Here is a 227,185-nt window from a genome sequence, read left to right on the forward strand (position 1 = left end):
AGTCGACGCCGAGAAAGGCGAGGTCGTCTTCGATCTGGCGTTCATATTCGCGCGTGCAGCGGGCCTGGTCGATATCCTCGATGCGCAGCAGGAACTCACCGCCCGCTTCCCGCGCCATCCGGTGATTGACCAGCACCGAATAGGCATGGCCGAGATGCAGCTCGCCATTCGGGCTCGGGGCAAAACGGAACACGGCTGGCGCTGGCTGCATCGAATCGGCTTCCTCTCGTCTGGCGCGACTTCTACGGTCGCTTTTGGCAAGCACCATGACGGACGGGCGAGACCATGCGGCCGCAGGATGTGTCAGGCAAGGCAGGGATCATTTCCAGCGACGCCGATGTCGCGGCGGGGCTGGCCGCGCTGCTGCGCGCCGATCCGCGGCTCGGCGCCATTGCCGCGGCCGCCGGCCCCTTACCGCTGCGCCGCAATCCCGGCGGCCTGCCGGGCCTTGCCCGCATCATCGTCGCCCAGCAGGTCTCCCGCGCCAGCGCCGAGGCGATCTTCGCCCGGCTGGAGGGCGAATTCGACATCGGCGATCCGCAGGCTTTCCTGACGGCCGACGACGCGGCCTACCGCCGCGCCGGCCTGTCGCGGCCCAAGCAGCGGACGATGCGGGCCGTCGCGGAAGCGGTGCATGGCGGCGCCCTCGACTTCGCCCGGCTGGACACGGCGCCGGCCGCCGCCGCGATCGCCGAGCTGGTGGCGGTGAGCGGCATCGGCCCCTGGACGGCCGAATGCTACCTCCTCTTCTGCGCCGGCCACCCCGACATCTTCCCGTCGGGCGACCTCGCGCTGCAGGTCGCCCTCGCCGACGCCTTCGGACACGACATCCGCCCAAGCGCCCGGCAATCGGCCGAACTCGCCCGGCCCTGGGCGCCGTGGCGCTCGGTCGCAGCGCGGCTGTTCTGGGCCTATTACGCGGCGATCACCCGGCGCGAGGCGGCGCCCGCCAGCTGACGTAACGCGCTGCGGCATTTATCCACAGATCTTCCGTCGCGTCCGCCGGCAAGGGGCTGCAATGCCGGCCGATCGACGCCGCCGTCCCCTGCGTGACGAGGCTTCACAAACCCGACACGATGGCGCACGATACTCTCACCAGCTTGGTTTTTCTCGATGGGAGGTAGGAAGACTACCTGTGACGATCGCGGTTACTCAGGACTTATCCCCGACCCTCGTTCTGAACGCCGACTTCCGGCCGCTCAGCTATTATCCTCTGTCCCTCTGGTCCTGGCAGGACGCGGTGAAGGCGGTGTTTCTCGACCGGGTGACCATCCTCGCCGAATACGATCGTGCGGTGCACAGCCCGACCTATTCGATGCGCCTGCCCTCGGTCGTCTGTCTCAAGACCTACATCAAGCCGGCACGCTATCCGGCCTTCACCCGCTTCAACGTGTTCCTGCGCGACCGCTTCCAGTGCCAGTATTGCGGCTCGCCCCACGAGCTCACCTTCGACCACGTCATTCCGCGTTCGCGCGGCGGCCTGACCACCTGGGAAAACGTCGTTGCGGCCTGTTCGCCCTGTAATCTGAAAAAGGGCGGCCTGATGCCGAAAGCCGCCCGGATGTTCCCCCACCAGACACCCTTCCAGCCGAGCGTCCACGACCTGCACAACAATGGCCGGCTGTTCCCCCCGAACTTCCTGCACGAGAGCTGGCTCGACTATCTCTACTGGGATTCCGAACTCGATCCCGAATAGGCCGCTCGCCGGCGACTGCGCGCTGCCAAAGCACGGCCACCGCCCCGATCATTTGCGGCCATCCCGTCACGCGGTTTTGCGCGCGCGGTCGTGGACGGCTCTGGTCACCGCGCCCTAGATGATTGCCTGACGGGCAGCAGCCCATGGGGGACCGGCAAGGAATCGGAATGGACGCGACGGGACCAGATGACGGCGGCACAGCGTCGACCGACCTTGACTTCTACGAAGCCCTTCCCGTTTCCAGCAGCATTCTCGGCCTCGGCGATGCCAGTGCCTATCGCCCTCTCCCCGCAGACTGGGTCGTCGGCGTTGCCGATATCGTCCGCTCGACCGACGCCGTCAGTTCGGGCGGCTACAAGCGCGTGAATACGGTCGCCGCGGCGGTGATCGCGGCGGTGGCGAACGGTCTTCACGGCCGCGAATTTCCCTTCGTCTTCGGCGGCGACGGTGCCGGCTTCGCCCTGCCCGCCACACACGCCGAGATCGGCAGGGCCGCGCTCGCATCCGTCGCGGGCTGGGCGCAGAGCGCCTTCGGCCTGTCCTTGCGGGTGGCGATGGTGCCGGTCGCGACGATCCGCGGCAACGGCCACGACGTGCAGATCGCCCGCTTCGCCCCTTCGCCCGACGTGTCCTATGCGATGTTCGCCGGCGGTGGGCTCGCCTGGGCCGAGCGGCAGATGAAGGCCGGGGCATTCCGGATCGAACCGGAAGACGGGGCGACGGCCCGTCCGGACCTCGCCGGCCTGTCCTGCCGCTTTTCCGAGATTCCGGCGCGCCGGGACCTCATCCTCTCGGTGATCCTGTTGCCGAGACCGGAGGCGTCCTCCGACGCCTTCGCGGCTCTTGCCCGCGACGTCCTGCAGCTCGGCGTCGAAGAGGGGCACGACGGCAATCCCGTCCCGCCGGAAGGGCCGGAACTGCACTGGCCGCCGGCGGGGTTGCCCATCGAGGCGGAGGTGCGCAAGGCAATGACCGGGCTGCCGCTCTGGGCGTCCCGGCTCTCCGTCGGCATCCGCACGTTGCTGTCGCATCTCAGCTTCGTGACCGGCACGCGGGTCGGGGCCTTCGATCCGGTGCGCTATCGGTCGGAACTGGCGCGCAACAGCGACTTCCGCAAATTCGACGACGGTTTGCGCATGACCCTCGACTGCACCGCCGCGGTGGCGGACCGGATCGAGGCACGGCTGCGTGATGCCCGCGCGGCGGGGCTTGCGCGGACAGGAACGCATCGTCAGTCCGCAGCGCTGATGACCTGCTTCGTCCCCTCCGCAAGCCGCAGCGACCACGTCCATTTCGTCGACGGTGCGGCAGGCGGCTATGCAGCGGCGGCGGCAATGGCCGCGGCCGACATGGCAGGTTGCACCGCCGGCCCCATCAGATGAGCAGCGCCAGGACCAGCGGCAGGCTGGCGGCGGCCAGCAGGGTCTGCAACGTGACCAGCCCCGCCATCAGCGTCGCGTCGCCCTTCAGCTGGGTCGTCAGCACGTAGGACGTCGGCGCGGTCGGCAGAGCAAAGAAGATCACCAGCAGCGCGCCGTCGAGGGGCGGCAGCGCCATCAGCCGGGCGACGGCGAAGGCGAGCAGCGGCATGGCGATCAGTCGCGCCAGACTGTTGACGGTCAGGATCGTCGTCTCGGCCCGCGCGGCCTTCAACTTGAGGGCAGCCCCCACGCAGAGCAGACCGAGCGGGAGGCTGGCCGCGGCCAGAAGGCCGAGCAGTCGATCGAGACCGAAGGGCATGCCCAGCCCGAGCGCCGCCACGACCGCGCCGGCAAGGCAGGCGAGGATCAGCGGATTGCGGAGAACCGGCATGACCAGTTCGCGCGCGCTGGTATGGCGTTCGGAGGTCAGCGCAATCACCGAGAGGACGTTCACCGTCGGCACCATGACCGCGAGGAAGACGGCAGCACGGGCCAGACCGTCGGGACCATAGAGGCTCGCGACCATGGCGAGCCCGAGATAGGTATTGAACCGGGTAATGCCCTGGACGATCGGCCCGTAGCGCGCGGCGGGCCAGGCGAAGACCCGGCGCAAGGCGAGCATGACCAGCGACGCGGCGGCGAGCACCGCGAAGATCGCACCGGCCAGCTTGAGGATCGACGGATCGGCCAGCGGTGCGTTGGCGAGACTGGAAAACAGCAGCGCCGGAAACAGCACGAAGTAGTTGAGCTTCTCGGCAGCCGGCCAGAAGCCCTCGCCCGGAAAGCCGGAGCGGCGGAAGCCCAGTCCCGCCAGGATCAGGGCAAAGAGCGGCCACAGGGTGAGGAACAGCGTCGACATGCTTCGCTTTCAGGGGAGCGCCGGTCCGCCAGGCCCGGCGGATGCTTCAGGCGAAGCGATCGGCCTTGGCAACCGCGCTGCGCAGCGCAATGGCGGCAAACAGGGCTGAAGCGATGGCGTTCCAGCCGGCGAAGGACAGGCCGAGGAAGCGTCCCGCCGCTTCGTCGCAGGAGGGGGGCCGGATGGCGTCGATCGCCGACAGGAGGTCGCCGCCGCCGAGATCACCGCCGCCGACCTGCGCGCAGTCCGTCGGGCCGGGCCAGTAGCCCCATTCGACACCGGCATGGAAGACGCCGAGATACAGCGACACCAGCATGATCACGCCGATCGCCAGGAGAAGCAGCCGGGTCAGGAGCGCCGGTGCGCGGCCCGCAGCGGCCACGAAGGCGACCAGCGCCAGCGGGATCGCCACATAGTAGGGAATGCGCTGCTGCAGGCAGAGGGCACAGGGAATGTAGCCGCCGACATACTGGAACAGCAGCGCCGTACCGACCGTGATCGCGGTCCCGGCGAGGAGGAAGCCGGAAGCCAGCGTCTGTCGAAAGCCGGTCGGGCGCTGGAAGCGGTCAGTCAGTGCCATGCCATCATCCGTTACATCATATAGCGAACGGCGACGAAGCCGCCGAACAGGAGGATCATGAAGAGGGTGAAGAGCAGCCCGAGATTCTTCTCGATGAAGCCCTGGATCGGAGCGCCGAAGCGCTGCAACAGCCAGGCCACGAAGAAGAAACGGAGGCCGCGACCGACAATCGAGACGATTGTGAAGGTGACGAGGTTCAGCCCGGTGACGCCGGAGAAGATGGTCAGCACCTTGTAGGGAAACGGCGTCAGCGCGGCGAAGAGCACGGCCCAGCCGCCCCAGGCGTTGTAGCGGGCGCTGAGTTCGGCAAAGGCGTCGGCCTTGCCATAGATCTCCAGAATGGGCTGGCCGATCAGGTCGAAGAACAGGGCGCCGATGGCATAGCCGAGAAACGCGCCCAGCACCGACGCGACGGTACAGATGAGCCCGATCCGCACCCAGCTGCGTGGCCGGGCGATGACCATCGGAATCAGCAGCGCATCCGGCGGGATCGGGAAAACGGAGCTTTCGATGAAGGAGACCGCGGCCAGGCCGCGCTCGGCATGGCGGGTCGCGGCAAGCGACATGACCCAGTCATAGAGGCGGCGGAGCATGGCGGATGTCCGTGGAAGCAAAACGGGGGCTGGCCCTTTCGCCCGCATAGGACGATCGGCAGGCGAACGCAACGGACAGCGAAAGCCGATGCACGGGCCATTGACCCGAAGGGCGCCGCGGCTATAGTCCGCCAACGAACGGATCTGAACCGTTCGCCCCTGTGGCGGAATTGGTAGACGCGCGCGACTCAAAATCGCGTTCCGCAAGGAGTGCTGGTTCGATCCCGGCCAGGGGCACCAATGTTCCGGCACAGTCTCGGAACGCCATGACGACCACCGACACCCCCTACGATCTTTTGTATTCCGGGTTCCACTGGGACCTGCCGGCCAGGTTCAACATCGCCGAGGCCTGTGCCGATGCCTGGGCCCGCGATGCGCCGGATCGGATCTGCCTGATCGAGGATCGCCGTGCAGAGCCGGCGGCGACGATGAGTTATGGCGAGTTGGCGCAGCGCTCGGCGCGGCTGGCCGCAGCCTTCGCAGCGCGCGGCGTGACACGCGGTGACCGGGTGGCGATCGTCCTGCCGCAGAGCTTCGAGACGGTGATCGTCCATCTGGCCGTCTACCGCCTCGGCGCCATCGCCGTGCCGCTGGCGCTGCGTTTCGGACCCGAGGCGCTGGAGTTCCGGCTGCATGCCAGCAGCGCGAAGCTGGTGGTGATCGACACGAACGGCCTGCCGGTCCTGGAAGAGATCACCGGGGCCCTACCCGATCTCACCGACATCGTCACCGTCGGGGCGACCCGAGGCGACCTGCCCGAACTCGGCGATCTCGAACGCGCGACGGCGGGTGCGGTGCCGATCGCCGAGACCACGCCGGACGATCCGGCCATGATCATCTTCACCTCCGGCACCACCGGCTCCCCGAAGGGAGCCCTCCACGGTCACCGGGTGCTTCTCGGTCATCTGCCGGGAATGCGCTTTCACCATGAGAACATGCCGCAGGCCGGCGACCGGATGTGGACGCCCGCCGACTGGGCCTGGGCCGGCGGTCTCCTCAACGCGCTGCTCCCGTCCCTGCTGCTCGGCGTACCGGTCGTCTATTCGCGCGAACGTTTCGACCCGGCCGCGGCCTTCGCGCTGATGGCCCGGCGGAAGGTGCGCAACGCGTTCCTGCCGGCGACGGCGCTGCGGATGATGAAGGGCGCTGCAAATGCTGAGGCGCTCGCCGGGCTCGATTTGCGCACGGTCGGCTCGGCTGGCGAGACGCTGCCCGCCGACACATTCGTCTGGGCGCGTGACGTTCTCGGTGTCACCGTCAATGAGTTCTACGGCCAGACCGAGTGCAACATGGTGCTGGGATCGGCCGCCGCCTTCGGCGTCTCGCGCGCTGGGGCCATCGGCAAGCCGGTGCCCGGCCACAAGGTGGCAATCGTCGATGCCGACGGCCGGGAAGTGCCCTGTGGCGTCACCGGCACGATCGCGATTGCCGCGCCTGACCCGGTCATGTTTCTCGGCTACTGGCAAAACCCGAAGGCGACGAGCGAGAAATTTCGCGGAGACTGGCTCCTGACCGGCGATCAGGGACAGATGGACGCGGACGGCTATGTCGAATTCGTCGGGCGCGACGATGACATCATCACCTCTGCCGGCTACCGGATCGGACCGGGAGAGGTGGAGAATTGCCTGCTCGCCCATCCGGCCGTCCACATGGCGGCCGTCGTGGGCAAGCCAGATCCGCTGCGCACCGAGATCGTGAAGGCCTACATTGTCCCCGCTGCCGGCCACGCGCCCGGCGAGGATCTTGCCCGCGCAATCCAGCTCCATGTGCGCGAGCGTCTGTCGGCGCACGAATATCCGCGCGAAATCACCTTCGTCGAGGCCATGCCGCTGACGACAAGTGGCAAGATCGTGCGGCGCGAATTCCGCGATCGTGCCGCGCGCGAGGCGCAGGACGCGGCGAAGGCGAGCGCAGCCTGAAGCCCGGTCAGCGGAAGGACAGCATCCCCTGCACGCGCTGGCGCATAATGCGCGCGAGATTGCGCGAGCGGCGCATGGAGGCCAGCCCCCGGGCAACCTTGTCGACGCGCGCCCCGGTCTCCGGGGTCAAGCCAACGACGATCGTGCCCACCGCAATGCGATCGGGCCAGAAGCGGTTCATCACGAAATGGTCGGGGACAGTGCAGGAATCGGCACGCTCGACGGCGGGATCGGCGAGCAATGCCCGCGTCGCGGCGGCGACGATCTGCTGGCCCGGAGACGTAGCGGCAAAAGCCTCGTCATAAGCGGTCTTCCAGGTGTAGGCCTGTCCGCGATCGACGAGCACGACGAGGCTCGCCACGGGGCGACTGCCTGTTTTCAACGTATAGATCCTGACCCGGTCGTCCTGTGCGAGCGCGTTGATCGCCTCGCGGGCGAAGGCGGACCGGTAGCGGTCGATGATCAGCGCGGTCCGCGCGCGGCCCTTCCATCCGCTTGCCTCGAGCGAGAAGAAATCCTCCAGCGCCAGCCGCACGTCGTCGGGTTGCCGGGCGGTCTCCAGCGACACCGGGCCGGTTGCCGACAGATGACGGGTCTGGCGGGCGAGTTCCCGGCGGCGGCGGCCGGACAGCGGACTTGGCCGAACGGTATCGGCGCTCTTGATCAGCGCTGCGCGGGACACACGGTTGGCGACGGCCGTCGGCAGACCGGCTTTCGCGGCGGCGGCGAGCAGCGTCGTGGCCATCGGTCCGTCGATACGCACGTCCGGAATGACGAGCACGTCGGGCAGGCCGAGTTCGGGGGCGGTCAGGGTGGACAGGAAATTCGACAGCGTGCCGGCAGGATCGTCGCCGTCCACCGGCAGCGTTCCCAGGGGACCGAAGGGATGCGTCCAGGCACGGATCGTCGCGACGCCACCAATAAAGGCCGACCGCTCGACCGAGAAAGGCATCAGCAGGCGAAGCCGGCTGCGGCTGCCCTTCTCGTCGCGCACGACCATGAGACGCACTTTGCGGTCGTCGAGCCGCGGCATGGCCGGTGCGAGAAACTGCGGGTCGAAGAATACGTTGGGTTCGATCGCGCGCCGCGACAGATGGGCCAGTTCGTCGATCAGGCCGAAAACCGCATTCGGAGCATAGATCGACAGATGGCGCGAGACGCGGCCGAACGGAACCGTCAGATCGAGCTCGGGGGTCGCATTCACCGGGCCCTCGTGCAGCGGCACGACCGAGGCCATCGGCGGGAGTCCGCCGATGAGATCACTCATCGAGGGTTTGGCTACCATGGGTCACCTTCAGCAGCCCCTGCCTGATCCGCTGGCCACGCATCATGCGTAGTCGGCTACAAAGTAGCGGGAGGGGCTTAACAAGGCATATGCCGAGGACTTTAAAAAAGTACGGACTTCACCCAGAATCAGCCGGAAAATCCTCCGGAGGCAAGAAACTCGAGCTCTTCGGGGGTGGATTGGCGCCCCAGGACGGCATTTCGGTGCGGAAATCGGCCGAAACGCGCGATGATGTCCCGATGCTCGGCAGCGGCCTTGCGGTTGCCCGCCCCCCCGATGGTCTCCATCCACTCCACGCAGGCTTCCTGATCCGCAAGATTCTCCGAATGCATCAGCGGCATTGCGAGGAACGCGTTCAGATCCTCTCCCACGATCCTGTCGTCGCCGCGTGCAAGCGCCGTTCGGGCAATCGCCAGCGCCTTGGCATCAGTGGCGAAGGCCTGCGGTGAATTGCGGAAGATGTTGCGCGGAAACTGGTCCAGCAGAATGACCAGCGCCAAAGCCCCAGTCGGCTCTTCGATCCAGGCATCGCGGTCGCCCGCTGCCGCCTGCTCGTAGATATCGCCAAAACGCTGCCGGATCGTCGCATCGAAGGCATCGCTCTTGGCGAACCACCGCTCAGGCCCGGCGTCTCGCCAGAAATCGACGATGATCTGGGGATCGATCGCATACTCGCTCATGTCGGACCTTTATCGCGGGGACGGAGTTTCAGGCACGGCCACCAGATAGGATCGCGGCCACCGCGAAAGAAGATCGAACCGGTTTGGCTTCGCTGCACAGCCGCCCCCGCTGCAAGGTGACCGGTGACCGAGCCGCTCAGGGAAAGCTGTAGCCCGGCACCGCGAGCGGGTTGTCTTCCAATGCCGTGCGGTCGGGCGCGTCGATGCGCGCGCCGCCGGTGAAGGCGGCGAAGAGATCGCGGACATAAGTCTCGGGCAACGCATCACCGATGAGCACGATGCGCGTCTCACGGCGGGTCCCCTGCGGCCAGGCGGCAAGCTGCGCCGGGGGATGCTGGTACTCGCGAACACCATGCAGGACGACGGGGCGATCCGGGGCTTCGCGCAGATGGACGATTGCCTTCATCCGAAGGATATGCTCGCCCTGCGTGGCGCGCAGCAGGTCGAGAAACGCCTCGACCGCTTCCCAGGCGACGGGGTTTGCTTCGACCAGCGAAAACGACCGGACGCTGCCATGGTGATGGCTGTCGCCCGCATGGTGGCCTGGGCCATGGTGATCATGACTTGGGTGGTGCGCATGGTCCGCGTGCCCGCCGTCGCAATTCGCGGCCTCCAACCGGGCTCCGGCATCGTCTGCGAGCCCCAGCCAGCGCCGGGCATCCACCACGCCGGTGGCCGGATCGTAGAGGCCGCAATGCAGAAGCCGGTCGGCCAACGGCAGGCCATCGCCGGCCTCGACCAGTCCGGCTCCGGAATTCAGCCCCCGCACGGCCGCATCGAGTGCGGACCGTGCGCCCTGGTCGGCAAGGTCGGCCTTGGTGACGACGACGCGGTCGGCGATGGCGACCTGCCGGCGCGCTTCACTGCGCTCGGCAAGATTGCGGCTTCCGGCAAGGCAATCCACCACTGCGATCACGCCATCGAGAACGTAAGCCTCAAGGAGCGCCGGCTGCGCCATCAGCGACGCCAGGATCGGTGCCGGGTCCGCAAGCCCCGTCGTCTCGACGATCACCCGCTCGAGAGGCGGCTCGCCGCCGGACCGGGGGCGCTCCGCCAGTTCGATGAGGGTCTCGACGAGTTCGCCGCGCACGCTGCAGCACAGGCAACCGTCCGACAGTTCGATCACACCATCGCTCGCCGCGGTCTCGATCAGAAGCTGGTCGATGCCCGCCTCGCCGAATTCGTTGACCACGACGGCCGTGTTCGTGACCGCCGGCTCGGAAAGCAGGCGGTTGAGCAGCGTCGTCTTGCCGGAACCGAGGAAGCCGGTGAGGACGGTGAGGCGGATGGGGGTGCGGGTCAGTTTGCCGGCCGTTCTGCAGTGCTCGGCACCGGCGCCGTCGTCGCCTTGCGCAGATCGCCAGCGTCGTCGCGCCGGATGGCGAGCCGTGAGGTCTTGCCGTCTCGATCGATCCCCAGATCAGTGCTCGGCCCGTCGACATCACCCGAGCCGGTGGCTTCGACGACCACTTCCTTTTCGTCCGTCTCGACCGCCTCCCCGGAGGGTGCCGCCGGCACGGGCGCATCGGTCGGTGCCGGCACTTGCGGCGTCGCATCGACTTCGGCGGCCGGCGCCGGCGTATAGTCGGGGCGTGGGGTCGGCAGGGGAATGCCATAGGCGGAGATGATCGAGATGCCGGGTTCTGCGATCGCGTTACCGGCGGCGCCGCCGAGACTGACCCGGAAGACCACCGGCGAGCGGTCGAGATCACGCAGGTAGGGCGAGCCGAAGGTCTCCTCGCGGTCGCGTTCCTCCACGCGCTCGTTGGCCCGCGCCGTGCGGCCTTCCGCCGAGCAGATGTAATCGGAGACATCCAGCGGCTCGGTGCTGGATGCGACCGGCAACTCGTCCACCCGAATGTCGACGGAGGCGGGATCGGTTGCAAAGCCCGCCTCGAGGATTTCGGCCGACAACCGCTCGCGCGGAATGGTGCCGTTCGCGCCGATCACCACGGCCACGAGCGTGCGGCCGTTGCGGGTCGCAGACGACACGAGATTAAAGCCCGAGGCACAGATGTAGCCAGTCTTCATGCCATCGGCGCCGTCGAAGCGGCCAAGCAACTTGTTGCCGTTCTTCAGGATCGCCGTGCCGTTGGAGATCGCCTCCGTGCCGAAATAATCGGCGAAGGCCGGAAATTCGCGGCGGATCGCAACACCCAGAATGGCGAGATCCTTGGCGGAGGTGTGTTGTCCTTCCCCCGGCAGGCCGTTGGCGTTGATGAAACGGGTGTCCTGCATGCCGAGTTGGGCGGCGGCATCGTTCATCATCGTGACGAACTCTTCCATCGATCCACCGACCGTCTCGCCGATGGCATAGGCAATGTCGTTGGCCGACTTCACGAGCATCATCCGCAGAGCGAAGTCCAGACGGATCACCGAGCCCGGCTTGAACCCCATCTTGCTGGGAGCTTCAGCAGCGGAGCGGCGCGTGACGATCACCGGCGAGTCGAGCGACAGCCGGGATTCGCGAAGCGCCTTCAGGGCCAGATAGGCCGTCATCAGCTTCGTTGTCGAAGCCGGATAGCGCCGTTCGGACGCATGCTGCTGCGACAGGACCTTGCCCGTCGCCACGTCCACGACGATCGAGGCCATCGGCGGCGCCGTATCCGTCGCGGCTGCGTCGACCTTCGCTGCCTGGGCCCGTGCGGCGTCGCCGGCCAGGGGCACGACAGCGAGAACAAGCGCCAGAAGGCAAACGAGGGGAAAAACGGGAAATGGTCGGGACGCGCGCGTCTTCACGCTGGATTCCTTCATTGATTGCGGTCAGGCTGCCGTTTTTCGTCGATCCGATAAAGCAGACGGGCGCCTAACCTTGGGCTGTGTCCCAAGCATGGCAACGCCGGGTTGACGCATCGACCTCACATTCCCTTGTAGGTCCGAACCAGAGAGTCGGAAAGTCGCCCATGCCTGTCAACAACCGAATCGCGGATGCCCAACCGGAGATCGCCGGCTGGCGCCAGCACCTGCACCAGCGTCCCGAACTGCTCTATGAGGTTCACGAGACCGCGGCGTTCGTTGCCGGCAAGCTGCGCGACTTCGGCTGCGACGAGGTGATCACCGGAATGGGCCGGACGGGTGTCGTGGGTCTGGTGCATGGCCGAAGCGGTGCGGGCGGGCCGATGATCGGCCTTCGCGCCGACATGGACGCGCTGCCGATCACCGAGGAGACGGGCGTCGCCTACGCGTCCAAGGTGCCCGGCATGATGCATGCCTGCGGCCATGACGGCCATACGACGATGCTGCTCGCCGCCGGCCGCAGCCTTTGCGAGACACGCGCCTTCGACGGAACCGTGGCGCTGATCTTCCAGCCTGCAGAGGAAGGCGGCGCCGGGGCCAAGGCAATGATCGATGACGGGCTGTTCGAGCGACTGCCGCTCAGCCGCGTCTACGGCATGCACAATCTGCCGGGCATGCCGGTCGGCCGGTTCGGCATGCGGGGCGGCCCGATCATGGCCTCGACGGACGAATTCGTGATCACGGTCGACGGGCGCGGCGGCCATGCCGCCCTGCCCCATCGCACGGTCGATCCGATCATGGTCGGCGCGGCCATCGTCCAGGGGCTGCAGGCGATCGTCGCGCGCAATGCCGATCCGCTGCAGTCCTTGGTCGTCTCCGTCACCCAGTTCCATGCCGGCTTCGCCCACAATGTGATCCCGGACGAGGCCGTCGTGTCGGGAACGGTACGGGCCCTGTCGCTCGAACTGCGGGAACTCGCCGAAGCCCGTATCCGCGAGATCGCGCAGGGAATCGCCACCGCCCACGGCGCGCATGTGCGGGTCGACTACGATCGCAATTACCCGATCACCATCAACGACCCGGCGGAGGCCGAGTTCTGCGCCGGGATCGCCGCCGACATCGCCGGGGCCGATGCGGTGGATGCGGCGGCGGCGCCGTTGATGGCCGGCGAGGATTTTTCCTACATGCTGGAGAAATGTCCCGGAGCCTATGTTTTCATCGGCAATGGCGACAGCGCCAGCCTGCACAGCGCCAGCTATGACTTCGCCGACGACGCTCTCGTCTTCGGCGCCAGCTATTGGCAGCGCTTGGCGGAGGCCGCCCTCGCCCGAAGCTGAGGGGTCCGCGCGCGTTTCCGGCCGTGGTTAGTAGGAGAATGCGTCAGCTGGCGAGCGCCAGCACCTCAGTTTCGTCGAGAGACACGATCTCGCGCAGTTGTGGCCGCCCATACACAACCACCTGGTCGCGGCCTGCGCTCTTGGCTTCGTAGAGAGCCGCATCGGCGCAGCGATACAGCGTGTTCGGGTCGTCGCCATGCTGCGGCGCTCCGGCAACGCCGATGCTGACCGTCAACGACAGGTTCTGGTCGCCGGCGATCAGCGGAGCCGCCTCGATGGCGTGCCGGATTCGCTCGGCCGTGCGCCGGCCTTGCGGCAGTCCGGTCTGCGGCAGGATCACTGTGAATTCCTCGCCGCCATGGCGGCAGACATAGTCGCCTTCGCGCACGCAGGACCGCAGGATGCGGCTGACGGCCTTCAACGCCTTGTCGCCGGTCTCGTGTCCGTAAGTATCGTTGACCTGCTTGAAATGATCGAAATCCACGACGAGCAGGGTCACGCCGATATCGGCGCCGCGTCTTTGTGCCAGTTCCTCCGCGATCAGCGCGTCGTAGGCCCGACGGTTCGCCAGGCCGGTCAGGGCATCGGTGAAGGCATCCACCTCGAGGCTCTGTTCGCGCCGCATCATGCGGGTCTCCCGCTGCATCATCGACCCCATCACGAAGACGCCTGCGACATAGGTCGGCACCACAAAGGGGATCAGGTTCAGGGTGAAACCCAGCGGATCCGGCAACGGCAGCAGGACGAACAGTCCGATATGAGCCGATACGAGCAGGCCGAGCACGACGAGATGGCGACGCCGCGCGGTCTGGCCATGCCGGTACAGTTGGCCCCAGATAAGCCCAACGCTGGCGGCCAGCACGATCGTGGCGACGCCGACGGGTGCACCGGCACCGCCCAGCCCCAACCGGTAGATCGCACCGGCGAGACCAGCCACCAGCGCCGCGGGCCAGCCGACGAACGCTCCCGCCAGTGCGACGATGACGCAGCGTGTATCGACGATGATGCCGTCGGCGAGATGGGCCGGAGAGAGCATCGCGGCGACGGTGCCCATCGCGAACACTGGCGCATGCAGCCACCGCTTCACCGCAGGGTCCGACATCAGGCGCTCGATGGTACCGAACGCCAGGGCGATCAGCGCCATCAGGCCGAGCCCGTTCAGCAGCACTAGGATGAGGTCAAGATGGGCCACAGCGCTCGGTCAATCGGATCATTGAACTCGTTCGATTATGCCGGCAATTTTGTTCGAAACGGTTAATGTCCGGTATCCGTGCAACGATTTGCCTACTCTAGACGGGTAGATCGCACGTCATCACCATTGCATGATGCAACCATCCCAGGCAGCGGGCGGCGTGTCTTGCAGGCAAACCATTTGCCTGTCATGCCGAAGGTGTCGGTCAAGCGGAATGGGGCTGTGGCACGGAATGCCATCGTCTCCACTCTCGACGGAATGGAAGGATGTGCATTGGCGACTGACGCCCATCGAAAGCTGATCACCCGCCTCGACATGATCGCGAAGTTGAACGACGAGGATAGAGCCGCGCTGTCGGCCCTGCCCATTGCCGTTCGTGACGTCGCGGCCGACACGGATATCGTCAGCGAAGGCGAGACGGTCTCCCATTGCTGTATCCTCATCGAAGGCTTTACCTATCGCTATCGCAACATTCGCGATGGCCGCCGGCAGATCATCGCCTTCAACGTCCCGGGCGATATTCCGGATCTGCACAGTCTGCATATCCGCCGAATGGACCACAGTTTTGCCGCCACCACACCGTCGCGCGTAGGGTTCGTGTCTCACAAGGCCGTCTGGAACCTCTGCCGGGAGCGCCCCAATGTCGCCGCTGCCCTGTGGCTTGAAACGCTGATCGACGGCGCGATCTTCCGTGAATGGATCGTCGGGCTCGGTCGCCTGTCCGGCAAAAGCCGCACCGCGCACCTTCTCTGCGAACTCGCGGTCAGGCTGCGGGCGGTGCAGCTAGCACCCGACCTCGTCTACCATCTGCCGCTGACCCAGCACGAACTGGCCGACGCACTCGGCCTCACCGTCGTGACGGTGAACCGGGTGCTGCAGGAATTCAAGGCGGAGAACCTGATCGAGCGGGAGCGTTCCCGCATGACGATCAAGGACTGGTCCGCCTTTGCCCATGTCGGCGACTTCGATCCGCAATACCTGCACTTTCGCCAGGAGGTGCACATGGTACCGGGTTCGCCGAAGGGGAACTGAAGGCCGCGCCCACCCGCTGATTGCCTGCGTCGCAGACAGGTGGATGGAACCCGTACGACGTAGCACGGCGCGAATCGCGCCGTGCGGATGCTGCGCCGCGACGAACGACCGCCTAAGTGGCAGAAACCTTGAATTTTTCGTCAGATTGGTGTAGGGTCGTCACACAGTCGGCCTCATGGCCAGCTCTTGACGCCGTCCAGCGCTCTCGGGCCTGTCCGAAAAGGATGCTTCCCCTACCGAGAAGAATGTCCGTCCGCTTGCGACCGCTCGGTCCATGCGGCGCTCATGCGGGAACACGGGAGGCGATTACACCGATCGACTGCGGTCCGGCAAGTACCACCGGGCCCCAAGCAAACGGCGGCGCCTGCGCCGCCACCCGTGTCTAGCGGCTGCCGCGGCCAGGCACAACAGGGAGTTTAAAAAAGCGTATGAGCAGTCAGAAGAAGGCTTCCAACCGCCAGGGTTTCAAGACCGGAGAGAGCATCGTCTATCCGGCTCATGGCGTCGGCCAGATCGTAGCGATCGAGGAGCAGGAAGTAGCGGGCATGAAGCTCGAGCTCTTCGTCATCGACTTCGAGAAAGACAAGATGCGCTTGAAGGTCCCGGTCGCCAAGGCCGAATCCGTCGGCATGCGCAAACTCTCTGAAACGGACTTCGTCGAGCGCTCGCTGAAGGTCGTGCAGGGCCGCGCCCGCGTGAAGAAGACCATGTGGAGCCGCCGCGCCCAGGAATATGATGCCAAGATCAATTCGGGCGACCTGATCCAGATCGCCGAAGTGGTCCGCGACCTCTATCGCGCCGACAGCCAGCCCGAGCAGTCCTATTCCGAACGCCAGCTCTACGAAGCCGCGCTCGGCCGCATGGCCCGCGAACTCGCGGCCGTCAACGAGGTCTCCGAGACCGAGGCCGTGCAGCTGATCGAGCTCAACCTCAACAAGGGTCCGAAGCGCGTCGCCAAGGGTGAGGAAGAGGCGGAAGCCGAAGGCGAGGCCGATGCACCGGCGGCTGCCACCGGCGAGACCGACGAGCAGGAAAAGGCGGCCTGAGGCCGCCTTCGAACATGACTATCGTCCACGGACGAAGCCGGGCCGGCCACCGCAAGGTGCGCCGGCCTTTCTTGTGGCGCCGGGCCCCGAGCGCCATCGTTGCCTCTGCGTGCAAACTGGCATAGGCTTCACACACGGCGATCCTGATCGCCTTTGCGCGATCTTGCGCGCCGGCCGCCATCGGCCCGGTTCCCTTGCCGAATACGGCACCCCCGCTACCTAAGCCAAAAAAGTTTTCCCCTCCGGGAACGTTTGCGGCCAGTCCGTGTTTCATGAACACCGACGCGTGAACCCGCAAGCAGCCTCGCTCGGTAGGCCACAGCGCCTCATAAGCTTGACCGGAGGGTAACCGATGAAGTCACAGTCCGCTCGCCGTACGCTGATCCGCGCGGCCATGTCCGCCCCGTACCTGCAGCGCGAAGAAGAGTACGAACTGGCGGTGCGCTGGAAGGAAAAGCGCGACCAGGAAGCCCTTCACAAGATCACCTCCGCTCATATGCGTCTCGTCATCTCGATGGCTGCCAAGTTCCGCCATTTCGGCCTCGCCATGAACGACCTCATCCAGGAAGGCCATGTCGGTCTTCTCGAGGCGGCGGCACGGTTCGAGCCGGAGCGGGAAGTGCGCTTCTCCACCTATGCGACGTGGTGGATCCGGGCGTCGATCCAGGACTACATCCTGCGCAACTGGTCGATCGTTCGTGGCGGCACCTCCTCCGCCCAGAAGGCTCTTTTCTTTAATCTGCGCCGCCTGCGGGCACGGCTCAGCCAGGGCGCCGACGGCGGTGTCACCGGCAGCGCCATGTACAAGGAAATCGCAACGGCACTGAAGGTGTCGGAGGGCGACGTGGCGCTGATGGATTCCCGTCTGTCCGGCCCCGATTCCTCCCTCAACGCCCCCCTGATGGAAGACGAATCCGGCAGCGCCGACCGACAGGATTTTCTCGTGTCGAACTCGCCCCTGCCGGACGAGATGGTCTCCGTGTCGATCGACGACGAGCGTCGCGTCACCTGGCTGCACAGCGCCCTCGACGTTCTGTCCGAGCGCGAGCTGAAGATCATCCGCGAGCGCCGCCTGCAGGACGACGGCGCCACCCTGGAAGCGCTGGGCACCAAGCTCGGCATCTCCAAGGAGCGGGTGCGCCAGATCGAGACCCGTGCGCTGGAGAAGCTGCGCGCCGCGTTGCTCGAGACCAACGCCGACCGCAGTGCCTACGTGAGCTGATCGTCGGCATCACCTCGAACGAAAAAGGGGCTCCCGATCGGGCGCCCCTTTTTCGTTGTATCGCAGTCTGACGCCACAGCCAGGCCGGTTACTCGGCGACGATCTTGTACCGCGTACCGGGCTTTACGTTCTCATTCGCATCGAGATCGTTGAGCAGCCGGAACATCGCCGTCTTGCCTTCGACCCCAACCATGCGGGAGGCCAGCGATGCCGTGCTGTCGCCGGCCGACGCAGTGACGATCCGGATACGCAGCGGCTTCAGGCTCTCCTTCTCGGCCGTCGAGAGAAGCCGGAACGAGTTCGCGACCTTGCCCGCGATCCCGGCCGCCGTGCCGGCGGAACTTGCCTGCACGGCCGTCAGGAAGCGATAGACCTGTCCGCCGACCCGCACCACGGTGACGTCGAAGACATATTCGCCGCCCTCGGCCCGGGCCGACACCGCATCGAGATTGCCGATCTTGAAGGCGCGGATGCTCGACGGGTCCAGCCCGCCGATCCAGCCGCTGTTGACGTAGTCGACGAGGCCGGTGGTCTTGGGCAATGCGACGCCGTCGAACCGGATCGCGGTGTCGTTGGGCCCGCTCGCCAGCACTGCCTCGGCGGTGTTGTCGATGACGAAGCCCTTCGGCACTTCGAAGGTGATGCTGAGACCGGGATGATAGAAGCGCTGCTCGCGGACATAGCCCTCGACGGCGGAATCGCCGAACAGCATGCCGTCGATGCCCGCCAGATAGCGATCGCGATCCGTGGTCCCCGTGCCCGGCTGGCCATATTCGCGCGCATGCCGGTTGGCGAGATCGATGCGCTGCGGCGCCGACGGATGCGAAGCGAGGAAGTCCAGCTCGGGATCGCCGGCCTGAAAGGCCGTGCGGATCTTGGCATAGGAATCCATCGCCTGCAGGAAGCGCGCTGCGGCGAAGGGATCGAAACCGGCCTTGGCGATGTGACGAATGCCGAGGATGTCGGCCTGCAACTCCTGCTGGCGCGAGAACTGGGCAAGGCTCAGCTTGCCGCGCGCCAGGGCGACCTGCCCGGCCGGCTCGCCTGCCAACACTTCGCTGACGACCCGGCTGGCGATCTCGGCGGCCTGCTCGCGCTGCTGGCGCTCGATGCCGTGATTGGCGGTGATATGCGCCATCTCGTGGCCGATCACCGCAGCCACCTCGGCCGAATCGTTGGCCAGGGCGACGAGACCACGGGTGATGTAGACGTAGCCGCCCGGCAGCGCGAAGGCATTGACGTTGGGCGAGTTCAGAATGGTGATGCGATAAGCGCGGTTCGGATCGTCGGTCTGGGCAGCCAGCTTGCCGACGATGGTGGCCAGCGTGCGCTCCAGCTTGGGATCCGAATAGGCGCCGCCATAGGCCGCCAGGATCTTGGGGTGCTGGGAGCGTCCGATGACCGATTGCGGATCGCTGCGCTGGACGTTCTCGAAGGTGATCGGACGACGCGTCGCGGCATAACCCGCCTGCACGCTGCTGCTGGCAGGCGAGAGGCCATCCAGCCCCGCTTCGATCGTGGTGCAGGCGCCGGTCGCCAGCAACGCGCCCAGCGCGACACCGCCGATCATGCGGCGCACAAGGCGTCCCGCACGACCAGGACCGGAGTTCATTGCCATCGCTGCGATCGTCGCCCCCACAGAACCGCTTCGCTTCCCGAGACTCAAGGCTTATCCGAACCGCTGTCACACGGGTTAGGATCGATCAGCAACAGATTTCGAAAAAGCGCCGCCGCTTTGCCTCGTGCCTTCCCCTGTCCGCTACCGGGAAAATCCGCCGGAAATACGTCAGTCGCGAAGTTAGCCGGCCGGTCCCTTGTCGGCCCGGGTTAAGGTCGTTCCGCAGGCGCAACCGTGCCGAGATAGCGCGCCACCCGCGGATCGCCGTCTCCGGCCAACAATGTACGCGTCGGCCCGATCGCCGCGATCTCGCCGGCGTCGAGAAATGCCGTCCGGTCGGCGTGGCCGACAGCATCCTCGGGATGGTGCGTGACCATGACGATCGCCGGCGGATCCGCGTGCCCTACCCGCAATTCGGTCAGGATCGCCAGCATCTCGCGGCGAAGAGCAGGACCAAGCGCCGCGAAGGGCTCGTCGAGAAGGAGAAGCGGCCGATCCCGCAGGAAGACCCGCGCTAGGGCCACGCGTTGCCTTTCGCCGCCCGACATCTCGGCCGGATGCCGCTTGGCGAAGCCCGCCAGCCCGACCGCGTCGAGAGCCGCCTCGACGCGGCGTCTGTCCGCAGCAGCCACCCGCAGATCGGGGGCGATGCCGAGGGCGACATTGCGGTAGACGTCGAGATAAGGAAACAGATTGTTGTCTTGGAAGACGATGCTGAGCGGGCGTTCCGCCGGCGCGACACCAGCCATTGCGCGTCCGTCAATGGCGATCGTGCCGGCGGAGGGCGCAGCGAACCCCGCGACGAGGTCGAGCAGAGTCGACTTGCCGGCACCGCTCGGACCGATGACCGCCAGCCATTCGCCGGCCTCCACCGCAAGATCGAAGCGCATCTCGCTGCCGCCATGGGCAAAGCGGACATCGTCGAGGACGAGGGCCTTCTTCATGCCGGATGGTCCCTTTGTGCAAGTCCGCGCTCGGCCAGCGCCATCAGCGACAGGCACAGGATGCCGAGGAGCAGCGCCAGTCCGGCCGCGTCGGCCGTGCGATAGCTGCCCATGCGCTGCAGCAGGAGATAGGGCAAGGTCACCAGGTCCTGGCTGCCGAACAGGGCGATGGCGCCGAGATCGCCGAGCGAGATCGCCAGGGCGAAGGCAAAGCCGAGGGCAACCGGCGCGCGCAAGACCGGCCAGTCCACCACCCGCAGTCGCGACAGACCTGCAAGGCCGAGGCTGTCGGCCAACCGGCCAGTCGCCTGGTTGGCCGACGCCAGCGCCGGCCCGACGATGCGCACGATGAAAGGCACGGCCATGGCGGCGTTGGTGGCGACCACGACATAGGGCGCAGCGGCAAAGACGTCGGTGACCTGCCGCAGCGCGAGAAACCAGCCGGCCCCGACCACGATGGGGGGAACGACGAGCACGAGACTGGCCGTCGTCTCCAGCCCGTTGCCGAGCGCCTGCCTGCGTGAAGTCAACCGGTCCCCGGGCGCTTGGCGCAGCGCCTCGACGGCGAGGACGATGGCCAGCGAGACGGCCATCGCAAGAAGCGCGGCAGCCGTCGCAATGACGATGCTGGTGATCGCGGCACGATGGACCGCCGGATCAGCCAGCAATCGCGCCAGGTCCGCTTCCAGTCCGCGCACCGCCACCGCGACGAAGGGCGCCAGCACGAAGCCGATGCCGAAGAGCAGCACGAGCGCGTCCAGCACCGCACGTACGGGACTGCGGCGATCGTAGCGCAATGCGCGGCCGCCCAGGCCGAAACCGGCGGCGACATCACCGCCAAGCCGGGTCGCCAGCCACAGGACGATCACCGTCAGGCCGATCTGGACGAGCGACAGCGTGATCGCACGGCCGGGATCGAAGTCGTAGCGCAGCGACTGGTAGATCGCGACTTCCAGCGTCGTGGCGCCCGGCCCGCCGCCCAGCACCAGCACGAGAGTGAAGCTGGTGACGCAGAGCATGAAGATCAGGCTCGCGGCCGCCGGCAGTGCACCGCGCAGGGCCGGCCATTCGACAAGCCGGAACGTGGCCAGTGGGCTCAGCGACAATTGCCCGGCGAGCTTCCAGCTTTCGGCCGGCACGCGGTCGAGCCCGGCCAGCATCAGCCGGGCGGCCAGCGGCAGGTTGAAGAAGACATGGGCGATCAGGATGCCGGAGAGACCATAGATGTCGAGCCGCGCCAGTCCGATCGCCGCGAAAGCATCGGAGACGAGACCGTTGCGGCCCCAGATGGTGAGGATCGCCAGCGCGCCGACCAGCACGGGCAGCACCTGCGGCAGGAGAAACAGGCGCAGCACCGCACGGCGACCGGGAAAGCGGGCACGATGCAGGGCCAGTGCCAGCGGGATGGCGCCCACCACCGACAGGAGGGTCGACAGCACCGCCTGCTCGAGGGTGAACAGAACGACGCCGAGGAGATAGCGATCGCCGGCCACCGCCCGAAAATCGGGTACGGCGCCGGTCGCAAAGAGAAGCACGACGAAGGCACCGGCCAGAAAGCCGACGAGGATACCGGCAGCGCCGAGGCCGAGGCCGATCCGCCAGGCACGATCCGCAGCACCGGTCATGAACGCCTCACCGGGACGCGCGCTCGATCGTCAGCGGCCGATCGCTTCGAGCCATTCCTGCGTCCATGCCTTGCGGTTCGCCGCCACGGTTTCCGGATCGATCATCAGGGGCGTGTCCACCAGCACCAGGCGGCCAAACGCTTCAGGCAGATCGATGCCGTCCGCGACCGGCAACGTCCAGTTGGTGGTGGGGATCAGCGACTGCACCTCGGCGGTCAGCATGTAGTCGAGGAAGCGCGTCGCCAGTTCGGCTGTCTCGGTCGTCTTCAGCATCGCCGCCACCTCGATCTGCAGGTAGTGGCCCTCCGCGAAGGCCGCGGCCTGATAGCGGTCGGTGTCTTCCTCGATCATGTGGTAGGCGGGCGATGTCGTGTAGCTGAGAACCATCGGCACCTCGCCGCTCGTGAACAGGCCATAGGCCTCGCTCCAGCCTGGCGTCACGGTGAGAATGCGCTTCGACAGCTGCGCCCATTTGGCGGCGGCCTCGTCGCCATAGACCTTCTTCATCCACAGCATCATGCCGAGGCCCGGTGTCGAGGTCCGCGCGTCCTCGATGGCGATCTTCACCTCGGGATCGCCATTGACCAGATCGTCGAGGCTCGCCGGTGGTTCGGCGATCGCTTCGCTGTCGTAGACGAAGGCGAGATAGGAATAGTCGTAGGGGACGAAGATATCGTCCGAGAAGCCGGTCGGCACGTCGAGCCCCGAGAGATCCGCCCCGCTCGGCGCGAACATGCCGGTCGCCTTGGCCTCGGGGATGAGATCGGTGGTCAGGCCGAGGACGATATCGGCTTCGGTCGAAGGGCCTTCAAGCTTGAGACGATTGAGGATCGCGACGCCGTCCTCGAGACCGACGAACTGCAGGTCGCAGGCGCACACGTCTTCGAAACCCGCCTCGATCTTCGGGCCCGGCCCCCATTCGGGCGTGAAGCTCTCATAGGTATAGACGGTGAGCACCGGCTTGTCGGCCTGGGCGACCGCTCCGGTAATGCCGGCCAGAAGCGCGGTGGCGCAAACGCCGAGATGGCGAACGGAGAGCGGCGGGAGGAAGACGGGTCGGGCCATTGTGGTGCCTTTCAAGACGGCGGCCTTCGAAACGAAAGCATCCGCGAAACACCCGCCGACGCCCGCATCCCTCCGCCGGTATGAGCCGGATCAGGTTCGACGGGTCGGCATGCGCCTCTCAGCCCGAAGGCACCCCGTGTGAGCATGGGAAGACTTAGAGGTCACGCCGCTTGCCGGCAAGGGCAGCCGCACCTCTGGACCAAGGGACAGCTCCGCCCTGCCCCAATGCCGAGCCCTCGCGTCGGACCGCAAGGCTGCGTCCGGCGCGGCAGGCAGGCCATGCCTCCCCGACGATCCGAATGCAATGTCGCGGCAGCCGATTGGCGTTTGCGGCCCGATGCTGTAGGCGAGCCGCGATGTCGCGCTTTTCCATTCTCCTTGCCGGCCATATCGCCCCCACCCCTGCGCTGATCGATGCGGTGGAGGGCACACGGGTCATCGCCGCGGATGACGGCCTGCGCCATGCTGGGGAACTGCAGGTGACGCCGGAACTCTGGGTCGGCGATTTCGATTCCAGCCCGCCGCGGCCGGCGATCGAACTGACCAGCCTCCCCCGCGAACCCTATCCTCGCGACAAAGCGATGACCGACGGCGAGATCGCCATCGAGGCGGCGCTGACGCGGGGCGCGACCGGCCTGTTGCTGGTCGGCGCGCTCGGTGGCCCGCGCAGCGACCACGCCTTCGCACATCTGATCCTGGCCCTGCGCTATGCCGCCCGCGGCATCGACGTGGAGTTGTTCGACGGCATCGAACGCGCCTGGCCGCTGGGACCGGACCGCCGAGCCTTCGATCTTGCGCCCGGCACGCAGTTCTCGATCCTGAAATTCTCGGATCTTTCTGGCTTGACGATCTCCGGCGCGAAATGGCCGCTCGACGCTGTCGACCTGCCATTCCACTCGATCCTCACACAATCGAACGAAGCGCTGGGGCCGATCGCCGTGACGATCCGCGAGGGCACGGCGCTGCTCGTCGCCCAGGCCGATCCCAAGGTCCGCTGATCCGCAATATCGCCGCACAAGAGCTTCGCGAGCAGACTTGGCGAACCCTGCGCCTTCGACTAGGTTGCGCGCGGTCGGTCCCGTAGCTCAGCAGGATAGAGCATCAGATTCCTAATCTGAGGGTCACTGGTTCGAATCCAGTCGGGATCACCAATTGCTTTGCGCCCTGCGGCAGGGCCATGCGATCTCCTCGCCGCGTACCCATGCACGGGGATATACAAGCTACAACCGAATACACCGCGTTGAGCAGCCACTGATCCCAGTCTGTTAATGTGCCGATTCTCCCAAAGCGTTGCTTCGATTGCTAGTGCTGACGCTGGCCTCGCACACTTCGGCACGATGCAACGCCCCGCCAGCGCGCCTTCAACGCACCGGTTCACCGTGAACTCCCCGTAACCGTTAAGTATTTTAGTAAGCAGGGGTCATCTAACACTCTATCCAAACAAGGCCACTTGCATCTGCAGTGAGGGGATGGGATGTGTGCGCTCAGAAATACAACGCGAATCTGTTTATGACGTGAGATGCAGGCCAACCGGTGATGTTGCACCTTAATTGTCTCGGGGTATCGGCGGAGTGAGAGCACTAGGTCGCGGCCAACAATGGTGATGCTTACAGCCGGAGTTCGCCGTAAGCATCCGTCCCTGAATTGACGCTCTCTCCTTATGTGGTCCATCCGCCTGCGTCGTAGATCAAAGGACCAGTCCAAACAGTGAGGCCATCCACTCAGGATGGATGAGCCAGAAAGAACCAATCCAAAATACATGCATACATTCATGGACTTCATGAGACGGATCTTTGCGTGGCATCACTGGATCCCCATTAGTATCGACCTGCGCCGCTCGCCTTTTGATCTTCGCCCGCTAACGGCTACGTCTGCTCCGACGCTGATACAGCGAGGGGGCCAGAATCGTTCTCGCATCCTCATGTCGGCCGAAACCAATGTTGAGAATTCGTCAGCAACGCAGAAGGCGCTCCAACGCCCGGCGGAGAGGACTGCCCGGCGTCCGCACGATGTTGTGAGCGTCACCTGGGATTACGACTTCCTGAAAGGCTGCTTGCTCGCAACGACGCTACTGGCAATCACGACCGGGGTTATCCTCTGGGCGGTCTGGAGCGCGTTATCGTCATTGATCGGTTTACTTTTCTAATCTCTTCAGAAGACCTCGGCGAGTTAGTGGCGGACCCGACCGGACGCCCTGGTCAAACCTGTGCCGCATCCTCATGCCACCCCGTCGCCGGTGTCGGAACTGGTACACTCCCTCTGCCCGCCGCCGGCTTTCCCTATATCGCGACTTCCACGCGGTTGCGGCCGCGGTCCTTGGCGAGGAAGAGCGCTTCGTCGGCGGCCTTGAAGAGGCGCTTGAAGGACAGGTCTTCCCCCTCCTGCGTGGCGACGCCGACACTGACGGTCACGTTGCCGTTCTCCTGGTCGCCATGGAAGACCTTGTCGTCCACGGAAAGCCGGATCCGTTCGGCGGTCTGCAGGGCCGCTGCCGGGGTGGCATCCGCCATCGCCACGACGATCTCCTCGCCGCCGAAGCGGGCAACCGCATCGGATTTGCGGACATTGGCCCGCACCACATCCGCCACCTTCAAGAGGATCGTGTCCCCGACATCGTGGCCATATGTGTCATTGACCTGCTTGAACCGGTCGATATCGATGACGAGCACCGAGATCGGCCGGCCATTGCGCCGCGCCACTTCAACCATCTCGCTGGTGCGACGCTCCAGATGGCGGCGATTTGGCAGAAGGGTCAGCGGATCGGTCGACGCCTCCGCCTCCAGCGCCCGGCCAAAGACGAAGGCCTTGCGCTCGCTGCAGAGGAAACGCCCGAGGACAAGAACCCCGATCACGTCGGCAACCGTCATCGGACCGATCGTCCGCAGGAAGATCTCCGACGCGTTGTCGACGGGCACCGTCAGGATGAAGAGAAACGGCACATTGCAGAGAAGGCCGAGCAGCAAGAGATCGCGCGTGCGGGCCGGCTGCATCTTCTCAAAGACGAAATAGGCGAAGAAGGCACCGATACCCGCCGTGGCCACGATGTTTGCGATCCCGCCCATCGTGCCCGAACCGCCGAGATGCAGCCGGAAGAGGCTGGTGACCAGCGCGGCCACCGTCGCGGCTCCCGGTCCGCCGAATGGGGCCGCCAGGACCAGCATGACCGCCCGCGGGTCAATCCGCAGGCCCGGCGCCAGTTCGACCGCATTGGCGATCGACAGCGATGCCCCGACACCGAACAAGAGGCCCAGTGCAAGGCTTCGCCCAAGCCCCGGCTCGGCTTTGCGCAGGGCCCAGCCATACATCATCGTCACCAGCGCGAAGATGCCGAGGCCGTTCACGACGCCGAGAAAGAAACCCATATTTGGCAAAGTTCTGGCTCCGATCCTGCCGCCTCTATCTGCAATAGCCGCGACGGGTTACGAAGCCACAAACACCGGGAACGACACGGCTATCGGTCGCAGAAGAAATTCGGGCCCGCGGCTAGACGGGTTGGCCGAGGCCTTCTTCAGTGCCGTGCGGCCGCCGCCCGTGACCGGACAATGCCGTCGATGCAGGATCGCGCCATGACCAGACAACGATCGTCCCTCGGCCTGTTCGGCGTCTTCGGGCGATCCGAAGACCTGAAACAGCTCGACAGCGCTCTGCGCTCCGTCGACCTGCATCCCCGGATGGTGCCGGAAGCGGTGAAGCTGACGGTGGTCAGGCTGATGCAGGATCATGCGATCGGGGCGTTTCCCGCGCCGCAGGCCTACCGTGCCGCGGCCGAGATCCTTGGCTATTGCATGATCGGTGCGGAAGGCTTTGCCGGCGCCAACGACGTCGATCTGGCATTGCGGGTCGGCGAGCGGATCGAACGCGCCATGGAGGCCGGGGACAGCCTCGACGCCCAGATCGTGCTGGTCACGATGACCGCCGGGGTGATCCAACCGAGCGTCGTCGAACGCTTCGAATTGACGCTCGATACGCAATAGCGTCCCCTCCCCGGGGAGGCTGCAGGCTATTTTGCGATGCGCAGGCTCGAGACCTGTTCGGTGATGGAGTCGAACGCCGCCATCAGGTCGCTCGAGCTCTTGGCGTCGTAATAGAGCTTCTTCGTCGGATCGGTGATGCCGTAGGATGCGCACTGCTCCATCAGCTTCTTCACCGAGGAGCCATCATTGAGATCGAAGGCGATCGTGAAGATGACGATCCCGTCCTCGCCGGTGGCCTTGCGCCCGTCATCCTTGATGTTCTGGCAGATCGCCGCGACCTTCTCGTTCATCGCGGAGACGAAGCTGGATCGGTTCGCTCGCTTGCTGGTCGTGCTGGTGTCGTCGAAAATGCGTCCCCAGCTGTGATTGCCATAGGCGTCGTAGGTACTGGCATAGCCGAAGGTGCCGTAGCCGGATTCGTTGTAGTCGTTCTCGTCGCTGCCGTAATTGTTGTCGCCGTCGGTCATTAGCACCAGGACCTTCAGATTGTCCTTGGCGTCGTTGGCTCGGCCCTGGGTGAAGGGTTCGCGGGCCGACAACAGCCGCCAGCCCCAGGCGATGCCTTCAGGAATGTTGGTTTCGCCATCCGCATCCATGGCGTTGATCGCCGCATTGATCGTGGTCTGGTTGTCGGTCAGCGGCGTGACGGGTGTCGACCGGCAGCCACGGTTCGGGCCAGGGTGTTTGCCACGCTGCAAGTCGCTGCCGTCGAAATATTTTGCGACCTTCGACTGGACCGACATTGCCGCTTCGGCCCGCATCGAGCGGCTGCCGTCATCTTCCAGATAGTCGTTGTCGCCCTTGTTGCCATCGTATTCGTCAGGGCCGAAGCTCGGCACGAACAGCGTGTCAGGATTGGCGTAGTTGGGTTCCGCATCCGTGATCGCCAGCCCGTTCGGTCGCGATTCCACGCAGCCCAACCAGGGCCCCAATTCGTTCTTGTGGTGGGCGTTCTCATAGACGAAGAACCGCGTCAGCGGCGTCTTAGAAGATATCTCCTGCCAGTAGTCGCCTGTCGGGCTTCGCTCCGCCAGATTGACGCCGCGGCTCGTCTTCCAATTGGCCCAGTCGAGATATTCGTTGTGGATCGAGGATCGTCCCTTGGTGTCCATCCATTTCGCGTCGTGATTGTCCGGCCCGATATTGACCGCTGCGGCGAAGGGCACGACGCCGAACTGGACCGGCAGCTTCAGGGTCGAGGATGCGGCGCCTTTCAGGAACTGATCGGTGAGACCGATGGCGGCATCCTTGATGGTGTCGATCTTGCGCTTGCCGCCACCGGATTTCGGCCGGCCGGTCATCGAGCCGGAATTGTCGAGCACCATGACCAGTTCGATGGACTGATTCTGGACGACGATCTGGCTTCGGGCCGCGAGCGGAAACGCGCGCCAGTCGAGTTCGCCGGCCGTCACGAAGGAGAGGAGGTCGCCGAAGATGGTCGGATGCCGGCGGGCGGCCGACACCTGCAGAACCGTCGAGCCGTCCTCGTTGAAGATGCCGTCATAGCTGAAGTCGGTGTTGGCGCGCGCATCGGCTCCGGCGTTCTCGAAGAAATAGCCTTCGGCGACCTTCGACAGGTGGGAGTCCTGCTGGTTGTTGGAATATTCCCGGCCGGCGGCCAACGCTGCGATATCGACCGAATGCTGGAGGTTGCGCTTCGAGGCGTAGATCCCGGAGATGTCCACCGCAGCGCCCATGCAGCAGGCGAGGATCGGCAGGGTCAGTCCGAAGACAACCGCCACATTCCCGGATTCCGCCGTCCAGAACCGCTTGCCTGATGCGCTTTTCACGAGATCGATCTCCCCAACGGCCGATTCCTGGCGCGCAAACCTTACCTATGGTCCGTTTCCATATGGTTTCGCCACAGCCGACAATCCGCCGGATGGTCCACGTCCAGGCCTCCCGCATGCCGAACGCATTGACCGCCCCGGCCGAGGCTGCAAGAACACCCGCAATGACCCCGTCCGATGCCGTCTTCGACTGTCAGGCCTGCGGCGCCTGCTGCGCCTATTCGGCCGACTGGCCCCGCTTTTCCATCGAGAGCGACGCCGCGCTCGACCTGATTCCGGCCGCGCTGGTGGCGAGCGATCTCAGCGGCATGCGCTGCGAGAACGACCGTTGCGCCGCGCTTTCCGGGGTGGTTGGCACCGGCACGGGTTGCACGATCTATGCGCTGCGGCCGCAGGTCTGCCGCGAATGCGTTCCCGGGGGCGAGGATTGCCGGATGGCGCGGCAGCGTTTCGGGCTCGACTGTGATATGCTGCCGGCAACGGGCGAGGCAGTCTAGGACGACAGCCCCCGCTTACCGGCGATCTTGCCGGCGTGAAATCTCGGCCGACTGGCACATATACTCCTGACAGGCAGGTTCGGGTTCTGACCCGACCCCGTGCCACGACCGCATTCAGGAGGCGCCCATGTCGACCCCGCCCGCCGCAAGACCCGGCGACGAAGGCAATGACAACGCGCCGCAGACGGCGGAAAATCTCTGCCGCAGATGTGGTGGATCGGGGACCGTCGATGGCGAGCCCTGCCCGGAATGCAAAGGCACCGGGCGTATCGCCGAAATCGTTGGCGACGCCTGACAACACGGCTCGGCATGCACCGCATCCCGACCATTCTTGAAGAAACGAGGACACAGATGGCAGCCAGGGCAGCCCATGAAGACCGGACCTACAAGGTGACCGAACCGGTCGATCTCGGCGACGGTCTGATCCTCCCGGTGGGGACCTATTCCGGACGCTTGCAATGGACGGAGTTCGCGCAGGTCAACGGACCGCCGCGGATCGTCAGCCAGCGCTTCGTGCTGCCGCTGTCGGCCGAGGAAGTGAAGGGTTTCGGCGGCAAGCTCGGCCGGACCCAGAAGCTGCGCGAGGTGGATATTTCCAAGCTCGTGGCGAACGGCCTCATCGTCGAGGTCTGACGCCGCCGGCATTCGATGCCGAGGGTTTGAAAGGGGCGGCGGTCGGGTTCGACCGGCCGCCCCTTTTTCATGTCCGCCCGCCGGACGCGCGGGTCAGGCCGCAAGCGCCTCGTAGGCGTCGACCATCTCGCGGCCGAGCGACTGGGCGACGGCGCGGTTGGTAATCAGGCCGCGATGGACATTCAGCCCGTGCAATAGATGCGGGTCGTCCGACAGCGCCTTCAGACCGTTGTCGGCCAAGGCCAGCCCGAAGGGGAGCGTGGCGTTGTTGAGGGCGTGCGTCGAGGTGATCGGCACGGCGCCGGGCATGTTGGCGACGCAGTAGTGCACCACGCCGTCGATCTCGAAGGTCGGCTCGGCATGGGTGGTGGCGCGCGATGTCTCGAAGCAGCCGCCCTGGTCGATGGCGACATCCACCAGCACCGCGCCCTTCTTCATGCCGGGCAGCATGGCCCGCGTTACCAGCTTCGGGGCCGAGGCGCCGGGGATCAGCACCGCGCCGATGACCGCGTCGGCGGCGAAGACTTCTTCCTCGATCGCCGTACTGGTGGAATAGCGCGTCTGCACCCGGCCGGCGAAGAGATCGTCGAGCTCGCGCAGCCGGGCGATCGAACGGTCGAGGATGGTGACATCTGCGCCAAGGCCGATCGCCATCTTGGCGGCTTCCTTGCCGACCACGCCGCCGCCGATGATCACCACCTTGCCGCAGGCCACGCCCGGAACGCCGCCGAGCAGAACCCCGCGGCCGCCATGGGCCTTTTCCAGTGCATGCGCCGCGGCCTGGATCGACAGGCGGCCCGCGACCTCGGACATCGGTGCGAGCAGCGGCAGACCGCCGCGGCCGTCGGTCACCGTTTCGTAGGCGACGGCGGTGACGCCGGAGGCGATCAGACCCTCGGTCTGTTTCGGATCGGGCGCGAGATGCAGATAGGTGTAGAGGATCTGGCCCTCGCGCAGTTGCGCCCATTCAGCGGGCTGCGGTTCCTTGACCTTCACCACCATGTCGGCCGTCTTGAAGACCTCCGCGGCGTCCGCCGCGATGGAGGCGCCCGCCGCCTCGTAGTCGGCGTCGCTGGCGTCGATGCCGGCACCGGCGCCGGTCTCGATGATCACCTGGTGGCCGTGACCGACATATTCGCGCGTCGCCGACGGCGTCAGGCCGACGCGATATTCGTTGTTCTTGATCTCCTTCGGGCAGCCGACGCGCATCCGTTTCCTCCATCTGTGGGCATGTGGATTGAAACCGGGATTCGACGCAATGTCCCCGCGTTTTCGCCTGCCAGAACTGCGCAGATCGATGTTTTCTTGCGTTCGGATGGCGCTTTGCGCAAACTTCTGCGCATGGAGACGATCGACCGCTTCGATCTGCAGATCATGCGCACCCTGCAAAGGGAGGGCCGGCTGTCGAACGCGGCGCTGGCCGCGCGGGTCGGCCTGTCGGCGTCGGCCTGCTCACGCCGGCTCGACCGGCTGGAGGCGAGCGGCGCGATCCGCAGCTACCATGCCAAGCTGTCCAACCGGACGCTCGGCCACACCATCACGGTGATCGTCAATATCGGCCTGTCCGGCCAGACCGAGCGGCAGCTCGCCGAGTTCGAGGCCGCGGCAAAGGGATGCCCGAACGTCCTGGTCTGCTTCCTGATGTCGGGGGAGTACGACTATCTCCTGCGGGTCGCGGCCCGCGATCTCGAAGACTACGAGCGCATCCACAAGACCTATCTGTCGTCGTTTCCGCATGTGGTGCGGATCAATTCGTCCTTCGCCCTGCGCGAAGTGCTGGACCGAACCACGGTGGGCATCGATCCGAACCTGTGACAGCGCGCCGTGCCGGCCGACCGGTCTGACGCCGGCTCAGCCGACCGCCGTCCGTCCGGCATCGATCATGAACGGATCGGCGGAGGCGGCACGGGCATGTTCGGTGAAGACCCGGCCAACGCCGATCAGGATCGGACGGTCGACGCCGATCCTGGCGACGATGGCGCCGAGATCGGCGAGCGTTCCGGCGGCGCGGGTCTCGTCGTCGCGCGACAGATTGGCGGCGACGGCGACCGGGGTCGTGGCCGGCAGGCCGTGATGGATCAGACGCTCGGCGATCTTCGCCGCCATCCGGCCGCCCATGTAGAAGACGGTGGTGGCGTGATCGTCGGCCAGCGCATGCCAGTCGAGATCCTCCGGCAGGCCGCCCTTCTTGGAATGGCCGGTGACGAAACGCAGCTGCTGGGCCCGGTCGCGATGGGTCAGGGACACGCCGAAGCTCGCCGCCAGCGCCGAGGCGGCGGTGATGCCCGGCACGATGGCGACCGGAATGTTCTCGCGCGCCAGTTCGTCCAGCTCCTCGCCGGCCCGGCCGAACACCGACACGTCGCCGGATTTCAGCCGCACCACGTGCTTGCCCGCCTTGGCGAAGCTGACCATCATGGCGTTGATGTCTTCCTGGCGGCAGCTGTCGCGGGCGGCGCGCTTGCCGACCAGCATGCGCCGTGCCTCGCGGCGGGCGAGTTCCAGGATCTCGTCGGAGACGAGGTCGTCGAACAGGATCACGTCGGCCGCCTGCAGGGCGCGCACCGCCTTCAGGGTCAGGAGTTCGGCCTCGCCGGGGCCTGCCCCGACCAGGGTGACACGGCCGCCGGCCTGCGGCGAGCGCGCCAGATCGTCGATGAAGCCGCCGGCCGCCGCCTCGGCCGCGGCGTCGGGCAGCTTCGTGGTGAAGGCGCTGTCGGCGAAGCGTTCCCAGAAGGCACGGCGCAGCGGGCCCGGCGCCAGCCGCTCCATCACCGCGCCGCGGACCTTTGCGGCCAGGGCAGCCCACTGGCTGAGCGCGGGCGGCAGCAGGGTCTCGATGCGGCGGCGGATCGCCTGGCCGAGGATCGGGGCGGCGCCGTCGGTGGAAATGCCGATGACCACCGGCGAGCGATTGACGATCGTGCCGAAGCGAAAATCGCAATAGGACGGCTTATCGACGACGTTGACCGGCACGCCGGCCGCCCGCGCGGCGCAGGCGAAAGCCTGGCCCTCGGCGAGGCTCTCTGTATCGCCGACGGCGATCGCCGCCCCGGCGAAGACATCGGTTGCCCAGGGCCGGTCGTGATGAAGGATGACGCCGGATTCCGGTGGGACGGCGAGAAGCTCGGCCATCTCGCCATCGATTCCGTCGGCCGGGACATAGAGATCGACATGGGCGCCCGCCGAGGCCAGGAGCTCGGCCTTCCATGCCGCACCCGGTCCGCCGCCGGCCATGACGACGCGCTTGCCCGCCAGATCGAAGAACACCGGCAGGCTCGCCAGCGGCCCCATGCGCTGGGAGCGCTGCCGCGCGCCATTGGCATCGGCCTCGTCGAGGCTGTCGTCGCTCACCAGAATCGGGCGCTCGGCCATGGATCCGTCCTCGGTCGTCCTACTCGTCACTCTCTTGTGACATAACGTCCGGGGCGGTCACAGGGCGAGGCGTAATTTTGCGTCCCGATACGCCCACCGGGATCGTCCTTCGCGCGGGGCCAGCTTGCGGAGCATGGTCGTTCCGGCGGCCGGCAAACCCAACGAACAGATGCCGCAGGGCCACGCGTGCTGGCGCAACGTCGCTTGATCTCCAGTTCACCGGCAACCCATCCGCCTTGATGGAAAACCATTCCCGGATTGCCGCGGTGGCACGACATGCTTTGCTCTTGTCTGTCTTCAAGAGAGGGGTTACGTCGCCACGACAGGCGAGACACGCTGGCGATCGCCGTTGCTGCTCGCACGAATGACGGGGCCCTTCGTACGGGCCCGAACAGGCCAAGGATCAGACATGACCTATCTGGTGACCGACAATTGCATTCGCTGCAAGTACATGGATTGCGTCGAGGTCTGTCCGGTCGACTGCTTCTACGAAGGCGACAACATGCTCGTCATCCATCCGGATGAGTGCATCGATTGCGGCGTCTGCGAGCCGGAATGCCCCGCCGAGGCGATCAAGCCGGACACCGAGCCCAATCTCGACAAATGGCTTAAGATCAACACCGAATACGCCGAGAAATGGCCGAACATCACGATCAAGCGTGATGCGCCTGCGGACGCGGAAAAGTTCGACGGCGAAGACGGCAAGTTCGAGAAATACTTCTCGGCCGAGCCCGGCCAGGGCGACTGAGCTCTTTCAGCTTGTTCAAGATGGACGTCGCCGGTCAGGCGCCGTCCCAGCGCAGGCGCTCATGGGCGCGGCGCTCCTTCTTGGTCGGCGGCCGCGCCGAGGGCTGATAGCCCGGTGCGGCCTTGCCCTTGGCCGCTTCCTTCTGTTCCGCGATGGCTTCCCGCGTCGGTGACAGATCCTCGTAGAGGGTCGCCGCCTCGCTGGCCGGTCCGCGCCGTTCGCCCGGATCAACGATCTTCAGGACGAGGACATCGTCCCGGCGTGTGATCGTCAGCGTGTCGCCCGGGCGCACGGCCCGCGCAGCATTGTCGGTCTTGTCGCCGTTGATGCGAACGCCGCCGGCCTGGACCAGCTTCTGGGCAAGGCTTCGCGACTTCACGACCCGCGCGAAGAACAGCCATTTGTCGATGCGCTGCCCCGCGGGTGCTGCCGGAGCCATCGGCTCCGCACGGCGCTTACTTGCCAAGCTTGTCCTTCAGCGCAGCGAGTTTGGCGAAGGGCGAATCGGGATCGATGCGCTGCGGGCGTGCCGGCTGCACGGGCGGCTTGCCCCCCTGCGGCTTGTCGAAGCGCCGGCCACGATCGGGGCGATCACCCCGGCCCTTGCCCTCGCCCTTGTCAGCGCGGTCGCCACCATCACGGCCCTTGCCGCGCGGGGCACCCTTGCCGAAGCGCGGCGTGCGCTCCTCGCCCTCTCCGGCACCCTGCGGGCCACGGCCGCGACCACGCTGGCCCTGGCCATGACGGGCACCGCCACGGCCGGCGCCGCGCTGCGGGCGCCAGACCTGCACGAGCTTGGGCGCCTCGGGTTCGGCGGCCTCGCCGGTGCCTGCATCAGCGGCCACGGCTTCGGTCGTTTCCGTTGCCGGTGTATCGGTGGTGACTGTCTCGGCGGTTTCGGCCGGGGTTGCAGCGGCCTCGCCGTCGGTGGCTTCGCCAAGGGCAGCCGCAGCGGCCTTCCCGGCTTCGGCCAGACCACCGGTTTCGGTGGCTTCGGCCGGTGCGACCGGCGTGTCGGATGCCTCGGCGGCCTCGCCAGCATCTGCGGTTTCGGCCGCCGTCTCGCCCGCCGGCGTCTCCGCGGCAGCGGTATCGACGGCGTCCGTGCCGGTGCTGGCCTCGTCCGCAGCGTCCACTGCCGGCTGCGGTGCATCCGAGGTCGCAGCCGCTTCCGCGGCCTTCCTGGCCGCTTCGGCGCGCGATGCCTCTTCGGCGGCGCGGCTCGCTTCGTCCAGTCGTGCGAGTTCGGCCTCGACCTTGGTCTGTTCGACCGGCTCGCCGCGATAGCCGAGGCCCTTGAGAACCTCTTCCATGTCTTCCGAGGTCGCGCCGAGGATCGACATCATCCCCGGCGTGACGAGGAACTGCGAGCCGTCATAGGCGCCTTCCGGCCGCTTGCCGATGCCCGGCTTCCAGCCAAGCGCCGGGCGGATCAGGTCGGCGAGGCGCTCGAGGATGTCGACGCGCACGGCCCGGCGACCGAGCAGCCGGTATCCGGCCAGTCCCCAGAACACCGGATCGAAGGAGGCATCGGCCACTGCCGAGGTGCGGCCGGTCGCCAGAAGATGGGTGACCTCGCCATAGCCCGGCTTGTCGCGGCCATCGTTGTGGATGGCCCAGAGCAGCGTCAGAAGGGCCGCCGGCGCGGGCTTGATCAGCGCCGGGACGAAGATGTGGTAGGCGCCGAAGCGAACACCGCAGCGGCGCAGGGCCGCGCGCGATTCCTGGTCGAGCGACCGCACGTCCTCGGAGATCTCGCGGCGCTGGATCAGGCCGTAATTCTCGTAGAGCCGGTAGGCGAGCCCCTTGGCGACGCCCTCCAGACCTTCGGATGCTTGCAGATCGAGCAGCGGCTTGAGGACCGTGGTGATCTGGTAGGTGACCGAACGCTCGGCCCGCGCCGCGACCTTGTCGCGCGCCACGCCGGTCAACTGCTCGTCGGCAAGCAGCACCGTCTTCGGCTTCAGCGGATCATCGCCGGCCGACAGCACCGCCACCGGTGCACCGAGCCAGCGCACAAGCCCGTCCGAACCCAGCGCGATGTCGCCATTGGGTGAATTGGCGAAGCGTTCCGCCCGCTTCTCGAACTCGCCGGCCAACGCCTTCTGGGCGGCGGCACGCACCGCACGGCCATCCGGCCCCTCGGCCTTGCCGTCGGGCGTGAACCTGAACCCCTGCAGCTCGCCTACCGGGTGGCCCTCGACCACTACCGTGCCGTCGCCGCCGATCTCAGCTTCCATGAACGCGTTCTCTCTCAGCCGCCTCATCAAGACGCTTGTCCTGCGGTCTACGAAGCGTTTCGTCAACCTGTCGTGAAGAGCGTCGGAAAGACGGTCCTCGATCTCGCGAGTCTTTTCCTGCCAGTGTGTCGGATCGGCCAGCCAGTCCGGACGGTGTGAAATATAGGTCCAGGTGCGGATTTCCGCGATCCGCTGGGACAGCGTATCGATGTCGCCCTCGGTGCGATCGGCACGCCGGACCTGGCTGGCCATATAGTCTTCGGCGACGTGGCCGTCCGACGCGAGGTCGGCATAGATGGTGGCGATGATCTCCGCATGCTGGGCCGGCGCGATGCGCCGATAGTCCGGCAGCTTGCAGGCTTCCCACAGGAGTTCGACCGCTGCCGGGCTGGTGGCGCGATCCTTGACGGCCGGGTCGCGCGACAGGAATTCCAGCGCCCGCTGATCGACGGCCGGCAGCGCGCGAGCCAGGGCGTCGCTCGGCGGCGGCGCCTCCAGGCTCTCCTTCAGCGCGTCGATCGAGGCAAAGTCGAAGGCGCGCGAGCGCCATTGCAGCACCTTCACCGGCGCGAAGGAATGCGCTTCCAGTGCTTCGGCGAGTTCCGGGGCCAGCGGATCGACCTTGCCGGTAACACCGAACGTGCCGTCGCGCAGATGCCGCCCGGCGCGGCCGGCAATCTGACCGAATTCGGATGGCGTCAGCTGGCGGTACTGGAAACCGTCGAATTTCCAGTCCTGGGCGAAGGCGACGTGATCGACGTCGAGATTGAGGCCCATGCCGATGGCATCGGTGGCGATCAGGAAATCCACGTCGCCGGACTGGTAGAGTTCCACCTGGGCGTTGCGGGTGCGCGGCGACAGCGCGCCGAGAACGACGGCCGCCCCGCCCCGCTGGCGGCGGATCAGCTCGGCGATCGCATAGACCTCGTCGGCCGAGAAGGCGACGATGGCGGTGCGCCGCGGCAGGCGGGTGATCTTCTTGGAGCCGGCATAGACGAGGTTCGACAGGCGCGGCCGCGTCGTCGCATGAGAGCCAGTCAGCAGCCGCTGCAGGACGCCCTGCATGGTCGACGAGCCGAGCAGCAGCGTTTCCTCGCGACCGCGGGCATGCAGGATGCGGTCGGTGAAGACGTGACCGCGCTCGAGGTCGCTGGCGAGTTGAACCTCGTCGATGGCGACGAAGGCGGTGTTCGGGGTGCGCGGCATTGCCTCGACGGTGCAGACCGAATAGCGCGCATTGGGCGGCTTGATCTTTTCCTCGCCGGTGATCAGCGCGACGGCGCCCACCCCCACCCGGTCGCAGACCTTCTGATAGACCTCGCGCGCCAAGAGGCGCAGCGGCAGGCCGATGGTCCCCGAGGAATGGGCGACCATGCGCTCGATGGCGAGATAGGTCTTGCCGGTATTGGTCGGGCCGAGAACAGCGGTGACATTGGATCCGTCGAAACGGATGCTTTCTCGGGCGGGGCGATGGTCGGTCATGCGTCCCGCTCATGTGGGAAGATATATCGGTTGGAAAAGGTTCTGGCCCGATTCGCAAGGTCCGAGCGTCACTTAGCGGGCCGGTTCCGCCGGTCGGCAAAAAAATCGTCCGACCGCGAAGTTTTTTCGGAACCCTTTCCGAGGTCCCGCATTCTTCAAGCACCCCCAAGCGATCATCCCCCTCGATCGCAAAGAAGCAGACGGAAAAAGGCAGCTCCCCCTCGCTGCCTTTTTTCGCGTCTGGGGTCCGCATTTTCCCCCGCCCTGCCGAACGCGCAGAGATCCGCGAGAATTCGTTTGCATTGCGCCCGTGCCCTGGCCTAGCGACAGGTTCCCGCACCCCAGACGAAGCGTGCTCCATGCAGGCCGGCATTCTCCTCGCCTTCGCGTCCTATTTTGCCTTTGCCTGCGGCGATGCCTCGCTCAAGGCGATCGGCGACAGGCTGCCGATTTTCGAGATCGGTTTCTTCGTCTCGATCTTCGCTTTGCTTCCGGCGCTCTTCACCAAGCGGCCCGAGGACAATTGGGGCAACGTCTTCGTGCCCAATCGCCCCGGTCTCGTGGCCCTGCGCATGGCCAGCGGCACGCTCGGCGGCATTCTGGGCGTCGTCGCCTTCACCAGCCTGCCGCTCGCCGAAGCCTATGCGCTGATCTTCCTTTTGCCGATCTTCGTCACGGTGTTCTCCTTCGTCGTCCTGAAGGAGCCGATCGGCTGGCGCCGCTGGCTGGCCGTGTTTGGCGGCCTCATCGGCGTGCTCCTCGTGGTGCGCCCCGGCTTCCGCGAGATCCTGCCGGGCCATTTCGCGGCCATCGGCGTTGCCATCTGCGGCGCGATCACCGTCATCGTCCTGCGCGTTCTCGGTCCTTCGGAGCGGCGGATCACGCTGATCGGCGCCGTGCTGGTGGCCGCCATCGTGGTCAACGGCGTCTTGATGGTCCCGGATTTCGAAATCCCGGCCAACGATCTATGGCCGATCATGATCCTTGCCGGGCTCTGCGCCGGCATGGGCCATCTGCTGATCGTCTTTGCCACCCGCCTCGCCCCGGCGGCGCGGGTCGCGCCGACGCAATACAGCCAGATCGTCTGGGCGACGATCATTGGCGCCAGCTTCTTCTCCGAGTTTCCCGACCTGATCGCGATCATCGGCATGGTGCTGGTGGCGGCCTCCGGTCTCTTCACCTTCGTGCGCGAGACCGAACGCACCCGGTGGCCGAGCCGCGTGCCGCTGATCCGCAACAGGTAGAATATAGCCGTCAGTTCTTCAGGACGACGCAGGACCCGCCGGCCCCGCGTAACCGCCCGCACAGCGCGTCGGCTTCGCCGCGGGTATCGGCGCCGATGCGCACCGCATAGATGCGCTGGCGGGCGCCGTTGCGGCCCCGGATCACCAGCGGGTCCCGGCCCTTCAGGATGGCGCCGAAGCGCGACTGCACCCTCCGGAACATCTTCATGGCGACGGCTTGCCGGGCGTGGCCCGCGACCTGCACCCCCCAGGGCCGCATCGGCGCGCTCTCGACCCCCTCGAAAGCGGCAAAGACCGCGCGCGTCTTCATGATCGGCAGCCGGGTACAGCTCTCGTCGAAATCACGGTCCGCATCGAGCGGCCGAGGTTCCAGTTCGCGCCCGTCCTCGCGAAACCAGTCCGCCGGCCGGAAGGTGATGGCGTTGACGTAGTCCTCGGTCTCGTAGGGCAGCGATCCGCCGCTGACGAGCCAGCGCTTCACCCGGTTGATGCCGCCATTGTAGGCAGCGGCCGCAAGGCCCCAATTGCCGAGTTCGGCGCGCAGATCGGCCAGGTAGAGCGCCGAATGCCGCAGCGCCTGCCTTGCATCATAGGGGTCGTCGAGGCCGCGCTCCTTCGCCGTGTAGGGCATGAACTGGGCGATGCCGCGCGCTCCGACGGGCGAGACGGCGCCGGCATCGAAGCGGCTTTCCTTCCAAATCAGCCGCGCGAAGAAGTCCGGCGACATGCCGACCGCGTCGGCGTTGCGGGCGATCATGCCGCAGATCGCCGCGGCGGACAGGGGCTCGTCCGCGCTGGTGTCCGCCTCGTCCGCACGCTCGGAAAGATTGGGCGGGCTCGGGGGGAAGGCCAGTGCCGGCAGGACGATCGCGCCCTTGTCGGCGGCCTGCGCCCCCGCGGCCGCCGGGACGAGGACGGCAAGCGCAAGCCCGCAGGCTGCGCCAACACCCAGGGCGCGCCGCAGAACCGGCTTGGAGGTTGTCATCGCGCATGTCGCCATGGTCGGCAGGAATGCACAGGACAGCCGAAAATGCTACTCGGACGCCTGGCCCGAACCGAAGCGGCGCTCGATATATTCCGCCACCATCACCTGGAAGTCGGCGGCGATGTCGGGGCCGCGCAGGGTCACGCTCTTCTTGCCGTCGACGAAGACCGGCGCGGCCGGCGTTTCGCCGGTTCCGGGCAGCGAGATGCCGATGTCGGCATGCTTGGATTCGCCTGGTCCGTTGACGATGCAGCCCATCACCGCGACGTTCAGCGCCTCGACACCCGGATATTTCTCGCGCCAGACCGGCATGTTGATGCGGATGTCGGACTGGATCTTCTGGGCCAGTTCCTGGAACACCGTGGAGGTCGTGCGTCCGCAACCCGGACAGGCGGCCACGACCGGCAGGAACTGGCGGAAGCCCATCGTCTGCAGGAGTTCCTGCGCAACCTGCACCTCACGGGTCCGGTCGCCGTTCGGCTCCGGCGTCAGCGAGACGCGGATCGTGTCGCCGATGCCTTCCTGCAGGAGAATGCCCATCGCCGCCGAGGACGCGACGATGCCCTTCGAGCCCATGCCCGCCTCGGTCAGGCCGAGATGCAGCGCGTGGTTGGTGCGCCGCGACAGGTCGCGATAGACGGCGATCAGATCCTGCACCTGGCTGACCTTGGCCGACAGGATGATGCGGTCGCGACCAAGGCCGATCTCCTCGGCCAGCTCCGCCGACAGCAGCGCCGACTGGATGATCGCCTCGCGCGTCACGGCCCGTGCCGAGCGTGGCTGCGGCAGCTCGTTGTTGGCATCCATCAGCCGGGTCAGCAGTTCCTGGTCCAGCGAGCCCCAGTTGACGCCGATGCGCACCGGCTTGTCGTAGCGGATCGCGGTCTCGACGATGGCGCCGAACTGCCGGTCCTTCTTGTCCTTGAAGCCGACATTGCCGGGATTGATGCGATATTTCGCCAGGGCCTCGGCACAGGCCGGGTGATCGGCGAGCAGCTTGTGGCCGATATAGTGGAAGTCGCCGACCAGCGGCACGTCGACACCCAGCCGGTCGAGACGTTCGCGGACCTTCGGCACGGCCGCGGCGGATTCGTCGCGATCGACCGTGATGCGGACGATCTCCGAGCCGGCCTTGGCGAGCGCCGCCACCTGCGCGACCGTCGCGTCGATGTCGGCCGTATCGGTATTGGTCATCGACTGGACGACGACCGGCGCGCCCCCGCCGACCATGATGTTGCCGACACCCACGCCGACGGTGGATCGGCGCGGCGCCGGATCGGCGTCGATCGTGGCGGCCGGGTCGATCGGCGAATGAACGGTCATGGCAAGGCCTCGGGTGGATGTTCGCTGCCGTCGAGGTGGCGCCTTCGCGCCGGCTTGTCAATTCAGAGCGGGTCGCATGCGATACCGATCACGGGAACGGACTGTGCTTTCCCGGCGCGTGACACCGGCCGTGCCACCCTTGAAGCATGACGGCGTCCTGCCCTATGGCGATACCGGCAATCGCGCGAAGGAGTTTCCCCATGTCCGTCGGATACGGCCCGATCATCGTCATCATCGCGTTCCTGCTCCTGATCGCGGCGATGCCGACATGGCCCTATTCCCGCCAATGGGGATACCGGCCGACCATGGTGCTGGCGATCATCTTCATGATGGTGGCCGTCTTCGTCGCCATCGGCGGGTTCGGTCCCGCCTGAGCGCCGATCGGCAGGGCGCCGATGCTGGGAACTGAAACCCGGTTCAAAGGTTTGTGATGGCAAGTCTCACGAACAATCAGGAACCAGTCCCATGAGTGTCGGCACGATCCTTCTCATCATCCTTATCCTGATCCTGGTCGGGGCGCTTCCGACCTGGGGCTATTCCGGCGGCTGGGGCTATGGCCCGTCGGGCATCGTCGGCGTGCTTCTGGTCATCCTGATCATCCTGCTGCTGCTTGGGAAGATCTGACGCGCCGTCCCCGAAGCTGTTCGGCTTCGGGGACCTCTCGTTTCAGGACGGCGCCGGATCGGAGACCGCGACCGGCGCATCCACCGAGCGATCATCGGCGCCGGCCAGCAGCGCCGACATCGCCAGAATAACGACCAGCAGCCCCGACATGCCGAAGAAGACCACCGGAAAGCCGAGATGCTCGGCGATGAACCCGATGATCGACGGCGCGATCAGAATGCCCGAATAGCCCAGCGTCGTCGCGATCGCGAGACCGACCCCCGGCCGCAGCCCGGCGATGTTGCCCGCCGCCGAGAAGGTGACCGGCACGATGTTCGACAGTCCCACACCGAGCAGCGCAAAGCCGGCAATCGCCCAGCCGAGGCTCGGCGCCAGCCCGACGGCGCACAGGCCCCCGATCCCCGCGACGAGTGACAGCCGCACGGTGCGCACCGCGCCCAGCCGGTCGCGGATGCCGTCACCGGCAAAGCGGAACACCGCCATCGCCGCCGAGAACGCCGCAAAGGCAAAGCCCGAACTGGAAATCGTGGCGCCCAGATCCTGGCGCAGGTAGATCGCGCTCCAGTCGATCGCCGCGCCTTCGGGCACCATGGCAAACAGCGCCAGAATGCCGATGGCCAGCCCCTTGAGCAGCGCCGGTCGGTTGCGCCTCGCCGCGGCCCGGATGGCGCCGAGGCCACCGGTGCCTTCGCTCGTCGTGGCCATGACCTGCCCGTCGTCGAACATGCGGCGGCGAACCGGCAGGATCAGGACGAGCGTGATCCCGCCGATCGCCAGCGCATGAGCCGGCGCGCCGATCGCTTCGATCAGCGGCCCGCCCGATGCGGCACCGACGAAGCCGCCGACCGACCAGAAGCCGTGACAGGACGACATGATCGCCCGGCCGAGCCGGCGCTCGACGGCGACGGCATTGGCGTTGATCGCGACATCCATGCCGCCCATCATCGCGCCGAAGGCGAAGATGGCGATCGCGGCGAAGACCGGTGTCGGCGCCAGCACCAGCAGTGGCAACGCCAGTGCGAGCAGTGCCTGGGTCACCAGAACCGGTCGCCGCGAACCGCGCGTCGCCAGAACGCCCCCGATGAGCGGCATGGCCGTGATCGCGCCGAGACCCAGCACCAGAATGAACAGGCCGAGGGTGGATTCGCCGATCCCCAGACGCGCCGCCAGCACCGGCACCTGCGGCGTCCACGAGCCGAGAACCAGACCATTGACGAAGAAGGCCAGCGCCACGGCAATCCGCGTCGGCGGAAAGATGACCGACTGCGGCTGGGGCGGCCGGGTCTGCTCTACGGACATGGGTGGCTCCAGCAACAGCGCCGCGGGTAGCGCAGCGAAGGGGATTTTCGGCTAGCGGACGGGCACGCGGATGACATCGATTCCCCCTTCGGCAAAGGCGGCAAGAATGGCGGGCCCGGCATCGTCCTCGGTGACCATCCGGGTCATTTGCGACGCGGCAATGACCCGGAACGGCGCCACAGTGCCCAGCTTGTCCGCCGTCGCGATCACCATGATGCTGCGTCCGGACAGGGCCATGCGCCGCTTGAACTCCGCCTCTTCCTGGCTGAAGGCGGTGACACCCTCGACCGGGTCGACGCCGCAGGCGCCCAGCACCACAAGATCCGGACACAGGCGCTCGACGTCGCTGACCGCCTTGGCGCCGAGGCAGGCGCCGGTGTGGGGATCGAACTGCCCGCCGACAAGAACCACCCGCAAGCCGGGCACCTCCGGCACGGCCAGCGCGACGGCCGGAGAATTGGTGACGATGGTGGCGCGCAAGTCCGGCGCGATCTGCCGCGCAAGCGCAATGTTGGTCGAGCCGGCATCGATGAAGATCGTGGCGTCACGCGGCAGGATGCCCGCGGCGACCCTGGCGAGTTCTGCCTTTGCCGGTCCGGCCTCGGCCTGCCGGCTGGCCAGCGGCGCGCCGCTGGGGGCAAGCGGCAAGGCGCCACCATAGACCCGCTCGCAGAGCCCGGCTGCCGCCATTTCGCGGAGGTCGCGACGGATCGTGTCCTCCGAAACCTTGAATTCCCGCGCCATGGTGGCGGCGATCACCCGACCGTCGCTCGCCAGCCGCTCGCGAATGGCGGCCTGGCGCTGTCCGGTCAGAAGGGACGTCGACATTCGCTGCGCCTTCCGCTTCATTCATGATTATGCACGTTTCTGCACGATTCAGCCGAAATCGTCAAGCCGCCCGACGCCGGGGCCCGGACAGCAAAATGCCGCCGGGATCGCCGACGGCATTTCTCTCGGTCTTGCGCTTCAGGCGGGTTCCTAAGCGGCGGCGTACACCACCAGCAGGTCCTTGGCGTCGATCTGCGCGCCGGCCGTGACATGCACGGCCTCGATGGTGCCGTCGCGCTCGGCGTGGATGGCGGTCTCCATCTTCATCGCCTCGATGGACAGGAGCACATCGCCGCTGCGCACCGTCTGGCCCGCGGCCACGGCAAGGGTCGAGACGACCCCCGGCATCGGCGCACCGACATGGTTGGCATTGCCGGCTTCCGCCTTCGGCCGCACGGCGCCGCCGGCCGCGCCATGCGCCCGGTCCGGCACCTTGATACGCCGCGGCTGGCCGTTCAGCTCGAAGAACACCGTCCGCATGCCCTTCTCGTCGGTCTCGCCGAAGCCGAGGCAGCGGACCACCAGCGTCTTGCCGCGCTCCAGATCGATCAGCACTTCCTCGTCCTGGGCAATGCCGTAGAAATAGGACGGCGTCGGCAGCATCGAGACCGGGCCGTAGAGCTCCTGGGCCGCGGCGAAGTCGGTGAAGACCTTCGGATACATCAAATAGGAGGCGAATTCCTGCGCGCTGGCGTCGCGCTCCAGCTTCTCCTCCAGCTTCGCCTGCTCGGCGTCCAGATCGGCGTCGGCGAGCAGCGAGCCCGGCCGCACGGTGATCGGCGTCTCGCCCTTCAGCACCTTCTTCTGGATGTCGGCGGGCCAGCCCTGGGGCGGCTGGCCGAGATCGCCATGCATCATCGACACGACGGAATCGGGGAAGGCCAGATCCTTCTTCGGGTCCATGACGTCGGCGACGGTCAGATCCTGGCTGACCATCATCAGCGCCATGTCGCCCACTACCTTGGAGGACGGCGTCACCTTGACGATGTCGCCGAACATCCGGTTCACGTCGGAATAGGTCTGGGCCACCTGGTGCCAGCGCGTCTCCAGCCCCAGCGAACGGGCCTGTTCCTTCAGATTGGTGAACTGGCCGCCCGGCATCTCGTGCAGATAGACCTCGGAGGCCGGCCCCTTCAGGTCGCTCTCGAAAGCCGCATACTGGTTGCGCACGGCCTCCCAGTAGAAGGAGATCCGCCGGATCGCCTCGGCCGACAGGCCGGAATCGCGCTCGGTGCCCTTCAGCGCCTCGACGATGGAGCCGAGGCAGGGCTGCGCCGTGTTGCCGGAGAAGGCATCCATGGCCGCATCCACCGCGTCGACGCCGGAATCGATCGCCGCCAGCACGGTCGCAGCCGAGATGCCCGACGTGTCGTGGGTGTGGAAGTGGATCGGCAGCCCGACCTCTTCCTTCAGCGCCTTGAACAGGACGCGCGCCGCCGCGGGCTTCAGGAGGCCCGCCATGTCCTTGACGCCCAGAATGTGGGCGCCGGCGGCCTCCATCTCCTTGGCGAGGGAGACATAGTATTTCAGGTCGTATTTGGCGCGGTCCGGGTCGAACAGGTCGCCCGTGTAGCAGATCGCGCCCTCGCACAATTTGTCGGCCTCGCACACCGCGTCCATGGAGACGCGCATGTTCTCGACCCAGTTCAGGCAGTCGAAGACGCGGAACAGGTCGACACCGCCGCGGGCCGCCTCGGCGACGAAGCGCTTGACGACATTGTCGGGATAATTGGTGTAGCCGACGCCGTTGGAGCCGCGCAGCAGCATCTGCAACAGGATGTTGGGGGCGCGCTCGCGAACCAGCGCCAGGCGCTCCCACGGATCCTCGGTCAAGAAGCGCATGGCCACGTCGAAGGTCGCCCCGCCCCAGCATTCGAGGCTCAGCAGCTGCGGCAGGCCGCGGGCATAGGCATCGGCCACCGCGACGATGTCATGGGTGCGCACGCGGGTCGCCAGCAGCGACTGGTGGCCGTCGCGCATGGTCGTGTCGGTGACCAGCACCTGCGGCTGGGCCAGCATCCAGTCGGCAAAGCCGCGGGGCCCGAGTTCGTCCAGCTTCTGGCGCGTGCCGTCGACGATGGGCGCCTTGAACAGCGGCGGGATCGGCAAAGCGTGCTCGGCCGAGGGGCGCGGCCGGTTCTTGGTCTCGGGATGGCCGTTGACGGTGACGTCGGCGAGATAGGTCAGGAGCTTGGTCGCGCGGTCGCGGCGCTTGACCTGGTCGAACAGGGCCGGCGTCTGGTCGATGAACTTGGTGGTGTAGGAATTGTCGCGGAATTTCGGGTGCGAGATGATCGCTTCGAGGAAGGTCAGATTGGTGGCGACACCGCGGATGCGGAATTCGCGCAGCGCCCGGTCCATGCGGGCGATGACTTCCTCCGGGCTCGGCGCCCAGGCGGTGACCTTTTCCAGCAGCGGATCGTAGAAGCGGGTGATGACCGCGCCCGAATAGGCGGTGCCGCCGTCGAGTCGGATGCCGAAGCCCGTCGCGCCGCGATAGGCGGTGATGCGACCGTAATCGGGAATGAAATTCTGCTCGGGGTCTTCCGTCGTGATCCGGCACTGCATGGCGTGGCCGTTGAGGCGGATCTCGCTCTGGGGCGGTACGCCCGATTCCGGCGTGCCGATGGCATGGCCGTCGAGGATGTGGATCTGCGCCTTGACGATGTCGATGCCGGTGACTTCCTCGGTCACCGTATGCTCGACCTGGATGCGCGGATTGACCTCGATGAAGTAGAACTTACCGCTGTCGGCATCCATCAGGAACTCGACGGTGCCAGCGCCGACATAGTCGGTGGCATCGGCGAGCTTGCGGGCATAGCCGGCGATCTCGGCGCGCTGGGCATCGTCGAGATACGGCGCCGGGGCGCGCTCGACGACCTTCTGGTTGCGGCGCTGGATCGAGCAGTCGCGCTCGAACAGGTCGACGACGTTGCCATGGGTGTCGCCGAGGATCTGCACCTCGACATGGCGGGCGCGCTCGATCAGCTTCTCGAGATAGACCTCGTCCTTTCCGAAGGCGGCGCGGGCCTCGCGCTTGCCCTCGATGACCTCGCGCTCGAGATCCTTTTCTTCGCGGATGGCGCGCATGCCGCGGCCGCCGCCGCCCCAGGACGCCTTCAGCATCACCGGATAGCCGACCTCGGCCGCCATGCGGCGCACCTCGTCCATGTCGTCGGGCAGCGGCACGGTGGCCGGCACCACCGGCACCCCGACTTCCAGCGCGAGATTGCGCGCCGCCACCTTGTTGCCGAGCCGGCGCATGGTGTCGGCGGAGGGGCCGATGAAGGTGATCCCCGCCTCGACGCAGGCATCGACGAATTCGGGGCTTTCCGACAGGAGGCCGTAGCCCGGATGAATGGCGTCGGCGCCCGAGAGCTTCGCGACCCGGATCACTTCCTCGATCGCCAGATAGCTCTCGATCGGCCCCATGTCCTTGGACAGATGCGGGCCGCGGCCGACCTGGTAGCTCTCGTCCGCCTTGAAGCGGTGCAGGGCCAGCTTGTCTTCCTCGGCCCAGATCGCCACGGTCCGGATATCGAGCTCGTTCGCGGCGCGGAACACGCGAATGGCGATTTCGGATCGGTTGGCGACGAGAATCTTGCGAATGGCCAAGGAACGCTCCTCCTGTACAGGATGCCGGACTTATCCCGCTTGCAGCCGGCACTCAAGATTGCGGCGGCGCGGGACGTTTCGCAAGCGCGAAGAGAAGGCGGTCGATACGGCAGCGGCAGAACCGGCCGGATCGCTACGCGATCGGGCATTGAACGTGATGACCGGACAGGCCCCGGGCCTTCTAAGCCACCGTCGCCCCCAGCCTCAGCTCGACCGGTTCGCCACGAACCGCGCCGCCTCGATCAGCACCGCCCCCTTGTCGCCGAAGGGCGCAAGTTCCGCCTCTGCCTCGGCCACCAGCCGGTCGAGACGCGTACGGGTCCAGTCGATCCCGTTGAGGGCGGGTAGCGTCTTCTTGCCCCGCTCGCGGTCCTTGCCGGCGGCCTTCCCCAGCACCGCGGCGTCCGCCGTCTCGTCGAGGAGATCGTCGGCGAGCTGGAAGGCGAGGCCGACGATCTCGCCGAAGCGGCGCAGGCGGGCGCGTTCGCCCGTACCGGCATCGGCGACGATGGCGCCGGCCTCGCAGGCAAATGCGATCAGCGCGCCGGTCTTCATCGCCTGCATCCGGGCGATCTCGTCCTCGGACAGGACGGCGTTCTCGGCGGCAAGATCCAGCACCTGCCCGCCGACCATGCCCGCTGCGCCGGCATCGCGGGCCAGCAGCGCGACGAGCGCGACGCGGGCCTCCGGCGACAGGGACGCCTCGCCCGCCACTAGACCGAAGGCGAGGGTCAGGAGACCGTCGCCCGCCAGGATCGCCGTCGCCTCGTCATAGGCCCGGTGGACGGTGGGTTTGCCGCGTCTCAGATCGTCGTCGTCCATCGACGGCAGATCGTCATGGACCAGCGAATAGCAGTGGATGCACTCCAGCGCCGTCGCCGTGCCGATCGAGGCCTGTGGGTCGGCGCCGAACAGGCGCGCGCTCTCGATCACCAGGAAGGGCCGCAGCCGCTTGCCCCCGCCGAGCGCGCCATGGCGCATGGCCGCCAGAAGCCGCGCCGGTGCCCCCGCCACCGAACCGTGCGCACCGGCAAGGCAGTCCGCGAGCCGGGCTTCGGTCAGGTCGGCGGCTTCCGACAGCCGGGCTTGGAACGGGGTCTGGCTCATGGCTGCGTCGCTTTCCTGTCAGTGCGCGTCCGGCTTTGCCGAAGCCGCGGCCCGGGTCAAGGCGGCTGTGCTGCAGGTCCGCCATCGAGACCCCATGGCGATCGACACCTCGCAGCGTTGCGGCCATGCGGCGTCACCGGTAAGACCGGCGGATGAACGCGCGTTCCCGCCCCTGCCCTTCGAACAACAGCCAGCCGGCCTCCGCCGGCCGTGCAGGCATCGCACGATGATCCGGCGTATCGCGGCGATCGCCGCTCTCGTGATCCTCGTGCTGGTGGCGATTCCCCTCATCCTGACGCCACTCTACGCCCTGCGCGCCGTGCATCCGGTCTCGACGCTGATGCTGGCCGATCATTTCGGCTTCCGTTCGATGCAGCGCGAATGGGTCGACATCGACGCCATCGCCCCGGCGATGGTCTATTCGGTGATGATGTCGGAGGACGGCCAGTTCTGCCGGCATGACGGGATCGACTGGGGCGAGATGCGCGCCGTGGTCGAGGAAGCGCTGGCCGGCGAGGAAACCCGCGGCGCCTCGACAATTCCCATGCAGACGGTGAAGAATCTCTTCCTGTGGGGCGGCCGCTCTTATGTGCGCAAGGCGATCGAGGCGCCGCTCGCCCTTTATCTCGACCTCGTCCTGTCGAAGCGGCGGATCATGGAAATCTACCTCAACGTCGTGGAGTGGGATCGCGGCATCTACGGCATCGAGGCGGCTGCGCAGCACTATTTCGGGCGGTCCGCTGCAAGGCTCACCGCCCGCCAGGCCGCGCTTCTGGCGGTCACACTGCCCAATCCGATCGAGCGCAATCCGGCCAATCCCGGGCGCGGGCTCAACCGCCTCGCCGACCGGGTGCAGCGCATGGCAAAAAGCTCGGGCGACTATGTCGGCTGCGTGAAACCCGCATGAGGACGGCAACGGAATCGTCGCCGCCCCCTTCCCAACCAGCCGGGTCTTTGCTATGGGCAGCCTCGAATTCCCGTCATGGCGAAGTTCTGCGGCGATCTGCATGGGATCGCGGGCGACGCCGACGTGAATGCGCGGAGCTCCGAGAGCCGGCGCAGAACGAGATCAGACAGACGTCGATGATGCCGCGTTGCGGCATCCCCCGACAGCCCGAACGGAGCAAGACATGGCCGTACCCAAACGCAAAACGTCCCCGTCGAAGCGCGGCATGCGCCGTTCGGCGGACGCCCTCAAGGCACCGACCTACATCGAAGACAAGGATTCGGGCGAGCTGCGCCGTCCGCATCACGTCGACCTGAAGACCGGCATGTATCGCGGTCGCCAGATCCTGACGGTCAAGGAAAAGGCGTAAGCCTTTCCCGGCTGCTTCGGCGGCCGGATCGATCAGCATGAAAAAGGGCCGGTCCGGCAGGACTGGCCCTTTTCGCGTTGTCAGCGCTGCCGTCGCCACGCCGTAGCGTCCGCGGCCCGGTCCTCCCCCGGGCGGCGGACGGCGCCGGTCGTGATCAGTCGGCCTTCTTGGTGTCGGTCTTGCGGGCATCCAGCGCCTCGATGCGCTTCTGCATCTCCACCAGCTGCTCGCGCATCGCCTTCAGATCGTCGTCGGCCGGCCGCTCGCTGCGGCGCGGCGCGGCCGCTTCGCTGTCACGCGAAGCCGGATCGGCCGCATTGCCCATGGCCCCGGCCGCAAACGGATTGAACACGGTCATGGCCTGCCGGAACATCTCGGTGTTGCGGCGAACCTGCTCTTCCATCAGCTTGATCGGCGTCTGCGCCATCGCGCTCGGCAGCTTGTCGCGAAAGCCTTCCTGCTCGCGCGAGAACGCGCTCATCGACTGTTCCAGATAGGCCGGAATGACCATCTGCATCTGGTCGCCGTAGAATCGGATGAGCTGGCGCAGGAAGGCGATCGGCATCAGGTTCTGGCCGCCCTTGTTCTCCTGCTCGAAGATGATCTGGGTCAGCACCGAATGGGTGATGTCCTCGCCGGTCTTGGCGTCCTGAACCTCGAATTCCTCGTTCTTCTTGACCATCGCCGCCAGGTTTTCCAGCGTCACATACGTGCTGGTACCGGTATTGTAGAGCCGGCGATTGGCGTATTTCTTGATGACCGTCACGTCCGAATTCTTGGCCATTCCTCACCCCCTAGCCCGCTGTTCCGGCGTCAACGTCGTCGGTTTGTGCGACTGCTTCGTTGCGCCGCATAAATGATAGGCACAAAACCCGGCGGTACTCAAACCATTCCCCGTGGCCCGGCCGGGGCGCCTACCGCATTGCAGCGCCCGCCGGCGCGGGGCGCAACGCCGGGGATCGCGTTGACAGTCGCAAAGCGGCTCTGCGACAACCGATGGGAACCCGGTCGCGGCACCCTATCTGCCGCCGCACGGAATTCCTCGATCGCGGGCAGCCCGCAGGGAGACACAGGTCATGAGCAACGGACAATCGGTCGTCATCGTCGGCGCGGCGCGCACCCCGGTCGGCTCCTTCAACGGCGCGTTCGCCAACGTGCCGGCCCATGAGCTGGGCGCCGCGGCCATCCGCGAGGCGCTGGCGCGCGCCAAGGTCGATGCAGGCGATGTCGACGAGGTCATCATGGGCCAGATCCTGACCGCCGCCGAGGGCCAGAACCCGGCCCGCCAGGCGGCCATGGCGGCCGGCTGCCCGAAGGAGACCACCGCCTGGGCGCTGAACCAGCTCTGCGGCTCGGGCCTGCGCACCGTCGCCATCGGCATGCAGCAGATCGCCCTCGGCGACGCCAGCATCATCGTGGCCGGCGGGCAGGAATCCATGTCCATGGCCCCGCATGCCGCGCATCTGCGCCAGGGGCAGAAGATGGGCGACCTGAAGATGGTCGACACCATGCTGAAGGACGGCCTGATCGACGCCTTCAACGGCTACCACATGGGCAATACGGCCGAGAACGTCTCGCGCCAGTGGCAGATCACCCGCGAGATGCAGGATGAGTTCGCCGTTGCCTCGCAGAACAAGGCCGAGGCCGCCCAGAAGGCCGGTCGCTTCAAGGACGAGATCGTCCCCTTCACCGTCAAGGGCCGCAAGGGCGACACGGTGGTCGAGGATGACGAGTACATCAAGCACGGCACGACGCTGGAGAAGGTGCAGAAGCTGCGCCCGGCCTTCGACAAGGAAGGCTCGGTCACGGCGGCGAACGCTTCGGGCATCAACGACGGCGCCGGCGCCACGGTGCTGATGAGCGAGGCCGAGGCCGAGCGGCGCGGCCTGACGCCGCTGGTGCGCATCGCCTCCTGGGCGACCGCCGGCGTCGATCCGTCGATCATGGGCACCGGCCCGATCCCGGCGTCGCGCAAGGCGCTCGAAAAGGCCGGCTGGAGCGTCGAGGATCTCGACCTCGTCGAGGCCAACGAGGCCTTCGCCGCCCAGGCCTGCGCGGTGAACAAGGACCTCGGCTGGAACCCGGACATTGTCAACGTCAATGGCGGCGCCATCGCCATCGGCCACCCGATCGGCGCTTCCGGCACGCGCGTCCTCAACACGCTGATCCACGAGATGATCCGGCGCGACGCCAAGAAGGGCCTCGCCACCCTGTGCATCGGCGGCGGCATGGGCGTCGCCATGTGCTTCGAGCGCCCGTAACGGCGCCGTCGTAAAACGGCGCGGCGGCATGACGGACCTGAACTTCGAACAGCTCGTGTTCTCGGGCGGCGGAACGCGCTGCTTCTGGCACGGCGGTTTCCTGGAGACGGTCCGCCGGCCGCTGGCCCTGACGCCGGCACGCATCGCCGGCGTCTCCGGCGGCGCGCTGTCGGCGAGCTGCTTCATCGCCGGCCGCGACGAAACCCTGCTGGAGGTGATGGGCGCGACCTTCGACCGCCGGTCGCAGAACGTCGCCACAAGCTGGAACGAGGTGCAGGCCGACGGGCTGACGCCGCACCAGCGCATGTACCGGGAGATCGTCGCTGAGACGCTCGACCGGCAGGCCATCGCGGCGATCGCCGACGGCCCGTCCTTTCAGGTGTTGCTGGCCCATCCGCCGACCCGGCGCCTGCCGAAATGGTCGACCTTCCCGCTGATGGCGGCCTATCTCCTCGATCTCGCCGTCCGCTCGACCCCGAAGGTCGTGTTGCCGACAGCGCTGGGCACCGACCAGATCCTCGTCGACGCAAGGCAGGCGGCCCGCGACGGGCGCCTGATCGACCTGGTCTGCAGTGCCGCCGTGATCCCGCCGGTGTTCAACATCGAGGGCTGGAACGGCCGCCCGGTCATCGACGGCGGGATGACGTCCAAGGCGCCGATGCCCGATCCGAACGAGGGCCGGACGCTCATCCTGCTCACCCGCCGGTTCCGTCACCTGCCGCAATCGGAAAGCTGCCTCTATGTCGAGCCGTCCGAAGCGGTGCCGGCCGACAAGATCGACTTCACCAACCGCAGGAAGATCGAGGACACCTGGCGGCAGGGCGCCAGCGACGGCAAGGCTTTCCTGCTTCGGCACGGGCTGGGAACCGACGCGCCGGCCTTCGCACATGACAAGACACACGGAACGCGCGACGCTCACGCGTCCGGATAATTCAAACGGGAGGAAGACATGGGAAGAGTTGCAATCGTCACCGGCGGCACGCGGGGCATCGGCGCGGCCATCTCCAAGGCGCTGAAGGAGGCCGGCTACACGGTGGCGGCGACCTATGCCGGCAATGACGAGAAGGCCAACGCCTTCAAGGACGCCACCGGCATCGCCGTCTACAAATGGGACGTCTCTTCCTACGAGGCCTGCGCGGAGGGCATCGCCAAGGTCGAGGCCGAGCACGGCCCGGTGGAAATCCTGGTCAACAATGCCGGCATCACCCGGGACGCCATGTTCCACAAGATGACGCCCGAGCAATGGCAGGAGGTCATCGGCACCAATCTCAACGGCCTGTTCAACATGACGCGGCCGGTCTGGGAGGGCATGCGGTCGCGCAATTTCGGCCGGATCATCAACATCTCGTCGATCAACGGCCAGAAGGGCCAAGCCGGCCAGGCGAACTATTCCGCCGCCAAGGCCGGCGACATCGGCTTCTCCAAGGCGCTGGCCCAGGAAGGCGCCAAGAAGGGCATCACCGTCAACACGATCTGCCCCGGCTACATCAACACCGAGATGATGGCGACGATCTCCGACGACGTGATGCAGAAGCACATCCTGCCGCAGATTCCGGTCGGCCGTCTCGGCGAGGCCGAAGAGATCGCCCGCTGCGTGGTGTTCCTCGCCTCGGACGATGCCGGCTTCGTCACCGGCTCGACGCTCTCGGCGAATGGCGGCCAGTACCTGCACTGACGCGCCCCGTCGGCTTTCGACAGCACAGACAACGGCGCCCGTTCGGCGCCGTTGCCGTTTTCGCCGCCCCGCGGCTGACCGCTTCCCTGATAGTCACGGAACCAAACAACCTCGTTGCCGGTTTGGGGTCCGCGCACGCGCTGGAGTTGTTTCCGGCCGCGCTATTTTCGGGTGAGGAGTCGAGCCGTGATCAGCAGGAAATCCCTTTACGCAGTGGTGGCCGTCGCGGCGATGACCGCGGCCACGCCGGTGCTGTCCCAGAGCGTCCAGATCGGCCGCGACGGGATCCGCATCGTCCCGCAGGAACAGATGCGCGATCACGACCGGCGCGACCATGACCGCCGTGATCGGCGCGAGGAAGCCCGCCGCGACGTCTCCGAGCGCGACGCGGTCCGCATCGCCAAGCGCCAGGGCATGCGGCAGGTCCACGTCGTCACGAGCAGCCGCGGCGCCTACCGCGTCGAGGGCTCCGACCGGCGCAAGCGCCAGATGCGGGTCGAGATCGACCGTCGCAGCGGCGAGGTCCTGTCGGTCCGCTGACCTGACGGGAGTACTCGCGTCGCGCGGCAGGCGACCGGCCGCGCGACCTGCGCCCATCGATGATGGACCCGAACGACGAAGGCCCCGGTGGAGCGTATCCGCCGGGGCCTTCGTCGTTTCACGTATCGCAGCTGGTTACAGGATGCCGCCGGAACTGCCGAGGATTGCCAGGGCCGGCGACGTCGCCGTGCTTGTCGACTGGGCCTCCTGCAGGGCGAGATAGCGGCTGATGAACCGCTCCAGCCCCTTCGGGTCCTTCAGCGTTTCCAGGTCCAATTTCTTCTCGATGGTCCGCTTCTGCAGATCGAGATTGCTCTGGCTCGACTCGGCCGGCAGTCCCACCGCGGTCTGCACCACGGTCAGCAGCGCCGGATCGGCAAGGATCTCGTAGATCGATGTCAGTTCGGGCGCCAGCCGACGGAAATACAGGGCCAGGCGCACCGACTCGTTGTCGGCGCCGGCCTCTTCTTCCATGGTCTGGCGCAGGTAGAAATCCTGCGTCGACAGGAAGTCGCTGGCGCTCTGGATCTCGTGCACGCCGCGCTCGATGCCGCCATCCGGCGTGAAGGCATAGGCGGCCGCGAACTCGATCAGACGGCGATCGCCGGACTTGTTGACGAAGCTCTCGGGATCGGACGGATCGCTGGTCAGGATCGAGACGAGATCCTTCTGCGACAGGCGATCGGCCTCCAGCCCATAGGCCTTCAACGCGAAGTCCACGACGGTCTTGTTGGTGACGAAGTCGTTGACGGAGACGATCGACAGGAGCGCCTTCTTGTAGGCCGTGGTGGCCTCGGTAATCGCCTTGCTTTCGGCCGTGGTCGGCGCGTCGCCGAAGGATTCCGCGTAGCGCGTCGCGGTGTCGATCTGGTTGGCTTCGGTCTGGGCGATGCGCTGGGCCGCAATCTTGCCGCTGTCGTCGAAGTTGAACGCCGCGGCCAGCTTGACGTAGCGATCGTCATTCAACGAATTGGCATAGGACGACGGGTCGGAGGGGTCGCTGCGCAGCACCCGCATGATGCTGCTGCGGCTCTCGGTCGCCGGATCGAGGCCGAAGGCCTTCAGGGCGTAGTCGTAGACCGCCGAGCTCGAGACGAACTGGCGCACGGTCGACATGCCGCTCACCGCCACGCGGAACAGGCTGGTGGCGATCTTGTCGTTGCCGGCCGTGGCGGTGCGGTAATTGGCGAAATAGCCGTCGACCGTCGCCTCGCGCGCCGCGTCGCTCTGGGCCGGTTCCCCGACCGGCAGATTGCCCTGGGTGTCGAAATTGAACCGCTCGTTGAGGAGCTTGTACTTCTCCTTGCGGGCAAGCGAGGCCGGCGTGTCCTCCGGCATCTGGTTCAAATCGCTGTTCGGGTCGTCAGGATCGCTGGTGATCAGCGTCCACGCATAGGACGGCATCTCCGAATCGCTGAGGCCCACCGAACTGAGCGCCATGCCGAACAGGCGGGGATCGTTGACCAGTTCGTCCGCAGTGCGGATCTTGGCGATCTCGGATTCGTAGTAGCTGACCTGATAGGCGGCCGCCTGCTCGCTGGTGGCGAGACCCTTCTTTGCGAAATATTCGAAGACCGTGTTGTTGGCCTCCTTCTCGCTCTGCAGGCCGCCGGCGGGGATCGAGCCGTCCGGCTCGAAGGCCAGCATGGCGGCGAGATCGGCATAGCGGTTGTCGCCATTGGCGGCCGGGCCGTCAGCGGCGTTGCCGGTCAGGACATCGCGGATGAAGGAGCGCGACGCGATCGACGGGTCGATGCCGACCGAGGCCAGCGAGACGTTGAAGAGATGCGTGCTGTTCAGGAACTCGTCGACATTGGAGATGACGCCGATACCGTCCATGTAGGCCTTGGCGGCCGTCGCATGCACCTGGCCGGCGCGGGTGCGGTAGTCCGAATAGGCCTCGACGACGAGATCGGTCTGCCCGACCGTCTGGGCCACGAGAACCGGCGGCTCGGCGGTGCTGATGAAGCTGAAGGCCTTGGCGAAGGTCCGGTAGCGCTCGTCCGACAGCTTGTTGGCAAGACTCGAGGAATCGCTGAGATCGCTCTCGAGCACCTTCTTGATCAGCGCCTTCGAACCGATCTGCTCTTCCAGCCCATGCGCCTTCATGGCGTAGGAATAGAGCCGGTAATCCGCCATGAACTCGTCGATCGTCGAGACCGAATGGATGTTCGTCCGGTAGTATTCTGCCTCGCGCTTGACCACGGGATCGGCCGCGATGCGGTCGAGCGTGCGCGTCATGTCGCGGGTGTAGAGCTGGTACGAGAGCGTATTGGAGAGCATGCCGGCGTTTCCTGGCCGTGCGGACCGCACGTGACACTACGGCCGCGGAAGGCGGCACATGGACGGCAGCTTACCGGGCAAATCCTTAACCGGGACTGGATACGCCCCCGAAAAAGCGATTCGCCGCCGCCTTTTGCTCAATCGACCGTCAGCATCCGGCCCTGCGCGTCCGACCGGATGGCGAGGTCGAGCAGCGTCTGCACCTGCGCCGCGTGTCGGAAATCCGGCTGGCCGTTCACCCCCGACAGGAGTGCCAGCACGAAGCGATCGGCGTTGCGCGGGGTCGGCGGGCAGTCGAGCACCTTCCAGGTCTGCGTCTCGATATCCGACCCGAGACAGGCGGACAGCGTCGAGTCCGTCGTGTTGGACCAGATCTTCAGGGCGCCCTTTTCGCCGTGGATGGTCAGGTCGAGATCGTTCTCCCTGCCGGTCGCCGAGCGGCTCATATGGACGACGCCCAGCGCGCCATTCCCGAATTCCACCGTCATCGCGCAGGAATCGTTGGCGTCGAGACCGTAGTCGCCGATCGCGCCGCCCTCGGCCTTGTCGAAGGTCTTCAGCCGCGCGCCCAGCGCGGCGATGTCGAGACCGGTGCCGAAGGTGACGAAGTCGAGGATGTGGATGCCGATATCGCCGAGGACGCCGCCCGAGCCATGGGCCGTCGACAGCCGCCACAGCCAGCGCTCGTCGGTCCGCCAGTCGCCCCAGTGGCGCGCCGTCAGCCAGCTCTGCAGATAGCTCGCGGCAACATGCCGGATGTCGCCGATCTCGCCCGCCTCGATCATCCGCCGCGCCATCTGGAGGGCATGGGCGTTGCGGTAGGTCAGGTTGGCCATGTTGATCACGCCGGCCGCTTCTGCCGCCGCGACCATCTCGAAGGCGTCGGCCGCATGGACCGCCAGCGGCTTCTCGCAGAACACCGCCTTGCCGTGTTCGAGGACCTGCAGCGTCGTCGGCTTGTGGACCTGGTCCGGCGTCGCGTTGACCACCGCCTCGAAACCACCCCAGGCCAGCGCGGCGTCGAGATCGTCGAACGCATGCGGGATGCCGTGCAGGGCGGCGAAGGCCCGGGCCCGCTCGGCATTGGTGTCGCAGGCCGCAACGACCGCGCAGCCGGGGATCGAGCCGAAATGCTCGGCATGGCGATGGGCGATGCTGCCGGTGCCGAGGATCAGGATGCGCTTCCCACCCGCCGCGGCCCCGGACGGCGGGGTCGCCCCGCCGGTCATCGAAAGCCCGCCTCGCCGTCCTTGTGGAGCGAGGCGCCGCGCTGCTCGATCGGTTCGGGTGCCTTGTCGACCGGCACGTTCGGCGCATTCGACACGTCGGACCAGGCGGGAACCGGGTTGTACGCCCAGTGCACCGCGTTGCGCAGCACGGTCTGCACGGCCGGCTCGTGATAGATCGGATAGGTCTCGTGGCCGGGGCTGAAATAGAAGATGTTGCCCGCCCCGCGCCGGTAGGTCAGGCCGGAGCGGAACACCTCGCCGCCCTCGAACCAGGAGATGAATACCGTCTCCAGCGGCTCAGGCACCAGGAACGGTTCGCCATACATCTCCGCCTGGGGCAGCTCGATCGACGGTCCGAGCCCCTGCGCGATCGGATGCGAGCGGTTGATCGTCCACAGCCGTTCGCGCTCGCCCGCCTCGCGCCAGCGCAGCGAACAGGGCGTGCCCATCAGCCGCTTGAAGATCTTCGAGAAGTGCCCCGAATGCAGGACGATCAGGCCCATGCCCTGATGCACCCGCTCGGCAACGCGGTCGACCGTCTCGTCGCTGACCTGGCCATGCGCCTTGTGCCCCCACCAGAGGAGCACGTCCGTCGCGTCGAGCCGTTCCTGCGGCAGGCCGTGTTCGGGCGCGTCCATCGTCGCGGTGGAGACGTCGATCTCCGGATCCTGCCGCAAGGCGGCGGCGATCGTCTCGTGGATGCCGTCCGGATAGATCGCGCGGACCTCGGCTTCCTCGCGCTCGTGGACGAACTCGTTCCAGACGACGGTGCGGATTGCCATGACGGTCTCCGATAAGCCGAACTGCTATGTGCCTTGCCTGCATCCGGGACGAAAATTCCCCTCGCCCCGGATGCACGTCGATCAGGTGGCCTCGAGCAGCGCGAAGGGAAGCTGTGCCAGCACCGTCGCCAGGGAGAGGTCGGCGGGCAGTTCATGCTCCTGCCCGGTGACCACGTCGCGATAGGTGCGTCCGGCGAGCCCTTCCGGCAGACGGATCGACGTCTCCTGCCAACGCTCGGCCGGCACGTCGATCGCCTCGCGCCCGTCGAGCAGGGTCAGGCAGAGCCGCGGCGCGATGGTGATCGCGACGTGTCCGGCCTCGTCGGTGCGGGCAAAGGCGACGACATGCGCCGCCATCGCGCCTTCGACCGCCAGCGGCACATAGGCCCCCGTGGTGAACAGCGCCGGCGCACGCTGGCGCATCGCCAGTCCGCGCGCGACGATCATCGCTTTCAGATGGCCGCTGCGCCAGTCGGCCAGCGCGTCCCCCGGATCGCCCGCGTCCGCCAGGGCAGCGGAGATCGACGCGAAGTCGACGGTGCGCCGGTTGTCCGGATCGACCAGGGAGAAATCGTAGAACTCGGTGCCCTGGTAGATGTCCGGCACGCCCGGCGCCGCCATCTTGATCGCCGTCTGGGACAGCGAATTCAGCGCGCCGGCGGCCACGAAGGGCTGCGCCGCCGCCCAGAAGCCGGAAAGGAAATCGCCGGTCTTCTTCGGGTCGAGCAGCGCATGGACGAAGTCCTGCACGCCGGCTTCATAGGCTTCGGCCGGCGAGGTCCAGCTGGTCCAGCGCTTGGCCTCGCGCACCGCCTTTTCGGCATAGGCGGCCAGGCGTTCGGCGATCGCGGCACAGGCTTCGGTGTCGGCCGGGTCGAAATCCGTCGGCAGGACGCCGAGCAGCGACTGGTAGAGGCCCCATTCCGTCGCCGGCTCGGGGGCTTCCATCTGGCCGCCGTCGATCGAATGGCGGAACGGCGCGAGCTGCTCGGCATACCCGCGCACCAGCGACTGCCAGTGCTCCGGCGCTTCCGAAAGGGTGTAGAGCCGCGCCCGGGCGTCCTCGCCGCGCTTGGTGTCGTGGGTCGAGGTCGCCAGCATGCCTTCCGGCTGGTCCTCGACCCGGATCTGCATCGCCTCGTGGAAGAGATCGACATCGGCGCCGTAATGATCCGGCTCGCCGCCGACCTCGTTCAGCGCGATCAGCCGGTTGTAGCGGTAGAACACCGTGTCCTCGACGGCCTTGGCCATCACCGCGCCGGTGGTCTGCTGCAGGCGGCGGGTGAAGTCGAGGGCACCGGCGACATCCGCGCCGTCCTCGAAATCGAGCTTCAAGAGCCGGCCGATGAACTGGATCGGCTCGTCCGCCTCGACCTCGCGGCCGGTCATGGCCAGATCGACGGCGTCGTCGATGATCGCGATATCGCGGCGCGGCACGCCGTCGACCGAGACATAGGTGCGATAGACCGGCAGCGCCGTCGCCACCTCGACGATGGCGCGGGCCATGGTGTCGGCGCCCAGATCGCGGGTCGCAAGGCCGCGGCCGGCCACCGACAAAGCGAGGCCCGTCAGATAGGACAGTTCACCGGCCAGGTTGCGCTGGAAGATCGCCCGCTTCTGCCGGGTGATCATGGCCCGCAGGTCTTCCTCCTCGCCGAGGAAGTCGTGATAGGCGTCGGTCATCGGCGCCTCGCGCGCGGCGTCGACGTAAAGCCCCGACAGGGCGGTGATGAACTCGTAGCCGGTCGTGCCGGCGATCTCCCAGGACGTGCGCAGGCGCTCGTCGCCGGTCAGGATCTTCTCGACATGGATCGAGGGCGAGCGGCGGACCGAATGGAATGCCTGGCGCAGATCCTCCAGATAGCCCTTCGGATCGGCGAGGCCGTCGACATGGTCGATGCGGATGCCGTCGAGCCGGCGTTCGCGCGCCAGCCGCATGATCATCTGGTGGGATTCGCGGAAGACCCGGCGCGATTCCTGGCGCACGCCGATCAAATCGGCGATCTCGAAGAACCGCCGATAGGTCAGTTTCTCGCGGGCCGTGCGCCACCAGGCGAGCCGCCAGGCCTGCGCCTCGTGCAGATCGTGCAGCGCAGCCTCATCGCCCCGGATCGTCGCCAGCGCCTTGTCGAGCGCCGAGCGGAAGGCGGGATCGGCCAGATGCTCGTGAAAGCGCTCGGTCATCTCGTCGGCCTCGGTCGGCGTCGAGACGGCGAAGCGGCGGATCAGCCGGTCCTTGTCCGGATGGTCCATCAGGCCGAAGATATGGCCATAGGTGCGCGGATCGATCGGCAGGCCGTAGCCGGAGGCATCGAAACGCAGGCTCGACGTCGGCTCGTCGAAGACGACGGAGAGATCGCCGTCGGCCAGGGCCTCGCCATAGGGCTTGGCCAGCACCGGCACGAGGATCTTCTCGGCCTCCCAGGAGATGTCGAAGGTGCCGGCATAGCGGCTTTCGCGGCCCCAGCGCAGCACGTCCTCCCACCAGTGGTTGGTCGGCGAGACGCCCATGTGGTTCGGCACGAAGTCGAGGATCAGCCCGAGATCAGCCTTCACCAGCGCGTCGCTCATCCTGGTGAAGCCGGCGACCCCGCCCAGATCCTCCTCGAAGGAATTGTAGTCGGTGACGTCGTAGCCATGGGTGGAGCCGGGCGAGGCGGCGAAGATCGGCGAGGCGTAGAGATGGCTGGCGCCCAGCTTGCCGACATAGGCGGCGAGCTCCGCGGCGACCGCAAAATCGGTGCCCTCGCGAAACTGCAGGCGATAGGTGGCGACGAGTTGGCGGCTCATTGTGCGTTCGGCCTTTCTTCGCGCATGGCACTGGCCATGGCCCGGAAGCGTTCGTGGTCGATCAGCCCCTCAAGGGGCACGTCGGATCGGATGCGCCAATTGGGATACTGGTCGGTGGTGCCGGGCAGGTTCGGCTGGCGCTCCTGCCCCACCATGTCCTCGAGCTGCACGGTCAGAAGCAGCGACGGGGTGCGTGCGACATAGCGATGGACGGCGACGGCGATCTCCGCCGGCAGCGCCTCGGGCAGATCGGCACCGCCCGCAAGGGTCAGCGCTTCCATGTCCTTGGGCAACAGCTTCGCCTTGGCGAGCGCCGCGAGCAATGCCACGCGGTCATGGCGGCGCGCGGCGAGATCGCGCTCGGTCGCGGCCTCGTCCTGGGTGCCGGCCTCGGCGCGCAGCTGGACGTCGGCGCCCGTCCACCAACCGGCAAGCGTCGCCAGATCGTGGGTGGAGACGCAGGCGAGCGCCAGTTCGGGATAGTCCTGGGGCTCGACGAAACGGTCGTCCTGCCGCTCGAAATAGAGAACGCGGTAGGACAGGATGTTGGCGTCCTCCATCGTGCCGCGAAAGCCTTCCGGGACCGTACCGAGATCCTCGCCGATGACCAGGCATTCGTTGGCTTCGGAGGCTTCGGCCACGGCGTCGACCATGGCGCCGAGCGGATAGCGCACATAGCCGCCGCCCGAGGAGCCGGCATCCTGCGGGATCCACCACAGCCGCGCCAGCCCCATGGCGTGGTCGATGCGGACGGCGCCGGCATGGCGGGTCAGCGCCTCGAAGGAGGCGCGCAGCGGCCGGTAGTCGCGCTCGGCCAGCACCTTGGGCGACAGCGGCGCGAGGCCCCAGTCCTGGCCCTGGCTGTTGAACATGTCAGGGGGCGAACCGACCCGGGCCGCATTGACCGTCAGCGACGGATCGCTCCAGGTCTCTGCGCCGTCCGGCGCAACGCCGACGGCGAGATCGAGATAGAGCCCGATCGTCATGCCGGCCGACTGGGCCGTGGCCTGTGCCGCCGCCAGCTGCGCTTCGGCGGTGAACTGCAGCCACGCATGGAACGTCAGCCGGTCGGCATGGGCGGTGGCGAATTCCGCGACCGCAGGGTTCGTGCGGTCCTGCAGTTCCTGCGGCCAGTTGTGCCAGCCCGCATGGCCGCCATCGGCCACCTGCGCTTCCGAGATCGCCTCGAAGAGGGCGAAACCCGCCAGCGCCTCGCCGCCGGCCGCCCGGAACCGGGCGAAGGAATCGGAGGCCTCGATGTCGGCGCGGTTCGCGGCAAAGACCCGCTCCAGCGCCTGCCGCTTCACCCGGCCGACGGCCGGATAATCGACGAGGTCGCCGTCGAGCGCATCGAACAGTTCCGGGCTTTCCCGGCGCAATGCGGCCAACACCCCGTCGCCGCCGTCGAGGCGGTCGATGGCGATGTAGAGCGGATTGAGGAAACTGCGGGTCGACGGCGAATAGGGGCTGAAGCGGCCGGCATCGGCCATGAACAGGGCATGCAGCGGATTGACGCCGACGAAGGAGGCGCCCTCGCGTGCCGCGGTCACTGCCAGATCGGCGAGATCGGTGAAATCGCCAAGGCCGAGATTGCGCGCCGAGCGCAGGCCGTAGAGCTGGCAGGCGACGCCCCAGCGGCGCTGCCCCTTCACCGCTGCCGGCAGCGCGCAGGCGCGTTCGGGCCTGTGATGGGCTTCGGCAAAGCTGCCCTTCGCGCCGGTGTCCGGATCGACACCGAGCGCCGCCAGCAGGCTGTGCACCGCCGCATCGGAAATGCGGACCGGCTCGCCCATCTCGGACGTGTATTCGACCTGGATGCCGTGGCTTTCCGCGAGGTCCTGCAGGGCGCGGCTCAAGAGACCGGCCCCGCGATCAGGTTCTGGCTTTCGAGGCGGAAGACCACGGAGGTGCCCGGCAGAATGCCGCTCTTCAGCTGCTCGTCGGCGCCCTTCGGATAGGCGTGCACCAGCGTCCCGCATGTCAGATCGCTCTTGGCGACCGTGTCGGGGATCGGCCACGGCTCGTCGTCGAGATTGGCGAAGAGGTGCAGCACCGTCCCGCCTGCCAGTTCCCAGGCCACGACGAAGGCCTTGGACGCGTCCGACGCGAACCACGTGCCGCCATTGCCGCCAATGCCCCTCAGCAGCGGGACGATCGCGGACTGGCGCTTGGCCAGCAATTGCCGCGTCAGTTCCAGCCGGCGCCGATAGGTCGGCCGCTCGGGCATGGTCCAGTCGACCCGCGAATTATGGAAGGTGCTTTCCTCGTTCGGATCGGGGATCAGTTGGCGTGCTTCCTCGTCCTGGAACGCCCCGAACTTCGCGAATTCATTGCGCCGCCCCTCGCGCACCGCGGTGCCGAGCTCCCCGTCGAAATCGGTGAAGAAGCTGAAGGGATGGGTGTCGCCGAACTCCTCGCCCATGAACATCAGCGGGATCTGCGGCGACAGAAGCAGGATGGTCTGCAGGCATTCGACGGCGCGGCGCGAGCCGAGATCCGTCAGCCGGTCGCCGAAGGCGCGATTGCCGATCTGGTCGTGGTTCTGGACGAAATTGACGAAGGCCGTCGGGGGCAGATGCGCCGAATTCTCGCCCACCTCGTGACCGCGGTGCTCGGAATACTCGCCCTGGAAGACGAAGCCGGTGGCCAGGCACTTGGCCATCTGCTCGACGCTGTGGCCGACATAGTCGGCGTAGTAATTGTCGTATTCGTGGGTCGCGATGACATGGGCGCAATGATGGAAATCGTCGTTCCATTCGCCCGAGACCAGCGTCGGCTGCCCGGCTTCGTCGCGGGCAACATGCCAGGTGATGTTGCGGTCGTCCTCGGTGGTCAGATGCACGTGGCGATCGGGAAAGGCCGCCCTCACCCGCGCGGCCAGTTCCTTCACCAGCGGGGTGTCGGTCGTGTCCTTGATGGAGTCGATCGCGTCGAGGCGCAGGCCGTCGATCCGGTATTCCTCGAGCCAGTAGAGCGCATTGTCGATCATGAACTCGCGCACCGGCGCTTCGTCATAGGCGATCGCCGCGCCCCAGGGGGTGTGGATCTCCTCGTGGAAGAACTCCGGCGCATAGGAGCCGATGTAGTTCCCGTCGGGTCCGAAATGGTTGTAGACGACGTCGAGGAAGACCATCAGGCCGCGCTCATGCGCCGCGTCGACCAGCCGCTTGAGACCGTCGACGCCGCCATAGACCTCGTGCGGGCAGTACAGCAGCACGCCGTCATAGCCCCAGCCGCGACGGCCGCCGAACTGGGCGACGGGCATCAGTTCGACCGCGGTGATCCCGAGGTCCCGCAGATAGTCGAGCCGCTCGATCATCGCCTCGAAGGTGCCGGCCTCGGTGAAGGTCCCGGCGTGGAGCTCGTAGAAGACCACCTCTTCCCAGGGCCGGCCGGCCCAGTCGGCAGTCTTCCAAGCGTAGGATCGCGGATCGACCAGCTTCGACAAGCCGTGCACGTCGCCCATCTGGGCACGCGCCGCGGGGTCCGGAACGACCATGCCCTCATCGACGCGGAAACCGTAGCCGCCGCCCACCGCAACCTGATCGGTCGTGATCCGCCACCAGCCGGCGGCGTCCTTCTCCATCGCAAGGAAGTCGTTCTGAACGCCTTGGCGTCCGACGACGAGATCGACGTGCCCGGCGCCGGGCGCCCAGAGCCGGAAGACGGTCCCGTCATCCCCGTGCCGTGTGCCCCATGACGTGTCGAAGGAGAAACGATTGCCGCCTGTCATATTCCTGTCCCGTCAATTCCATGGGCCGATGCGGTCCGGCCGCGCCGTACGCGGTGGCGGGTCGTGTCGCTGCGACCGCCTTGCCGGCAGACGCTGCTTCCGTCTCCGGCTCGCATCAGCCTAACTCACGCGAATGGCATTTGTGCCACCGCCGGACCGGTCCGCGCCCGGTAATTTCGATGGCCGCGACCTGCTCGTCAGCCGCGGTGCGCGCCGGCCTTGCCCGTCGCGTTGCCGATCCGGCCATGGACCAGATCGTGGATGAAGCCGAGCTTGCCGATCACCGTTTCGGAGAGCACGAAGGGATACAGATCCTGGTGCCCCATCGAACGGTTGAACGAGTTCAGCGCCGCCGAAAGCGGCAGCCACGCCCCGGCGATCTCCTGCGTCGTGACGCCTTCCGAGAAGACGTCGAAATCGATCCGGGTGCTGAGGAGCCCGGCCTCGTCGACCCGCGGATTGACGATGACGCCCCAGCTGTGGCCGGTCTCCAGCGTATCCACGATGTGGAAGTAGTGCGCCCAGGTCTCGGCAAAATCCTCCCAGGCATGGGCCCCGGCATAGGACGAGACGTATTCGTCCTGCCAGTTCGGCTTCGGGCCGTTGGCGTAGTGGGTCTGCAGGGCGTCGCCGTAATCCACCGTGTCGTCGCCGAAGATCGCCCGGCAGGCGTCCAGCGCACCACCGTCGCGGACCAGCCGGTCCCAGTACCAGTGGCCGACCTCGTGGCGGAAATGGCCGAGCAGCGTGCGATATGGCTCGCCCATCGATGTCCGGCGCTGCTCGCGCTCGGCATCGTTCGCCTCGACCAGCGCGATGGTGATCAGGCCGTCGTCATGGCCGGTCATGACCGATTCATTCGTGCCGGGATCGTTCGACAGGAAGTCGAAGCCCAGGCCCTCGTCGTCCTCGTCCCGGGTCACCAGCGGCAGGCCGAGGCGCATCGCCGTGTAGATCATCCGGTGCTTGGCGATCTCCATGCTGCGCCACAGATCGACCTTCTCGGTGTCGCCGAGGTCGGGCACCGTGACATTGTGCCGGCAGGCGGCGCACAGGCTGTCGGCGCTGTCGCCCGGGATCAGCCAGTTGCACACGCCATATTCGCTGTTCTGGCAGTATTTCCAACGCCCGGCATCGCTATAGGCGCCGACCGACTTCCAGATCCCGTCGTCGGCCTCCAGCGCCAGGATATGGTTGGCCTGGGGCTCGTAGCCGAGCGCGTGATTGCAGCGCTCGCAGACGGTGTTTTCGAAGAACACGGTGTGCGAACAGGACGGACAGGAAAACAGCTTCATCTTCAATACCTTTGCGGCGCCTGACGTGGCGTTAGCAGCCAGCGCGCATCAATGCGCCGATGGGCGGCAGGTTCCGGCTTTGTGGCGCCGGAGGCAAATAAATCGGTCCGCATCCCCTACAGGGGGATGGGAGAGCTTGCCGGGAACCGTCCCGGCCTTATGGTCAAGGAACGTCTGCAGCATCCGCCCCGCCGCGTTCCGAGTGACCTGCACGAAAGTTCCGATGTCGATCCTAGCAGCCCTGCACCATGTCACCCATTACCGCTACGACCGTCCCGTCAGGCTCGGCCCGCAGGTCATCCGGCTGCGGCCGGCGCCGCATTCGCGCACAAGGGTGCCGTCCTACGCGCTGAAGATCCTGCCGGAAAACCACTTCATCAACTGGCAACAGGATCCATTCGGCAACTACCTCGCGCGGCTGGTGTTCCCGGAGGAAGCCACGGAATTCCGCATCGAGGTCGATCTCCTGGCCGACATGACGGTCTATAATCCGTTCGACTTCTTCGTCGAGGAAGCGGCCGAGGCCTGGCCGTTCCAGTACGAGGAGCCGCTGAAGACCGACCTCTCCGCCTATCTCGGCGCCGAGCCGGCCGGTCCGCTGCTGACCCGCTATCTGGAAGAGCTCGACCGCAGTGAAACCCATACGGTGGATTTCCTCGTCGGCCTCAACCGGACGCTGCAGCAGGAGATCACCTATCTGGTGCGCATGGAGCCGGGCGTTCAGACGCCGGACGAAACGCTGCAAAACCGTTCGGGCTCGTGCCGCGACACGTCCTGGCTGCTGGTCCAGGTCCTGCGCCATCTCGGCTTCGCCGCCCGCTTCGTCTCCGGCTATCTGATCCAGCTCAAGCCCGACCAGGTTGCCCTCGACGGTCCCACGGGCACCGACGTCGATTTCACCGATCTGCACGCCTGGGCCGAGGTCTATCTGCCGGGCGCCGGCTGGATCGGCCTCGACCCCACCTCCGGCCTGATGACCGGCGAGAGCCATGTGCCTTTGGCCGCGACGCCGCATTACCGCTCGGCCGCGCCGATCTCGGGCGTCGTCAGCTTTGCCGAGGTCGAATTCGACTTCGAGATGACCGTCGACCGCATCTCCGAACGGCCGCGCGTGTCCTACCCCTTCTCCGAGGAAAGCTGGCAGGCGCTGGACGCCCTCGGCGAAAAGGTGGACCGCGAGCTCGCGGAGAACGACGTCCGCCTGACCATGGGCGGTGAGCCGACCTTCGTCTCGATCGACGAGTTCGAGTCGCCGGAATGGAACGCCGACGCGACCGGCCCGATGAAGCGTGGCCTCGCCGACGACCTGATCCGGCGTCTGCGCGACCGTTTTGCGCCCGGCGGCTTCCTGCATTACGGCCAGGGCAAGTGGTATCCGGGCGAGACCCTGCCGCGCTGGACCTTCTCGCTCTACTGGCGCAAGGACGGCGTGCCGGTCTGGAAGAACGCCGAACTGGTGGCGCGCGAGACCGAGGCGCGCCCGGTCGGGCCGGAAGAAGCCGAGCGCCTGTCGCGCAAGGTGGCCGAGGCGATCGGCGTGTCGCCCGACTACGCCGCGCCGGCCTATGAGGACTCCGCCTACTGGCTCGCCCGCGAAGCACAGCTTCCCGAAAATGTCGAACCCACCGATTCCAAGCTGGAGGACCCGGAGGAGCGTGCCCGTCTGGCGACCGTCTTCTCACGCGGCCTGTCCAAGCCGACCGGCTATGTCTTGCCGGTGCAGGCGTGGCAGGGACGCGGCGAGCGCGCCCTGCGCTGGCAGTCGGAGCGCTGGACGACCCGGCGCGGACATCTATTCCTCGCCCCCGGCGACAGTGCGCTGGGCTACCGCCTGCCGCTCGGCGCGATCCCGCATCTGGAGCCGAAGGACTATCCCTACATCCACCCGGCCGATCCGATGCAGCCCTTCCCGCCGCTGCCGCCGCAGAACCGCACCCAGTACGGCCGCGTCGAGATGCAGAGCCAGCGGGACGACGCGGCCGAGCAGGCGATGGACGGCCCCGCCGGCACGATGCGCCAGTCGGCGGGCAGCGCCGGCATGACATCGGGTTCCGGCACCGCGGCACCGGTGGCTCCGGCTGAGCCGAGCCCCAACGCCATTCTCGGCGCGGTGCGTACCGCCATCGCCATCGAGCCGCGCGACGGCAAATTATGCGTGTTCATGCCGCCGCTGGAAACGGCCGAGGCCTATCTCGATCTTCTCGGCGCAGTCGAGGAAGTGGCGGAGGCGGAAAACCTGCCGATCCAGATCGAGGGCTACGCCCCGCCGGCCGATCCGCGGCTCAACGTCATCCGCGTCGCACCCGACCCGGGCGTCATCGAGGTCAATGTCCATCCCGCCGCGTCATGGCGCGAGAGCGTCGACATCACCACGGCCGTCTACGAGGAGGCGCGGCAGTCGCGGCTGGGCACCGACAAGTTCATGATCGACGGCAAGCATGCCGGTACCGGCGGCGGCAACCATGTGGTCGTCGGCGGCGCGACGCCGCTGGATTCGCCCTTCCTGCGGCGGCCGGACCTCCTGAAGTCGCTGGTCCTCTACTGGCAGCGCCATCCGTCGCTGTCCTATCTGTTCTCCGGCCTGTTCATCGGACCGACGAGCCAGGCGCCCCGCATCGACGAGGCGCGCCACGACCAGCTCTACGAGCTCGAGATCGCCATGGCGCAGATCCCGGAGGATTCCACCTCCGTCGCGCCGTGGATGACCGACCGGCTGTTCCGCAACCTCCTGATCGACGTGACCGGCAACACCCACCGGGCCGAGATCTGCATCGACAAGTTGTTCTCCCCCGACGGCCCGACGGGCCGCCTCGGCCTCGTCGAGTTCCGCGGCTTCGAGATGCCGCCGGACGCGCGGATGAGCCTCGCCCAGCAGCTCCTCATCCGGGCGCTGATCGCCAAGTTCTGGAAGACGCCGGAGACCGGCCGCTTCGTTCGCTGGGGCACCACCCTGCACGACCGCTTCATGCTGCCGGAATTCGTCTGGCAGGATTTCACCGACGTGCTCGCCGATCTCGGCGCGGCCGGCTATCCGATGCGGGCCGAGTGGTTCGAGGCGCAGGCCGAGTTCCGCTTCCCCTTCTGCGGCCGGATCGAGCGCAGCGGTGTCACGCTGGAGCTGCGCCAGGCGCTGGAGCCGTGGCATGTGATGGGCGAGACCGGCGCCATCGGCGGCACGGTGCGCTTCGTCGATTCCTCGGTCGAGCGGCTGCAGGCCAAGATGAGCGGCTTCGACCCGGCACGGCACATGCTGACCTGCAACGGCCGCGAAGTACCGATGACGCCGACCGGCAGCGGCAAGGATGCGGTGGCGGGCGTGCGCTTCAAGGCGTGGCAGCCGGCCTCGGGGCTGCATCCGACCCTGCCCGTCGACGCGCCGCTGACCTTCGACATCTATGATCGCTGGTCGAAGCGCTCGCTCGGCGGCTGCGTCTATCACGTCGCCCATCCGGGCGGTCGCAACTACGATACGTTCCCGGTCAATTCCTACGAGGCCGAGGCCCGGCGTCTCGCCCGCTTCGAGGAAATCGGCCACACGCCCGGCACCTACGAGCCGGTCGGCGAGCGGCCCAACGCGACCTTCCCGACGACCCTCGACCTGCGGCGTCCCGCCGGCCTCGCCTAGGGTCGCTACGACCAGAATACCGGCAGGCCTGCCCAACCACCTCGGGCGGGCCTGCGGGATCGGTCCCTCGCCTCAGGCGAGCCGCGTCTTGATCTCCGCAAGCTCGCTGCGCAGCGCCCGCAACTCGGCAAGCACCTGCATGTTCTCGTCGTGAACCTGCTCCTGTTCGGCCTCGACGACGGCCTGGTGCTCCTCCTGCATGGCCGAGACGATGACACCGATGAACAGGTTCAGGACGGCATAGGTCGTCGACAGGATGAACGGCACGAAGAACAGCCAGGCATGGGGATGCGCCTCCATCACCGGCCGCACGATGCCCATCGACCAGCTCTCCAGCGTCATCACCTGGAACAGCGTGTAGATCGACGCGCCGATGCTGCCGAACCATTCGGGGAAGGTCGCGCCGTAGAGCTTGGTCGCCATCACCGAGAAGACGTAGAAGACCAGAAGCAGGAGGACGACGATCGAGCCCATGCCGGGCAGCGCAGCGATCAGCCCGCCGATGACCCGGCGCAGCGACGGCACCACCGAGATCAGCCGCATCACCCGCAGGATGCGCAGGGCGCGCAGCACCGTCAGCGGCCCGGTCGCCGGCATCAGCGCGATCGCCACGATGGCGAAATCGAACAGGCTCCAGGGATCGCGGAAGAACCGCCACCCGAAGGCGTAGATGCGCAGGCAGATCTCGATCACGAAGACGACGACGATCGTCTGGTCGAGGGCCACCAGGAGCGAGCCGAAGGTCGCCATCATCCAGGGATCGGTCTCGAGGCCGAGCGTGATCGCGTTGATCACGATGACGGTGATGATGAAGTATTCCCAGCGGCGCGAGCGCAGCAGGCTGGCGAGGTGTGCGCGCATGGTGTCCAATCTCTTGCTAGGTCCAGAGAGCGAATGCGGCTATAGCCCATCTGGTCAGGAGTTTTACGAAAAAGCATGCAGTTCCGTGATCCCGCATCCGTTCTCGCCCGCTACGCCGCCCTTGTCGGCACCGGCCATGACGAGATGCTGGCGCGGGACGGCTCGGTGCGCCCGCATTACCGCCCGCTGATCGATGCCCTGGGGAGCATGGCGGACGGCGAGCGCGACGCGCGATTCCGCAGCGCCCGGCAATATCTCAGCGAAGCCGGCGTCTTCCACCGGGTCTATGGCGACGCCAGCGAGGTGGAGCGCGACTGGCCGCTGTCGCAGCCGCCGCTGGTGCTCGATCCGGCGGAGTGGCAGAGCCTGTCGGACGGGCTGGTCGAGCGTGCCGACTTCCTGGAACGGCTGCTGGCCGACCTCTACGGCAAGCGCCGGCTGATCGCCGAGGGCACCCTGCCCGGCCCGATCCTCGGCCAGAACCCGGAATTCCTGCGCCCCGTCGCCGACCAGGGACTGTCCGGCGAACCGCTGATCCGCTTCATCGCCATGGATCTCGGCCGCGGCCCAGACGGGCGCTGGTGGGTGTTGGGCGACCGCACCCAGGCGCCGTCCGGCGCCGGCTTCGCGCTGGAAAACCGGGTCGCCACCGCCAAGGCCTTCCCCGAACTCACCCGCGACATGAATGTCGAGCGGCTGGCCGGCTTCTTCCAGCGTTTCCGCGACAGTCTCTACAGGCTGGCCGGTCCCGACGCCTCGCGCATCGGCCTCCTGACGCCGGGGCCCCACAACGACACCTATTACGAACAGGCCTATCTCGCCCGCTATCTCGGGCTGCTGCTCCTGGAGGGCGGCGACCTCGTCGTGCATGGCGACCGCGTCGATGTGCGCACCGTCGACGGCACCCGCGCCATTCGCGTCCTGTGGCGCCGGCTCGACGCCGATTTCTGCGACCCGCTGGAGCTGTTCGCCGGCTCGCGGATCGGCACGCCCGGCCTGCTGCGCGCGGTCCGCGCCGGGACGCTGGCGATGGTCAACGCACCGGGCTCGGGCATTCTGGAGAGCCGCGCCTTGATGGCCTTCCAGGAACCGCTGGCCGAGGCGCTGATCGGCCACCGGCTGGCGCTGCCGACGGTTGCGACCTGGTGGTGCGGCCAGGAGGCGGAGCGGGCCCATGTGGCGGCCCACCGCGACCGGCTGCAACTGGCCGACGCGTTCCCGCCCTCCGCCGCGACCGGCGATGCCGGGCCGGCCTTCGACACCGGCGACAGCGGATCGCGCCTCGTCGCAGAGGGGTTCCGGCTGGTCGGCCAGGAGATCGCCCGTCTGTCCACCGCGCCGGCCTTCGTCGACGGCGTGCTGGAACCGCGACCGGTCACCCTGCGGGTCTTTCTCGCCCGCGACGAGGATGGCTGGCACGTCATGCCGGGCGGCTTTGCCCGCATTGCCGATTCCCGCGACGCCCGCGTCGTCTCCATGCAGAAGGGTGGCCGTTCCACCGACGTCTGGATCCCCTCCGAGACGCCGGCGAGCCCGGTCACGCTGCTCGGCTCGGGCGACCGTTTCCTGCGGCGGCTGCCGGGGGCGCTGCCGGCAAGGGCCGCCGACAATCTCTACTGGCTCGGCCGCTATGCCGAACGCTGCGAGGTCGCCACCCGGCTTCTGCGGCTCTACGCGGCGCGGGCCGGCGAAGGCCAGCGGCTGGCCGAGGTGGAGGCCAGTGTCGCGACGCTTCTGTCAGGGCTCGGCGTCTCGATCCCGCCGGCAGACCCGGCAACGGGCCTCCTGATGCTGGCCCGCCAAGCCGCCAGCACCGCCTCGCGCATCCGCGACCGGTTTTCGCCCGATGGCTGGCGCAGCCTGAACGAGATCGTCGAGCTGATCGAACAGGCCATCGCCGACGATGACCGGGACATCGTGGCGCTGACCAGCCAGATCCTGACGCGGCTGTCGGGCTTCACGGGCCTCGTGCGCGAGAACATGTACCAGTTCACCGGCTGGCGCTTCATGCAATGCGGCCGGCGGATCGAGCGCGGCCAGATGTCGGCGCTGATCGCGGCGACGCTGATGCGGGACGCGCCACCTGAAGGCGCGCTGGAGGCCCTCCTCGAATTCACCGACAGCCGTGTCACCTATCGCCGCCGCTATTCGGTGGATCTGTCGCAGGAGACGGTGGTCGACCTCACGCTTCTCGATCCGCTCAATCCGCGTTCGCTCGCTTTCCAGGTCAACGATCTGGAGGCGCGGCTGGTGGAACTGCCGGGCGTGAAGTCCGGCGAGACGCCGGACATGCTGTTTCGCCGGGTGGCGCGCCTCAAGGTCCGGCTGGAAACCGCCGAGGCGGCGGAAGTGGACACCGCCTTCCTCGAACGTGTCGCCGGCGATCTCGGCCTTTTGTCGGACCTGATCGGACGCCGCTATCTGATGGCCGGCCCGGCCACCCCGACCGACGGGGGCGGCCCGGAATGATCTACGACATCCGCCTGCAGATCGGCTGCGCCTATCCCTCCGCCGTCGCCGATGCCCGCCATCTCCTCTATGTGCGGCCCCGCAACGACAGCGGCCAGCGCGTCCTCACCTCGACGGTCGTCGTCTCGCCCGATCCCGACGAGCATCATCACGAGCATGATTTCTTCGGCAATCCGGTCGAGGACGTGGCGTTCCGCCGGCCGCATGGCGAACTGGCCGTCGATATGCGGGCCCGCGTGCGGGTCGACCGCGCTCCGGTCGATCTGGCGGCAACGCCGACGGCCGATGCCATCGCCGACGCCGCCATCACCTGGCGCGGCAGCGACGCGCTGTCGCCGATCCATTTTCTCGGCCGCAGTCGCCGCATCGTGCCGGCCACCGACATCACCGCCTATGCCGCTTCGAGCCTCGACGAGGCGCCGCAGGCGGGCCCGGGCGTGCTGGCGCTGGCGCGGCGCATCCAGGACGACTTCGCCTACGAGCCCGGCGCGACGGACGTGCGCACCGGCGTCGCCGAAGCCTTTTCGCGCCGCCGCGGGGTCTGCCAGGACTTCGCTCATGTGATGGTGGCGGGCCTGCGCGGCGCCGGCATTCCCGCGGCCTATGTCAGCGGCTTCCTGCGCACCGAGCCGCCGCCCGGACAGCCGCGCCTCGAAGGCGCCGATTCCATGCATGCCTGGGCCGCCGCGTGGCTCGGCCCGGATGCCGGCTGGGTGGGGTTCGACCCGACCAACGGGGTCGCGGTGGAACGGGGCCACATCATCGTGGCCATGGGCCGTGACTATGACGACGTCGCCCCGGTCGCGGGTGTCGTCGTGACCGCGGGCCACCAGCAGACCTCGCATGCCGTCGACGTGGTCCCGCTGGACGGCGCCACCGCCGCGAGCGACTGAGGCTTATTGCGGACTCATCGTTGCAAGTCGTAACGAAGCGTCGACATCTTTCGCGCTAGTATCCCTACGTCATCTTCGTTTTTCGCGGGCACATGCAGATCCATACCCCCACGATGCTCCTTGTCCTGAGCGCGCTCTGTCTCAGCGCCAGCCTCTGCCATCTGGTCGAGTGGCGGAATCTGCGCGAGACGGCGCTGCTGTACTGGAGCGCCGGCATGGGTCTGATCGCGCTGGCTGCGGCCACGGCGCCGCTGCGGGTGTTCGAATTCTATGCGGTGGCCATCGGCGGGGCCAATGCGCTGCTGCTCGCAGGCTACGCGCTGCTCTATGTCGGCTTCGCCCGGTTCTGCGATGTCAAAACCAGCCTCTGGTGGTATGCTGGGCCAGTCGTCTGGCTGCTGTTCTACGGGCTGTCCCCGGCGGCAGAGAGCGTCGAGGCCCGGGTCGCCGTGATCTCGACCATTTCCGCCTTCTATTCGCTGGCCATCGCGCTGACCCTGCTCAACCCGACGGCCCGCAGCGGCCCGGCGCTGATCCTCAGCGCGGCCTTCGGTGCGCATGGCCTGTTCTGCGCCCTGCGCGTGATGCTGGTCGGCCTGCCGGCCGCCGTCTCCGACCAGCAATTGATGACCGGCTTCCTGTTCACGCTGGTGATGACCCAGGCCATCCTGATGATCGGCGTCAGCACCTATCTCGTCATCGCGATGGTGCGCGGACGGCATGAGCAGTCCCTGCGCCGCCTGTCGGAAACCGACTTCCTGACCGGCATCGACAACCGCCGGGCCTTCACGACCAAGGCGACCGCGCTTCTCAACGACGCCGATGCCGGCGACGTCGCCCTGCTCCTGTTCGATCTCGACCGCTTCAAGAAGATCAACGACGATCATGGGCATGGCTGCGGCGACGAGGTCATCAAGCTGTTCGTCGACAGCACCGCCGACCATCTGCGTCCGACCGACGTCTTCGCCCGGCTCGGGGGCGAAGAGTTCGCCGCCCTCGTCCGGCGACGCGACAAGCACGAGCCGGCCGTCATCGCAAGGGCGATCGTGCGCGGATTTGCCAATCAGGCCCGTACCGTCGGCGGCCGGTCGATCGCGGCCACCGTCAGTGCCGGCGTGGCCACCAACGAGGCGAACCGCGACCTGAACGGCCTGCTCACCGCCGCCGACCAGGCGCTCTACCGCGCGAAATCCATGGGCCGCGACCGCGTCGAGGCCGTCGCGGTGGACGTCCCGAAGGATGGACCGCCCGCGGACGACGCCTTGCTGCAGGTCTCCTGAGCCGAGCGCCCAGCTACCAGTGACCGTGGAAATGGTGCGTCGGACCGTGCCCGGATCCGACGTCCAGCCGGTCCGCCGCGCCGATGGCACCCGCGACATAGGCCTTGGCGATCCTCACCGCCGCGAAGGCGTCGCCGGTCAGCGCCAGCTGCGCCGCCAGCGCCGAGGACAGGGTGCAGCCGGTGCCATGGGTGTTGCGGGTTTGAACACGCGCGCCCTCGAACCATTCGCGCTGCGTTGCCGCCACCAGCAGATCCGGGCTGTCGTCGCCGCTCAGATGGCCGCCCTTCAACAGCGCCGAGCCGCAGCCCAGCGCCTGCAGGCGGGTCGCGGTCGCCTCCATTTCGTCCCGGTCGGTGGCTTCCTCCGCATCCAGCAGCACGGCCGCCTCCGGCAGGTTCGGCGTGATCATGTCGGCAAGGGGCACGAGTTCGCTGCGTAACGCCGCCACGGCCTCCTCGGCCAGCAGGCGATCGCCGCCCTTCGCGACCATGACCGGGTCGAGAACGACGTTTCGCGCCTTGTTCCGCTTCAGCGCATCCGCGACGGCATGGGCGATGTCGGCGGTGGCGATCATGCCGATCTTCACCGCATCGACGCGGATATCGGCGAAGACCGCATCGATCTGGCGGGTGACGAAGTCGGGCGAGACCAGTTCGACGCCGCTGACGCCCCGGGTGTTCTGGGCGGTCAGCGCGGTGATGACGGCCATGCCGTAGACGCCGTTCGCCGCGAAGGTCTTCAGATCGGCCTGGATGCCGGCCCCGCCGGAGGGGTCCGAGCCGGCGATCGAGAGAACGTTGCGGATGGTGGACTGGCTTGGCATCGCGGTCGGCTCCTGGCCGACGACGAGCCCGACGGAGCATGTGAGAGACCCCGCCGCGACTCCCTCCGCCGGCATTATCCGGGTCAGGTTCGAAGGGTGCATCTCAGCCCGCCGTTTCCGGCAGGCGCCCCCGTCACGCATTCGGTTCTACGCGGTCGCCGCCTTCATGTCAGCAGCGCCCGCGACGGGACGGCGGCGACCGGCCGCCGTCCCGCCTTCCGGCCGATCAACCTTCCTGCACCAGGACGATGGTGCCGAGCGGCGGCAGCGACAGGGGGATCGAGTAGGGCCGGCCGTGCACCGACACCTCTTCGGCGTCCTTGCCGCCCATATTGCCGACATTGGAGCCGCCGTAGATCTCCGAATCGGTGTTCAGGCGCTCGACCCAGCGGCCGGGCAGCGGTACTCCGATCCGGTACTCGTGGCGCGGCACCGGCGTGAAGTTCGACACGATCAGCACCGGATTGCCGGCCCGGTCCTTGCGCATGAAGGCGATGACGCTCTGCTCGACATTCGACGTGTCGACCCATTCGAAGCCGGCCGGATCGCAGTCGAGTTCGTAGAGCGCCGGGATCTCGCGATACATGGTGTTGAGATCGCGCACGAGGCGCCGCATGCCCTCGTGACCGGGCTGCTCTAGGAGATGCCAGTCGAGGGAGCGGTCGTGGTTCCACTCGCCGACCTGGCCGAACTCGCCGCCCATGAAGATCAGCTTCTTGCCGGGATGGGTCCACATGAAGCCGAAATAGGCGCGCAGATTGGCGAATTTCTGCCACTCGTCACCCGGCATCTTGCCGAGCAGCGAGCCCTTTCCGTAGACCACCTCGTCATGGCTGAGCGGCAGGACGAAGTTCTCCGAATAGGCGTAGACCATGCCGAAGGTCATATGGTGGTGGTGGTAGCGCCGGTTGATCGGGTCTTCCTGCATGTAATGCAGGGTGTCGTGCATCCAGCCCATGTTCCACTTGAAGTGGAAGCCGAGGCCCCCGGCGAAGGTCGGGCGTGACACGTCCGGGAAGGCGGTCGATTCCTCGGCATGGGTCGTCGCCTTGGGATAGTACTCGCCGACCCGCTCGTTGGTGTCCTTCAGGAACGCCATGGCCTCGAGATTCTCGCGCCCGCCATGGATGTTGGGCTCCCATTCGCCGTGCTCGCGCGAATAGTCGAGATACAGCATCGAGGCGACCGCATCGACGCGCAGGCCGTCGATGTGGAAGCGGTCGAGCCAGTAGAGACCGTTGGCGACCAGGAAGTTCTCCACTTCCGGCCGGCCGTAATCGTAGATCAGCGTGTTCCAGTCCTTGTGGAAGCCGCGACGCGGATCGGGATGCTCGTAGAGCGCGGTGCCGTCGAACTGGCCGAGGCCATGGGTGTCGGTCGGGAAATGCCCCGGCACCCAGTCGAGGAGCACTCCGATGCCGGCTTGATGCAGCGCATCGACGAGGCGTGCGAAGCCTGCGGGCGATCCGAAGCGCGAGGTCGGCGCGTAGAGGCCGATCGGCTGGTAGCCCCAGGACCCGTAGAAGGGATGCTCGGAGACCGGCAGCAACTCGACATGGGTGAAGCCCATGTCGCGTACATAGGGCACCAGCTCGGCGGCCAGTTCGTCATAGTCGAGATAGGCGTTGTCCGGACCGCGCCGCCACGACCCCAGATGCACCTCGTAGATCGAGATCGGCTTCTCGCGATCCTGCCAGTCGGCCGCATGGGCCTGGAATTCGTCGTCCTTCCATTCGTGCTCGACGAGCCCGTCGACGATGGAGCCGGTCGACGGCGCCATCTCCTGCAGGAAACCGACCGGATCGGTCTTCAGCGGCAAAAGGTTTCCGTCGGCGCCGATGATCTCGTATTTGTAGACCTCGCCGCGCCCGACGGCGGGGATGAACAATTCCCACACGCCGCACTCGTGGCGCTTGCGCATGACATGGCGGCGACCATCCCAGGAATTGAAATTGCCGACCACGGACACGCGCCGGGCGGCTGGCGCCAGCACCGCGAAGGCCGTGCCCTCGACGCCGTCCATGATTGTCGGATGGGCGCCGAGCTTCTCATAGAGGCGGTAGTGATTGCCTTCCGCCAGCAGATAGACGTCCTGCTCGCCCAGCACCGTGCCGAAGCGATAGGTGTCCTCCTCCTGCCAGCGTTCGCCGCCATGCGTGAACTGCAGGCGATAGGCGTCGTCCGGTTTCAGGCCGGACACGTAGCCCGAATGGAAGCCGTCGGCACCGCCCGCTTCCAGCTCGCCCAGGAGCTTGCCCGCCGTGTCCACGACCGCGGCCGTCTCGGCACCGGGCCGGAAGACGCGCACGATGGTGCCGCCGTCGGCCTTGCGCGGTCCGAGCACGCCGAAGGGATCGCCGTGAATGCCGCGGCCGATGGCATCGATCTGATGCGCGTCGGCGCGATGGTCGGTCGAAGCGGCCGCTCCGCGCGATGAGGAACTCGTCAGCGTCATTTCAAAACCTGTCGTTTCTCGAGGAGCGCCACGATTCCCCGCAGCGGGATCGACAGCCATGCGGGGCGCATCGTCGCTTCGTAGCGCAGTTCATAGAAAGCCTTCTGGAGCACGAAGAGATCCAGCAACTGCCCGGTCGCCGGGTCGGCAAGCGACATGCCGGAGGCCTCGCTCCAGCGCGCAAGGAAGGTCTCGGTGACCTCGTCGCGCCAGCTCTCGGCCATTTCGCGCAGCCGCTCGACGGTGCCCTCGTCGGCGGGGCCCGCCTTGTCGCGAGCGGAGAAGGCGGCGTAGTCGAAGGAACGGATCATGCCGGCCACGTCCCGCAGCGGCGAGGATTTGCGCCGCCGCTCTTCCAGGTCGCGGCCCGGCTCGCCCTCGAAGTCGAGGATCGCCACGTCGTTCTTGGCGACCAGAACCTGGCCCAGATGGTAGTCGCCGTGGATCCGGGTGCGGTGCGAATTGACCGTCAGCTTCATGAAGCCGTCGAACCAGGTCAGGATGTCCTTCTCGGCCCCGAGCAGGCGATCGACGTCCAGACCGATGCCGTCGCCGGCATTGTCGCGCATGCGGCGCAGCACGGTCAGCGCATCCGTCGCCTCGCGCTTGGCTTCGGCCAGCATCTCCGCCAGCGACGCCGTGTCTATCGGCTCCGGATCGAAGGCCGGATCGCCGGTGACCGTCGCCAGCGCCGCGTGCATCTCGCCGGTCCGCGTGCCCAGCACATCGCCGACATCGATCTGGATGGCGAGCTTGAGATCGCTCATCGGCGCGATCTCGGCACCGTCTTCCGTGGCCGGCTCGTTGGAATAGGCGTGGTCGCGCAGATAGCGCGCCAGCGCATCGGTGACGACGGTCCAGGCGTCGCCCTGGTTGCGGACCTGCTCGAACAGCGCCGCGATCGCCGTGCGGCTGCCATCCTCGCGCACCAGTTCGATCGAGCCGAGCAGCGCGGGCGCGGCCTCGAAATCGGTCTTCTCGGTGAGGAAGCGGGTGATCTCGAGTTCCGGCTGAACACCGTCGCGCAGGCGGCGGTAGAACTTCAGGATCGCCTCGTCACCGACAAGGACGGAGGTGTTCGACTGCTCGCCGGCGATCGCATGGATCTGTTCCGGCTCGACGAGCAGGGCCCGTGCCAGCCCGTCGCGTTCGGTTTCGGACGCGGCAACGTGCAGGGACGCACCGCCGAGATCGATATCGACACCGGCCGCGATCAGCGAGACGACGAGCTTGGCGAGATCCGGGTCCCGCGTGCCGTCGACGACGGCACCGATGCGCGGACCCTGCCGGATCTTGGTCAGGGTGTAGGGCAGCAGCGGGGCTTGCGAGCTCAGATTCTCTTCGCCCCATTTGGCGCTGAGCGGCATGAAGTAGCGGTGCTGGCCGTCCTCGGCCTCGACGACGATCTCGTTGAAGAGATGGCGGCGGGAGTTCGGGGTCGGCGGCCCAAGCACTTCCAGCGAGACGCTGCGCTGGCCCTCGGCCTTGGCGGCGAACCAGCGCTGGCCGCCGACGAATTCCGGCAGCACCGATTCCAGTTCATGCTGATTGCGCGCATTGATCGTGCCCTTCAGGTCGCCGGAGACGACGAGGGTCGAGAAGGCGGGCAGCGGCGTCGGCTCGGGCGCCCTCGTCGCGGTCGCGGCGAGGTCGAACCAGAAAAAGCCGAAGGCCGGCAGGGTCAGCATGTAGGTGCCGGTGCCAATCTGCGGGAAGGTCGACAGGCCGAGCATCTCCACCGGCATGGCGCCGGCGAAGTCGGCGAGTTCCAGCTCAACCGCCTGCGCCGAAGACGAGAGATTGGCGACGCACAGGATGCGCTCGTCGCCATATTCGCGCAGATAGGCGAGAATCTTGCGGTTCGACGGATAGAGGAACTTCACCGTACCGCGGCCGAAAGCTTCCTTGGTGCGACGGACCTGGATCAGGCGCCGCATCCAGTTGAGCTGCGACGCCGGATTGTTCGACTGCGCCTCGACATTGACGGCCTGGTAGCCATAGACCGGGTCCTGGATCACCGGCAGATAGAGCCGCTGCGGATCGGAGCGGGAGAACCCGCCATTGCGGTCGGCGGACCACTGCATGGGCGTGCGCACGCCGTCGCGATCACCGAGATAGTAATTGTCGCCCATGCCGATCTCGTCGCCGTAATAGACGGTCGGCGTGCCGGGCATCGACATCAGCAGCGCGTTGAGAAGCTCGACCTTGCGGCGATCGTTGCCCATCAGCGGGGCGAGCCGGCGGCGGATGCCGAGATTGATCCGGGCGCGGGTGTCGGCCGCATAGGTCGACCAGAGATAGTCGCGCTCCTCCTCGGTGACCATTTCCAGCGTCAGCTCGTCATGGTTGCGCAGGAAGATCGCCCACTGGCAGTTGGCCGGGATCTCCGGCGTCTGCCGCATGATGTCGGTGATCGGGTGCCGGTCCTCCTGCGCCACCGCCATGTACATGCGCGGCATCAGCGGGAAGTGGAACGCCATGTGGCACTCGTCGCCGTCGCCGAAATAGGGACGGGTGTCCTCCGGCCACTGATTGGCCTCGGCCAGGAGCATGCGGTCGGGATAGTGCTTATCCAGATTGGCGCGGATCGCCTTCAGGACGTCGTGGGTCTCCGGCAGGTTCTCGTTGTTGGTCCCTTCCCGCTCGACCAGATAGGGGATCGCGTCGAGCCGCAGCCCGTCGACGCCCTTGTCCAGCCAGAAGTGCATGACCGACAGCACTTCCTCCAGAACCTTCGGATTGTCGAAGTTCAGGTCCGGCTGGTGCGAGAAGAAGCGGTGCCAGAAATACTGCTTGGCGACCGGGTCCCAGGTCCAGTTCGACGTCTCGGTGTCGGTGAAGATGATCCGGGTGAGATCGTAACCCTTGTCGTCGTCGGCCCAGACATAGAAGTCGCGCTCGGGCGAACCCTTGGGCGCGTTGCGGGCGGCCTGGAACCAGGGATGCTGGTCGGAGGTGTGGTTGATCACCAGCTCGGTGATCACCCGCATGCCGCGGTGATGCGCTTCAGCGATCAGCCGCTCCACGTCCTCGATATTGCCGTAGGACGGATTGACCGAGCGATAGTCGGAGATGTCGTAGCCGTCGTCGCGCAGCGGCGAGGGATAGAACGGCAGCAGCCAGATCGCCGTCACGCCCAGCGCCTGGATATAGTCCAGCTTCTCCAGAAGCCCCGCGAAGTCGCCGATCCCGTCCCCGTTGGAATCGAGATAGGTCTTCACGTGGAGTTGGTAGATGATCGCGTCCTTGTACCAGTCCGCGGCATCCGGATCGGGTCCGGTGGCGTGATCGGTCGGCTGGACGGAAACTTGTTCGTTCATGGAGAGGCTGCTTCCCGAAAGATTGGTGTCAGCGTGAGATCTTGAAGACAGCGTAAGGCCGCTCCTGCGGATTCAGCCACCAGTGCTGAATCTTGCCGTGCCAGGCGAACTCGCGTCCGTCGACCATGTCGGTGACCCGGACCGTGCCGTCGTCGGGCAGTCCGAGCTCCCACATCGGCACCTCGAAGTGACCGCCCTGCGCCGAGTGCGGATCGAGATTGACGAGAAACAGCAGGAATGAGGAACGATCCTCCGTCCGCTTGCCGTAATAGAGGATCTGGTCGTTCCAGAAATTGTAGAAGGCGAGGCTGCGGAAATCCTGCAGCGCCGGCTCCTCGCGGCGGATCCGGTTGAAGAAGGCGATGTCCTCGCGGATGTTGCCCTCGGCCTTCCAGTCGAAGGCGCGGATCTCGTATTTCTCGGAGTTCAGATATTCTTCCTTGCCCGGCACGGGCAGGAATTCGCACAGCTCGAAGCCGGAATAGACGCCGTAATTGCCGCCGAGCGAAGCCGCCAGCGCAAGCCGGGTCTGGAAGCCGGGGCGGCCGCTGACCTGCAGATAGACCGGGTTGATGTCCGGCGTGTTGACGAAGAAATTTGGCCGCATGTACTCGGCGCATTCGTCCTGCGTCAGTTCGGTCAGATATTCGGCCAGCTCCGCCTTGGTGTTGCGCCAGGTGAAGTAGGAATAGGACTGGTTGTAGCCGACCTTGGCAAGCCGCTTCATCACCTTCGGCCGGGTGAAGGCCTCGGCGAGGAAGATCGCGCCGGGATCGACGCGGCGTACCTCGGCGATCATCCACTCCCAGAAGGGGAACGGCTTGGTGTGCGGATTGTCGACGCGGAAGATCCGCACGCCCTTGTCCAGCCAGAACAGCACGATGTCGCGCAAGGCGTACCAGATCGACGGCAGCGCGCCGCGATAGAAATGGACGTTGACGATGTCCTCGTACTTCTTCGGCGGGTTCTCGGCGTATTTGATGGTTCCGTCGGGCCGCCAGTCGAACCATTCCGGATGCTCCTTGATCCATGGATGGTCGGGCGAGCACTGGATGGCGAAGTCGATCGCGACTTCGAGCCTGTGGTCGCGCGCCCGCGAGACCAGCCGGGCGAAATCCTCGAAATTGCCGAGCTCCGGGTGGATGGCGTCGTGGCCGCCCTCGGGCGAACCGATGGCATAAGGGCTGCCGGGATCGGTGGGGCTGGGCGTCAGGGTGTTGTTGCGCCCCTTGCGGTTGGCGGTGCCGATGGGATGGATCGGCGGGAAATAGAGGACGTCGAAGCCCATCTCCTGGATGTCGGGCAGGCGGTCGATGACGTCGTCGAAGGTCCCGTGGCGATCGACATCGCCGGACTGGGAGCGTGGGAACAGCTCGTACCAGGCGGAAAAGCCCGCCGCCGTGCGATCCACCCAGACCGGGACATTGCCCGGATAGCGCGAGAGGTTGGTCCGCTGGCCGGCAACGGCCAGCAGGGCGATCGTCTCGGGGTCTTGCAGCAGATGATACTGGCCGTCCGCGTCACCTTTGGCTTGCAACGCTTCCAGCTTCTCGTGCAGCCGCAAAATCCCGTCCTGCTGCGCCGTAGTGCCCCGGCCGGATTCGCGGGCTGCGCGAACCAGTTCGCGCCCCTCGGTCAGTTCCAGATCGGTCAGCTTGCCGGCATCGCGCTTCTTCTTCGCCTCGTCGCGCCACGTCGCGTGCAGATCGCGCCAGGCAATGACCGAGAAACGATACGGACCCGGCTTCTCGAAGACGATCTCGGCCGACCAGCGATCGTTCTCGACGAAGATCAGCGGGGTCTCGTCCCAGTCCTCGGCATCGGCCGGCCCGTAGATGACGGCGGCTGCGATCTTGTCATGGCCATCGGAAAAGACGTCGGCCTCGACGACCAGCGGTTCGCCTTCCAGCCGCTTCACCGCGAAACGCCCGCCATCGATTTCCGGCGTGACCGTCTCGATCGCGATGCGGTTCTGCGCGAGCGCCAGGAGAGCCGCCTCGCCGGTCGAAGCCTCCGGCGCCTTGCGGGACGTACGGGATGCGCGCGCGGGCTGGACTGCCTTGGCCATGAAAATCCTTCCCCAGATCGGAAAGCCGTTCCCCGGAACGTCAGGGCGGCATCGAAGTCGACAAACGCGCCCGGTGCGGTATCGATCCCCTCTCCCGCGGTTCCTTTCGCGGTGACGGCAAAGCGACCGGGCATCGCCGCCGTCGAAGAAGAAAGCCGCCCGCAGGCGCAATGTTCCGTCCCGCCCCGCATCCGTTGCAGGCGGGACGGCCCGGTCAGGCGGTGGCGGCGCGGATGGTCTGGCGCTGCTCGCCCAGATGGGTGCCGCCCAAGGTGACGATATCGCCCGGCTTCAGGAAGACCGGCGGTTTCATTCCCATGCCGACACCGGGCGGCGTGCCGGTGGTGATGACGTCGCCGGGCATCAGCCGCATGAACTGCGAGATGTAGGAGACCAGGGTGCGGACCCCGAAGATCATCGTCGCGGTGGAGCCGGTCTGCATGCGCTCGCCATTGACGTCGAGCCAGAGATCGACGGCCTGCGGGTCGCCCAGCGTGTCGGGCGTCACCAGCCAGGGGCCGAGCGGGCCGAAGGTCGGGGCGCTCTTGCCCTTCATCCACTGGCCGCCGCGCTCGATCTGGAAACTGCGCTCGGAAACGTCGTGGCAGAGGCAGAAGCCGGCGACGTGATCCATCGCATCGGCTTCCGAGACGTAGCTCGCCTCGTCGCCGATCACGATGGCGATCTCGACCTCCCAGTCGAGCTTGTCGGAGCCGCGCGGCACCACGACGTCGTCATGGGGACCGACGATGCAGGAGGGTGCCTTGTTGAAGAGGATCGGTTCCTTCGGAATGTCGGCGCCGGTCTCCCTGGCGTGGTCGCTGTAGTTGAGCCCGACCGCGATGAAATTGCCCACCCGGCCGACGGGCGAGCCGATGCGGTGCGACGGGTCGGCCTTGGCGAGGCTCTTGGGGTCGATCGCCCGGATCCGCTCCATCTGGGCCCGGCCGAGGAACTCGCCGGCGATGTCGCCGACATCCTCCGACAGATCCCGCAGCACGTGATCGTCGTCGATCAGTCCCGGCTTCTCGTTGCCGGCCTCGCCGTATCGTACCAGTCGCATCCGATGTTCCTTCTCCAGCGCCGCCCGGGCGGCATGGTCTGGCAGAAGAGATAGACGGCAATGGCGTCATGTCGCGGCATTGCAGCGACTTTTATGGTGCTGCCAGCGATTTCAGCCGGTTGCGCGGTCCCCGAACCATGCGCTCACTGCGGTGCCTCGCCCTGGCTGCCGGTTGCGGACATCGGCGCCGGATCGGCGCGCGGCGGCAGCGCGCGTGCGGGCGACCCGCGATCATAGGCGCGGCGACCCTCGACATAGGTCGCCACCGTCGCCCGGTCGTCGCCGAGCACGATCAGTGCGAAGAGCTCCTCCTCCAGCGTCTCGACCCGCTCCATGCGCCGCCGCATGGCCGCGGTCGCGTGGCTGTCGAGAACGACGAAATCGGCCTCCATGCCCGGCGCGATCCGGCCGATGCGATTGTCGAGGCCCATGGCGGCCGCATTGCCGGCGGTCAGCATGTGGAAAGCGTCGAAGGCCGGCAGCCGCTGGCCGGCAAGGGCGAGCACCTTGTAGCCTTCGGACGCGGTCCGCAGCATGGAATAGCTGGTGCCGCCGCCGATATCGGTCGCGATGCCGGCGAGGATGCCGGCCTCGCGCATGCCGGCGAGATCGAACAGGCCGGAGCCGAGGAACAGGTTCGAGGTCGGGCAGAACACCGCCGTCGCCCCGCCCGCCGCCAGCGCGCCGCGTTCGCGCTCGGACAGATGAATGCAATGGCCGAACATCGCCTTCGGCCGCACGAGGCCGTAGCGCTCGTAGACCTCGGTATAGTCCTTCGACCAGGCAAACGCCTCGCGCACGAAGGCGATCTCGGCAGCGTTCTCGGACAGATGCGTCTGGATGTGCAGTTCGGGATACTCGGCCGCCAGCGTCTCGCAGGCTTCCAGCTGCGCCTCCGTGGAGGTCGGCGCGAAGCGCGGCGTGATGGCGTAGTCGAGCCGGCCCTTGCCATGCCAGCGCTCGATCAGCGCCTTGGACTGCTGGTAGCCGGTCTCGGCCGTGTCGAGCAGCGCCGCGGGGGCGTTGCGGTCCATCATCACCTTGCCGGCGACCATGCGCATGCCGCGCCGTCCGGCCTCGGCGAAGAAGGCATCGACGCTTTGCGGATGGCTGGTGCAATAGACCCCGGCGGTGGTGGTGCCGTTGGCCAGCAACTCGTCGAGGAGGAAGCGCGAGGCGGCCTCGGCGACGGCCGGATCGCCGTAGCGGCTTTCCTCCGGAAAGGTGTACTTTGCCAGCCATTCCATCAGCTCGGTGCCATAGGAGGCGATGACCTGGGTCTGGGGCATGTGCAGATGCGGGTCGCTGAAGCCCGGCATCAGCAGATGCGGACGGTGGTCGACGAGGGTCGTGTCGGGCGACAGCCGGCGCAGGATCTCCGCCGCCTCGCCCACTTCGCGAATGACGCCGTTCTCGACGACGACGATGCCGTCCGCGACATAGCGCACGGCACGCGCCTCGCCCTCCTCGGCCGGATCGGCGTCGAACCACAGAAGCCGCGCCCGGAGCGCGGTGCCGCCACCGGGGCGCTTCACCGCGGGGCTCCTGCCACGTAGAGGCCGGAACCCGAGGCGATCCAGGCCGCCAGCGTCTCGCGCTCGGCCGGCTCAATGCCGGTGACGTTGCCGGGCGGCATGGCATGGCTGCGCACCGCCTGCCGCTCGATCAGCGGCGCGAAGTGGATGATCTCGTCGGGCGTCTCCAGCCGCACGTTGCCGGGCGCCTGGCCGATGCCGGGCCAGAGCGGTTCGTCGGCATGGCACATGGAGCAGCGCGCCATGACGATGGCCTGCGCGTCCTCGAAATGGGGCGAGGCTGCGAGCGCCAGCTGCGGGTCGCCGTCCCAGCGGCGGCCGGCGCCCTCCTCGGCGGCAGCGGCGGGTTCGTTGCTCCAGCCGGGCGCGCCGGACAGGGTGATGACGGCGGCAAACAGCATGCCGGCGACGGCCCAGCACCACCAGAGCTGCCGGCCGGTCGCATGCATGGTGTTGAAGAAATGCCGGATCACCGCACCGATGAGGAGCACCAGCCCGGCGATCGCCCAGTTCCATTCGGTGGCGAAGGCCAGCGGGTAGTGGTTGGACAGCATCAGGAAGATGACCGGCAGGGTCAGGTAGTTGTTGTGCAGCGAGCGCTGCTTGGCCTCCTTGCCGAGCCGCGCCTCCGGCGTGCGGCCGGCCTTGAGGTCGGCGACGACGATGGTCTGGTTCGGGATGATGGTCAGGAAGACGTTGGCAGTCATGATCGTCGCGATCATCGCGCCGGTGTGGAGCATGGCGCCGCGGCCGGAAAACACCTGCGCGAAAAGATAGCTCGCCAGCACCACATAGACGAAGAGCGCGGCCAGCAGCGCCGTGTCGTTGTTCTTCAACGGCGACTTGCAGAGCCCGTCGTAGACCAGCCAGCCAAGCGCCAGTCCGCCGATACCGATGGCCGTCGCGCCCCAGACCGGCAGGTCGGCGCGGCTCGGGTCGATCAGATAGAGCTCGGCCCCGACGTAATAGACCAGGAACAGGAGCGCCGCCCCGGACAGCCAGGTGGCGTAGCTCTCCCATTTGAACCAGGTGAGGTCCTCGGGCATGTGGCCCGGCGCGACCATGTATTTCTGCACATGGTAGAAGCCGCCGCCATGCACCTGCCAGGCCTCGCCGCCGACGCCTTCCGGCAGCTCACGCGAGCGCCTGAGGCCGAGATCGAGGGCGATGAAATAGAAGGACGAGCCGATCCACGCGATGGCGGTGATCACATGCACCCAACGCACGGCGAAGCCCAGCCATTCGGCAAAATAGGTCCACATCGGCGAAACGTCCCTTACGTGAAAACGGCGGCGAAAGGTCCACAGGGACGCTCCGCCGCCGACAGGCTGGCCGGAACGGTCCGCGACGGGACCGCTCCGCAACTCAAGGCGTGATCAGTTCTGCACGCCCTCGACATACCAATCCATCTTGAGGAGGTCGCCGTCGGGGATGACCTCACCCTCGGCAGCGCGCTCCTCGCCGGCCTGATCCTTGATCGGTCCGGTGAAGATCTCGTAATTGCCGGCCTTGGTCTCGTCGACGATCTTCTGGGCGGCGGCCTTCACGTCATCGGGCATCTTGTCGTTGAACGGGCCCATCTCGACCTCGCCCTCGGCCATGCCGAGCCAGACATTGTCGGCTTCCCAGGTGCCGTCCAGCAGCGCCTCGACCCGCTTGACGTAATAGGGACCCCACTGGTCGACGATCGCCGTCATGTGGGCGTTCGGCGCGAAGCTGGTCATGTCCCAGGCCTGGCCGAAAGCGATGGCGCCGGCCTCTTCGGCCGCCTGCAGCGGAGCCGGCGAGTCGGTGTGCTGGGTGATGACGTCGGCACCCTGGCTCAGCAGCGCCTTGGCGGCGTCGGCTTCCTTGGCCGGGTCGTACCAGGACGAGACCCAGACGACCTGGGTGGTGAACTCCGGATTGACCTTGCGGGCCGCCAGGGTGAAGGCGTTGATGCCCATCACCACCTCGGGGATCGGGAAGGAGGCGATGTAGCCGGCCTTGCCCGTCTCCGACATCATGCCGGCGATCGTGCCGAGCACGGCGCGGCCCTGATAGAAGCGCGAATTGTACAGGCCCATGTTGTCCGAGCCGGTCTGGTAGCCGGTCGCGTGCTCGAACTTCACGTCCGGGAACTGCTTGGCCACCTTGATGGTCGGGTTCATGAAGCCGAACGACGTCGTGAAGATGATGTCGTTGCCTTCCTGGGCGAGCTGGCGGATGACGCGCTCTGCGTCCGGCCCCTCGGCGACGTTCTCGACATAGGAGGTCTCGACCTTGTCGCCGAGCTTCTCCTCGAGATATTTGCGGCCCTGGTCGTGGGCGTAGGTCCAGCCGAAATCGCCGATCGGACCGACATAGACGAAGGCGGCCTTGACGGTGTCCTTGCCGTCCTGCGCGAAGGCCGGCAGGGCGAAGGATGCGGCGGCGGCGAGCCCGACGGCTCCGGCCATCAGTCGGCGTCTGGTGGTGTCGAACATCTGGGACTCCTTTTCGTGTTCGTGGACGGGTTCAGGCACTGGCCCTGAAGGGTTGGCCGAGACAGGCGGGCGCCGCCGTACCGGCCCCGCGCCGGCCGGCGGAAATGATCGCCAGGACGAGCACCGTCGCCAGATAGGGAAGGCTCGCCAGAAGCTCGGGCGCGAAGAAATTGAGCCCGGCCGCCTTGGCCTGCAGCTCCAGCGTGATCACCGCGCCGAAGAGATACGCCCCGGCGAGCACCCGGCCCGGTCGCCAGGAGGCGAAGACCACCAGCGCGATGGCGATCCAGCCGCGGCCGGCGGTCAGCCGCTCGGCCCACATCGGCGTCAGCACCAGCGAATAATAGCAGCCGCCGAGACCGGCCATGGCGCCGCCGAACAGCACCGCCAGATAGCGGATCTTCAGCACCGGATAGCCGATCGAATGGGCGGCGCTGTCGCTCTCGCCGACGGCGCGCAGGATCAGCCCCGGCCGGCTGTGCTTGAGAAACCACCACACGCCGAGCGTCAGGAGAAGCCCGGCATAGACCAGCGGCGAATGGCCGAAGAGGATCCGCCAGATCGGGTCCGCCGACAGCGCGTCCGGAAAGACCGGGCCGAGCGGCGTCGTGGTGATGCCGACATAGGGTGCGCCGAGCAGCGCCGAGACGCCGGTGCCGAAGATCGTCAGGGCCAGTCCCGTCGCGACCTGGTTGGCCATCAGGCTCAGGGTCAGGACGGCGAAGATCAACGCCGCGAGCGCGCCTGCGCCCATGGCGGCGATCGCGCCCACCGCCGGCACGCCGGTGACCGACGCAACCGCAAAGCCGGTGACCGCGCCGATCAGCATCATGCCCTCGACGCCGAGATTGAGGACGCCGGATTTCTCGACGACGAGTTCGCCGAGCGCCGCGATCAACAGCGGGGTCGCGGCGGCGGCGACCGTCATCAGGATGGTGATGAACAGCGCAAGGGTCATGCGGTCGCGGCCTCCGCGCGGGTCTTGGTTGCGCCCTGCCCTGCCGCCGGCAACGGATGCCCGGCGGCCGGCCGACGCCACGCCAGCCGGTAGCGCACCAGAATGTCCGTCGCCAGCAGGAAGAACAGCATCATCGCCTGGAAGACCCCGGCGGCCGCCGACGGCAGTCCGAGCGCCGTCTGGGCGCTTTCGCCGCCGACATAGGTCAGCGCCAGCACCAGCGCCGCGAGCAGGATGCCGAGCGGATTGAGCCGGCCGAGAAAGGCAACGATGATCGCCGTGTAGCCGTAGCCGGTAGGAAACTGCGGGACCATCTGGCCGAAGGGACCGCTGGCCTCGAGGATGCCGGCAAGCCCGGCCATGCCGCCGCCGACCATCAGTGCCAGCCAGACGGTGGAGGATTGCCGGAAGCCGCCATAGCGCGCCGCGCGCGGGGCGAGGCCCACGACGCGGATCTGGAAGCCGGTGATCGAGCGGGCGATCAGGAACCAGGCGGTCAGCGCCAGCGCCGCGGCGATCGGAATGCCGAGATGGATCAGCGTGCCCGGCACGGCGACGGGCAGCGTCTGCGCCGCCGAGAACATCGCCGTCTGCGGGAAGTTGAAGCCCATCGGGTCCTTCCACGGCCCGCGCATCAGATAATACAGGAGCTGGATCGCCACGTAATTGAGCATCAGGCTCGACAGGATCTCGTTGACGTTCATCCGCGTCTTGAGAAAAGCCGGCACCGCCGCCCAGGCCATGCCGCCGAGGATGCCGGCGACGACCATCAGCGGCAGGACCCAGCCGCCGTTGAGATCGAGCGTGGCGAGCGCGATGCCGGTGCCGGCGAGGCCGCCCAGAATGTACTGCCCCTCGGCGCCGATGTTCCAGACATTGGCGCGAAAGCCGATGGCGAGGCCCGTGGCGATGATCGCCAGCGGCGCGGCCTTCACCAACAGATCCTGCCAGCGATAGGGATTGAACAGCGGTCGCACGAAGATCTCGTAGACCGCCAGCGCGCCGTTGTGGCCGAGCAGCGTGAACAGCAGCGCACCGACGACAAGGGTGAGGCCGACGGCGATCACCGGGGCGGCCAGCATCATGGCCCGGCTCGGCTCGCGCCGCGGTTCGAGGACGAAGGCCATCAGGCGGCCCGCTCCGCACCGACCGGCGGCTGATCGGCCTCGCCATGGACACCGCCCATCAGCAGCCCGACCCGTTCGACCGAAATGCCCTTCACCTCCATCGCATCCGACAGATGTCCCCCATTGATGACCGCCATGCGGTCGCAAAATTCCAGAAGCTCGTCGAGGTCCTGACTGACCACGACGATCGCCGTGCCCTTGCCGGCGAGATCGACCATGGCCTGGCGGATGAAGGAGGCCGCGCCCGCGTCGACGCCCCAGGTCGGCTGCGAGACGACCAGCACCGCCGGCTCCTGCATGATCTCCCGGCCCATGACGAATTTCTGCAGATTGCCGCCGGACAGGCTGGCGGCCGAGGCCGCCGGCCCGGTGGCCTTCACCGAAAAGGCGTCGATGACCGCAGCGGCAAAGCGGCGCGCTGCCCCGGCGCGGATGATGCCACCCGACACCAGCCCCTTGCGCCGGCGCGCCGACAGGATGGCGTTCTCGGCGAGCGAAAGTCCCGGCACGGCGGCGTGGCCGTTGCGCTCCTCCGGCAGGGTTGCCAGCCCGGCGACACGGCGCCCGGTCACCGAGAGGCGGGTGATCGGCGTATCGTCGAGGGTGATCGCGCCACCCTCATAGTCGGCGCGTTCGCCCGACAGCGCCGAGAGAAGCTCGTTCTGGCCGTTGCCCGCGACACCGGCGATGCCGAAGATCTCGCCGGCCCGCACCGCGAAGGAGACATCCGCAAGGCTGGTGCCGAAGGGCGGCTCGCCGGCCATCGACAGCGCCTCGACCACCAGCCGGTTGGCGCCGGAGCATTCGCCCTCGCGCGGCGCCAGATCCTTCAGGCTGCCGCCGATCATCAGCTCGGCCATGGAGCGCGCCGATTCCGCCCGCGGATCGCAGGTCGCCACCACCTTGCCGCCGCGCAGGATGGTCGCCGACTCGCAGAGTTCCTTGATCTCGTGCAGCTTGTGGGAAATGTAGAGGATCGAGCAGCCCTCGGAGGCAAGGCGCCGCAGCGTGTCGAAGAGCTGCTCCACCTCCTGGGGCGTGAGCACCGAGGTCGGCTCATCCATGATCAGCAGCTTCGGGCGCTGCAGCAGCGCCCGCACGATCTCGATGCGCTGGCGCTCGCCCACCGACAGGGTGTGGACGTAGCGGTGCGGGTCGAGGGTGAGCTTGTAGGTCTCGAGGACGTCGCGGACCGCGGCTTCCAGCTCGCGGCGCGGCGGCGGATTGTCCATGCCCAGCGCGATGTTCTCCAGCACCGTCATCGCCTCGAACAGCGAGAAATGCTGGAACACCATGCCGATGCCGAGGGCCCGCGCCTCGCGCGGCGAGTCGATGGACACCACGCGGCCGTCGAAGGCGATCTCGCCCTCGTCGGCCTTCTGCACGCCGTAGATGATCTTGACGAGGGTCGACTTGCCGGCGCCGTTCTCACCCAGGAGGGCGTGAATCTCTCCGGGCGCCACGGAGAACGACACCGCCTCGTTGGCGACGACGCCCGGAAAGCGCTTCGTGATACCGGAAAGCTGCAGCCGTGGCGCCATGGCGGAGCGGGTCACCTCGTTGATCGGACTGGCGCACTATTGCACCGCGCAGACGCAGCTGCAAAGCGATCGATCACTATTTCCTGTTGACTGGAAAGCAGGCAGGTCGCCAGCTCGGCAGCCGTCAGCGCGGCGATCACTTCGGGCCGCTTGTCCCGCAGCGCAGCACCGCCGATCGGCAAGGTCAGCCGATCGATGTCACTGCTGCGTCCGGCGGCCTCCAGGTCGCGGCGCAGGCGCTCGCGCTTGGTCGCCGAGCCGATCATCCCGACATAGGCGGCATCGCCCCGCGCCAGCGCCGCGCCGGCAATGAGGAAGTCCAGCGAGTGCTCGTGGGTCATCACCACATAGGCGGCGCCCGGCGGTGCGGCGTCCACTTCGGCCTCGGGCAGCGCGGCGGCGACGGTCGCGATGGTGTCGGGCAGGCCGTGCAGCGTCTCCGGCCGGCTGTCGACGAGCCGCACGGAAAAGGGCAGCAGCGCCAGCGCCGTCGCCAGTGCGCGCCCGGTATGGCCGGCGCCGAAGATCAGCACGGTGGGCTGGGCCGCGCGCCGGGCAGCGTCGTCCCTCGTCAAGGTCTGCAGCGTGGCATCGTCGGCGCGGGCGAGGTCGAGGCGGACGCGGCCGCCGCAGCACTGGCCGATTTCCGGGCCGAGGGGCACGTCCATTACGGCCGTATCCTCGCCGGCCTCCAGCATCATGCGGGCGCGCTCGATGGCCTCGAATTCCAATCGCCCGCCGCCGATCGTGCCGGCCATGCCGTCGGCAGTCACCAGCATCGCCGCGCCGGCTTCGCGCGGGGTCGAGCCGCGGACCTCAGTCACCGTGACGAGAACGGCCGGATCACCCGCAGCAAGCGCCGCGCGCAGGGCGGCCGCGAGGCTCATGCGGCGCCCCGCACGCTGTCTACGGCCGCCAGCACCCGCTCGGGCGTCGCCGGCACGTCGAGATCGGGGAACGCCCGGCCGTCACCCGCCGCGATGATCGCATCGGTCAGGGCCGAGAACACCGAGATCGCCAGCATGAAGGGCGGCTCGCCGACGGCCTTGGAGCGATAGATCGTTTCGGAGCGGTTCTCGCCCTTCTCCCAGATCGCCAGGCGGAAATCGTCGGGCCGGTCGTTGGCCGTCGGGATCTTGTAGGTCGAGGGCGCATGGGTCGTGAGCCGTCCGGCTTCGTCCCACCAGAGCTCTTCCATGGTCAGCCAACCCATGCCCTGGATGAAGCCGCCCTCGATCTGGCCCCGGTCGATTGCCGGGTTCAGCGACCGGCCGACATCGTGGAGAATGTCGGTGCGCAAGAGCCGGTACTCGCCGGTCAGCGTATCGATCACGACCTCCGAACAGGCCGCCCCATAGGCGAAGTAATAGAAGGGCGTGCCACGGGCATTGTCGCGATCGTAGCTGATGCCGGGCGTGGCGTAGAAGCCCGTCGAGGACAGGGAGATGCGGGCCAGATAGGCCTCGCCGACGAGATCGGAGAAGCGCTTCTCGGCATTGCCGATCCGCACCCGGTTGGCCTCGAACACGACCTGGTCGCGGGGCACGTGATAGCGCTCCACGGCATAGTCGATCAGCCGATCCTTGATGGTGCGGGCGGCCGCCTGCGCCGCCATGCCGTTGAGGTCCGAGCCGGACGAGGCGGCGGTTGCCGAGGTGTTGGGGACCTTGCCCGTGGTCGTGCCGGTGATCTTCACCTGGTCGATGTCGATCTGGAATTCCTCGGCGACGACCTGCGCGACCTTGGTGAACAGCCCCTGCCCCATCTCGGTGCCGCCGTGGTTCAGCGTCACCGAGCCGTCCTTGTAGACATGGACGAGGGCGCCGGCCTGGTTGAGATGGCTGGTGGTGAAGGAGATGCCGAACTTCACCGGCGTCAGGGCGAGCCCCTTCTTCAGCACCGGATTGGCGGCGTTGAAGGCCGCGATCTTTTCGCGCCGGGCGCGATAGGCGCAGCTCGCCTCCAGTTCCTCGAGGATCTCGCCGATGACCGAATCGGTCACTGGCATGTGGTAGGGCGTCGATGCCGGGCCCGCCTCGCTGCCGGGCGCCGGATAGACATTGCGCTTGCGCACGTCGAGCGGATCGAGCCCGGTGGCGAAGGCGATCCGGTCCATGGCGCGCTCGATGCCGACCATGCCCTGCGGACCGCCGAAGCCGCGAAACGCCGTGTTGGAGACCGTATGCGTCTTCAGCCGCCGCGAATGGATGCGCGCGGCGGGCAGCGCATAGGCGTTGTCGGCATGGAACATCGCCCGGTCGGCAATCGCCGCGGACAGGTCCTTGGAATAGCCGCAGCGCACGAAATGGGCGAAATCGACGGCTTCGATCCGGCCATCGGCGTCGAAGCCGAGATCGTACTCGATCCGCACCTCGTGGCGCTTGCCGGTCATGACCATGTCGTCGTCGCGGTCGAGCCGGCATTTGGCCGGCCGGCCGGTCTTCACCGCCACCAGCGCCGCGACGGCGGCGAACAGTGCCGGCTGGCTTTCCTTGCCGCCGAAACCGCCGCCCATGCGCCGCACCTCGACGGTCACCGCATGGTCGGGAATCCCGAGCATCTTGGCGACGTTGTGCTGAACCTCCGAGGGATGCTGGGTTGAGGAGCGCACGAGCACGTCGCCGTCCTCGCCGGGGATCGCAGAGGCGATCTGGCCTTCCAGATAGAAATGGTCCTGGCCGCCGATCTCGATCCTGCCGCGCAGGCGCTGATGGGCCGTCTTGAGCACCGCCTCGGCGTCGCCGAGCCGCATCTCGTGCGGCGGCAGCAGATCCTCGCCGGCCTCGTCGGCCATCGTGATCGCCGCGTCGAGGTCGATCGCCGCCGGCAGATCCTCATAGGCGATCGTCGCGCATTTCGCCGCGGCCCTTGCCAGGGCCAAGGTCTCGGCGGCGACGGCGAAGATCGGCTGGCCGACATACTGGACAGTGGCGCCCTCGCCTTCGAGCGGCGGAAAGATCGGATCGTCGCCGAAGACCGGCGAATAGTCGTTCTGGCCGGGAATGTCGGCTGCCGTCAGCACCGCCACAACGCCCGGCGCGGCGCGCACCGCATCGAGATCCATCGACCGGATGCGGGCATGGGCGCGCTCGGACATGGCGATGAAGATCTGGAGCGTGCCCGGCAGTTCCGGATCGTCGTCGATATAGCGGGCGGCACCGGAGACATGCTTGGCGCCGCTGTCATGGGCGAGCGCCGCGCTGACGCCGCCCCGAATGGCACGGGCCTCGCCCGGCGGCTGCTCGCCGAGTTCGGCGGCCGCCGGCTCGCCGGCCGCACCGCGATCCTGGATGCGGGTTTCATCGATCATGATGCCGCACCGACCGGTTCGCCAAAAGTCTCCGGCTGCACGTCAGCCAGCCCCATGCGCGGCGCGCCCCCTTCCGGAAGCAGGAAGCGACGCAACAGATTCTGCGCGGTCTTCAGACGGTATCCGGCCGAGGCCCGCATGTCGGTCAGCGGCGTGAAATCCTCCGCCAGCGCGGCGATGGCGGCCTTGATGGTGTCGGGGCCAAGCGGTTGCCCGACCAACGCCGCCTCGGCCCGCGCGGCGCGCCTGGGAACGCCCGCCATGCCGCCGAAGGCCAGTCGCGCCTCGGTGACGCGCGCGCCCGGCCCCTCGCCTTCGACCGTCAGGCGGAAGGCGGCCATGACCGCCGAAATGTCGGAATCCAGCCGCTTGGAGATCTTGTGGGCGAAGAAGCGCTGGCCGTCCTCGAGCCGTGGCACTTCGACGGCGATGACGAACTCGCCCTTGGCGCGGTCCTGCCTTCCATATTCGAGGAAGAAGTCTTCCAGCGGCACCTGGCGGAAATCGTCGCCCTTGCGCAGATGCAGCACCGCGCCGAGCGCGATCAGGCAGGGCGGCAGATCGCCGATGGGCGAGCCGTTGGCGATGTTGCCGCCGACCGTGCCGGCATTGCGGATCTGGTAGCCGGCAAAGCGGCGCAGCATCTCGCCGAGATCCGGGTGAATGTCGGCGAGGATGTCGCGGGCCTCGCGATGGGTGACCGCCGCGCCGAAATAGACCCGGCCGCCGGCCTCCTCGATCACCCGCAGGTCCCGGACATGGCTGACGTCGATCAGAACGGGCAGGTCGCGATGCTGCTTGGTGACCCAGAGGCCGACATCGGTCGCGCCGGCAACCAGCACGGCGTCCGGGTACTCGGCATAGAGGTCGGCGAGATCGTCGACATTGGTCGGCGCGAACCAGCGGCCGCCATCCTGCTCATAGGCAAAGACCGCGTCGCCCTCGATGACGCGCAGGCGGCGGGAGAGCACCGCGTCCTCTGCCCGCGTGTCGGGGACGGGCTCGGCGGCCAGATCGAGGCCGGCATCGATGATCGGACCGTAGCCGGTGCAGCGGCACAGATTGCCGGCGATCAGGTCCTTCACCGATGCCCGGTCGGAGATCGCGCCGGTCAGCCAGCCCGCATGAAGCTGCATGACGAAACCCGGCGTGCAGAAGCCGCACTGGCTGCCGTGACGCTCGACCATCGCGGTCTGCACCGGATGCGGCCCCTCGCGCCCGATATGCTCCACGGTCTCGATGGCGCGGCCGTTCATCGCCGGCAGAAACTGGATGCAGGCGTTCACCGCGCGGCGATGCAGGCCGCCCGCCCCGTCGGATTCGGCCAGAAGCACCGTGCAGGCACCGCAATCGCCCTCGGCGCAGCCTTCCTTGGTGCCGGTCAGCCGCTCGGTCCGGCGCAGATATTCCAGCAGCGTCGTCGTCGTCGCGACGCCCTCGACGGCGCGTTCCTCGCCGTTGAGCACGAAGCGGATCGGCCGGGCGGAGATCGCCGTCATCAGCTCCCCCGATAGGTCGAATAGCCGAAGGGCGAGAGCAGCAGCGGCACGTGATAATGGCTGCGTTCGGCGATGCCGAAGCGCAGCACCACGTCGCCGAGGAATTTCGGCGCCTGCAGGTCGATGCCCATGGCGTCGAAATAGGCGCCGGCCGCGAATACCAGCTCGTATTCGCCGATTGCGAAGGCGTCGCCCGCCATCAGCGGCGCGTCACAGCGTCCGTCGGCATTGGTCACGGCCTCGACGACCAGCGTGCGGCTGCCGTCCGGGCCGAGCCGGGTCAGCGCCACGGCGATGCCGGAGCCGGGACGACCGAGACTGGTGTCCAGCACATGCGTCGTCAGCCGCGCCTGATCTGCTTCGCCCATCGAGGCCGTTCCATTGCTTTTTTGACCATCCGGTCAGCATCCTGCACCGCCCGGTGCGGAGCCGTAAAGCGGGGCGCTGCACAATAATCCACTCGCCGCAGCGCCCTGGCGCCACACATCCCCCGTGACAGCCGTTCCGCCGGGATGGCCGACACCAATGGAGCCAGAACATGCGTGACGGACCGGCCTTCCTCTTCGACCTCGACGGCACCCTCGTCGACAGCGTCTACCAGCATGTCATCGCTTGGCAGGAGGCGCTCGATTCGGAAGGCATCGCCCTGTCGGTCTGGCGCATCCACCGCAAGATCGGCATGAGCGGCGGGCTGTTCACCAACCAGCTGCTGCGCGAGACCGATCGCGAGATCACCGAGAAGACCTCGGAGCGCCTGCGCAAGCTTCATGCGGAGGCCTATGGCCGGCACGCCCACATGGTGCGGCCACTGCCGGGCGCGACGGAGCTCCTCGCGGCGCTGACCGAGGCGGGCGTCAAATGGGCGATCGCCACCAGTGGGCGGATGGAGACGGCGCGGCACAATCTCGACCGGCTCGGCGTCGATCCCGACAAGGTGCCGGTGATCACCCGCGACCTGGTCAAATACGCCAAGCCCGATCCCGACCTGTTCATCGCTGCGGCCGAGAAGCTGGGCGTTGCGACCGACACCACCATCGTCGTCGGTGATTCGATCTGGGACATGCTGGCCGCGCAGCGCTGCCGGGCGCTCGGCGTCGGGCTGCTGTCGGGCGGCTACGGCACCAACGAGCTGGAGCGGGCCGGCGCCTTCCGGGTCTACGAGGACCCCGCCGACATGCTGCTGCATATCGACGAGGTGGGCGGTCGCCGCTGACCCTTCGCGGCGTCTCTCGCCGACGCTTCCAGAGACGACCGGGTTCGGGCTATCTCTTGTGCAGACTGACGGAGCCTGCATGACATCATCCCGCTACCCGCGCGACCTTCTCGGCTACGGCCGCACGCCCCCCGCCCCGGCATGGCCCAATCCCGGCGGCAGTGGCGACGCCAAGATCTGCGTCCAGTTCATCGTCAATTACGAGGAGGGCGGCGAAAACTCCGTCCTCCACGGCGACGCGGCGTCGGAGGCGTTCCTGTCGGAGATCGTCGGCGCCCAGCCCTGGCCGGGCATGCGCCACATGAACATGGAATCGATCTACGAATACGGTTCGCGCGCCGGCTTCTGGCGGCTCTGGCGCATGTTCACCGAACGGGCCATGCCGGTCACGGTCTATGGCGTGGCCACCGCGCTCGCGCGCAACCCGGACGTGGTCGCGGCGATGCAGGAGGCCGATTGGGAGATCGCCTCGCACGGCCTGAAATGGGTGGAATACAAGGACTACGACCGCGAGGACGAGCGCCGGGACATGCAGGACGCCATCGCGCTGCATGCGGCGATCACCGGCGAACGCCCGCTCGGCTGGTACACCGGCCGCTCGTCCCAGCACTCGCTGGAGCTCGCCGCCGAAGAGGGCGGCTTCCTCTACGCCTCCGACGCCTATGCCGACGACCTGCCCTACTGGCAGGAGACAGAGTCCGGGCCGCTTCTGGTCGTTCCCTACACGCTCGACACCAACGACATGCGCTTCGCCACCCCGCAGGGGTTCAATTCCGGCGACCAGTTCTTCGCCTATCTGAAGGATGCCTTCGACGTCCTCTATGCGGAGGGCGAGGCCGGTCAGGCGAAGATGCTGAATATCGGCCTGCACTGCCGGCTGGTCGGGCGGCCCGGCCGCGCCGCGGCGCTGGCCCGCTTCCTCGACTATGTCCAATCGAAGCCCGACGTCTGGGTCGCGCGGCGGATCGACATCGCCCGCCACTGGCGCGAGCGCTTTCCCCATGCCGCGCCCTGGCGGCCGAGCCGATTGTCGAAAACGGCCTTCGTGGACGTGTTCGGCTCGGTCTTCGAGCATTCGCCCTTCATCGCCGAGCGCACCCTGACCCGCGGTCTCGGCGCCGCCAACGACACGGCCGAAGGCCTTGCCGCGGCGATGATCCAGACCTTCCGCCTCGCCTCGAAGGATGAGCGGCTGGGCATCCTCAAGGCGCATCCCGATCTCGCCGGCAAGCTGGCACTGGCCGGCGACTTGACCGAGCAGTCGAAATCCGAACAGGCCGGCGCCGGCCTCGACCGGCTGAGCGAAGCGGAGCTGGCCCGCTTCACCGATCTCAATACACGCTATGTCGCGCGCTTCGGCTTTCCCTTCATCATCGCCGTGAAGGGCCTGACCAAAGACGACATCCTTGCCGCCTTCGAGGCGCGGGTCGACAACGATCAGGCCACAGAATTTGCCACCGCATGCCGGCAGGTCGAGCGCATCGCCCGCCTGCGCATCGCCCAGATCTTCGAGGACGCAGCATGAGCTCCGAACGCTTCATCACCGCCGACCCCGCACCGGAGGCCGACGACCTCCTGAAGCGCTATGTGGATCTCGCCCATCCACGGCTCGGCACTGAGGTCACCTTTGCCACCGACGACTTCTTCGCCGACAAGAGCCGGATGATCGCGCCCGAGGCGCCGGTCTTTTACCCCGAGCGCTTCGACGACCACGGCAAGTGGATGGATGGCTGGGAATCGCGCCGCAAGCGCACGCCCGGCCACGACCATGCGGTCATCCGCCTCGGCCAGCGCGGCACCATCGCCGCCGTCGACATCGACACCGCCTTCTTCACCGGCAATTTCCCGCCGGAAGCCGCGCTCGAAGCGGCCGACACGGTGGACGCGCCGGGCGAGGACGACTGGCAGACCATCGTGCCGCGCATGGATCTGAAGGGCGACAGCCACAACATCGTCGCCAGTGACGCTGCCGGGCCGTTCCGCTGGCTGCGCCTGCACATCTACCCCGACGGCGGCGTTGCGCGCCTGCGGGTCTACGGCACCATCGCCAAGGACTGGTCAGAGGTCGCCGACGACGAGGTGGTCGACCTCGCCGCGCTGACCAATGGCGGCACCGCCATCGCGTGGAACGACGCCCATTACGGCGCGCCCGCCAACATGCTGGCGCCGGGCCGCGCGCCGGTAATGGCCGATGGCTGGGAGACCGCCCGCCGCCGCCGTCCCGGCAATGACTGGTGCGTCCTCAAGCTCGGCACCGCGGGCACCATCTCCAACCTCCTGATCGACACCCGTCACTTCAAGGGCAATTTCCCCGACCGTTTCAGCCTGCGCGCCGCGCGGCTCGAGACCGATCCCTCGCCCGATTCCATCGAGGCGGAAAGCGCCGCATGGCCGCTGCTCCTCGACGAAACCAGGCTGGCGGCCGACGAAGAGCGGACCTTCGACGACGTGAATGATCTTGGTCCGGTGACCCATGTCCGCCTCGACATCTTCCCCGATGGCGGCGTGTCGCGGCTGCGCCTCTACGGCACCAAGGCATCATGAGCGGGACCGACCGGACGCTGTTCGCGCGCCCGCTCACGAAGGAGGCCTTCGCTCCCTTCGGCGATGTCATCGAGACCGATGGCGCGGCGCATTTCGCGATCAATGGCGGCACCACCACCCGCTTTCACGATCTCGCCCATGTGGATGTCGCGACCGAGGGCGGTCGTCCGCTGATCTCCATCTTTCGCGGCCAGCCCTTCGCCTTCCCGGTGGCGATCCGGATGATGGAGCGTCACCCGCTGGGCAGTCAGGCCTTCGTGCCGCTTCAGCCTGTCCCGTTCCTCATCATCGTGGCGCCGGATCGGGACGGACGGCCCGGCGAGCCCCAGGCCTTCCTCGCCGCCCCCGGCCAGGGCGTGAACTATGCCCGCAATGTCTGGCACCATCCGCTGGTATCGCTCTCCCGGACCAGCGATTTCGTCGTCGTCGACCGCGGCGGCGAGCAGCCGAACCTCGAAGAGCAGACCTACCCGGCACCCTATTCGGTGCTGGCAGAGCGGTAGCGGCGTCCCCCTGGGCGGGCTAGTGCCGGCAACCGAAGCGCGGGCCGCACGGGCGGGAGCCGGCAAGGCACCGGCAACCGTCCGCCTGTCCATTTTGCATTGCCGCAGGCGCCAAAGGCTGGACATGCCGGCCGAGGGCGATAGGTCGGTCCGACATGCTGCACAGCGAAAGGACGTCCGATGCGCTCCGGTCCCGGCTCGATCATCTCCCTCATCACGATCGCGATCCTGGCCCTGGCCGGCCTGTTCCTCACCGGCGGCGGCCTCTGGCTGATCGTCGCGGGCGGTTCCTGGTACTATCTGATCGCCGGCCTCGTCATGCTGGCGACCGCGCTGCTCCTGCAGTTCCGCCGTCCTGAAGCGCTGTCGCTCTACGCCGCGCTCGTCGTCGGCACGCTGATCTGGGCGATCTGGGAGGTCGGCTTCGACTGGTGGCCGCTGGCGGCGCGCGGCGGCGTCATCTTCATCCTCGGCCTCGTCCTGCTCCTGCCGTGGATCACCCGGCGCCTCGGCCGCCGCAATGTCGCCCAGGCACTGGACGGCGTCGTTGTCACGCCGTCGGCGCGGCGCGGATCGGGTCTGGCGCTGTCCGGCGCCCTCGTCATCGCCCTGGTCGTGGCCGGCATCTCCTGGTTCACCGATCTGCACTCGGTCGAGGGCCGTCTGCCGGAGCGCCAGACCGCGTCGAACGATCTCGGCGTTCCGGCCGGCGAATGGCACCAGTACGGCCGCACCAATTACGGCCAGCGCTATGCGCCGCTGGACCAGATCACCCCGGACAATGTCGACCGGCTCCAGGTGGCCTGGGAGTACCATACGGGCGACGAGACCCAGCCGGGCGATCCGGTGGAGACAACCTTCGAGGTGACCCCGCTGAAGATCGGCGAGCGGCTGTATCTGTGCACGCCGCATCAGAACGTCATCGCCCTCGATGCCACGACCGGCGAAGAGATCTGGCGCTACGATCCGCAGATCCAGGGCGAGCTCGCCCTGCAGCACCTCACCTGCCGGGGCCTTGCCTATCAGGCGCCGGGCACGGACGATCAGGCGGGTGCCGATGCGGCCGCCGCGCCGGCCACGGATGCGGCGTCGCCGGCCTCCGACGCGCCCACCGGCACGGCCACCGCGCTTGCGCAGAGCGGCCAGCTCGCCGCGCCCCAGACCGACGGCCAGCCTGCAGCGGCGGGTGACGCCGCGACCGCCCCGGCCACTCCGGCCGAGACGCCCACCAGCAACCAGCCGGTGGCGGCGGCGACCGCCGCGCGCACCAGCGACGCCTGCGACGGCAAGCTGTTCATGCCGACCGCCGACGGCCGGCTGATCGCCCTCAACCTCGACACCGGTGCCGTCTGCACCGGCTTCGGTGGCGGCGACGGCCAGATCGACCTCTGGCGGAAGATGCCGAACGTCAATCCGGGGTCCTATTACTCGACCTCGCCGGTCGTCGTGACCCAGAATATCGTCATCGTCGGCGGCACGGTCCTCGACAACGTTTCCACCAACGAGGCCTCGGGGGTCATCCGCGGCTACGACATCGAGACGGGCGATCTCGTCTGGGCGTGGGATTCGGGCAATCCGGACCAGACTGCGCCGCTGCCGGAAGGCCAGACCTACACGCCGAACTCGCCCAATTCCTGGTCGATCTCGGCGGCCGACGAGGCGCTCGGCATGGTCTATGTGCCGCTCGGCAACCAGCCCCCGGACCAGTGGGGTGCAAACCGCTCCGACGCCGTCGAGCGCTTCTCCTCCTCGGTCGTCGCCCTCGACATCGCCACCGGCGAAGTGCGCTGGGTGTTCCAGACCGTCCATCACGATCTGTGGGATTACGACGTGCCGTCGCAGCCCTCGCTGCTCGACCTGACCATCAGGGGCGAGAGCGTGCCGGTGCTGGTCCAGCCGACCAAGCAGGGCGAGGTCTACGTCCTCGACCGGCGCACCGGCGAGCCGGCCCTGCCGGTTGTCGAGAGCCCGGTCCCCGGCGGCGCCGTCGAACCGGACTTCACCGCGCCGACCCAGCCGGTCTCGGCGCTGTCCTTCGATCCGCCGGCGATCCGCGAGACCGACATGTGGGGCGCCACCCTGTTCGATCAGCTCGCCTGCCGCATCGCCTTCCATGGCTATCGCTACGAGGGCCGCTACACGCCGCCGTCGCTGGAAGGCTCGCTGGTCTATCCGGGCAATTTCGGCGTGTTCAACTGGGGCGGCGTCGCCATCGACCCGGTGCGCGACGTGATGTTCTCGACGCCCGCCTATCTGGCCTTCGTCTCGAAGCTGGTGCCGCGCGACAATGACAGCGACCTCGTCGTCAACAAGTCGCAGCCGGAAGGCGCGCTGCCGGCGCTGAACGAGAATTTCGGCGCGCCCTATGCGGTCGAGTTGTCGCCCTTCACCTCGGTGCTCGGCCTGCCCTGCCAGTCGCCGCCCTGGGGCTATGTGGCGGGTTCCGACCTTGCCACCGGCGAGACGGTATGGATGCACAAGAACGGCACGGTGCGCGATTCCTCGCCGATCCCGCTGCCTTTCGAGATGGGCGTGCCGGATCTCGGCGGGCCGGTCATCACCGCCGGCGGCGTCGCCTTCATCTCCGGTACGCTCGACTATTACGTGCGCGGCTTCGACGTGACGACGGGCAAGCAGCTCTGGCGCGCCCGGCTGCCGGCCGGCGGCCAGTCGACGCCGATGTCCTACGAGGGCGCCGACGGGCGGCAGTATGTGCTGGTCGCGGCGGGCGGGCACGGCTCGCTCGGCACCAAGCGCGGCGACAGCGTGATCGCCTACGCGCTGCCCGACGGGGCCGCAGCCGCAGAGTAAGACAAACGCCGTCCGGGGTCGCCACGCGGCCCCGGACGGCTCAGGCGAAGCGCAGGGCCGCGGCGCCGTGCGCGGCCCGCAGTTGGCCGATGTCGAGGCCGACGGGCATGCCGTCCTCGACCCGCCACTCGCCCTTCACCATCACCCGGTCCGCACGGGTCGCACCGCACAGGACCAGCGCGGCGATCGGATCGTGCGCGCCCGAGAAGCGCAGCTCGTCCAGCGTGAACAGCGCGAGATCGGCCTGCATGCCGACGGCGATGCGGCCGATATCCGTCCGGCCGAGACAGGCGGCCGAGCCTTCGGTGCCCATGGCCAGCACGTCGCGGGCGGTGACCGCCTCTGCGGAGCGATAGTTCAGCCGCCCCACCATCAGCGCATGGCGCGCCGCCTCGATGAGGTTCGACGCGTCGTTCGATGCCGATCCGTCGACGCCGAGGCCGACGGGCGAGCCCGCCGCACGCAATTCGTTGACCGGGCAGAAGCCGGAGGCCAGCACCGCGTTGGACGCCGGGCAGTGGCAGACGCCGACCTTGTGGGCGCCGAGCCGGCGGCACTCGTCGGTGGTGAAGTGGATGCCGTGGGCCAGCCAGGTGCGCGGCCCGAGCCAGCCGACATCTTCCAGATAGTCGACCGGGCGGCAGCCGAAGCTCTCGACGCAGAAGCGGTTCTCGTCCTCGGTCTCGCCGAGATGGGTGTGGAGCCGGCAATCGTGCCTCTCGGCAAGCTCGGCGCTGGCCATCATCAGGCTCTTCGTCACCGAGAAGGGCGAGCACGGCGCCAGCGCGATCTGCGTCATCGCGGCGTCGCTGCGGTCATGCCAGCGGCCGATCAGCCGTTCGCTGTCGGCGAGGATCTCGTCCTCGTCCTGAACCACCGAATCCGGTGGCAGGCCACCATCCTTCTGGCTGAGATTCATCGAGCCGCGGGTCAGCGTCACCCTAATGCCGAGCGCTGCCGCTTCCTCGGCTTCGATGTCGATGGCGTCCTCGAGCCCCTTCGGGAACAGATAATGGTGGTCGGCCGCCGTGGTGCAGCCGGACATCAGCAATTCGGTCAGGGCCAGCCGCACCGACAGGCGGAAACTGTCCGGATCGAGCCGCGCCCAGATCGGGTAGAGGCTCTGGAGCCAGGGAAACAGCTCCTTGTCGATCGCCTGCGGATGGGCTCGCGTCAGCGTCTGGTAGAAATGGTGGTGGGTGTTGACGAGCCCAGGCAGCACGACGTGGCGGGCGGCGTCGAAGACCTCGTCCGCCGCCACCTGCGGCTCACCGCCCGACGGCACCAGCTTGACGATGCGGCCGTCCTCCACGACGATGCCGCCCTCGGCCCCGTCCGCGAGGATCGCCAGCGGCGTCTTCAGCCAGAGCCGTGTCAAGCCGCGCTCTCCACCGCTCTCATGCCGCCGCGTTCGGACAGGAAGGCCAGGATGTCGCCGATGCCCTTGGCACGCGACAGATCGGCAAAGATCGTCGGGCCGTCGCCGCGGCCCTTCGCGGCATCGCTGCGCATCCGCTCCAGATCGGCACCGACATGGGGGGCGAGATCGGTCTTGTTGACCACCAGGAGGTCCGAGCGGGTGATCGCCGGTCCGCCCTTGCGCGGAATGTCGTCACCCTGGCAGACGGAGATGACGTAGATCGACAGATCCACGAGGTCCGGCGAGAAGGTCGCCGCCAGATTGTCGCCGCCCGATTCCACCAGCACCAGGTCGAGGCCCGGATGGCGAGCGTTGAGATCGCGGATCGCGGCGATGTTGATCGAGGCATCCTCGCGGATCGCCGTATGGGGACAGCCGCCGGTCTCGACGCCGATGATCCGGTCGGAGGGCAGCGCCTGCAGCCGGACCAGCGCCTCGGCGTCCTCCCGGGTGTAGATGTCGTTGGTGACGACGCCGATCGACCAGCTGTCGCGTGCCGCCTTGCAGAGCTTTTCGACCAGGGTCGTCTTGCCCGAGCCGACGGGGCCGCCGATGCCGACGCGCAGGGGACCATTCTTGGACATCATGAGCGGAAGAGCCTCGTGGGAAGGGTTTCGTGCCGCAGTGCGGCAATGTCCGACCCTAGCGCCGCGGAGCCGAGATCGTCCAGAGTCGAACGGCCCGCCCGCTCGGCCAGAACACGGATGTCCGGCTCCAGCCGCCGCAGGATCCGCACCGCCTCGCTCTGGGCCAGCGGCACCAGCCGCACCGCCGCCGACACCAGCGACGCAGCGAACCCGTGCACGAAGGCCATCAGCGTCTCGTCCAGCCCGAAGCCGGCTTCGGCGGCCAACCGCCCGACCGCGACCGGATAGGCGATGGCCCCGTTGCCTTCCGTGCCCTCGGCATCCTCCGTTGCCGCCCAGGGCTGCGAGGCTTCGGCGAAGGCGGCGCCCAGCGCCAGCGTCTCGGCGCGGCGTTCGGCACTGCCGGCCAGCGCCTCGGCGAGCTCCGCGACGGCCGCGAATCGGGCGGCGTCGCCTGCCTGATGCGCGGCGTAGGCTTCGACCAGCAGCACGGCGTCGTTCCAGCCGCTGCCGCGATCGAGCAGCACCCGTACCCAGGCCTCGACCGAAGCCCCATCCGTCAGGACGCGCTCGGCCACCGCCGTTTCCAGCCCATGCGACCAGGCGAAGGCGCCGATCGGGAAGGCCGGCGAGAACAGGGTCAGGAGTTCGGCCAGATGCGGAGAAGCCACCGATGCCGACTTCGACACCGGGCCTGCGTCGGTCAGCCGGCTCAAAGCGGGGCCGTCTCAACCGGATGGTGATGGCCCGACGGCTCGTAGGCGCCGCCTTCGGGATCGAACGCTGCCTCGGTCTCGGTGATTTCGGCGCCCAGCCCCTCCAGCATGGTGCGCACCACGGCGTCGCGGCGGATCAGGATGCGATCGTCGAGCAATTGCGCCGCCAGATGCCGGTTGCCAATCTGCCAGGCCAGCGCCAGCAGATGGCGGGCGTCGCGGCCGCGGATCTCGTAGAGCTCCTCGGGCTTGGCCTTCACGGCGATCAGCCGGCCGTCGTCCAGGAGGATGGCGTCACCCTCGACCAGCAGCAGCGCCTCCGGCAGGTCGAGCAGGAAGGCGATGCCATCGTCGCTGACCATCGCCATGCGGCGGCGATGGCGCGCCGATTCGTCCAGCGTGATCGTGTCCGCCGCCGTGGTCCACTCTCCAGCCCGCTTGATGGTATCGCCGACGATCATCCCGCTGTCTCTTTCTGAAGGGCCATGCCCGTTTCACTATGCGTGCCGCGACGATACGGTGCCCCGCGGCTCCGGACCAGCCCTTCGGCCGGGCGAACCATGGCGCCGAATGCGTCGGCAGATGGGCAAGGGAACGCAGCATGGCCCTGCAGAACCGCGTCACCCCGCTGGGCGAGATCGTCGCCGACCCGGCGAAGGGCGATTTCATGGGCAATCGCGGCATCCTGCACGACGGCGCGCGCCACCTCGGCGTCAGCCGCTGGAAGCACAAGGCGTGGATCGTCTGCACGCTGGCGTTCAAAAGCCGCAAGCGCGAGATCATGGCGCCGGGCCGCTACACCGAATTGTTCTTCCTCGACGAGGCGACGGCGCTTGCCGCCGGCCACCGGCCCTGCTGGGAATGCCGCCGCGCGGCCGCCCTCGCCTACCGTTCCGCCTTCGCCGAGGGCAACGGGCTGGAGAACGCCCCGTCGAGCCGCGAGATCGACGACCTCCTGCATGCCTCGCGCATCGTCACGGGCACACGCCATCAGCGCCGGGCGGAGCGCCTCGGAGGCGAGCTGCCCGACGGCGTCTTCGTCATCGTCGAGGAACGGCCCTGGCTCGTTCTGGACAATCGCCTCCTGCGCTGGACGCCCGCGGGCTACGATGCCGTGCGGGAAATGCCGGACGGGCCGATCACCATGGCAACGCCGCTGCCGAACGTCGCTGCGATCGCTGCGGGGTACTGCCCGGCCCTGCACGCCAGTGCCGCGGCGCTGGCCGGCGACTGAGCACTCGTCCCGATCAGCGGCGCACTTCGCAGACCGTCGTCTGGCTCGGATCGCTGCGCATTTCGCTGTAGAGGTCGCCGCGCCGTCCCTTGGTCCACCAGACCATCGCGCCGGCCGCGTATTTCGCGCCCGAGCCGGACATGACATCGACGAACAATGTCTGGCGGCCGTCTACCGGCAGGATGGCGAGCGAGTTGGACGGCAAATTGATGTATTCGACAGCCATTTCCACCGGTTCGGCCTCCTCCGCGTCCCGGCAGAGATAGGTGACGGTGGTGCGCTCGGCCGGTCCCTCCAGATCGAGGGTCAGCGGCTCTCCGTCCTGCGCGAACGCGGGGACGGCACCAATGGCAGCCAGCGCCAGGCCGAGCGCAAGCGCCCTGCCCCGTGCGGCGATCGAAACGTCATTGCGGTGCATCATGGCTCCTCCCCTTTGGCCGCGGCGGGTCCGATCGTCCTCCGGTCGCCGGCTGCAATTCTTCGGGAAAGCCTAGAACAGGAAGTAGCGCTGCGCCATCGGCAGCACCGAGGCGGGCTCGCAGGTCAGCAATTCGCCGTCGGCGCGCACCTCGTAGGTTTCCGGATCGACCTCGATATGGGGCGTCGCGTCGTTGAGGCGCATCGATGCCTTGGAGATGCCGCCGCGGGTGTTCTCCACCGCCAGGAATGCCTTCTCGCAGCCGATCTTTTCGCGCAGCCCGTCGGCCATCGCCGCGCCGGAGACGAAGGAGATCGCGGAATTGCTGACGGCCTTGCCGAAGGCGCCGAACATCGGCCGGTAATGCACCGGCTGCGGCGTCGGGATCGAGGCGTTGGGGTCGCCCATCGGGGCCGCCACGATGGTGCCGCCGATCAGCACCATCATCGGCTTCACGCCGAAGAAGGCCGGGTCCCACAGCACGATGTCGGCGCGCTTGCCGACCTCGATCGAACCGATCTCCTTCGACATGCCCTGCGCGATGGCCGGGTTAATCGTGTATTTCGCGACATAGCGACGGGCACGCAGATTGTCGTTGTCGCCGGTCTCGCCGGGAAGCCGCCCGCGCTGCCGCTTCATCTTGTCGGCGGTCTGCCAGGTCCGCACGATGACCTCGCCGACCCGGCCCATGGCCTGGGAATCGGAGGCGATGATCGAGAAGGCGCCGAGATCGTGGAGAATGTCCTCCGCCGCGATGGTCTCCTTGCGGATGCGGCTTTCGGCGAAGGCGATGTCCTCGGGAATCGACGCGTCGAGATGGTGGCAGACCATCAGCATGTCGAGATGCTCTTCCAGCGTGTTGGTCGTGTAGGGCCGCGTCGGATTGGTCGAGGACGGGATCACGTTGGGCAGTCCGCAGACCTTGATGATGTCCGGCGCGTGACCGCCGCCGGCGCCCTCGGTATGGAAGGCGTGGATGGTGCGGCCCTTGAAGGCGTCGACGGTGTTCTCGACGAAGCCGCTCTCGTTCAGCGTGTCGGTGTGGATCATCACCTGAACGTCGTGATCGTCGGCCACCGACAGGCAGCAATCGATGGCGGCGGGCGTCGTACCCCAGTCCTCATGCAGCTTCAGGGCGCAGGCGCCGCCCCGCACCATCTCCTCCAGCGCGGCCGGCAGCGACGCGTTGCCCTTGCCCGAGAAGCCGATATTCATCGGCATAGCGTCGGTGGCCTGCAGCATGCGCGCCAGATGCCAGGGTCCGGGCGTGCAGGTCGTTGCCAGCGTGCCGTGCGCCGGCCCGGTGCCGCCGCCCATCATGGTGGTGACGCCGGAAAACAGCGCCTCCTCGATCTGCTGCGGGCAGATGAAGTGGATGTGGCTGTCGAAGCCGCCGGCGGTGACGATCTTGCCCTCGGCGGCGATCGCCTCGGTGCCGGGGCCGATGATGATGTCGACGCCGCCCTGGGTGTCGGGATTGCCGGCCTTGCCGATGGCGCAGATGCGGCCGTCGCGCAGGCCGATATCGGCCTTGTAGATGCCGGTATGATCGAGGACCAGCGCGTTGGTGATCACCGTGTCGACCGCGCCCTCGGCCCGCGAATGCTGGGACTGGCCCATGCCGTCGCGGATCACCTTGCCGCCGCCGAACTTCACCTCCTCGCCATAGGTGGTGAAGTCCTTCTCCACCTCGATGAACAGTTCGGTGTCGGCGAGGCGGACCTTGTCGCCGGTCGTCGGGCCGAACATGGCGGCATAGGAAGAGCGAGCGATCCGGGCGGGCATGGGCGATCTCCAGACGGGTCGAATTCTAAGGATACGGCCGCTCTCGTTGCGGCGCACCATCAGTGACCATAGGTCGGTCGCGAAAGCTTGTCTTCCCGGTTTTGTCGATCGGCGCGAGACTGGCGGCAATTCGGCCGCCGCGGCGCGCATGCCGGCCATGGCCGCACGTTCCCGATTCAGGAGCCCCGATGATCCGCTTCGCCCTCCTCGCCGCGCTGCTTCTTCCCGGCGCCGCCCTCGCCCAGGCCTATGATCCGGGGCCGATGGGCGATGTGCCGGGCTCGTCCGCATCGGGCATGCGCATCGGCGGGTCGCCTGCAGCGCCGGCCGGTCCCCGCATTCGTGGCGCCGACGTTTTCGGCGACACGGTCACCGAGCGGGCCTACGGCAAGAATTTCGACGACAGCTATCTGAAGCCGAAGGTGCCCCGCAGCCGTGCCCCTCAGCCAAGCACGGCAGAACGCGCGGTCGAGGGCCGGTCGGACCTCAACGGCATCAATGCCGGCAGCTTCGCGCGGCAGGGCCCCAGTGCCGCGGGCGGCAGCGCGGTGACCCGCGGCCGTTCGGTCGGCTCACATCGCGCCATCATCCGGCGGTAGGCTGCGCGGCGCCTGCCGGCGTTCGGGAACCGGTCGGAAGCGCGCGGAGTTGGTGATCAGAGGCAGCGGGCCGCCGACACCCACCGACCCGCGCCGTGAAACCGGAAGGCAGAGGCCATGCGCAGATCCCTCACCCCCCTGATCGCAATCGCGGCGGTGCTCGCCGCGGCTCCCGCACTGGCCCAGCTCTCCGGCGGCGTCGGGGGCTCTTCGGGTGCCGGGGGCTCGTCCGGCATCGGCGGATCGTCGGGCAGCGGTGTCGTCACCGGCTCCGGCGCCAGCGGCATCGGCAGCACGGGCGGCGTCGGATCGGGGTCGAGCCTGTCGGACACGGGCGCATCGCCGACTCTCACCGACCCGATCGCACCGGGGGCGAGTTCCGGCAGCACCGGCCTCGGCGCCAACACGACCGAAGGGCTGGCGAGCGAGGGTTCGTCGACGATCAACAGCCTCAATGCCGAAGGGCTGGCACGCTCCGAGGACGGCGCCGGCACCTCGTCGGTCACCAGCTTCGGCACCAGCGACACGATCGGCACCCCGGGCGCTGGGCCCGACCGCGCCTACCGGATCACCAAGCCGACCGTCGCCGTCGATCTGGGCTCCATTCGTCGCGGCCTGTCGAACGCCCCGAGTGCCATTCCCAAGGCCAATGGCGACTGAGCCACGCCTCGTCTCCTGAGCCGGCGATCAGACCTCGAAGGCGTCGTCCACGGGCACCTGCAGCGCCTGCGCCAGCTGGTTGGTCCTGGCGGCAAGGCCGACGACGGCCAGCAACTCGCCATATTGCGCATCGGTCATGCCCTTCGCCCGCGCTGCGGCCGTGTGGGAATGGACGCAATAGCTGCAGCCATTGGTGGTCGAAACGGCGATGTAGAGCATCTCGCGGGTCAGCGGATCGAGCGCGCCCGGTGCGCCCATCACCGCCTTCACTTCCTCCCATGTCCGCTTCAGCGTCGCCGGGTCGGCGGCCAGTACGCGCCAGAAATTGTTGACGAAGTCCGAGCCGCGGGTCGCGCGGATGTCGTCGAAGACGGCGCGCACCTCGGGGCTGGCCTCTGCATCCGAAACCAGCGGTGCCGTTGCCATAGCCTGTCCCCTCAGGTGAGTGCGAAGACGCGGGCCGGACCGCCCGAGCCGCCGCGATGCTTCGGCGCGCCGACGATCAGCGTCGCACCCGTGGCCGGCATGTCGTCGAGCCCGGCGATGCACTCCAGCCCCCAGCGGCCTTCCGGCAACCAGGCGTAATGCACGGCGAAGTCCGGCGACATGCCGAAGTCGAGCGACAGCGTGTCGACGGCGATGCCGACCGCCGATCCCTCCAGCAGCATCTGCACCGCTTCCACATGGAAGCCGGGGAAATGCATGGTGCCGTCCTGGTCGGCATTGCGGAACTTGTCGGTGTCCAGATGCCGGGCCCAGCCGGAATTCATCGCCACGCAGCAATTCTCCGGCATGTCGCCATGGGCCGCGATCCACGCCTTCAGATCGTCGGGCGTGACCTGCGCGTCCGCATCCTTCTCTGCCTTCTCGCGGATATCGACCACGACCAGCGGCGCCATCAGCTTGTCGACGGGGATCTCCGCCACCGACTGGCCATCGGCGGAGAAATGCAGCGGCGCGTCGACATGGGTGCCGGTGTGCTCGTTCACCCGCAGCTCGAACAGATTGAACTTGTGCTCGGCGTAGGAGAATTTCTGCTCCATGAAGAATTGCTGGTCGCCGAAGAAGGTCGGGAACTCCGGATAGAGCTCATGGGTCAGGTCGGCGATGGAATTGGCCGGCATCGAGGGGGCGACCGCCGGCTTGGCGGCGCCCTGCGCAAAGGCCGGGCTGGCGATCCCTGCCGCGGCCACTGCAAGCCCGCCGCCCAAGAGCCCGCGCCGGTTCAGCATCCGGCTCTTCACGCTGTCGATCACGCAATGGTCGCACATTCGCCCGTCCCCCTTTTCCAGCTCGCACCAAGCCGCGCCTGCGCCATCGCCAGGCTTGCAGCCATCGTCCTCACGGCCGGGAATCAGGGGTGGCGCCTCAGCGGCGCCCCGTGGCGCCGGTCAGAGCGCGCCCATCACCTTGCCGTTGAAGCCATAGACCTTGCGCGCACCGCCCAGCGGCACCAGCGTGACCTCGCGGGTCTGCCCGGGCTCGAAGCGCACGGCGGTGCCGGCGGCCAGATCCAGCCGCATGCCGCGGGCGGCGTCGCGATCGAAGGTGAGTGCGGGATTGGTCTCGGCGAAATGGAAATGGCTGCCGACCTGGACCGGCCGGTCGCCCGTATTGCCGACCATCAGGGTGATCGGCTCGGCGCCGTCGTTGAGGACGATGTCGCCGTCGGGGGTGAGGATTTCGCCGGGGATCATGAACCATTCCTCCAGAGCTTGCGAATGGCGATGATCGCCAGAACCACCAGCAGCACGGGGCCAATCGCCATCAGGTCGTATTCGCCGACCGGCTGCGGTGCCCGGATGAACTCAGGCACGCCGTTGCTCTTCTGTCAGGCCCGCCCGTCTCCGGGCGAGCCCTGTCGTCTGCGGGCCAGGGCCCGGATGCGTCACGCGGCTCAGGCCGCGATCATGTAGAGGCCGGCAAGCGCCGAGGCCGCGCCGAGCGCGCGGACGATCAGCGGCTGGCGGTCGGCGGTCAGGGAATGGCCGAGGGCCAGGCCGACACCATGCAGCGCCACCGTGGCCACCACGAAACCGAGGCCGAAGGAGAGCGCGCCGGCCGAACCGAGCTCGGCGCCATGGGCGGAACCATGGAACAGGGCGAAGGCGCCGACGGCTGCGGCCGCGGCCGGAACCGGCAGACGAACGGCGGCGGCGACAAGAAGGCCGAGGGCGACGACCGACGCCATGACCACCGGCTCGACGAAGGGCAGCGACATTCCGTTCAGGGCCAGCACGAAGCCGGCGCCCATGGCGGCGACGAAAGCGACGGGAACGGCAAGGCGCGCACGGCCGCCCAGCGTCGCGGCCCACAGGCCGACGGCCACCATCACCAGGACGTGGTCCCAACCGAGCAGCGGATGCGACGCGCCGGCGGCCAGCGAGCCATGGGCGACAGGATCGAGATGGGCGAAGGCGGGCACTGTCGCGGCGGCCAGGGTTGCGGCGGCAATGGCGAAGCGTGTGAGCATGCGGATGTCCCTCAGATTGGTCGACGGGCGCCCCGATATGGGTCACGTCCAGCCCGCCGCCGGCAACGCCCCGCAGGGGCGCCCGGCACGGCGGGTTCGGGCGCGATCATGGAAGCCGGCTTAACCGGTGTCAAAGGCTTTCTGGCGCTGGTCTCGCAGATGCGAAGAGCGGCGGGAGGGCCTGTAGGGTTTCGGAAAGCCTACCGATAACCAAGGTTGCGCCGGCAAGAACTCGTGAAACTTTCGCGGGTTATGTCTCGGCTCCGCGTTAACGGCTTTCGGGAAAAAGAGCTGGTGCGCGGAACGAAACGTCGCATAATGACGTTGCGGAAGAAGGCAAAGGTCCGGCATCGAACGATCGGACCGCGCAACCGCACAACAGGTTGGAGTTCACATGCTGAGGTCGCTTCTGATTGCGGCGTTTCTCGGTCTGCTCCTCGGTCCCGTCGGACCGGCGCAGCCCCTGATGGTCCGCACTGTCACCATCGGTCCGGTCACCGGTCCCGCCTATTATTCCGTCATCGAACAGGGGTTCCGATTCGTCGGAGACGCGCCCGTCGCTGTGGCAGCCGACGAGCCGGACATGACCGTGTCCTCCCTCGAACCCGCCGCGAAGGCGGACACGCTGGCCGAGGCACCGGCCACCGAACGCCGATAGGCAACGCGTCCGGCCGCGCCTGCGGCGCAGGCGTCCCAAGTCTCGGACCGTCCGGATCAGCGGATCGGTTCGTGCACCGTCACCAGCTTCGTGCCGTCGGGAAAGGTCGCCTCGACCTGGACGTCGTGGATCATCTCGGCAATCCCCTCCATCACCTGGTCGCGCGTGATCACATGGGCGCCGGCCTCCATCAGGTCGGCGACGCTGCGGCCGTCGCGCGCGCCTTCAACCACATAGTCGGTGATCAGCGCGATCGCCTCGGGATGGTTCAGCTTCACGCCGCGTTCCAGCCGGCGGCGCGCCACCATGGCGGCCATCGAGACGAGCAGCTTGTCCTTTTCGCGCGGGGTCAGTTGCATGCCGGGTTCCTTCGCAGATGCGTCATAACGACCATACAAGCGGCAACGGCCCGTCCGCCAGACCCGAAAGCACCGGCACCAGCTGCTGGCGCAGATGAAAGCCGGACGCGGCCCGGATGCGGGCGACGAGAAGACCACCAACCAGACTGGCGCCACCGTCTTCGCCGATCGCTGCGCGAAGCCCCTCGAGGCGCGCCTCGGCGTCGGGCAGATGAGCCACCACCGTCGCCAGCGCGCGGTTCGGGCCGAGCGAGGCGGGCTCCGCCATCGCCGCAGCGATGTCGCCAGACAGTTGCAGGTCGTCGGCAAAGACCAGCCGGCCGCCCAGCCGCACGCGCCAGCGATCGTGGAAATGGCCGTTGGTCACGCTCTCGCCCATGAGCTCGCGGCCGAGGATCAGCGATTCGCACAGGAGAAAGCGCGCATCCGTCGCGGCCTCGACATCGAGCGTGCGGCGCACCCGGCCGCCGTCGAAGAGGATCGTCTCCTGGGGCAGCCAGGCGAGCCGTGCGCCCTCATCCAGCGTCGCCCGCGTCGTCACATGGGCGGTGTCGCCGCCGGAGGCACGGTAGATGCGTTCGCAGGCCTGGGTGGTGACCGTGAGATCGGCCCCGGCCGCCACGGTGAAATCCTGCGCCAGCCGGTCGCCGCCGGTCAGGCCGCCCGAACTGTTGATCAGGATCGCCTCGGCCTGCTGGCGCGGCAGCCGTGGAAACCGCAGCTTGAGGCAGCCGGACTGGTGCAACCGCTGCAGCCGGGTTCGCGCATCGACGACGCGGAACTGCGCCGACGCAGACCCTTCCGAGCGCTGCATGCGGCGCGGGGCCGCCTGGTCCGTCACCGGCAGGTCACGCACCGCGCTCATGCGGGCAGGCCAGCGCGGACGCGCGGTAAAGCGGCTTGATCCGACGGGGCGCCGGCTGCGTCTCTCATGATGATCTGTCCAAGGGGATGCGTGGAGATGGCGCGAGGCTCGCAGGTCCCGGCATGAACGGCAAGAGTGCGACCGGGCGCGAATTCCAGCCCGACGGCGGGGCCACCGGAAGTCGCGAATGGCCCTAGAGCTTGAGGATGCCCGACTTGAACTCTCTCAGGGACAGACGCCACCAGTCGAACGTGTCCTCGAGATTGCCGCGGGTGACTCCGTGGCGCAGATTGACGTCCATCTCCAGCACCGGATCGTTCTCGGCGTCGATATAAGCCTTGGCAAAGCGCTTGTCCCGGTTCCAGCCGTTGATGGCGGCCTGATCGACAGGGACCCCCTCCCAGGAGGCATAGAACTGGAGGCTCTGGCATTCGCTTCTGTCGGAATTGCAGTCGTTGAAGAAGATCACGTAGAGCGTGCCATTGATGCGCCCCCGGACATATTCGGTCTCGTCCTTTTCCAATGTCCCGGAGCCGAAGCCGCGGGCGATGTCGACGATCTGATCGACCTCGCCAGGCTTGACCAGCGTTTGCGCCTGACTGGCACCGGCAAGACAAAGGCAGGCAAGAAGCGTCGCGATGAAGCGCACTGGGTATCCTCCCAAAAGCGGAACGCACCACGTGCCGCAGATCGAGGAACATCGGCCGCGACCGTGTCATCCTTTCTAACATGCCGCTCGGGAAGACTGAAGCGAGGGCGATCATCGCGGAGATCGGGATCACACCGTCAGATGCCGGCGTACCTCGGGATCGTCGAGGCCTTCGGCGGGGCCGTCGAAGACGATTTCGCCGCGGTCCATGATGTAGACCTGATCGGCGAGCTCGCGGCAGAAATCCAGATATTGCTCGACCAGCAGGATGGCGAGACCGGACTGGTCCTTCAGATAGCGGATGGCCCGGCCGATATCCTTGATGATCGAGGGCTGGATGCCCTCGGTCGGCTCGTCGAGGACGAGAAGCTGCGGCCGTGTCACCAGCGCCCGGCCGATCGCCAGCTGCTGCTGCTGGCCGCCGGACAGGTCGCCGCCACGCCGGCCGAGCATGTCGGCGAGCACCGGGAAGAGCTCGAAGACATGGTCGGGGATGGTCCGGTCGGCGCCCTTCAGCGGCGCGAAGCCGGTCTGGAGATTCTCTTTCACCGTCAAAAGCGGGAAGATCTCGCGGCCCTGGGGCACGAAGCCGATGCCGCGGCGGGCCCGCGTATAGGGCGCCTCGCGGCCGAGATTGTCGCCGTCGAGGGCGATCTGGCCGGCGAGGATCGGCTGCTGGCCGACGATGGCGCGCAGCAGCGAGGTCTTGCCGACGCCGTTGCGCCCGAGAACGCAGGTGATCTCGCCCTTCTTCGCATTCAGCGACACGCCGCGCAGCGCCTGCGCCGCACCGTAATAGAGATCGACGTTCGAAACGGTCAGCATGGGGCGTTCGGCGCTCCTGCAGGAAATGTTGGATGGGCCGCGAGCGAACCGGCAAGGCAGCGCGTTCCGCCCTCCCCGGACCGCATCGTGGTCAGGTCTCGGCTCGTGTGGTGCATCTCAGCGGCCAAGATACACCTCAACGACGCGCGGATCGGCGGAGACATGGTCGAGCGTACCTTCGGACAGCACCGAGCCCTCGTGCAGGCAGGTGACCTTGACGTCGAGGGCGCGCACGAAATGCATGTCGTGCTCAACGACGACCACCGAACGGGTGCGGGCGATCTCGCGCAGGAGCCGCGCCGTCTCCTCGGTCTCGGCGTCGGTCATGCCGGCCACCGGTTCATCCACCAGCAGGAGTTCGGGATCCTGCGCCAGCAGCATGCCGATCTCCAGCCACTGCTTCTGGCCATGGCTGAGATCGGCCGCCAGTGTGCCCGCTTTGGCGGTCAGCCGCGTCGTCTCCAGAATGTCGGCGACCGTCTGGCGTTCGCCGGCACTGTCGCGGTGCAGCAGCGCGGCGAAAATCGAGCGCGAGCCGGCCATCGACATGCGGATGTTGTCGGCCACCGTATGGCTCTCGAAGACAGTCGGCTTCTGGAACTTGCGGCCGATGCCCATATTGGCGATCGCGGCCTCGTCCTGCTTGGTCAGGTCGACATCGCCGGCGAAATAGACCTCGCCCTCGTCGGGCCGGGTCTTGCCGGTGATGATGTCCATCATGGTGGTCTTGCCGGCGCCGTTCGGGCCGATGATCGCCCGCATCTCGCCCTTCTGGATGACCAGCGAGAGATTGTTGATCGCCTTGAAGCCGTCGAAGCTCTTGGTGACCCCGTCGAGATAGAGCAGCGTGTCGCGCCGCGCCTGGCCGAGGGCTTCGCGCTCGGCCAGCAGGGCGGCGCGCTGGGTGGCGTAGGGATGCGGCGAGACGATCGGCGGCGCCGATGCCAATGCGGCGTCCGCATCACCGGCGTGAGCGGCCGGCCCGCCTGTTGGGTCCGTGGTCTTGTCGGGAGCGTCGGTCATCTGGTCCATCATGGTCATTCCGCCGGTCCCGGCGCCGGCACGGGCGTCTTGTCGACCGCCTCGCCCTTCTCGCGGTCGGCATCGCCGCGCCGGGCACGCCAGGCGTTCCAGCCATGGTCGATGGTGCCGACGATGCCGCGGGGCAGGAACAGGGTGACGAAGACGAACAGGCTGCCGAGGACGAAGAGCCAGAATTCCGGCGCGATGGCGGTGAAGATGCTCTTGCCGAAATTGACCAGCAGCGCCCCGATCACCGGGCCGATCAGCGTGCCGCGGCCACCGACCGCCGCCCAGACGACGATCTCGATGGAATTGACCGGGGCGAACTCGCCGGGATTGATGATGCCGACCTGCGGCACGTAAAGCGCCCCGGCAATGCCGGCCATCACTGCCGAGACGGTGAAGGCGAAGAGCTTCACATGCTCGGGCCGCCAGCCGATGAAGCGGGTACGGCTTTCGGCGTCGCGCACCGCCACCATCAGCTTGCCGAGCCGCGAGCGGGTGATCCAGCCGACGATGACCACGGCCACCGCCAGCGCGATGCAGCTCGCCGCAAAGAGGCCGGCGCGGGTGGTGTCGGCCTGCAGCGAGAAGCCGAGCAGCTCCTTGAAGTCAGTCAGGCCGTTATTGCCGCCGAACCCCATGTCGTTGCGAAAGAAGGCCAGGAGCAGCGCATAGGTCATCGCCTGGGTGATGATCGACAGATAGACGCCGGTGACGCGGCTGCGGAAGGCGAAATATCCGAAGACGAAGGCGAGAATGCCGGGGGCCAGCACGACCATCAGCGCAGCGAACCAGAACTGGTCGAAGCCGTACCAGTACCAGGGCAGCTCCTGCCAGTTCAGGAACACCATGAAGTCCGGCAGCACCGGATCGCCATAGACCCCGCGCGAGCCGATCTGGCGCATCAGATACATGCCCATGGCATAGCCGCCGAGGGCGAAGAAGGCGCCATGGCCGAGCGACAGGATGCCGACATAGCCCCAGACCAGATCGAGAGCGAGCGCCAAGAGCGCGTAGCAGACATATTTGCCGAAGAGCGGCACCGCATAGGACGGCACATGCAGCGGATGGCCGACCGGCAGCCAGAGATTGGCCAGCGGCACGAGGATCGCCGCCGCCAGGATCACGGCGACGAGGATGAAGATGCGGGGGCCGAGGAAGCGCGCGAGAATCATGCGTCGACGAACCTCCCCTTCTGGGCGAACAGGCCGCGCGGCCGTTTCTGGATGAAGAGGATGATCAGGACGAGCACGATGATCTTGCCGAGGACGGCGCCGGCATAGGGTTCGAGGAACTTGTTGAGGACGCCGAGGCTCATCGCCCCGACCAGCGTGCCCCACAGATTGCCGACCCCGCCGAACACCACCACCATGAAGCTGTCGATGATGTAGCCTTGGCCGAGGCTCGGCGAGACATTGTCGATCTGGCTGAGCGCGACACCGGCGACACCGGCGATGCCCGAGCCAAGTGCGAAGGTCATGGCATCGACCCAGGGGGTACGGATGCCCATGGCCGAGGCCATCTTGCGGTTTTGGGTTACGGCGCGCATCTGCAGGCCGAGCGGCGTGCGGTTGAGGACGGCGAGCAGCGCCAGGAAGACGACCAGCGCGAAGACGATGATCCACAGCCGGTTCCAGGTGATCGACATCAGCCCGACATCGAAGGCGCCGGACATCCAGTCGGGATTGCCGACCTCGCGGTTGGTCGGGCCGAAGACGGTACGCACCGCCTGCTGCAGGATCAGCGAGACGCCGAAGGTCGCCAGGAGCGTTTCCAGCGGTCGGCCGTAGAGAAAGCGGATCAGGCCGCGTTCCATGACGAGACCGACGAAGCCGGAGACGAGGAAGGCCAGGGGCAGGGCGATGGTCAGCGACCAGGGAAACAGCCAGGGCGCCGAGCTGCGGATCGCCTCCTGCACCACGAAGGTCGTGTAGGCGCCCAGCATGACCATCTCGCCATGGGCCATGTTGATGACGCCCATCACACCGAAGGTGATGGCCAGCCCGATGGCGGCGAGCAGCAGCACCGAGCCGAGCGACAGGCCGTACCAGACATTCTGCATCTGGTTCCAGAAGGCGATGTTGGCCTCGATGCCGGCAATGGATTCGCGCGCCGCCTCGCGGGCCACCGGATCGTCGGTGGCATCGGCGAAGATGCGCAGCATGTTCAGCGCCTCGCGGTCGCCGCGCGTCTGCAGCGCCTTGGCGGCCTCGGCCTTCTCGGCGGCCGGGCGGTCGGAGGCGAGGATCGCGGCGGCGCGCGCCTCTTCCAGCCGGGCGAGGACGCCGGCATCGGTCTCGGCGGCGATGGCTGCCTCGAGCGGGCCGATCATCTCGGGGTCGGCGTCGGAAAACACGGTGCTGGCGGCCCGCAGCCGCTGGGCGGGATCGGCGGCCCGCAGGGTCAGGGTGCCGAGGGCGGCCGTGACCGCGTTGCGGATCGAATTCTTGATGCGGACCTTGGTGACGTCCGCCTTGGCAACGGTGCCGGCGGCCTCGCCGGTGATCGGATCGGTGAGGACCATCTCGTCGCCGCGCGCCATGGCGACGAAGACGGCCTCGTCGCTCTTGCGCCAGTAGAGGTCGCCGTCACGCAGGGCCTTGAGGGCGGGCGCCAGCGCGGCATCGCCGCTGGCCGCCGCTTCCGCGATCACCGCCTCGGTCGCGCTGAAGCTCTGCTTGCCGCCGAATTTCTGGACGATCGTGGCCGGGTCGGCGCCCTGGGTCCATGCTGGCTGCGCCGCCAGAAGTCCGGCCGCCAGCAGGAGACCCGCGACCAGCATGAGACCGGTCCGGCATCGCTCGAAGAACTGTTGCATCACATCCCACCTGAGGGCCGCTGGGGGACGGGGACGGTCGCCTGGGACCGCCCCCGCCGGGTTCGTCTTGGGAGGACGAAGGTGTCGGACCCGGTTACTTGGCTTCCGCCGAAGCGCCGCCGCAGGTCTCGGTCTCGGTGTTGTAGTTCCCGCAATTGATCGGGTCGGTCCAGTCGGCGGTCAGCTTCTTGGATTCCGGCAGGAAGTCGGACCATGCGTCGCCCGGCACCAGCTCTTCGGTCTCGGAGACGATGTCGAACTGGCCCTCGTCGTTGATCTCGCCGATCAGCACGGGCTTGGTGATGTGGTGGTTGGCCAGCATGGTGGACATGCCGCCGGTGAGGTTCGGCACCTCGACGCCCGGCAGGGCGGCGATGACCGCGTCGGCCTCGGTCGTGCCGGCGGCCTCGACCGCCTTCACCCACATGTTGAAGCCGATATAATGGGCTTCCATCGGGTCATTGGTGACGCGCTTGTCGTCACCGATGAAGGTCTTCCACTTCTCGATGAACTCGGCATTCTCGGGCGTATCGACCGACTGGAAGTAGTTCCAGGCGGCGAGATGGCCGACCAACGGGCCGGTGTCGATGCCGGCCAGTTCTTCCTCGCCGACGGAGAAGGCGACGACCGGAATGTCGGTCGCGGCGATGCCCTGGTTGGCGAGCTCCTTGTAGAACGGCACGTTGGCGTCGCCGTTCACGGTCGAGACGACGGCGGTCTTCTTGCCGGTCGAACCGAATTCCTTGATGGCCGACACCTCGGTCTGCCAGTCGGAGAAGCCGAAGGGCGTGTAGTTGACCTTGATGTCCTGGGCGGCGACGCCCTTGTCCTTGAGATACTGCTCGAGGATCTTGTTGGTGGTGCGCGGATAGACGTAGTCGGTGCCTTCCAGCACCCAGCGCTCGACGCCTTCCTCCATCAGATAGTCGACGGCGGGGATCGCCTGCTGGTTGGGCGCGGCACCGGTGTAGAAGATGTTGCGCGAGGATTCCTCACCCTCGTACTGGACCGGGTAGAAGACGACCGTGTTGAGTTCTTCGGCCACCGGCAGGATCGACTTGCGCGACACCGAGGTCCAGCAGCAGAACACCGCCGCGACGTCCTGGGCCGAGACGAGGTCGCGCATCTTCTCGGCGAAGAGCGGCCAGTCGGAGGCCGGATCGACCACGACACCTTCGAGCGGACGCCCGAGCAATCCGCCCTTGGCGTTCTGCTCCTCGATGAGCATCAGCATGGCGTCCTTCAGGGTGGTCTCTGAAATCGCCATCGTGCCCGACAGCGAATGCAGGATGCCGACCTTGATCGGATCGCCGGACGGCGCGTCCTGCGCCACGGCACCGGTCAGTGCGACGCCGCTCATCGCGGTCGCGGCGACGGCGCCACGAAGCCAATTGATAGGTGATGTCATTCACGCTCTCCAGTTGACAGGTCCCGCTCTCAGCGACGGGCTCCGTTCACACAGGGAGCAATCCCCGTGCCAGACTGGTGACGAGCGAACGACAGGCGGGGAACGCGGCCATCCGGCGGGTGAAGCCACCGGTTGCGCGACCAGCCTGCCCTTGGGTCAGATCAAATCTGCCTCTATTTTGTTCAATGCCTGGTTTTTCATCGCAGTGAGCAACGCGGCAGCAGGCGGGATCTGATGCGCTGTCCGCTCAGATCGCTTCCTTGCGATCTTCCGGCCAGTGGCACTTCCAGCTCTTGATCGTCCATTGCGGATGATCGCCGGCCCAGGCCGCGACATAGGGCGTCGACAGCATCATGCATTGCGCCAGCGAGCCGCGGCTCTGGTAGGTCAGCCGCTCTTCCCGGCAGTTCGACGGGTCGCTCACCATGCAGACGGTCAAAATCAGGTCAATCATCGTCTCGGCCGTTTCCTTCCTGGGGGATCCGACGGTGCCCGGTCGAACTGGATACGCTCTTCACATACGCAGCGATGCTGCATCCGGATGCAGAACTAGCGGCGCCCTCCGGCAAGTCAGCAGAGCGGTGGCGCCGTGTCGCATGGCAATTGTGCAGTCTCGCCGCCTCACAGCGGCAGGAAAATCTCGCCCATGCCGAGCACTGCCGTGTCGCCGCCGAGCCGGCGCATGGGCGCGCCATCGAAGGGCACCGGGCCGGCGGATCCCGCGGCGATATCCCGGGCCATCAGCTTCAGGATCAGAAGGTCGGCCGGGCCGTTGTCGAGGAAGGTCGGCGACAGGCGCTCGACCCCGCCGGGCAGGATCAGCGTGCCGCGCTTCATCATCCGGCCGGGCACGCCCGCGGCGCGGCCGCCGGCGATCAGCGTGCCGGCGATCATCCGGCTGGCGGCATTGGTGCCGAGCGCGCCCGCGACGACGATGGTGCCGCGCCGCATGCGATCGGCCGCCCGTTCGCCGGCCGCGCCGCCGACGCGGATCGTGCCACCCGACATGCCCGCCATCTCGCCGGCCAGCGGACCGCCGAGAAAGTCGCCGGCATCGCCCTCGATGCGCAGCTCGCCGCCGCTCATGGCCGAACCGGCGAAGCCGCCGGCCGAGCCCGTCACGGTCAGCCGTCCGGCGCTCATCACCCGGCCGGTCCGCCAGCCGGCGTCGCCTTCGACATGGATCTCGCCGCCGTCGAGCCCCTCGCCGATCCGGTCGAAGCGGTGCGAGCCACCCTCGAAGCGCAATTGCGCAGGATCGTCGCCCGACACGTCGAAAAGGTCGCCGACGGTGACCAGCCAGCGGGTCGTGCCGATCGGCAGGGAGGCGATCTGGGTCGTGGTGAGGCCGGCAAGGCGCGACGGGATCAGGGCCGACAGGTCGATGCGCTGGTCCGGTTCGGCCCGCTTGCGGAAGGTGAGCCCGCTCATGGCGCCAGCTCCTTCAGAAGGAAGTGATGCGGCCCGAGATTGCCGCCGTAATTGCCGGCGCCGATCCGCAGGGCGCCCTTCTCCGGCCCGAGATCGACCGCCGCCTTCAGCCCGGCGCGCATGGCGTCGGCCACGGCCTCCTTCGACAGACCGTCGATGACGATTTCCAGCACCGAACCGATATCGGGCGTCAGAGCCGATGGGGTGACGCCCTTCAGGGTCGGGCAATAGGCATCGTTGGTGGAGGCCATCATGCCCTTGTACTTGCCGCCGACCTTGGAACCGGAGCGCACGATCCCGCCGGGAAACGGCATGATCGCACCGGGCACCTCACGCATCGCCTCCAGCGCTGCCTCGGCCGCCGCCAGCGCCTGTGCGCTGGTGCGGGCCATGAACAGGAGATTGCCGCCGCCGACGCCGTCGCCGGTCATGCCGGTCGTCGCCTCGCAGAGGAATTCGCCCTCCATCACCGGCATGCGCCAGAAATGCCGACCAGCGAATTTCTTCGAGATCTGCCAGCCATCGGCAAAATAGCGGATGGCCGAGCCGAGATCGATCTGCGTTTCGCTGTCGAAATCGGCGTAGCAGGCCGAGGACGGGCTGGTGAGAATGCACTGGCCGAGCCGGGTGCCGAGCTGCTTGGCGAGGCCGTCCTTGTCCATCGAAAACAGGAGAATGCGCACGCCGGGCCGCCCGTCGCGGGTCTCGCTTGCCGGCACGACGCGGTCGATGCCGGCTTCGCAGCCGCAGGCGATCACCGAGGTGGCGAAACCGGTGAAGGAGCGCGCGGCCTCCATCGCCCATTTCTCGGAATCGGCGGTGACCTGGATGGCCGTTCCGCTCATTGGAAACGCTTCGGCGAAGGTGTCGTCGATGACGACGCCATTGCGGGTCATCGCCGTGGACGGCGCGTCCTGTGTCACGTCCGGCATGGCATCACCTTGAACGGATCCTCTTGGCCGATGGCAAAGTCCGGTACCTCGAACCAGCGCGACGGCAGACCGAAGCGTTCGTCGAAATAGCGGTCGAGGCGCTTGGCCATCGCCTTGTCCGCCTCGGGCCGGACCGTCAGCGTGCGGCCCTTCGTGCGGTTGATGACGGTGCCGTCCTTCACCACCAGCGTTCCGTCCTTGAAGACATAGGCTGCGCGCCCGAACATCTCGGCCTTGTCGTGGCCCGGACGGTAGATCGCCACGTCCCCGACCGCCCCTGCCCCCAGATGCCCGCGATCGGATGTGCCGAGCAGGCGGGCCGGCGCGGCGCGGGTCATCGTCGCGACCTCCCGCAGGGTGTATTCGCGGGTGATCTCCGGCAGGCTGGTCATCCGCACCACCGATTTCGGCAGCGCGTCGAGCCAGAGCTGGCGCACGCCACGGTCCATCAGCAGCGCGAAGATGTCGGGGTAGCTGGTGAACGGCGCGCCATTGGGATGGTCGGTGGTGAAGAACACCTGCGACGGGTCCTCGATCAGGAGGAACAGCTCCAGCCCGATCGCCCATTGCAGCGCGTTGAAGAAGCTCTTCTGCTTGTATTCCATCGGCACCACGCCGCCGCCATTGGCCTCGTGGTCGAAGATGATCGTCTTGCCGGGGCTCGCCTGCGGCCGGCCGGCGAACTGGCGCATCTCGTCCGAGGAGATCGTCACCGTCTGGCCGAACATCACCTGGCCGATATCGACCGTGACCTCCGGGGTCCGGTTGACGAGATCCGCCAGTCGCTGCCCGACGGAGGAAAAGCCGCGCCTGCCCTCGGTGCCGTAGCCGTAGAACTGGATATGGGCGAGATGCATCGGCAGGCCCTCGGCCGCGCCGATGGTCGCCTCGGCCGACGAGGCGGAATCGCCGGGCACGCCGAGATTGTTGCAATGGACATGCAGCGGATGCGGGATGCCGAGCCCGTTCACGGCGCCCTGCAGCGTCTTGACGATCTTGCGCGACGAGACGCCGTAATCGGGTACGATGTCGTCGAAGTCGAACTTGCGGACATTCTCCTTGAAGGCCGCGGAGCCGCCGGCATTGATGCATTTGACGCCGAGCGCCCGCGACGCCGAGACCGTCCAGGCGACATAGTCGGCAATGGCGCTCTCGCTCTCGCCGTCGCGGATCATCGCCATCAGGAAATCGTCATTGCCGAGGACGACGAGCGTCGCCTTGTCGATGATCGGGATATCGGCGAGCTCGAGATGGGAATGCAGCGCCGAGGACGGCGCCATGGCGGGCTCGACCACAGTGGTGAACCCCATTTCGGCGTAGCGCAGGCCGGTTTCCTCGGTCGTCCAGCCGACCTTGGACAGCCCGGTCGCGCCCGGCCGCGACCGGAAGGCCCGGTGATATTCCGGCAGCAGCAGCCGCGCCGTGTTCACGTGACCGCTGGCGATGTGGGAATGGATGTCGATGGCGCCCGCCATGACGATCAGCCCCTTGCAGTCGATCGTCTCGTCGGGCCGGCGACCGTCCGTCGGCGCATCGACGACGACACCGTCGGCGAGAAACAGATCGCCGACCGCGTCCCGGTCGTTGGCCGGGTCGACGACATGGCCGTTCTTCAAATGCGTCAGCATGCAGACGCCCCTTTCCATCCGACGATCATGCTGCCGCTTCCGTCGTCGTCTGTCCCAGATGCGCGGCGATCGCCGCAAGGACGGCCGCCGCCGTCATGCGCCCGACGTCGTCCTCGCCCGCCTGCGATGCCGCGACCGGCACGAAGCCGCCGAAGCGATTGTCGTAGAGGACGCTGTCGTGATCGCGGCCGGCGGTCGCCACGGCGAAGGCGATCTTCGGCGGATGGGTCCAGTCGGTCGCCTCGCCGCACAAGGCGACGATCGGCACCCTTCCCGACCACTCCGGTTCGATCTCGTCCTGGCCGTCCAGCGCGGCGACATGCACCGCCATATCCACCTCGCCATCGGCGATCAGCCGTTCGCCGCGATACAGATGCGGATCGTGGTCGGGGTAGCCGCGGCCGAAACCGCTGCGCAGCGGAAAGCCGGTCGCCCAGGTGGCGGCCTGTGCCGCGGCAAAGGCCTGATCGCTCCGCAGCATCGGCAGGCTGGTGAAACGGGTCTCGGCGTTCAGGTCGAAGACAAGGCCCGCCAGCATCTCGATGGTGAGGCTGTCGAGGCTGGCCGGCGCGAAGATGGCGCAGCCGAACTTTGCCTCCTTCAGCCATTCGGCAACGAATTGCACGGTTGGCGCGGGCAGCGGCCCGTCGCCGTGCTGGTGCCCGGCCAACTCGGCGCGGATTGCCGACAGCGCGTCGAGGAGATCGTCGCCGGCGCAGTCGATGCCGTGCAGCGCGACCGATTCCGGCAGGTCCGGCATGTCGTCGCCGGCGCCCAGCCACAGAACCTGTCGCTCGACGCCGCGGGTTGCTTCGCCGAGATCGGGTTTTTCCTCGAAAAGGTAGTCCGGCATGTCCGGCGCGTCTTCGAACGCGTCGTCGCCGATCACCAGCACGCGGTCGGCGCGGCGCCGGACCTCGGACGGTGCGGCCAGCATCATGCCGCTGTCGCGCATTGCCGAAATCAGGGGGTAGATGCCGTTCGAGGCGGCATGATCGATCGCCCCGCCGGCGATCTGCGCCAGGGCGACCGCGGCCTTGATGCCTGCGACATCGGTCGAAAGTCCGGTCACGAGAGGCAGGCGGCTTCGGCCGATCAGCTCCGCCGCTGCGGACACAGCCTCCTGTGTGGACGCCGGTTTCCCGTCGATCCATGCGTTCTGCAAAACCATTCGCTTTCTGTGCCCGTGATGCAAACTACAGCCTTGGCGGCGAAGATCAAATCCCCGCCGGCAGGTCTCAGCTCTTGTCGTATTTGATATAGGCGAAGCGCGGATCGTCCGGCGTGCCCGACAGCGGCCCGTCCTCCTTGCCCGGCTGCCACATGACCACCTGCTCGATCATCTTGGCGAGGGCGAAGTCCGAATCGGTGATCCCCTTGGCGGCGTGATTCACCAGCCGCACCTCGACCCAGGCATAGGAGGCAGTGATGTCGGGATGGTGGAATGCGGCCTCGGCCAGATGGCCGACGGCGTTGATCACCATCAGCGTGCCCTTCCAGCCCGCGGTCTTGTAGGTGCGGCGGATCCAGCCGTCCTCGAGCCGCCATGTCGGCAGCTCCGCCTCCAGTCGCTTGGTCACCTCGGCGTCGGAATAGGTCTTCGCTGCCATGGTTTTCTCCTCCACTACGCTTGCCCCATCGGTATTCGCCGCAATAATAGGGTGCGGGCACGCAAGTTCAGGGGACAAAGTGACAGACGACGTCGTCAACGTCTCGGCGCCCGCTCGCCTGCATCTGGGATTTCTCGATCCCGGCGGCCAGTCCGCGCGCCGGTTCGGCGGAATCGGCATGGCGCTGGAAGAACCCGCGACGCGGCTTTCCATCCGGCGGGCCCGGCAGGACCATGTCGACGGTCCGGAAGCGGGTCGCGCAGCCGCCTATCTCGACGACATGCGCCGGCATCTGGGCATCGGCGTCCGCCACGAGCTGACGATTTCGGACGCCATCCCGGCCCATTCGGGCCTCGGATCGGGCACCCAGCTGGCGCTGGCCGTGGCGACCGCCCTGCGTGCGCTGGAGGGGCTGCCAGCCGACGTCGCCGGCGACGCCGCACGGCTCGGCCGCGGCAACCGGTCGGGCCTCGGCGCCGCCTTCGTCACCGGCGGCGGCGTGGCGGTGGACGGCGGCAAGGGCGGCAGCGACATGCCGCCGCCGCTGATCGCACGGCTGCCGTTTCCGGACGACTGGCGCGTCATCCTCGTCCTCGATCCGAGCGATACGGGCTTTCACGGCGCCGACGAAGTCGCCGCCTTCGCGACACTGCCGGCCTTCCCCGAGGCGCAGATCGCGGAGATCTGCCGGCTGGTTCTGATGCAGGCCCTGCCCTCGCTGGCGGAGACCGACATTGCCGGCTTCGGCGCCGCCATAGCTACCATCCAGCAGATGGTCGGCGAGCATTTCGCCCCCGCCCAGGGCGGCGTCTTCACCAGCCCGGCGGTGGCCAGGGCCTGCGAGGCGCTGGCAGCGGCCGGCGCCCATGGCATCGGCCAGAGCTCCTGGGGCCCGACCGGCTTCGCCTTCGCCCCCTCGGCCCGCGAGGCCCGGCGCCTCGTCGCGGCGATCGGCGAGGCCGCCGCGGGGCTCGACATCCGCATCCTTGCGGGACGCAATCATGGAGCCGGCGTCGAACGCCGCGGGCTCCGACTGACGGGCACCGGCTAGCGGCGACAAGCCCTGGCACCGTCGCGGCCGACCGGCCCGGCGAACGCACATGCAGACCGGAGACTTTCCATGGCGCACAAGAACATCCTGCACATGATCACGCCGCAGAAGCACATCAGCCCCTTCGACGTGAACATGGCGCTCGACGCCGGCTACGATGCGGTGCTGCCCTATGAGAGCGTCGAGATGGCGGAGGTCGCCGACCTGGTTCAGGACGTGATCTTCTCGCGCCCGCCGGATCGCGGCGTGCGCTCGGCGGTGTTCTTCGGCGGCAATGATTCGGTGCTGGCGCTGGACATGATCGCGGCGGCCAAGGACGCGCTCGTGCCGCCCTTCGGCTGCAACATCATGGCCGATCCGTCGGGCTCCTTCACCACCGCCGCCGCCATGGTCGCCTGCATCGAGCGCACCCTGAAGAACCGCAAGCAGACGGCGCTGAAAGACGTCACCATCGCCGTCTTCGGCGCCACCGGCGTCGTCGGCTATTGCGCCGCCGTCATCGCGGCGCTGGAAGGCGCCAAGGTGAAGGTCGTCGGCTATGACGGGATCGAGCGAATCTCCAAACGCGCGGCCGAGATGAAGGAGCGCTTCGGCGTCGAGGTCCAGCCGGTCGACGGCTCGTCGAACGACAAGAACACCGCGATCATCGAGGACGTCCACGTCATCATCGCCGCCGCCAAGGCCGGCGTGCAGGTGCTCGGCAAGGACCAGATCCAGGGCGCGCCGAAGCTCCTCGTCGCGGCCGACGCCAATGCCGTGCCGCCGCTCGGCCTCGAGGGCATCGACGTGATGGACGACGAGGAACAGATCGACGGCACCGAGGCCTTCGGCATCGGCGCGCTGGCGGTCGGCCCGTTGAAGTCGAAGACCGAATCCGGCCTCCTGCAGCGCATGATCGAGGCGGAGGAGCCGCAGGTGCTCGACTTCCGCGATGCCTTCGCCCTGGCCCGCACCCTGGTCTCGTAACCCGATGGCACCGCGCCCCAGCATCCTCTGTGCCGCCTTTTCGGCGCGTCAGATCGCCGAGAGCGCCCGGCGTTCCGGCATCGACGCGCTGGCGGTCGACTTCTTCGGCGATCTCGACCTGAAGCAGTCGGCACTGGCGGCTGAGGTGCTGCATGGCGACTATCCCGACGGCTTCGACGGCGAGGAGCTGCTGACGATCCTTGGCCGGCTGGCCGACGGCCATGCGCCGATCGGCTTCGTTCCGGGCGCCGGCTTCGAGGACCGCACCGAGCTGTTGGAGCGGATCGGCACGCGCTGGCCGATCCTCGGGACCGACGCCGCCACGACCCGCCTGCTCAAAGACCCCGAGGCCTTCGCCGCGCTCTGCGCGAAGACCGAAATCGCCCATCCCGAGACCCGGCGCAGCGTTGTCGGCGATCCCGCCGGCTGGGTATCCAAGAAGATCGGCGGCGCCGGCGGCAGCCATGTCCGGCCAGCAAGCGATACGGCGCCCGACGCCGATCGCTATGTCCAGCGCAGGGTGACGGGCGAGAAATGGTCGGCGGCCTTCCTCGCGGCCGAAGGCCGGATCGCGATGCTGGGCTTCACCCGGCAATGGGCGGCCCCCTCGGCCGACGAGCCGTACCGCTATGGCGGCGCGGTGGGCCCGCTGGACCCGCCCGGCGACAGCGCCCCGGCCATGGTCGCGGCGCTGGAGCGGCTGGCGCGCGAAGTGCCGCTCACCGGCATCGCCAGCGGCGATTTCGTGCTGACGCCGGACGGGCCGGTGCTGCTCGAAATCAACGCCCGTTTCGGCGCGACCGTCGACATCTACGACCGAGACGACGCCCCGCTCCTGGCGCTGCATCTCGATGCCTGCCGGGGGCGCCTGCCGACGAGCGTTCCGCCCGCAGGCACCGTCCGGGCCTCGGGCCTTGCCTGGACCGACGTTGCGGTGACCCTGCCGGCCGATTTCGACTGGCCGGAATGGACCTACGACCGCACCCAGCCGCCGGCCGCGTTCGGTCCCGGCCAGCCGCTCTGCACGGTCGTTGCCGAAGCGGCCGACGCTGCGGCTGCCGAGTCCCTGTTCCACGCCCGCGTGGACGCACTGCATGAACGAACCGGGAGGATGGCCGCATGAGCCGTGCATCGCAATTGTCGGTCAACGGAGGCGTTCTCCCCCTGATCGAGACCCTGCAGCGTCGCGCGGCGGAACTGCGGATCGGCGTGTCCACCGGACCGGCCGGTGAAACGCTGATCGATGCCGGCGCGTCGGTGACCGGCAGCCTCGAGGCCGGCCGGCTGATGACCGAGATTTGCCTCGGCGGGCTCGGCGAGGTGACGCTCGGCTCCGCGCCCTATCTGCCCAACTGGCCGTTCACCCTCACGACGCGTAGCTCGCAGCCGGTCGTCGCCTGCCTCGGCAGCCAGTATGCCGGCTGGCAGCTCACCAGCGGCGAAGGCGACGCGGCCTATTTCGCCATGGGCTCGGGCCCCGGCCGGGCGCTGGCCGGCAAGGAGGCGCTGTTCAAGGACATCGCCTATGCCGATCAAAGCGACACGGCGACGCTGGTGCTGGAATCCGGCAGTCCGCCGCCGGAAGACCTCGTCCGGCAGATCGCCGCCGATTGCGGCGTGGCGCCCGAGAGGCTGACCATCATCTACGCGCCGACCCAGAGTCTTGCCGGCTCGGTGCAGATCGTCGGCCGCGTGGTGGAGGTGGCGCTCCACAAGGCGCATGAGCTGAAATTCGACCTGTCGCGGATCGTCGAGGGCACCGGCACGGCGCCGCTCAGCCCGCCGCATCCCGACTTCATCACCGCCATGGGCCGCACCAACGACGCCGTCATCTATGGCGGGCGCATCCTTTTGCATGTCACCGGCCCGGCCGCTGACGCCAAAGCGCTGGCCGAGAAGCTGCCGAGTTCGACCGCCAATGACTACGGCACGCCCTTTGCCGAGATCTTCCGGCGCTACGAGGGCGATTTCTACAAGATCGACCCGATGCTGTTCTCGCCCGCCGAAGTAGCGGTCGTGGCGCTGGAGACCGGCGAGACCTTCCGCGGCGGCGCGGTCGATCCCAAGCTGATCGACGCCTCCTTTGGCTGAGCCGGCGGCTCCCGGCGCATCCGGCGCCCCGCGCATCCTTCTGGTCTCGGCCGACCGGGACCGGCATGCCCGCGACCTGATCGCCGCCTTCGGCGCACTCGGCGCGACGGTGGTGCTGGCCGGCCTGTCGGAGATCGGCTTCGACACCGGTTCGGCAAGCGGCCTGCGCATTCCGCAATTCGACGACGACCTGCCGGACGCGGTCTGCCTGCGCACGATGGATGCGGGCAGCTTCGAGCAGGTCACCCGCCGGCTCGGCGTCCTCCACGCCCTGGCGCGCAGCGGCGTGCCGGTTTCCAACGGCCCGCGCGCCGTCGAGAACTGCGTCGACAAGTCGATGACCAGCTTCCTCCTGCACCGGGCGGGTCTGCCGAGCCCGCGCAGCTACGCGGTGGAGAGCCGCGCCGAGGCCGCGCGCATCCTCGCCGCCGAGCCCGGCCCGATGGTGCTGAAGCCGCTGTTCGGGGCGCAGGGCAAGGGGCTGAAGCTGGTGCGTGGCGCGGACGACCTGCCACCGGCCGGCGAGATCGCGGGCGGCGTCTATTATCTGCAACGCTATGCCGGGGTCGAGACCGGCGGGCGCTGGAACGACGTGCGCGTGCTGGTCTCGGCGGGCCGCGCCGTTGCCTCGATGCGGCGCGAGGCGGCGAACTGGATCACCAACGTCAAGCAGGGCGCCAACGCCGTCGCCATGCCGGCCGACCGCGAAATGGAAGAGCTTGCGATCGCCGCCACCGTTGCCGTCGAGGGGGATTTCTGCGGCGTCGACCTGCTGCGCGACGAGAGCGGCCGCGCCGCGATCATCGAGGTCAATTCCATGCCCGCCTGGACCGGGCTGCAGCGCGCCACCGGCAGCGACATCGCCGCCATCCGGGCCCGCGACGTGGTGGCGCTGGCCGAGGCCCGCCGCCGTCAGCGCCTGTCGCAGCCGCTGCCTCACGCCGTATGAGCCCTGCGCCCGACCGGATCGCCGCGGCCTTTCTCGCCGCCTGCCGGGCCGAGCTCGACGCGGCCAAGCCCGGCAATGTCCACCGCTTTGCCGGCGGCCACGGGATGCACGCCGACACCTTCGAGGCCGCCGCAAGGGCGACCGCGCCGTGGATCGCCCGGCATGATCTTGGGGTCGGCGCCCGCATCCTCGGCGCAACCCGCGCCAGCTGGGAGGCCGTCGGCCTGAACGCCAATCTCGGCATCGTCCTCCTCTGCGCGCCCCTGGCGGCGGCCGCCGAGCGCCCTGAAGCCGACGGTCGCGATCTGCGCGAGGCGGTGGCGGATGTCCTCGCCCGTCTCGATGCGCAGGACGCGCAGGACACCTTCGCGGCCATCGCGCTGGCGACGCCCGGCGGGCTCGGCGAAACTCCCGAACAGGACGTGCGCTCTCCGCCGACTGTCGGCCTCGTCGAAGCGATGCGGCTGGCCGCCGATCGGGACCTCGTCGCCCGGCAATATGCCGACGGGTTTCGCGAGATCTTCGAGATCGGCCTGCCGGCCCTCGCCGCTCCGGACACCGCAGCGCAGGCGCCGGGAACCGGCCCTGCGCTCGCCGCCTATCTCGCCTTCGCATCGGTCTTTCCCGACAGTCACCTCCAGCGCAAATACGGGCTGAAGGTCGCCGAGACGGTGCGTCGACAGATGGCCGATCTCGCCGGCGATCTCGCGCACACGCAGGATCCGGACGCCCGTCTTGCCCTGGCGCTTTGCCTCGACGCCGCCCTCAAGCGCGACGGCCGCAATCCCGGCACATCGGCTGATCTGACGGTCGCCAGCCTTTTCGCGCAGAACCTTGCGGAAGCGCAACGGGAGTGATTGACTGTCGGCCGTAAGGGTCCATGTGACACCTTGACTATCTGGCTAACCGGTCCCGCGGGGGACGCCGCTAACAAGGATAGACGTATGCCGGTCGGGAGGCCGTCCGGCGACCGGGAGGGAGACGCGGTCGCGTGCTTTTGGAGGGCGCTGCCGAACATGTCTTTCGGGATCGTAAGTTCTTAGAGCCGGGCCGGCGGCAAGCCGCGTCAGGTTGGCACATTTGGAGGAATTGCTCATGGCAACAATCAACAAGGTCATGGTCGGCGAGTCGCTCGTCGGCGAAGGCAACGAAGTCGCCCATATCGATCTCATCATCGGACCCCGCGGGTCCGCCGCCGAGTCGGCGTTCTGTAACTCGCTGACCAACAACAAGGACGGCTTCACGACGCTGCTCGCCGTCGTCGCGCCGAACCTGCCGTGCAAGCCGAACACGGTCATGTTCAACAAGGTCACCATCAAGGGCGCCAAGCAGGCCGTCCAGATGTTCGGACCGGCGCAGACCGCCGTTGCGCGCGCCGTCGCCGATTCGGTCGAGAAGGGCATCATCCCGCAGGCCGAAGCCGACGACCTGTTCATCTGCGTCGGTGTCTTCATCCACTGGGAAGCCGAGGACGACGCCAAGATCCGCGACTACAACTACCAGGCGACGATGGAATCCATCGAGCGCGCCATCAAGGGCACGCCGACCGCCGCGGAAGTGGTCTCCAAGAAAGGCTCGGCGGCTCACCCGTTCGCCGGCGCTTAGACAAGGAACCATCCCGGGGGAGACGACAAGCCGGCGATGCCCGCCGGCCTCCTCCGGCGATTGGCCGCCAAGTTCGGTTTCCAATAGGAAGCCAGTTCCCGCGGGAACGAGGACGACAGACGGAAAAGGGGCCTTTGCGGCCCCTTTTTTCTTGCACTTTCCCACCGGGCGACAACGCGCCGGCTGCAGCGTTTCGAGATCAGACGAAGCGCTGCAGATCCGCCGGGGCCAGCCGGCCGTCATGCAGGGCGGTCGACACCAGCGCGCCGGCGATCCCCGCCTTTGCCAACGCGGTGACGTCGGTAGCGCCGCGCACGCCGCCGGCGGCAAAGATCGCCCGATCCCCGGCCCGCGCCGCCACGCTCGCCAGCCGCTCCAGATCCGGACCGGCGCCGCTGCCCACCCGCGCCAGGGTCATGACGATGAGGCGCCGCGGCCAGAGCGAGGCGTCCGTCAGAAGCTCTACCGGACCGAGAAAGTCGTCGCCGCGAAAATCCAGCGACAGCACCGCCCGGGGCTCGTCCGCAAGGTCGCGGGCAACGCCGGCATCGACGATCGATTCCGTGCCGACCACCGCCACATGGCGGGGCCCGGCCAGAACGCGCCGCGCATCTCCGGTGGTGTGGACGCCGCCGTCGACCCAGATCTCCGTCGTCGGAAAAGCCGCCCCGAGCTGGGCAATGGCCGCGTCGTTGGCGGGCCGTCCCTCGATGGCGTCGAGATCGGCGATGTAGAGGCTGCGGAACGGCGCCAGCGCCATCAGCCCCCGCGCCACCGCCATCGGATCGGCGCTATCCGCCAGCGGCGTCTCGATGGGCCGGTAGTTGGCGCGATCTCCCATGACGCCGCGCACGACGCGGCCGTCCTTGAGGTCGAGTACCGGGATGATCTGCATGGGGGCCCTCGGCTCGCGCCGCCGCGCTGTTCGGTGGTATAGGATGCCCCGTATCAGAAACGAGCGGACATGGCATGACGAGAACGCTGGGTTGGGACGTCGGTGGCGCGCATCTGAAGGCGGTGCTGGCGGAGGGAGAGCGTGTCCTCAAGGTCTGGCAGGAGCCGAGCCCGATCTGGCAGGGGCTGGAGCATCTGGATCGCGCGCTGACGACCATACTGGAGGGTATGCCGGAGGTGGACCGGCATGCCGTGACGATGACCGGCGAATTGTCGGACGTCTTCGAATCGCGCCGGGACGGTGTGGCGCAGCTCACCCGGATCTTTGCCGAGCGCCTGAGCGGCGACGTGCTGATCTATGCCGGCGCGTCCGGCTTTCTCTCCCCCGGCGACGCCCGGGGCCATGCCGACGCCATCGCCTCGGCGAACTGGCATGCGAGCGCGGCGCTGGCCGCGACCGCCATCGAGGAAGCCCTGTTCCTCGACATGGGCTCGACGACGACCGACCTCGTGCCGCTCGCCGGCGGCACGGCCAGGGCCCGCGGCTTCACCGACCGGCAGCGGCTGGTCGAGGGCGAACTGGTCTATCAGGGCTACACCCGCACGGCGCTGATGGCCGTGGAAAACCGCGTCCCCTTCGCCGGGCGTTCGATCCCGGTGATGAACGAGTTCTTTGCGACCATGGCCGACGTCCAGCGCATCGTCGGCACGCTCGACGAGGCGGATGATCTGCACCCGGCCGCCGATGGCCATGAGAAGACGCTGGAGGCCTCGCGCCGGCGCCTGGCGCGGATGGTCGGCATGGACGCCGCCGATGCCGGCGACGGCGCCTGGGAATGGCTGGCCCATGCCTTTGCCGAGGCGCAGGTCCGCCATGTCCACGACGCGGCGCTGCAAGTGCTGTCGCGCGAGGACGTCTCGGACGACGCCCCGGTGGTCGTCGCGGGCGCCGGCCGGCCGGTGCTGCGCCGCCTCGCCGCCCGGCTCGACCGGGGCGTCGTCGACTTCTCCGATTTGTTCGACTGCCCCGGCGAAATGCGCGACGCCGTCTGCCGCGCCGCGCCCGCCGCGGCGCTGGCACTGCTGGCGGCGAAGCGCGCATAGCGCCCCGTACGAAAAAGGGGCCGGCGCGATGCCGACCCCTGTCTTTCTTCTCTGCCTTTGCGCGGCCTATGCGGCCGCGTCGATCTCCGGCGACATGCCGGCGAGCACCTTGTCCAGCGTCATCGGATAGTCGCGGACGCGGGCGCCGCAGGCATTGTAGATGGCATTGGTCACCGCCGCGCCGACACCGGCCAGCGCCAGCTCGCCGATGCCCTTGCCGGCCAGCGGGCTGGCATGGGGATCGCGCTCGGGCAGCAGCACGACATCGAGCTGCGGCACGTCGGCATTCACCGGCACGTGGTATTCGGCGAGATCGTGGTTCACCAGGAGGCCGGTGCGCTCGTCGGTGACGAGTTCCTCGGTCAGGGCCGAGCCGATGCCCCAGATCTGGCCGCCATAGCACTGCGACGTCGCCGTCTTCTCGTTGAGAATCCGGCCCGCCGCGGCCACCGTCAGAAGCCGGCGGACCCGCGTCTCGCCGGTCACGGCATTGACCGCCACCTCGCAGAAATGCGCGCCGTAGCTCGCCTGGTTGTAGTTCTGCGACGTCTCGCCCGGCTTGATGGTGCCGAGCTTCATCAGGCTCTTGCCGTCGAGGATCTCGGTGAACGGCACCTGCCGGTTGTTGGCGATGGCGTGGCCGTCCTTCAGGGTCAGCCCGTCCGGCTCGACGCCGAGACGCTGGGCGATCTCCCCGATCAGCGCCTCGCAGGCGACATAGACCGACGAGCCGGCGCTGTTGGCACCCCAGGAGCCGCCCGAACCGGACGAGGACGGCAGCGACGTATCACCCAGTTCGACATCGATGCGGTCGAGCGGCAGGCCCAGCATCTCGCCGGCGATCTGCTGCAGGATCGTATAGGTGCCGGTGCCGATGTCGGTCATGGCGGTACGCACGACCGCCCGGCCGTCCGGCGTCATCTCCACCTCGGCCGACGACTTCATCAGCGAGTTGGCGCGCGAGGCCGCGGCCATGCCGTAGCCGATCAGCCATTCGCCCTCGCGGACGCTGCCCGGCTTGGCCGGACGCTTGTCCCAGCCAAAGCGGCGGGCGCCTTCCTCGTAGCATTCCACCAGCTTGCGCGAGGAGAACGGCAAATCGTCCTGCGGAGCCACCTCCGGCTCGTTCAGCCTGCGGAACTCCAGCGGATCGAGGCCGAGCTTCTCGGCCATCTCGTCCATGGCGTTCTCCAGCGCCAGCATGCCGACGGCCTCGCCCGGCGCGCGCACCGCCGAGGTCATCAGGACGTCGGTCTCGGACAGGCGATGGGTGACGCTGCGATCCTTGCCGGCATAGAGGAACACGCTGGAAATGCCGGCCGGCTCGAAGAAGCCGTTGCCCGGCGAATTGGCCGCGAAGGTCTCGTGGGAGAAGGCGGTGATGTGGCCGTCCTTCGTCGTGCCGATGCGGATGCGCTGGATGGTCTCGGACCGCCGCGACGTCGTCTGGAAGACGTGCGGCCGGCTGAGCGCCAGCTTGACCGGGCGGCCGGCAGCGCGGGCGGCGAGCGCCGACAGCACCGCATCCGGGCCGATGCCGAGCTTGGAGCCGAAGCCGCCGCCGATATAGGGGCTGAGCAGACGAACATTCTCGACCGGCACGCCGACGCCGTTGGCGATCTGCTGGACGTTGGTCTCCAGCAGCTGGCAGGACGACCAGACGGTCAGCTTGTCGCCGTCCCACTTCGCCACGCTCGCATGGGGCTCCATGGCGGAGGAATGGTGGCTCGGCGTCGTGTAGGTCTGGTCGAACTGGATTTCGGCCTTGGCAAACGCCGTCTCGAAATCGCCGCGCTCCGTGTCGGCCGGCATCACGCCCTGGTCCGAGGCGCGGCCCTGATCCTTGACCTGCTCGAGAGAGTAGCGGCCGCCGCTCGCCGGAGCGTACTCGACCTCAACCAGCTTGGCGCCGTGACGCGCCGCCTCGAAGCTCGTGGCGACGACGACCGCGACCGGCTGGCCGTAATGGAAGACCTCGCCGTCGATCGTCTGGGCGGCCGGCGCCATCGGCTGCGAGGAGGCCCGCAGGATCTTGTCGCCGTCTACAATGGCGAGAACGCCCGGCGCCGAGAGCGCCTTCGAACCGTCGACCTTGACGATCTTGCCCTTGCCGATGCTGGCGGTGACGATGAAGCCATAGGCGACGTTCTTGTCGTCGGCCAGATACTCATAGGCGTAGGTCGCCTTGCCGGAGACCTTCAGCGGGCCTTCGTAGCGGTCGACGGGCTTGCCGATGACGCCCTGCGTCTCGCGGTCGAGCCGCGTTTCGCCGATCTCCTTGTCCATGACATGGGTGTTCATCATGCGTCTCCCTTCGTCGCCTCGGCCAGCACGGCGGACAGCGTGCGGCGCGCCAGCGGGATCTTGAAGTCATTGCCGCCCTGCCCTCGGGCATCCTTCAGGAGGATGTCGGCGGCCTTGGCGAAGAGGTCCTTCGACGGCGCCTGGCCGATCAGCGCGGCCTCGACGGCCTCGTCGCGCCACGGCATGTGGGCGAGCCCGCCAAAGGCGAGACGCGCTGCCGAGATGGTGCCGTTCTCGACGGTGATCACGGCTGCGACCGAGACGAGCGCGAAGGCGTAGGACGCACGGTCGCGGACCTTGCGGTAGACATGGACGCCGCCGGCGGGCTTGGGCAGGCGCACCGCGGTGATCAGTTCGCCGGGCTCCAGATTGGTCTCGATCTCGGGCGTATCGCCCGGCAGGCGGTAGAGACCGTCGAAATCGAGCTCGCGAGTCGAACCGTCCGGCAGCACCGTCTCGACCATGGCGCCGAGGGCGCGCATTGCGACCGCCATGTCGGAGGGATGGGTGGCGATGCACTTGTCGCTGGCGCCGAGAATGGCGTGGATGCGGTTGAAGCCGCCGATGGCACCGCAGCCGGAGCCCGGCTCGCGCTTGTTGCAGGGCGAGGTGGTGTCATAGAAATAATAGCACCGGGTGCGCTGCAGGAGATTGCCGCCGGTGGACGCCTTGTTGCGCAGTTGGCCGGACGCGCCGGCGAGCAGCGCCCGCGACAGCACCGCGTAATCGCGGCGGATGCGCGGATCGGCGGCCAGATCGGCATTGGTGACCAGCGCGCCGATGCGCAGGCCGCCATCCTCGGTTTCCTCGATGTCCTTCAGCGGCAGCCGGGTGATGTCGACGAGCCGGTCCGGCGCCTCGACTTCCAGCTTCATCAGGTCGAGCAGATTGGTGCCGCCGGCGATGAAACGGCCGGCCAGCTGACCGGCTTCGGCGACCTCGGAGACGCGGGAATATTCGAACGGCTTCATGCCGGGCCTCCCGAGTTGTTCTTAGTGCTGGCGGTGCGGATCGCGTCGACGATGTTCGGATAGGCCGAGCAGCGGCAGATATTGCCGCTCATGCGCTCGGAGATCTCGGCGTCGGTCAGTTCGACCTGGCCGTCGAGCTTGTCGGTGACATGGCTCGGCCAGCCATCCTTGACCTCGCCCAGCATGCCGGTGGCCGACATGATCTGGCCCGGCGTGCAATAGCCGCACTGGTAGCCGTCGTGATGCAGGAAGCTCTCCTGCATGGTGTCGAGATTGCCAGGCTCGCCCAGCCCCTCGATGGTGGTGACGTCGTCGCCCTCGTGCATGACGGCGAGGGTCAGGCAGGAATTGATCCGCCGGCCGTTGACGAGCACGGTGCAGGCGCCGCACTGGCCGTGGTCACAGCCCTTCTTGGTGCCGGTCATGGCAAGGTGGTCGCGCAGCGCGTCGAGCAGCGACGTCCGCACGTCGGCCTCGAGCTGATGCTCGGTTCCGTTGATGGTCAGATTGATCAAGGTGAAGGTCCCTTCGCTTCGCCCCGCCTGCGCGATCCCGGCCGCTGCAGGTTGGAATGGTTCGAAATCGAGAAGGGAACGACGCGAGGGGCGAATTGGTTCGCCGCTGCGACAGTCTGTTCAGTGGAGCCGCATCATTTCTGTCCGCCGCGAAGGCTCAGGCGGTCGGCTCGACCTCGGCCAGATGGGCGATGACCTTCTCCAGCAGCCAGTACCAGGCCTGCTCCTCGTCGGGTCCCGCCGTCTTGTCGATGGCAATCTTCAGATAGGCGATCTCGTCCTCGATCTTCTCGGTCGGCAACATCTTGAGCCGGCTGACGAGAATGGCGGCCTCCAGCACGGCGGCCTTGGCGCGGTTCATGCCCAGGAACGGCCGATGCTGGCCTGAGGAGGCGACGCGGCAGTGGAAACGCGGGCGGATATCGTCGCCGGTCACCGAGACGACTTCGAGCACGTCGTGGCTGAGGGCGGCCTCCAGCCGGGGCACGGCGCAGCCCTCCACCGGCGCCAGCGGCCAGTCGCGCCGGCCGGTCAGGCAGCCGGCAAAGATCTTCGCCTCGTCGGTGTAATTGACGATGGCGACGCCCGTCGCCTCGATATTGGCCAGGGTCGTCGAGGGCCGGAACGGCGCGATCACCCAGCCGTCGCCATCCTGGATGATGCCGAGCGGCGCGATATGCACCACGCCGTCGGCCGAGGCCGTGGTCAGGATCGTCTCGCGGATATAGGGCATCGTCGGTCTCTCGCGGGTTGTCTCTGTCGGCCCGTCAGCCGGACGGGGTCTGCTTCTTGGCCTTCAGCGTATGGCCGGCTTCCTCCAGCCGGGTGCGGTCTTCCTCTCGGCGCGGCGCGGCGACGCCGAAGTCGAGGGGCGTGTCCTGCGCATAGCGCTTGCCGAGCCGCCAGGCGATCTCGGCCTTCTGCAGTTCGGCGCCCAGATAGAAGGCGTGGCCGGTGTCGCCCGCGACCTCCAGTTCGGGGAAGAACTCGAAGGCGTCGGTCGCGGCAACATGGGTGTCGCGATTGTAGAGATGGACGCCATCGGCCGCCGTCTCGATACGGTAGTTGCGGTCGCGGATCGTCGCCGCCTGCTCGGCCAGTTCCTCAGGCGTTGCGGCATGGGGCTTCACGTCGTGGACCTGCAGCAGCGCGCCGGAATAGCCGCGCGGCAGGGCGCCGTCGGCGCGGGCGGCAAACATCATCCGCCGCGCCGCGTCGTGCTCCTCGACGGTGCGCCGCGTATGCGGGCTGACATGCACGACCAGGAGGTTGCGGATCGCCAGTTCCGAACAGATGCCGAGCAATGTGGCGGTGATGCCGGAGGTATCGGCGTCGGTCAGCTCGGTGAGATTGCCCGTCCCCATCAGGATCTCGACGTCGGGATAAGCTTCGCGCAGCCGGTGGTAGCGCACCAGCGAGGCGGCGAAGCCGAAATGGATCGGGTCGAGGATCGGATCGGCGATAAAGGCGATGCCCATCTCGTGGGCCCGGTCGATGGCGCGTTCCAGCGAGGCGAAATCGTGGGGCCTCGCCGGCACCAGGATCGGCACCGCCTCGCCTTCGCGGGCAATGTCGAGGGTCTCTTCGGTGAGGCTCAGAAGGAAGTCGGCGCCGGCACGCGTGGCCCGGGCGAGTTCGTCGGGATTGGCGGAATCGACGCTCACCCGGTGGCCGGCGGCCTTCAGCGCGCGAACGGCCGCCTCCAGATGGTCGAAGGGCGTGTCGGGCAGGCAGCCGAGATCGATCACGTCGGCCCCGGCTCCACGCATCGCGTCGGCGCGCCCGACGATGTCCTCGACGGTCAGCGCCGAGGCATCGACGATCTCGGCGAAGATCCGCATGTCGTGGCGCGACAGATCTGGCGGCGTGCCCTTGCGGCCGAGAAAGGCCGGCAGGTCGGCCAGCTCGTCCGGACCGCGCTGGAATTGCACGCCGAAGCTCTCGGACAGGCGATCGAGATCGGCGCGGCAGCGCCCCGGCAGGATCACCCTGTCGGCCGCGACGGGCCGGGCAAGGCGACGCTCGATGATGTCGCCGGTGGCCAGCGCCGCGACCTTCACGCCGATATCGGCGATCGCCCAGTCGAAATCGGTCTCGCCGAGACCCGTCAGCACGCGTTCGAGCCGCGGACGCGCCAGATGACCGGTGAGAAAGAGCAGGGTTTCTTTCGCCATGGCCGGTTATGTCGGCCAATGCGGGAGCGATGGGAAGCGCCGAAGCAACGCATGCGACGCAGACGCCAGGGATCGTGACATGGGCGTCGTCTCAGTCCGATGCCGAGGCGGCCGGCGCCGGTATCGGCTGGCGCAGGATCCGGCGGCCGGGGATCGTCCCCTCGCCGAGATTGATGCCGGCCGCCGACAGGTCGGCGGGACCGGCGACATAGAGATCCGTCGCCTCGCCCAGGACCCGCGAAAACGCCTCGTCGACGATCTCGGCGCCGGCCAGGGCGGCAAGGGTGGAATCGTCCGGCAGGTCGATCTGCTTGATCAGGCAAAGGCGCGCGCCGGGGATATGACCGGCGAGCCAGGCAGCGAGACTGTCGGAGGTCACGGACCAGTCCCGGTCGATCTCGGAGGCCGCCAGCGCCATCTGCCGCGGCATCCAGACCGGGATGTCGCCGCGCTCCAGCGCCGCCGCGATGCCGGCATCGTCGCTCGCCCGCACCAGACGGCTGCCGAGGCCGACCAGCGCCAGCCCGAACTGCTCCATGGCCAGGATCGCCATCTCGTGGGCGGTCGCGTCGTCGAAGCCGATCCGCGGCTGGTAGCGCCGCACCGCCTCGGCGAAGGGGCCGCCGCCCGGCACGATCACCACCGGCATCCGGGTCGCCTCGATCGCCTTCAGCCAGCGCAGGAGATCGGGCGTGGTCGCATAGCTGCCTCCGAACTTCACGACCAGGATGTTGTCCACGAAGCTGCCCCCTGCAACGCTCTGCCATTCACGCGGCCACCGTGTCACGGCGCGCCCGGCCATGCCACCCGCCCCGCGAGATTCTTGGATCGGAGCCCGGTTCAGCGTCCGCCGGCGCGGCGGCGTGTCAGTTCGATGCCGACGGCCTCGGGTCCGAGCTCGAGCTTTTCAACCCGCACCATCACCTCGCGGATGCGGGCGTCGGCCAGCACCGTTTCGGCCAGTTCCACCGCCAGCGTCTCGACCAGATCGGTGTGGCCGCGGGCGGCCAGCGCGCGGATGGCGTCGAGGATCAGATCGTAGGAATAGATGTCGGCCATCGAGCGCGCATCGGCGCCGATCGGGGCGATCTCGGCCTCGACCGAGAAGCGCACCTTCTGGGTCCGGCCGCGCTCATGGTCATAGGCGCCGATTTCCATCGGCACGGTGAAATCGCGCACAAGGATGCGGTCGCCGCGCCCGGCGACCGGCTCGACGGCATGGTCGGTATCCTCGGTTGCCGGCAGCAGCGCGCGGATCGTGCGCACGGCGGCGAGTTCCACCGGCGCGTCGCGGGCGCCCGTCGTCAGCGCGCCGCGAAAGCCGAGATAGTCGGGCCGCAGGACGGCAAGGCGCGGCACGTCCGGCGGCTCCAGCGATCCGGCCAGACCGCTCATGAGGCCGAGGTCGCGCGCGTTCCCCACGAAGTCACCGAGCGCGGTCATCGACAGATGCGCCATCAGCCGGCCGCTCGACTTGCCGATCGTGTCGATCATCGCGCCCCTGAAGCCGGCTTCCGCCAGCACCGGCAGCAGGCTGAAATCCGGGTCGCCATCGGCAAAGAACACCGCGATGAGCCCCGTGCGCTTTGCCAGCGGCCGCAATCCATCGATCACCGCGATGCGCGCGTCGCGGCTGGCCGGAAACAGGCCGATCTTGACGTAATCGGCGGCGACACGGGCTTCGACCGCCTCGCGCACCGTGTCCGGCAGCATGGGCAGGTCGCCGGCGACGGCCGACACCGGCCTGCGGCCGGCGACCATGTCCATGGTCTCGGCAAGCACCTGCGGCGAGACGGCGCCGAGCGCGCCCTTTGCCGGGTCCTTCAAATCGACGAGATCGGCGCCGCCCTCAAGGACGATGCCGGCTTCGTGCGGCCCGGTGACGCTCGCCAGAAGCCTGATCAACGTGCGGCCTCGAACTGCGTCTCGAGGACGTTTTGCCAGAGGTAGTCGATGCCGCGCTGCCAGCTCTGGTCGGTATTGGAGCGGATGTCGGCGCTGCCGCGGGCGATCGCCTCACCGGTCACGGCATCGAAGGCATAGGCGTTGATGTTGAGGATCAGGTTGGAAACCTTCTGCACCGTGCCGGTGACGGCGATGTCGGCGCCGATCTCGCGGGCGAAGGTCTGGCTGCAATTTCCGCAACTCTGCAGATACTGCTTCTTCGCCCGTTCGCGCACCGGCGCGATATCGACGACGCTGTAGCCGGGCAGTGCCGCGATTGCCTCGCGCAGGTCCGGTGCCAGGCGATCCAGCCGGGCCTGCTCGTCGGCGTTCTCTCCCATCATCGAGCCTTCGAGGCTGGAATCGATCAGTTCGAAGTCGAAGATGGCGACGGTCCTGTCGGCGGCTGCGGCGGGCAGTGCCAGCGCCAGAAGCAAGGCGACAACGGGAAAAACTCTGCCTTGCCTTGGCGCGCGGCCTTGGGGAAACAATGGTAGGACGAACACTCTCGCTTCTCCGTGGAACGCGATGCCCACCGCGCTGGCGCTAGAACTAACGCCCTGAGCCTGTGGAGCAAACGATTTTCGCGGGGGTGTGCGGGCGGCGGGTGGGAGCCCGCCGGGGGAATGGGAGGCAGATCATGTCGAAGACGGCGATGGCACGCGCGCTGACGGGCGCCGCGGCCCTGATGCTGGTGATGGCCGGCGCGGCACAGGCCCAAGAGCCAGCTGCCGAGCCGGCAACCCAGGCGGCTACCCCGGCAACCGAAGCGGCGCAGACCGTCAAGCTCGGCTATCTCAGGACCTGGGAGCCGACCCTTGCCCTCTCGGTGCTCAACATTCCGCCGGAGGATATCGGCGTCGCCGGCGCCGAGGTGGGGATCGCCGACAACAACACCACCGGCTCCTTCATGGGCCAGAATTTCACCATGGACGTGGTGACGCTGAAGCCGGGCGAGGACGTGGCCGCGGCGGCCCGGACCATGCTGGACGCCGGCGTCCATTACATCGTCACCGACCTGTCCGGCCCGGACACGCTGGCGGTGGCCGAACTGGCGGCCGCGGCCGATGCGCTGGTGCTGAACGCCGGCGCCACCGACGACAGCCTGCGCGGCGCGGACTGCCGCCCCAACATGCTGCACACCGCTCCCTCGCGGGCCATGCTCACCGACGGTCTGGCGCAATATCTGATGTGGAAGCAGTGGCGCGAATGGGCGCTGGTGGCCGGCGAACATCCCGACGACCAGAAATTCGCCGACGCGCTGAAGCGTTCGGCCACCAAGTTCGGCGGCAAGATCGTCGCCGAGAAGCTGTTCGAGGACAAGGGCGGCGCCCGGGCGACCGATTCCGGCCAGGCGCTGGTGCAGCGCCAGATCCCGGTCTTCCTTCAGGATCTGCCCGATCACGACGTGCTGCTGGTCGCCGACGAAAGCGAGGTCTTCGGCAGCTATGTGCCCTGGCGCAACTGGATTCCCCGTCCTGTCGCTGGCACGGCGGGCCTGACGCCCGGCTCCTGGCATCCGGCCAGCGAGCAATGGGGCGGCGCGCAGATCCAGAACCGCTTCGTGGACGCCGCCGGCCGGCGGATGGAATCCAAGGACATGCAGGCCTGGACGGCGGTGCGGGTCATCGGCGAAGCCGCCTCGCGCACCCAGTCGGTCGATCCGGCGACGATCGACGCCTTCATCAAGAGCCCCGACTTCACCGTCGCCGCCTTCAAGGGCCAGCGCCTGACCTTCCGCGACTGGGACTGGCAGCTGCGCCAGCCGGTGCTGCTTGGCACCGAGGCCTCGGTGGTGTCGTCGTCGCCGCAGGAAGGCTTCCTGCATCAGGTCTCCGAACTCGACACGCTGGGCATCGACGAGCCGGAGACGGCCTGCGATTTCGGCGGCTAGCGCGACGGATCATCGGCGCGGCCGCCCTTGACGGGTGACCACGCCAGCGCGTTTGAATGAACGCGATCCGGGCCGCGGGCGGCACAGCCGCCAGGCCCGCCTTCCCGTCACCGCAACGATCGGCCGCCTTGTCCCTGAAAGCCCGCCTTGCCGTCACGCTCACCGCCGCCTTCCTCGCCATTCTGGTGATCGGCGGCCTTCTGGGCTTTCGGCAGGCCTCGTCCAACATCGAAGCCGAGCTGACCGCGGCGCGCACCGTCGCTTCCAACCGCGTCGCCCAGCTGATCGCCGAACTGCCGGCCTCCCGCGACACGCAGGGCGAGCTGGCCAGCTTCGTGCGCGCCTTCAACGGCGACCGCCATGTGCAGATGATGCTGATCGATGCCACCGGTGCCGTGCGCGCCGCCTCGCGGCCGGCCGAGGCCTATGGCGGCCTGCCCGAATGGTTCGTCGATTTCCTGGCGCCGCCACCCTCGACCATCATCATGCCGCTGTCGGGCAGCGCCCTGCCGATGACGGCGGCGGTCGTTTCCATCGACCCGCGCAACGAACTGGCCAGCAGCTGGATGGACCTCGCCACCAGCCTCGCCATCCTGATCGCCTTCCTCCTGATCGCCTTCGCCGCGATCTGGGTCGTCGCCGACCGGGCCCTGCGCCCCCTCGCCGACATCCAGGCGGCCTTCGCCCGGATCGGCGGTGGCGATTACGATATCGATCTGGCTCCCGCCGGCCCGCCGGAGATGCGGGCGCTGGCCGCCGGCTGCAACGACATGGCGAGGCGGCTCGACGAGATCTCGGCCCGCAACCGCCGGCTCTCCGAGCAATTGCTGCTGCTGCAGGACGAGGAGCGCGCCGAACTGGCGCGCGATCTGCACGACGAGATCGGCCCGCTGCTCTTCGTCATCGACGTCGACGCCTCGGCGATCCGCCGGGCGTCGGCCAAGCTCGAAGGCGGCGAGACGATCGCGTCGCGCGCCGAGGACATCAAGTCGGCGGCCCATCGCGCCCGCCAGGAAGTGCGCCGCATTCTCACAGATCTGCGCCCCGGCCTGATGCCCGGCCTCGGCCTGAAGGCATCGATCGAGGACCTCGTCGCCGACCTGTCCCGCCGCCACCCCGACATTGCCATCACCGCGACGCTGGAAGACGGCGACTGGGGCGGCACGCTGGAGGTGCTGGTGCTGCGCGCGGTGCGCGAAGCGGTGCACAATGCGCTTCGCCATGGTCACCCGAGCCGCATCGCCATCCGGCTGGAGACCCGCGCACGACGGCTGGAATTTTCGGTGGTCGACGATGGCGGCGGCCTGCCCGCGACGGGCACGTCCGGCGGCTTCGGGCTGATCGGCATGCGCGAGCGGGTCGAGGCGGTCGGCGGGCGTCTCGACATCGCGCAGGTGCCCCTGCCGCCGGGGGTCCGGCTCGAAGGCTGGGTGCCGCTGCCGCGCGGAGCCGGCCCCCATATCGACGGCGACGACAGGCAGGAGACGTCATGAAGATACTGATCGTCGACGATCATACGGTGGTGCGGGACGGCGTCCGGCGCCTCGTGGAAACGCTGGAGGTCAGCGAGATCGGCGAGGCCGAAACCCCGTCCGAGGCGCTGGCCGAGTTCCGCCGCCTGCGGCCCGACGTCGTCGTCCTCGACATCAACCTGAAGAATGGCAGCGGTCTCGACGTCCTGCGCCGGCTGCGCGCCGACGACCCGAAGGCCCGGATCGTCGTGTTCTCCATGTATTCCGACATCGTCTATGCCGCCTCGGCGCGGCGCGAGGGCGCGCTCGGCTACGTCGCCAAGAGCGCGCCGTCGGACGAGCTGGTCGAGGCGATCGAGATGGCGCTGAAGAACGAGCCCTATGTCGACAGCGAGACGGCGGCGCTGATGGCGACCCATGCGGGCCGCGGCGCCGGTCCCGACGACCTGACGCGGCGCGAATTGCAGATCCTGCACATGCTCGGCGAAGGCAAGAGCCTAACCGAGATCGCCGAGGGGCTGGGCGTCGCCTACAAGACGATCGCCAACACATCGACGCGGATCAAGGAAAAGCTCGGCGTCGAACGGACCTCCGATCTCGTCCGCTTCGCCATCGAGACCAAGGGCGGCCGGATGCTCAACCGCTGACCGGCGGACGCGAAACGCCGACGACCGCTTGACGCATCGGAACGCGCGGGGCAGTCCTTGGACCGGCCCCTTGCCGCTGCCGAAGAAGGAAAAGCCATGCCGCTCCTGCTGATCGTCCTGATCGCCATCCTGATTGCCCAGATCGGTTTCTGGGACACGTTCGGCGCGCTGCTCGGCGCGGTGGCGATGCTGGTCCTCTTCGTGGTGGTCGCGATCGTCGCGGCGGGCGTCGCCGGCTACATCTTCGTGCGCAGGACCCGCCGGCGCTTCTGACCGGCCGCTCGACCCGTCGGGGCACCGCTTGCCTACTCGTCCGGTCGCGGCTCCGGCTGGTTAGCGGCCAGATCGTTGCCCGCCTCGGCCCATCCCTGGACGCCATCGGGATACCAGTAAACGGCCTCATAGCCGGCGCGGATCGCACGCTTGGCGGCGTTGTAGCTCATCCAGCAATCGCGATCGCAATAGATGACGAGCGGGCGGCTCTTGTCGCCCCCGGTCGCCGTGGCGAGGCCGTCGAGGAGATAGGCCTCCATTGTCGGCGTCAGCGCGCCATAGCCGGTATCCACCAGCCAGAGCGAGCCCGGGATGTCGTTGCGGGGTCGTTCGCGCCACAAGGTGCCCGCCGGCAGGTCCGGCCGTGGCGGACGCGGCAGCACGTCGATGAAGGCGACGCCCTCGCCATGCAGGCGCTCCGCCGTCTCAGTATTGATGACGGTGCCGCCGGAAAGGGTGGCGGGCACCGGCGCCCGGTAGGCTTCGGTGCGGTAATCCTCGGGTTCTGGAACCGCGACGCCGTCCACTGCCGCCGTCTGCGCCAAGGCAGAAGAACCGCCCGGCCCTTGGCCCGAGAGCACCACACCGCCGACCGCCAGCACCAGCCAGGCCAGCGCCGGGATGATCCGCCGCATGGCCGGGCCTGGGCGGGTCACCCCTTCGGCTCGGGGCTGGCCGCCGTGTCCGTCGCGTCCGCCGGAGCCGCCACGTCGGCAGACTGGGCCTTCTGTGGCAGTGGCAGGTCCTGGGCGGTCTTGCCGGATTGCGACAGGATCGGCTGGTCAGCCTCGTCGAGCAGCGGCACGCCATAGGCCAGCAGGATCTCGTTGATCTCTCCCTGATAGTCGCGGATCGCCCGGTTGAGCGTGCGCTTCCATTCCTGGTCGGAGGCCCGCACGCCCATCGTGATGCGATAGGCAAGGGCGGGGCCCGGACCTTCAGCCACCAGCGGCACGACGGTGTAATCGGCATCCGCGAGCTTGGCGTAATAGCCGGCCATCGGGCCCCAGAGCACGGCCGCGTCGATGTCGCCGGTGCCGAGATCGTCGATCATCGACTTGGCGGAATTGTCGACCCGCGTGTCGATCATCAGCTGGTAGGGCTTGGCCCGGCCGATCAGTCCGGCGCGGGCGAGATAGGTGGCCGGCGGCGTGCCGGCGACGATGCCGATCCGCTTGTCCTTGAGCTTGGGGTCGGCGATGGTCGTCACCCCGGCGAGGTCGCCATCCTTCGGATAGACCAGCGCGTAGGAGGTGCGGTAATAGGCGTTGGTGTTCTGGACGAGCTCGTCACCCTGCGGGTAGCTGATGATCACGTCGCAGAGATTGGAGCCGAGCGTCATCCGCACGAAGCCGGTGGCCTGCGGGAAGTAGGAATAGCTCACGTCCTCGCGGTCGAGCTTGTCGGCCAGAAGCTCGGCGATCGCCTGCTCCATGCCCTGTTCGGCCTGGTTGGAGAAGGGCATGTTGTTCGGGTCGGCGCAGACCCGCAGGACGTTCGGGTCGACGAGTTCGATCTCGCCGCCGAACTCGCGATCCTGCGCCATCGCCGGAAACGACATCGCGAGCGCCAGAACGCTCGCGATGCCGGCAGATGTCCTCGACACTGCTGTCATGCCTTAAAATCCCAGACAGTCGTACTCTTCCTGCTGGGCCTCCTTGTTGTTGGCGATCCGCTTGGGCTCGCCCCGCCCGATGGTGCCGTCGGCGCGGCCCCGCAGGTAGATGTAGATCGAGTCCAGCGAGCACATCACGTTGGGATCCTCGCCCCAGGCCGGCATGATGGAGTTTCCGGCGCTCCACTTGTTCTGCTGGCCGCCGACGACGATGCCGGCATAATCGTAATAGGTCAGGTCCTGCAGGGACTCCGCCAGGTTGGGGGCGAAGGACGAGCCCATGCCGTCCGGGCCGTGGCACTGCATGCAATTGGCCATGTATTTCTTGTAGCCGCGCCAAGCGTACCAATCGACCTTGCCGTCGGGGGCGACGATATAGGTCGGGTTGCCGGCCGGATCGGCATTCTTGCCGAGATCGCCTTCCGTCGGCGCATTGCCTTCGGTGGCCGTATCCTTGGACGGATGGGCGTCGGGCTTCATGTGCTCGGCGGATGCCATTTCGGCATCGCCGCTGGCCGGGGCCGTCTCGGCGGCAGCCGCCTCGGGGGCCTTGTCGGCGGCGGCGGGCGCAGCCGTTGCGGTCGCCGCGGCGGCACCGCCTGTCTCCGCGGCCGGCGCTGCTGCGGCAGGCGCCGCTTCGCCGGCGGGAACGACCGTGGTGCCACTGTCCTGCGCGATGGCCAGGGTGCTGGCCGACAGGAGGGCGGCGCCCATGATCGCGATCAACTTGCTGTTCATTCAAGGCCTCATGTTGACAACCGGGCCACTCAAGCGGCCCGAGCTTCGGACGATGCGCGCGGATGTCGCGCACCCTCCCCTCCCAAAAGCGAAGGCCCGAGGTCGAGGTCGATGCCTGACGACGGGCCCTCCAGTCATGCGGAGGGCCCCGCCCTGTTCAGAGCGAGGCCCCTTGTCAGCTTACTTGCTCGCGGTCTGGTCCGGGACGGTGAAGACCGTCAGCTGACCACCGAGCGCGGTGTACTTGGACAGGGCCGCATAGCCGCCGACCGCGCCGAGACCGGCGTTGGGATCGGTGAGGCCTGCCGCCAGGCCGATGCCGGCCCAGCCGCCGATGCCGGACAGGATGCCGACATACTGCTTGCCGTCGTTCTCGTAGGTCATCACGTTGCCGATGATGCCCGACGGGGTCTTGAACTTGTAGAGTTCCTCGCCCGTCTGCGCGTTCACCGCCTTCAGGTAGCCCTCGAGCGTGCCGTAGAAGACGATGTCGCCCGCGGTCGCCAGAGCGCCGGACCACACCGAGAACTGCTCGGGCAGCGACCAGACGATCTCACCCTTGCCGGCGTCCCAGGCGATGAAGTTGCCCATGCCGCCATGGCTGTTCGGCGCCGGGTACATCGACAGGGTTGCACCGACGTAAGGCTGTCCGGCGGTGTAGGCCACGCGGAACGGCTCGTAGTCCATGCAGACGTGGTTGGTCGGCACGTAGAACAGCTTGGTCTCCGGCGAATAGGCCGCCGGCTGCTGGTCCTTGGTGCCGAGCGCGGCCGGGCAGATGCCGGTCGAGTTCACGTCTTCGCCGTTCTGCTCGGTCGAGTATTCGGCGACCACCTGCGGACGGCCGTACTGATCGGACTCCTTGTCCATGACGACTTCCGTCGCCCAGTTGACGGCCGGGTCGTACTTCTTGGCCACCAGCAGCTCGCCGGTCTCGCGGTCGAGGGTGTAGGCGAAGCCGTTGCGGTCGAAGTGGACGAGCGCCTTGCGCTCGGAACCGTCGACGTCGATGTCCGCGAGGATCATCTCGTTGACGCCGTCGAAGTCCCACTCGTCATGCGGGGTCATCTGGTAGACCCACTTGGCCATGCCGCTGTCGGCATCGCGGGCCATGATGGTCATCGACCATTTGTTGTCGCCCGGGCGCTGGGCCGGGTTCCAGGTCGAGGGGTTGCCGGTGCCGTAATAGATCAGGTTCAGGTCCGGATCATAGGCGAACCAGCCCCAGGTGGTGCCGCCACCGATCTGCCACTGGTCGCCTTCCCAGCTGTTGAGCGAGGAATCGGCGCCCACCGGCTCGCCGAGAGCCATGGTCTTCTCGGGATCGAACAGCATCTCGTCGTCCGGACCGGTCGAGTAGGCACGCCATGCCTGCTTGCCGTCGGAGAGATTGTAGGCGGTGACCGAGCCACGTACGCCGAACTCGCCGCCGGAAATGCCGATCAGCACCTTGTCCTTGAAGACCATCGGTGCGGCCGTGCCGGTCTCGCCCTTGGACGGGTCGCCGTTCTGGACCGACCAGACCTGCTCGCCGGTCTTGGCGTCGAGCGCCACGACGGTGGTGTCGGCCTGGTGGAGGATGACCAGGTCCTTGCCGCCGTCACCCTGCGCCGGGGCATAGGCAACGCCGCGGTTGACGGTGTCGCAGCACATCACCGGAATGACGTTCGGGTCCTGCTTCGGCTCATACTTCCACGAGATCGAGCCGTCGTCGGACAGGTCGAGGGCGTAGACCATGTTGGGGAACGGCGTGTGGACATACATCATGTCGCCGACGACCAGCGGGTTGCCCTCGTGACCGCGCAGCACGCCGGTCGAGAAGGTCCAGGCCGGGACCATGTCGCCGACATTGTCCTTGTTGATCTTGTCGAGCGTCGAGTAGCGCTGGTTGGCGTAGTTGCCGGTCGGCATGACCCACTGCGCGGCATCGCCCTGCAGTTCCTGCAGTTTATCGTTGGCGGAGGCGACGCCCCCGATACCAACGAGCAGGCTGGATGCAAGTGCAGCCTTCGTGATGAGCTTCAACATTCACTGTCCTCCCAAGGAACTGTGCCGGCGACGGCTGGCGGCAGGATTGCCGACATACGTCGAACCATCGGTAGCGTCGGGGGAAGGTTTCCGGCAGCGTGTCACGACCGCCAATAGGGGTCTTGGTGGGCACCGTTGATCAACGCCCTACCGTGGCCTTCGAGATTCGCAGCGCTCCCAACACTGCGACCTTGAAGCCGGAAACCATGGAAGGATGCTAGTTCGGGAAATTTTCCTGCGCAAGCGCCGAATGCCACTTTTCCTGTGTGCGCTGCAGCATTTCCTGGGTGCATTGCAGTGGAAGCGCCGCGTTCATCTGGCCATCCGGCGCATAAACCGGCGAAATACCGTTGTTTTTGCGCGATATACTGTCCGAAGCGCCGCAAGTCGCGACGAGGCGCCGCAGGACCGCCCGGATGTTCTGCAACCCGATCGGGGAATGACCCTGCGCGCCGTCGGCAATTCACGCGTGATACTAAAGTGGCAGGACAGCCAATGGTCGAAACGACGGAATCATCTCGCTCGGCGCTGCGATCAACGGCGCATGGGCAAGGTTTATCGACCGGCGCGGTCGTCGAACGGCCAGGCGAAGACCGCCGCGTCACGTCCAGTTGAAGCGGCGGCGCGCTTGCCCTGTGGCATCGCCGCGTGCCTGATACCAGGATGATCTGGACCTTGCCTTCCCCCCTGCGCCGGCTGCCGGCGGCGCTGCTCGCTTCGACGCTGTTCCTCGGCTCAGCCTTGCCCGCCGCCGGCGAATCGGCGCCCGGGTTCGAGGAGATCGCGCCGGGCATCCATGTGCGGGCCGGGCTGGTTGCCGAAACCACGCCAGACAACCACGGCGCGATCGCCAATCTCGGCTTCATCGTCGGCGCGGATTCCGTCGCGATGATCGACAGCGGCGGCAGCGTCGCCGATGGCGAGGCGGCGCTGGCGGCCATCCGCGCCGTGACCGACAAGCCGGTCCGCTATCTGATCAACACCCACATGCACCCCGACCATGTGTTCGGAAACCAGGTCTTCGCGGCCGCGGGCGCGACGATCATCGGCCACGCCAAGCTGCCGGCCGCGCTCGGGGCACGGGCCGAGCACTACAAATCGTCGATGCGCGAACAGCTCGGCCCCGAAGCGGCAGAGGCGGTGGCGGTCAGCCTGCCCGACGAGACGGTGGCCGACACGCGCCGCCTCGATCTCGGCGGACGCGTCCTCGAACTGCGCGCCTGGCCGACGGCCCATACGGACAACGACCTGACCGTCTTCGACGAACAGACCGGCACGCTGTTTGCCGGGGATCTGGTGTTCATGGCGCATGTGCCGGTGCTGGATGGCTCGCTGAAGGGCTGGCTCGCCCGGATCGGCGACCTTCGCGACCTGCCCGCCGAGCGGGTGGTGCCCGGCCATGGGCCCGCCAGCGCACCATGGCCGCAGGCGCTCGAGGCCGAGACGTCCTATCTCGAGGCTCTGGCCGCCGACCTGCGCGCGGCCATCGCCGCCGGGGTGCCGCTCGCCGAAGCGGTGGAGACGGCGGGCGCAGGCGAGGCAGACCGATGGGAGGTTTTCGACGCCTTCAATGCCCGCAACGCCACCGCCGGCTTTGCCGAACTCGAATGGGAGTGACGGCACCTGCGGGCGCTGATCGTCAAGTGTTGATCGGTGCCGGCCTTGCCGTCGGGGCCACCGGCGGTCAGATTGACCGCAGGCGAACGGGCACTCGCAGGACATAACCGGGAGGTTCTCATGCCGAAGGCTCTATTCGGGGCGCTGCCGCATTCGACATCGGCGACCAGGGCAGGCCGTGCGGTCCGGCTCGGCGGCGTCGTGACGCTCGGACTGGCCGCGGCCTTGGGCGCCTTTTCCGCCGGCAGCACCGCATGGGCGGCATCGCCGGAAGAAATCGCGGCAGCGGCAGATTCGGCCTGGCCGGGCCTGAAGGGCGACCTCTTCGGCGACAAGGAACTGGTCGAGGGCAGCGACGCGATCGCGCTGGACGCGCCGGCCCGGGCGACCGACCCGGCCATCGTGCCGATCAAGCTGACGCTCGATCCGGCCCGCGACATCCGCCGCGTCACCCTGGTCATCGACGAAAATCCCGCCCCGGTGGCGGCGACCTTCGAGATCGCGCCGGGCGCGGGTCTCACCGAGCTGTCCACCCGCGTGCGGGTGAATGCCTATACCGACATCCACGCCGTGGCCGAGGCGGCGGACGGCACGGTCTATGTGACGAAGCAGTTCGTGAAGGCAGCGGGCGGCTGTGCCGCGCCGGCCGCCAAGGACCCGGAAGTCGCGGCCCGCCAGATGGGCCAGATGAAGCTGCGGCAGTTCGCGGCGGCGGAGGACGCAGCCGACACCGAACGCCACGAGGCGCAGCTGATGATCCGCCACCCGAACAATTCCGGGCTGCAGAAGGACCAGGTGACGCTGCTCTACATCCCGGCGCATTTCGTCTCGGAACTCGCCGTCACCCATGGCGGCGAGCCGCTGTTCTCGATGACCGGCGGCATCTCGATCTCGGAAGATCCGAGCTTCCGCTTCGACTATGCGGGCGATCCGGCGCTGCCGTTCCACGTCAAGGCCACCGACACCGAGGGCAATGTCTTCGAGCAGACCTTCACCGCCGGCCAGTCCTGATCACGGCCCGCCCCGGCGCCTGGCGCGCCGGTGTGGCCGGACCGCCAGCCCGACGGGTGAAGGCAGGCATCGCCGTCAGTTGAAGCAGCGGATCTCGGCTTCGGCCTGGGCGCGGCGCAGGTCGGCGACCGTCGCCTTGGCGTCGGCGCTGGAGCGGAACAGCACACCCTTCTCGCCGGTGACCTGGCCCATCGACAGATAGGTCGAGGCGTCGACATAGCGCTGATAGGGCAGCAGCGTCGCAACCACGTCGAAGGAACAGGAACATTGTTCCAGCGCGGTGCGGGTGTTGCCGTTGCTCGACATGCAGCCGAACACGTAGTCGGCCGTCGCGGTCGTTGGGTAGTCCGCGGTGGCGGCGTTCGGCACGCTGCCGGTAACCGGCACCTTGGCCGACCCGGCTTCGCCGACGATCACCTGGGGCGGCTGCGGCGACTGCGCGGCGGCCGGCAGGGTGGCGAGCGCCGCAAGGCTGGCGGCGATTACCGCCGTCGCCAGCCCCTGCCCCAGCGCGTTGATTCGTCCCATCCTGGTTCCTCCCGATTTTCCGTTCCCTACCCGGCGGGCGGGACCGAACTCCCGCCTGCCTTATGCCGCCCGGTGCTAACCAGTGCCGCATGGGCGCCCCTCCCGGTCGCCCTCGCCGCCTTGGCGTCGCAGCACCGCGGCCGGCTAGAAATGCCGCCCGATCGTATTGCCGAAGCCGGCCCCGATCGCGATCCCGACGGCGATGCCGAGCGCCACATTGTCCAGGACGAAGGCGCCGAGCAGGGCCCCCAATCCGGTTCCGATTGCGGCACCGAAAGCGATGCCGCCATAGCGATTGTCCGTCATGGCATGTCTCCTTCGCGCGGGAATCTGGCGCAAGAGTCTGGCCATGATGTGATATCGTCAGGGCGCCTTGCCGATGAACTCCCCGAAGGCGCGCGGGCCGTCGCCGACCTCGACCGATCCCAGCACCTCAAGCGTCTCGGCGTCGATCTTCGACAGCGTGTTGTCGAACCAGTTGGCGACATAGACGAAGCGCCCGTCGCTGCCGACATCGATGCCTTCGGGATATTCGCCGGTTTCCAGCTGCTCCAGACGCTTGCCGCTCGCCGCATCGAAGACGGTGACGGTGCTGCCATACTGGTCGGTGACGAACACCTTGCCGCGGCTTTCGGCCACCGCATAGGGGTGCGAGCCGACCGGGACCGTGGACGTCACCGTATGGGTCGCCACATCGATGATGCTGACGTCGTCGCTGCCGACATTGGCGGCATAGACCCTTTTGCCATCCGGCGAGATGGTCACGCCGAAGGGCCGCTCGCCGACCGCAACGCGGGCGATGGCCGCGCCGGTCGCCGTGTCGATGAAGGAGACCTGGTTGGAATCACGGTCGGCGGTGACGACCACCCTGCCGTCGCCGCTGACGGCGACGCCGGAGGGCGATTCCCCGGTCTCGAAGGACCCCACCACCTTGCGCGTCTCGGGATCAAGAACGAGTAGCGAATGGGAAAACCAGTCGGCGACATAGACCGGCGCACCGGACGGATGCACCGCGATGCCGAGCGGCCCGCCGCCGGTGGCGATCTCGCCGATCGTCTCGCCGCTTGCGGTGTCGACGATGCTGATCGCCTTGTCCTCGGGCCGCGAGACATAGGCGCGGCGGCCATCGCTGGAGACCGCGATCCCCGCCGGCTTGCCGGTGATGGCGATGCTCTTCGTCACCGCCATGGCGTCGAGATCGACGAAGGCGAGTTCTCCCGCCTCCTGGCTGGTGACATAGGCGATGTCGCCGGCCGCGGCCGGCAGCGACCAGAGCAGCGCGGCGACGAAGGCCGCTTTCGCCCCGCTCGCTGCGACGCGCGGCATCAGGAGCCCGATTCGACGGTCGCCTTCAGATTGTCGAGACCCTCGCGGATATAGGCGGTGACCCCTTCCACAGCGGCCTCGTCGTTGAGCTCGGCCGGCGGATCGTTGTTCGGATAGCCGCGATAGAAGGCGGCGCGCCACTGCACCTCGGACCCGGCGCCGTCCTTGGCCGGCTTGACGGTGATGGTGGAGGAGTAGTTCGTCGCCGGCAGCAGATCGACATTCACATGGCCGATGAAGGTCGAGTAGCTCATCTTGGTCGCGTCGTATTTCGACAGCTCCTCCTCCATCATGCCGCCGTCGGTGAAGCCGAGGGTGCGGATCGAGCCCTTCTCGTTGCCCTTGGGGGCGTCGGTCATGGCGATGCGCGGATGCCAGGACATGTCGCCGAATTCGGCGATCTTGGCCCAGACCTTGTCCGGTGCTGCGTCGATCGTGACGGTTTCGCTCGCCTTCTGGCGGGTCGGGCCGTGCGCGAGGGCCAGTCCCGGCAGGACGAAAAGCGCGACGATGAAGCTGATGATGCGTGCTGCCACGATCGGGGTCTCCCATTGAGTGTGACCGACCGGTCCGGTGCCCAAAACCGACGCGGATTGCGGCGAAACCTATTGCCATCGCGCTGGAAGGAAAAGGGACTTCGTCCCGGGCGCGACGATTTTCCTATGCGCATCGCCAAAGCCGGCGGCGCGGCTACAGTCCCAGCGCGCCGCGCACCGCTTCAGCCGTGCGCTTCAGCTTCGGCCCGACGTCGCTGCGCAGCCGCTCGGCCGGCAGCGCGAAGGCCGGGCCGCCGCAATTCAGCGCAAAGGCCAGACCGCCGGTGCCGATGGCCAGCGGCACGCCGACGGCGTTGACCTCGCGCTTCCAGTCGCCGGCCGAGGCGACGAAGCCCAGTTCGCGGAAATCCTCGAGCGCCGCGGCGATCCCCGCCTCCATCGCCGGCCAGGCCTCGCCCTCGCGGGCGGCCAGCTTCGCCATCAGATCGGCGCGATCGCGGTCCGGCAGGCCGGCGAGATAGGCCCGCCCGATGGCCGAGGTCGCGAGCTTCAGATGGCTGCCGACGTCGAGATCGACCCGGATGGCGCTCGAACCCCGGCAGGCCTCGACATAGAGCATAGCCATGCCGTCGCGGGTCGCCAGGGCGACCGAGCACTGGGTCTCGTCGGCCAGCGTCTGCATGAAGGGCCGGGCCACGTCGCGCACCCCGAGCGAGCCGAGCGTGGCGAAGCCCAGGGCGAGCGCGCCCGGCCCCAGCCGGTAATTCGCCGATTCGGGCAGATGCACGAGATAGCCGAGACGGCTCAGCGTATAGGTGAGGCGCGACACGGTCGCCTTGGGCAGGCCGGTGCGCCGGGCGATCTCCTGATTGCCGAGCGCGCCGTCGTCGCGGCGGAACGAGCGCAGGACGTCAAGGCCGCGCACCAGCGCGGTGACCATGCCGGGATCGTCCTCCAGCGCTGGTCCCTCTGCCGCGCCGTCCGCGTCCCGCCTGCGCATCGCCGGGCCCTCCGCCGCGCTCTCAGGCGGCGCCGGTGAAGGAGCCGCCCTCGCGCACGATCCGCTCCAGCATCGGTGCCGGGGTGAAATCCGCGCCGAAGCGGGCCTCGAATTCGCGCATCTTCTCGAGGATCACGTCCGGTCCGATCGTGTCGGCGGTGAACATCGGCCCGCCGCGATAGACCGGCCAGCCATAGCCGTTGATCCAGACCACATCGATATCCGAGGCGCGCTGGGCGATCCCCTCATCGAGGATCTTCGCGCCCTCGTTGATCATCGGATAGACCAGCCGTTCGAGGATCTCGTCGTCGCCGATGGCGCGGCGCTCGAAGCCCTCCTCGCGCGACTTTGTGAGGATGACCTCCTCGACCATGGCCGAGGGCGAGCCCTTGCGGTTCTCGTAGTAGTCATAGAACCCGGCCGAGGTCTTCTGGCCGCGGCGATCGGCCTCGCAGAGCCGTTCGCGGATGGTCTCGCCCTTCGACGTCTCGCGGTTCCAGCCCAGATCGAGCCCGGCGAGATCGGCCATCTGGAACGGCCCCATCGGCAGGCCGAAATCGGTCAGCACCCGGTCGACGTCCCAGGGCATCGCGCCTTCCAGGATCAGCTTGTTGGCCTCGCGCTGGCGGGCCGACAGCATGCGGTTGCCCACGAAGCCGTGGCAGACGCCGACGAGCACCGCCGTCTTGCCGATGTCGCGGCCGATCTTCATCGCCGTGGCGATGACGTCCTTCGCCGTCTCCCGGCCGCGCACGACCTCCAGCAGCTTCATGATGTTGGCGGGCGAGAAGAAGTGCATGCCGAGCACGTCGGCCGGCCGCTTTGTCACCGACGCGATCTCGTCGATGTCGAGATAGGAGGTGTTGGAGGCGAGGATCGCACCGTCCCTGGCGATCGCGTCGAGGCGCGTGAAGATCTCCTTCTTCACCGCCATCTCCTCGAAGGCCGCCTCGATGATCAGGTCGCAATCGGCCAGATCACCAAATTCCAGCGACGGCGTCAGGAGGGCATTGGCCTTTTCGGCGTCCTCCGCACGGATGCGGCCCCGCCGGACCGAGGCGGCGTAGTTCTTGGCGATGGTGCCGGTGCCGCGGTCGAGGGCCGCCTGGGCCTGCTCGACGATGGTGACGGGAATGCCCGCCGACAGGAAGTTCATGGCGATGCCGCCGCCCATGGTGCCGGCGCCGATGATGCCGACGCGGCCGATCCTGCGCGTCGGCGTGTCGGCGGGAATGTCGGCGATCTTGGCGACGGCCCGGGTGGCGCCGAAGACATAGCGCTGGGCCTTGGACTGGGTGCCACCCAGGAGTTCGACGAAGATCTCGCGCTCGCCGGCCAGCCCTTCGTCGAAGGGCAGGCGCGCGGCATTGGCAACGGCGTCCATCGCCTTTTCGAAGCTCTCGAAGCCGCGCATCTTGCGGCCATGGCGCTCGCGCGCACTCGCCAGCGCCGCGTCCACATCCTCGCCGTCGAGGCGCTGCGCCTCGTCCCGGATCCGGCGCAGCGGCCGGCCTTCGGCGAGGATCGCATTGGCGAAGCGCAGCGCCTCGGCGCGCAGGTCGCCGGCTGCCAGTTCGTCGACGACGCCGAGGGTCACCGCGCTCGCCGCGCCGACCGGCGTGCCGGTGAGGATCATGTCGAGGGCGCGGGGCAGGCCGACCAGCCGCGGCAGCCGCTGGGTGCCGCCGGCGCCGGGGATGATGCCCAGCTTGATCTCGGGCAGGCCGACCTTGGCCGAGGGCGACGCGATCCGGTAATGGCAGGCCAGCGCCAGCTCCAGCCCGCCGCCGAGCGCCGTGCCGTGCAGCGCCGCGATCACCGGCTTGTCGAGGGCCTCGATCTGGTCCTGCAGATCCTGCAGGGTGGGCGCCGCGATCGGCTTGCCGAACTCCTTGATGTCGGCGCCGGCGATGAAGGTGCGGCCGGCACAGATCAGGACGATGGCCTTGACCGCCGGGTCCGCCGCGGCGGCCTCGAGCCCCGCGGCGACGCCTTCGCGCAGGATGTGCGACAGCGCGTTGACCGGCGGGTTGTCGAGCGTCAGCACTGCGATCTCTCCCTCGACGTCCAGCGTCGTGGCGGGATTGATTGTCGTCATGAAACTGTCCTGGAATAGCTGGCGGGCCGGGCCCTGCGGAGAAGGCAGCCGGGGTTGCGGGGGGCGGCAAACTGCCCGGACGGGAGCGCCGCGTCGTCGTTGACAGAGGCTAGGGCGATTTCTACTTTGCGGCAATTGCAAAACCGAATTCCACGATGCGGAATCCGGGACGAGGATCGCAGGGCCGGTTCTGCTTCACGAGGGCGGGAGACGAGGCCCGCGGCGGGTCCGCCTGCCCCGCATCGCCCTTCACCGACAAGGATGGACACAGATGGACCTTCGCTTCACCGACGAAGAGGTCGCGTTCCGCAACGAGGTCCGCAGCTTCATCCGCGAGAACGTGCCGGCCGACGTCACGGCGGCGCTGCGCGACGGGCGCCACGTGTCGAAGGACGGCATGGTGCGCTGGACCCGCATCCTCAACGCCAAGGGCTGGTCGGTGCCCCACTGGCCGGTGGAGCATGGCGGCACCGGCTGGTCGCCGATCCAGCAATATATCTTCCAGGACGAGATGCAGCAGGCGCCGGCGCCGCAGATGCTGCCCTTCGGCCACAACATGGTCGCCCCGGTGATCTACACCTTCGGCAACGATGCCCAGAAGGCGAAGTACCTGCCGCGCATCGCCAATCTCGACGACTGGTGGTGCCAGGGCTTCTCCGAGCCCGGCGCCGGCTCCGACCTCGCCAGCCTGACGACCCGCGCCGTGCGCGACGGCGACCATTACGTCGTCAACGGCCAGAAGACCTGGACGACCCTCGGCCAGCATGCCGACTGGATCTTCTGCCTGGTGCGCACCGATCCCGACGCGCCGAAGAAGCAGATGGGCATCTCCTTCCTGCTCATCGACATGACGACGCCGGGCGTCACCGTCCGGCCGATCCAGACCATCGATGGCGGCCACGAGGTCAACGAGGTGTTCTTCGACGACGTGCGCGTACCGGTCGAGAATCTCGTCGGCGAGGAGAACAAGGGCTGGGACTACGCCAAGTTCCTGCTCGGCCACGAGCGCGTCGGCATCGCCCGGGTCGGCGGCTCGAAAGAGCGGATCCGCCGCCTGAAGGAGATCGCCCGGCTGGAGTTTGCCGGCCAGACCCCGGTCTGGGAGAACCGCCGCTTCCGCGAGAAGGTCGCCGCCGTCGAGGTCGAGCTGAAGGCGCTGGAGATGACCCAGCTGCGCGTCGTTTCGGCCGAGGCCAAGCGCGGCCATGACGGCAAGCCCGATCCCGCCTCCTCGATCCTGAAGATCAAGGGCTCGGAGCTGCAGCAGGCGACGACCGAGCTCCTGATGGAGGCGATCGGCCCCTATGCCCTGCCCTACGAGGCGGAGCGCGAGGACGGCCGCAACGAGCCGCCGGTCGGGCCGGACTACGCCGCCTCGCTGGCGCCCGCCTATTTCAACTACCGCAAGGTGTCGATCTACGGCGGCTCCAACGAGATCCAGAAGAGCATCATCGCCAAGGCGATCCTCGGCCTCTGATCGCGCCGGCGCCCGCCGCGCCGGCCTTCGCCTTCCCTATTCGCCGGCTCAGGCGCGCGATCGCGCCGCCGGCCCCGCCAGCAGCAGGACGCCACCCAATGGATTTCGACCTTTCCGACGAACAGACCATGATCCGCGAGTCGGTCGAGCGGCTGATCCAGGACCGCTACGGCTTCGAACAGCGCGGGCGCTACCGCGCCGAGGAGCCCGGCTTCAGCCCGGCCATGTGGTCCGCCTTCGCCGAGCTCGGCCTGACGGCGGTGCCCTTTGCCGAGGACGATGGCGGCTTCGGCGGCGGCCCGGTCGAGACGATGATCGTCATGGAGGCCTTCGGCCGCGGGCTGGTGGTGGAGCCCTATCTCGCCACGGTGGTCATGGCCGGCGGCGCGATCCGCCATGCCGGATCGGACGCGCAGCGCGCCGCATGGGTGCCGGGCCTTGCCGACGGCTCGACGCGCCTCGCCTTTGCCTTTGCCGAGCGGACCATGCGCTACGACCCGGCCGTCGCGGCCATGGCGGCGACGCCGTCCGGTGACGGCTACACGCTGACCGGCGAGAAGTCGCTGGTGCTGCACGGCGACAGCGCCGACGGCTTCGTCGTCCTCGCCCGCACCGGCGGGTCCGCCGGCGACCGCTCGGGCCTCGGCCTGTTCCTCGTCCCCGCCGATGCGCCGGGCCTGTCGCGCCGGGGCTACCCGACCCAGGACGGCATGCGGGCCGCCGAGCTGACCTTCGACGGCGTATCTGTGCCCGCCGACAACGTCCTCGGCGATCCGGCGGGTGCGTTGCCGGTAGTCGAGCGGGTGATCGACGAGACCATCGCCGCGCTCTGCGCCGAGGCCGTCGGGTCGATGCAGCGCATGCACGAGCTGTCCATCGCCTATCTGAAGGAGCGCAAGCAGTTCGGCGTGCCGATCGGCGGCTTCCAGGTGCTGCAGCACCGCGGCGCCGAGATGTACATGGCGCTGGAGCAGGCGCGCTCGATGATGCTCTACGCCACGATGAACGCCTCCGAGCCCGACGCCGCCACCCGCCGCGAGGCGATCTCCGCCGCCAAGGTGCAGATCGGCCGCTCGGCCAAATTCATCCGGGAAAGCGCCGTGCAGCTTCACGGCGGCGTCGGCGTCACCATGGAATACGAGGTCGGCCACCACATGAAGCGCCTCGCCATGATCGACCTCGCCTTCGGCGACGCCGACCACCATCTGGAGCGGCTTGGCGAAAACGGCGGCCTCGCCGCGCTGTAGCGGGCTCAGCCGTTTCGGCGCACGAGGGGCGCTCATATCTCTCTCGCGACTGCGCCGAGCTCAAAGGCTGAGGCATGGGTCCTCGGGTCAAGCCCGAGGATGACGCACGGTGAGATGATGGCGGCTTGCCGTCGACGTCCGCGATAAGGCACCCCCATCAAACAAGGTCGTCATCCTCGGGCTTGACCCGAGGACCCATGCCAAATCGCCGCCACCGCTGCCAACGTGTGGATACCGCCGCCCGCTGCGACCTCACCCGCGCGCCACCGCACCGCGCCTCCCCAAACCCACCTTCCACCCCGCCTCGCGGCGCGCTAGCTTTCGACACCATCGGGAGGATCGCGCCATGCGTCGTTTACCGCTTGCCGGGCTGTGGCTCGGCGTCTGTCTTGCCATTACCGGATCGGCCGTCGCCCAGGAGCAGGCCGCCGATCGCGTCCAGCCGGAGATCGCGACCGAGGCGACCGCCAAGGCGCTGGTGCGGGCCGAGCGGCAGATGGTGGCGGCGGCCAATCCGCTGGCGGCGGAAGCCGGTCTCGCCATCCTGCGCGACGGCGGCAACGCCATCGACGCCATGGTGACGACGCAGCTCGTGCTCGGCCTAGTCGAGCCGCAATCCTCCGGGATCGGCGGCGGAGCCTTCCTGGTCTATTTCGACGCCGAGGCCGGCCGGCTGACCACCTTCGACGGCCGCGAGACCGCACCGGCGGCGGCGACGCCGAAACTCTTCCTCGACGCGGCCGGCGAGCCGCTTGCCTTCTACGACGCCGTCGTCGGCGGCCGCTCGGTCGGCACGCCCGGCACGGTGCGGCTGCTGTTCGACACCCATGAGCGCTACGGCAGGCTTCCCTGGGCCACAATCGTCCAGCCGGCGATCGATCTTGCCCGCGAGGGCTTTCCCGTCTCGCCCCGGCTCCACGAACTGATCGCCGAGGATGCCGAGCGGCTGTCACGCTATCCCGGTACGAAGGGCTATTTCTTCGGTGCCGACGGCGCAGCGTTGCCGGTCGGGACCATCCTGACGAATGCCGCCTATGCCGACACGCTGGCGGCGATCGCCGAGAACGGCGCCGACGGCTTCTACGAGGGTCCGGTGGCGCAAGGCATCGTCGACACGGTGCGCAACGCCGAGGGCAATCCCGGCGTACTCGCGCTTGCCGATCTCGCCAGTTACGCCATCGTCGAGCGCGAGCCGGTCTGCGTCGTCTATCGCAGCGTCGATGTCTGCGGCATGGGGCCGCCCTCCTCCGGCGCGCTGACCATCGGCCAGATCCTCGGCGTGCTCTCTCCGCACGACATGGCCGCCCTTGGCCCCGACAGCGCCGAAGCCTGGCGGCTGATCGGCGATGCCTCGCGCCTCGCCTTCGCCGATCGCGGTCGCTACATGGCCGACAGCGACTTCGTGCCGATGCCGCAGCGGGGCCTGCTCGACCCCGACTATCTGGCCGGGCGGTCCGCGCTCCTGTCCGGCGATGGCGCGCTGGCCGACGATGCCGTCGCCCCCGGCATGCCGCCCTGGGACCACGCCATGCTTCTGGGCGACGACATCGCCATCGAGCTGCCGTCCACCAGCCATTTCGCCATCGTCGATCCGGACGGCAACGTCGTCTCCATGACGACGACCATCGAGAACGGCTTCGGATCGCGGCTGATGACCGGCGGCTTCCTGCTGAACAACGAACTGACCGACTTTTCCTTCGCCACCCATGACGCGGAGGGGCATGTCATCGCCAATGCGGTGGCGCCGGGCAAGCGGCCCCGCTCGTCCATGGCGCCGACCATCGTCATGCGCGACGGCGCGCCGGTGATCGCCATCGGCTCGCCCGGCGGCAGCCGCATCATCGGCTATGTAGCGCAGGCGCTGATCGCCATGCTCGACTGGGAGATGGACGTGCAGCAGGCCATCGCCATGCCGCATCTGGTCAATCGTTTCGGCACCTTCGACGTTGAGGCCGGCACCCGCGCCACGGCCCTGGCCGCCCCGCTGCGCGATCTCGGCTTCGAGGTGAACGAGACCGATCTCGATTCCGGCCTGCACGGCATCGTCATCACGGCGGACGGGCTGGAAGGCGGGGCCGATCCGCGCCGCGAAGGCGTGGCGGTTGGCGATTGAGGTTTTGCGGGCCGGGCGGCACCCGCGTGCCCGGTTCCGCTGGCCGTCAGCCGGGCTGAGTTTTCCATTGGCCGGCCTTCCGCAAGTCTGGTAAAACCCAGCCGTTCGCTCCAATAGGAAACGCGTCGACCATGACGCCCCTGCGCCGGCTTGCAGCCATCCTGTCACTGGATGTCGAAGGCTTTTCCGGTCTGGTCGAGGCTGACGAAACCGCAGCCCTCGCCGCGGTCGAACGCGCCTACAAGCGGTTCGTGCGCCCCACCGTCGGCGAGTTCGGCGGCGACATCTTCAAGACCAGCGGCGACGGCGTGCTCATCGAATTCGGCAGCGCAGTCAACGCCGTCCAGTGGGCGGCGCGCTTCCAGCGAGCGCTGCTTGCCGACCGCCAGGAGCACAGGCCGGCACTGCCGGTGCGGATCGGCATCGTCATCGGCGACGTCGTCGTCACCGAGCACGACCGCTTCGGAGAAGGCGTGGTTCTGGCAACCCGCGTGCAGCAGATCTCGCCGGCCGGCGGCATGGCCATCAGCCGCGGCGTGTTCGAATATCTGCAGGGCAAGACCGATCTCTATTTCACCGGCATCGGCCCCTGCGAACTGAAGGGCTACGCCCGGCACGAGCCGATCTGGGTGTGGACGCCCAAGGTGATCAGCGCCAGCCGGGCGCGCCGGATCGCGGTCCCCGATCCGCACACCCAGCCGTCGGTGGCGGTCATGCCCTTCGACAATCTCAGCGGCGATCCGGGACGCGACAATTTCATCGACGGCATGGTGGAAGAGGTCACCGCGAGCCTCGCCCGGGTCCGCGAGTTTCTCGTCATCGCCCGCCAGTCCGCCGCCACCTACCGCGGCAAAGCATTGGGAGCGAAGGAAATCGCCGCCGAGCTCGGCGTGCGCTACATCCTGCAGGGCAGCGTGCGCTTTTCCGACCGGCGCATGCGCGTGTCGCTGAATCTGGTGGATGGCGAGACCGCGCTGCAGATCTGGAGCGAACGGATCGACGCGGAGATCGACGATCTCTTCCAGGTCCAGGACTACATCGCCGAGACCGTCTCCGGCGCACTGCATCCGACCATCCGCCGCGCCGAGATCGAACGCGCCCGGCGCCGGCCGCCGGACAATCTCGTCGCCTACGACCTCGTCATGCGGGCGCTGCCGCATCTGTGGGCGCATCGCCACGACGAGAACGACCTCGCCATCGGGCTGATCGACGAGGCCCTGGCGCTGGAGCCCGACAATGGGCGCGCGGCAGCGATCGGCGCCTGGGCCCATGCCCAGCACATCGCCTATAACTGGGCGAACGATATCGGCGAGCAGCGAACGCGCGGACGGGCGCTTCTGGACCGCACGCCGGGCCGCATCGACGACGACCCGCTGGCCCTGACCGCAGTGGCCACCGCCACCATGCTGATCGAGGCGGATCTGGAGCGCGCGAACGCGCTGTTGGACCGGGCGCTGGATCTCGACGTCAATCACGCCTGGGCCTGGACGCGGCGGGGCTTCGCCCGCGTCTATGCCGGCCAGCCGGACGACGCCTTCGCCTGTTTCGAGCGGTCGCTGCGGCTGTCGCCGCTCGACCCGTTCGCCTTCAACTCGTTCATCGGCATCGGCCTGGCGCATTTCGCCTCGGACCGGCCCGAGGAGGCCGCCCGCTGGACGCGGCGGGCGCTGGCGGAAAAGCCGGGCATGACCTGGCCGCATCGCGATCTGGCGGCCTTTCTCGGCGCCTGCGGCCAGGAGGCGGACGCGCGTCTGGCGTTGGAAAGGTTCACGGCCAGCCGTGCCGGCACGACCATCGCGACCGTGCGCGACGCGCTGCGCTTCATGAACGGGGCGCTTCTCGATCGCTATTGCGCCGGGCTTGCGGCCGCGGGACTGGACGAACGCGAGGATATCGGGCTGCGCGCCGCGACGTAACCTGTGCCTTCCGGTCGGCGGGCGACGCAACAGCTGCAGACAGCAAAAGGCGGAGCCAACCGTGGCTGCCTCCGCCTTGCTTCAACGTATCGGAGCGCCGCAGGGCGCTCCCTTCAGGCTCAGAGGAAGGTCAGCAGCTTGCGCGCGGCCTCTTCGGAGGAGGCCGGGTTCTGGCCGGTGACCAGCTTGCCGTCGGTGACCACGAAGGATGCCCAGTCGTCGCCCTTCTGGTACTCGCCGCCATTGGCGGTCAGCATGTCCTGGACGAGGAACGGCACGACGTCGGTCAGGCCGACGCCCTCTTCCTCGGTGTTGGTGAAGCCGGTCACGGTACGGCCCGCGACCAGCGGCTTGCCGTCGGCGGTCTGGGTGTGACGGAAGACGGCCGGGGCGTGGCAGACCGCGCCCACCGGACGATCGCTTCGCGCGAAGGTCTCGATCAGCCGACGGCTGTCGGCGTCCTCGGCAAGATCCCAGAGCGGGCCGTGGCCGCCGGGAAAGAAGATCGCGTCGAAACCGTCGGCATCGACCGAGGAAAGAACCTGGGTGCTCGCCAGATCCTGCTGGGCCGCCTTGTCGAGCTTGAAGCGCTCTTGAAGCGCTTGGTCGCGTCGGTCTGCGCGTCCTCGGAATCGCTCATCGGATCCAGCGGCGGCTGGCCGCCCTTCGGCGAGGCCAGCGCGACGTCGGCGCCGGCGTCCTTGAAGACGTAATAGGGCGCGGCGAATTCCTCGAGCCAGAAGCCGGTCTTCTTGCCGGTGTCGCCGAGCTGGTCATGCGACGTCAGAACCATCAGAATTTTCATGGTTGGGTACCCTTCGAATGTGTCGGTTTCAGTCAGCGAGGTGGATGACGCGCTTGCCGAACGCTTCACCCTTCAGGAGGCCAATGAACGCGCCCGGCGCCTGTTCCAGCCCGGAGATCATCTCCTCGCGGTAGCGGATCTTCCCGTCCTTGACCCAGGCGCCCATCTGTTCGGCGAATTGCGGGTAGAGATGGCCGAAATCGTCGAAGACGATGAAGCCGCGCATGGTCATGCGCTTGCGCAGGATCTGGCCCATCAGATAGTTCATCCGGTCCGGGCCGTCGGGCAGCGAGGTGGCGTTGTACTGGGAGATCAGGCCGCACACCGGGATGCGGGCCGAGGGGTTGAGCAGCGGCAGCACCGCGTCGAAGACCGCCCCGCCGACATTCTCGAAATAGATGTCGATGCCGTCGGGCGCGGCGTCCTTCAGGGCGTCGGCGAAGCCGTCGGCCTTGTAGTCGACGCAGGCGTCGAAGCCGAGAGTCTCCACCACATGGGCGCATTTCTCCGCCCCGCCGGCAATGCCGACGACGCGGCAGCCGAGGATCTTCCCGATCTGCCCGACGGTGGCGCCGACCGGGCCGCTGGCACCGGCGACGACCAGCGTCTCGCCCAGCTTCGGGGCGCCGATCTGCGTCAGGCCGGCCCAGGCGGTGAGGCCCGGCATGCCGAGGACGCCAAGCGCCCAGGACGGGTTCTCGGGGTTCCTGCCCATGTTGATCACGCCCTTGCCGTCGGACAGGGCGTAATCCTGCCAGCCGCCGAAGGCGACCACCCAGTCACCCTCGGCAAAGCCGTCGACATTCGAGGTGACGACCTGCGCGACGGTGCCACCCACCATGACCTCGCCGATCTCCACCGGCGCGGCATAGGACGGCGCGTCACTCATGCGGCCGCGCATATAGGGGTCGAGGGAGAGGTATTCGTTGCGCAGGAGCATCTGCCCGGCGCCGGCTTCCGGCCGCTCGACCGTTTCCAGGCGCAGCGTGTCGTCGTTCGGCTCGCCCCTGGGGCGTTCGGCCAGCACATAGCGGCGATTGACTTCGGTCGACTGGGTCATGGTGTCCTTCCGGATAATGTGGATCGGTCGAGGCTCTCGCCCGCGACCGCCGACGACAACGGCCGACGGTGGCGAACCACGGCGTCGGCCGGCATCGGCAATGTCGGTCGGGACGTCTGGCGTCCCGTGATGCGCCTAAGCTGTGGTCCCGATCGTCGAATGCAATCCCGACGCACCGTTCATCGGCAGGCGGACAGGCACGCGGTTAGCGGCCCCTAACAGCACAGGCCGGCACCGCTCGAGGCGATGCCGGCCTGCTCGTGCCGTGCGGACCAGTGTTTCGCCGGATCAGGCGTAGGCACCCGCCGAATAGGTCAGCTCGTAGCTGTGGCTGTAGATCTCGAAGACGATGCCGAAGGGGTCCTCGACATAGACCATCCGGTAGGGCTTCTCGCCGGGGAAATATTCGCGCACCGGCATGCGCTGGCGCCCCCCCGCCGCGACGATCTTCGCCAGAAGCCCCTCCAGATCGGGGTCCTGGATGGCGAAATGGAACATGCCATGCCGGCGGAACGGCAGATTGTCGTCGGGTGCCTCATTGCCGTCGAACTCGAACAGCTCGAAGCCGATGCGGTCGGCCGTCGCCAGATGGGCGATGCGCAGCGACCGCCAGCCGGGGCCGAAGACGTCGGTGCACATCTGGCCGATGTCGCTGTCGTCCTCGGTCACCGTGGTCGGCGCCATGATCGTGTAGAAGCCCATGACCTCCGTGTAGAATGTCACGGCCGCGTCGAGGTCGGGGACGGACAGGCCGATATGGGAAAAGCTGCGGGGTGTCGGGAGCATCGTGCGATCCTTCGCTGGAATTGGCTGATCCCGAGATAGGCCTTTGCCGCGCTGACGTGAAATTATCGTTTGAATGGTTTTCCATAACATTTCACAATAAGCCATGCTGAACGCCCAATGGCTCGAGACCTTCACCACGCTTTGCGAGACCGGCCATTTCACCCGAACGGCCAGCCGGCTGGCGATGACCCAGCCGGGCGTGTCCCAGCATCTGCGCAAGCTGGAAGAGCAACTCGGCCAGAGGCTGATCACCCGTGACGGCAAGAGCTTCAGCCTGACCCCGGCGGGCGAGGCCGTCTTGGCCATGGGACGCGCGCGGCGGGCCGAGGAACAGGCCTTGCGCGCCGCCATCCTGCGCGACGATGCCGATGTCGGAGCGGTGGCGATTGCCTGTTCGGGCAGCTTCGCCATGCGGCTCTTCCCGCAGCTTCTGCCGCGCATGGCAGCGGCGCCGCAACTGACGATCCGGCTGGAGGCCGCGCCCCAGGAGCGGGTGCTGGCGGGCGTTGCCGATGGCGCCTTCGATCTCGGCATCGTCGATCATCCGCCGGGCCATGCGCGCCTCGCCGCGGAGCATCTGGGCCGCGAGGAGCTATGCCTCGTCCTGCCGGCGGCTACGGAGGACGGTCCCGTCAGCTTCGCCGATCTGGACGCGCGTGGCTTCATCGCCCATCCCGACGGCTTCGCCTATGCCGACGAATTGTTCGCGCTGAATTTCCCGGGGGCCTTCAAGGGCGCCGATCGCCTCAACGTCCGGGCGCATGTGAACCAGATCAACCAGATCCCCGCGCCGGTCGCGGCCGGCATCGGCTACACGCTTCTGCCGCGCAGCGGTGTCGAGGCCTATCCCGGCCGCGAAAGGCTGCGCGTCGTGACGCTGCCGCAGCCCCGCCACCACGATCTCTGGCTGATCCAGCGCCGTGGCCGGGTGCTGCCCGCACGCGTCGATGCGATCGCCGGCCAGATCAGGGCGACCGCCGCCAGTCTCTCGGGTGGCTGACGCGCAGCCTGGACAGAGCCGGCCCTTGTGGTGGTGCCGCGCCGGCCGGCGCCCTGTCGCAGGCACCGCCGGCTGTGTCGTACCAGCCCCGGCCTCCGCTTCGGCGTCTTACGCCTGGGTCTGTCCGGAGGAGGCGGTCATGCGTCTGCCTCGGCGGGTTCGCGCGGCGCATCGCAGCTGCTCTCGCCCGCCTCGAACGTCGAGAGATTGCCGATCACGGTCGCCAGCGCATCGGCGAGGGTGCGGCGCTCGGCCTCCGACAGACCGGCCTGCGCGTCCTCGAAGACCCGCGCCGCACGGCTGCGCATCGGCTCCATCAGATCGCGACACTTCTCGGTGGTGAAGAGCTGGCGCGCCCGCCGGTCCTTCGGGTCCTGCCGGCGTTCCACGAGACCTGCGGCGACCATGCGGTCGACATGCCGGCACACGGTCATCGGCTCGAGTTCCAGGAGCGCGGCCAGCGCCGACTGCCCGATGCCCTCGTTCTTGGAAAGGCGGGCTACGATGTGGAGCTGCGCCGAGGTCATGGCGATGTCGCGGCTTTCCTGCTCGAAGCGGCGGCGAATGAGACGCGCGGCGTCGATCAGCAGGAAGCCGAGACTTGGAGGTGTCTGATCTGTCATGAACGTGATCTAATAACCCTGCTTATGATAAGCAATTCATAGCACGGCCGTCGACACGGATTTTCCCGCCGCCATCGGCGACAGGGTTATCGACCGGTCATGCCGGCCTGTTCAGACCGCCAGCGCGCGCTCGGCATAGGCGGCTTCACCGAAGACCCGGTGGTAGCGCGCCACCGCCTCGGGATCGCCGCTGGTCTTGGCGGGATTGTCGGAAAGCTTCACCGCCGGCCGACCATTGGCCGATGTCACCTTGCAGACCAGCGAGATCGGGTCGAGCCCGGTGCTCGGCTCGGGCGAGGCGCCGCGGAAATCGTTGGTCAGATTGGTGCCCCAGCCGAAGCTCATGCGCACCCGGCCCTCGAAATGCCGGTAGGTCCGCTCGATCGTGTCGGAATCCATGCCGTCCGAGAACACCAGCAGCTTGTCCTTGGGGTCCTGCCCCATGCGCTTCCACCAGGCGATGATCTCCTCGCCGCCCTCGATGGGGGGCGCGGAATCCGGCCGGAAGCCGGTCCAGGACGCCAGCCATTCCGGCGCATTCTGCAGGAAGGCGGAGGTGCCGAAGGTATCGGGCAGGACGATCAGCAGGTTGCCGCCATAGTAGCTCTGCCACTCGCGCAGCACCTCGTAGGGCGCCTGGCGCAGTTCGACGTCGCTGCCGGCGAGCGCCCCCATCACCATGGGCAGTTCGTGGGCGTTGGTGCCGATGGCCTCCAGATCCGTCTCCATGGCCAGGAGCACGTTGGAGGAGCCGAGGAAGCGGTCGCCGAGCCCTTCCTTCAGGGCCTCCACGCACCAGCGCTGCCACAGGAAGGAGTGCCGCCGGCGCGTGCCGAAATCGGAAATGCGCAGATTCGGCAGGGCCTGCAGCCGCTCGACCTTGCCCCACATCTTGGCCTTGGCACGGGCATAGAGCACGTCGAGCTCGAAGCGGCCGAGATCCTTCATCGCGGCGCGCGAGCGCAGCTCGTTGATGATCGCCAGCGCCGGGATCTCCCACATCATGGTGTGGGTCCAGGGACCGTGGAAATCCAGCTCGAACTGGCCGTCGACCCGGCGCAGCTCGTATTCCGGCAGGCGGAAATCCTCCAGCCATTCGAGGAAGTCCGGCCGGAAGATCTGCCGCGTGCCGTAGAAGGTGTTGCCGGCGAGCCAGATCATCTCCCGCTTGGTGAAGGAGAGCGTGCGCACATAGTCGAGATTCTCGCGCAGCTCCTGCTCGTCGACGATCTCGGCGAGGCGCACATGCTTCGAGCGGTTGTTCAGCGAGAAGGTCGCCTGCACGTCCGGGTGCTGCCCCCGGATCATCTGCAGCATCAGCAGCTTGTAGAAATCCGTATCGAGCAGGCTGCGCACGATCGGGTCGAGCTTGAACGTGTGGCTCCAGACCCGGGTTGCGATATCCGTGGCCACCATGCCGGCCTCCTCAAAGTTCCCGGATGCCGCCGCCCATGCCTGCGGCACCCCCTCCGTACGGGTCCATCGCCAAGCCGTTACATGACTTGCCCATCGGGATAAAGCGTGCGGATGAAGCGCGTACGGTCCGGCCGATCGCTGGCAACTGGCCGGCATCGCGTCGGCGGCCATCGATGAACGCAGCGTCGTCCTTGCCTTCGCTCCCCTCTGTCACAGCATATGCGGTCGACAATCTGCCAATGGGGACCTCGCACAGATGCTGAAATTCTACTTCCACCCGACGCCGAACCCGATGAAGGTCGCGCTCTTCCTCAAGGAAGCCGGCCTCGAATTCGAGCTCGCGCCGGTCGACACGCTGAAGGGCGAACAGCACGAGGCCGCGTTCCGGAAGATCAATCCCAACGGCAAGCTGCCGGCGATCGAGGACGACGGCAAGCGGGTCTTCGATTCCAACGCCATCCTGCTCTATCTCGCCGACAAGCATGGCAAGTTCGCCGGCAAGGCCGAGGATCGCGGCGAACTCCTGTCCTGGCTGATGTTCATCGCCACCGGTGTCGGCCCCTATTCCGGCCAGTCGGTGCATTTCCGCACGGTCGGCAAGGACAAGTCCGACTATGCCGCCAACCGCTATCTGCGCGAGGCCCAGCGGCACTACCAGGTGCTGGACGACCATCTGGCCGGCCGCGAATTCTTCGTCGGCGACGACTACACCATCGTCGACATGGCGGCCTGGGGCTGGATCGACCGCGCGAAGATGGTGCTGGGCGAAGGCGAACTCGCCAATTACCCGAACCTGTCGCGCTGGTTCGCGGCCATCGACGCCCGGCCGGCCGTGGCCGAGGCCCGCAAGGTCGGCAGCGATGTCGGCTTCAAGTCGGAGCGCGACGAAGCCGCCCTGCGGGCGCTGTTCCCGCAGAACTACCCGGCCGGCTGATCCGGTCCGCCGGAGCGCCCCGGCGCTCCGGCCCTTGCTCGCCGGCTTCTGGCCGCTATCGTCGCGCCGGGGCAGGAATCGTCCTGTCCCGCATGCTGCAGGAACCGGCCATGAGCGATCCGAAGACCATACAGAGCGCCCTGAACACCGCCTTTGCGGCCGGCGACACCGCCGCCGTCATCGGCGAGGTGCTGGCCGGGGAAGCCGCCGGCTCCGTGCTCGACATCGGCTGCGGCCGCGGCGCGCTCGCCCGCAGCCTGGTCAAGCGTGGCTTCGCCGTGACCGGGATCGACCCCAGCGAGGCGGCCATCGCCGCAGCCCGCGACAGCGTCCCGGAGGCCCGTTTCGAAGTGGCAGCGGCCGAAGCCCTCCCCTTCGACGAGTCCGGCATCGATGCTGCCGTGATCCTCAACGCCCTGCACCACGTGCCGGTCGCAGCCATGGCGACGGCGCTTGCGGAAGCTGCGCGCGTCACGAAGCCGGCCGGCACGGTGCTGATTGTCGAGCCGCTGGCGGAAGGCCCGTATTTCGAGGCGATGCGCCCGGTCGAGGACGAAAGCGAGATTCGCGAGGCGGCCGGCGTCGCGGTGGCGGATGCGGTGCGCAATGGCAGCTTCGTCCTGCGCGGCAACGTCGTCTATCAGCGCAGCGAACGCTTCCGCGACGTCGCCCAGTTCATCGAGCGGCTGGAAGCCGTCGATCCGCTGCGCGCGGCTGCCGTTGCGGACAATCGCAGCGCGGTGGAAGCCCGCTTCGAGGCTGAAGCCGAGACCGAGGACGGCATGCGCGTCCTGGCCCAGCCGCTCCGCGTCTACTGGCTGCGCACACCCGGCTGAGGTCGCGGGCGCCGTCATGCGCACCTGCCGCCCAGGGCCGTCCTCAATCTCGCCGGATTGAGCAGGCACATCTGCGTGCGGTCGGGTCGCAGCCGTCGTCGATGCAAGCGCCACTGAGCCATTCTATCCACGACAGGACGCACGGCACGTGTCCGAAGCCAGTCCCGCCACGATCTGACGCATGAGATACTTACAATTCTAAATACTGCCTGCACGGCTTCTTAGGACTGCAAGCAGGCATGATTGGATAAACTTCGTCGATCCTCATATATGCACGCCCAGCAAGGTTCGATGCAGGCAGGCATGCGGACGGGGTTCTCAGGAAGACAGCGGAATTTCGATGATACCCACGACGGATCTGGCCAGCCAGCTGGAGCAGATTGCCCGGCGTCTTCACTCGCAGGGATACGCGTCCAAGCTGTTCCCGGCGCAATGGGCGGCCCTGCGCTACATCCATTCCGCGCCCGTGCCGCTGCGCACGGCCATCGATCTCGCCCGCTTCCAGGGTCTCGCCTCGGGCGCCGTGGCCCGCACCGTGCGCACGCTGATCACCAAGGGCTACGTCACCAAGCTGGGCAGCGTCGGACGCGGCCGCGCCGAGGAACTGGGCCTGACCGACCGCGGTCGCGCGCTGCTCAAGAAAGACCCGCTCCAGCGCATCTGCGAGGCCCTCGAGCCGCTCGACGAAGACAGCCGCAAGTGCCTTGCCGAAGGTCTCGACATCGTCATCCGCTCGACCCGCCCCGATCAGGCGGCGGACAAGACCGAGCCGTCCAGCTAGCCCCGCGCCTTCAGACCCTCTCCGGCCAGGCGAGATCTGCCGTGACCGCCAGATGATCGGAGGCGGGCCGCGAGGCGTGGCCCGGTCCATGCGTGACCAGCGAGAACCCTTCCGAGGCGTAGATCCGGTCCAGCCGGAGCATCGGCCAGCGCGCCGGAAACGAGCGCGGCGCGGTGTGCACCGGCAGCCGCGGCGCCAGCGCGCCATGCAGCGCGCCCCCCAGCCTCAGATCGTTGCCGTCCCCCATCGCCAGCGTCGGCACGTCCCGCGCGTCGACGCGCTCGGCGAGGAACTGCGCCTGCGCCCGGCGCTGTCGCCGCAGAAGACCGAGATGGAAGGCTAAGACCCGCAGGTGCCCCGACGGCGCGGCGATCACCGCCTCGATGGCGGCGCGCGGCTCGACCCCGGGTTCGGGCAGGGCATGGATGGTCGCGCTGACGATCGGCCAGCGCGACCAGAGCAGATGGCCGTAATCGCGATCCTCGCGCGGAACGGTGCGCGCCTCGACGATCTGCGATCCCGCCGTCTTCAGAAGCTCCTGCTCCAGCGTCTCGAAGGCGCGCTGCCGGCGGCCAAGATGCGAACGGCCGTCAACCTCCTGCAGCGCCAGGATATCCGGGCCGAGCCGCGCGATGGTCGCAAGGGTGCGCTCCGGGTCGCAGCGGCGATCGGCGCCGATCGAGCCGTGGCAGTTCCAGGTGACCGCCCGGATGACGCCGCGTTCGGCGGTTTCCGGTTCAGGCTGCGAAGCGGCCATCGGCGGCGTCGAGTTCGGCCCGCATCCGGGTGACGAGCAGGCTCTCGTCGGGGGCGCAATTGTCGTGGGTCAGAAGCGCGCCGGCCCTGATCGGCTGCACCACCTTCGCCTTTTCGACGAGCCCGATCGGCAGCGCCCGGCGCGTGCGCCCGTCCTCCCAGGTCATGGCATAGCCGCGATAGTCGGCCTCCCCGATCCGGCCGAGCGTCTCGCCGGGCGTCAGGTCGCGCTTGGCCAGCGCGCCGCACTCGCCGACGGGCCGATCGATCGGCACCATGTCGGGCCGGCGGTGGATGACCGCGCGCACCGCCGAAAGCGGGGTCTCCAGGCTGGTCAGGTGGAACGGCCGGATCAGGCCGAAACAGGGGCCGGGACCGACCTTCAGATCGGCCATGCGCTCGATGGCGCGGGGGTGGCGCGGCTTGACCACGCAGAAGACGCCGGGCGCCACGCCCTTGCCGATCGTGTAGTCGACGCAGCCCGACCGCGACAGGATTCCGCCATCCTCGGTGGTGCAGAGCACCTGCCCCAGGTTCTCGCTGGTCGCCTCGGGTCCGTGCATGCCCGCGACATCCGGCGTCAGGCCGGTACAATTGGCGATGGCGGTCATTTCGACCATGGTCTTGGAGCCGTCGATGAACTCGACCAGCATGCGGGCATTCATGTTCCGCGCGCGGGCCTCCTCCTCGTATTCCTCGGGGATGGCGGAATGGCGCAGCGGGTTGTTCTTGCCCTTGCCCGCCGCGACGATCTCCATGCCGAGGCTCTGGGCGAAGGCGATGAGCTCCAGCGTCGAGGCCGGCTCGTCGCCGGCCGAGCCCGTATAGACGAGGCCGGCTTCCTTCGCCTTGCGGGCCAGGAGACGGCCGACAGTGATGTCCGCCTCGACATTCAGCATGACGATATGCTTGCCGTTGCGGATCGCCTCCAGCGCGAGGAAGGTGCCGACCTCTGGGCTGCCCGTCGCATCGACCACGACGTCGATGCGCCCCGCGGCGCAGAGTGCGCCGAGATCGTCGGTGACGGCGATGCGGCCCGCCTCGATGGTCCGGTCGATGTCGGATGCGCTCGCGGCAAAGCTGCCATGGTCGGCGGAATGGCCCGCCATGGCGATCGCTTCGGTCGGACGGCGCGGGCTGTTGGCGGCGATCGCCCCGATCCGCACGCCGGTCATCAGCGCCACCTGCACGACGATGTCCGTGCCCATCTGGCCGGCACCGGCGAGACCGATGGTCACCGGACCATGCCGGTCGGTATAGGCGGCGAGTTCGGCGGCGAAGCCGACGCGTTCGATCATGGAGCTGGCATCCTCGAATTGCTGGTGACGCGCATGCGGCGGGACGGATTGGAGCCCTCCCCGCTCCGCGCCGGACACCTAGCGGATTTCAGCGTGGTTGTAAGCCGCCCGGCCTCAGCCGCGCACCCGGTCGCCGCGACCGCCGCCGGCCACCGTCTGCAGGATCAGCTTCAGATCGCCGAGAAAGCTGCGGTTGTTTACATAGTGCGCGTCGATCTCGGCAAGGCGCACCGGGTCGGACATGTCGACACCCTGCACCTGCGCTTCCCCGGTGATGCCGGGGCGCACCGAAAGGACGCCGCGCCGGCCACGCTCCTCGATCAGCACGGTCTGCGACGGCAGGCAGGGCCGCGGGCCGACAAAGCTCATCTCGCCCTTCAGGACGTTCCAGAGCTGCGGCAGTTCGTCGAGCTTTAGGGCGCGCAGCTTGCGACCCAGCCCGGTCACCGCCGAGGCCGGCGTCTCGTGCGAGGCGGCCGAGACGGTGGTCCGGTGCATGGTGCGCAGCTTGTAGCAGGTGAAGACCGCGCCATCGCGACCGACCCGCGGCTGGGCATAGATGCCGGGGCCGTCGCTGTCCCGCTTCACCAGGATTGCGAGAAGGCCGATCAGCCAGCCCAGACAGACAAGGCCGACGAGGCTGGCGGTGAAATCGAAGAGGCGCTTCATGGCCCTTCCGCTACAGCATCGCCCGCGATTGGCAAATCGCTTTTCACCGCGCCGGCGTTGCGCATGGGCCGCGGCTTCGCCAGAACCGGTTCGAACGGTTCCACGGAGTGTCCTCGCCTTGCGCATCCTTCTGACAGGCAGCAGCGGTTTCGTCGGGCAGCGCCTGACGGCCGCGCTCGCGGCGGACGGCCACGACATCGTCCTCCTGCGCCGCGGCGGGCCGGGTGGCGACGGCGTCTTCGCCGCGCCGACTCAGCTTGCCGACATCGAGACGGCCGTGGACTGGCCCCGGGGCATCGACGCCGTCGCGCATCTCGCCGCCGCCAATCCCGAGCGCGGCACGGCCGACGCCGCCGATGCCGCGGCCCTTGCGGCGGTCAATCGCGACGGCACCGCCGCACTGGCCCGCCGGGCAGCGCAGGAGGGCGTCCGGCGGATGGTTTTCGTCAGCACGGCGAATGTCCACGCCGCCTCCCCCGACCCGGTCGACGAGACATCCCCGATCGCGCCCCAGAGCGCCTATGCGCGCTCCAAGCATGAGGGCGAGCACGCCTTCTGGCAGGCCCTCTCCGGCAGTGCGACGACGGGTTGCGTCCTGCGACCGGTGCCGGTGTTCGGCCCCGGCGGGCGCGGTGGCATCGCCGCGCTGGCAAAACTGGCGCGCATGCCGGCGCCGCTTCCGCTGGGCGGCTTCGCCGCGCCCCGCAGCCTCGTGGCCGTCGATGATCTCGTGCAGGCGATCGTGCTGGTCCTCACCGCGGAACGGGCCGCCGGCGAGACCTTCCTCGTTGCCGGCGATCCGCCGCTGTCGACCGCCGCGATCGTGACGGCCCTCCGCCACGGGCTCGGCCGCCCCCCTCGCCTGATCCGGGTACCGCCCGCCTTGCTGCGAAAGCTCGCCGGCCTGACCGGGCGCGAGGCGATGGTGGCGACGCTCGACACGCCCTTCATCGTGGATGCCGGGCATCTACGACACACGCTCGGCTGGGCGCCGGCCCGACCGACGCCGGACGCACTTGCCGCCATGTCGGCCGAGGCCCGCTGAGCCCCCGACGGAACCGTCACGCCGCGGATCGATTGACCAAGCCAGCCTGCCGATCGCCGCAACGATCGCGAACAAGGTGCAGACAGATGAGCCAGGACGACACCGGAAGCACGCCGCCCAAACTCAGCCGGCAGGAACGGCTGGAGGCGCAATTGCGGGAGAATTTGCGCAAGCGCAAGGAACAGGCCCGCGCCCGCCGGCAGAGTGCGCAGGCATCGCAGACGGACGACAACGCAGACCCGGCAGGAGCGGGCGACGACTGACCGGGGACCCGCCGATACGGTTACCACACAAGCGCGACGGCACGGCCGGCAGGCGCGGCTTTATCGGCCCGCCCTGCGACATTTCCGCTGGGCCGCAAACCCGCCGGGCATCGCGCCGCTGCGATCCCCATCTGCGCAGCGGCGGCGAAGTCCCTGTTCGCGCTTCGCTTCCCGGCAAAACGACAATTGAACGCATGGTGCCCGAATGCCCGGCCGAAGATGGACTTTGACTGGAACGGCTCTTAGAAAGGTTCTGACAAGGAGTATGGGATGATCGATTATCAGGGCCAGTTCGAGTCTGCGATCGAGGCTTTGCATGCCGAGAAACGCTACCGGGTCTTTGCCGATCTCGAGCGCATTGCAGGCCGGTTTCCGAAGGCCATCTGGCGCCATGACGGCGAAGCCACCGAGATCACCGTGTGGTGCTCCAACGACTATCTCGGCATGGGCCAGCACGCGGACGTTATGTCGGCGATGACCTCGACCGTCACGGCCATGGGCTCGGGCGCCGGCGGCACCCGCAACATTTCCGGCACCAACCACCCGCTGGTGGAACTGGAGAAGGAACTTGCGGATCTGCACGGCAAGGAAGCCGCGCTGGTCTTCACGTCCGGCTTCGTCTCCAACGAGGCGTCGATCTCGACCATCGCCAAGCTGCTGCCCGACTGCCTGATCCTGTCCGACGAGCTGAACCACGCCTCGATGATCGAGGGCGTGCGCAAGTCCGGCGTCAAGAAGCAGGTGTTCCGCCACAACGACCTCGCCCATCTGGAAGAGCTCCTAAAGGCCGCCGAGCCGAACCGGCCGAAGCTGATCGTCTTCGAGAGCGTCTATTCCATGGATGGCGACATCGCGCCGATCGCCGAGATCGCCGATCTGGCCGAGCGCTACAACGCCATGACCTATATCGACGAAGTCCATGCGGTCGGCATGTATGGCGCGCGCGGCGGCGGCATCTGCGAGCGCGACGACGTCGCGCACCGGATCGACGTGATCGAGGGCACGCTGGCCAAGGCCTTCGGCGTCCTCGGCGGCTACATCACCGGCACCCGGGCGCTGATCGACGCGGTCCGCTCCTATGCGCCGGGCTTCATCTTCACCACCGCCCTGCCGCCGGCTCTCGCCGCCGCGGCGGTCGCCTCCATCCGCCACCTGAAGACCAGCCAGGCCGAGCGCGACGCGCAACAGCGCCAGGCCGCCCAGGCAAAGCTGGTGTTCGGCGAGGCCGATTTGCCGGTGATGCCGTCAGAGACCCATATCGTGCCGGTGCTCGTCGGCGATCCGGACCTGTGCAAGAAGGCCAGCGACCACCTCCTCCACGCCCACGGCATCTACATCCAACCGATCAACTACCCGACCGTGCCCCGCGGCACCGAGCGCCTGCGCATCACGCCGACGCCGCTGCACGACGACGCGCTGATCGACACGCTGAAGGACGCCCTGGTCGAGACCTGGAACGCCATCGGCATTCCCTTCGCCAGCCAGCAGCCGGCCCAGGCCGAGCGGTCCACCAAGGTGACCCCGCTCGTCGTGTCGCAGGCCGGCGGCTGACACGTCCCACACCGGCCGCGCACGACGCGGCCGGGTGACGACCCGCGTCGAAAGGAGCGCTCCATGAAGATTTCGCTGGCGCAGCTTCTGGAGAGATTGCCCCTGCCCGCGACCGAGCAATGGCCGGACGGCGTCTTCGCCGCCGAGGCCATCTCCCACGGCACCATGTCGCTGGAAGTGTTCGCGCCGCGCGGCACGGACCACCAGCGCCCGCATCTGCAGGACGAGCTCTACATCGTCGTGTCGGGCCGGGCCGCCTTCTGGCGCGAAGGCCAGACCGACGACGTGGCGGCGGGCGATGCGCTGTTCGTGCGCGCCGGCCAGGACCACCGCTTCACCGACATGTCGGACGATTTCGTCACCTGGGTGATCTTCTGGGGACCGGAGGGCGGCGAGGCGCCCGCCCCGTCACCGTCGGTCTTCGCCGCCATCGACGCCTGATTCCTCCGGCGGCACCGCCACGGTGTCGCCCGGCCGCGCGATGTGCTTGGCCAGAAGCGGCACCATGAGGGCGATGCAGACGAAGCGCACGACGTGGTGGGCCGCGACATAGGCCGGATCGACGTCGAACTGGAACGCCAGAACGGTCAGCGCTTCCAGCGCGCCCGGCGCATAGGCCAGCGCCACCTTGCCGATCGAGATCTCCAGCACCAGCACCGCCACGGCGACCGAGATCGCCGAGACCACGATGCCGATGGCAAACGAGCCGATCGCCGCGGGCAGCAGCGCGAACACTCCCCTGCGGTCCAGCCCCTGCAGCCGCGATCCGATCAGAGCGCCCAGAAGGATCAGGCTCGGCACGGCGAGAGCCGGCGGAATGGCGACGGTGGCGAATTCGCCGACATGCATGAAGGCGCTGCCGATCAGCGCGCCCAGCATCATCCCGCCCGGCAGCCGCACCAGATGGCCGAGCGCCGCCGCTGCGACGCAGACGAACAGCAGCAGCAGATATTCCGTCAGCGGCCCGTCGGTGCCGCGCGAGGCCGCCACCACGTCCTCGCCGCCTTCGAACCAGCCGAGCACCGGCGTCAGGGCGCCGATCAGGATGAGCAGCCGCACGCTCTGGACGATGGTCACCCGCGGCAGGTCGGCCCTTGTTTCCAAGGCCGCCGCCAGCACGAAGGACAGCGCGCCCGGAAGTGAGGCGAACAGGGCGGTGTCCCGGTCCCAGCCGAGGCCGTGGCGCAGGAACGCGCGCGTGACGATGATGACGCCCAGAACACCGAGCATCTGGACGGCGAAGGAGAGCGGCCAGATCGCCATCTGGTCGAGGACCGCGGGCGTCACGCCGGAACCGGCCTGCATCCCGAGAATGAAGAAGGCCAGTGTCCGCAGCGCCTGCGGCAGCCGCGTATCGAGACCGGCGACGCTGGCAGCCGAAACGGCGAGAACCGGGCCGAGCAGCCAGGCGACCGGCAGGCCGAGCGCCGCCGCAACGCCGCCGCCGAGGCCAGCCAGCGCCAGCGTGGCGGCGAGATTGCCGACCCGGCGCCGGTCCCAGCCTGTCACGCCGAACGGCCGATCCAGTCGGCCAGCCGATCCGCCGCCATCTCCACCTCGTCGAGCCGGCGATGGAAACAGGCCCGGAACGAGCCCGGCGAGACCGGCCCGAAGGCTGTGCCGGGCGCAAGGCCGACCTTGGCCTCGTCGACGATGCGGAAGGCCGTCTCGCGGGTTTCGGTGATGCCGTCGATGGCGAAGAAGGAATAGAAGGCGCCCGCCGGCTGGACGATGGCGACCCGGTTGGTCGCCGCCAGCCGCTCGGTGAAGATGTCGCGCGCCTTGTGGGCCCGCTCCACCTGCATCGCCACGAAGGGCTCGCCCTCGGTGATCGCGGCGATGGCGCCGCGCTGCATGAAGGGGGCGACGCCCGAGGTCGAATACTGGGTGAGATTGGCGATGACGGTGCCGATGGCCGGGGTGGTCTCGATCCAGCCGACCCGCCAGCCGGTCATCGCCCAGTTTTTGGAGAAGGAATTGACGAACAGGATCGCGTCGTCCGGCTCCATGATGTCGTGGAAGGACGGCGCCCGGTCGGCGGCGTAGTAGAAGCGGCTGTAGATCTCGTCGGCGATGATCGTCAGGCCGTGCTGGCGGGCCAGCGCCAGCAGCGCCTTCAGCGTCGCGTGGTCGGCGGTCCAGCCGGTCGGGTTCGCCGGCGTGTTGACGAAGATGGTGCGGGTCTTCGGGCCGATCGCGGCGACGACCTTGTCGAGGTCGAGCTGCCAGCCGGCATCGGTCCAGTCGAGTGCGACCTCGCGGGGCACGGCGCCGCGCACGCCGCAGGCGGCGGCGAAGTTCGGCCAGGCCGGGCCGAAATAGATCAGCTCGTCGCCGGGCGACGCGCTCGCGGCGATCGAGATCTGGATCGCCTGCATGCCCGAGCCGGTGACGAAGAAGCGCTCCGGCGAGGATTCGACGCCGTAGAGCCGGGCGGTGTAGTCGCTCAGCGCCTGGCGCAGTTCTGGCAGGCCGCGCTGATAGGTGTAGAAGGTCTCGCCCGCCGCAAGGCTCGCGGTCACCGCCTCGGCGATGAAGCCCGGCGTCGGCAGGTCGCCCTCGCCGGCCCAGAGCGGGATCACCCCCTCATGGCCGCGGGCATAGTCGATGACGGCGACAATGCCGCTCGCCGGCGCTTCCACAGCCTCGCGGCTGAGCCGAAATCTGTCGCTCATCAGGGTGCCTTCCGGGGGAGACTCGAACGAAAACAGCGTCGCCTGACGCCGTGCCCGGCATCGCGCTTCGTCCCGGAAAATGCAAGCCCGCCGCTGACGGCGGCGGGCCTCGTCGTCGGTTCAGTAAAGCGTCAGACCCGGGTTTCGCGGTTCGACGCGCTGGCGAGCAGGTCGCGGATTTCCTCCAGCAGCTTCTCGTCGCGCGGCACTTCGGCGACCTCGGGCGGCTTGGCCTCTTCCTTGCGCTTCATCTTGTTCATCGCCTTGACGACCATGAACAGGATGAAGGCGACGATCAGGAAGTTGATCGACAGGGTCACGAACTGGCCATAGGCGAGCACCGGTCCCTGCTCGCGCGCCGCTTCCAGGCTGGTGGCGGTGACGCCGTCGTCGAGACCGACGAACTTGTTCGTGAAGTCGACGCCGCCCGAGATCGCGGCGATGACCGGCATGAACAGGTCCTTGACCACCGAATTGACGAGGCCGGAAAACGCCGCGCCGATGATGATGCCGATCGCCAGATCGACCATGTTGCCCTTCAGGGCAAATTCCTTGAATTCCTTGAGCATCTCATGATTCCTCTGACGATGGGGCGTCCACTCTACAGTTGCGCGGCAGGGGCACAATCGCGCGACACGCAGAAAACCGGCGATCGCCGGCACCGGCGGCGTCGCGATCTGGACTTGCGCGGACACCGGTGGTTGTGTCGAACACGCTGCGGCCTGAAGCGGCATCCCGGCTCACCTGACCCGCAGGGGCGCCGCTCCGCTCCCGTCAGGCCGCCGGGAGGATGAGAATTGCATAGCGGGATCATCGTCTTCACGGCGATCGTCTATCTGTTGCTGCTGTTCGCCGTGGCCTGGTGGGGAGACCGCCGGGCGGCGGCCGGCCGGGCGCGCATCAGCCGGCCGGGCGTCTATGCGCTCAGCCTCGCCGTCTACTGCACCTCCTGGACGTTCTTCGGCTCGGTCGGCGTGGCGGCGCGCGACGGCCTGTCCTTCCTGGCGATCTATCTCGGCCCGATCCTCGTCTTCGTCTTCGCGCCGGGCTTCATCGAGCGGCTGATCCGCCACGCCAAGGCCGAGCGCATCACCACCGTCGCCGACTTCATCGGCTCGCGCTACGGCAAGAACCCGTCGGTCGCGGCGCTCGCCACCGTCATCGCCATCGTCGGCACGGTGCCGTACATCGCCCTGCAGCTGAAGGCGATTTCCACCAGCGTCGCCAGCCTCGTCGCCCATTACAGCGCGACGCTGGAAATGCCGCCGCTGTTCAGCGACCTGGCGCTGCTCGTCGCCACCGTTCTCGGCATCTTCGCGGTGCTGTTCGGCACCCGCCACGCCGACGCCACCGAGCATCAGGACGGCCTCGTCCTGGCCGTCGCGATGGAATCGCTGGTCAAGCTCACCGCCTTCCTGGCGGTCGGCCTGTGGGCGACCTTCGTCCTGTTCGAGCCCGGCGAATTGTGGAATGCCGCGCTCGCCAGCCCGCGCGTCCTCGCCTCCTTCCAGGGCGGCATCGGCGGGCATTTCATTGCCTCGCTCGGCCTCAGCGCGCTCGTGATCCTGCTCCTGCCGCGGCAGTTCCACATGACCGTGGTGGAAAACCGCACCCGCCACGAGATCCGCCGCGCCCGCTGGCTGTTCCCGCTCTATCTCGTCGTTATCAACCTCTTCGTCGTGCCGATCGCCGTGGCCGGGCTGATCACCCTCGGCCCCAGCGTCGATGCCGATCTCTACGTCCTGTCGCTGCCGCTGTCGCAGGGCCAGGACGCGCTGTCGCTGGTGGCCTTCATCGGCGGCCTGTCGGCCGCCACCGCCATGGTGATCGTCGCCAGCGTCGCCCTGTCGATCATGATCTCCAACGACCTCGTGCTGCCGTGGCTCCTGAAACGCCGCGACCATGCGGTCGACCCCACCCGCGACGAGACCCGGCTGATCCTCAATGTCCGGCGCTCGGCGATCTTCGTCGTGGTGTTCCTCGGCTACGGCTATTATCGCTACGCCGGGGCCGGCAGCGGCCTCGCCTCGATCGGGCTTCTGTCCTTCGCCGCCATCGCCCAGCTCGCGCCGCCCTTCCTCGCCGGGCTGTACTGGAAAGGCGCCAATGCCCGCGGCGCCACGGCGGGCCTCATCGCCGGCATCATCGGCTGGGCCTGGACGCTGCTGATGCCGGCGCTCCTACGTGGCCAGGCGATCGACGCGACAGCGGTCACCGCCGGTGCCGATTCCGCCGCCGCGCCGCTGCTCGATCCCCTGCTCTATGGCTGCCTCGTCAGCCTGTCGGCCAATATCTTCTTCCTCGTCGTCGGCTCGCTCAGCCGCAAGGCGACGCCGCTGGAGCGCATCCAGGCGGCGGTCTTCGCCTCCAGCGACGTCGGTCCCGCGGCCGGCGTGCGGCGCACCCGCGCCGGGGTCAGCATCCGCGAACTCAAGGCGACCATCGCCCGCTATCTCGGCTCGGACCGCACCGAACGCTCGTTCCGCAGCTTTGCGGAGGCCGAGCACCGGACCATCGACGACGACGACACGGCCGATTCCGCCACGATCCGCTTTTCCGAGCAGCTTCTGGCGGCGGCCATCGGCTCGGCCTCGTCGCGGCTCGTCCTGTCGCTCCTGTTCCAGCGCCACGCCGATTCCAGCCGCTCGGCGCTGCAGCTCCTCGACGACGCCTCCGAGGCGCTGCAATACAATCGCGATCTCCTGCGGATCGCGCTCGAACAGGTCGACCAGGGCCTCGCCATCTTCGACGCCGACTACCGCCTGACCTTCTGGAACCGGCAGTTCCGCGATCTTGTCGGCCTGTCCTCGGAGTTCGGCCAGATCGGCACGCCGATGACCGTCGTCCTCGACGAGCTGATCGAGGCCGGCGAAATCGACCGGCCGGAATACGACACCAGTTTCGAGGTGCTGACCCGGCCGCCGGCCTTGCGCCAGATCAGCCTGCGCCGCTCCGGCCGGGTCCTGGAATTCCGCTCCAACCGCATGCCGGAAGGCGGCCTCGTCGCCACCGTCTCGGACATGACCGAGCGGGTGCGCCGCGCCGCCGCCCTGCGCGAGATGAACGAGAGCCTGGAAGAGCGGGTGCGCATGCGCACCGGCGAGCTGACGACCGCCAACGAAGAGCTCGGCAAGGCGCGGCTGGCGGCCGACGCGGCCAATCTCGGCAAGACGCGCTTCCTGGCCGCCGCCGGCCACGACATCCTGCAGCCGCTGAATGCCGCCCGGCTCTACGCCGCGGCGCTGGAAGAGCGCAGCCTCGGCGGGCAGGAGACCGAGATCGCCGCCAATATCGGCTCGTCGCTGGAGGCCGTCGAGGCGATCATCGGCGCGGTGCTCGACATCTCGCGGCTGGAAGCCGGCGGCATGCAGGCCAAGATCGAGGATTTCCCGCTCGACCGGCTGCTGCGCCAGATCGAGACCGACATGAAGCCGCTGGCCGACGAAAAGGCCATCGCGCTGCGCTTCGTGCGCACCGGCGTGTCGGTTCGCTCGGACCGCAACCTGCTGCGCCGGCTGATCCAGAACCTCGTCTCCAACGCCATCAAATACACCCGCGCCGGCAAGGTCGTGGTCGGCGTGCGCCATCGCACCGGCGGCCGGATCGACGTGGAGATCGCCGACAGCGGCATCGGCATTCCGGCCGACAAGCTGGAGGCGATCTATCACGAGTTCGTCCGCCTCGACGAGGGCAGCCGCACCGCCCGCGGGCTGGGGCTCGGCCTGTCCATCGTCGATCGCATCGCCCGGGTGCTCGACCATCCGATCGAGGCGACGTCGGAGCATGGCCGCGGCACCCGCTTCCGGGTGACCCTGCCGGTGGCCGACGTGACGCCCGTCACCGCGCCCCAGACCGCGCTGCTGCCCGCGCGGGCCGGGCTGGCGCTGGCGGGAACCCGCGTCCTGTGCATCGACAACGAGGTGGCCATCCGCGAAGGCATGCGGGTGCTCCTGGCCGGCTGGGGCTGCGAGGTCGAGGCCTATGGGTCCGCGTCGGAGGCGATCCCCGATCTCGGGCGGCGCGGCATCGTGCCGGACATCGCCCTCGTCGACTATCATCTCGACGAGGGGACAGGCCTCGATGCCGTGACGGCGCTGCGGCGGGTGTTCGGCCCCGACCTGCCGGTGATCCTCGTCACCGCCGACCGGTCGCCCGACCTGCGCGAGCAGGCGGCGGGAATGGAAGTGGACATCCTGACCAAGCCGCTGAAGCCGGCCTCGCTGCGCGCCGCCATGGGCCGCAAGCACGGCCGCCGCGAAGCCGCGGAATAGGCAGCCGGCAGCAGCGCCGGCCCATGGCGCTGTCCTAGATGGGATGCGTCTGCGGTGTTCGGCTCAGCCGGCGAGGCCGCTTTCCAGATCGATGCCGAGCCGCGACAGGCGGATCACCGCCTGGGTGCGGCTGTCGACGCCGAGCTTCAGGAGTACCGCCGAAACATGCGCCTTGATGGTGGCTTCGGAGATGCCGAGCTCGTAGGCGATCTGCTTGTTGAGAAGCCCGCGCCCCAGCATGGTCAAGACCCGCGTCTGCTGCGGCGTCAGGGTGCGGATGCGCTGGATCAGCTCGGTGACCTCGGGGTCGCGTTCGGATTCCAGCGAGATGTCCGGCGGCAGGAAGACCTCGCCGGCCAGAAGCGCCAGGATCGCCTCGCGGATCTCCGCAAAGCCGGAGGATTTCGGAATGAAGCCGGAGGCGCCGAGATCGAGGGCGCGCGCCACGATCGGCGCGTCCTCGCTGCCCGAGACGATGGCGATGGGCACCGAGGGGTGGTCGGCGCGCAAAAGCGCCATGCCCGACAGGCCGCTGGTTCCCGGCATGTTCAGGTCGAGCAGCATCAGATCGGCCTCGGGATTGGCGGCCAGCGCCGCCGCGGCCTGGTCGAAATCCGCCGCCTCGACGATCTCGGCCGTGTCCGGCAGCGACGTCAGGATCTCCCGCAGCGCGCCGCGAAACAGCGGATGATCGTCGGCCACGATGAAGACGTAGCGCATGCCCCTGTTCTCCCCCCCTGCCTTTTCAACCGGATACCGGCTGCGACGCGCTCCCACTTCGTCGCGGCCCTTCTTGGCCCGGCTGCCCGGCGGGATCAACCCGCGGTGGTTCCGGCCTCAGCCCAGCGTACCGGAAAAGTGCAGCACGATCTCGCGCGAATGCGGGCTTGCCCGATGCTCGACGACATAGATGCCCTGCCAGGTGCCCAGCATCATGCGGCCGCCCGACACCGGCACGGCGACGCTGGTTCCCGTCAGCACGGTCTTGATGTGGGCCGGCATGTCGTCCGGGCCCTCCATGGTGTGGACATAGGGCGCATCGGCGGGCGCCAGCCGGTCGAGCGCGTTCAAGAGGTCGTGCTGGACGTCGGGATCGGCATTCTCCTGGATGGTCAGCGACGCCGAGGTATGGCGGATGAACACCGTCAGCAGCCCCTCGCGGGCGCCCGCCGCGGTCAACCGTTTGGCGATCGCGGCGCTGACGTCGGTCATCGAGCGCCCCTTCGTGGCGACGCTGAGGGTCTCGATATGCTGGTCCATCGGCTTGCCCCGTTGTCGTTGGATGCGGCCCCGAGCCTTTGCCACACGCCGCGCCCTACACCTGCGGAGGCCATGTCCTAGCTTCTCCGGCGCAAACAGGGAAACGGCAATGACCAAGACGCGACTGTCCATCGACCCCGCAGCTTTCGACCCGGCGCAGGCGGACCCCGAGCTGGTCGCCCTGAACGAGAAGATCATCAGGGATCAGAAGGCGCTGCCCGATCCCTGGTCGCTGCCGGTGGAGACGGTTCGCAAGGCGCGGCGCGAGGGCCGCGGCATCCTGCCGATCGGACCGCGCGAGAAGAACGCCGAGGAGATCATCCATATCGGCGGCGCCGGCCGCGAGATCCCGGTGCGGGTGTTCCGCCCGCGCGACGGCCAGACCCGCGGCACCTTCCTGCATATCCATGGCGGCGGCTGGGTGTTCGGCGCCGCCGACGAGGCCGATCCGCGCCTGCGCAGGATGGCCGACAATACCGGGCTGACCGTCGCCTCGGTCGAATACCGGCTGGCGCCCGAATTTCCGCATCCGGCGGCCCTGCACGACTGCACCGACATCGCCGTGGCGCTGGCCAACGGCCATCTCGACCTGCCGCGCGGCTTTTTGGCGATCGGCGGGGAATCGGCCGGGGCGCATCTCGCCGTCCTGACGATGCTGCGGCTGCGCGACGAATACGGCCTGACGCCGTTCCGCGCCGCCAATCTGGTCGCCGGCTGCTACGATCTGTCACTGACCCCGAGCGTGCGCAACTGGGGCAAGGAGCGGCTCGTCCTCAACACCGACGACGTCATGGAATTCGTCATGCGGCTGGTGCCGGAGAGCGTCTCGCTCAAGGACCCGGCAGTCTCACCGCTCCATGCCGACCTGACCGGGCTGCCGCCGGCCCTGTTCAGCTGCGGCACGCGCGACCTTCTGATCGACGACACGCTGTTCATGGCGATGCGCTGGATGGGCAGCGGGATCGAGACGGAGCTGTCACTGACCAATGGCGGCTGCCACGTCTTCGAAGTGTTTCCGACCGCCGCCGGCGAGCGCTCCCTCGACACGATGGAAGCCTATCTGAGGCGGCGGGTCAGCTTCCCGGTCTGACGCGCCGCCCCCTCCCTCTCATCACGCGTCAGGTCCGGCCCGGCATCTCCGTCTCGGCGTCCGCATCATCCGACGGGGTCTCGCCGCGAATGTCCTCGTCGAGATCCCGGACGATGTCGGCGAAGCCCCGGAACAGCTTCTGCATCTGGTCGACGGCCCGATCGGCATCGTCGCTGTCGATCAGCGCCCGGCGGCCTTCTTCCAGTTCCTCCACCCGGGCTTCGAGATCGTCGAGGCGGGCGGCGAGATCGCCGTCACCGCTCGCGCCGCTGCCCCCGCCGAGTGTCGCATCGGTGCAGACGATGGCGTCGCCCGAAACCCGGCAGAACTCGACATCGCCGGTCACCGTGTCGAGCCGCGCGACGCCGCCATCGACGGGCTGCATCTCGTAGCGTCCGCCGGGCGTGTCGAGCAGCGACTGCGCGGCCGCCGGCGTCGCCAGCAGCGCGGTTGCGGTCAGGATCGTCAGTGCATATCCGGCCATGGCGGCCTCCCGTTGCTTGGGTGGATGGCCGGCTCGCTCCGGCCCTGGCGCGGACGCTAGACCGGGGACGTGACCACCTCGTGGCGGCAGAGGACCATTCGGCGCGATTGCTTTTTGCCGGTGCCTCTGGCAACCGAAGAAGCATGGTTGAGCCGATATACAAGATCGCGCCGCGGGCGCTGTGGGAGGCCGCGAAGTCCAAGGGCCGCTTCGACGGCGCACCGGTGGACGAGGCGGATGGTTACATCCATTTCTCGACCGGCCAGCAGGCCCGCGAGACGGCGGCCCGGCACTTCGCCCGCCAGGACGATCTCCTGCTGATCGCGGTCGATCCGGCCAAGCTCGGCGAGGCCCTGCGCTTCGAGCCGTCGCGCGGTGGCGCGCTGTTCCCGCATCTCTACGGTCCGCTGCCGCTGGACGCGGTGCTGTGGGTCGAGGATCTGCCGCTCGGCGCCGACGGCAATCACCAGTTCCCCGGCTCCGTCAGGTGAGACGCCTCTACCGGCTGGCACGCCCGGCCATCTTCCGCCTCGATCCCGAGCGCAGCCACGGCCTGTCGATCGCTGCCCTGAAGAGCGGCCTCGTGCCGCGCGCCGATACCCCGGTGGACAATCGTCTGCGCGTCGCGGTCGCCGGCATTGGCTTTCCCAATCCGCTCGGCCTCGCCGCCGGTTACGACAAGAATGCCGAGGTGCCCGACGCCGCGCTGCGGCTCGGCTTCGGCTTTGCCGAGGTCGGCACGATCACGCCGAAGCCGCAGGAGGGCAATCCCAAGCCCCGGGTGTTCCGCATCACGGCGAAAGAGGCGATCATCAACCGCCTCGGCTTCAACAACCAGGGCCATGCCGAAGCCTTCGCCCGGCTGTCCGCCCGCGCCCGCAAGCCGGGCATCGTCGGCGTCAATGTCGGGGCCAACAAGGACGCGATCGACCGGGTCGCCGACTATGTCGAGGGCATCAACGTCTTCGCCCCGGTCGCCAGCTATCTGACGATCAACATTTCCTCGCCCAACACGCCGGGCCTGCGGGCGCTGCAGAGCGGCTCGGAACTCGACCGGCTGCTGCGCTCGGCGGTGGCGGCGCGGGACGGCTACGCCGCCCTGTCGGGCACGGCGAAGACGCCGCTGTTCCTGAAGGTGGCGCCGGACCTGACCGAGGAGCAGATCGAGGAGATCGCCGGCGAGGTCACGCGGCGCGGCATCGACGGCATGATCGTCTCCAACACGACCCTGTCGCGCGAGGGGGTCACCGGCCTGCCGGACGCCACCGAGGCGGGCGGCCTGTCGGGCGCACCGCTGGCGGCGCGCGCGACCTATGTGCTGGCGCGGTTCCGCAAGGCGCTCGGCCCCGACATGCCGCTGATCGGCGTCGGCGGGATCGACAGCGCGGCGGAGGCGATCCGGCGGATCGAGGCGGGTGCCGACCTCGTGCAGCTCTACACGGCGCTGGTTTATCATGGCCCCGAACTGCCGGGCGCCATTCTCAGGGGAATCCTGCGCTATCTCGACCGCGCGGGGATCGACAGCCTGCGCGAGCTGCGCGACCGCGGCGTCGATGCCGTTCTCGCCGATCCGCCCGCGACCTGAGCCTCACAGCGTAGGGCGACGTCGCGGGCTCAGGCCCAGGCGAAAGCGAGGCCCGGCGAGGCGTGGAAGCTCGCCGGCGGCTTGCAGTGCGGCGGCGGGTTGGACATCCCCTCCTGCAGATACTGCATGATCCGGAAGACATCATGGCGCACGAAGGGCTTGGGGAGGACCCCATGTCCGCCGGCGAAGTCTTCCGGCAGCTTGCGCGGATTGCCGGTCACGAAGACCACCATCGTGTCGGGCCAGATGCTGCGGATATGGGTGCAGACATCGAGGCCGCTCGAATTCTCGGCCAGATGCAGATCGACGAAGGCGACGTCCGGCGCCAGATCTCGGGGCAGCGCCTGCACCTCGCGCAGCGACGCGCATTCGCCGGCCACCTCGTAGCCCGCATCCTCGATCATGGCTTCCATGTCCATGGCGAGGAGCGCTTCGTCTTCGACGATCAGGAACTTGAGCGCGGGCATGTTCAGGCAGCTCCTGCTTCGTCCGGCTGGTGCAGCGGGAAGCGGATGGACACATGGGTTCCGGAGGCGGCGCCGTTCCACTCGGTTTCGGCGCCGATCTGGCGCGACAGACGCGCGATCAGCGAGCGGCCCACCGAGCCGGTGGTGATCCGGTCCGCGTCGAACCCTGGACCGTCGTCGCGCAGATCGATCATGGCGTGGCCGTCGAGCTGCCGGACCTCGAGGCGCAATTCGCCGCTCCGTCCGTCGGCATAGGCGTGCTTGACGGCATTGGTGATCAGCTCGTTGAGGATCAGGCCGACCGGTGCCGCCTTGCTGGCGGCGATTGCGACGGCCTCGCACTGGCTGTTCAAACGGATGTCCTCGCGACCGCTGGCGCCCAGCACGTCCGAGGCGAGGCTGTCGGCGAAGGCGCCCACGTCGAACCGGGTCACGTCGTCGGCCTGGTAGAGCCGGCGATGGACGGCGGCCAGGGCGTCGATGCGCTCCAGCATGGTTTCCAGCGTCTCGCGGAACTTCGGATCGGGGATCGAGCGCATCTGGAGCCGCAGCAGCGAGCCGATCATGGTCAGGTTGTTCTTGACCCGGTGATCGACCTCGTTGAGCAGCAGCGTCTTGGCCTCCAGCGCCGCCTGCAGGTCGCGGGTGCGGGCATGGACCTGCGCCTCGACATCCTCCTTGCGGCGAGCCAGCGCCTGCTCGGCCTCGACCCGATCGGTCATGTCGAGCTGCGAAGCGAAGAAGAACTGGACGTCGCCGTCCTCGCCGCGCACCGGGCTGACATAGAGCGAATTCCAGAAGGCGCTGCCGTCCTTGCGGTAATTGCGCAACTGGACGTTCACCGCCTCTTCGCGCGCCACGGCCTGGCGCAGACGATCCACCTCGGCAGGATCGGTGTCAGGCCCCTGCAGGAACCGGCAGTTGCGGCCGATGATCTCGTCACGCGCGTAGCCGGTGAGATCCTGGAAGGCCTTGTTGGCGAAGACGATCGGATTGTCGGGCTGCCGCGGATCGGTGATGATCATCGGCATGCGGGTTCCGCGAATGGCAGCCGCGAAGGGATCGCCCCGGCCCTGCTCGTGGCCGATGATCTCGGTAAGGTGCCAGTCGTCGCGCTGTCTCATGTCCTGCTGCCGTCGGTTCCCGTAAGTCCGGTCGGCGGCGAGGCGCAACCTGAGGGTGGGTAAAGATGGTCAGCTAACGGCAAGTCCCGGTTTCCGTTCCGTCGAACTTTCGTCTTGTCTGTGGACAACGTTACCGCACTGCAGCGCCCTCACGTCCGCCCGGCCATGACGGCACGGCGAAGGTCTCGGCCCGCCGCCGCGGCACCAGCGCCAGCAGGCTGAAGCCGCGAAAGCCCAGAAAGCCCAAAAGCGCCAGCCACAGGCCCGTATTGCCGTAGAACGGCGTCAGCGCGTAGGCGGCGGCCGCGAAAACGAGGAAGGCGGCGATCATCATGTTGCGCATGGTCCGTGACCAGGTGGCGCCGATGAACACGCCGTCCATGATGAAGGCCAGCGCGCCGGCGACCGGCGTCAGCGCCGCAAACGGCAGATAGTCCCCGGCCATCTGCCGCACCGCCGGGTCCGTCGTCAGTCCTGCGATCAGCGCCTCGCCGGCGAAGAGGAACACCGCCGAGACCACCAGGGACACGACCATGCCCCACAGGATGGTGAGGCGGACGGCCCGGTCGAAGGCCGGCCGGTAGCGCGCCCCGACCGAACGCCCGACCAGTTGCTCAGTGGCCGTCGCCAGCCCGTCGAGGAAATAGCTGCCGACCGCGAAGAAGTTCATCAGGATGCCGTTGGCCGCCAGCACCAGCGTGCCGAACTGGGCCCCGAGCCGCGCGAACAGCATGAAGGCGCCGAGCAGGCAGAAGGAGCGGATCATGATATCGCGATTGACCGCGATCATCCGCACGAAGCCGGCCCGCTCGAAGACCCGCGCACGGGACGGCCGGTCGGCGGCGTCGAAACGCCGCAAGACGACGAGGAAGCCGACAAGGGCGCCTATCGCCTCGCCGCAGACCGTGCCGACGGCGACGCCGGCAATGCCGTATTCCATCACCAGGCCGAACAGGATCGACAGGGCGATGTTGGTCCCGTTGACGACGAATTGCAGGGCGAGCCCCAGGCCGCCCCGGCCGCAGCCCAGCACATGGCCGAGAATGGCGTAGTTGAGAAAGGCGAAGGGCGCCGAGAACATCCGCACGAAGACGTAAAGCCCGGTCGCGGCAACGACCCCCGGCCCCGGCGCGATGGCCAGAAGGCCGAGCCCGGTGATCAGCGGCTCGGCGGCGATCAGCCCTGCGCCGATCAGCAGCGACAGCACCACCGAGCGCCAGAACACCGCCTGCACCTCGCGGCCGTTCTCCTCGCCGGCCGCCTGCGCCGTCAGCCCGGTCGTACCGGAGCGCAGGAAATTGAAGGTGGCGAAGGCGAAATCGAAGATCAGCGCGCCGACCGCCAGCCCGCCGAGCGCCGTCGCATCGCCGATCCGCCCGACCACCGCCGTATCGGTCAGCCCGATCAGCGGCGTCGTTAGGAAGGCCAGCGTCATCGGCAGGGTGATCTTCCAGACATCGCGATGGGTGACCGCGAAGGGGCGCGAGCGCGGCGCCGGTCCGCCCGGCTCCGCGCCGCTGCCGCCGCCGCGCCTGTCGTCCTGATCGATCATCTCGTGCATGGGCGGCAGGTTGCACCGGCATCGCAGGCACGCAAGCGAAACCTTGCCGCGGTGAATCCCGGCGAGGCCGCCCTAGCTTGTCGCCGAATGCCTCTTCCGATCATCCACCATCCCGCCTTCGACGCGGATTTTGACGCCGCGCACCGGTTTCCGATGTCGAAATTCTCGCGGCTCGCCGAAATCCTCGTCGAGGACGGGCTCGTCGCGCCCGGCGGCTACCATGAACCGGCGCCTGCGCCGCAGGACTGGCTGCGGCTGGCCCATGACCCGCTCTATGTCCACCAGGTGCTGTTTTCGGCCGTGCCGCCGGAGATGGAGAAGGCGATCGGTTTCCGGGTCGACGAGAAGGTGGCACTGCGCTCGCGCTGTGCCACCAGCGGCACGGTGCTGACCGCCCATCTGGCGCTTGTCGAGGGGCTCGCCTGCAACACGGCCGGCGGCAGCCATCATGCGGCGCGGGACGGCGGCGCCGGCTTCTCGGTGTTCAACGACGTGGCGGTGGCGGCGTCGCTGCTCCTGGCCGACGGCGATGCCGGCCGCGTCCTGATCGTCGATTGCGACGTCCACCAGGGCGACGGCACGGCCCGCATCTTCGAGAACGAGCGGCGGGTCTTCACCCTGTCGCTGCATGGCGCGAAAAACTATCCGGTGCGCAAGGCGCAGTCAGATCTCGACGTGCCGCTGGCCGACGGCACTGGCGACGCCGACTATCTCGACGCCCTCGTGCCGGCGCTGGCCGAGGGGCTCCGCCGGTCGCTGCCCGACATCGTCTTCTACAATGCCGGCGTCGACCCGCACGAAGACGACCGGCTCGGCCGCCTGGCGCTGAGCGATGCCGGCCTTGGCGAGCGCGACCGCACGGTGATCGGGACCTGCCGCGACGCCGGCATCCCCGTCGCCTGCGTCATCGGCGGCGGCTATTCCCGCGACATCGACGCGCTGGCCCGCCGCCATTCGATCCTGCACCGGGTAGCCTCAGAGTTCGCCTGAGCGATCCGTGTGCCGCGGTCACGAGGGCGCCATGCCGATCCCTTGTCGGCACGACAGCAGGCAGGCATGATGCCGGATATTCCCTTACGGAATATCCTGCGCCCGAGGTGCCCTCGCCATGTATGGTTCGAAATTCCTGAAGTACACTGTCTTCCTCTCGGCTTTGGCTGCGGTCGCGCTGACTGCGTGGCTTTTAAAGAATAAACCCGAATATTTCCTGCTAGCCCCCATCGAAACGGGAACGATCGTCGCCATCCTCGAACGGCTCGGCATCTTCGTCGTGCTGGCCTTGTTCGTGGAGCGGGCGACCGAGGTCTATGTGGCGGTGTTTCTCGAGCCCTACCAGCCCAAGGCGAACTTCGTCGGACCACTTGCGGAAACAGCGATGGACAGCAAAGCGATCAAGTTTCGCACCACGATCTTTTCGCTCATTCTGGGGCTTTTCATTGGCCTCGCCGGCGTCAGCATCCTCGGTGCGCTGCTACCGACCGACTTCAAGATGGGCGTGGTCCTGCGTCTGGCCGACATCGTGCTCGTCGGCGCCCTGTTGTCGGGCGGCGCCGAACCGATCCACCAGATCATGGAGGCGATCTCCGAGAGCGCCGCGGCGGTCAAGAAGCGCGCACAGGCGCAGAAGGCCGCAGCGACCGTCTGACCCTGCTCGCTCCGGATGCGCCGCGTCGAACCGCCTAGCGGCGGCCGATGGTCAGCAGGCGCGAGATGATGAAGATCGGGATGACGATGGCCGCGCCGAGCAGGAAATAGTCCAGCGCCCGGTCGAGCGAGCCGAAGATGTTGTACCAGAGCCAGTCGAACAGGCCGAAGAACCAGTCGATCACGTCGGCCGGGCTCCAGGACAGCCAGGACAGGATCACGCCGACGACGATCGACAGCAGGATCAGCCGCATGATCACGCCGAGCGGCGAGCCACCGAGAAACCTGTTCACCCGTTCCGACATGTTGCACTGCTCCGCTGCGTCCCTGCCCGGCAGGTAGGCGGTCGCGCCGCGCGGCACAAGCCCGCAGCACCGGCCAGCCGGTGCACGGCCCTTCCCCGGCAGCCCTGCGGCGCCTATTCCGGCATCGGCTCGGGCAGCATCGCCTGCAGCGTCTCCAACCGGTCCGCCTCGAAGGCCGGCTTGTCCCATCTCAGCCGCGAGACGCGCGGAAAGCGCATGGCGACGCCGCTCTTGTGGCGGCTCGACCGGGCCAGCCCCTCGAAGGCGACTTCCAGGACGAGGCCGTGATCGGGCTCGGCCCGCACCGAGCGCACCGGCCCGAAGCGCTCGATCGTGTTGTCGCGGACATATTTGTCGAGCTGCTTCAGCTCCTCGTCGGTGAAGCCGAAATAGGCCTTGCCGACCGGCACCAGCTCGGGATCGTCCATCGGTCCGGTCCAGACGCCGAACGTGTAGTCGGAATAGAAGCTCGACCGTTTGCCGTGGCCGCGCTGGGCATACATCAGCACCGCGTCGACCAGATGCGGGTCCTGCTTCCACTTGAACCACGGCCCCTTCGGCCGGCCCGGCACATAGGTGGAGTCCCAGCGCTTCAGCATCACGCCCTCGATCACCGGATGGGGCGGGCCGGCCCGCAGGCGTGCGAGTTCGCCGAAATCGGAAAAGGCCAGGAAGGGCGAGACGTCGAAGCGGGTCGGCTCCAGGCCGGTGACGAAGCGGTCGAGCCGCTTGCGGCGCTCGGCAAAGGGCAGCGCCCGCAGATCCTCGTCGCCGTCCTGCAAGAGATCATAGGTCCGCAGGAACACCGGATAGCGCTTCAGGACCGCCGCCGAGACCGTCTTGCGGTTCAGGCGCTGCTGCAGGTCTGAGAAGGTGCCGACGACGATGTCGTCGCGCGGCGCCCCCTCATGCGCGTCGACCTTCGGCGTGCCGCCGCCCTGCGGCTGCGGCGTGGCGACCAGCAGCTCGCCGTCGAGCGCGCCCTCATAGGTCATGAAGTCGAGAAGATCGGGAAAGGCGTTGGAGATGTCGTCGCCGGTGCGCGAATACAGCCGCCGCGTGCCGTTCTCCGCCGTCGCCTGGACGCGGATGCCGTCCCATTTCCACTCCGCCGCATAGGTCTCGGGGTCGATGCGACCGTAATCCGGCTCCTCCAGCGCCTGCGACAGCATCACCGGGCGGAACGGCGAGGCCGCCGCCGAGACCGGCTTGTCGTCGCGCCCTTCGAGCCAGGCGAAGAGGCTCTCATAGGGCAGTTGCAGCCCGTGCCAGAGCTCCTCGATCTCGGCCACCGGCCGGTCGCCGAACTCCGCCAGCGCCTGCTTGGCGAGGCGCGAGGAGACGCCGATGCGCATGGCGCCGGTGACGAGCTTCAGCAGCGCATATCGGCCCGAGGAATCCAGCCGGTCGAGCCAGGCCTCGACGAGCGCCGGGCCGTCCTTGCGGGTCGCCGCATCCAGCGTCTCCACCACCTCGGCCAGCGTCGGCGGATCGGCCGGCCGAGCGGCACCATCCAAGGGCGACGGCCAGACCAGCGCGATGGTCTCGGCCAGATCGCCGACATAATCGTAGGAATAGCCGAACAGCACCTCGTCCATGCGGCTTGCCATCAATTCGCGCAGCATGGCCGGCTTGACGCTGCGAACGTCGAGATCGCCGGTGATCGCCGCCAGCGCATAGCCGCGCTCGGGATCGGGCACATGGCGGAAGAAATCCACCATCAGGCGCAGCTTGCCGTTGCGCGACGGGGTCAGGACCAGGCGGTCGAGGAGTTCGGCAAAGCGCTTCATGGGGTTCCGGAACGGCTGCGGATCGGCGATGGCGGGGCACATAGGGCGCTTGCGCCGGGCCGCATCGTACCCGAGGCAGCCCACGCCGCCTCCGGTCGGCTCAGATGGCGGTCGCCGGCATCTGGCGGGCACCGCGCACGCTGCGCAGCCGCAGATGGTGGCGGGCGGTGAAGACGGCGTCGGCCTCCATGCCGGGCTCGCGCAGCAGCCATTCCAGATAGGCGTCCGGCACCTCGGCGAGGGCGACGCCCTTGTGGCGGCCGAAGCGCAGCCGCGCCAGCAGCGCCGGCTCGTTCGAGACCCGCTCGGCCCGCTCCAGAAAATCGTCCACGTCGTGACAGCGCGGCATCAGCGTTGCCGCGATGGTCCGCAGTAGTACCGCCGTGCAGACCGCGTCGTAGAGCGCCCGGTGCGGATGCAGCCCTTCCAGCATCGGCCGCACCTCGGACAGATCCAGCGGCACATATTTGACCAGGCTCTGCAGGCCGTGCGCCCGCACCTGGGGAAAGGCCCGCAGCGCCAGCTTGTAGGTGCACAGCCAGCGCCCGGTCAGCCGCAGCCGCGAGCGATCGAAGCTGGCGCGCTGGGCGGCATAGAGGCCGGCCGACGCGAAGGGCCGGACCGCCTCGGCAAAGGGCGGCGCGCCTTCCAGCATGGCGTCGCTGATCTGGTGGACCTTGCGGGCATGCGGATTGATCGCGACGCCGCCGGGATCGCACAAGCTCTGCAGCGGGTTGCCGATCGCACCGGTTGCCAGATCCACATCGATCGAGCCGATCTCGATGACGGCATCCTCTTCCAGCCGGTGGCCCGCCGTCTCCACGTCGATGACGCGGACGGTCGTCGGCCCGGGCTCGGCAAAGAGCGAGGGCGTGGTGGGCACGGGCGGGAACAGGTCGGACATCGCCCGCCAAGATCGGTCGTCGCGGGCCGGCGCGCAAGATGGTGCGACCGCCTGTCCGGCAAAGCGGCGCCCTGCCCGGACGATGGTGCTATCGAACACGCGCCGGGCCACCCCCGACACCGATCTTTGCAGGGCCCGAGCGATCTGCTACGACGCCATACTCTTACGTTTACGTCAAAATCATAGGTGTGATCCTGGCCCTCCCCACGCTTCTCGAAGGTCGCCTGCGGCTGCCGGTCATCGCCGCGCCGCTGTTCATCATCTCGCATCCGGCGCTGGTCATCGCCCAGGCCAAGGCCGGCATCGTCGGCGCGTTCCCGGCGCTGAACGCCCGGCCCGCGGCCCAGCTCGACGAATGGCTCTGCGAGATCGAGGAGGCACTGGCCGCCCACGACCGCGCGCATCCCGAGCGGCCGGCCGCGCCCTTCGCCGTCAACCAGATCGTCCACCGCTCCAACACCCGGCTGCAGGAGGACCTGGCGGTCTGCGTGAAGCACAAGGTGCCGATCGTCATCACCTCGCTGGGCGCGCGGCCCGAAGTGAACGAGGCGGTGCATTCCTATGGCGGCCTCGTGCTGCACGACGTCATCGACGACCGCTTCGCCCGCAAGGCGATCGAGAAGGGCGCCGACGGCCTGATCGCGGTGGCGGCCGGCGCCGGCGGCCATGCCGGCACGCTGTCGCCCTTCGCGCTGATCCAGGAAATCCGCGAATGGTTCGACGGGCCGGTGTTCCTGTCCGGCGCGATCGCCACCGGCGACGCGGTGCTCGCGGCCGAGGCCATGGGCGCCGACGGCGGCTATATCGGCTCGGCCTTCATCGCCACCGACGAGGCGCGGGCGGCCGAGGACTACAAGCAGGGCATCGCCCGCGGCCGGGCCAGCGACATCGTCTATACCGACCTCTTCACCGGCATCCACGGCAACTACCTGCGCGAATCCATCGTCGCCGCCGGCCTCGACCCGGACGCCCTGCCCGGCAGCGATCCCAGCCAGATGGATTTCGGCGGCAGTGCCAAGCCCAAGGCCTGGAAGGAGATCTGGGGCTCGGGCCAGGGCATCGGCGCGGTGCGCTCGGTCGGTCCGGCCAGCGCCCTGGTCGATCGCCTCGCCGCCGAATACGACGCCGCCAGGCGCCGCATCTGCGGCTGACGCAGCCCGCCGCACCCCACTTGCCGGCGGCGCATCGCACAATCGTGCCGCGCCGCCGCCCCATGTCGCTTTCCCGCTTGAACCCGACCGCGTTTCCCGCTATCAGGGCGCCGTCCGCGGATTTCGATCCGATCCGGACCGTGCCGCTTTAGCTCAGTTGGTAGAGCACGTCATTCGTAATGACGGGGTCGCGTGTTCGAGTCACGCAAGCGGCACCATTTTCCCAGTGCTATCAACGTGTTGTGGCGCCCTCCGATGGCACGTGACTGAAAGAGCCGTCTGGGGTTCCGGTGGGGTTCTTACCCGAGCAGTGTGTCGTGTTCGCCTTTTGCTCTTAGGACGTCGAACGTTAAGCGGGTCCGAACTAGCCGCCAGAACAATGGAATATTTTTATGGTATTGCGCACTAGAGGGCAGAAATCATCGATCTATCGCTGGACCTGCCCCGTCTGTCAGCATGCCCAAGTGGTAACTCCGATGAATTCATATGATTCTTTTCATTTGATAAATGTAGGAGCGCATAAACTGGGGGAAGTGGGGCTTCGGACTCAAGCGATATCATGCTCGAACGCAGACTGTCGGGACATTTTTCTACATACTGCTCTAATAAAGTCTTCCCGCTCTCCTTCTGGCGGAAGTGCGCCGTCAGGTGAGCCCATATCCTCGTGGCAATTGAGACCGTATTCATTAGCCAAGCCACAGCCAGAGTGTGTCCCTAAAGCACTAGTGGATGATTATGAGGAAGCATGCCTCATCAGGGAACTTAGTCCGAAAGCTTCTGCCACGTTATCCCGCAGGTGCCTCCAAGGTATGATCCGGGATTTCTGCGATATTCGGAAGAGAACTCTTTTTGAGGAAGTGAATGAACTCCGACGTCGCCTTGACAAGGGCACGGCACCGCAAGGCGTAGAACACGAAACTGTCGAAGCATTTGATGCCGTGCGCGAAGTTGGGAATATCGGCGCTCACATGGAGCGGGATATTAACGTTATCATAGACGTTGACCCCGGCGAGGCGCAGACACTGATCGAACTAATCGAGATGCTGTTTGATGAATGGTACGTCGCTCGGCACAAGCGGAGGCAGAGGTTGGCCCGAGTAAAGGACGTTGCCGAGGAAAAGAACGCAGCCAAAACGCCTCGCGTCGGGAATGATGTCGAACCTCCAAAGGAATTGTCCTCTGGTCGAGATCCCGCTGACGGCTGAGGCGTCAGGGCCTTGGGCCTCTAGCTGATCCCGTACGGTCCGGGCCAAGAATACTATGTTGGCGCGCCATCTTGCCACTAGGCGATTAGCAGCGCGTGGAGGGAGATGCCGTTTAAGCTGAGGCGCTTCCCAGCCGCGAGCGCCGCCGCATCCGCCGCGAACGGGTCGATCTTTTCGCCGATCCTGTCCGACCAAGAATGCAGCCGCCAAGAATTCGTCGGCGAACTAGCTTTCTCCCCATCAGCACGTTTGACGAGCATTGCCGTGGCGTGATCTCGTTTCCGCAAGTTGTTGGAGGGGGAACATGATTCGACGAACACTTCTGCTCGGCTCGGTGCTGTTGGCTTTGAGTGCCTGCCAGACTGTGCAGCACCAGACTGCTAGTGGCCGACCCGAGGCAACTATCGCCGCGCCCTCGTCCGAAGTGAAAACGGCGTTCGTTGGAGCGATGACCAACTACGGCTATTCGCTGACTAAGGACACACAGTTTCAGATCGTGATGGAAAAGCCGGTGTCCAACGTGATGGCGAACGTCCTGCTGGCCAGCGAGTACGATCCAACGATCGAGGCGAGGGTCTCCGCTACATTCTTGGACATGGGCCAGCAAACACGCGTTACGACGGATATGGCGATCGTTCGCAACGGAGGGTCTGCCTTCGAAGCAGTCTCGCCTATGAACAACAATCCCGACTCAGCAGGCGTTCAAAGCCTCTTGAACGAGATCAAAACGGGCTTGGAGGCCGGCAAGAGCGTGGGACAAGTTGTCGGGGAAGCTTCGAGTCGGAATATCTCTCAGCGTGCTGGAACCGGCGCGTAAGGAGTTGCTCTATGCGTCTCGCCCTACCGTTCGCGATTGCTCTGTCGATTTCCGCTAATGCTGTCGCCGCCGGCACCATCCCGGTTTGCTCCGGCGGCAACCGGGCAGAGCGAAAGCTCACTTGCGTCGTCGACGGCGACACTGGATGGGAGCGCGGCGTGAAGTGGCGGGCGTTGAACGTCGACACGCCCGAGATAAGCCAGCCGGAATGCGCCGCGGAAAAGCGGCTCGGCCTCCGAGCGCGGGATCGCTTGCGACAGCTTATGGCCGGCGGGTATCGTATCGAGTGGACTGGCGGGCGCGGTCGCTATGGGCGCGAGCTCGCAAACGTCATCCTGTCCGATGGGCGGGATGCGGGTCAGGTGTTGATTCGAGAGGGACTATCACAGCCATGGCCGAACCAAGGGAACCGTTGGTGCCGATGATCGAATTTGAGCCCAACGCCATCGACGATCTTCTTTCGGTGGAACATGGACCCAGCGCATAGTGAGGCTGCGGGACGAACTCCTCAACGGCGAGATCTTCTACTCGCTGGCCGAGGCGAAGGTCGTGATCGTAAGCTGGCGCCGCCACTACAACACGGCATGTCCGCGCTTGTCATCGGCTCCGACCCGCCGGCACCCCAGGTCCCGCAATGGCCGCTCATGAAATAAGATTTGCGCGGGGACCCGCCGACGAGCGCCGACCAACTGCACATCACGCAGCGGCTTCTCCCGTGGACGAGGGACAGAGATTATTGTAGGATTGCTCAAAGAATGACACATTTGTCGGCGATCCAGTTGGATAGGTTTTGCAGATGGACGAGGTGAGCTGGCTTGCGCTGCTAGCAATTGCACTCGTCATTGTGCTCGCCATTTTTTTTATTGGTCTTGTGAGGCGACGGAAAAGAGCCGACATCGCAGACATCTACGCGTTGATTTTCACGCCTGCCGGCCTTGTGGGGGGCGCGAAAATGACCGTATTTTCGTGGAATTTTCCGGCGATGTCGCAGGGCTTAACAGCCGCTTCTTTGCTAGATCCTGTCACGATGTTTCTTTCGGGCGCGGCGCTTGCAGTATTCGCAATATTCTCAGCTCTTGTGCTCATCTTCAAGGCGTGGTCGCCATGATTGAATCTTGGGGAAACTCCCTGTGACGACGCTCATTGGAATAAATCCCGTGGATCGCCGAATTTGGTGGATTGGCACGATTGTTGGCCTAGTCACACTAGGCGGCGTCAATGGCTATGTCTGGTACATCGAGAAATCAGCTCCTCCTGCGTTGCCGCAGGCAGAACCTTCTGATCAAACGCCTCCGCAACCCGTCCAGCAGGCTCCGGAAGCGGAGCCCGAAATAAGCGAGCCGGTTAGCGATCAACTTATAGCATCGCGTCCCCGCTCCCAGCCCGATAGTAAAGATGACACAACGGCGACGATTGCCGGCGCCCCAGACCAGCAGCAGATGACCCCGGTCACCGACTCGGCTCAGCTGACCGCCGACAATCTGATGGGCACGACCGTCTACGGTGCTGATGACTCCTCCGTTGGCGACATCGGTGACATCGCCCTCAACGCCGAAGGTTCGGTCGACGCCGTGATCGTCGATGTCGGCGGCTTCATGGGCATTGGCGCGAAGCAGGTGGCCGTGGCCATGGACAACCTGCAGTTCATGCAGGACGCCAACGGCTCGATGTATCTCTACACGCAGTTCACCCAGGAGCAGCTCGAGAACGCGCCGGAGTACAACGCCGACACCTACGCCGACAACCGCGAGATCATGCGGTTGCAGAAAGGTCAGGAGCCATCGCAAACGAGCCCCGGCCAAGGTACGGCCGGGGCGCCTGTGGCCAACTGACAGTGACAATTCCGCATCAGAGTGCGCTTCCAGCCCCATTCTTACCGCGCGGCTGCTACGCATCGCTCCACTCCCCACCGGCAACGATCTGCAAAGCGTCGTCCGGCAAGGGCCGTTGCAGCGCTGACGCTCTGGCCAATCTGCCCGCTTCCAGATGGCCATCTCTTCCCGATTTGTCAGGATGACAGGCATCGCCTTCGGATGCATTGGTGCCGCGACGGCGTTTGGTTCGCACGAGGTCCACATTCACCTCGTCCTCTTTCGTCTTCCGCACGCTGGTCCAGTTGGTCCAGATCCCGGCGAACACCATCAGCGGACGGCTCTCGTCCTGCGCGAACCATACCGGCGCCTTCTTGCCCTCAGTCGTCGTCTCGTATTCCGAGAAGCTGGTGAAAGGCCCCAGGCAGCGGTTCGCCGGACCCAGCTATCGACGCCAGTGTGCGACTTCACGTTGCGGACATTGGTCACGCCGCTATCGACGGTGCGGCCCTTTACGGCGAACTGAGGCGACGGCATGCCCCAGCGTATCATCGTCATCTCACGCTCGCCGTTCTCGGCTGTACGCACGACCGGTGCGGCGTAATCAGGGAAAACGCCGGGCAGCGACGGTAAGTTTCCGGTGCTATCACGCATCGCGCGAGTGAATTCGCGGATTGCCGCTTGGACCTTGGTGATCGAGTATAGATTGCACATGGTCGCAGGACAGCACAGGCGCCATCTGCCGTCGAGGGGATTGAGACGAACTGATCTCGGCTGGTTTCCGGTTCGGAAATCAAATGGGGGATTAATTCTGCGCATGCGGTAGGCGCGGGTTACGGCGGGCGAAAAGCTCCAGACTTTGACTATGCCCTCCCCCCATCTCTGGCGATGGGTGGCGACGGCCTAAGCGCCTCAAGCTCAGACCGCCGCCGATGGTGGCAATGCAGGACGCACACTGCCACCGCAGAGAGAGCGCGTCGGAGATGGCACGCTCCCTCATCTCGTTAGCCGCTGACGGCGCTGGAGAGCGTGCCGTGCACCATTGCCGCCGGCATTGTGATGGCGAGCGCCAGACGCTTCTCGGCGCGAACCGCGAGCATGTTCTTGATGAAGAAGTCAGCGTGCTCGCTGGAGATCAGCACCTCGATCTCCATGCGATCGTAGATCGTAGCCGCACGTCGGAAGTCGCCCACCAGGAACTCGCCTTCCGGCATGCTGTTGCTGGCCACCACGGGCAAGCGCCACAGCACCTCGGGCGTGTTGCCGAAGGGACCGGCGCCGAGATAGCGGTTGTCGCCATCCTTCATGCCGGTCATGCGCTCCCAATCTAGGCTGTTGAGGATGACGCCGTTCGCCGGGATCTCGGAACCGGGCGCCGCCAACTGCGCCTTTGCCTGAAGGATGGTGTCGATGTCGGTGTCGCCGGTATCCTGGAACGGCGCTGAGAACGCCACGGCAGCGCCGATCAGACCTTCGAGGTTTTCCCCGGTGCCGTCGCCTGCGAGAAGCTGCGCCTCTTCGATGAGGTCGAGGCCATAGCGCAACTCGCCGTCGAGGACCGACTGAAGCTGCGAGGCGTCATCCATAGCCTGCCGGCTGACAGGCACCCAATGCGCCAAGGTGCGAACCGGAGCCTCGGCCCGTTCCCACGCATAGACCGACTCGGGCTTCGTCGTTCCTTCGGAGACCATAGCCGCGTTGTTCGTGCGAGTAGTCTGCCGCGCGAACTCGACGAGCCCGGAAGTCGTGCGACCGGGATTGAGAAGATCGCGCACAGTCATCCGGCGGCGGGCGATCTCCGTCGGATCGGTACGGGCATCACGCGGGATCAGAGCGCCGCCGGAGCTGACGCCCGTGGTGATGGCCTGCTGGATCTTGAACCGATGCTTGCCGTCCGGGTTAGCCTGCGCCGCGAGGAAGGCTTCGGAATTGACCACCTGTCCGCCCCACGAAGACGAGGCGCCGTCGCTGCGCCGGCCAAAGCCGCCCGCGTGCGACTGCTCGAAATCGATCTGACGCGTTTCCAGAGCCTCGATCTTGTTCATGGCGTTGTCGCTGATGCGAGCCACCTCAGATCGGATTGCGGTCAGGACCGCGGGCAGATCGCCGGCATCGGCGCGGACCCCGCCAGTGACCCCTGCAGGGGGCTTGGAAGCCATGAGGGCCGCGAGGGGCGCCGGAGGCATGAAGTGCTTGGTCATTGGGTTGAGCCTCAATGTGAGGCGGGACCGGAGGGCTTTTGCGCGCTGCCAATCGCCGCCGTCGTTAAACGGGTGCTCACGCGCTCAAAGCGCGGTCTGCGTTGCGACTGGTAACGGCAGCGTCTCGCATGCCGCTGGTCCAGGCAGGAAGGGACTGAAGCCCGCATCCCCTCGGCAGCGTTTCGCATGCCTTGCCGGTAATATAATACCATATGCCCAAGGAGGTCAATGCTTCGCCTGCCTCTCGCCAGTGACGCTATCCAGTGCACCGGCTTCGATCCGATCGGCGACTAACCGGAAGGCGTCCGCCGCTGCTTCGGCACCATTCAGGGAAGACGCCTGCGCCGCGGCATAGGTCAGCAAACGATCAATGACGACGAGCGGAGAGGCGTTGCCATCTCTTGCCATCATCTCCACCGCCCGCTCCAGGATCATGTCGCATCGCTTCTGGTCGGCAGGTATCTGCTTGCTGAAATCGCTCATAGCTTCTTCCCCGTTGGAGATGACAGCGTCCAACGAGGAGGCGCGAGCGTTCCCGCTCCTGCCCTTCTCCAAAGCCAAGCGACCGTGCCGCTGCGCAGGCATTTCCGAAGTTGACGCTCTCAGGTGTTTCTTTCTCTCTGCTCTCTGTGTGCTCTCTGTCTCTGTATCCCTCTCTGTCTCTCTCTCTGTATATCGATAGGGCTCTGATACTCTATCGAGGGGGTATCGGAGGGGTATTGCCATCAGGCTCGACCTCCCATGATCCGAGTGCCCATCAGACGCTTGGAAGGCGAAAGGGACAGCACGTCCGCCGGCTCTGATGCAGGGCTACCGCCTTCGGCCGCGAGATAGTCGTCCTCGACCTTCTCTCTTATGCTGTCGCTTTCGATGCCCTCGATGATGCGCCGCGTTCCCTGCTGCTGTTTGGAACCTTTTGGCGCGCAATGCTGAAACCATCGGAGCACGTAGATCTCGCTGGTCTGATCATCGAAGGCGATCAATTCGCCCGCGACCAGTTCGTCGCGAGCGGCCCGATACTCTTCCGGTGTCCACCGCAGATCGGCGCAGGCGTACCCGTCCGGCAGGCAGTAGGTGCCGGCGCTGTTCTGATGTGGCGAGGTCAGGAAGTAGAGGTGCAACGCCTTCGCGTCAGACGACACGCCCATGAAGCGAGCCGAACGCCACAGCGCCGAGGCAACCATCGTGAAGGAGCGGCCACTCATTCGCGGCCCCCCTTCCGGTGCGCTTGCCGGTGATGCTTCCGGCATAGCCAGCGAACGACGAGCGGCCGGCTATAGTCTTCGTGGTGGGCGTCGGTCTTGGCCGCACCGCAGACCTCGCAGCACTGGCGCCGGATCAGGCCGCGCCTGAGTCCGCTATGGGTCGCGAGGTGCGCCCAGTATGCCATTGGGTTTTGTGCCCGCCACCGTGCTTGCCGTGTCAGCACCTTTTCGGTAGCGTCGCGGTTGTCGATAGCGTCGACCGACTGTGCTTGCGAGCCGCGTCCTGCCAGGCGCGGTTTTCGCTTTTCAAGGGCGCCGGTCATCGCGTGACCTCCGGCGTGATGATCTCGACCAGCTTCAGGCAGATGCCAGAAATCGCGAGGAGCGGCACAGTGAGCGCGGCGCGGATGACGAAGGGAGGCGCCGGGATCATGCCGGCACCGCCTTTCCGGTGCGCGCCAGATGCTTCTCGTTGAACTCTGCGTTCTCGACATCGCGAAGGGCTTGCACCGCATCAACGGCGATCCCCGACAACTCGTCCTCATAGTAGGAACGGACTTGCAGGATGCACCAAGCCTGCTCTTCCGCCTCGCGGCCAGTCATAGGGACTGCCTTCCGGGCTGCCGTCAGTACGTCGTCGATGACGCTACCGATGCCCTCGTTTAGGCACTCGACGAGATCGCCAGCGCCGTTGCGGTTCATGTCAGTCTTCCAGAACCGCGGCTGTCCTGAGACGCCGCACCCTACGTCGAGGATCGTCCGAAGCGCGCCAGCGAGGGCCTTCAATTCGCCCAGGCTCAGCTTTTCCAGCGCGTCGGATTTGATGCTGAGGGTGAGCGGGTTACACTCAGTAGACGCATTAGCGCCTATCGTGGATTTGCTGGTCATCAGGCGCGCCTCTCATCACGAGCGGCGATGCGGCCGGCAATCCAGTTGTCCACCTCGTCTTTCACGAAAGCCTTGCGGCCTCGCGTGACGGGTACGAGGCGGGGAAAACCGGCCTCTTCCTTTTCCATCTGCCAGAGCGTCGTGCGGCTGACGCCGATCCGCTGGCAGACATCCTTGATTGAGAGAAATTCCATGTCGCGTTCACCCTTGTTGAAGGTGACGCGATGATGTCCGGTTGCCGGATTGGCTAATATGCCATCATCGAACGAAAACTTGCTCCCAGTGGCACAACTTCAGCCGCGAACATAGCGGTAAACGCTTCGCGGGCTTGGCATCGTGTCCGCGTCACAAAGGCTAGAGAGAACCGATACAATGAAGTTCATCGCGTAGGTGCGCGGCCCCATCGTCGGGGAGAATTTCATCTTTTCAGTTGGCACACCGTCGAACGCTGCGAAGATCGCGAACAGTCGCCGCGTCAGCTCTGCGATAGGCAATTCGGTCGGGTCAAATTCTTTCCAGGCACGGCGTGGACCTGCTACGTCTGCACTCAGGTAGGAGATGACCTGTTCACCTATTCGCAAGGCCGCACGCCAAGCTGCATCATCAGGCCAGCTCAGACGAAAATCGTCGCTTCGCGAGGAAAGAGGAAGCCCGATTTCCCGCTGCAGTATCTTCATCGTCAGCAGCAACGCGTTGTGCTCGGCTTGGGAAGAAGATACCGCAATCTCGCGCATGGCGCGGTTTCTAGCGAATTCCGCAAACGAGTATTCTTGCACCGCGTCCCAAAGCTCATCCAGCGCCGGCTCTTCTCCCACTTCAGAACCAAAATGAACCCGCAGCCAATCCATCGCTCCGTCAATGGCGCGGCCTTCTATTCCGTCCCCCTGAATGACATGGATATAGGGCGCGTGCTCAATCACTGGGCTACCTCCGCCAGCATCGGCACGACAACGGCCTTCCTGCCACTCGTGATGGCGTCCAGATGATTCGCCCATAGGTCCAAGGCGCGGCGCTTAGCGACAAGGTACGTCGACCGATTGTAGGTGCCGGCAACGCCGCTCCGGTGCCCCGTGATGTGGTTCAGAACGGCTTCGATGTGATGCGGATCGACGTCCAGATCCTCGGCCATCCGGGTCGCCATCGTCCGCCGCGCATCGTGAGGCGTCCAGTCCGGGCCATCTTCAAGCTGCAGCTTGTCGCGGACTGCATGGGCGACTGCGTTCCCAGTGATAGCTGTTTCGATCTTGCGGAAGAGAGGCGCTGTCGGGTCGTCGGCATCCTTGCCCATCCTCGCGATAGCTGTCTCGACGATCGCCACAGCGGCCGGAGACAGCGGCACCGTGTGCTCGCGCCCATTCTTCGTTCTGGCGCCGGGCAACGTCCATAGCGCCGCTGTCAGGTCCAACTCGCCGCGCCGCATCCCGGCAACTTCACCAGCCCTTTGCCCCGTGAGGAATAGCAAGCGGATGATCTGGCGCATCGGCGTCGACACAGAGGCGAGGCCGATTTGCTTCCACACATATCGGATCTCGGCGTTCGATAGCACGCGCTCCCGCGACCGCGCCTTCGCACGTTGCTGTACGCCTGCAACAGGGGATGCCGTCAGATAATCCTCGGCGACTGCCCAGTTGAAGAATTTGGAGGTGATGGCCAGCACCTGCCGAGACGCTATCGGCTTCCCCTCGTCAATCTTCCGGTCGATCGCGTCGAGAATGTCGCGTCGTCCGATGCTGCTGATCTTCCGCGTAGATCCTATGATCGGCACCACGTCGTTCGCGAGGACGCGCGCGTCGGTCTGCCACGACCGCTTGTTCGGCTTCGCGTACTTTTCGACGTAGAGGCCGGCCAACTCGGAAAGCGTCATTTCGGCCCGTGCAGCGCGCTTCCGCGTCATGGGGTCCGCACCTTCGGAAATCTTCGCCAACTCTCCCAGCGCCCGCTTGCGAGCCGAGTGCAGGTCCATCGTCGGATAACTGCCGAGCGTCAGGCGGCGCTTGATGCCATCATCCTCTCCTGTCCAGACGATCGACCACGACTTCGCCCCGGTCGGCGTTACTCGGAGCGTCAGACCCCGGATCGTTTCATCCCAGAATTCCGTGCGTTTGTCGGCTCTAATGGTATCGACGAACCTCGTCGTCAGGTTAAGCTTCGGCATCGCGGAGACCCCATCATTAGGCTGCCTGGGGTTCCGGGGTTCCTCTGGGGTTCCAGAAATACCGAACTCGCCTAGACGCCTTCAAACGGAATCATACACGCAAAGCCCCTGCCGGCAAGGCTTTCACACCGACATGGCGTCCGATAATGTCCGCATTCGTCCGGCCGATGATAATTCGTAATGACGGGGTCGCGTGTTCGAGTCACGCAAGCGGCACCATTTCTTCCCTTTGACATCGATGATGCCTGATGTGCCGACGGTGCTGCTCGCGCCGCAGCAAGCCGCTGTCCGGCATCGGCGTCTCGGCGCTCCCACACAGCGCACCCTCGCGGCACCCCGCATGTCATTGATGCGCTGTCCCGCCACGGCAATCCGCTCCCGCGCTGCAACGTCCCGTAAACGACTGTTGTGATATCGAACTGTCTTCGTCACAACGATCAGAATGGCTGATGCTGCGTCACACCGAGCCCGTCGAGGTCTACAAAGCTCTGGTCTCGGCGCTGGCCGACAATCTTCTGCCCACCGCTTCGATCGGCGTGACCTTCTTCATCATCGGGTTCTACGCCTATCTTGAAACCGGTGCGGTCGCCGCGCTCGCCATCACGGTCTTCGGGGTCGCGGCCTCGCTCGGCAAGGCGCTGTTCATCCTCGTCCATCGCCGGACCATCGCCGGGCCGACCCCCGCGCTGGCGGACTTCCGCAGGGTCGAAGCCGGACACGCGATCACGAGCTGGTGCATGGCCGCGCCGATGGGGGCGCTCGGCGCGTTCCTGTTCTCGCAGCCGGACCTGTCGCTGCATATCGTGGCGACGGCACTGCTGTTCGGCTATTGCGCCGGCGTCGCCACCCGGATCTCGGTGCGTCCGCGGATCGCGACGGGCGCGGTTCTCCTGGCGGCGGGACCGGCGATCGTGTCGGCGGCGTTCTACATCGAGGATGCGAGACTTCTCACCGGGGCCGTGTTCCTGGTGTTCCTGATCAGCGCGCTCGAAACCATCGCGCATCTCCATCGCAGTGCCTGCCGCCTGATCACCATGCGCCTGCAGATGGCGACGTTGGCGCGGCGCGATCCGCTGACCGAACTCTTCAATCGTCTGGGCCTGCGCAAGGCATTCGACGCACTGCCCCGGGAGGATCGCAGTCGGGTCGCCGTTCACGTCTTCGACCTCGACGGCTTCAAGGCGGTGAACGACACCTTCGGGCATGGCGTCGGGGACCGGCTTCTCGAGGAGGTGGCCAGCCGCCTGCGCCGGATCGTGGGACCGGGTGACATCGTCGCCCGCATCGGCGGCGACGAGTTCGTGGTCGTCCAGCCGGGTATCGAGGTTCCGGCCGCCCCGGAGCGGCTCGCCCAGCGCATTCACGCCGGCCTGAGCGAAGCCTATCGGATCGACGGCGGGCAGGAGATCCGCGTCGGCCTCAGCCTTGGCTACAGTACCGCATCGTCCCACACCGCCTCCCTCGACGCGCTGCTTCGCGACGCCGATGCGACCTCCTATGCGGTCAAGCGGGACGGCGGCGGTTTTCGCCCGCATCGCCAGGGCGCGCGCACCACGCCGCAGAGCTTGCCGACCGACGCGATCACGGCCGGACCGCAAGCGGTCGCGACGGCCTGACGGGGCAGCGGTCACGCAGACCCGCACTCGGAAGGACGAGCCGTCGCGTAATCGCGGGCCGCGTCCATCTCATGGCCTGCCGGAAAGACCGCCACAGGCCTTTTCAAGCGCAACGCAGGTCATCGCCCGCGCGGCACGATCACCCCCGCGCACCGCCGCTGGCCGGCCGTCCCGCGACCACCGGCACCGGGGACGGCTGGGCGCGGCGCGACCAGCTGCGGGGCTTGGGGTTGGCCATCCGCTGGCCGAACAATTCGGTGGAGAAGGGTTCCGGCGTCCACAGCGCACGGCGCAGGGCGTCGGCTTCGGCGCGCTCGGCCTCGATGCGGTTCCAGCGGGGTTCGTCCGCCGGTTCCGCCGCCGTCACCGGGTTGCGCGCGGCCATGATCCGGTTGGCCTCGGCCCAGTGCTCATGCTCGCGGCCGGTCGGGCGACCCTCGCGTTCCCAGATTTCGTAGGCCAGCCTGCGCACGGCCTCCGCGTCGTCGATCCTGACCATGTCTCGTCTCCAAATACTTTGAAACGGAACTAGGATTCGCATTCAGCGAAGCAGGAGACTGCGACGGGGAAATGACGTTAGCCGCACATTCATCCGACCTGCGACGCGGAACCTGCAACATCTGTCGAGATGTCCCGGCGCCGCCGGACCACACAAGGTTCGACGCGCGGTCACCGATACGCTTGATATAGGGCCGCAAATGTCGCCGGGAAGCACGGCCGCGCAGGATTCCTGCGCGGCCAGGCGCGCATCGTCCACCCCCTTTGATAGGAGGGTGGCGTCAGGCAGGGGCGGACCGCAGGGTCGAGACGGCGGCGCCGAGCGCGTCGAGGCGATCCACGACCGCATCCGCGCCGAGATCGTCGGCGGCGATGCTCGTATAGCCGCCCCGCAGCACGACGACGGGCATGCCGGCGGCCTTGGCGGCGGCCACGTCGTTCTCGCTGTCGCCGACAAAGACGACCTGATCGGCGGCGAAACCCAGGCGCTCGCAGGCGAGCAGCAAGAGGCCTGGCTCGGGCTTCTTCGCCGGGCCGGCATCGCCGCCGACCACCACCTGCATCAGCTCTGACAGACCGAAATGGCTGAGGATCTCGCGCGTCGCGGCCTCGGGCTTGTTGGTGACGACGCCGATCGGGGTGCCGGCATCGACCAGCGCGCGGGTCGCCTCGCTGGCGCCGGCGGTGAGTGTCGTCAGCTCGGTGGCGCGGGGCTCGTAGATCGCCAGGAAGCGATCGACCACGCGGTCGCGCTCGGCCGGGTCGATGCTCTTGCCGAGCCCTTCCCAAGCCCGCTCGACGAGCACCGGCACGCCGCGGCCGACCATGCGGGTTACCGCCTCCAGCGTGAAGGGCGGCTCGCCATAGCTTGCCAGCGTCTCGTTCAGCGCGGCGTGGATGTCGGGGGCGGAATCGACGAGGGTGCCGTCGAGATCGAAGAGGACCGCCTGCGGCCAGTTGCCGGCCATCAGGCGGTTTCCTTCCATTTGATCGAACAGCCGATGGAGGGGATCTGCTCGGCCGGCCCTTTGCCGGTCTCAGCGACCTGGCGCATGGCGTCGAAGAGGTCGCGCGCCGTACCCTCGGGCGCGACGACCTTGCGCGAGGCATCGATGCGGCCGCGATATTGCAGGCCGAGATCGCCGTTGAAGCCGAAGAAATCCGGCGTGCAGACCGCGCCATAGGCCCGGGCGACGCTCTGGTCCTCGTCGTAGAGATACGGGAACGGGAATGCGTGCTGACGGGCGAAATCCTGCATCCGCTTGAAGGAATCGTCGGGGAAGCGCTCGGCGTCGTTGGAGGAGATCGCCACCGTGCCGATGCCCAGCTCCGCCAGTTCAGCCGCGTCGCGGACCAGCCGCTCGATCATCGCCTTCACATAGGGGCAGTGATTGCAGAGGAAGGCCACCAGCAGGCCGTTCTCGCGCTTGTGGTCGAAGATGCGGTGCTGCTTGCCGTCGACGCCGGTGAGTTCGGCGTCGATCGCCTTCCAGCCGAAGTCGCAGATCGGTGGCTGTGCGGCCATGGTTCGTCCTTCTCCTTCGGGCGCCCGCCCGAGACCTAGGGGAAACGCGCCGGAAAATCGAGCCGGACCGCCTCCCCGCGGTTCAGATCGCCGTCAGGCCGCCATCGACGGGAATGGCCGCGCCGGTCATGAAGCCGTTGGCCGGATCGGCCGCAAACAGCACGGCCGTCACCACCTCGTCGATCTCGGCAAGCCGGCGCATCGGAATGCCGCGGACGATCTTCTGCTCGGCCTCGCTCGCCTCCGTGGCCCCGGCCAGCGAACCCGGCGCGCCCAGCACCATGGCGGTGCGGGCAAAGGACGGGCAGACGGCGTTGATGCGCAGGCCGCGGCGGGCGTTCTCGGCGGCGGCGGATTTCGTCAGGCCGATCACCCCGTGCTTGGCGGCGGCATAGACCGACAGAAGCGGCGCCCCGCCGAGCCCTGCGACCGAAGCGACATTGACGATCGCCGCCTTGGTGCCGTCGCGGGCAAAGCGCGCATTCATCGCCGCGATCTGGTGCTTCATGGCGAAGAACACGCCCATCAGGTCGACGGCGATCACCCGCTCGGCCTCTTCGGCGCTGATCTCCTGCAGGCGCTTGTAGTCATGGGCGATGCCGGCATTGTTGATGGCGATGTCGAGGCCGCCGAAGCGCTCGGTCGCCAGATCCACCAGCGCGGAGGCGGTCGCCTCACGCGAGACGTCGCCCGACAGCGTCGCAATCTCCGTGCCGGTGAGCTCTGCGGCAAGGGCTTTAAGCGAGCCTTCGTCCCGGTCGGTGAGGACCAGCCGTGCTCCTTCGGCGGCGAGCGCCGTGGCAATCGCCCGGCCGAAACCGCCGGCCGCTCCCGAAACGAGAACCGCCCTGCCCGCAAAGCGCGTCATCAGGCTTCCTTCTCGATCAGGTCGACGGCGAGCTGCGCCAGGACCGGCACGTTGCGGCCATAGACCTTGGCCTTCTCCGGATTGGAGGCGTTGCCCTGAGTGTAGCGCTTGAAGACGCCCTGCAGGATCGCCGCGAGCCGGAAGAAGGAGAAGGCGACATAGAACGGCCAGTGGTCGATGCCGTCGATGCCGCGTCGCTCGCAATAGCGCGCGACATACTGCTCCTCGGTCGGAATGCCGAAGGCGGCCCGGTCGAGGTCGCCCAGCCCCTTGAAGGAGCCGGCATTGGGCAGGCGCCACTGCATGCACTGGTAGGAGAGATCGGCCAGCGGATGGCCCAGCGTCGACAATTCCCAGTCGAGGACTGCCAGGATCGTCGGCTCCTTCTTGGCGAAGATCATGTTGTCGAGGCGGAAGTCGCCATGGACGAGACCGGACGCGCCGTCGTCGGGCGGCAGGTTCTTCTCCAGCCAGGCGATCAACTCGTCCATCGCCGGGATCGGGTCGATCTTCGACTGCCGGTACTGCTCGGTCCAGCGCGAGAGCTGGCGCTCGAAATAGCTTCCCGGCCGGCCGAAATCGGCGAGCCCCACCGAATCCACATCCACCGAATGCAGCGCCGCCAGCGCGGCGTTCATGGCGTCGTAGATCGCCCCGCGCTCTTCGGGGGTGGCGATTTCCGGCAGGGCGGGGTCCCAGAAGATCCGGCCGTCGCAATGCTCCATGACGAAGAAGGTCCGGCCGAGCGGCGACTGGCTTTCCGTCGCCAGATGCAGCATGCGCGGCACCGGCACGTCGGTGCCGGCGAGCGCCTGCATGACGCGGAACTCGCGGTCCACCTGATGGGCGGATTTCAGCAGTTCGCCCGGCGGCTTGGCGCGCAGGACATAGGTGCCGCTCTCGGCGTCGAGCCGCCAGGTGGGGTTCGACTGCCCCGCCTGAAACTTGACCATCCGTTCGAGCCCGTGGAAGCCCTCCACATGCTCTTCCAGATACTGGCCGAGCGCCGCTTCGTCGATCGTCCGGTCGTCGCCGTCAGTCGTCATCGTGCGCCTTTCACAGGACCTCGAAGAGGCCGGCCGCGCCCATGCCGCCGCCGACGCACATGGTCACGACGACCCAGCGCACGCCGCGCCGCTTCCCCTCGATGAGGGCGTGGCCAGCCATGCGGGCGCCGGACATGCCGTAGGGATGGCCGATCGAGATCGCGCCGCCATCGACATTGAGGATCTCGCCGGAGATGCCGAGCCTGTCGCGGCAATAGATCGCCTGGGAGGCAAAGGCCTCGTTCAGCTCCCACAGGCCGATGTCGCCAATCTTCAGGCCGTTCTTTTCCAGGAGCTTGGGCACCGCGAAGACCGGGCCGATGCCCATTTCGTCGGGGTCGCAGCCGGCCACCGCGATGCCGGCATAGCGGCCGAGCGGCTGCAGGCCGCGGCGCTCGGCGTCGCGGGCTTCCATCAGCACCGCGGCGGAGGCGCCGTCGGAGAGCTGCGAGGCGTTGCCGGCGGTGATGAAGCGCCCTTCGGCGACCTCCTGGCCGTCCTTGAAGACCGGATTCAGCTTCTGAAGATCGGCGAGCGTCGTCTGCGGCCGGTTGCCCTCGTCGCGGTCGATGGTGACCTCGCGATCGGAGATCTCGCCGGTCTCGCGATCCTTGACCTTCATGGTCACGGTCATCGGCACGATCTCGTTGTCGTAGCGGCCGGCCTGCTGCGCGGCGGCCGTGCGCTGCTGCGACTGCAGCGCGAAGGCATCCTGGTCCTCGCGCGAGATGCCATAGCGGTCGGCGACGATCTCGGCGGTCTCCAGCATCGACATGTAGAGGTCGGGCCGGTGCTCGCGCAGCCAGGGATCGGCGGCGCGGAACATGTTCATCTTGTCGTTCTGGACCAGCGACACCGATTCCAGCCCGCCGCCGACCGCCACGGTCATGTTGTCCTGGACGATCTGCTTGGCGGCGATGGCGATGCCCATCAGGCCGGAGGCGCATTGCCGGTCGACCGACATGCCGGCGACCTGCGTCGGCAGGCCGGCGCGCAGCGCGCACTGGCGGGCGATGTTGGTGCCGGTGGAGCCCTGCTGCAGGGCCGCGCCCATCACCACGTCCTCGATTTCGGCTGGATCGACGCCGGCGCGCTCGACCGCGTGGCGGATGGCGTGCCCGCCCAATGCCTGGGCCTGGGTGTCGTTGAAGCCGCCGCGATAGGCCTTGCCGATCGGCGTGCGGGCCGTCGAGACGATGACCGCTTCTCTCATGGGTTAGGTGTTCCCTCGGTTGGTGCGCGCATGTGGCGGTGGGCGTCGGCTCAGTCGGTCGGCGGTTCCAGCACCGCCAGGGTGATCCACTGCGCGGTCAGGGCCGGCTTGGTGGCGCCCTCGATCTCGATCGAGGCGTCCCAGGTGGTCTGCAGGCTGACCGCGCGCTCGGCGAGCGCGACCATCTTGAAGACGCCGCGCACACGCGCCCCGGCCTTGACCGGATTGAGGAAGCGCACGCGATCGAAGCCGTAATTGATGCCCATCCGGGTGGTCTTCACGCCGGGCAGCGCGTCATAGGCGAGCGGCGACAGCAGCGAGATGGTCAGGAAGCCATGGGCGATGGTGCCGCCGAAGGGCGTCTCGGCCTTCGCCCGCTCCGGGTCCACATGGATGAACTGATAGTCGCGCGTCGCGGCCGCGAAGCCGTCGATCATCGTCTGGTCGACGGTCATCCAGTCGGAGGTGAGCGGCGCCCCATCGAGATGGGCGCGATAGGCCTCCATCGAGACCAGGCGGGCCTTCAGGGCCGCCTCGGTCGCGGCGACCGAATCCAGTTCCATCAGTGCTCCTCGAACAGTTCGTGACCGGTCTCGACCCCAATGCCGCCGTCCAGCGGCAGGATCGCGCCCGTGGTATATGCGCCGCCGCGGCCGCAAAGGAACAGGGCCGCCCCGGCAATATCGTCCGGCGCGCCGATCCGGCCCATCGGAACGCCGCGCCCGACCGCGGCGGCCTTCTCGTCCGTGCCCGTCGCGAAGGCCGTCATCTTCGACTGGAAGGGGCCCGGCGCAAAGGCGTTGACAGTGATGTGGCGCGCGGCAAACTCCTTGGCGAGGCAGCGTGTCAGATGATGCACGGCCGCCTTGGAGGCCGCGTAGGAATAGACGTTCTCGGCCAGCGGCGCCGCGCCCATCACCGAGCCGAGATTGACGATCCGGGCCGGGTCCTCGGCGCTGGCGGACTTCTCGAGCAGCGGCAGCAGCCGCTGGGTCACGGTGAAGAGACCCGCGACATTGACCCCCATGACCTTTGCCCAGGCGCTGTAGGGAAACTCTTCGAGCGGCGCGCCCCAGGACACGCCGGCATTGTTGAACAGGATGTCGAGCCGGTCGGTGCGGGCCTGCACCGCCTCGGCCAGCGCGGCGACACCCGCCTCGCTGGACACGTCGCCGGTAAAGCCCTCGACCGTGCCCGGATGGCCCTCGGCATTGATCTCGGCCGCCGTCGCCTCGCAGGCCTCGGCCTTGCGGGAGGCGATGAGAACCCGCGCGCCGCCGCCGGCCAGCGCCGTCGCGATCATCCGGCCGATGCCCGTCGCACCGCCGGTCACGAGGGCGGTCTTGCCCTCGACGGAAAACAGGCGTTTCAGCATCGGCATGGTCATCGGCGGTCCCTCCCGGTCGCTTGCGTCGGCGCCCGTCCGGCGACGGCGCGACGCGAAATCCTTCGTGCCGCAATTGACATCATACTCGCGAGTATGTCCAGTGGCGACAGGATGACGAGCGCGAGAACCACAGGCGACACTCAGGAGACCGGGGCCCGGCCGCGCCGGGCGGCGCCGTCGCGCTCGCGGCGCGACCGGGACTTCGTGGCGGCGCGCGGCGGCGATGGCGATCCGGACGGCGTGCGGGCGGCGATCCTGACCGCCGCGGCCCGGGCCTTCGGCGAGAGCGGCTATGCGGCCGCCTCCATCGACGACGTCGCCCGCCGCATGGGCGCCACCAAGGGCATCGTCTATCATTACTACCGCTCGAAGAACGATCTGTTCTTCGACGTCTGCCAGCACGGCATGGCGCTGGATTTCGCCGCCGTCACCCCGCATGCCCAGTCCCGCGACCGGGCGGTGACGCGGCTGCGGGCCATGGCCGAGGCGCACATCATGACGATGATGCACGAGGTACACTTCCAGCTGGTGATCCTGCAGGGCGTCTCGCGGCATCTCAACAATCCGACGACGCCGGAGGACAAGGCGTCGCTCGACACGCTGATCGCCGAGCGGGACCGCTACGAGGCGCTGTTCCGCGGGGTGATCGCCGAAGCACGGACCCAGGGCGACCTGCCGGCGACGAGCGACATCTCCCTGGCGGGCAAGACATTCCTGGCGGTGATCAACTCGCCGGTCTTCTGGTATCGGGAGCGGGACGGCGAGACGGCGGACGATCGCCGGACCATCGCCCGCGACCTGGCATTCTTTGCATTGCGCGGCGCCGGTGCCGACGACAGCATTCTTGAGGAGGAATTCGACCGATGAACGAACAGAACGGCGCGATGGCGCTGGGCATGACCGAGCGGCTGAAGCCGATCCACGCGGCGGTGCGCGACATGGTCCGCAACGAGATCACGCCGGCCGGCGAGGAATTCCTGGCCGAGGTGCCGAAGGAAGGCCGCTGGGTCTACACCGCCCGCCAGAAGGAAATCCTCGAAGGGCTGAAGGCGACCGCCAAGAGCCGCAAGCTGTGGAATTTCTGGCTGACGGATTCCGAGCGCGGCTACGGTCTCTCCACCGTCGAATACGCCTATCTCGCCGAAGAGATGGGCAAGACGCATCTGGGCGCAGAGACCTTCAACTGCTCGGCCCCCGACACCGGCAACATGGAAGTCTTCGAGCGCTATTGCACGCCCGAGCAGCAGGCGCCGTGGCTGCCCCGCCTGCTCGATGGCGAGATTCGCTCGGCCTATCTGATGACCGAGCCGGATGTCGCCTCCTCCGACGCCACCAACGTGTCGATGCCCTGCGTCGCCGACGGTGACGACTACGTGCTGAACGGTGAGAAATGGTGGTCGTCCGGCGCCGGCGATCCGCGCTGCGAGATCTACATCGTCATGGTCAAGACCGGCGGCGACGAGCTGCCCAAGCACAAGCGCCATTCGATGATCCTGGTGCCGGCCGACACGCCGGGCATCGAGATCCTGCGCGCCATGACGGTCTATGGCGACGACGACGCGCCGCATGGCCACATGCATATCCGCTTCACCGACGTGCGGGTGCCGAAATCGGCAATGATCCTGGAGGAAGGCCGCGGTTTCGAAGTGGCCCAGGGCCGGCTCGGACCCGGCCGCATCCACCATTGCATGCGCGCCATCGGCCATGCCGAGGCGGCGCTGGAGATGATGTGCACCCGCTCGCTGCGCCGCGAGGCCTTCGGCAAGCCGCTGGCCCAGCTCGGCGCCAATTACGACATCATCGCCAAGTGCCGCATGGATATCGAGATGGCCCGCCTGCTCTGCCTGAAGGCGGCCTGGATGATGGACCAGGGCGACCAGCGGGCCGCCGCGCCCTGGATCAGCCAGATCAAGGTCGTCGCCCCCAACGTCGCCCTGTCGGTGATCGACGAGGCGGTGCAGATGTTCGGCGGCGAAGGCATTTCCCAGGACACGCCGCTGGCCCGCATGTGGACCCATGTCCGCACCCTGCGGCTTGCCGACGGCCCCGACGCCGTGCATCGCCGTCAGGTGGCGCGCTGGGAACTCGCCAAACACACCCAGCAGAAGGTCTGACGCCAGACCAGAGAGACCGGGGCGGTCAGGCCGCCTCGGTCAACATGGTGGGGGAGAGATGTCGGCTGGCCTCCATGACTTCCATCCCGACGATCCGGCCATCGGCGTCGTAGTCCAGCACGACGCCGTCCGACACTTCCTCGCTCTCGGCGACCTTTTCCGGCGAGAGCCGGATATAGGCCGCATCGGTGTCGCGATCATAATGAACGGTGGGACTCATGGCCGGCGCGCCCTTCGATCGAAGAATGCCGTCAGTATGCGGATTTCGTGGGGAGTTTCCACTATTGCGACACGCAGGGACGCGCCCGTCCCGCTCCGCGATCCTCTTGAAGCGGAGATCGACGCCATCGCGCCGGGGATCAGACATGCGCCAGTCAGGCTTGTCGATCGCCAGATCGATCCACGCTTCCTCGAGGTTGCGCTCCAGCATCACCCGTTTCGCATGGCCGGACATGATGCGGCGCCGTCCATCCATCTCTGTCGTCTCCGCGTGCCGGAGGGGCGTTCGCCAGAACTAGAGCATCGCGGCTTCGACGCGACAATCGCAGATCCGGGACCAGATGGATCCTGTGCGTCGAGGCCAGCTGCAGAAGGAACACTTCCATGAAAGCCATCGTCTGCGAAGACTACGGTCCGATCGAGAACCTTGCCTACAAGGATGTCGACGAACCGTCGCCCAGGGGCCGCGAGGTCGTCATCGAGGCCGAGGCGGTCGGCGTGAACTATCCGGACGGCCTGCTCGTCCAGGGACTGTATCAGGCCAAGCCCGATCTGCCCTTCGTTCCGGGCATGGAAAGCGCCGGCAGGGTGGTCGCGGTCGGCCCCGACGTGAGCCGGCTCAAGGTCGGCGACCGGGTCGTCGCCTCGATGCAGCTCGGCGCCTTTGCCGAGAAGGTCGCGGTGGACGAGGCTGCGGCCATGCCCCTGCCCGACGGTTTCGATGCCGGCGTCGCCTGCGCCCTCGTCTGCGGCTACGGCACCGCCCACCACGCGCTGAAGCAGCGCGCCGCGCTGAAGCCCGGCGAGACGCTGCTCGTCCTCGGCGCGGCCGGCGCCACGGGCCTTGCCGCCATCCAGATCGGCAAGACCATGGGCGCACGGGTGATCGCCGTCGCCTCATCGGCCGAGAAGCAGGCACTGGCCAAGGCCGAGGGCGCCGACGAGGCGATCGGCTACGACGATCTGCGCGGCGACATCAAGCGGCTGACCGACGGCGCCGGCGTCGATGTGGCCTTCGACCCCGTCGGCGGCGAGGCTTTCGACGCGCTGGCCCGGTCGATGGCCTGGAACGGCCGCCTGCTGGTCATCGGCTTTGCCTCGGGCACCATCCCGAAGCTGCCGGTCAATCTTGCCCTGGTGAAGGGCTACAGCCTCGTCGGCGTGTTCTGGGGCGCCTTCACCCGCAAGGAGCCGACCGTCTTCGCCGACAACATGCGCGAGCTGATGGGCTGGGCCGTCGACGGCAGCGTCCGGCCACATGTCTCGGAACGGGCGAAGCTCGCCGACGCAGCCGATGTCCTGCGCCGCATGCACGACCGCCAGACCACCGGCAAGATCGTCCTCGTTCCGTAGGATGCAGCTTGCGCCGGGCCGAAACCGAGGGCCCGGTCGCGCGTTCGCACACAAGACATCCCGTTTCCGGAGACACCCATGTCCGCCATTCCCGATACGATGCAGGCGCTCGTCCTCAAATATGACGGCTATTCCGGCACCGCCGAAGGCCCGACCATCGAGGACCTGAAGGACTGGGTCTCGCTGGAGGAGATCGCCGTGCCCAAGCCGGAAGGCCGGCAGGTACTGGTCCGCATCGGCCTTGCCAACATCAACCCATCCGATCTCCACTACATCAAGGGCGAGTACGGACAGCCGCGGCGCAAGGGCGTCGCCGCCGGCTTCGAGGCGATGGGCGAGGTCGTGGCCGCTGGCGAGGATCCGGCGGCGGCCAAGCTGGTCGGCCAGCGCGTCGCCGTCTCGGTGGCGCGCACCGGGACCGGCGCCTGGGCGCAATATGCCCTCACCGATGCCGGTGCGGTCGTGCCGCTGGCCCCGCAGATGCGCGACGAGGATGCCGCGGCGCTGATCGTCAATCCGCTCAGCGCCTGGGCCATGGTGCATCTGGCCAAGGAGCACGGCGCGAATTCCTTTGTGATGACCGCCGGTGCCAGCCAGCTCTGCAAGCTGATGGCCTCGCTCGCCCGTGACATGGGCATGCACGCCATCGCGGTCGTGCGCCGCGAGGAGCATCGCGGCACGCTGGAGGGCCTCGGCGCGGGCACGGTGCTGAACACCGCCCGGGAGGATTTCGAAGAGATGCTCCTGCAGGCGATGAAGCAGAACCAGCCGAAGATGCTGCTCGACGCCGTGGCGGACAATCATTCGGCGACGATCTTCTCGGCCATGCCGGCCGGGTCGCACTGGGTGATCTACGGCAAGCTCTCGCAGGAGGCGCCCCGCCTGCCGGCGCTCGGCCAGATGGTGTTCATGAAGAAGGTCATCGAGGGCTTCTGGCTGACCGAATGGCTCGGCCGCGCGACGCCCGAGCAGCGCGTCGAAGCCTTCACCGAAGTGCAGAAACGCTTCATCAGCGGTGCCTGGAAGACCGATGTCGCCGAGACCATCCCGCTCGCCGAGGCGCCGGACCGGCTCGCCGGGGCTCTCGAAGGCATGAACCGCGGCAAGGTCTTCCTGCGGCCCTGAGGGCGGCCTGCCGCGGCGCGATCTCGCTGCACCGCGGCAAAATCTCGGCCGCTTCGGTTCATGTCCGGCCGGCGCGGCCTATATGCCCGTTTCACCCGAGCGTCCGGCCGCATCGCAGGCGGGCGCCACGACGACGAGACAGGCTCTGGAGGCGACATGTGCGGAATTTGCGGTGAGATCCGGTTTGACGGAAATTCGGCGTCGCCGGAACGCATTTCCAGAATGTCCGCCTGCCTCGAGCGCCGCGGTCCCGACGGCTCCGGTCAGGTGGTGCGCGGCCGGGTCGGTCTCGGCCATCGCCGGCTGAAGATCATCGATCTGAGCGAGAAGGCCGAGCAGCCGATGGTCGATCCCGATCTCGGCCTGACCATCGCCTTCAACGGCTGCATCTACAATTACCCGGAACTGCGCCAGGAGCTGGAGGGCAAGGGCTACCGCTTCTTCTCCCATGGCGACACCGAGGTGATCCTGAAGGCCTACCACGCCTGGGGCCGCGATTGCGTCAAGCGCTTCCACGGCATGTTCGCCTTCGTCCTGCACGAGCGCGAGACCGGCCGGGTGCTGCTCGCCCGCGACCGCTTCGGCATCAAGCCGCTCTATCTGTCGCAGAACGACAAGCGCCTCTATGTCGGCTCGTCGCTGCAGGCGATCCTGCGCACCGGCGACGTCGACACCTCGATCGACCGCGAGGCGTTGCATCACTACATGACGTTCCACGCGGTGGTGCCGCCGCCGCTGACCATCGTCAAGGGCGT

211 protein-coding genes, 3 tRNA genes, 3 pseudogenes and 2 riboswitches (2 of these 219 cut by a window edge) are annotated in these 227,185 nt (G+C 67.5%); of the genes and pseudogenes, 86 read left to right on the plus strand and 131 right to left on the minus strand.

Annotated features, from left to right (window positions below; translation table 11 throughout):
* Positions 1-211, minus strand: the 5' portion of a protein-coding gene (gene gluQRS, locus N7I30_RS03505; RefSeq protein WP_498636723.1) for a tRNA glutamyl-Q(34) synthetase GluQRS. It extends 722 nt beyond the left edge of the window; the window shows 211 of its 933 coding nt (coding positions 1-211); the start codon lies at positions 209-211; its stop codon lies off the left edge, out of view.
* 74 nt (positions 212-285) lie between these two features.
* Here gluQRS and N7I30_RS03510 point away from each other — a divergent pair, with 74 nt between their 5' ends.
* The 3 genes from N7I30_RS03510 (at position 286) to N7I30_RS03520 (ending at position 3,078) form a co-directional block, all read left to right on the plus strand.
* Positions 286-957: a DNA-3-methyladenine glycosylase family protein gene (locus tag N7I30_RS03510; protein WP_498636725.1), complete on the plus strand. Its 672-nt coding sequence runs from the start codon at positions 286-288 to the stop codon at positions 955-957.
* A gap of 178 nt (positions 958-1,135) precedes the next feature.
* Entirely contained in the window at positions 1,136-1,696 is a 561-nt protein-coding gene (locus N7I30_RS03515; RefSeq protein WP_009210766.1) for an HNH endonuclease, read from the plus strand.
* Positions 1,697-1,863: 167 nt separating this feature from the next.
* Complete coding sequence (locus N7I30_RS03520; RefSeq protein WP_498636727.1) at positions 1,864-3,078, plus strand: DUF3095 domain-containing protein; 1,215 nt, start codon at positions 1,864-1,866, stop codon at positions 3,076-3,078.
* On the opposite strand, the gene N7I30_RS03525 is transcribed toward N7I30_RS03520, so the two are convergent.
* Genes N7I30_RS03525 through N7I30_RS03535 form a run of 3 tightly spaced genes read right to left on the minus strand, consistent with a single transcriptional unit; the run spans position 3,071 to position 5,149 of the window.
* The gene (locus N7I30_RS03525; RefSeq protein WP_498636729.1) at positions 3,071-3,976 is read right to left on the minus strand and encodes an AEC family transporter; all 906 of its coding nucleotides are present in this window, start codon (positions 3,974-3,976) and stop codon (positions 3,071-3,073) included. The two genes, N7I30_RS03520 and N7I30_RS03525, sit on opposite strands and share 8 nt — an antisense overlap.
* A 46-nt stretch (positions 3,977-4,022) precedes the next feature.
* On the minus strand, positions 4,023-4,556 hold the full coding sequence (locus tag N7I30_RS03530; RefSeq protein WP_483213811.1) for a disulfide bond formation protein B: 534 nt from the start codon (positions 4,554-4,556) through the stop codon (positions 4,023-4,025).
* Between the two features lie 11 nt (positions 4,557-4,567).
* Positions 4,568-5,149 carry a YqaA family protein gene (locus N7I30_RS03535; protein WP_024349833.1) on the minus strand — a complete coding sequence of 194 codons (582 nt, stop codon included), beginning with the start codon at positions 5,147-5,149 and terminating at the stop codon, positions 4,568-4,570.
* Between the two features lie 155 nt (positions 5,150-5,304).
* On the opposite strand from N7I30_RS03535, the gene N7I30_RS03540 reads away from it, so the two are divergent.
* Together N7I30_RS03540 and N7I30_RS03545 are read left to right on the plus strand one after the other, a co-directional pair.
* Positions 5,305-5,389 (plus strand) — tRNA-Leu (locus tag N7I30_RS03540).
* A gap of 26 nt (positions 5,390-5,415) precedes the next feature.
* Positions 5,416-7,068, plus strand: coding sequence for an AMP-binding protein (locus N7I30_RS03545; RefSeq protein WP_498636732.1), 1,653 nt, complete (start codon positions 5,416-5,418; stop codon positions 7,066-7,068).
* A gap of 7 nt (positions 7,069-7,075) precedes the next feature.
* On the opposite strand, the gene N7I30_RS03550 is transcribed toward N7I30_RS03545, so the two are convergent.
* The 4 genes from N7I30_RS03550 to N7I30_RS03565 all read right to left on the minus strand — a co-directional run bounded on the left by N7I30_RS03550 (position 7,076) and on the right by N7I30_RS03565 (position 11,772).
* Entirely contained in the window at positions 7,076-8,101 is a 1,026-nt protein-coding gene (locus tag N7I30_RS03550) for a GNAT family N-acetyltransferase (protein ID WP_498636734.1), read from the minus strand.
* Between the two features lie 380 nt (positions 8,102-8,481).
* The gene (locus tag N7I30_RS03555; RefSeq protein WP_483213808.1) at positions 8,482-9,033 is read right to left on the minus strand and encodes a DUF924 family protein; all 552 of its coding nucleotides are present in this window, start codon (positions 9,031-9,033) and stop codon (positions 8,482-8,484) included.
* A gap of 136 nt (positions 9,034-9,169) precedes the next feature.
* A complete protein-coding gene (locus N7I30_RS03560; RefSeq protein WP_498637119.1) occupies positions 9,170-10,336 on the minus strand; it encodes a CobW family GTP-binding protein in 1,167 nt (388 codons plus the stop codon).
* Positions 10,333-11,772, minus strand: a complete 1,440-nt coding sequence (locus N7I30_RS03565) for a D-alanyl-D-alanine carboxypeptidase family protein (protein WP_498636736.1) — start codon at positions 11,770-11,772, stop codon at positions 10,333-10,335. The genes N7I30_RS03560 and N7I30_RS03565 overlap by 4 nt, the downstream gene beginning before the upstream one ends.
* Positions 11,773-11,936: 164 nt before the next feature.
* Here N7I30_RS03565 and N7I30_RS03570 point away from each other — a divergent pair, with 164 nt between their 5' ends.
* Entirely contained in the window at positions 11,937-13,106 is a 1,170-nt protein-coding gene (locus N7I30_RS03570; RefSeq protein WP_498636738.1) for a M20 aminoacylase family protein, read from the plus strand.
* Positions 13,107-13,149: 43 nt separating this feature from the next.
* On the opposite strand, the gene N7I30_RS03575 is transcribed toward N7I30_RS03570, so the two are convergent.
* A complete protein-coding gene (locus N7I30_RS03575; RefSeq protein WP_498636740.1) occupies positions 13,150-14,250 on the minus strand; it encodes a GGDEF domain-containing protein in 1,101 nt (366 codons plus the stop codon).
* Between the two features lie 237 nt (positions 14,251-14,487).
* Here N7I30_RS03575 and N7I30_RS03580 point away from each other — a divergent pair, with 237 nt between their 5' ends.
* The 3 genes from N7I30_RS03580 (at position 14,488) to N7I30_RS03590 (ending at position 17,598) form a co-directional block, all read left to right on the plus strand.
* Complete coding sequence (locus N7I30_RS03580; RefSeq protein ID WP_498636742.1) at positions 14,488-15,330, plus strand: Crp/Fnr family transcriptional regulator; 843 nt, start codon at positions 14,488-14,490, stop codon at positions 15,328-15,330.
* Between the two features lie 428 nt (positions 15,331-15,758).
* Positions 15,759-16,376 carry a CarD family transcriptional regulator gene (locus N7I30_RS03585; RefSeq protein ID WP_024349824.1) on the plus strand — a complete coding sequence of 206 codons (618 nt, stop codon included), beginning with the start codon at positions 15,759-15,761 and terminating at the stop codon, positions 16,374-16,376.
* Between the two features lie 352 nt (positions 16,377-16,728).
* A complete protein-coding gene (locus N7I30_RS03590) occupies positions 16,729-17,598 on the plus strand; it encodes an RNA polymerase factor sigma-32 (RefSeq protein ID WP_009210780.1) in 870 nt (289 codons plus the stop codon).
* An 88-nt stretch (positions 17,599-17,686) separates the two neighbouring features.
* Here the strand turns inward: N7I30_RS03590 and N7I30_RS03595 are convergent, their stop codons facing one another.
* The 4 genes from N7I30_RS03595 to thiB all read right to left on the minus strand — a co-directional run bounded on the left by N7I30_RS03595 (position 17,687) and on the right by thiB (position 22,850).
* On the minus strand, positions 17,687-19,210 hold the full coding sequence (locus N7I30_RS03595) for a M48 family metalloprotease (protein WP_498637121.1): 1,524 nt from the start codon (positions 19,208-19,210) through the stop codon (positions 17,687-17,689).
* Between the two features lie 215 nt (positions 19,211-19,425).
* Entirely contained in the window at positions 19,426-20,160 is a 735-nt protein-coding gene (gene thiQ, locus N7I30_RS03600) for a thiamine ABC transporter ATP-binding protein (protein ID WP_498636745.1), read from the minus strand.
* Positions 20,157-21,785, minus strand: a complete 1,629-nt coding sequence (thiP, locus tag N7I30_RS03605; RefSeq protein ID WP_498636747.1) for a thiamine/thiamine pyrophosphate ABC transporter permease — start codon at positions 21,783-21,785, stop codon at positions 20,157-20,159. Before thiP ends, thiQ begins: the two co-directional genes overlap by 4 nt.
* A gap of 30 nt (positions 21,786-21,815) precedes the next feature.
* Positions 21,816-22,850 carry a thiamine ABC transporter substrate binding subunit gene (gene thiB / locus N7I30_RS03610; RefSeq protein ID WP_498636749.1) on the minus strand — a complete coding sequence of 345 codons (1,035 nt, stop codon included), beginning with the start codon at positions 22,848-22,850 and terminating at the stop codon, positions 21,816-21,818.
* Positions 22,851-22,900: 50 nt separating this feature from the next.
* A riboswitch (TPP riboswitch) is annotated at positions 22,901-22,997 on the minus strand.
* 209 nt (positions 22,998-23,206) lie between these two features.
* Here thiB and N7I30_RS03615 point away from each other — a divergent pair.
* Positions 23,207-23,848, plus strand: a complete 642-nt coding sequence (locus tag N7I30_RS03615; protein ID WP_498636751.1) for a thiamine diphosphokinase — start codon at positions 23,207-23,209, stop codon at positions 23,846-23,848.
* 76 nt (positions 23,849-23,924) lie between these two features.
* Positions 23,925-24,001, plus strand: a tRNA-Arg gene (locus N7I30_RS03620).
* Between the two features lie 1,128 nt (positions 24,002-25,129).
* Here the strand turns inward: N7I30_RS03620 and N7I30_RS03625 are convergent.
* A complete protein-coding gene (locus N7I30_RS03625; protein ID WP_498636753.1) occupies positions 25,130-26,212 on the minus strand; it encodes a diguanylate cyclase in 1,083 nt (360 codons plus the stop codon).
* A 204-nt stretch (positions 26,213-26,416) separates the two neighbouring features.
* Between N7I30_RS03625 and N7I30_RS03630 the strand changes: the two genes are divergently transcribed.
* On the plus strand, positions 26,417-26,824 hold the full coding sequence (locus N7I30_RS03630; RefSeq protein ID WP_498636755.1) for a hypothetical protein: 408 nt from the start codon (positions 26,417-26,419) through the stop codon (positions 26,822-26,824).
* A gap of 26 nt (positions 26,825-26,850) precedes the next feature.
* Here the strand turns inward: N7I30_RS03630 and N7I30_RS03635 are convergent, their stop codons facing one another.
* Entirely contained in the window at positions 26,851-28,614 is a 1,764-nt protein-coding gene (locus tag N7I30_RS03635) for a vWA domain-containing protein (RefSeq protein WP_498636757.1), read from the minus strand.
* A gap of 164 nt (positions 28,615-28,778) precedes the next feature.
* Here N7I30_RS03635 and N7I30_RS03640 point away from each other — a divergent pair, with 164 nt between their 5' ends.
* The 3 genes from N7I30_RS03640 to N7I30_RS03650 all read left to right on the plus strand — a co-directional run bounded on the left by N7I30_RS03640 (position 28,779) and on the right by N7I30_RS03650 (position 29,744).
* On the plus strand, positions 28,779-29,111 hold the full coding sequence (locus N7I30_RS03640; RefSeq protein WP_187391173.1) for a YkgJ family cysteine cluster protein: 333 nt from the start codon (positions 28,779-28,781) through the stop codon (positions 29,109-29,111).
* Between the two features lie 127 nt (positions 29,112-29,238).
* Complete coding sequence (locus N7I30_RS03645) at positions 29,239-29,406, plus strand: hypothetical protein (protein WP_169513620.1); 168 nt, start codon at positions 29,239-29,241, stop codon at positions 29,404-29,406.
* A gap of 56 nt (positions 29,407-29,462) precedes the next feature.
* Positions 29,463-29,744 carry a hypothetical protein gene (locus tag N7I30_RS03650; RefSeq protein ID WP_024349813.1) on the plus strand — a complete coding sequence of 94 codons (282 nt, stop codon included), beginning with the start codon at positions 29,463-29,465 and terminating at the stop codon, positions 29,742-29,744.
* Positions 29,745-29,837: 93 nt separating this feature from the next.
* On the opposite strand, the gene ald is transcribed toward N7I30_RS03650, so the two are convergent.
* The gene (gene ald, locus N7I30_RS03655; RefSeq protein WP_498636759.1) at positions 29,838-30,953 is read right to left on the minus strand and encodes an alanine dehydrogenase; all 1,116 of its coding nucleotides are present in this window, start codon (positions 30,951-30,953) and stop codon (positions 29,838-29,840) included.
* 132 nt (positions 30,954-31,085) lie between these two features.
* Here ald and N7I30_RS03660 point away from each other — a divergent pair, with 132 nt between their 5' ends.
* Positions 31,086-31,559 carry an Lrp/AsnC family transcriptional regulator gene (locus N7I30_RS03660; protein ID WP_498637123.1) on the plus strand — a complete coding sequence of 158 codons (474 nt, stop codon included), beginning with the start codon at positions 31,086-31,088 and terminating at the stop codon, positions 31,557-31,559.
* Positions 31,560-31,595: 36 nt separating this feature from the next.
* Here N7I30_RS03660 and cysG read toward each other — a convergent pair whose 3' ends face one another.
* Entirely contained in the window at positions 31,596-33,038 is a 1,443-nt protein-coding gene (gene cysG / locus N7I30_RS03665) for a siroheme synthase CysG (protein WP_498637125.1), read from the minus strand.
* Between the two features lie 490 nt (positions 33,039-33,528).
* On the opposite strand from cysG, the gene fdxA reads away from it, so the two are divergent.
* Positions 33,529-33,867: a ferredoxin FdxA gene (gene fdxA / locus N7I30_RS03670; protein ID WP_009210793.1), complete on the plus strand. Its 339-nt coding sequence runs from the start codon at positions 33,529-33,531 to the stop codon at positions 33,865-33,867.
* A 34-nt stretch (positions 33,868-33,901) separates the two neighbouring features.
* On the opposite strand, the gene N7I30_RS03675 is transcribed toward fdxA, so the two are convergent.
* Both N7I30_RS03675 and N7I30_RS03680 read right to left on the minus strand, forming a co-directional pair.
* Positions 33,902-34,306, minus strand: a complete 405-nt coding sequence (locus N7I30_RS03675) for an RNA-binding S4 domain-containing protein (protein WP_187391273.1) — start codon at positions 34,304-34,306, stop codon at positions 33,902-33,904.
* 16 nt (positions 34,307-34,322) lie between these two features.
* Entirely contained in the window at positions 34,323-37,589 is a 3,267-nt protein-coding gene (locus tag N7I30_RS03680; RefSeq protein WP_498636761.1) for a helicase-related protein, read from the minus strand.
* A 359-nt stretch (positions 37,590-37,948) separates the two neighbouring features.
* On the opposite strand from N7I30_RS03680, the gene N7I30_RS03685 reads away from it, so the two are divergent.
* A complete protein-coding gene (locus N7I30_RS03685; RefSeq protein ID WP_188075972.1) occupies positions 37,949-38,833 on the plus strand; it encodes a DMT family transporter in 885 nt (294 codons plus the stop codon).
* A gap of 10 nt (positions 38,834-38,843) precedes the next feature.
* Here N7I30_RS03685 and N7I30_RS03690 read toward each other — a convergent pair whose 3' ends face one another.
* On the minus strand, positions 38,844-39,818 hold the full coding sequence (locus N7I30_RS03690) for a transglycosylase SLT domain-containing protein (RefSeq protein WP_498636764.1): 975 nt from the start codon (positions 39,816-39,818) through the stop codon (positions 38,844-38,846).
* Between the two features lie 48 nt (positions 39,819-39,866).
* Entirely contained in the window at positions 39,867-41,141 is a 1,275-nt protein-coding gene (gene ispG, locus N7I30_RS03695) for a flavodoxin-dependent (E)-4-hydroxy-3-methylbut-2-enyl-diphosphate synthase (RefSeq protein WP_187391168.1), read from the minus strand.
* Between the two features lie 200 nt (positions 41,142-41,341).
* Between ispG and N7I30_RS03700 the strand changes: the two genes are divergently transcribed.
* Both N7I30_RS03700 and N7I30_RS03705 read left to right on the plus strand, forming a co-directional pair.
* A complete protein-coding gene (locus N7I30_RS03700) occupies positions 41,342-41,515 on the plus strand; it encodes a DUF3309 family protein (protein WP_035694651.1) in 174 nt (57 codons plus the stop codon).
* A gap of 91 nt (positions 41,516-41,606) precedes the next feature.
* Complete coding sequence (locus tag N7I30_RS03705; protein ID WP_035694650.1) at positions 41,607-41,765, plus strand: DUF3309 family protein; 159 nt, start codon at positions 41,607-41,609, stop codon at positions 41,763-41,765.
* Positions 41,766-41,807: 42 nt separating this feature from the next.
* Here the strand turns inward: N7I30_RS03705 and N7I30_RS03710 are convergent, their stop codons facing one another.
* From N7I30_RS03710 to N7I30_RS03725, 4 genes are all read right to left on the minus strand, one after another.
* Complete coding sequence (locus tag N7I30_RS03710; RefSeq protein WP_498636767.1) at positions 41,808-43,064, minus strand: MFS transporter; 1,257 nt, start codon at positions 43,062-43,064, stop codon at positions 41,808-41,810.
* A 51-nt stretch (positions 43,065-43,115) separates the two neighbouring features.
* Positions 43,116-43,892, minus strand: a complete 777-nt coding sequence (locus tag N7I30_RS03715) for a DeoR/GlpR family DNA-binding transcription regulator (RefSeq protein WP_498636769.1) — start codon at positions 43,890-43,892, stop codon at positions 43,116-43,118.
* Positions 43,893-44,042: 150 nt separating this feature from the next.
* Positions 44,043-47,507 (minus strand): pyruvate carboxylase, encoded by a 3,465-nt coding sequence (gene pyc / locus N7I30_RS03720; RefSeq protein WP_498636771.1) that lies wholly within the window; start codon positions 47,505-47,507, stop codon positions 44,043-44,045.
* 204 nt (positions 47,508-47,711) lie between these two features.
* Entirely contained in the window at positions 47,712-48,614 is a 903-nt protein-coding gene (locus N7I30_RS03725) for a polyprenyl synthetase family protein (RefSeq protein ID WP_498636773.1), read from the minus strand.
* Positions 48,615-48,840: 226 nt separating this feature from the next.
* Between N7I30_RS03725 and mtgA the strand changes: the two genes are divergently transcribed.
* Together mtgA and rpmF are read left to right on the plus strand one after the other, a co-directional pair.
* Positions 48,841-49,521: a monofunctional biosynthetic peptidoglycan transglycosylase gene (gene mtgA / locus N7I30_RS03730; RefSeq protein ID WP_498636775.1), complete on the plus strand. Its 681-nt coding sequence runs from the start codon at positions 48,841-48,843 to the stop codon at positions 49,519-49,521.
* Between the two features lie 223 nt (positions 49,522-49,744).
* The gene (rpmF, locus tag N7I30_RS03735) at positions 49,745-49,930 is read left to right on the plus strand and encodes a 50S ribosomal protein L32 (protein WP_024349798.1); all 186 of its coding nucleotides are present in this window, start codon (positions 49,745-49,747) and stop codon (positions 49,928-49,930) included.
* Positions 49,931-50,084: 154 nt separating this feature from the next.
* Here rpmF and phaR read toward each other — a convergent pair whose 3' ends face one another.
* Positions 50,085-50,714 (minus strand): polyhydroxyalkanoate synthesis repressor PhaR, encoded by a 630-nt coding sequence (gene phaR, locus N7I30_RS03740; RefSeq protein ID WP_187391162.1) that lies wholly within the window; start codon positions 50,712-50,714, stop codon positions 50,085-50,087.
* 292 nt (positions 50,715-51,006) lie between these two features.
* On the opposite strand from phaR, the gene N7I30_RS03745 reads away from it, so the two are divergent.
* From N7I30_RS03745 to N7I30_RS03760, 4 genes are all read left to right on the plus strand, one after another.
* Entirely contained in the window at positions 51,007-52,191 is a 1,185-nt protein-coding gene (locus N7I30_RS03745) for an acetyl-CoA C-acetyltransferase (protein WP_228239350.1), read from the plus strand.
* A 28-nt stretch (positions 52,192-52,219) separates the two neighbouring features.
* Entirely contained in the window at positions 52,220-53,122 is a 903-nt protein-coding gene (locus N7I30_RS03750; protein ID WP_475361747.1) for a patatin-like phospholipase family protein, read from the plus strand.
* Between the two features lie 18 nt (positions 53,123-53,140).
* The gene (gene phbB, locus N7I30_RS03755; RefSeq protein WP_024349794.1) at positions 53,141-53,866 is read left to right on the plus strand and encodes an acetoacetyl-CoA reductase; all 726 of its coding nucleotides are present in this window, start codon (positions 53,141-53,143) and stop codon (positions 53,864-53,866) included.
* A gap of 186 nt (positions 53,867-54,052) precedes the next feature.
* Positions 54,053-54,406: a PepSY domain-containing protein gene (locus N7I30_RS03760; RefSeq protein ID WP_228239353.1), complete on the plus strand. Its 354-nt coding sequence runs from the start codon at positions 54,053-54,055 to the stop codon at positions 54,404-54,406.
* Positions 54,407-54,541: 135 nt separating this feature from the next.
* On the opposite strand, the gene N7I30_RS03765 is transcribed toward N7I30_RS03760, so the two are convergent.
* The 7 genes from N7I30_RS03765 to N7I30_RS03795 all read right to left on the minus strand — a co-directional run bounded on the left by N7I30_RS03765 (position 54,542) and on the right by N7I30_RS03795 (position 66,518).
* Complete coding sequence (locus tag N7I30_RS03765; protein ID WP_498636779.1) at positions 54,542-56,689, minus strand: DUF1217 domain-containing protein; 2,148 nt, start codon at positions 56,687-56,689, stop codon at positions 54,542-54,544.
* Positions 56,690-56,826: 137 nt separating this feature from the next.
* On the minus strand, positions 56,827-57,918 hold the full coding sequence (locus tag N7I30_RS03770) for a Gfo/Idh/MocA family protein (protein ID WP_498636781.1): 1,092 nt from the start codon (positions 57,916-57,918) through the stop codon (positions 56,827-56,829).
* The gene (locus tag N7I30_RS03775; RefSeq protein WP_491374009.1) at positions 57,915-58,700 is read right to left on the minus strand and encodes a ThuA domain-containing protein; all 786 of its coding nucleotides are present in this window, start codon (positions 58,698-58,700) and stop codon (positions 57,915-57,917) included. Before N7I30_RS03775 ends, N7I30_RS03770 begins: the two co-directional genes overlap by 4 nt.
* Positions 58,701-58,781: 81 nt before the next feature.
* Positions 58,782-61,490, minus strand: coding sequence for a malto-oligosyltrehalose synthase (gene treY / locus N7I30_RS03780; RefSeq protein ID WP_498636783.1), 2,709 nt, complete (start codon positions 61,488-61,490; stop codon positions 58,782-58,784).
* The gene (malQ, locus tag N7I30_RS03785) at positions 61,487-63,346 is read right to left on the minus strand and encodes a 4-alpha-glucanotransferase (RefSeq protein ID WP_498636785.1); all 1,860 of its coding nucleotides are present in this window, start codon (positions 63,344-63,346) and stop codon (positions 61,487-61,489) included. The genes treY and malQ overlap by 4 nt, the downstream gene beginning before the upstream one ends.
* Positions 63,343-65,223 (minus strand): malto-oligosyltrehalose trehalohydrolase, encoded by a 1,881-nt coding sequence (gene treZ / locus N7I30_RS03790; RefSeq protein WP_498636787.1) that lies wholly within the window; start codon positions 65,221-65,223, stop codon positions 63,343-63,345. The genes malQ and treZ overlap by 4 nt, the downstream gene beginning before the upstream one ends.
* Before the next feature lie 197 nt (positions 65,224-65,420).
* On the minus strand, positions 65,421-66,518 hold the full coding sequence (locus N7I30_RS03795; RefSeq protein ID WP_498636789.1) for a zinc-binding metallopeptidase family protein: 1,098 nt from the start codon (positions 66,516-66,518) through the stop codon (positions 65,421-65,423).
* Between the two features lie 223 nt (positions 66,519-66,741).
* Between N7I30_RS03795 and N7I30_RS03800 the strand changes: the two genes are divergently transcribed.
* Entirely contained in the window at positions 66,742-70,143 is a 3,402-nt protein-coding gene (locus N7I30_RS03800) for a transglutaminase family protein (protein WP_498636791.1), read from the plus strand.
* A 72-nt stretch (positions 70,144-70,215) separates the two neighbouring features.
* Here N7I30_RS03800 and N7I30_RS03805 read toward each other — a convergent pair whose 3' ends face one another.
* Entirely contained in the window at positions 70,216-71,004 is a 789-nt protein-coding gene (locus N7I30_RS03805; RefSeq protein ID WP_009210816.1) for an ion transporter, read from the minus strand.
* 75 nt (positions 71,005-71,079) lie between these two features.
* On the opposite strand from N7I30_RS03805, the gene N7I30_RS03810 reads away from it, so the two are divergent.
* From N7I30_RS03810 to N7I30_RS03820, 3 genes are all read left to right on the plus strand, one after another.
* Positions 71,080-73,473: a circularly permuted type 2 ATP-grasp protein gene (locus N7I30_RS03810; protein WP_498636793.1), complete on the plus strand. Its 2,394-nt coding sequence runs from the start codon at positions 71,080-71,082 to the stop codon at positions 73,471-73,473.
* Entirely contained in the window at positions 73,470-74,366 is an 897-nt protein-coding gene (locus N7I30_RS03815; protein ID WP_498636795.1) for a transglutaminase family protein, read from the plus strand. The genes N7I30_RS03810 and N7I30_RS03815 overlap by 4 nt, the downstream gene beginning before the upstream one ends.
* A 92-nt stretch (positions 74,367-74,458) precedes the next feature.
* A complete protein-coding gene (locus tag N7I30_RS03820) occupies positions 74,459-75,646 on the plus strand; it encodes a GGDEF domain-containing protein (RefSeq protein WP_498636797.1) in 1,188 nt (395 codons plus the stop codon).
* 13 nt (positions 75,647-75,659) lie between these two features.
* Here the strand turns inward: N7I30_RS03820 and thiD are convergent, their stop codons facing one another.
* The 15 genes from thiD to uraH all read right to left on the minus strand — a co-directional run bounded on the left by thiD (position 75,660) and on the right by uraH (position 98,181).
* Positions 75,660-76,472: a bifunctional hydroxymethylpyrimidine kinase/phosphomethylpyrimidine kinase gene (gene thiD / locus N7I30_RS03825; protein WP_498636799.1), complete on the minus strand. Its 813-nt coding sequence runs from the start codon at positions 76,470-76,472 to the stop codon at positions 75,660-75,662.
* A gap of 43 nt (positions 76,473-76,515) precedes the next feature.
* Positions 76,516-76,614, minus strand: a riboswitch (TPP riboswitch).
* A gap of 84 nt (positions 76,615-76,698) precedes the next feature.
* Positions 76,699-78,927, minus strand: coding sequence for a 1,4-alpha-glucan branching protein GlgB (gene glgB, locus N7I30_RS03830; RefSeq protein WP_230786274.1), 2,229 nt, complete (start codon positions 78,925-78,927; stop codon positions 76,699-76,701).
* Positions 78,924-82,247 carry a maltose alpha-D-glucosyltransferase gene (gene treS, locus N7I30_RS03835; RefSeq protein WP_187391146.1) on the minus strand — a complete coding sequence of 1,108 codons (3,324 nt, stop codon included), beginning with the start codon at positions 82,245-82,247 and terminating at the stop codon, positions 78,924-78,926. The genes glgB and treS overlap by 4 nt, the downstream gene beginning before the upstream one ends.
* 28 nt (positions 82,248-82,275) lie before the next feature.
* A complete protein-coding gene (locus N7I30_RS03840) occupies positions 82,276-84,315 on the minus strand; it encodes an alpha-1,4-glucan--maltose-1-phosphate maltosyltransferase (protein ID WP_498636801.1) in 2,040 nt (679 codons plus the stop codon).
* Positions 84,316-84,529: 214 nt separating this feature from the next.
* Positions 84,530-85,378, minus strand: coding sequence for a fumarylacetoacetate hydrolase family protein (locus N7I30_RS03845; RefSeq protein ID WP_498636803.1), 849 nt, complete (start codon positions 85,376-85,378; stop codon positions 84,530-84,532).
* A gap of 143 nt (positions 85,379-85,521) precedes the next feature.
* Positions 85,522-86,913 (minus strand): guanine deaminase, encoded by a 1,392-nt coding sequence (guaD, locus tag N7I30_RS03850; protein ID WP_498636805.1) that lies wholly within the window; start codon positions 86,911-86,913, stop codon positions 85,522-85,524.
* The gene (locus tag N7I30_RS03855) at positions 86,910-88,175 is read right to left on the minus strand and encodes a urate hydroxylase PuuD (RefSeq protein WP_498636807.1); all 1,266 of its coding nucleotides are present in this window, start codon (positions 88,173-88,175) and stop codon (positions 86,910-86,912) included. The genes guaD and N7I30_RS03855 overlap by 4 nt, the downstream gene beginning before the upstream one ends.
* Before the next feature lie 114 nt (positions 88,176-88,289).
* The gene (locus N7I30_RS03860) at positions 88,290-89,378 is read right to left on the minus strand and encodes a BMP family ABC transporter substrate-binding protein (protein WP_188075999.1); all 1,089 of its coding nucleotides are present in this window, start codon (positions 89,376-89,378) and stop codon (positions 88,290-88,292) included.
* 31 nt (positions 89,379-89,409) lie between these two features.
* Positions 89,410-90,336 (minus strand): ABC transporter permease, encoded by a 927-nt coding sequence (locus N7I30_RS03865; RefSeq protein ID WP_498636809.1) that lies wholly within the window; start codon positions 90,334-90,336, stop codon positions 89,410-89,412.
* Entirely contained in the window at positions 90,333-91,463 is a 1,131-nt protein-coding gene (locus N7I30_RS03870; protein ID WP_498636811.1) for an ABC transporter permease, read from the minus strand. The genes N7I30_RS03865 and N7I30_RS03870 overlap by 4 nt, the downstream gene beginning before the upstream one ends.
* Positions 91,463-93,004, minus strand: coding sequence for an ABC transporter ATP-binding protein (locus N7I30_RS03875; protein WP_498636813.1), 1,542 nt, complete (start codon positions 93,002-93,004; stop codon positions 91,463-91,465). Before N7I30_RS03875 ends, N7I30_RS03870 begins: the two co-directional genes overlap by 1 nt.
* Before the next feature lie 11 nt (positions 93,005-93,015).
* The gene (xdhC, locus tag N7I30_RS03880) at positions 93,016-93,891 is read right to left on the minus strand and encodes a xanthine dehydrogenase accessory protein XdhC (RefSeq protein ID WP_498636815.1); all 876 of its coding nucleotides are present in this window, start codon (positions 93,889-93,891) and stop codon (positions 93,016-93,018) included.
* Positions 93,888-96,314: a xanthine dehydrogenase molybdopterin binding subunit gene (xdhB, locus tag N7I30_RS03885; protein WP_498636817.1), complete on the minus strand. Its 2,427-nt coding sequence runs from the start codon at positions 96,312-96,314 to the stop codon at positions 93,888-93,890. Before xdhB ends, xdhC begins: the two co-directional genes overlap by 4 nt.
* On the minus strand, positions 96,311-97,813 hold the full coding sequence (gene xdhA / locus N7I30_RS03890) for a xanthine dehydrogenase small subunit (protein WP_498636819.1): 1,503 nt from the start codon (positions 97,811-97,813) through the stop codon (positions 96,311-96,313). The genes xdhB and xdhA overlap by 4 nt, the downstream gene beginning before the upstream one ends.
* Entirely contained in the window at positions 97,813-98,181 is a 369-nt protein-coding gene (uraH, locus tag N7I30_RS03895) for a hydroxyisourate hydrolase (RefSeq protein ID WP_498636821.1), read from the minus strand. The genes xdhA and uraH overlap by 1 nt, the downstream gene beginning before the upstream one ends.
* 170 nt (positions 98,182-98,351) lie before the next feature.
* On the opposite strand from uraH, the gene N7I30_RS03900 reads away from it, so the two are divergent.
* The 5 genes from N7I30_RS03900 to N7I30_RS03920 all read left to right on the plus strand — a co-directional run bounded on the left by N7I30_RS03900 (position 98,352) and on the right by N7I30_RS03920 (position 104,884).
* A complete protein-coding gene (locus N7I30_RS03900; protein ID WP_498636823.1) occupies positions 98,352-99,026 on the plus strand; it encodes an HAD family hydrolase in 675 nt (224 codons plus the stop codon).
* Positions 99,027-99,105: 79 nt separating this feature from the next.
* A complete protein-coding gene (gene puuE, locus N7I30_RS03905) occupies positions 99,106-100,551 on the plus strand; it encodes an allantoinase PuuE (protein WP_498636825.1) in 1,446 nt (481 codons plus the stop codon).
* Positions 100,548-101,570 carry an allantoicase gene (gene alc, locus N7I30_RS03910; protein WP_498636827.1) on the plus strand — a complete coding sequence of 341 codons (1,023 nt, stop codon included), beginning with the start codon at positions 100,548-100,550 and terminating at the stop codon, positions 101,568-101,570. Before puuE ends, alc begins: the two co-directional genes overlap by 4 nt.
* Positions 101,567-102,073, plus strand: a complete 507-nt coding sequence (locus tag N7I30_RS03915; protein ID WP_498636829.1) for an ureidoglycolate lyase — start codon at positions 101,567-101,569, stop codon at positions 102,071-102,073. The genes alc and N7I30_RS03915 overlap by 4 nt, the downstream gene beginning before the upstream one ends.
* Positions 102,074-102,253: 180 nt before the next feature.
* A complete protein-coding gene (locus N7I30_RS03920; protein WP_498636831.1) occupies positions 102,254-104,884 on the plus strand; it encodes a glucose/quinate/shikimate family membrane-bound PQQ-dependent dehydrogenase in 2,631 nt (876 codons plus the stop codon).
* Between the two features lie 40 nt (positions 104,885-104,924).
* Here the strand turns inward: N7I30_RS03920 and N7I30_RS03925 are convergent, their stop codons facing one another.
* Genes N7I30_RS03925 through N7I30_RS03940 form a run of 4 tightly spaced genes read right to left on the minus strand, consistent with a single transcriptional unit; the run spans position 104,925 to position 108,068 of the window.
* A complete protein-coding gene (locus N7I30_RS03925; protein ID WP_498636833.1) occupies positions 104,925-106,262 on the minus strand; it encodes an 8-oxoguanine deaminase in 1,338 nt (445 codons plus the stop codon).
* Positions 106,259-106,891, minus strand: a complete 633-nt coding sequence (gene ureG / locus N7I30_RS03930) for an urease accessory protein UreG (RefSeq protein WP_230786309.1) — start codon at positions 106,889-106,891, stop codon at positions 106,259-106,261. Before ureG ends, N7I30_RS03925 begins: the two co-directional genes overlap by 4 nt.
* A complete protein-coding gene (locus tag N7I30_RS03935; RefSeq protein WP_498636835.1) occupies positions 106,888-107,562 on the minus strand; it encodes an urease accessory protein UreF in 675 nt (224 codons plus the stop codon). The genes ureG and N7I30_RS03935 overlap by 4 nt, the downstream gene beginning before the upstream one ends.
* A gap of 41 nt (positions 107,563-107,603) precedes the next feature.
* The gene (locus N7I30_RS03940; protein ID WP_230786314.1) at positions 107,604-108,068 is read right to left on the minus strand and encodes an urease accessory protein UreE; all 465 of its coding nucleotides are present in this window, start codon (positions 108,066-108,068) and stop codon (positions 107,604-107,606) included.
* 140 nt (positions 108,069-108,208) lie between these two features.
* Here N7I30_RS03940 and N7I30_RS03945 point away from each other — a divergent pair, with 140 nt between their 5' ends.
* On the plus strand, positions 108,209-108,841 hold the full coding sequence (locus N7I30_RS03945; RefSeq protein WP_498636837.1) for a hypothetical protein: 633 nt from the start codon (positions 108,209-108,211) through the stop codon (positions 108,839-108,841).
* A 13-nt stretch (positions 108,842-108,854) separates the two neighbouring features.
* Here the strand turns inward: N7I30_RS03945 and N7I30_RS03950 are convergent, their stop codons facing one another.
* Together N7I30_RS03950 and ureC are read right to left on the minus strand one after the other, a co-directional pair.
* On the minus strand, positions 108,855-109,262 hold the full coding sequence (locus N7I30_RS03950) for an MliC family protein (RefSeq protein WP_483213780.1): 408 nt from the start codon (positions 109,260-109,262) through the stop codon (positions 108,855-108,857).
* Positions 109,263-109,331: 69 nt separating this feature from the next.
* Positions 109,332-111,044: an urease subunit alpha gene (gene ureC / locus N7I30_RS03955; protein WP_187391125.1), complete on the minus strand. Its 1,713-nt coding sequence runs from the start codon at positions 111,042-111,044 to the stop codon at positions 109,332-109,334.
* A 188-nt stretch (positions 111,045-111,232) separates the two neighbouring features.
* Between ureC and N7I30_RS03960 the strand changes: the two genes are divergently transcribed.
* Both N7I30_RS03960 and N7I30_RS03965 read left to right on the plus strand, forming a co-directional pair.
* Positions 111,233-111,643, plus strand: coding sequence for a hypothetical protein (locus N7I30_RS03960; protein WP_498636840.1), 411 nt, complete (start codon positions 111,233-111,235; stop codon positions 111,641-111,643).
* A gap of 117 nt (positions 111,644-111,760) precedes the next feature.
* Positions 111,761-112,303 (plus strand): hypothetical protein, encoded by a 543-nt coding sequence (locus N7I30_RS03965; RefSeq protein ID WP_498636842.1) that lies wholly within the window; start codon positions 111,761-111,763, stop codon positions 112,301-112,303.
* Positions 112,304-112,330: 27 nt separating this feature from the next.
* On the opposite strand, the gene N7I30_RS03970 is transcribed toward N7I30_RS03965, so the two are convergent.
* From N7I30_RS03970 to N7I30_RS03990, 5 genes are all read right to left on the minus strand, one after another.
* Positions 112,331-112,729, minus strand: a complete 399-nt coding sequence (locus tag N7I30_RS03970; RefSeq protein ID WP_491372711.1) for a carboxymuconolactone decarboxylase family protein — start codon at positions 112,727-112,729, stop codon at positions 112,331-112,333.
* An 11-nt stretch (positions 112,730-112,740) separates the two neighbouring features.
* Positions 112,741-113,574 (minus strand): cyclase family protein, encoded by an 834-nt coding sequence (locus N7I30_RS03975; RefSeq protein WP_498636845.1) that lies wholly within the window; start codon positions 113,572-113,574, stop codon positions 112,741-112,743.
* 120 nt (positions 113,575-113,694) lie between these two features.
* The gene (locus N7I30_RS03980; protein ID WP_024349750.1) at positions 113,695-114,000 is read right to left on the minus strand and encodes an urease subunit beta; all 306 of its coding nucleotides are present in this window, start codon (positions 113,998-114,000) and stop codon (positions 113,695-113,697) included.
* Positions 113,997-114,119, minus strand: a complete 123-nt coding sequence (locus tag N7I30_RS03985) for a hypothetical protein (protein ID WP_266102048.1) — start codon at positions 114,117-114,119, stop codon at positions 113,997-113,999. The genes N7I30_RS03980 and N7I30_RS03985 overlap by 4 nt, the downstream gene beginning before the upstream one ends.
* Before the next feature lie 81 nt (positions 114,120-114,200).
* The gene (locus N7I30_RS03990) at positions 114,201-114,776 is read right to left on the minus strand and encodes a HupE/UreJ family protein (RefSeq protein WP_498636848.1); all 576 of its coding nucleotides are present in this window, start codon (positions 114,774-114,776) and stop codon (positions 114,201-114,203) included.
* A gap of 394 nt (positions 114,777-115,170) precedes the next feature.
* Between N7I30_RS03990 and N7I30_RS03995 the strand changes: the two genes are divergently transcribed.
* Positions 115,171-115,434 (plus strand): hypothetical protein, encoded by a 264-nt coding sequence (locus N7I30_RS03995; RefSeq protein ID WP_188076019.1) that lies wholly within the window; start codon positions 115,171-115,173, stop codon positions 115,432-115,434.
* A 56-nt stretch (positions 115,435-115,490) separates the two neighbouring features.
* Here the strand turns inward: N7I30_RS03995 and N7I30_RS04000 are convergent, their stop codons facing one another.
* From N7I30_RS04000 to N7I30_RS04065, 14 genes are all read right to left on the minus strand, one after another.
* Positions 115,491-115,793, minus strand: a complete 303-nt coding sequence (locus N7I30_RS04000; RefSeq protein ID WP_009210852.1) for an urease subunit gamma — start codon at positions 115,791-115,793, stop codon at positions 115,491-115,493.
* 22 nt (positions 115,794-115,815) lie between these two features.
* A complete protein-coding gene (locus N7I30_RS04005; protein WP_498636850.1) occupies positions 115,816-116,658 on the minus strand; it encodes an urease accessory protein UreD in 843 nt (280 codons plus the stop codon).
* 193 nt (positions 116,659-116,851) lie between these two features.
* The gene (locus N7I30_RS04010; protein WP_228239394.1) at positions 116,852-117,307 is read right to left on the minus strand and encodes a YbjN domain-containing protein; all 456 of its coding nucleotides are present in this window, start codon (positions 117,305-117,307) and stop codon (positions 116,852-116,854) included.
* A 129-nt stretch (positions 117,308-117,436) separates the two neighbouring features.
* Complete coding sequence (urtE, locus tag N7I30_RS04015) at positions 117,437-118,132, minus strand: urea ABC transporter ATP-binding subunit UrtE (protein ID WP_498636852.1); 696 nt, start codon at positions 118,130-118,132, stop codon at positions 117,437-117,439.
* Positions 118,133-118,249: 117 nt separating this feature from the next.
* Positions 118,250-119,173: an urea ABC transporter ATP-binding protein UrtD gene (gene urtD, locus N7I30_RS04020; protein WP_491391644.1), complete on the minus strand. Its 924-nt coding sequence runs from the start codon at positions 119,171-119,173 to the stop codon at positions 118,250-118,252.
* Positions 119,170-120,333 (minus strand): urea ABC transporter permease subunit UrtC, encoded by a 1,164-nt coding sequence (gene urtC, locus N7I30_RS04025; protein ID WP_498636855.1) that lies wholly within the window; start codon positions 120,331-120,333, stop codon positions 119,170-119,172. The genes urtD and urtC overlap by 4 nt, the downstream gene beginning before the upstream one ends.
* Complete coding sequence (gene urtB, locus N7I30_RS04030; protein ID WP_498636857.1) at positions 120,330-121,976, minus strand: urea ABC transporter permease subunit UrtB; 1,647 nt, start codon at positions 121,974-121,976, stop codon at positions 120,330-120,332. The genes urtC and urtB overlap by 4 nt, the downstream gene beginning before the upstream one ends.
* Positions 121,977-122,070: 94 nt before the next feature.
* Entirely contained in the window at positions 122,071-123,384 is a 1,314-nt protein-coding gene (gene urtA, locus N7I30_RS04035) for an urea ABC transporter substrate-binding protein (protein ID WP_498636858.1), read from the minus strand.
* A 247-nt stretch (positions 123,385-123,631) separates the two neighbouring features.
* On the minus strand, positions 123,632-123,838 hold the full coding sequence (locus N7I30_RS04040; RefSeq protein WP_024349740.1) for a hypothetical protein: 207 nt from the start codon (positions 123,836-123,838) through the stop codon (positions 123,632-123,634).
* 167 nt (positions 123,839-124,005) lie between these two features.
* Complete coding sequence (locus tag N7I30_RS04045; RefSeq protein WP_498636860.1) at positions 124,006-124,815, minus strand: formylmethanofuran dehydrogenase subunit C; 810 nt, start codon at positions 124,813-124,815, stop codon at positions 124,006-124,008.
* Positions 124,812-125,711 carry a formylmethanofuran--tetrahydromethanopterin N-formyltransferase gene (gene fhcD / locus N7I30_RS04050; protein ID WP_498637127.1) on the minus strand — a complete coding sequence of 300 codons (900 nt, stop codon included), beginning with the start codon at positions 125,709-125,711 and terminating at the stop codon, positions 124,812-124,814. Before fhcD ends, N7I30_RS04045 begins: the two co-directional genes overlap by 4 nt.
* 23 nt (positions 125,712-125,734) lie before the next feature.
* Positions 125,735-127,375, minus strand: a complete 1,641-nt coding sequence (locus N7I30_RS04055) for a formylmethanofuran dehydrogenase subunit A (RefSeq protein WP_498636862.1) — start codon at positions 127,373-127,375, stop codon at positions 125,735-125,737.
* Between the two features lie 25 nt (positions 127,376-127,400).
* Positions 127,401-128,447, minus strand: coding sequence for a hypothetical protein (locus tag N7I30_RS04060; RefSeq protein WP_498636864.1), 1,047 nt, complete (start codon positions 128,445-128,447; stop codon positions 127,401-127,403).
* A 166-nt stretch (positions 128,448-128,613) separates the two neighbouring features.
* Positions 128,614-128,985, minus strand: coding sequence for a 4a-hydroxytetrahydrobiopterin dehydratase (locus N7I30_RS04065; RefSeq protein ID WP_024349735.1), 372 nt, complete (start codon positions 128,983-128,985; stop codon positions 128,614-128,616).
* 79 nt (positions 128,986-129,064) lie between these two features.
* Between N7I30_RS04065 and N7I30_RS04070 the strand changes: the two genes are divergently transcribed.
* The 7 genes from N7I30_RS04070 (at position 129,065) to fae (ending at position 135,647) form a co-directional block, all read left to right on the plus strand.
* Positions 129,065-130,036, plus strand: a complete 972-nt coding sequence (locus tag N7I30_RS04070) for a beta-ribofuranosylaminobenzene 5'-phosphate synthase family protein (protein WP_498636867.1) — start codon at positions 129,065-129,067, stop codon at positions 130,034-130,036.
* 69 nt (positions 130,037-130,105) lie between these two features.
* Positions 130,106-131,002 (plus strand): NAD(P)-dependent methylenetetrahydromethanopterin dehydrogenase, encoded by an 897-nt coding sequence (locus N7I30_RS04075; protein WP_498636869.1) that lies wholly within the window; start codon positions 130,106-130,108, stop codon positions 131,000-131,002.
* A gap of 4 nt (positions 131,003-131,006) precedes the next feature.
* A complete protein-coding gene (locus N7I30_RS04080) occupies positions 131,007-132,125 on the plus strand; it encodes an ATP-grasp domain-containing protein (RefSeq protein ID WP_498636871.1) in 1,119 nt (372 codons plus the stop codon).
* Positions 132,122-133,093 carry a methenyltetrahydromethanopterin cyclohydrolase gene (gene mch, locus N7I30_RS04085; protein ID WP_498636873.1) on the plus strand — a complete coding sequence of 324 codons (972 nt, stop codon included), beginning with the start codon at positions 132,122-132,124 and terminating at the stop codon, positions 133,091-133,093. The genes N7I30_RS04080 and mch overlap by 4 nt, the downstream gene beginning before the upstream one ends.
* Positions 133,086-134,042 (plus strand): RimK family alpha-L-glutamate ligase, encoded by a 957-nt coding sequence (locus tag N7I30_RS04090; protein ID WP_498636874.1) that lies wholly within the window; start codon positions 133,086-133,088, stop codon positions 134,040-134,042. Before mch ends, N7I30_RS04090 begins: the two co-directional genes overlap by 8 nt.
* The gene (locus N7I30_RS04095; RefSeq protein WP_498636876.1) at positions 134,039-134,899 is read left to right on the plus strand and encodes a triphosphoribosyl-dephospho-CoA synthase; all 861 of its coding nucleotides are present in this window, start codon (positions 134,039-134,041) and stop codon (positions 134,897-134,899) included. The genes N7I30_RS04090 and N7I30_RS04095 overlap by 4 nt, the downstream gene beginning before the upstream one ends.
* A 238-nt stretch (positions 134,900-135,137) precedes the next feature.
* Positions 135,138-135,647 carry a formaldehyde-activating enzyme gene (fae, locus tag N7I30_RS04100; RefSeq protein WP_009210870.1) on the plus strand — a complete coding sequence of 170 codons (510 nt, stop codon included), beginning with the start codon at positions 135,138-135,140 and terminating at the stop codon, positions 135,645-135,647.
* A 199-nt stretch (positions 135,648-135,846) separates the two neighbouring features.
* On the opposite strand, the gene N7I30_RS04105 is transcribed toward fae, so the two are convergent.
* Positions 135,847-136,542 carry a HisA/HisF-related TIM barrel protein gene (locus tag N7I30_RS04105; protein WP_498636879.1) on the minus strand — a complete coding sequence of 232 codons (696 nt, stop codon included), beginning with the start codon at positions 136,540-136,542 and terminating at the stop codon, positions 135,847-135,849.
* Positions 136,543-136,616: 74 nt separating this feature from the next.
* Between N7I30_RS04105 and N7I30_RS04110 the strand changes: the two genes are divergently transcribed.
* Positions 136,617-137,645 (plus strand): hydantoinase/oxoprolinase family protein, encoded by a 1,029-nt coding sequence (locus N7I30_RS04110; RefSeq protein WP_498636881.1) that lies wholly within the window; start codon positions 136,617-136,619, stop codon positions 137,643-137,645.
* 66 nt (positions 137,646-137,711) lie between these two features.
* On the opposite strand, the gene N7I30_RS04115 is transcribed toward N7I30_RS04110, so the two are convergent.
* The 8 genes from N7I30_RS04115 to N7I30_RS04150 form a co-directional block, all read right to left on the minus strand.
* Entirely contained in the window at positions 137,712-139,949 is a 2,238-nt protein-coding gene (locus N7I30_RS04115; protein WP_498636883.1) for a xanthine dehydrogenase family protein molybdopterin-binding subunit, read from the minus strand.
* On the minus strand, positions 139,946-140,920 hold the full coding sequence (locus N7I30_RS04120) for an FAD binding domain-containing protein (protein WP_188076035.1): 975 nt from the start codon (positions 140,918-140,920) through the stop codon (positions 139,946-139,948). The genes N7I30_RS04115 and N7I30_RS04120 overlap by 4 nt, the downstream gene beginning before the upstream one ends.
* A complete protein-coding gene (locus tag N7I30_RS04125; RefSeq protein WP_024349724.1) occupies positions 140,917-141,435 on the minus strand; it encodes a 2Fe-2S iron-sulfur cluster-binding protein in 519 nt (172 codons plus the stop codon). Before N7I30_RS04125 ends, N7I30_RS04120 begins: the two co-directional genes overlap by 4 nt.
* A gap of 157 nt (positions 141,436-141,592) precedes the next feature.
* Positions 141,593-142,168, minus strand: coding sequence for a DUF447 domain-containing protein (locus N7I30_RS04130; protein ID WP_277024145.1), 576 nt, complete (start codon positions 142,166-142,168; stop codon positions 141,593-141,595).
* Positions 142,169-142,202: 34 nt separating this feature from the next.
* Positions 142,203-143,609, minus strand: coding sequence for a DUF6513 domain-containing protein (locus N7I30_RS04135; RefSeq protein ID WP_498636886.1), 1,407 nt, complete (start codon positions 143,607-143,609; stop codon positions 142,203-142,205).
* Positions 143,610-143,700: 91 nt separating this feature from the next.
* Positions 143,701-144,348 (minus strand): amino acid kinase family protein, encoded by a 648-nt coding sequence (locus N7I30_RS04140; protein ID WP_475361808.1) that lies wholly within the window; start codon positions 144,346-144,348, stop codon positions 143,701-143,703.
* A gap of 101 nt (positions 144,349-144,449) precedes the next feature.
* Entirely contained in the window at positions 144,450-145,514 is a 1,065-nt protein-coding gene (locus N7I30_RS04145) for a (5-formylfuran-3-yl)methyl phosphate synthase (protein ID WP_498636888.1), read from the minus strand.
* Entirely contained in the window at positions 145,511-145,990 is a 480-nt protein-coding gene (locus tag N7I30_RS04150) for a DUF3280 domain-containing protein (protein WP_475361810.1), read from the minus strand. Before N7I30_RS04150 ends, N7I30_RS04145 begins: the two co-directional genes overlap by 4 nt.
* A gap of 260 nt (positions 145,991-146,250) precedes the next feature.
* Between N7I30_RS04150 and N7I30_RS04155 the strand changes: the two genes are divergently transcribed.
* The 4 genes from N7I30_RS04155 (at position 146,251) to N7I30_RS04170 (ending at position 149,839) form a co-directional block, all read left to right on the plus strand.
* The gene (locus N7I30_RS04155; protein WP_498637129.1) at positions 146,251-147,447 is read left to right on the plus strand and encodes an ABC transporter substrate-binding protein; all 1,197 of its coding nucleotides are present in this window, start codon (positions 146,251-146,253) and stop codon (positions 147,445-147,447) included.
* Positions 147,448-147,575: 128 nt separating this feature from the next.
* Positions 147,576-148,940 (plus strand): sensor histidine kinase, encoded by a 1,365-nt coding sequence (locus N7I30_RS04160; protein ID WP_498636890.1) that lies wholly within the window; start codon positions 147,576-147,578, stop codon positions 148,938-148,940.
* Positions 148,937-149,566 carry a response regulator transcription factor gene (locus N7I30_RS04165; protein ID WP_009210883.1) on the plus strand — a complete coding sequence of 210 codons (630 nt, stop codon included), beginning with the start codon at positions 148,937-148,939 and terminating at the stop codon, positions 149,564-149,566. The genes N7I30_RS04160 and N7I30_RS04165 overlap by 4 nt, the downstream gene beginning before the upstream one ends.
* A gap of 96 nt (positions 149,567-149,662) precedes the next feature.
* Positions 149,663-149,839 (plus strand): hypothetical protein, encoded by a 177-nt coding sequence (locus N7I30_RS04170; RefSeq protein WP_230786400.1) that lies wholly within the window; start codon positions 149,663-149,665, stop codon positions 149,837-149,839.
* 32 nt (positions 149,840-149,871) lie between these two features.
* Here the strand turns inward: N7I30_RS04170 and N7I30_RS04175 are convergent, their stop codons facing one another.
* The 4 genes from N7I30_RS04175 to N7I30_RS04190 form a co-directional block, all read right to left on the minus strand.
* On the minus strand, positions 149,872-150,474 hold the full coding sequence (locus N7I30_RS04175) for a PQQ-dependent catabolism-associated CXXCW motif protein (RefSeq protein WP_498636893.1): 603 nt from the start codon (positions 150,472-150,474) through the stop codon (positions 149,872-149,874).
* A 17-nt stretch (positions 150,475-150,491) separates the two neighbouring features.
* Positions 150,492-151,454 (minus strand): substrate-binding domain-containing protein, encoded by a 963-nt coding sequence (locus N7I30_RS04180; RefSeq protein WP_498636894.1) that lies wholly within the window; start codon positions 151,452-151,454, stop codon positions 150,492-150,494.
* Positions 151,455-151,457: 3 nt separating this feature from the next.
* On the minus strand, positions 151,458-152,192 hold the full coding sequence (locus N7I30_RS04185; protein ID WP_498636896.1) for a c-type cytochrome: 735 nt from the start codon (positions 152,190-152,192) through the stop codon (positions 151,458-151,460).
* 180 nt (positions 152,193-152,372) lie between these two features.
* On the minus strand, positions 152,373-154,220 hold the full coding sequence (locus tag N7I30_RS04190) for a methanol/ethanol family PQQ-dependent dehydrogenase (RefSeq protein ID WP_498636898.1): 1,848 nt from the start codon (positions 154,218-154,220) through the stop codon (positions 152,373-152,375).
* A gap of 214 nt (positions 154,221-154,434) precedes the next feature.
* Here N7I30_RS04190 and N7I30_RS04195 point away from each other — a divergent pair, with 214 nt between their 5' ends.
* The 3 genes from N7I30_RS04195 to N7I30_RS04205 are packed head-to-tail and all read left to right on the plus strand — an operon-like array spanning position 154,435 to position 156,848.
* Complete coding sequence (locus N7I30_RS04195; RefSeq protein WP_370197357.1) at positions 154,435-154,887, plus strand: hypothetical protein; 453 nt, start codon at positions 154,435-154,437, stop codon at positions 154,885-154,887.
* A complete protein-coding gene (locus tag N7I30_RS04200; RefSeq protein ID WP_498636900.1) occupies positions 154,884-155,837 on the plus strand; it encodes a quinoprotein relay system zinc metallohydrolase 2 in 954 nt (317 codons plus the stop codon). The genes N7I30_RS04195 and N7I30_RS04200 overlap by 4 nt, the downstream gene beginning before the upstream one ends.
* Positions 155,838-155,873: 36 nt before the next feature.
* Positions 155,874-156,848 (plus strand): quinoprotein dehydrogenase-associated SoxYZ-like carrier, encoded by a 975-nt coding sequence (locus N7I30_RS04205; RefSeq protein WP_498636902.1) that lies wholly within the window; start codon positions 155,874-155,876, stop codon positions 156,846-156,848.
* A gap of 75 nt (positions 156,849-156,923) precedes the next feature.
* Here N7I30_RS04205 and N7I30_RS04210 read toward each other — a convergent pair whose 3' ends face one another.
* The 6 genes from N7I30_RS04210 to N7I30_RS04235 form a co-directional block, all read right to left on the minus strand.
* The gene (locus tag N7I30_RS04210) at positions 156,924-157,235 is read right to left on the minus strand and encodes a hypothetical protein (protein ID WP_370195920.1); all 312 of its coding nucleotides are present in this window, start codon (positions 157,233-157,235) and stop codon (positions 156,924-156,926) included.
* A gap of 285 nt (positions 157,236-157,520) precedes the next feature.
* Entirely contained in the window at positions 157,521-157,682 is a 162-nt protein-coding gene (locus N7I30_RS04215; protein WP_085931402.1) for a hypothetical protein, read from the minus strand.
* 57 nt (positions 157,683-157,739) lie between these two features.
* Positions 157,740-158,702, minus strand: a complete 963-nt coding sequence (locus N7I30_RS04220; protein ID WP_498636904.1) for a YVTN family beta-propeller repeat protein — start codon at positions 158,700-158,702, stop codon at positions 157,740-157,742.
* Positions 158,702-159,241 (minus strand): SRPBCC family protein, encoded by a 540-nt coding sequence (locus N7I30_RS04225; RefSeq protein ID WP_029702838.1) that lies wholly within the window; start codon positions 159,239-159,241, stop codon positions 158,702-158,704. Before N7I30_RS04225 ends, N7I30_RS04220 begins: the two co-directional genes overlap by 1 nt.
* Before the next feature lie 151 nt (positions 159,242-159,392).
* Positions 159,393-160,199 carry an IclR family transcriptional regulator gene (locus tag N7I30_RS04230; protein WP_498636906.1) on the minus strand — a complete coding sequence of 269 codons (807 nt, stop codon included), beginning with the start codon at positions 160,197-160,199 and terminating at the stop codon, positions 159,393-159,395.
* A 22-nt stretch (positions 160,200-160,221) separates the two neighbouring features.
* Positions 160,222-162,297, minus strand: a complete 2,076-nt coding sequence (locus tag N7I30_RS04235) for a 3-hydroxyacyl-CoA dehydrogenase NAD-binding domain-containing protein (RefSeq protein WP_498636908.1) — start codon at positions 162,295-162,297, stop codon at positions 160,222-160,224.
* A 271-nt stretch (positions 162,298-162,568) separates the two neighbouring features.
* Between N7I30_RS04235 and pimC the strand changes: the two genes are divergently transcribed.
* The 4 genes from pimC (at position 162,569) to N7I30_RS04255 (ending at position 169,050) form a co-directional block, all read left to right on the plus strand.
* The gene (gene pimC / locus N7I30_RS04240) at positions 162,569-163,774 is read left to right on the plus strand and encodes a pimeloyl-CoA dehydrogenase large subunit (protein WP_370195911.1); all 1,206 of its coding nucleotides are present in this window, start codon (positions 162,569-162,571) and stop codon (positions 163,772-163,774) included.
* A gap of 98 nt (positions 163,775-163,872) precedes the next feature.
* Complete coding sequence (locus N7I30_RS04245; protein ID WP_498636910.1) at positions 163,873-165,021, plus strand: acyl-CoA dehydrogenase family protein; 1,149 nt, start codon at positions 163,873-163,875, stop codon at positions 165,019-165,021.
* Positions 165,022-165,367: 346 nt separating this feature from the next.
* On the plus strand, positions 165,368-167,134 hold the full coding sequence (gene ggt, locus N7I30_RS04250) for a gamma-glutamyltransferase (RefSeq protein WP_498636912.1): 1,767 nt from the start codon (positions 165,368-165,370) through the stop codon (positions 167,132-167,134).
* A gap of 131 nt (positions 167,135-167,265) precedes the next feature.
* The gene (locus N7I30_RS04255; RefSeq protein WP_498636914.1) at positions 167,266-169,050 is read left to right on the plus strand and encodes an adenylate/guanylate cyclase domain-containing protein; all 1,785 of its coding nucleotides are present in this window, start codon (positions 167,266-167,268) and stop codon (positions 169,048-169,050) included.
* 119 nt (positions 169,051-169,169) lie between these two features.
* On the opposite strand, the pseudogene N7I30_RS04260 reads toward N7I30_RS04255, so the two are convergent.
* From N7I30_RS04260 to N7I30_RS04270, 3 genes and pseudogenes are all read right to left on the minus strand, one after another.
* A pseudogene (locus tag N7I30_RS04260) lies at positions 169,170-169,855 on the minus strand (type 1 glutamine amidotransferase domain-containing protein).
* A gap of 28 nt (positions 169,856-169,883) precedes the next feature.
* On the minus strand, positions 169,884-170,915 hold the full coding sequence (gene curA, locus N7I30_RS04265) for an NADPH-dependent curcumin/dihydrocurcumin reductase (RefSeq protein WP_498636916.1): 1,032 nt from the start codon (positions 170,913-170,915) through the stop codon (positions 169,884-169,886).
* A gap of 288 nt (positions 170,916-171,203) precedes the next feature.
* On the minus strand, positions 171,204-171,701 hold the full coding sequence (locus N7I30_RS04270; protein WP_024349697.1) for a lactoylglutathione lyase family protein: 498 nt from the start codon (positions 171,699-171,701) through the stop codon (positions 171,204-171,206).
* 103 nt (positions 171,702-171,804) lie between these two features.
* On the opposite strand from N7I30_RS04270, the gene N7I30_RS04275 reads away from it, so the two are divergent.
* On the plus strand, positions 171,805-172,701 hold the full coding sequence (locus tag N7I30_RS04275) for a LysR family transcriptional regulator (RefSeq protein ID WP_498636918.1): 897 nt from the start codon (positions 171,805-171,807) through the stop codon (positions 172,699-172,701).
* Between the two features lie 137 nt (positions 172,702-172,838).
* Here the strand turns inward: N7I30_RS04275 and N7I30_RS04280 are convergent, their stop codons facing one another.
* Entirely contained in the window at positions 172,839-173,324 is a 486-nt protein-coding gene (locus N7I30_RS04280) for a MarR family winged helix-turn-helix transcriptional regulator (protein ID WP_498636920.1), read from the minus strand.
* Between the two features lie 111 nt (positions 173,325-173,435).
* Positions 173,436-174,740 (minus strand): nicotinate phosphoribosyltransferase, encoded by a 1,305-nt coding sequence (pncB, locus tag N7I30_RS04285; RefSeq protein WP_498636922.1) that lies wholly within the window; start codon positions 174,738-174,740, stop codon positions 173,436-173,438.
* Positions 174,741-174,996: 256 nt separating this feature from the next.
* On the opposite strand from pncB, the gene N7I30_RS04290 reads away from it, so the two are divergent.
* The 3 genes from N7I30_RS04290 to N7I30_RS04300 all read left to right on the plus strand — a co-directional run bounded on the left by N7I30_RS04290 (position 174,997) and on the right by N7I30_RS04300 (position 177,291).
* Entirely contained in the window at positions 174,997-175,674 is a 678-nt protein-coding gene (locus N7I30_RS04290; RefSeq protein ID WP_188076157.1) for a glutathione S-transferase family protein, read from the plus strand.
* 110 nt (positions 175,675-175,784) lie between these two features.
* Positions 175,785-176,510, plus strand: coding sequence for a class I SAM-dependent methyltransferase (locus tag N7I30_RS04295; protein ID WP_498636924.1), 726 nt, complete (start codon positions 175,785-175,787; stop codon positions 176,508-176,510).
* 340 nt (positions 176,511-176,850) lie between these two features.
* On the plus strand, positions 176,851-177,291 hold the full coding sequence (locus tag N7I30_RS04300; protein WP_050767568.1) for a MarR family winged helix-turn-helix transcriptional regulator: 441 nt from the start codon (positions 176,851-176,853) through the stop codon (positions 177,289-177,291).
* A gap of 10 nt (positions 177,292-177,301) precedes the next feature.
* Here N7I30_RS04300 and N7I30_RS04305 read toward each other — a convergent pair whose 3' ends face one another.
* From N7I30_RS04305 to N7I30_RS04315, 3 genes are all read right to left on the minus strand, one after another.
* The gene (locus N7I30_RS04305) at positions 177,302-178,048 is read right to left on the minus strand and encodes an endonuclease/exonuclease/phosphatase family protein (protein WP_498636926.1); all 747 of its coding nucleotides are present in this window, start codon (positions 178,046-178,048) and stop codon (positions 177,302-177,304) included.
* Positions 178,029-179,345 (minus strand): NAD(P)H-dependent oxidoreductase, encoded by a 1,317-nt coding sequence (locus N7I30_RS04310; RefSeq protein WP_498636928.1) that lies wholly within the window; start codon positions 179,343-179,345, stop codon positions 178,029-178,031. Before N7I30_RS04310 ends, N7I30_RS04305 begins: the two co-directional genes overlap by 20 nt.
* 114 nt (positions 179,346-179,459) lie before the next feature.
* On the minus strand, positions 179,460-180,014 hold the full coding sequence (locus N7I30_RS04315; RefSeq protein WP_230786457.1) for a sugar transferase: 555 nt from the start codon (positions 180,012-180,014) through the stop codon (positions 179,460-179,462).
* Positions 180,015-180,132: 118 nt separating this feature from the next.
* On the opposite strand from N7I30_RS04315, the gene N7I30_RS04320 reads away from it, so the two are divergent.
* The 4 genes from N7I30_RS04320 (at position 180,133) to N7I30_RS04335 (ending at position 183,314) form a co-directional block, all read left to right on the plus strand.
* Positions 180,133-181,059, plus strand: coding sequence for an NAD-dependent epimerase/dehydratase family protein (locus N7I30_RS04320; protein ID WP_498636930.1), 927 nt, complete (start codon positions 180,133-180,135; stop codon positions 181,057-181,059).
* Positions 181,060-181,145: 86 nt separating this feature from the next.
* Entirely contained in the window at positions 181,146-181,322 is a 177-nt protein-coding gene (locus N7I30_RS04325; RefSeq protein ID WP_192847172.1) for a hypothetical protein, read from the plus strand.
* Positions 181,323-181,595: 273 nt separating this feature from the next.
* Positions 181,596-182,873: a 5-aminolevulinate synthase gene (hemA, locus tag N7I30_RS04330; protein ID WP_498637132.1), complete on the plus strand. Its 1,278-nt coding sequence runs from the start codon at positions 181,596-181,598 to the stop codon at positions 182,871-182,873.
* A gap of 63 nt (positions 182,874-182,936) precedes the next feature.
* On the plus strand, positions 182,937-183,314 hold the full coding sequence (locus tag N7I30_RS04335) for a cupin domain-containing protein (RefSeq protein ID WP_228239441.1): 378 nt from the start codon (positions 182,937-182,939) through the stop codon (positions 183,312-183,314).
* Here N7I30_RS04335 and N7I30_RS04340 read toward each other — a convergent pair.
* The 3 genes from N7I30_RS04340 to mscL form a co-directional block, all read right to left on the minus strand.
* Entirely contained in the window at positions 183,282-184,382 is a 1,101-nt protein-coding gene (locus tag N7I30_RS04340) for an AbrB family transcriptional regulator (RefSeq protein ID WP_498636931.1), read from the minus strand. The two genes, N7I30_RS04335 and N7I30_RS04340, sit on opposite strands and share 33 nt — an antisense overlap.
* Complete coding sequence (locus tag N7I30_RS04345) at positions 184,379-185,548, minus strand: pyridoxal phosphate-dependent aminotransferase (protein WP_498636932.1); 1,170 nt, start codon at positions 185,546-185,548, stop codon at positions 184,379-184,381. Before N7I30_RS04345 ends, N7I30_RS04340 begins: the two co-directional genes overlap by 4 nt.
* A gap of 131 nt (positions 185,549-185,679) precedes the next feature.
* Positions 185,680-186,117, minus strand: a complete 438-nt coding sequence (mscL, locus tag N7I30_RS04350; protein WP_498636934.1) for a large conductance mechanosensitive channel protein MscL — start codon at positions 186,115-186,117, stop codon at positions 185,680-185,682.
* A 228-nt stretch (positions 186,118-186,345) separates the two neighbouring features.
* Between mscL and N7I30_RS04355 the strand changes: the two genes are divergently transcribed.
* Complete coding sequence (locus N7I30_RS04355) at positions 186,346-189,819, plus strand: ATP-binding protein (RefSeq protein WP_498636936.1); 3,474 nt, start codon at positions 186,346-186,348, stop codon at positions 189,817-189,819.
* 63 nt (positions 189,820-189,882) lie between these two features.
* On the opposite strand, the gene N7I30_RS04360 is transcribed toward N7I30_RS04355, so the two are convergent.
* Both N7I30_RS04360 and N7I30_RS04365 read right to left on the minus strand, forming a co-directional pair.
* Positions 189,883-190,539 carry a response regulator gene (locus N7I30_RS04360; RefSeq protein WP_024349681.1) on the minus strand — a complete coding sequence of 219 codons (657 nt, stop codon included), beginning with the start codon at positions 190,537-190,539 and terminating at the stop codon, positions 189,883-189,885.
* Positions 190,540-190,656: 117 nt separating this feature from the next.
* Positions 190,657-191,079 (minus strand): secondary thiamine-phosphate synthase enzyme YjbQ, encoded by a 423-nt coding sequence (locus tag N7I30_RS04365; RefSeq protein ID WP_498636939.1) that lies wholly within the window; start codon positions 191,077-191,079, stop codon positions 190,657-190,659.
* Between the two features lie 109 nt (positions 191,080-191,188).
* Between N7I30_RS04365 and N7I30_RS04370 the strand changes: the two genes are divergently transcribed.
* A complete protein-coding gene (locus tag N7I30_RS04370) occupies positions 191,189-192,169 on the plus strand; it encodes an alpha/beta hydrolase (RefSeq protein ID WP_498636941.1) in 981 nt (326 codons plus the stop codon).
* 28 nt (positions 192,170-192,197) lie between these two features.
* Here the strand turns inward: N7I30_RS04370 and N7I30_RS04375 are convergent, their stop codons facing one another.
* Positions 192,198-192,653: a hypothetical protein gene (locus N7I30_RS04375; protein ID WP_498636943.1), complete on the minus strand. Its 456-nt coding sequence runs from the start codon at positions 192,651-192,653 to the stop codon at positions 192,198-192,200.
* A gap of 143 nt (positions 192,654-192,796) precedes the next feature.
* Here N7I30_RS04375 and N7I30_RS04380 point away from each other — a divergent pair, with 143 nt between their 5' ends.
* On the plus strand, positions 192,797-193,144 hold the full coding sequence (locus tag N7I30_RS04380; protein WP_498636945.1) for a DUF952 domain-containing protein: 348 nt from the start codon (positions 192,797-192,799) through the stop codon (positions 193,142-193,144).
* Positions 193,141-194,238, plus strand: coding sequence for a quinone-dependent dihydroorotate dehydrogenase (locus N7I30_RS04385; RefSeq protein ID WP_498636947.1), 1,098 nt, complete (start codon positions 193,141-193,143; stop codon positions 194,236-194,238). The genes N7I30_RS04380 and N7I30_RS04385 overlap by 4 nt, the downstream gene beginning before the upstream one ends.
* 29 nt (positions 194,239-194,267) lie before the next feature.
* Here N7I30_RS04385 and N7I30_RS04390 read toward each other — a convergent pair whose 3' ends face one another.
* The 3 genes from N7I30_RS04390 to N7I30_RS04400 form a co-directional block, all read right to left on the minus strand.
* On the minus strand, positions 194,268-194,705 hold the full coding sequence (locus N7I30_RS04390) for a response regulator (protein ID WP_230786485.1): 438 nt from the start codon (positions 194,703-194,705) through the stop codon (positions 194,268-194,270).
* Between the two features lie 2 nt (positions 194,706-194,707).
* Entirely contained in the window at positions 194,708-195,829 is a 1,122-nt protein-coding gene (locus N7I30_RS04395; protein ID WP_024349674.1) for a PAS domain-containing protein, read from the minus strand.
* 130 nt (positions 195,830-195,959) lie between these two features.
* Positions 195,960-197,381, minus strand: a complete 1,422-nt coding sequence (locus N7I30_RS04400) for an MATE family efflux transporter (protein WP_498637134.1) — start codon at positions 197,379-197,381, stop codon at positions 195,960-195,962.
* Between the two features lie 96 nt (positions 197,382-197,477).
* On the opposite strand from N7I30_RS04400, the gene N7I30_RS04405 reads away from it, so the two are divergent.
* Positions 197,478-198,380 carry a histone deacetylase family protein gene (locus N7I30_RS04405; RefSeq protein WP_498636949.1) on the plus strand — a complete coding sequence of 301 codons (903 nt, stop codon included), beginning with the start codon at positions 197,478-197,480 and terminating at the stop codon, positions 198,378-198,380.
* Between the two features lie 163 nt (positions 198,381-198,543).
* Positions 198,544-199,035: a hypothetical protein gene (locus N7I30_RS04410; RefSeq protein ID WP_498636950.1), complete on the plus strand. Its 492-nt coding sequence runs from the start codon at positions 198,544-198,546 to the stop codon at positions 199,033-199,035.
* Positions 199,036-199,069: 34 nt separating this feature from the next.
* Here the strand turns inward: N7I30_RS04410 and N7I30_RS04415 are convergent, their stop codons facing one another.
* The 3 genes from N7I30_RS04415 to N7I30_RS04425 form a co-directional block, all read right to left on the minus strand.
* Complete coding sequence (locus N7I30_RS04415) at positions 199,070-199,339, minus strand: DUF6460 domain-containing protein (protein ID WP_498636952.1); 270 nt, start codon at positions 199,337-199,339, stop codon at positions 199,070-199,072.
* A 113-nt stretch (positions 199,340-199,452) separates the two neighbouring features.
* Complete coding sequence (locus N7I30_RS04420) at positions 199,453-201,129, minus strand: cisplatin damage response ATP-dependent DNA ligase (RefSeq protein ID WP_498637136.1); 1,677 nt, start codon at positions 201,127-201,129, stop codon at positions 199,453-199,455.
* A 100-nt stretch (positions 201,130-201,229) separates the two neighbouring features.
* On the minus strand, positions 201,230-202,033 hold the full coding sequence (locus N7I30_RS04425; RefSeq protein ID WP_498636954.1) for an exonuclease domain-containing protein: 804 nt from the start codon (positions 202,031-202,033) through the stop codon (positions 201,230-201,232).
* 194 nt (positions 202,034-202,227) lie between these two features.
* On the opposite strand from N7I30_RS04425, the gene N7I30_RS04430 reads away from it, so the two are divergent.
* From N7I30_RS04430 to N7I30_RS04465, 8 genes and pseudogenes are all read left to right on the plus strand, one after another.
* Positions 202,228-203,184 carry an NAD(P)H-dependent flavin oxidoreductase gene (locus N7I30_RS04430; protein ID WP_498637138.1) on the plus strand — a complete coding sequence of 319 codons (957 nt, stop codon included), beginning with the start codon at positions 202,228-202,230 and terminating at the stop codon, positions 203,182-203,184.
* A 142-nt stretch (positions 203,185-203,326) separates the two neighbouring features.
* Positions 203,327-203,402: transfer RNA gene (locus N7I30_RS04435), tRNA-Thr, on the plus strand.
* Positions 203,403-203,660: 258 nt separating this feature from the next.
* The gene (locus N7I30_RS04440; RefSeq protein ID WP_498636956.1) at positions 203,661-204,389 is read left to right on the plus strand and encodes a DUF4145 domain-containing protein; all 729 of its coding nucleotides are present in this window, start codon (positions 203,661-203,663) and stop codon (positions 204,387-204,389) included.
* Positions 204,390-204,693: 304 nt separating this feature from the next.
* Entirely contained in the window at positions 204,694-205,206 is a 513-nt protein-coding gene (locus tag N7I30_RS04445) for a hypothetical protein (RefSeq protein WP_498636958.1), read from the plus strand.
* Positions 205,207-205,217: 11 nt separating this feature from the next.
* A complete protein-coding gene (locus N7I30_RS04450; protein WP_498636960.1) occupies positions 205,218-205,631 on the plus strand; it encodes a thermonuclease family protein in 414 nt (137 codons plus the stop codon).
* A gap of 64 nt (positions 205,632-205,695) precedes the next feature.
* Positions 205,696-205,859, plus strand: a pseudogene (locus N7I30_RS04455) (integrase core domain-containing protein); the annotation flags it as partial.
* A 143-nt stretch (positions 205,860-206,002) separates the two neighbouring features.
* The gene (locus N7I30_RS04460) at positions 206,003-206,314 is read left to right on the plus strand and encodes a hypothetical protein (protein WP_498636962.1); all 312 of its coding nucleotides are present in this window, start codon (positions 206,003-206,005) and stop codon (positions 206,312-206,314) included.
* 22 nt (positions 206,315-206,336) lie between these two features.
* On the plus strand, positions 206,337-207,038 hold the full coding sequence (locus N7I30_RS04465) for a PRC-barrel domain-containing protein (RefSeq protein ID WP_498636964.1): 702 nt from the start codon (positions 206,337-206,339) through the stop codon (positions 207,036-207,038).
* Positions 207,039-207,093: 55 nt separating this feature from the next.
* Here N7I30_RS04465 and N7I30_RS04470 read toward each other — a convergent pair.
* The 9 genes and pseudogenes from N7I30_RS04470 to N7I30_RS04510 all read right to left on the minus strand — a co-directional run bounded on the left by N7I30_RS04470 (position 207,094) and on the right by N7I30_RS04510 (position 213,466).
* Positions 207,094-207,731, minus strand: a pseudogene (locus N7I30_RS04470) (SOS response-associated peptidase).
* 290 nt (positions 207,732-208,021) lie between these two features.
* Entirely contained in the window at positions 208,022-209,218 is a 1,197-nt protein-coding gene (locus tag N7I30_RS04475) for a phage major capsid protein (RefSeq protein WP_498636966.1), read from the minus strand.
* A 225-nt stretch (positions 209,219-209,443) separates the two neighbouring features.
* On the minus strand, positions 209,444-209,701 hold the full coding sequence (locus tag N7I30_RS04480) for a hypothetical protein (RefSeq protein ID WP_498636968.1): 258 nt from the start codon (positions 209,699-209,701) through the stop codon (positions 209,444-209,446).
* Positions 209,702-209,943: 242 nt separating this feature from the next.
* Complete coding sequence (locus N7I30_RS04485; protein ID WP_498636970.1) at positions 209,944-210,423, minus strand: hypothetical protein; 480 nt, start codon at positions 210,421-210,423, stop codon at positions 209,944-209,946.
* Positions 210,420-210,746, minus strand: coding sequence for a hypothetical protein (locus tag N7I30_RS04490; protein ID WP_498636972.1), 327 nt, complete (start codon positions 210,744-210,746; stop codon positions 210,420-210,422). Before N7I30_RS04490 ends, N7I30_RS04485 begins: the two co-directional genes overlap by 4 nt.
* A 106-nt stretch (positions 210,747-210,852) precedes the next feature.
* The gene (locus N7I30_RS04495; RefSeq protein ID WP_498636974.1) at positions 210,853-211,311 is read right to left on the minus strand and encodes a hypothetical protein; all 459 of its coding nucleotides are present in this window, start codon (positions 211,309-211,311) and stop codon (positions 210,853-210,855) included.
* A complete protein-coding gene (locus tag N7I30_RS04500; protein WP_498636976.1) occupies positions 211,311-211,505 on the minus strand; it encodes a helix-turn-helix transcriptional regulator in 195 nt (64 codons plus the stop codon). Before N7I30_RS04500 ends, N7I30_RS04495 begins: the two co-directional genes overlap by 1 nt.
* 99 nt (positions 211,506-211,604) lie before the next feature.
* Positions 211,605-212,231: a hypothetical protein gene (locus tag N7I30_RS04505; protein ID WP_498636978.1), complete on the minus strand. Its 627-nt coding sequence runs from the start codon at positions 212,229-212,231 to the stop codon at positions 211,605-211,607.
* Entirely contained in the window at positions 212,228-213,466 is a 1,239-nt protein-coding gene (locus N7I30_RS04510; RefSeq protein ID WP_498636980.1) for a tyrosine-type recombinase/integrase, read from the minus strand. The genes N7I30_RS04505 and N7I30_RS04510 overlap by 4 nt, the downstream gene beginning before the upstream one ends.
* 449 nt (positions 213,467-213,915) lie before the next feature.
* Here N7I30_RS04510 and N7I30_RS04515 point away from each other — a divergent pair, with 449 nt between their 5' ends.
* The gene (locus N7I30_RS04515; RefSeq protein WP_498636982.1) at positions 213,916-215,082 is read left to right on the plus strand and encodes a diguanylate cyclase domain-containing protein; all 1,167 of its coding nucleotides are present in this window, start codon (positions 213,916-213,918) and stop codon (positions 215,080-215,082) included.
* 139 nt (positions 215,083-215,221) lie between these two features.
* Here N7I30_RS04515 and N7I30_RS04520 read toward each other — a convergent pair whose 3' ends face one another.
* The 8 genes from N7I30_RS04520 to N7I30_RS04555 form a co-directional block, all read right to left on the minus strand.
* The gene (locus tag N7I30_RS04520) at positions 215,222-215,581 is read right to left on the minus strand and encodes a DUF2934 domain-containing protein (protein ID WP_498636984.1); all 360 of its coding nucleotides are present in this window, start codon (positions 215,579-215,581) and stop codon (positions 215,222-215,224) included.
* A gap of 280 nt (positions 215,582-215,861) precedes the next feature.
* A complete protein-coding gene (gene gph / locus N7I30_RS04525; protein ID WP_498636986.1) occupies positions 215,862-216,548 on the minus strand; it encodes a phosphoglycolate phosphatase in 687 nt (228 codons plus the stop codon).
* Complete coding sequence (locus N7I30_RS04530; RefSeq protein ID WP_498636988.1) at positions 216,548-217,105, minus strand: thioredoxin family protein; 558 nt, start codon at positions 217,103-217,105, stop codon at positions 216,548-216,550. Before N7I30_RS04530 ends, gph begins: the two co-directional genes overlap by 1 nt.
* An 82-nt stretch (positions 217,106-217,187) precedes the next feature.
* On the minus strand, positions 217,188-217,973 hold the full coding sequence (locus N7I30_RS04535) for an SDR family NAD(P)-dependent oxidoreductase (RefSeq protein ID WP_498636990.1): 786 nt from the start codon (positions 217,971-217,973) through the stop codon (positions 217,188-217,190).
* Positions 217,973-219,019, minus strand: a complete 1,047-nt coding sequence (locus N7I30_RS04540; RefSeq protein WP_498636992.1) for a phosphotransferase — start codon at positions 219,017-219,019, stop codon at positions 217,973-217,975. The genes N7I30_RS04535 and N7I30_RS04540 overlap by 1 nt, the downstream gene beginning before the upstream one ends.
* A gap of 10 nt (positions 219,020-219,029) precedes the next feature.
* The gene (locus tag N7I30_RS04545) at positions 219,030-220,232 is read right to left on the minus strand and encodes an acetyl-CoA C-acyltransferase (protein WP_498636994.1); all 1,203 of its coding nucleotides are present in this window, start codon (positions 220,230-220,232) and stop codon (positions 219,030-219,032) included.
* 50 nt (positions 220,233-220,282) lie between these two features.
* Entirely contained in the window at positions 220,283-220,738 is a 456-nt protein-coding gene (locus N7I30_RS04550; protein ID WP_035694700.1) for a MaoC family dehydratase, read from the minus strand.
* A gap of 56 nt (positions 220,739-220,794) precedes the next feature.
* On the minus strand, positions 220,795-221,613 hold the full coding sequence (locus N7I30_RS04555; protein WP_498637140.1) for an SDR family oxidoreductase: 819 nt from the start codon (positions 221,611-221,613) through the stop codon (positions 220,795-220,797).
* Positions 221,614-221,730: 117 nt separating this feature from the next.
* Between N7I30_RS04555 and N7I30_RS04560 the strand changes: the two genes are divergently transcribed.
* Together N7I30_RS04560 and N7I30_RS04565 are read left to right on the plus strand one after the other, a co-directional pair.
* Positions 221,731-222,486 (plus strand): TetR/AcrR family transcriptional regulator, encoded by a 756-nt coding sequence (locus N7I30_RS04560; protein ID WP_498636996.1) that lies wholly within the window; start codon positions 221,731-221,733, stop codon positions 222,484-222,486.
* Between the two features lie 17 nt (positions 222,487-222,503).
* Positions 222,504-223,733, plus strand: coding sequence for an acyl-CoA dehydrogenase family protein (locus tag N7I30_RS04565; protein WP_498637142.1), 1,230 nt, complete (start codon positions 222,504-222,506; stop codon positions 223,731-223,733).
* 25 nt (positions 223,734-223,758) lie between these two features.
* Here N7I30_RS04565 and N7I30_RS04570 read toward each other — a convergent pair whose 3' ends face one another.
* Complete coding sequence (locus tag N7I30_RS04570) at positions 223,759-224,208, minus strand: DUF2283 domain-containing protein (RefSeq protein ID WP_498636998.1); 450 nt, start codon at positions 224,206-224,208, stop codon at positions 223,759-223,761.
* Positions 224,209-224,336: 128 nt separating this feature from the next.
* On the opposite strand from N7I30_RS04570, the gene N7I30_RS04575 reads away from it, so the two are divergent.
* The 3 genes from N7I30_RS04575 to N7I30_RS04585 form a co-directional block, all read left to right on the plus strand.
* Positions 224,337-225,305, plus strand: a complete 969-nt coding sequence (locus tag N7I30_RS04575) for an NADPH:quinone oxidoreductase family protein (RefSeq protein WP_498637000.1) — start codon at positions 224,337-224,339, stop codon at positions 225,303-225,305.
* Between the two features lie 78 nt (positions 225,306-225,383).
* Positions 225,384-226,430 carry an alcohol dehydrogenase catalytic domain-containing protein gene (locus tag N7I30_RS04580; RefSeq protein ID WP_498637002.1) on the plus strand — a complete coding sequence of 349 codons (1,047 nt, stop codon included), beginning with the start codon at positions 225,384-225,386 and terminating at the stop codon, positions 226,428-226,430.
* A 156-nt stretch (positions 226,431-226,586) separates the two neighbouring features.
* A protein-coding gene (locus N7I30_RS04585) for an N-acetylglutaminylglutamine amidotransferase (RefSeq protein ID WP_188076088.1) crosses the window boundary here: on the plus strand, positions 226,587-227,185 show its 5' end (the start). The gene runs 1,177 nt beyond the window's last position; the window shows 599 of its 1,776 coding nt (coding positions 1-599); its start codon is at positions 226,587-226,589; its stop codon lies off the right edge, out of view.

It is taken from the genome of Aurantimonas litoralis, assembly GCF_026153195.1.
GTDB classification, from domain to species: domain Bacteria; phylum Pseudomonadota; class Alphaproteobacteria; order Rhizobiales; family Rhizobiaceae; genus Aurantimonas; species Aurantimonas coralicida.

Coding starts and splice junctions, on each gene's coding strand:
- N7I30_RS03995 (WP_188076019.1), top strand. CDS start 115,171: ATGCTGAGGTCGCTTCTGATTGCGGCGTTTCTCGGTCTGCTCCTCGGT.
- N7I30_RS04295 (WP_498636924.1), top strand. CDS start 175,785: ATGAGCGATCCGAAGACCATACAGAGCGCCCTGAACACCGCCTTTGCG.
- N7I30_RS04130 (WP_277024145.1), bottom strand. CDS start 142,168: ATGCCCTATATCCGCGAGACGATCCTGACCACGGCCTCGGCCGACGGC.
- N7I30_RS04325 (WP_192847172.1), top strand. CDS start 181,146: ATGAGCCAGGACGACACCGGAAGCACGCCGCCCAAACTCAGCCGGCAG.
- N7I30_RS03770 (WP_498636781.1), bottom strand. CDS start 57,918: ATGACCGGCGGGGCGACCCCGCCGTCCGGGGCCGCGGCGGGTGGGAAG.
- N7I30_RS04485 (WP_498636970.1), bottom strand. CDS start 210,423: ATGAGTGGCCGCTCCTTCACGATGGTTGCCTCGGCGCTGTGGCGTTCG.
- N7I30_RS03520 (WP_498636727.1), top strand. CDS start 1,864: ATGGACGCGACGGGACCAGATGACGGCGGCACAGCGTCGACCGACCTT.
- N7I30_RS03700 (WP_035694651.1), top strand. CDS start 41,342: ATGTCCGTCGGATACGGCCCGATCATCGTCATCATCGCGTTCCTGCTC.
- N7I30_RS03800 (WP_498636791.1), top strand. CDS start 66,742: ATGTCGATCCTAGCAGCCCTGCACCATGTCACCCATTACCGCTACGAC.
- N7I30_RS03855 (WP_498636807.1), bottom strand. CDS start 88,175: ATGTGGACCTATTTTGCCGAATGGCTGGGCTTCGCCGTGCGTTGGGTG.
- N7I30_RS04565 (WP_498637142.1), top strand. CDS start 222,504: ATGGCGCTGGGCATGACCGAGCGGCTGAAGCCGATCCACGCGGCGGTG.
- N7I30_RS04570 (WP_498636998.1), bottom strand. CDS start 224,208: ATGGATGGACGGCGCCGCATCATGTCCGGCCATGCGAAACGGGTGATG.
- ispG (WP_187391168.1), bottom strand. CDS start 41,141: ATGACCGTTCATTCGCCGATCGACCCGGCCGCCACGATCGACGCCGAT.
- N7I30_RS04180 (WP_498636894.1), bottom strand. CDS start 151,454: ATGACAGCAGTGTCGAGGACATCTGCCGGCATCGCGAGCGTTCTGGCG.
- N7I30_RS04115 (WP_498636883.1), bottom strand. CDS start 139,949: ATGATGAACACCCATGTCATGGACAAGGAGATCGGCGAAACGCGGCTC.
- N7I30_RS04270 (WP_024349697.1), bottom strand. CDS start 171,701: ATGCTCCCGACACCCCGCAGCTTTTCCCATATCGGCCTGTCCGTCCCC.
- ureG (WP_230786309.1), bottom strand. CDS start 106,891: ATGATGTCCAAGAATGGTCCCCTGCGCGTCGGCATCGGCGGCCCCGTC.
- N7I30_RS03575 (WP_498636740.1), bottom strand. CDS start 14,250: ATGGCGCTGATCGCCCTGGCGTTCGGTACCATCGAGCGCCTGATGTCG.
- fdxA (WP_009210793.1), top strand. CDS start 33,529: ATGACCTATCTGGTGACCGACAATTGCATTCGCTGCAAGTACATGGAT.
- N7I30_RS04420 (WP_498637136.1), bottom strand. CDS start 201,129: ATGAAGCGCTTTGCCGAACTCCTCGACCGCCTGGTCCTGACCCCGTCG.
- urtD (WP_491391644.1), bottom strand. CDS start 119,173: ATGACCATGATGGACCAGATGACCGACGCTCCCGACAAGACCACGGAC.
- N7I30_RS04370 (WP_498636941.1), top strand. CDS start 191,189: ATGACCAAGACGCGACTGTCCATCGACCCCGCAGCTTTCGACCCGGCG.
- N7I30_RS04520 (WP_498636984.1), bottom strand. CDS start 215,581: ATGGTCAGGATCGACGACGCGGAGGCCGTGCGCAGGCTGGCCTACGAA.
- N7I30_RS03820 (WP_498636797.1), top strand. CDS start 74,459: ATGCAGATCCATACCCCCACGATGCTCCTTGTCCTGAGCGCGCTCTGT.
- N7I30_RS03525 (WP_498636729.1), bottom strand. CDS start 3,976: ATGTCGACGCTGTTCCTCACCCTGTGGCCGCTCTTTGCCCTGATCCTG.
- N7I30_RS04275 (WP_498636918.1), top strand. CDS start 171,805: ATGCTGAACGCCCAATGGCTCGAGACCTTCACCACGCTTTGCGAGACC.
- N7I30_RS03945 (WP_498636837.1), top strand. CDS start 108,209: ATGGCCCTGCAGAACCGCGTCACCCCGCTGGGCGAGATCGTCGCCGAC.
- N7I30_RS04380 (WP_498636945.1), top strand. CDS start 192,797: ATGGTTGAGCCGATATACAAGATCGCGCCGCGGGCGCTGTGGGAGGCC.
- N7I30_RS03965 (WP_498636842.1), top strand. CDS start 111,761: ATGCGCAGATCCCTCACCCCCCTGATCGCAATCGCGGCGGTGCTCGCC.
- N7I30_RS04490 (WP_498636972.1), bottom strand. CDS start 210,746: ATGACCGGCGCCCTTGAAAAGCGAAAACCGCGCCTGGCAGGACGCGGC.
- N7I30_RS03815 (WP_498636795.1), top strand. CDS start 73,470: ATGATCTACGACATCCGCCTGCAGATCGGCTGCGCCTATCCCTCCGCC.
- ggt (WP_498636912.1), top strand. CDS start 165,368: ATGCGTCGTTTACCGCTTGCCGGGCTGTGGCTCGGCGTCTGTCTTGCC.
- N7I30_RS04080 (WP_498636871.1), top strand. CDS start 131,007: ATGGCACCGCGCCCCAGCATCCTCTGTGCCGCCTTTTCGGCGCGTCAG.
- N7I30_RS03585 (WP_024349824.1), top strand. CDS start 15,759: ATGAGCAGTCAGAAGAAGGCTTCCAACCGCCAGGGTTTCAAGACCGGA.
- N7I30_RS04005 (WP_498636850.1), bottom strand. CDS start 116,658: ATGAGCGCGGTGCGTGACCTGCCGGTGACGGACCAGGCGGCCCCGCGC.
- N7I30_RS03595 (WP_498637121.1), bottom strand. CDS start 19,210: ATGAACTCCGGTCCTGGTCGTGCGGGACGCCTTGTGCGCCGCATGATC.
- rpmF (WP_024349798.1), top strand. CDS start 49,745: ATGGCCGTACCCAAACGCAAAACGTCCCCGTCGAAGCGCGGCATGCGC.
- phbB (WP_024349794.1), top strand. CDS start 53,141: ATGGGAAGAGTTGCAATCGTCACCGGCGGCACGCGGGGCATCGGCGCG.
- N7I30_RS04580 (WP_498637002.1), top strand. CDS start 225,384: ATGTCCGCCATTCCCGATACGATGCAGGCGCTCGTCCTCAAATATGAC.
- urtC (WP_498636855.1), bottom strand. CDS start 120,333: ATGATTCTCGCGCGCTTCCTCGGCCCCCGCATCTTCATCCTCGTCGCC.
- N7I30_RS03715 (WP_498636769.1), bottom strand. CDS start 43,892: ATGTCGACGTCCCTTCTGACCGGACAGCGCCAGGCCGCCATTCGCGAG.
- treS (WP_187391146.1), bottom strand. CDS start 82,247: ATGAACGAACAAGTTTCCGTCCAGCCGACCGATCACGCCACCGGACCC.
- cysG (WP_498637125.1), bottom strand. CDS start 33,038: ATGGGGCCGCTGGCGAGCCTGCCGGTGTTCTTCGATCTGGCGGGCAAG.
- phaR (WP_187391162.1), bottom strand. CDS start 50,714: ATGGCCAAGAATTCGGACGTGACGGTCATCAAGAAATACGCCAATCGC.
- N7I30_RS03710 (WP_498636767.1), bottom strand. CDS start 43,064: ATGTCCGTAGAGCAGACCCGGCCGCCCCAGCCGCAGTCGGTCATCTTT.
- N7I30_RS04515 (WP_498636982.1), top strand. CDS start 213,916: ATGCTGCGTCACACCGAGCCCGTCGAGGTCTACAAAGCTCTGGTCTCG.
- N7I30_RS03705 (WP_035694650.1), top strand. CDS start 41,607: ATGAGTGTCGGCACGATCCTTCTCATCATCCTTATCCTGATCCTGGTC.
- N7I30_RS04315 (WP_230786457.1), bottom strand. CDS start 180,014: ATGAAGCGCCTCTTCGATTTCACCGCCAGCCTCGTCGGCCTTGTCTGT.
- N7I30_RS04190 (WP_498636898.1), bottom strand. CDS start 154,220: ATGTTGAAGCTCATCACGAAGGCTGCACTTGCATCCAGCCTGCTCGTT.
- thiB (WP_498636749.1), bottom strand. CDS start 22,850: ATGGCCCGACCCGTCTTCCTCCCGCCGCTCTCCGTTCGCCATCTCGGC.
- mch (WP_498636873.1), top strand. CDS start 132,122: ATGAGCCGTGCATCGCAATTGTCGGTCAACGGAGGCGTTCTCCCCCTG.
- N7I30_RS03805 (WP_009210816.1), bottom strand. CDS start 71,004: ATGCGCGCACACCTCGCCAGCCTGCTGCGCTCGCGCCGCTGGGAATAC.
- N7I30_RS04510 (WP_498636980.1), bottom strand. CDS start 213,466: ATGCCGAAGCTTAACCTGACGACGAGGTTCGTCGATACCATTAGAGCC.
- xdhA (WP_498636819.1), bottom strand. CDS start 97,813: ATGACGGCGATCTCCGCCCGGCCGATCCGCTTCGTGCTCAACGGCGAG.
- N7I30_RS04220 (WP_498636904.1), bottom strand. CDS start 158,702: ATGCCGCGCGTCGCAGCGAGCGGGGCGAAAGCGGCCTTCGTCGCCGCG.
- glgB (WP_230786274.1), bottom strand. CDS start 78,927: ATGACGCTGACGAGTTCCTCATCGCGCGGAGCGGCCGCTTCGACCGAC.
- N7I30_RS03590 (WP_009210780.1), top strand. CDS start 16,729: ATGAAGTCACAGTCCGCTCGCCGTACGCTGATCCGCGCGGCCATGTCC.
- N7I30_RS04495 (WP_498636974.1), bottom strand. CDS start 211,311: ATGACCAGCAAATCCACGATAGGCGCTAATGCGTCTACTGAGTGTAAC.
- N7I30_RS04290 (WP_188076157.1), top strand. CDS start 174,997: ATGCTGAAATTCTACTTCCACCCGACGCCGAACCCGATGAAGGTCGCG.
- xdhC (WP_498636815.1), bottom strand. CDS start 93,891: ATGAGCCTCGCGGCCGCCCTGCGCGCGGCGCTTGCTGCGGGTGATCCG.
- thiP (WP_498636747.1), bottom strand. CDS start 21,785: ATGACCGGTGCTGCGGATCGTGCCTGGCGGATCGGCCTCGGCCTCGGC.
- N7I30_RS04395 (WP_024349674.1), bottom strand. CDS start 195,829: ATGAGACAGCGCGACGACTGGCACCTTACCGAGATCATCGGCCACGAG.
- mscL (WP_498636934.1), bottom strand. CDS start 186,117: ATGCTCAAGGAATTCAAGGAATTTGCCCTGAAGGGCAACATGGTCGAT.
- ald (WP_498636759.1), bottom strand. CDS start 30,953: ATGCGCGTCGGCTGCCCGAAGGAGATCAAGAACAACGAATATCGCGTC.
- N7I30_RS03750 (WP_475361747.1), top strand. CDS start 52,220: ATGACGGACCTGAACTTCGAACAGCTCGTGTTCTCGGGCGGCGGAACG.
- thiQ (WP_498636745.1), bottom strand. CDS start 20,160: ATGAAGAAGGCCCTCGTCCTCGACGATGTCCGCTTTGCCCATGGCGGC.
- N7I30_RS03555 (WP_483213808.1), bottom strand. CDS start 9,033: ATGAGCGAGTATGCGATCGATCCCCAGATCATCGTCGATTTCTGGCGA.
- N7I30_RS04055 (WP_498636862.1), bottom strand. CDS start 127,375: ATGCTGACGCATTTGAAGAACGGCCATGTCGTCGACCCGGCCAACGAC.
- N7I30_RS04170 (WP_230786400.1), top strand. CDS start 149,663: ATGCCGCTCCTGCTGATCGTCCTGATCGCCATCCTGATTGCCCAGATC.
- N7I30_RS04405 (WP_498636949.1), top strand. CDS start 197,478: ATGCCTCTTCCGATCATCCACCATCCCGCCTTCGACGCGGATTTTGAC.
- N7I30_RS04540 (WP_498636992.1), bottom strand. CDS start 219,019: ATGACGACTGACGGCGACGACCGGACGATCGACGAAGCGGCGCTCGGC.
- N7I30_RS04065 (WP_024349735.1), bottom strand. CDS start 128,985: ATGGCAGCGAAGACCTATTCCGACGCCGAGGTGACCAAGCGACTGGAG.
- N7I30_RS03845 (WP_498636803.1), bottom strand. CDS start 85,378: ATGCGACTGGTACGATACGGCGAGGCCGGCAACGAGAAGCCGGGACTG.
- treZ (WP_498636787.1), bottom strand. CDS start 65,223: ATGACAGGCGGCAATCGTTTCTCCTTCGACACGTCATGGGGCACACGG.
- N7I30_RS04110 (WP_498636881.1), top strand. CDS start 136,617: ATGACGAGAACGCTGGGTTGGGACGTCGGTGGCGCGCATCTGAAGGCG.
- N7I30_RS04345 (WP_498636932.1), bottom strand. CDS start 185,548: ATGAGCGACAGATTTCGGCTCAGCCGCGAGGCTGTGGAAGCGCCGGCG.
- xdhB (WP_498636817.1), bottom strand. CDS start 96,314: ATGATCGATGAAACCCGCATCCAGGATCGCGGTGCGGCCGGCGAGCCG.
- N7I30_RS04360 (WP_024349681.1), bottom strand. CDS start 190,539: ATGCGCTACGTCTTCATCGTGGCCGACGATCATCCGCTGTTTCGCGGC.
- N7I30_RS03615 (WP_498636751.1), top strand. CDS start 23,207: ATGTCGCGCTTTTCCATTCTCCTTGCCGGCCATATCGCCCCCACCCCT.
- N7I30_RS04530 (WP_498636988.1), bottom strand. CDS start 217,105: ATGGCCGCACAGCCACCGATCTGCGACTTCGGCTGGAAGGCGATCGAC.
- fae (WP_009210870.1), top strand. CDS start 135,138: ATGGCAACAATCAACAAGGTCATGGTCGGCGAGTCGCTCGTCGGCGAA.
- N7I30_RS03510 (WP_498636725.1), top strand. CDS start 286: ATGCGGCCGCAGGATGTGTCAGGCAAGGCAGGGATCATTTCCAGCGAC.
- N7I30_RS03650 (WP_024349813.1), top strand. CDS start 29,463: ATGGCAGCCAGGGCAGCCCATGAAGACCGGACCTACAAGGTGACCGAA.
- N7I30_RS03685 (WP_188075972.1), top strand. CDS start 37,949: ATGCAGGCCGGCATTCTCCTCGCCTTCGCGTCCTATTTTGCCTTTGCC.
- gph (WP_498636986.1), bottom strand. CDS start 216,548: ATGGCCGGCAACTGGCCGCAGGCGGTCCTCTTCGATCTCGACGGCACC.
- N7I30_RS03980 (WP_024349750.1), bottom strand. CDS start 114,000: ATGATCCCCGGCGAAATCCTCACCCCCGACGGCGACATCGTCCTCAAC.
- N7I30_RS03675 (WP_187391273.1), bottom strand. CDS start 34,306: ATGGCTCCGGCAGCACCCGCGGGGCAGCGCATCGACAAATGGCTGTTC.
- N7I30_RS03625 (WP_498636753.1), bottom strand. CDS start 26,212: ATGGGTTTCTTTCTCGGCGTCGTGAACGGCCTCGGCATCTTCGCGCTG.
- urtB (WP_498636857.1), bottom strand. CDS start 121,976: ATGCAACAGTTCTTCGAGCGATGCCGGACCGGTCTCATGCTGGTCGCG.
- N7I30_RS04460 (WP_498636962.1), top strand. CDS start 206,003: ATGGACGAGGTGAGCTGGCTTGCGCTGCTAGCAATTGCACTCGTCATT.
- N7I30_RS04545 (WP_498636994.1), bottom strand. CDS start 220,232: ATGAGAGAAGCGGTCATCGTCTCGACGGCCCGCACGCCGATCGGCAAG.
- N7I30_RS04560 (WP_498636996.1), top strand. CDS start 221,731: ATGACGAGCGCGAGAACCACAGGCGACACTCAGGAGACCGGGGCCCGG.
- mtgA (WP_498636775.1), top strand. CDS start 48,841: ATGATCCGGCGTATCGCGGCGATCGCCGCTCTCGTGATCCTCGTGCTG.
- N7I30_RS04075 (WP_498636869.1), top strand. CDS start 130,106: ATGGCGCACAAGAACATCCTGCACATGATCACGCCGCAGAAGCACATC.
- N7I30_RS04475 (WP_498636966.1), bottom strand. CDS start 209,218: ATGACCAAGCACTTCATGCCTCCGGCGCCCCTCGCGGCCCTCATGGCT.
- N7I30_RS04045 (WP_498636860.1), bottom strand. CDS start 124,815: ATGAGCGGGCTCACCTTCCGCAAGCGGGCCGAACCGGACCAGCGCATC.
- N7I30_RS04500 (WP_498636976.1), bottom strand. CDS start 211,505: ATGGAATTTCTCTCAATCAAGGATGTCTGCCAGCGGATCGGCGTCAGC.
- thiD (WP_498636799.1), bottom strand. CDS start 76,472: ATGCCAAGCCAGTCCACCATCCGCAACGTTCTCTCGATCGCCGGCTCG.
- N7I30_RS04095 (WP_498636876.1), top strand. CDS start 134,039: ATGAGCCCTGCGCCCGACCGGATCGCCGCGGCCTTTCTCGCCGCCTGC.
- N7I30_RS04305 (WP_498636926.1), bottom strand. CDS start 178,048: ATGGCCGCTTCGCAGCCTGAACCGGAAACCGCCGAACGCGGCGTCATC.
- fhcD (WP_498637127.1), bottom strand. CDS start 125,711: ATGACCCGCAATGGCGTCGTCATCGACGACACCTTCGCCGAAGCGTTT.
- N7I30_RS04480 (WP_498636968.1), bottom strand. CDS start 209,701: ATGAGCGATTTCAGCAAGCAGATACCTGCCGACCAGAAGCGATGCGAC.
- curA (WP_498636916.1), bottom strand. CDS start 170,915: ATGACCCAGTCGACCGAAGTCAATCGCCGCTATGTGCTGGCCGAACGC.
- N7I30_RS04195 (WP_370197357.1), top strand. CDS start 154,435: ATGCTAGTTCGGGAAATTTTCCTGCGCAAGCGCCGAATGCCACTTTTC.
- N7I30_RS04440 (WP_498636956.1), top strand. CDS start 203,661: ATGAATTCATATGATTCTTTTCATTTGATAAATGTAGGAGCGCATAAA.
- N7I30_RS03660 (WP_498637123.1), top strand. CDS start 31,086: ATGGAGACGATCGACCGCTTCGATCTGCAGATCATGCGCACCCTGCAA.
- N7I30_RS03795 (WP_498636789.1), bottom strand. CDS start 66,518: ATGAAGCTGTTTTCCTGTCCGTCCTGTTCGCACACCGTGTTCTTCGAA.
- N7I30_RS03975 (WP_498636845.1), bottom strand. CDS start 113,574: ATGTGCGACCATTGCGTGATCGACAGCGTGAAGAGCCGGATGCTGAAC.
- N7I30_RS03870 (WP_498636811.1), bottom strand. CDS start 91,463: ATGGCCTTCGTCCTCGAACCGCGGCGCGAGCCGAGCCGGGCCATGATG.
- N7I30_RS04400 (WP_498637134.1), bottom strand. CDS start 197,381: ATGATCGATCAGGACGACAGGCGCGGCGGCGGCAGCGGCGCGGAGCCG.
- N7I30_RS04280 (WP_498636920.1), bottom strand. CDS start 173,324: ATGACAGATCAGACACCTCCAAGTCTCGGCTTCCTGCTGATCGACGCC.
- N7I30_RS04555 (WP_498637140.1), bottom strand. CDS start 221,613: ATGCCGATGCTGAAACGCCTGTTTTCCGTCGAGGGCAAGACCGCCCTC.
- N7I30_RS03725 (WP_498636773.1), bottom strand. CDS start 48,614: ATGAGCCAGACCCCGTTCCAAGCCCGGCTGTCGGAAGCCGCCGACCTG.
- N7I30_RS03940 (WP_230786314.1), bottom strand. CDS start 108,068: ATGATCGTCGGCGATACCATCAAGCGGGCTGGAGAGTGGACCACGGCG.
- N7I30_RS03580 (WP_498636742.1), top strand. CDS start 14,488: ATGCCGAAGGTGTCGGTCAAGCGGAATGGGGCTGTGGCACGGAATGCC.
- N7I30_RS03900 (WP_498636823.1), top strand. CDS start 98,352: ATGCGTGACGGACCGGCCTTCCTCTTCGACCTCGACGGCACCCTCGTC.
- N7I30_RS03690 (WP_498636764.1), bottom strand. CDS start 39,818: ATGACAACCTCCAAGCCGGTTCTGCGGCGCGCCCTGGGTGTTGGCGCA.
- N7I30_RS04550 (WP_035694700.1), bottom strand. CDS start 220,738: ATGGAGGCCTATCGCGCCCATCTCGATGGGGCGCCGCTCACCTCCGAC.
- N7I30_RS03765 (WP_498636779.1), bottom strand. CDS start 56,689: ATGCTCTCCAATACGCTCTCGTACCAGCTCTACACCCGCGACATGACG.
- N7I30_RS04135 (WP_498636886.1), bottom strand. CDS start 143,609: ATGGCGAAAGAAACCCTGCTCTTTCTCACCGGTCATCTGGCGCGTCCG.
- N7I30_RS03640 (WP_187391173.1), top strand. CDS start 28,779: ATGACCCCGTCCGATGCCGTCTTCGACTGTCAGGCCTGCGGCGCCTGC.
- N7I30_RS03950 (WP_483213780.1), bottom strand. CDS start 109,262: ATGATGCACCGCAATGACGTTTCGATCGCCGCACGGGGCAGGGCGCTT.
- alc (WP_498636827.1), top strand. CDS start 100,548: ATGAGCTCCGAACGCTTCATCACCGCCGACCCCGCACCGGAGGCCGAC.
- urtE (WP_498636852.1), bottom strand. CDS start 118,132: ATGCTGACCGTTTCGAACGTCGATCTCTATTACGGTGCGGCGCAGGCG.
- N7I30_RS03530 (WP_483213811.1), bottom strand. CDS start 4,556: ATGGCACTGACTGACCGCTTCCAGCGCCCGACCGGCTTTCGACAGACG.
- N7I30_RS03645 (WP_169513620.1), top strand. CDS start 29,239: ATGTCGACCCCGCCCGCCGCAAGACCCGGCGACGAAGGCAATGACAAC.
- N7I30_RS03745 (WP_228239350.1), top strand. CDS start 51,007: ATGAGCAACGGACAATCGGTCGTCATCGTCGGCGCGGCGCGCACCCCG.
- N7I30_RS03875 (WP_498636813.1), bottom strand. CDS start 93,004: ATGGCGCCACGGCTGCAGCTTTCCGGTATCACGAAGCGCTTTCCGGGC.
- N7I30_RS03865 (WP_498636809.1), bottom strand. CDS start 90,336: ATGACCCTTGCGCTGTTCATCACCATCCTGATGACGGTCGCCGCCGCC.
- pncB (WP_498636922.1), bottom strand. CDS start 174,740: ATGGTGGCCACGGATATCGCAACCCGGGTCTGGAGCCACACGTTCAAG.
- N7I30_RS04165 (WP_009210883.1), top strand. CDS start 148,937: ATGAAGATACTGATCGTCGACGATCATACGGTGGTGCGGGACGGCGTC.
- N7I30_RS03920 (WP_498636831.1), top strand. CDS start 102,254: ATGCGCTCCGGTCCCGGCTCGATCATCTCCCTCATCACGATCGCGATC.
- N7I30_RS04175 (WP_498636893.1), bottom strand. CDS start 150,474: ATGCGGCGGATCATCCCGGCGCTGGCCTGGCTGGTGCTGGCGGTCGGC.
- N7I30_RS03680 (WP_498636761.1), bottom strand. CDS start 37,589: ATGACCGACCATCGCCCCGCCCGAGAAAGCATCCGTTTCGACGGATCC.
- N7I30_RS03915 (WP_498636829.1), top strand. CDS start 101,567: ATGAGCGGGACCGACCGGACGCTGTTCGCGCGCCCGCTCACGAAGGAG.
- N7I30_RS04375 (WP_498636943.1), bottom strand. CDS start 192,653: ATGGCCGGATATGCACTGACGATCCTGACCGCAACCGCGCTGCTGGCG.
- N7I30_RS03550 (WP_498636734.1), bottom strand. CDS start 8,101: ATGCCGCGGCTCGACGACCGCAAAGTGCGTCTCATGGTCGTGCGCGAC.
- N7I30_RS03860 (WP_188075999.1), bottom strand. CDS start 89,378: ATGTTCGACACCACCAGACGCCGACTGATGGCCGGAGCCGTCGGGCTC.
- N7I30_RS04425 (WP_498636954.1), bottom strand. CDS start 202,033: ATGTCCGACCTGTTCCCGCCCGTGCCCACCACGCCCTCGCTCTTTGCC.
- N7I30_RS04575 (WP_498637000.1), top strand. CDS start 224,337: ATGAAAGCCATCGTCTGCGAAGACTACGGTCCGATCGAGAACCTTGCC.
- N7I30_RS04215 (WP_085931402.1), bottom strand. CDS start 157,682: ATGACGGACAATCGCTATGGCGGCATCGCTTTCGGTGCCGCAATCGGA.
- N7I30_RS04415 (WP_498636952.1), bottom strand. CDS start 199,339: ATGTCGGAACGGGTGAACAGGTTTCTCGGTGGCTCGCCGCTCGGCGTG.
- N7I30_RS04120 (WP_188076035.1), bottom strand. CDS start 140,920: ATGAAGCCGTTCGAATATTCCCGCGTCTCCGAGGTCGCCGAAGCCGGT.
- N7I30_RS03535 (WP_024349833.1), bottom strand. CDS start 5,149: ATGCTCCGCCGCCTCTATGACTGGGTCATGTCGCTTGCCGCGACCCGC.
- N7I30_RS03545 (WP_498636732.1), top strand. CDS start 5,416: ATGACGACCACCGACACCCCCTACGATCTTTTGTATTCCGGGTTCCAC.
- N7I30_RS03960 (WP_498636840.1), top strand. CDS start 111,233: ATGATCCGCTTCGCCCTCCTCGCCGCGCTGCTTCTTCCCGGCGCCGCC.
- N7I30_RS04255 (WP_498636914.1), top strand. CDS start 167,266: ATGACGCCCCTGCGCCGGCTTGCAGCCATCCTGTCACTGGATGTCGAA.
- pimC (WP_370195911.1), top strand. CDS start 162,569: ATGGACCTTCGCTTCACCGACGAAGAGGTCGCGTTCCGCAACGAGGTC.
- N7I30_RS04155 (WP_498637129.1), top strand. CDS start 146,251: ATGGCCGGCGCGGCACAGGCCCAAGAGCCAGCTGCCGAGCCGGCAACC.
- N7I30_RS04000 (WP_009210852.1), bottom strand. CDS start 115,793: ATGCAACTGACCCCGCGCGAAAAGGACAAGCTGCTCGTCTCGATGGCC.
- N7I30_RS04245 (WP_498636910.1), top strand. CDS start 163,873: ATGGATTTCGACCTTTCCGACGAACAGACCATGATCCGCGAGTCGGTC.
- N7I30_RS04235 (WP_498636908.1), bottom strand. CDS start 162,297: ATGACGACAATCAATCCCGCCACGACGCTGGACGTCGAGGGAGAGATC.
- treY (WP_498636783.1), bottom strand. CDS start 61,490: ATGAGCCGCCAACTCGTCGCCACCTATCGCCTGCAGTTTCGCGAGGGC.
- N7I30_RS04535 (WP_498636990.1), bottom strand. CDS start 217,973: ATGACGCGCTTTGCGGGCAGGGCGGTTCTCGTTTCGGGAGCGGCCGGC.
- N7I30_RS04105 (WP_498636879.1), bottom strand. CDS start 136,542: ATGCAGATCATCCCGGTACTCGACCTCAAGGACGGCCGCGTCGTGCGC.
- N7I30_RS04300 (WP_050767568.1), top strand. CDS start 176,851: ATGATACCCACGACGGATCTGGCCAGCCAGCTGGAGCAGATTGCCCGG.
- urtA (WP_498636858.1), bottom strand. CDS start 123,384: ATGACATCACCTATCAATTGGCTTCGTGGCGCCGTCGCCGCGACCGCG.
- N7I30_RS04390 (WP_230786485.1), bottom strand. CDS start 194,705: ATGCCCGCGCTCAAGTTCCTGATCGTCGAAGACGAAGCGCTCCTCGCC.
- N7I30_RS03840 (WP_498636801.1), bottom strand. CDS start 84,315: ATGGCCAAGGCAGTCCAGCCCGCGCGCGCATCCCGTACGTCCCGCAAG.
- N7I30_RS04040 (WP_024349740.1), bottom strand. CDS start 123,838: ATGATTGACCTGATTTTGACCGTCTGCATGGTGAGCGACCCGTCGAAC.
- N7I30_RS04450 (WP_498636960.1), top strand. CDS start 205,218: ATGCGTCTCGCCCTACCGTTCGCGATTGCTCTGTCGATTTCCGCTAAT.
- ureC (WP_187391125.1), bottom strand. CDS start 111,044: ATGCCCGCCCGGATCGCTCGCTCTTCCTATGCCGCCATGTTCGGCCCG.
- N7I30_RS04200 (WP_498636900.1), top strand. CDS start 154,884: ATGATCTGGACCTTGCCTTCCCCCCTGCGCCGGCTGCCGGCGGCGCTG.
- N7I30_RS04445 (WP_498636958.1), top strand. CDS start 204,694: ATGATTCGACGAACACTTCTGCTCGGCTCGGTGCTGTTGGCTTTGAGT.
- puuE (WP_498636825.1), top strand. CDS start 99,106: ATGACATCATCCCGCTACCCGCGCGACCTTCTCGGCTACGGCCGCACG.
- uraH (WP_498636821.1), bottom strand. CDS start 98,181: ATGGGCGAAGCAGATCAGGCGCGGCTGACGACGCATGTGCTGGACACC.
- N7I30_RS03570 (WP_498636738.1), top strand. CDS start 11,937: ATGCCTGTCAACAACCGAATCGCGGATGCCCAACCGGAGATCGCCGGC.
- N7I30_RS03630 (WP_498636755.1), top strand. CDS start 26,417: ATGACCAGACAACGATCGTCCCTCGGCCTGTTCGGCGTCTTCGGGCGA.
- N7I30_RS03970 (WP_491372711.1), bottom strand. CDS start 112,729: ATGGCAACGGCACCGCTGGTTTCGGATGCAGAGGCCAGCCCCGAGGTG.
- N7I30_RS04310 (WP_498636928.1), bottom strand. CDS start 179,345: ATGATCGAACGCGTCGGCTTCGCCGCCGAACTCGCCGCCTATACCGAC.
- N7I30_RS04365 (WP_498636939.1), bottom strand. CDS start 191,079: ATGGACCAGCATATCGAGACCCTCAGCGTCGCCACGAAGGGGCGCTCG.
- N7I30_RS03990 (WP_498636848.1), bottom strand. CDS start 114,776: ATGCTCACACGCTTCGCCATTGCCGCCGCAACCCTGGCCGCCGCGACA.
- N7I30_RS04335 (WP_228239441.1), top strand. CDS start 182,937: ATGAAGATTTCGCTGGCGCAGCTTCTGGAGAGATTGCCCCTGCCCGCG.
- N7I30_RS03810 (WP_498636793.1), top strand. CDS start 71,080: ATGCAGTTCCGTGATCCCGCATCCGTTCTCGCCCGCTACGCCGCCCTT.
- N7I30_RS03775 (WP_491374009.1), bottom strand. CDS start 58,700: ATGGCAATCCGCACCGTCGTCTGGAACGAGTTCGTCCACGAGCGCGAG.
- N7I30_RS04185 (WP_498636896.1), bottom strand. CDS start 152,192: ATGAACAGCAAGTTGATCGCGATCATGGGCGCCGCCCTCCTGTCGGCC.
- N7I30_RS04230 (WP_498636906.1), bottom strand. CDS start 160,199: ATGCGCAGGCGGGACGCGGACGGCGCGGCAGAGGGACCAGCGCTGGAG.